General features: G+C 67.9%; 204 protein-coding genes and 1 tRNA gene (2 of these 205 cut by a window edge). 83 read left to right on the top strand and 122 right to left on the bottom strand.

What is annotated here, in order from left to right:
• The 3 genes from NUW50_RS01835 to NUW50_RS01825 form a co-directional block, all read right to left on the bottom strand.
• Positions 1-481, bottom strand: partial view of an MATE family efflux transporter gene (locus NUW50_RS01835; protein ID WP_258287349.1) — the beginning only. 911 nt of this gene lie to the left of the window's left edge; only the first 481 of its 1392 coding nucleotides appear in the window; its start codon is at positions 479-481; its stop codon lies beyond the left edge, outside the window.
• A 61-nt stretch (positions 482-542) separates the two neighbouring features.
• Positions 543-1454: a nickel/cobalt transporter gene (locus NUW50_RS01830; RefSeq protein ID WP_258287348.1), complete on the bottom strand. Its 912-nt coding sequence runs from the start codon at positions 1452-1454 to the stop codon at positions 543-545.
• Complete coding sequence (locus NUW50_RS01825; protein WP_258287347.1) at positions 1439-2065, bottom strand: DUF1007 family protein; 627 nt, start codon at positions 2063-2065, stop codon at positions 1439-1441. Before NUW50_RS01825 ends, NUW50_RS01830 begins: the two co-directional genes overlap by 16 nt.
• A gap of 158 nt (positions 2066-2223) precedes the next feature.
• Between NUW50_RS01825 and metG the strand changes: the two genes are divergently transcribed.
• Positions 2224-3954: a methionine--tRNA ligase gene (gene metG, locus NUW50_RS01820; RefSeq protein WP_258287346.1), complete on the top strand. Its 1731-nt coding sequence runs from the start codon at positions 2224-2226 to the stop codon at positions 3952-3954.
• Between the two features lie 43 nt (positions 3955-3997).
• On the opposite strand, the gene NUW50_RS01815 is transcribed toward metG, so the two are convergent.
• From NUW50_RS01815 to NUW50_RS01790, 6 genes are all read right to left on the bottom strand, one after another.
• Positions 3998-4429, bottom strand: coding sequence for a hypothetical protein (locus tag NUW50_RS01815; protein WP_258287345.1), 432 nt, complete (start codon positions 4427-4429; stop codon positions 3998-4000).
• A 17-nt stretch (positions 4430-4446) separates the two neighbouring features.
• Positions 4447-4854 carry a hypothetical protein gene (locus NUW50_RS01810; protein WP_258287344.1) on the bottom strand — a complete coding sequence of 136 codons (408 nt, stop codon included), beginning with the start codon at positions 4852-4854 and terminating at the stop codon, positions 4447-4449.
• Positions 4851-5477, bottom strand: coding sequence for a TetR/AcrR family transcriptional regulator (locus NUW50_RS01805; protein WP_258287343.1), 627 nt, complete (start codon positions 5475-5477; stop codon positions 4851-4853). The genes NUW50_RS01810 and NUW50_RS01805 overlap by 4 nt, the downstream gene beginning before the upstream one ends.
• A 105-nt stretch (positions 5478-5582) precedes the next feature.
• A complete protein-coding gene (locus tag NUW50_RS01800; protein ID WP_258287342.1) occupies positions 5583-6194 on the bottom strand; it encodes a hypothetical protein in 612 nt (203 codons plus the stop codon).
• Positions 6195-6204: 10 nt separating this feature from the next.
• Positions 6205-9639, bottom strand: coding sequence for a bifunctional proline dehydrogenase/L-glutamate gamma-semialdehyde dehydrogenase PutA (gene putA / locus NUW50_RS01795; RefSeq protein WP_258287341.1), 3435 nt, complete (start codon positions 9637-9639; stop codon positions 6205-6207).
• Between the two features lie 68 nt (positions 9640-9707).
• Positions 9708-9793: transfer RNA gene (locus NUW50_RS01790), tRNA-Leu, on the bottom strand.
• Between the two features lie 188 nt (positions 9794-9981).
• Here NUW50_RS01790 and NUW50_RS01785 point away from each other — a divergent pair.
• Positions 9982-10728 carry a rhomboid family intramembrane serine protease gene (locus NUW50_RS01785; protein ID WP_258288284.1) on the top strand — a complete coding sequence of 249 codons (747 nt, stop codon included), beginning with the start codon at positions 9982-9984 and terminating at the stop codon, positions 10726-10728.
• Complete coding sequence (locus NUW50_RS01780) at positions 10725-11108, top strand: GFA family protein (RefSeq protein ID WP_443135067.1); 384 nt, start codon at positions 10725-10727, stop codon at positions 11106-11108. Before NUW50_RS01785 ends, NUW50_RS01780 begins: the two co-directional genes overlap by 4 nt.
• 21 nt (positions 11109-11129) lie before the next feature.
• Here the strand turns inward: NUW50_RS01780 and NUW50_RS01775 are convergent, their stop codons facing one another.
• The 4 genes from NUW50_RS01775 to NUW50_RS01760 all read right to left on the bottom strand — a co-directional run bounded on the left by NUW50_RS01775 (position 11130) and on the right by NUW50_RS01760 (position 15120).
• Positions 11130-11915: an inositol monophosphatase family protein gene (locus NUW50_RS01775; protein WP_258287340.1), complete on the bottom strand. Its 786-nt coding sequence runs from the start codon at positions 11913-11915 to the stop codon at positions 11130-11132.
• Between the two features lie 124 nt (positions 11916-12039).
• On the bottom strand, positions 12040-13566 hold the full coding sequence (locus tag NUW50_RS01770) for an ABC-F family ATP-binding cassette domain-containing protein (protein ID WP_258287339.1): 1527 nt from the start codon (positions 13564-13566) through the stop codon (positions 12040-12042).
• Positions 13567-13842: 276 nt separating this feature from the next.
• A complete protein-coding gene (locus tag NUW50_RS01765; RefSeq protein WP_258287338.1) occupies positions 13843-14175 on the bottom strand; it encodes an SMR family transporter in 333 nt (110 codons plus the stop codon).
• Positions 14176-14178: 3 nt separating this feature from the next.
• Entirely contained in the window at positions 14179-15120 is a 942-nt protein-coding gene (locus NUW50_RS01760) for a LysR family transcriptional regulator (RefSeq protein ID WP_258287337.1), read from the bottom strand.
• A gap of 99 nt (positions 15121-15219) precedes the next feature.
• Between NUW50_RS01760 and metF the strand changes: the two genes are divergently transcribed.
• Positions 15220-16098, top strand: a complete 879-nt coding sequence (gene metF / locus NUW50_RS01755; RefSeq protein ID WP_258287336.1) for a methylenetetrahydrofolate reductase [NAD(P)H] — start codon at positions 15220-15222, stop codon at positions 16096-16098.
• A gap of 221 nt (positions 16099-16319) precedes the next feature.
• Positions 16320-16805 (top strand): PaaI family thioesterase, encoded by a 486-nt coding sequence (locus tag NUW50_RS01750; protein ID WP_258287335.1) that lies wholly within the window; start codon positions 16320-16322, stop codon positions 16803-16805.
• A gap of 122 nt (positions 16806-16927) precedes the next feature.
• On the opposite strand, the gene NUW50_RS01745 is transcribed toward NUW50_RS01750, so the two are convergent.
• The 5 genes from NUW50_RS01745 to NUW50_RS01725 form a co-directional block, all read right to left on the bottom strand.
• Positions 16928-17971: a DUF2235 domain-containing protein gene (locus NUW50_RS01745; RefSeq protein WP_258287334.1), complete on the bottom strand. Its 1044-nt coding sequence runs from the start codon at positions 17969-17971 to the stop codon at positions 16928-16930.
• Positions 17958-20258: a xanthine dehydrogenase family protein molybdopterin-binding subunit gene (locus tag NUW50_RS01740; RefSeq protein ID WP_258287333.1), complete on the bottom strand. Its 2301-nt coding sequence runs from the start codon at positions 20256-20258 to the stop codon at positions 17958-17960. Before NUW50_RS01740 ends, NUW50_RS01745 begins: the two co-directional genes overlap by 14 nt.
• Before the next feature lie 73 nt (positions 20259-20331).
• Positions 20332-21528, bottom strand: coding sequence for a phosphopentomutase (locus tag NUW50_RS01735; RefSeq protein WP_258287332.1), 1197 nt, complete (start codon positions 21526-21528; stop codon positions 20332-20334).
• 106 nt (positions 21529-21634) lie between these two features.
• Complete coding sequence (locus tag NUW50_RS01730; RefSeq protein ID WP_258287331.1) at positions 21635-22939, bottom strand: thymidine phosphorylase; 1305 nt, start codon at positions 22937-22939, stop codon at positions 21635-21637.
• Positions 22939-23331 carry a cytidine deaminase gene (locus NUW50_RS01725; protein WP_258287330.1) on the bottom strand — a complete coding sequence of 131 codons (393 nt, stop codon included), beginning with the start codon at positions 23329-23331 and terminating at the stop codon, positions 22939-22941. The genes NUW50_RS01730 and NUW50_RS01725 overlap by 1 nt, the downstream gene beginning before the upstream one ends.
• Positions 23332-23565: 234 nt before the next feature.
• Here NUW50_RS01725 and NUW50_RS01720 point away from each other — a divergent pair, with 234 nt between their 5' ends.
• From NUW50_RS01720 to NUW50_RS01710, 3 genes are all read left to right on the top strand, one after another.
• Positions 23566-25890, top strand: coding sequence for an NADP-dependent malic enzyme (locus NUW50_RS01720; RefSeq protein ID WP_258287329.1), 2325 nt, complete (start codon positions 23566-23568; stop codon positions 25888-25890).
• A 118-nt stretch (positions 25891-26008) separates the two neighbouring features.
• The gene (locus NUW50_RS01715; protein ID WP_258287328.1) at positions 26009-27901 is read left to right on the top strand and encodes a propionyl-CoA synthetase; all 1893 of its coding nucleotides are present in this window, start codon (positions 26009-26011) and stop codon (positions 27899-27901) included.
• A 273-nt stretch (positions 27902-28174) separates the two neighbouring features.
• The gene (locus NUW50_RS01710) at positions 28175-29125 is read left to right on the top strand and encodes a sigma 54-interacting transcriptional regulator (protein WP_258287327.1); all 951 of its coding nucleotides are present in this window, start codon (positions 28175-28177) and stop codon (positions 29123-29125) included.
• Positions 29126-29159: 34 nt separating this feature from the next.
• Here NUW50_RS01710 and NUW50_RS01705 read toward each other — a convergent pair whose 3' ends face one another.
• On the bottom strand, positions 29160-29927 hold the full coding sequence (locus NUW50_RS01705) for an NAD kinase (RefSeq protein ID WP_258287326.1): 768 nt from the start codon (positions 29925-29927) through the stop codon (positions 29160-29162).
• Between the two features lie 246 nt (positions 29928-30173).
• Here NUW50_RS01705 and glyA point away from each other — a divergent pair, with 246 nt between their 5' ends.
• Positions 30174-31469, top strand: a complete 1296-nt coding sequence (glyA, locus tag NUW50_RS01700) for a serine hydroxymethyltransferase (RefSeq protein WP_258287325.1) — start codon at positions 30174-30176, stop codon at positions 31467-31469.
• Positions 31470-31514: 45 nt separating this feature from the next.
• Here glyA and NUW50_RS01695 read toward each other — a convergent pair whose 3' ends face one another.
• A complete protein-coding gene (locus NUW50_RS01695) occupies positions 31515-31883 on the bottom strand; it encodes a hypothetical protein (protein WP_258287324.1) in 369 nt (122 codons plus the stop codon).
• A 56-nt stretch (positions 31884-31939) separates the two neighbouring features.
• On the opposite strand from NUW50_RS01695, the gene NUW50_RS01690 reads away from it, so the two are divergent.
• The gene (locus NUW50_RS01690; RefSeq protein WP_258287323.1) at positions 31940-32695 is read left to right on the top strand and encodes an alpha/beta fold hydrolase; all 756 of its coding nucleotides are present in this window, start codon (positions 31940-31942) and stop codon (positions 32693-32695) included.
• On the opposite strand, the gene NUW50_RS01685 is transcribed toward NUW50_RS01690, so the two are convergent.
• Both NUW50_RS01685 and lepA read right to left on the bottom strand, forming a co-directional pair.
• Positions 32692-32874: a CTP synthetase gene (locus NUW50_RS01685; RefSeq protein ID WP_258287322.1), complete on the bottom strand. Its 183-nt coding sequence runs from the start codon at positions 32872-32874 to the stop codon at positions 32692-32694. The two genes, NUW50_RS01690 and NUW50_RS01685, sit on opposite strands and share 4 nt — an antisense overlap.
• A gap of 954 nt (positions 32875-33828) precedes the next feature.
• Positions 33829-35628 carry a translation elongation factor 4 gene (lepA, locus tag NUW50_RS01680; protein ID WP_258287321.1) on the bottom strand — a complete coding sequence of 600 codons (1800 nt, stop codon included), beginning with the start codon at positions 35626-35628 and terminating at the stop codon, positions 33829-33831.
• 194 nt (positions 35629-35822) lie between these two features.
• Between lepA and NUW50_RS01675 the strand changes: the two genes are divergently transcribed.
• Positions 35823-36575 carry an MBL fold metallo-hydrolase gene (locus NUW50_RS01675; protein ID WP_258287320.1) on the top strand — a complete coding sequence of 251 codons (753 nt, stop codon included), beginning with the start codon at positions 35823-35825 and terminating at the stop codon, positions 36573-36575.
• Positions 36576-36770: 195 nt separating this feature from the next.
• Complete coding sequence (locus NUW50_RS01670) at positions 36771-37094, top strand: hypothetical protein (RefSeq protein WP_258287319.1); 324 nt, start codon at positions 36771-36773, stop codon at positions 37092-37094.
• Positions 37095-37104: 10 nt separating this feature from the next.
• Here the strand turns inward: NUW50_RS01670 and NUW50_RS01665 are convergent, their stop codons facing one another.
• From NUW50_RS01665 to NUW50_RS21345, 6 genes are all read right to left on the bottom strand, one after another.
• Positions 37105-37341, bottom strand: a complete 237-nt coding sequence (locus NUW50_RS01665; protein ID WP_258287318.1) for a YdeI/OmpD-associated family protein — start codon at positions 37339-37341, stop codon at positions 37105-37107.
• The gene (locus NUW50_RS01660; RefSeq protein WP_258287317.1) at positions 37338-37763 is read right to left on the bottom strand and encodes a hypothetical protein; all 426 of its coding nucleotides are present in this window, start codon (positions 37761-37763) and stop codon (positions 37338-37340) included. Before NUW50_RS01660 ends, NUW50_RS01665 begins: the two co-directional genes overlap by 4 nt.
• Positions 37764-37890: 127 nt before the next feature.
• Positions 37891-38331 (bottom strand): copper chaperone PCu(A)C, encoded by a 441-nt coding sequence (locus NUW50_RS01655; protein ID WP_258287316.1) that lies wholly within the window; start codon positions 38329-38331, stop codon positions 37891-37893.
• 36 nt (positions 38332-38367) lie between these two features.
• Positions 38368-38709 carry a DUF2946 family protein gene (locus tag NUW50_RS01650; protein ID WP_258287315.1) on the bottom strand — a complete coding sequence of 114 codons (342 nt, stop codon included), beginning with the start codon at positions 38707-38709 and terminating at the stop codon, positions 38368-38370.
• Positions 38710-38850: 141 nt separating this feature from the next.
• On the bottom strand, positions 38851-39138 hold the full coding sequence (rpmB, locus tag NUW50_RS01645; RefSeq protein ID WP_258287314.1) for a 50S ribosomal protein L28: 288 nt from the start codon (positions 39136-39138) through the stop codon (positions 38851-38853).
• Between the two features lie 212 nt (positions 39139-39350).
• Complete coding sequence (locus tag NUW50_RS21345) at positions 39351-39938, bottom strand: TetR/AcrR family transcriptional regulator (RefSeq protein WP_275981924.1); 588 nt, start codon at positions 39936-39938, stop codon at positions 39351-39353.
• A 45-nt stretch (positions 39939-39983) separates the two neighbouring features.
• Between NUW50_RS21345 and NUW50_RS01635 the strand changes: the two genes are divergently transcribed.
• Positions 39984-40373 carry a nuclear transport factor 2 family protein gene (locus tag NUW50_RS01635; RefSeq protein WP_258287313.1) on the top strand — a complete coding sequence of 130 codons (390 nt, stop codon included), beginning with the start codon at positions 39984-39986 and terminating at the stop codon, positions 40371-40373.
• Here NUW50_RS01635 and meaB read toward each other — a convergent pair.
• A complete protein-coding gene (gene meaB / locus NUW50_RS01630; protein ID WP_258287312.1) occupies positions 40358-41440 on the bottom strand; it encodes a methylmalonyl Co-A mutase-associated GTPase MeaB in 1083 nt (360 codons plus the stop codon). The two genes, NUW50_RS01635 and meaB, sit on opposite strands and share 16 nt — an antisense overlap.
• On the opposite strand from meaB, the gene hrpB reads away from it, so the two are divergent.
• Positions 41439-43868: an ATP-dependent helicase HrpB gene (gene hrpB / locus NUW50_RS01625; RefSeq protein ID WP_258287311.1), complete on the top strand. Its 2430-nt coding sequence runs from the start codon at positions 41439-41441 to the stop codon at positions 43866-43868. The two genes, meaB and hrpB, sit on opposite strands and share 2 nt — an antisense overlap.
• A gap of 22 nt (positions 43869-43890) precedes the next feature.
• Here hrpB and NUW50_RS01620 read toward each other — a convergent pair whose 3' ends face one another.
• The 6 genes from NUW50_RS01620 to NUW50_RS01595 all read right to left on the bottom strand — a co-directional run bounded on the left by NUW50_RS01620 (position 43891) and on the right by NUW50_RS01595 (position 49058).
• Positions 43891-44298: a c-type cytochrome gene (locus tag NUW50_RS01620; protein ID WP_258287310.1), complete on the bottom strand. Its 408-nt coding sequence runs from the start codon at positions 44296-44298 to the stop codon at positions 43891-43893.
• A 51-nt stretch (positions 44299-44349) separates the two neighbouring features.
• On the bottom strand, positions 44350-44772 hold the full coding sequence (locus NUW50_RS01615; RefSeq protein ID WP_258287309.1) for a cytochrome c: 423 nt from the start codon (positions 44770-44772) through the stop codon (positions 44350-44352).
• A gap of 95 nt (positions 44773-44867) precedes the next feature.
• Positions 44868-45593 (bottom strand): hypothetical protein, encoded by a 726-nt coding sequence (locus NUW50_RS01610; RefSeq protein WP_258287308.1) that lies wholly within the window; start codon positions 45591-45593, stop codon positions 44868-44870.
• A gap of 122 nt (positions 45594-45715) precedes the next feature.
• On the bottom strand, positions 45716-46399 hold the full coding sequence (locus tag NUW50_RS01605) for an ABC transporter ATP-binding protein (RefSeq protein WP_258287307.1): 684 nt from the start codon (positions 46397-46399) through the stop codon (positions 45716-45718).
• Complete coding sequence (locus NUW50_RS01600) at positions 46392-47639, bottom strand: lipoprotein-releasing ABC transporter permease subunit (RefSeq protein ID WP_443135085.1); 1248 nt, start codon at positions 47637-47639, stop codon at positions 46392-46394. Before NUW50_RS01600 ends, NUW50_RS01605 begins: the two co-directional genes overlap by 8 nt.
• 252 nt (positions 47640-47891) lie before the next feature.
• Positions 47892-49058: a cytochrome-c peroxidase gene (locus NUW50_RS01595; RefSeq protein WP_338001338.1), complete on the bottom strand. Its 1167-nt coding sequence runs from the start codon at positions 49056-49058 to the stop codon at positions 47892-47894.
• Between the two features lie 126 nt (positions 49059-49184).
• Between NUW50_RS01595 and NUW50_RS01590 the strand changes: the two genes are divergently transcribed.
• Positions 49185-49862 (top strand): hypothetical protein, encoded by a 678-nt coding sequence (locus tag NUW50_RS01590; protein WP_258287305.1) that lies wholly within the window; start codon positions 49185-49187, stop codon positions 49860-49862.
• Here NUW50_RS01590 and NUW50_RS01585 read toward each other — a convergent pair.
• Together NUW50_RS01585 and proS are read right to left on the bottom strand one after the other, a co-directional pair.
• A complete protein-coding gene (locus tag NUW50_RS01585; RefSeq protein WP_258287304.1) occupies positions 49835-50578 on the bottom strand; it encodes a hypothetical protein in 744 nt (247 codons plus the stop codon). The genes NUW50_RS01590 and NUW50_RS01585 overlap by 28 nt on opposite strands.
• Before the next feature lie 17 nt (positions 50579-50595).
• A complete protein-coding gene (gene proS, locus NUW50_RS01580; protein ID WP_258287303.1) occupies positions 50596-51930 on the bottom strand; it encodes a proline--tRNA ligase in 1335 nt (444 codons plus the stop codon).
• Positions 51931-52124: 194 nt separating this feature from the next.
• Here proS and NUW50_RS01575 point away from each other — a divergent pair, with 194 nt between their 5' ends.
• From NUW50_RS01575 to NUW50_RS01560, 4 genes are all read left to right on the top strand, one after another.
• Entirely contained in the window at positions 52125-53195 is a 1071-nt protein-coding gene (locus NUW50_RS01575; RefSeq protein ID WP_258287302.1) for an AI-2E family transporter, read from the top strand.
• Between the two features lie 29 nt (positions 53196-53224).
• Entirely contained in the window at positions 53225-53890 is a 666-nt protein-coding gene (locus tag NUW50_RS01570; RefSeq protein ID WP_258287301.1) for a DnaA ATPase domain-containing protein, read from the top strand.
• Positions 53891-54010: 120 nt separating this feature from the next.
• Positions 54011-56176, top strand: coding sequence for an RNA degradosome polyphosphate kinase (locus tag NUW50_RS01565; protein ID WP_258288281.1), 2166 nt, complete (start codon positions 54011-54013; stop codon positions 56174-56176).
• A gap of 342 nt (positions 56177-56518) precedes the next feature.
• Positions 56519-58060, top strand: a complete 1542-nt coding sequence (locus NUW50_RS01560) for a Ppx/GppA family phosphatase (protein WP_258287300.1) — start codon at positions 56519-56521, stop codon at positions 58058-58060.
• Between the two features lie 9 nt (positions 58061-58069).
• Here the strand turns inward: NUW50_RS01560 and NUW50_RS01555 are convergent, their stop codons facing one another.
• From NUW50_RS01555 to NUW50_RS01535, 5 genes are all read right to left on the bottom strand, one after another.
• A complete protein-coding gene (locus NUW50_RS01555; RefSeq protein WP_258287299.1) occupies positions 58070-58387 on the bottom strand; it encodes an AAA+ family ATPase in 318 nt (105 codons plus the stop codon).
• Positions 58388-58424: 37 nt separating this feature from the next.
• Positions 58425-59522, bottom strand: a complete 1098-nt coding sequence (locus NUW50_RS01550) for an endonuclease/exonuclease/phosphatase family protein (protein ID WP_258287298.1) — start codon at positions 59520-59522, stop codon at positions 58425-58427.
• 7 nt (positions 59523-59529) lie between these two features.
• Positions 59530-60213, bottom strand: a complete 684-nt coding sequence (locus tag NUW50_RS01545; RefSeq protein WP_258287297.1) for a molecular chaperone DjiA — start codon at positions 60211-60213, stop codon at positions 59530-59532.
• 108 nt (positions 60214-60321) lie between these two features.
• On the bottom strand, positions 60322-60807 hold the full coding sequence (locus NUW50_RS01540; RefSeq protein ID WP_258287296.1) for a GNAT family N-acetyltransferase: 486 nt from the start codon (positions 60805-60807) through the stop codon (positions 60322-60324).
• The gene (locus tag NUW50_RS01535; RefSeq protein ID WP_258287295.1) at positions 60804-61400 is read right to left on the bottom strand and encodes a VOC family protein; all 597 of its coding nucleotides are present in this window, start codon (positions 61398-61400) and stop codon (positions 60804-60806) included. Before NUW50_RS01535 ends, NUW50_RS01540 begins: the two co-directional genes overlap by 4 nt.
• Positions 61401-61488: 88 nt before the next feature.
• Here NUW50_RS01535 and nhaA point away from each other — a divergent pair, with 88 nt between their 5' ends.
• The gene (nhaA, locus tag NUW50_RS01530; RefSeq protein WP_258287294.1) at positions 61489-62673 is read left to right on the top strand and encodes a Na+/H+ antiporter NhaA; all 1185 of its coding nucleotides are present in this window, start codon (positions 61489-61491) and stop codon (positions 62671-62673) included.
• Between the two features lie 129 nt (positions 62674-62802).
• Entirely contained in the window at positions 62803-63819 is a 1017-nt protein-coding gene (locus NUW50_RS01525; protein WP_258287293.1) for a hypothetical protein, read from the top strand.
• Between the two features lie 114 nt (positions 63820-63933).
• Here the strand turns inward: NUW50_RS01525 and NUW50_RS01520 are convergent, their stop codons facing one another.
• The 3 genes from NUW50_RS01520 to NUW50_RS01510 form a co-directional block, all read right to left on the bottom strand.
• Complete coding sequence (locus tag NUW50_RS01520; protein ID WP_258287292.1) at positions 63934-65037, bottom strand: SPOR domain-containing protein; 1104 nt, start codon at positions 65035-65037, stop codon at positions 63934-63936.
• 69 nt (positions 65038-65106) lie between these two features.
• Positions 65107-65745, bottom strand: a complete 639-nt coding sequence (gene upp, locus NUW50_RS01515) for a uracil phosphoribosyltransferase (RefSeq protein ID WP_258287291.1) — start codon at positions 65743-65745, stop codon at positions 65107-65109.
• A 134-nt stretch (positions 65746-65879) separates the two neighbouring features.
• Positions 65880-67025: a type III PLP-dependent enzyme gene (locus NUW50_RS01510; RefSeq protein ID WP_258287290.1), complete on the bottom strand. Its 1146-nt coding sequence runs from the start codon at positions 67023-67025 to the stop codon at positions 65880-65882.
• Positions 67026-67250: 225 nt separating this feature from the next.
• Here NUW50_RS01510 and NUW50_RS01505 point away from each other — a divergent pair, with 225 nt between their 5' ends.
• Positions 67251-67682 (top strand): Lrp/AsnC family transcriptional regulator, encoded by a 432-nt coding sequence (locus tag NUW50_RS01505; protein WP_258287289.1) that lies wholly within the window; start codon positions 67251-67253, stop codon positions 67680-67682.
• 3 nt (positions 67683-67685) lie between these two features.
• Here NUW50_RS01505 and NUW50_RS01500 read toward each other — a convergent pair whose 3' ends face one another.
• Positions 67686-68387 carry a DUF3592 domain-containing protein gene (locus tag NUW50_RS01500; protein WP_258287288.1) on the bottom strand — a complete coding sequence of 234 codons (702 nt, stop codon included), beginning with the start codon at positions 68385-68387 and terminating at the stop codon, positions 67686-67688.
• Between the two features lie 200 nt (positions 68388-68587).
• Here NUW50_RS01500 and NUW50_RS01495 point away from each other — a divergent pair, with 200 nt between their 5' ends.
• Positions 68588-71647 (top strand): valine--tRNA ligase, encoded by a 3060-nt coding sequence (locus tag NUW50_RS01495; protein WP_258287287.1) that lies wholly within the window; start codon positions 68588-68590, stop codon positions 71645-71647.
• Between the two features lie 27 nt (positions 71648-71674).
• Here NUW50_RS01495 and NUW50_RS01490 read toward each other — a convergent pair whose 3' ends face one another.
• Positions 71675-73042 (bottom strand): caspase family protein, encoded by a 1368-nt coding sequence (locus NUW50_RS01490; protein WP_258287286.1) that lies wholly within the window; start codon positions 73040-73042, stop codon positions 71675-71677.
• A 52-nt stretch (positions 73043-73094) separates the two neighbouring features.
• Positions 73095-74516 (bottom strand): caspase family protein, encoded by a 1422-nt coding sequence (locus NUW50_RS01485; protein ID WP_258287285.1) that lies wholly within the window; start codon positions 74514-74516, stop codon positions 73095-73097.
• Positions 74517-74642: 126 nt separating this feature from the next.
• Here NUW50_RS01485 and NUW50_RS01480 point away from each other — a divergent pair, with 126 nt between their 5' ends.
• Positions 74643-75743, top strand: a complete 1101-nt coding sequence (locus tag NUW50_RS01480; RefSeq protein ID WP_258287284.1) for a pyridoxal phosphate-dependent aminotransferase — start codon at positions 74643-74645, stop codon at positions 75741-75743.
• A gap of 73 nt (positions 75744-75816) precedes the next feature.
• Here NUW50_RS01480 and NUW50_RS01475 read toward each other — a convergent pair whose 3' ends face one another.
• On the bottom strand, positions 75817-77013 hold the full coding sequence (locus tag NUW50_RS01475; RefSeq protein ID WP_258287283.1) for a pyridoxal-phosphate-dependent aminotransferase family protein: 1197 nt from the start codon (positions 77011-77013) through the stop codon (positions 75817-75819).
• 158 nt (positions 77014-77171) lie between these two features.
• On the opposite strand from NUW50_RS01475, the gene NUW50_RS01470 reads away from it, so the two are divergent.
• From NUW50_RS01470 to ygfZ, 3 genes are all read left to right on the top strand, one after another.
• Positions 77172-77906: a fused DSP-PTPase phosphatase/NAD kinase-like protein gene (locus NUW50_RS01470; RefSeq protein ID WP_258287282.1), complete on the top strand. Its 735-nt coding sequence runs from the start codon at positions 77172-77174 to the stop codon at positions 77904-77906.
• Positions 77903-79630 (top strand): ABC transporter ATP-binding protein, encoded by a 1728-nt coding sequence (locus NUW50_RS01465; protein ID WP_258287281.1) that lies wholly within the window; start codon positions 77903-77905, stop codon positions 79628-79630. Before NUW50_RS01470 ends, NUW50_RS01465 begins: the two co-directional genes overlap by 4 nt.
• Positions 79631-79711: 81 nt before the next feature.
• Positions 79712-80443: a CAF17-like 4Fe-4S cluster assembly/insertion protein YgfZ gene (gene ygfZ, locus NUW50_RS01460; RefSeq protein WP_258287280.1), complete on the top strand. Its 732-nt coding sequence runs from the start codon at positions 79712-79714 to the stop codon at positions 80441-80443.
• 5 nt (positions 80444-80448) lie between these two features.
• Here ygfZ and NUW50_RS01455 read toward each other — a convergent pair whose 3' ends face one another.
• From NUW50_RS01455 to NUW50_RS01420, 8 genes are all read right to left on the bottom strand, one after another.
• Entirely contained in the window at positions 80449-80817 is a 369-nt protein-coding gene (locus NUW50_RS01455; RefSeq protein WP_258287279.1) for a hypothetical protein, read from the bottom strand.
• Positions 80814-82592: an SLC13 family permease gene (locus NUW50_RS01450; protein ID WP_258287278.1), complete on the bottom strand. Its 1779-nt coding sequence runs from the start codon at positions 82590-82592 to the stop codon at positions 80814-80816. The genes NUW50_RS01455 and NUW50_RS01450 overlap by 4 nt, the downstream gene beginning before the upstream one ends.
• Before the next feature lie 136 nt (positions 82593-82728).
• The gene (locus NUW50_RS01445) at positions 82729-83670 is read right to left on the bottom strand and encodes a DMT family transporter (RefSeq protein WP_258287277.1); all 942 of its coding nucleotides are present in this window, start codon (positions 83668-83670) and stop codon (positions 82729-82731) included.
• On the bottom strand, positions 83667-84476 hold the full coding sequence (locus NUW50_RS01440) for a TIGR00282 family metallophosphoesterase (protein WP_258287276.1): 810 nt from the start codon (positions 84474-84476) through the stop codon (positions 83667-83669). Before NUW50_RS01440 ends, NUW50_RS01445 begins: the two co-directional genes overlap by 4 nt.
• Positions 84477-84522: 46 nt before the next feature.
• A complete protein-coding gene (locus NUW50_RS01435) occupies positions 84523-85275 on the bottom strand; it encodes an SDR family NAD(P)-dependent oxidoreductase (RefSeq protein ID WP_258287275.1) in 753 nt (250 codons plus the stop codon).
• Positions 85276-85424: 149 nt separating this feature from the next.
• Positions 85425-87083 (bottom strand): chaperonin GroEL, encoded by a 1659-nt coding sequence (gene groL, locus NUW50_RS01430; RefSeq protein WP_258287274.1) that lies wholly within the window; start codon positions 87081-87083, stop codon positions 85425-85427.
• 63 nt (positions 87084-87146) lie between these two features.
• Entirely contained in the window at positions 87147-87434 is a 288-nt protein-coding gene (groES, locus tag NUW50_RS01425) for a co-chaperone GroES (RefSeq protein WP_258287273.1), read from the bottom strand.
• A 341-nt stretch (positions 87435-87775) separates the two neighbouring features.
• Positions 87776-89332 (bottom strand): hypothetical protein, encoded by a 1557-nt coding sequence (locus NUW50_RS01420; RefSeq protein WP_258287272.1) that lies wholly within the window; start codon positions 89330-89332, stop codon positions 87776-87778.
• 915 nt (positions 89333-90247) lie between these two features.
• On the opposite strand from NUW50_RS01420, the gene NUW50_RS01415 reads away from it, so the two are divergent.
• A complete protein-coding gene (locus NUW50_RS01415; RefSeq protein ID WP_258287271.1) occupies positions 90248-91003 on the top strand; it encodes an N-acyl homoserine lactonase family protein in 756 nt (251 codons plus the stop codon).
• Between the two features lie 120 nt (positions 91004-91123).
• On the opposite strand, the gene NUW50_RS01410 is transcribed toward NUW50_RS01415, so the two are convergent.
• The gene (locus NUW50_RS01410) at positions 91124-91951 is read right to left on the bottom strand and encodes an SDR family NAD(P)-dependent oxidoreductase (RefSeq protein WP_258287270.1); all 828 of its coding nucleotides are present in this window, start codon (positions 91949-91951) and stop codon (positions 91124-91126) included.
• Between the two features lie 71 nt (positions 91952-92022).
• Positions 92023-92694 carry a DUF2161 domain-containing phosphodiesterase gene (locus NUW50_RS01405; protein WP_258287269.1) on the bottom strand — a complete coding sequence of 224 codons (672 nt, stop codon included), beginning with the start codon at positions 92692-92694 and terminating at the stop codon, positions 92023-92025.
• Positions 92695-92801: 107 nt separating this feature from the next.
• Between NUW50_RS01405 and NUW50_RS01400 the strand changes: the two genes are divergently transcribed.
• The 9 genes from NUW50_RS01400 (at position 92802) to NUW50_RS01360 (ending at position 99237) form a co-directional block, all read left to right on the top strand.
• Positions 92802-93722 (top strand): manganese-dependent inorganic pyrophosphatase, encoded by a 921-nt coding sequence (locus NUW50_RS01400; RefSeq protein ID WP_258287268.1) that lies wholly within the window; start codon positions 92802-92804, stop codon positions 93720-93722.
• A gap of 18 nt (positions 93723-93740) precedes the next feature.
• Entirely contained in the window at positions 93741-94616 is an 876-nt protein-coding gene (locus NUW50_RS01395) for a TIGR01459 family HAD-type hydrolase (protein ID WP_258287267.1), read from the top strand.
• A 126-nt stretch (positions 94617-94742) separates the two neighbouring features.
• Entirely contained in the window at positions 94743-95186 is a 444-nt protein-coding gene (locus NUW50_RS01390; RefSeq protein WP_258287266.1) for a MaoC family dehydratase, read from the top strand.
• Between the two features lie 17 nt (positions 95187-95203).
• Positions 95204-96139, top strand: a complete 936-nt coding sequence (locus NUW50_RS01385; RefSeq protein ID WP_258287265.1) for a bifunctional riboflavin kinase/FAD synthetase — start codon at positions 95204-95206, stop codon at positions 96137-96139.
• Between the two features lie 38 nt (positions 96140-96177).
• Positions 96178-96648, top strand: coding sequence for a YcgN family cysteine cluster protein (locus tag NUW50_RS01380; RefSeq protein ID WP_258287264.1), 471 nt, complete (start codon positions 96178-96180; stop codon positions 96646-96648).
• The gene (locus tag NUW50_RS01375; RefSeq protein ID WP_258287263.1) at positions 96648-97694 is read left to right on the top strand and encodes a threonine aldolase family protein; all 1047 of its coding nucleotides are present in this window, start codon (positions 96648-96650) and stop codon (positions 97692-97694) included. The genes NUW50_RS01380 and NUW50_RS01375 overlap by 1 nt, the downstream gene beginning before the upstream one ends.
• Positions 97695-97748: 54 nt before the next feature.
• On the top strand, positions 97749-98288 hold the full coding sequence (locus tag NUW50_RS01370; protein ID WP_258287262.1) for a Chromate resistance protein ChrB: 540 nt from the start codon (positions 97749-97751) through the stop codon (positions 98286-98288).
• Positions 98285-99037, top strand: coding sequence for a COG4280 domain-containing protein (locus tag NUW50_RS01365; RefSeq protein WP_258287261.1), 753 nt, complete (start codon positions 98285-98287; stop codon positions 99035-99037). The genes NUW50_RS01370 and NUW50_RS01365 overlap by 4 nt, the downstream gene beginning before the upstream one ends.
• Complete coding sequence (locus tag NUW50_RS01360; RefSeq protein ID WP_258287260.1) at positions 99034-99237, top strand: hypothetical protein; 204 nt, start codon at positions 99034-99036, stop codon at positions 99235-99237. Before NUW50_RS01365 ends, NUW50_RS01360 begins: the two co-directional genes overlap by 4 nt.
• A gap of 81 nt (positions 99238-99318) precedes the next feature.
• Here NUW50_RS01360 and NUW50_RS01355 read toward each other — a convergent pair whose 3' ends face one another.
• Complete coding sequence (locus tag NUW50_RS01355) at positions 99319-99918, bottom strand: 2-hydroxychromene-2-carboxylate isomerase (RefSeq protein ID WP_258287259.1); 600 nt, start codon at positions 99916-99918, stop codon at positions 99319-99321.
• Between the two features lie 103 nt (positions 99919-100021).
• Here NUW50_RS01355 and NUW50_RS01350 point away from each other — a divergent pair, with 103 nt between their 5' ends.
• Positions 100022-101041, top strand: coding sequence for a ribose-phosphate pyrophosphokinase (locus NUW50_RS01350; protein WP_258287258.1), 1020 nt, complete (start codon positions 100022-100024; stop codon positions 101039-101041).
• A gap of 21 nt (positions 101042-101062) precedes the next feature.
• The gene (locus NUW50_RS01345) at positions 101063-101554 is read left to right on the top strand and encodes a DUF6653 family protein (RefSeq protein WP_258287257.1); all 492 of its coding nucleotides are present in this window, start codon (positions 101063-101065) and stop codon (positions 101552-101554) included.
• A gap of 5 nt (positions 101555-101559) precedes the next feature.
• On the opposite strand, the gene NUW50_RS01340 is transcribed toward NUW50_RS01345, so the two are convergent.
• The 7 genes from NUW50_RS01340 to NUW50_RS01310 all read right to left on the bottom strand — a co-directional run bounded on the left by NUW50_RS01340 (position 101560) and on the right by NUW50_RS01310 (position 107973).
• Positions 101560-101910 carry an H-type lectin domain-containing protein gene (locus tag NUW50_RS01340; protein ID WP_258287256.1) on the bottom strand — a complete coding sequence of 117 codons (351 nt, stop codon included), beginning with the start codon at positions 101908-101910 and terminating at the stop codon, positions 101560-101562.
• A 131-nt stretch (positions 101911-102041) separates the two neighbouring features.
• Positions 102042-102476, bottom strand: coding sequence for a F0F1 ATP synthase subunit epsilon (locus NUW50_RS01335; RefSeq protein ID WP_258287255.1), 435 nt, complete (start codon positions 102474-102476; stop codon positions 102042-102044).
• A 27-nt stretch (positions 102477-102503) separates the two neighbouring features.
• Positions 102504-103928 carry a F0F1 ATP synthase subunit beta gene (gene atpD, locus NUW50_RS01330; protein ID WP_258287254.1) on the bottom strand — a complete coding sequence of 475 codons (1425 nt, stop codon included), beginning with the start codon at positions 103926-103928 and terminating at the stop codon, positions 102504-102506.
• An 18-nt stretch (positions 103929-103946) separates the two neighbouring features.
• Positions 103947-104828 (bottom strand): F0F1 ATP synthase subunit gamma, encoded by an 882-nt coding sequence (locus NUW50_RS01325; RefSeq protein ID WP_258287253.1) that lies wholly within the window; start codon positions 104826-104828, stop codon positions 103947-103949.
• A gap of 16 nt (positions 104829-104844) precedes the next feature.
• Entirely contained in the window at positions 104845-106383 is a 1539-nt protein-coding gene (atpA, locus tag NUW50_RS01320; RefSeq protein ID WP_258287252.1) for a F0F1 ATP synthase subunit alpha, read from the bottom strand.
• 1 nt (position 106384) lies between these two features.
• Positions 106385-106945 carry a F0F1 ATP synthase subunit delta gene (locus NUW50_RS01315; protein ID WP_258287251.1) on the bottom strand — a complete coding sequence of 187 codons (561 nt, stop codon included), beginning with the start codon at positions 106943-106945 and terminating at the stop codon, positions 106385-106387.
• A gap of 281 nt (positions 106946-107226) precedes the next feature.
• Positions 107227-107973 carry a class I SAM-dependent methyltransferase gene (locus NUW50_RS01310; protein WP_258287250.1) on the bottom strand — a complete coding sequence of 249 codons (747 nt, stop codon included), beginning with the start codon at positions 107971-107973 and terminating at the stop codon, positions 107227-107229.
• 63 nt (positions 107974-108036) lie between these two features.
• Between NUW50_RS01310 and gloB the strand changes: the two genes are divergently transcribed.
• Positions 108037-108804 (top strand): hydroxyacylglutathione hydrolase, encoded by a 768-nt coding sequence (gloB, locus tag NUW50_RS01305; RefSeq protein ID WP_258287249.1) that lies wholly within the window; start codon positions 108037-108039, stop codon positions 108802-108804.
• A 197-nt stretch (positions 108805-109001) separates the two neighbouring features.
• Complete coding sequence (gene clpA, locus NUW50_RS01300; protein ID WP_258287248.1) at positions 109002-111329, top strand: ATP-dependent Clp protease ATP-binding subunit ClpA; 2328 nt, start codon at positions 109002-109004, stop codon at positions 111327-111329.
• Between the two features lie 82 nt (positions 111330-111411).
• On the opposite strand, the gene NUW50_RS01295 is transcribed toward clpA, so the two are convergent.
• Positions 111412-112131: a hypothetical protein gene (locus NUW50_RS01295; protein WP_258287247.1), complete on the bottom strand. Its 720-nt coding sequence runs from the start codon at positions 112129-112131 to the stop codon at positions 111412-111414.
• Between the two features lie 169 nt (positions 112132-112300).
• Between NUW50_RS01295 and NUW50_RS01290 the strand changes: the two genes are divergently transcribed.
• The gene (locus NUW50_RS01290; RefSeq protein WP_258287246.1) at positions 112301-113269 is read left to right on the top strand and encodes a M23 family metallopeptidase; all 969 of its coding nucleotides are present in this window, start codon (positions 112301-112303) and stop codon (positions 113267-113269) included.
• A gap of 6 nt (positions 113270-113275) precedes the next feature.
• Here NUW50_RS01290 and NUW50_RS01285 read toward each other — a convergent pair whose 3' ends face one another.
• From NUW50_RS01285 to NUW50_RS01275, 3 genes are all read right to left on the bottom strand, one after another.
• Positions 113276-116026, bottom strand: a complete 2751-nt coding sequence (locus NUW50_RS01285; protein WP_258287245.1) for a peptidoglycan -binding protein — start codon at positions 116024-116026, stop codon at positions 113276-113278.
• Between the two features lie 3 nt (positions 116027-116029).
• Positions 116030-117340 (bottom strand): biopolymer transporter ExbB, encoded by a 1311-nt coding sequence (locus tag NUW50_RS01280; RefSeq protein WP_258287244.1) that lies wholly within the window; start codon positions 117338-117340, stop codon positions 116030-116032.
• A 142-nt stretch (positions 117341-117482) separates the two neighbouring features.
• Positions 117483-118019, bottom strand: a complete 537-nt coding sequence (locus NUW50_RS01275) for a gamma-glutamylcyclotransferase (RefSeq protein ID WP_258287243.1) — start codon at positions 118017-118019, stop codon at positions 117483-117485.
• Positions 118020-118077: 58 nt separating this feature from the next.
• Here NUW50_RS01275 and NUW50_RS01270 point away from each other — a divergent pair, with 58 nt between their 5' ends.
• Together NUW50_RS01270 and NUW50_RS01265 are read left to right on the top strand one after the other, a co-directional pair.
• Positions 118078-119079, top strand: a complete 1002-nt coding sequence (locus tag NUW50_RS01270) for a DUF2125 domain-containing protein (protein WP_258287242.1) — start codon at positions 118078-118080, stop codon at positions 119077-119079.
• Complete coding sequence (locus NUW50_RS01265) at positions 119076-120284, top strand: winged helix-turn-helix domain-containing protein (protein WP_258287241.1); 1209 nt, start codon at positions 119076-119078, stop codon at positions 120282-120284. The genes NUW50_RS01270 and NUW50_RS01265 overlap by 4 nt, the downstream gene beginning before the upstream one ends.
• Positions 120285-120342: 58 nt before the next feature.
• Here the strand turns inward: NUW50_RS01265 and NUW50_RS01260 are convergent, their stop codons facing one another.
• From NUW50_RS01260 to NUW50_RS01225, 8 genes are all read right to left on the bottom strand, one after another.
• Positions 120343-121215, bottom strand: a complete 873-nt coding sequence (locus NUW50_RS01260) for an extensin-like domain-containing protein (RefSeq protein WP_258287240.1) — start codon at positions 121213-121215, stop codon at positions 120343-120345.
• Positions 121212-122123 (bottom strand): prephenate/arogenate dehydrogenase family protein, encoded by a 912-nt coding sequence (locus NUW50_RS01255; RefSeq protein ID WP_258287239.1) that lies wholly within the window; start codon positions 122121-122123, stop codon positions 121212-121214. The genes NUW50_RS01260 and NUW50_RS01255 overlap by 4 nt, the downstream gene beginning before the upstream one ends.
• On the bottom strand, positions 122120-123244 hold the full coding sequence (gene hisC, locus NUW50_RS01250) for a histidinol-phosphate transaminase (RefSeq protein ID WP_258287238.1): 1125 nt from the start codon (positions 123242-123244) through the stop codon (positions 122120-122122). The genes NUW50_RS01255 and hisC overlap by 4 nt, the downstream gene beginning before the upstream one ends.
• A 206-nt stretch (positions 123245-123450) precedes the next feature.
• A complete protein-coding gene (locus tag NUW50_RS01245; RefSeq protein ID WP_258287237.1) occupies positions 123451-124044 on the bottom strand; it encodes a VOC family protein in 594 nt (197 codons plus the stop codon).
• A 110-nt stretch (positions 124045-124154) separates the two neighbouring features.
• Complete coding sequence (gene rpsD, locus NUW50_RS01240; RefSeq protein ID WP_258287236.1) at positions 124155-124775, bottom strand: 30S ribosomal protein S4; 621 nt, start codon at positions 124773-124775, stop codon at positions 124155-124157.
• A gap of 174 nt (positions 124776-124949) precedes the next feature.
• On the bottom strand, positions 124950-126062 hold the full coding sequence (locus NUW50_RS01235) for a Hint domain-containing protein (RefSeq protein ID WP_258287235.1): 1113 nt from the start codon (positions 126060-126062) through the stop codon (positions 124950-124952).
• A 109-nt stretch (positions 126063-126171) separates the two neighbouring features.
• A complete protein-coding gene (locus NUW50_RS01230) occupies positions 126172-127089 on the bottom strand; it encodes a lipid A deacylase LpxR family protein (protein ID WP_258287234.1) in 918 nt (305 codons plus the stop codon).
• A 110-nt stretch (positions 127090-127199) separates the two neighbouring features.
• Complete coding sequence (locus tag NUW50_RS01225; protein WP_258287233.1) at positions 127200-129470, bottom strand: adenosylcobalamin-dependent ribonucleoside-diphosphate reductase; 2271 nt, start codon at positions 129468-129470, stop codon at positions 127200-127202.
• Between the two features lie 198 nt (positions 129471-129668).
• On the opposite strand from NUW50_RS01225, the gene NUW50_RS01220 reads away from it, so the two are divergent.
• Positions 129669-130094 (top strand): DUF1489 family protein, encoded by a 426-nt coding sequence (locus NUW50_RS01220; protein ID WP_258287232.1) that lies wholly within the window; start codon positions 129669-129671, stop codon positions 130092-130094.
• A gap of 54 nt (positions 130095-130148) precedes the next feature.
• Here NUW50_RS01220 and hisG read toward each other — a convergent pair whose 3' ends face one another.
• The 3 genes from hisG to hisS are packed head-to-tail and all read right to left on the bottom strand — an operon-like array spanning position 130149 to position 133542.
• On the bottom strand, positions 130149-130847 hold the full coding sequence (hisG, locus tag NUW50_RS01215; protein WP_258287231.1) for an ATP phosphoribosyltransferase: 699 nt from the start codon (positions 130845-130847) through the stop codon (positions 130149-130151).
• On the bottom strand, positions 130844-131920 hold the full coding sequence (locus NUW50_RS01210; RefSeq protein ID WP_258287230.1) for an ATP phosphoribosyltransferase regulatory subunit: 1077 nt from the start codon (positions 131918-131920) through the stop codon (positions 130844-130846). Before NUW50_RS01210 ends, hisG begins: the two co-directional genes overlap by 4 nt.
• On the bottom strand, positions 131917-133542 hold the full coding sequence (gene hisS, locus NUW50_RS01205; protein ID WP_258287229.1) for a histidine--tRNA ligase: 1626 nt from the start codon (positions 133540-133542) through the stop codon (positions 131917-131919). The genes NUW50_RS01210 and hisS overlap by 4 nt, the downstream gene beginning before the upstream one ends.
• Before the next feature lie 78 nt (positions 133543-133620).
• Between hisS and NUW50_RS01200 the strand changes: the two genes are divergently transcribed.
• The 4 genes from NUW50_RS01200 (at position 133621) to NUW50_RS01185 (ending at position 138596) form a co-directional block, all read left to right on the top strand.
• Positions 133621-133812 carry a SlyX family protein gene (locus NUW50_RS01200; RefSeq protein WP_258287228.1) on the top strand — a complete coding sequence of 64 codons (192 nt, stop codon included), beginning with the start codon at positions 133621-133623 and terminating at the stop codon, positions 133810-133812.
• Positions 133813-133905: 93 nt separating this feature from the next.
• Entirely contained in the window at positions 133906-134442 is a 537-nt protein-coding gene (locus NUW50_RS01195; protein WP_258287227.1) for a hypothetical protein, read from the top strand.
• Positions 134443-134451: 9 nt separating this feature from the next.
• The gene (dnaE, locus tag NUW50_RS01190; protein WP_258287226.1) at positions 134452-137907 is read left to right on the top strand and encodes a DNA polymerase III subunit alpha; all 3456 of its coding nucleotides are present in this window, start codon (positions 134452-134454) and stop codon (positions 137905-137907) included.
• Complete coding sequence (locus NUW50_RS01185; protein ID WP_258287224.1) at positions 137904-138596, top strand: hypothetical protein; 693 nt, start codon at positions 137904-137906, stop codon at positions 138594-138596. Before dnaE ends, NUW50_RS01185 begins: the two co-directional genes overlap by 4 nt.
• Before the next feature lie 18 nt (positions 138597-138614).
• On the opposite strand, the gene NUW50_RS01180 is transcribed toward NUW50_RS01185, so the two are convergent.
• Positions 138615-139007: a VOC family protein gene (locus NUW50_RS01180; RefSeq protein WP_258287223.1), complete on the bottom strand. Its 393-nt coding sequence runs from the start codon at positions 139005-139007 to the stop codon at positions 138615-138617.
• Positions 139008-139201: 194 nt separating this feature from the next.
• Between NUW50_RS01180 and xdhA the strand changes: the two genes are divergently transcribed.
• The 11 genes from xdhA (at position 139202) to NUW50_RS01125 (ending at position 152826) form a co-directional block, all read left to right on the top strand.
• The gene (gene xdhA, locus NUW50_RS01175; protein WP_258287222.1) at positions 139202-140578 is read left to right on the top strand and encodes a xanthine dehydrogenase small subunit; all 1377 of its coding nucleotides are present in this window, start codon (positions 139202-139204) and stop codon (positions 140576-140578) included.
• Positions 140575-142914 (top strand): xanthine dehydrogenase molybdopterin binding subunit, encoded by a 2340-nt coding sequence (gene xdhB, locus NUW50_RS01170; protein WP_258287221.1) that lies wholly within the window; start codon positions 140575-140577, stop codon positions 142912-142914. The genes xdhA and xdhB overlap by 4 nt, the downstream gene beginning before the upstream one ends.
• Positions 142915-142954: 40 nt before the next feature.
• On the top strand, positions 142955-143923 hold the full coding sequence (gene xdhC, locus NUW50_RS01165; RefSeq protein WP_258287220.1) for a xanthine dehydrogenase accessory protein XdhC: 969 nt from the start codon (positions 142955-142957) through the stop codon (positions 143921-143923).
• Entirely contained in the window at positions 143920-145437 is a 1518-nt protein-coding gene (locus NUW50_RS01160) for an ABC transporter ATP-binding protein (RefSeq protein ID WP_258287219.1), read from the top strand. Before xdhC ends, NUW50_RS01160 begins: the two co-directional genes overlap by 4 nt.
• A 108-nt stretch (positions 145438-145545) precedes the next feature.
• Positions 145546-146637 (top strand): ABC transporter permease, encoded by a 1092-nt coding sequence (locus NUW50_RS01155; protein WP_258287218.1) that lies wholly within the window; start codon positions 145546-145548, stop codon positions 146635-146637.
• Position 146638: 1 nt separating this feature from the next.
• Positions 146639-147565, top strand: a complete 927-nt coding sequence (locus NUW50_RS01150) for an ABC transporter permease (RefSeq protein WP_258287217.1) — start codon at positions 146639-146641, stop codon at positions 147563-147565.
• A gap of 56 nt (positions 147566-147621) precedes the next feature.
• Positions 147622-148704, top strand: coding sequence for a BMP family ABC transporter substrate-binding protein (locus NUW50_RS01145; protein WP_258287216.1), 1083 nt, complete (start codon positions 147622-147624; stop codon positions 148702-148704).
• Between the two features lie 146 nt (positions 148705-148850).
• Positions 148851-150134 (top strand): NAD(P)/FAD-dependent oxidoreductase, encoded by a 1284-nt coding sequence (locus NUW50_RS01140; protein WP_258287215.1) that lies wholly within the window; start codon positions 148851-148853, stop codon positions 150132-150134.
• Positions 150135-150173: 39 nt separating this feature from the next.
• Positions 150174-151106, top strand: coding sequence for an aldo/keto reductase (locus NUW50_RS01135; protein WP_258287214.1), 933 nt, complete (start codon positions 150174-150176; stop codon positions 151104-151106).
• Complete coding sequence (locus NUW50_RS01130) at positions 151103-152173, top strand: NAD(P)/FAD-dependent oxidoreductase (protein ID WP_258287213.1); 1071 nt, start codon at positions 151103-151105, stop codon at positions 152171-152173. Before NUW50_RS01135 ends, NUW50_RS01130 begins: the two co-directional genes overlap by 4 nt.
• A complete protein-coding gene (locus NUW50_RS01125) occupies positions 152170-152826 on the top strand; it encodes a class I SAM-dependent methyltransferase (RefSeq protein ID WP_258287212.1) in 657 nt (218 codons plus the stop codon). The genes NUW50_RS01130 and NUW50_RS01125 overlap by 4 nt, the downstream gene beginning before the upstream one ends.
• Before the next feature lie 6 nt (positions 152827-152832).
• Here the strand turns inward: NUW50_RS01125 and NUW50_RS01120 are convergent, their stop codons facing one another.
• Both NUW50_RS01120 and NUW50_RS01115 read right to left on the bottom strand, forming a co-directional pair.
• On the bottom strand, positions 152833-155325 hold the full coding sequence (locus NUW50_RS01120; RefSeq protein ID WP_258287211.1) for a GcvT family protein: 2493 nt from the start codon (positions 155323-155325) through the stop codon (positions 152833-152835).
• A 209-nt stretch (positions 155326-155534) separates the two neighbouring features.
• The gene (locus tag NUW50_RS01115; protein WP_258287210.1) at positions 155535-156461 is read right to left on the bottom strand and encodes a hypothetical protein; all 927 of its coding nucleotides are present in this window, start codon (positions 156459-156461) and stop codon (positions 155535-155537) included.
• 160 nt (positions 156462-156621) lie between these two features.
• On the opposite strand from NUW50_RS01115, the gene NUW50_RS01110 reads away from it, so the two are divergent.
• The gene (locus NUW50_RS01110; RefSeq protein WP_258287209.1) at positions 156622-158439 is read left to right on the top strand and encodes a caspase family protein; all 1818 of its coding nucleotides are present in this window, start codon (positions 156622-156624) and stop codon (positions 158437-158439) included.
• Between the two features lie 19 nt (positions 158440-158458).
• Here the strand turns inward: NUW50_RS01110 and NUW50_RS01105 are convergent, their stop codons facing one another.
• A complete protein-coding gene (locus NUW50_RS01105; protein ID WP_258287208.1) occupies positions 158459-159445 on the bottom strand; it encodes a 2-hydroxyacid dehydrogenase in 987 nt (328 codons plus the stop codon).
• 170 nt (positions 159446-159615) lie between these two features.
• On the opposite strand from NUW50_RS01105, the gene NUW50_RS01100 reads away from it, so the two are divergent.
• The 6 genes from NUW50_RS01100 (at position 159616) to NUW50_RS01075 (ending at position 165352) form a co-directional block, all read left to right on the top strand.
• A complete protein-coding gene (locus NUW50_RS01100) occupies positions 159616-160131 on the top strand; it encodes an SH3 domain-containing protein (protein WP_258287207.1) in 516 nt (171 codons plus the stop codon).
• A complete protein-coding gene (locus NUW50_RS01095; protein ID WP_258287206.1) occupies positions 160131-161093 on the top strand; it encodes a capsular polysaccharide export protein, LipB/KpsS family in 963 nt (320 codons plus the stop codon). The genes NUW50_RS01100 and NUW50_RS01095 overlap by 1 nt, the downstream gene beginning before the upstream one ends.
• 99 nt (positions 161094-161192) lie before the next feature.
• Entirely contained in the window at positions 161193-162029 is an 837-nt protein-coding gene (locus tag NUW50_RS01090; protein WP_258287205.1) for a TerC family protein, read from the top strand.
• A gap of 151 nt (positions 162030-162180) precedes the next feature.
• Positions 162181-163077, top strand: coding sequence for a 5-bromo-4-chloroindolyl phosphate hydrolysis family protein (locus NUW50_RS01085; RefSeq protein ID WP_258287204.1), 897 nt, complete (start codon positions 162181-162183; stop codon positions 163075-163077).
• A gap of 157 nt (positions 163078-163234) precedes the next feature.
• Positions 163235-164425, top strand: a complete 1191-nt coding sequence (locus NUW50_RS01080) for a toxic anion resistance protein (RefSeq protein ID WP_258287203.1) — start codon at positions 163235-163237, stop codon at positions 164423-164425.
• 3 nt (positions 164426-164428) lie between these two features.
• On the top strand, positions 164429-165352 hold the full coding sequence (locus NUW50_RS01075; protein WP_258287202.1) for a DUF2927 domain-containing protein: 924 nt from the start codon (positions 164429-164431) through the stop codon (positions 165350-165352).
• Here NUW50_RS01075 and NUW50_RS01070 read toward each other — a convergent pair.
• On the bottom strand, positions 165259-166488 hold the full coding sequence (locus NUW50_RS01070; protein ID WP_258287201.1) for an acyltransferase family protein: 1230 nt from the start codon (positions 166486-166488) through the stop codon (positions 165259-165261). The two genes, NUW50_RS01075 and NUW50_RS01070, sit on opposite strands and share 94 nt — an antisense overlap.
• 101 nt (positions 166489-166589) lie before the next feature.
• Between NUW50_RS01070 and NUW50_RS01065 the strand changes: the two genes are divergently transcribed.
• Both NUW50_RS01065 and NUW50_RS01060 read left to right on the top strand, forming a co-directional pair.
• Positions 166590-167732 (top strand): SPFH domain-containing protein, encoded by a 1143-nt coding sequence (locus tag NUW50_RS01065; protein ID WP_258287200.1) that lies wholly within the window; start codon positions 166590-166592, stop codon positions 167730-167732.
• A gap of 179 nt (positions 167733-167911) precedes the next feature.
• Positions 167912-169030 (top strand): primosomal protein N' (replication factor Y) - superfamily II helicase, encoded by a 1119-nt coding sequence (locus NUW50_RS01060; protein WP_258287199.1) that lies wholly within the window; start codon positions 167912-167914, stop codon positions 169028-169030.
• A gap of 72 nt (positions 169031-169102) precedes the next feature.
• Here the strand turns inward: NUW50_RS01060 and NUW50_RS01055 are convergent, their stop codons facing one another.
• Complete coding sequence (locus NUW50_RS01055; RefSeq protein WP_258287198.1) at positions 169103-169519, bottom strand: Hsp20/alpha crystallin family protein; 417 nt, start codon at positions 169517-169519, stop codon at positions 169103-169105.
• Positions 169520-169833: 314 nt separating this feature from the next.
• Here NUW50_RS01055 and NUW50_RS01050 point away from each other — a divergent pair, with 314 nt between their 5' ends.
• Together NUW50_RS01050 and dtd are read left to right on the top strand one after the other, a co-directional pair.
• Positions 169834-170754 carry a carbohydrate kinase family protein gene (locus tag NUW50_RS01050; protein WP_258287197.1) on the top strand — a complete coding sequence of 307 codons (921 nt, stop codon included), beginning with the start codon at positions 169834-169836 and terminating at the stop codon, positions 170752-170754.
• Positions 170755-170756: 2 nt separating this feature from the next.
• Positions 170757-171200 carry a D-aminoacyl-tRNA deacylase gene (gene dtd / locus NUW50_RS01045; RefSeq protein WP_258287196.1) on the top strand — a complete coding sequence of 148 codons (444 nt, stop codon included), beginning with the start codon at positions 170757-170759 and terminating at the stop codon, positions 171198-171200.
• 15 nt (positions 171201-171215) lie between these two features.
• Here dtd and NUW50_RS01040 read toward each other — a convergent pair whose 3' ends face one another.
• Together NUW50_RS01040 and NUW50_RS01035 are read right to left on the bottom strand one after the other, a co-directional pair.
• A complete protein-coding gene (locus NUW50_RS01040) occupies positions 171216-171698 on the bottom strand; it encodes a CAP domain-containing protein (protein WP_258287195.1) in 483 nt (160 codons plus the stop codon).
• Positions 171699-171905: 207 nt separating this feature from the next.
• Entirely contained in the window at positions 171906-172685 is a 780-nt protein-coding gene (locus NUW50_RS01035; RefSeq protein WP_258287194.1) for a GntR family transcriptional regulator, read from the bottom strand.
• A gap of 127 nt (positions 172686-172812) precedes the next feature.
• Between NUW50_RS01035 and NUW50_RS01030 the strand changes: the two genes are divergently transcribed.
• Both NUW50_RS01030 and NUW50_RS01025 read left to right on the top strand, forming a co-directional pair.
• Positions 172813-173907, top strand: coding sequence for a Gfo/Idh/MocA family protein (locus NUW50_RS01030; protein ID WP_258287193.1), 1095 nt, complete (start codon positions 172813-172815; stop codon positions 173905-173907).
• A gap of 4 nt (positions 173908-173911) precedes the next feature.
• Positions 173912-174556: a ThuA domain-containing protein gene (locus NUW50_RS01025; protein WP_258287192.1), complete on the top strand. Its 645-nt coding sequence runs from the start codon at positions 173912-173914 to the stop codon at positions 174554-174556.
• Between the two features lie 146 nt (positions 174557-174702).
• On the opposite strand, the gene NUW50_RS01020 is transcribed toward NUW50_RS01025, so the two are convergent.
• The 8 genes from NUW50_RS01020 to NUW50_RS00985 form a co-directional block, all read right to left on the bottom strand.
• Positions 174703-175752, bottom strand: a complete 1050-nt coding sequence (locus NUW50_RS01020) for a dipeptidase (RefSeq protein ID WP_258287191.1) — start codon at positions 175750-175752, stop codon at positions 174703-174705.
• Positions 175753-175792: 40 nt separating this feature from the next.
• Positions 175793-176569, bottom strand: coding sequence for an ABC transporter ATP-binding protein (locus NUW50_RS01015; RefSeq protein ID WP_258287190.1), 777 nt, complete (start codon positions 176567-176569; stop codon positions 175793-175795).
• Positions 176557-177378, bottom strand: coding sequence for an ABC transporter ATP-binding protein (locus tag NUW50_RS01010; protein WP_258287189.1), 822 nt, complete (start codon positions 177376-177378; stop codon positions 176557-176559). Before NUW50_RS01010 ends, NUW50_RS01015 begins: the two co-directional genes overlap by 13 nt.
• A 202-nt stretch (positions 177379-177580) precedes the next feature.
• A complete protein-coding gene (gene nikC, locus NUW50_RS01005) occupies positions 177581-178510 on the bottom strand; it encodes a nickel transporter permease (protein WP_258287188.1) in 930 nt (309 codons plus the stop codon).
• Between the two features lie 70 nt (positions 178511-178580).
• Complete coding sequence (locus tag NUW50_RS01000; protein WP_258287187.1) at positions 178581-179642, bottom strand: ABC transporter permease; 1062 nt, start codon at positions 179640-179642, stop codon at positions 178581-178583.
• A 6-nt stretch (positions 179643-179648) separates the two neighbouring features.
• Positions 179649-181247 (bottom strand): ABC transporter substrate-binding protein, encoded by a 1599-nt coding sequence (locus tag NUW50_RS00995; RefSeq protein WP_443135066.1) that lies wholly within the window; start codon positions 181245-181247, stop codon positions 179649-179651.
• A gap of 210 nt (positions 181248-181457) precedes the next feature.
• Positions 181458-182633, bottom strand: a complete 1176-nt coding sequence (locus tag NUW50_RS00990) for an MGH1-like glycoside hydrolase domain-containing protein (RefSeq protein ID WP_258287186.1) — start codon at positions 182631-182633, stop codon at positions 181458-181460.
• Positions 182634-182760: 127 nt separating this feature from the next.
• Positions 182761-183666 carry a nucleoside hydrolase gene (locus NUW50_RS00985; RefSeq protein ID WP_258287185.1) on the bottom strand — a complete coding sequence of 302 codons (906 nt, stop codon included), beginning with the start codon at positions 183664-183666 and terminating at the stop codon, positions 182761-182763.
• A 178-nt stretch (positions 183667-183844) separates the two neighbouring features.
• Between NUW50_RS00985 and modA the strand changes: the two genes are divergently transcribed.
• The 3 genes from modA to modC are packed head-to-tail and all read left to right on the top strand — an operon-like array spanning position 183845 to position 186511.
• The gene (modA, locus tag NUW50_RS00980) at positions 183845-184693 is read left to right on the top strand and encodes a molybdate ABC transporter substrate-binding protein (protein ID WP_258287184.1); all 849 of its coding nucleotides are present in this window, start codon (positions 183845-183847) and stop codon (positions 184691-184693) included.
• Between the two features lie 4 nt (positions 184694-184697).
• A complete protein-coding gene (modB, locus tag NUW50_RS00975; protein ID WP_258287183.1) occupies positions 184698-185393 on the top strand; it encodes a molybdate ABC transporter permease subunit in 696 nt (231 codons plus the stop codon).
• Positions 185390-186511, top strand: coding sequence for a molybdenum ABC transporter ATP-binding protein (gene modC, locus NUW50_RS00970; RefSeq protein ID WP_258287182.1), 1122 nt, complete (start codon positions 185390-185392; stop codon positions 186509-186511). The genes modB and modC overlap by 4 nt, the downstream gene beginning before the upstream one ends.
• A gap of 330 nt (positions 186512-186841) precedes the next feature.
• On the opposite strand, the gene NUW50_RS00965 is transcribed toward modC, so the two are convergent.
• The 13 genes from NUW50_RS00965 to NUW50_RS00905 form a co-directional block, all read right to left on the bottom strand.
• On the bottom strand, positions 186842-190225 hold the full coding sequence (locus NUW50_RS00965; RefSeq protein WP_258287181.1) for an efflux RND transporter permease subunit: 3384 nt from the start codon (positions 190223-190225) through the stop codon (positions 186842-186844).
• A gap of 10 nt (positions 190226-190235) precedes the next feature.
• Positions 190236-191435: an efflux RND transporter periplasmic adaptor subunit gene (locus NUW50_RS00960; RefSeq protein ID WP_258287180.1), complete on the bottom strand. Its 1200-nt coding sequence runs from the start codon at positions 191433-191435 to the stop codon at positions 190236-190238.
• Between the two features lies 1 nt (position 191436).
• Positions 191437-192087: a TetR/AcrR family transcriptional regulator gene (locus tag NUW50_RS00955; RefSeq protein WP_258287179.1), complete on the bottom strand. Its 651-nt coding sequence runs from the start codon at positions 192085-192087 to the stop codon at positions 191437-191439.
• Positions 192088-192436: 349 nt separating this feature from the next.
• Entirely contained in the window at positions 192437-193489 is a 1053-nt protein-coding gene (locus tag NUW50_RS00950; protein WP_258287178.1) for a sn-glycerol-3-phosphate import ATP-binding protein UgpC, read from the bottom strand.
• Positions 193490-194338: a sn-glycerol-3-phosphate ABC transporter permease UgpE gene (gene ugpE / locus NUW50_RS00945; RefSeq protein WP_258287177.1), complete on the bottom strand. Its 849-nt coding sequence runs from the start codon at positions 194336-194338 to the stop codon at positions 193490-193492.
• Complete coding sequence (gene ugpA / locus NUW50_RS00940) at positions 194338-195216, bottom strand: sn-glycerol-3-phosphate ABC transporter permease UgpA (protein WP_258287176.1); 879 nt, start codon at positions 195214-195216, stop codon at positions 194338-194340. The genes ugpE and ugpA overlap by 1 nt, the downstream gene beginning before the upstream one ends.
• 63 nt (positions 195217-195279) lie before the next feature.
• Positions 195280-196599 carry a sn-glycerol-3-phosphate ABC transporter substrate-binding protein UgpB gene (ugpB, locus tag NUW50_RS00935; protein ID WP_258287175.1) on the bottom strand — a complete coding sequence of 440 codons (1320 nt, stop codon included), beginning with the start codon at positions 196597-196599 and terminating at the stop codon, positions 195280-195282.
• Between the two features lie 141 nt (positions 196600-196740).
• A complete protein-coding gene (locus NUW50_RS00930) occupies positions 196741-198363 on the bottom strand; it encodes an ABC transporter ATP-binding protein (protein WP_258287174.1) in 1623 nt (540 codons plus the stop codon).
• A gap of 3 nt (positions 198364-198366) precedes the next feature.
• Positions 198367-199290, bottom strand: coding sequence for an ABC transporter permease (locus tag NUW50_RS00925; protein WP_258287173.1), 924 nt, complete (start codon positions 199288-199290; stop codon positions 198367-198369).
• Complete coding sequence (locus tag NUW50_RS00920) at positions 199287-200240, bottom strand: ABC transporter permease (RefSeq protein WP_258287172.1); 954 nt, start codon at positions 200238-200240, stop codon at positions 199287-199289. Before NUW50_RS00920 ends, NUW50_RS00925 begins: the two co-directional genes overlap by 4 nt.
• Positions 200241-200325: 85 nt before the next feature.
• Positions 200326-201888: an ABC transporter substrate-binding protein gene (locus tag NUW50_RS00915; protein ID WP_258287171.1), complete on the bottom strand. Its 1563-nt coding sequence runs from the start codon at positions 201886-201888 to the stop codon at positions 200326-200328.
• Between the two features lie 458 nt (positions 201889-202346).
• The gene (locus NUW50_RS00910; protein WP_258287170.1) at positions 202347-207023 is read right to left on the bottom strand and encodes a translocation/assembly module TamB domain-containing protein; all 4677 of its coding nucleotides are present in this window, start codon (positions 207021-207023) and stop codon (positions 202347-202349) included.
• Entirely contained in the window at positions 207023-208843 is a 1821-nt protein-coding gene (locus tag NUW50_RS00905; protein WP_258287169.1) for an autotransporter assembly complex protein TamA, read from the bottom strand. The genes NUW50_RS00910 and NUW50_RS00905 overlap by 1 nt, the downstream gene beginning before the upstream one ends.
• A gap of 201 nt (positions 208844-209044) precedes the next feature.
• Between NUW50_RS00905 and maiA the strand changes: the two genes are divergently transcribed.
• The gene (maiA, locus tag NUW50_RS00900; RefSeq protein ID WP_258287168.1) at positions 209045-209692 is read left to right on the top strand and encodes a maleylacetoacetate isomerase; all 648 of its coding nucleotides are present in this window, start codon (positions 209045-209047) and stop codon (positions 209690-209692) included.
• Positions 209693-209831: 139 nt separating this feature from the next.
• Here maiA and hutU read toward each other — a convergent pair whose 3' ends face one another.
• The 4 genes from hutU to hutI form a co-directional block, all read right to left on the bottom strand.
• The gene (gene hutU / locus NUW50_RS00895; RefSeq protein WP_258287167.1) at positions 209832-211520 is read right to left on the bottom strand and encodes a urocanate hydratase; all 1689 of its coding nucleotides are present in this window, start codon (positions 211518-211520) and stop codon (positions 209832-209834) included.
• A 76-nt stretch (positions 211521-211596) separates the two neighbouring features.
• A complete protein-coding gene (gene hutG / locus NUW50_RS00890; RefSeq protein ID WP_258287166.1) occupies positions 211597-212391 on the bottom strand; it encodes an N-formylglutamate deformylase in 795 nt (264 codons plus the stop codon).
• Positions 212388-213914, bottom strand: a complete 1527-nt coding sequence (gene hutH, locus NUW50_RS00885) for a histidine ammonia-lyase (RefSeq protein WP_258287165.1) — start codon at positions 213912-213914, stop codon at positions 212388-212390. Before hutH ends, hutG begins: the two co-directional genes overlap by 4 nt.
• Positions 213908-215101 (bottom strand): imidazolonepropionase, encoded by a 1194-nt coding sequence (gene hutI, locus NUW50_RS00880; RefSeq protein WP_258287164.1) that lies wholly within the window; start codon positions 215099-215101, stop codon positions 213908-213910. Before hutI ends, hutH begins: the two co-directional genes overlap by 7 nt.
• A gap of 72 nt (positions 215102-215173) precedes the next feature.
• Here hutI and NUW50_RS00875 point away from each other — a divergent pair, with 72 nt between their 5' ends.
• Complete coding sequence (locus NUW50_RS00875; protein WP_258287163.1) at positions 215174-216538, top strand: formimidoylglutamate deiminase; 1365 nt, start codon at positions 215174-215176, stop codon at positions 216536-216538.
• Positions 216535-217245, top strand: a complete 711-nt coding sequence (locus NUW50_RS00870) for a GntR family transcriptional regulator (protein WP_258287162.1) — start codon at positions 216535-216537, stop codon at positions 217243-217245. Before NUW50_RS00875 ends, NUW50_RS00870 begins: the two co-directional genes overlap by 4 nt.
• A gap of 177 nt (positions 217246-217422) precedes the next feature.
• Here NUW50_RS00870 and NUW50_RS00865 read toward each other — a convergent pair whose 3' ends face one another.
• From NUW50_RS00865 to trpB, 4 genes are all read right to left on the bottom strand, one after another.
• Positions 217423-217932: a helix-turn-helix transcriptional regulator gene (locus NUW50_RS00865; RefSeq protein WP_258287161.1), complete on the bottom strand. Its 510-nt coding sequence runs from the start codon at positions 217930-217932 to the stop codon at positions 217423-217425.
• A gap of 47 nt (positions 217933-217979) precedes the next feature.
• Positions 217980-218483, bottom strand: coding sequence for a PepSY domain-containing protein (locus tag NUW50_RS00860; protein WP_258287160.1), 504 nt, complete (start codon positions 218481-218483; stop codon positions 217980-217982).
• A gap of 75 nt (positions 218484-218558) precedes the next feature.
• A complete protein-coding gene (locus tag NUW50_RS00855) occupies positions 218559-219017 on the bottom strand; it encodes a PepSY domain-containing protein (protein WP_258287159.1) in 459 nt (152 codons plus the stop codon).
• A 180-nt stretch (positions 219018-219197) separates the two neighbouring features.
• On the bottom strand, positions 219198-220430 hold the full coding sequence (gene trpB, locus NUW50_RS00850; RefSeq protein WP_258287158.1) for a tryptophan synthase subunit beta: 1233 nt from the start codon (positions 220428-220430) through the stop codon (positions 219198-219200).
• A gap of 197 nt (positions 220431-220627) precedes the next feature.
• Between trpB and NUW50_RS00845 the strand changes: the two genes are divergently transcribed.
• Entirely contained in the window at positions 220628-222265 is a 1638-nt protein-coding gene (locus NUW50_RS00845) for an alkaline phosphatase family protein (protein WP_258288279.1), read from the top strand.
• Here NUW50_RS00845 and NUW50_RS00840 read toward each other — a convergent pair.
• From NUW50_RS00840 to pth, 3 genes are read right to left on the bottom strand one after another with little or no spacing between them, the layout of a single operon-like run.
• Positions 222235-222642 carry a DUF2237 family protein gene (locus tag NUW50_RS00840; RefSeq protein WP_258287157.1) on the bottom strand — a complete coding sequence of 136 codons (408 nt, stop codon included), beginning with the start codon at positions 222640-222642 and terminating at the stop codon, positions 222235-222237. The two genes, NUW50_RS00845 and NUW50_RS00840, sit on opposite strands and share 31 nt — an antisense overlap.
• 7 nt (positions 222643-222649) lie before the next feature.
• A complete protein-coding gene (locus tag NUW50_RS00835) occupies positions 222650-223693 on the bottom strand; it encodes a DUF2332 domain-containing protein (RefSeq protein ID WP_258287156.1) in 1044 nt (347 codons plus the stop codon).
• A complete protein-coding gene (gene pth / locus NUW50_RS00830) occupies positions 223690-224415 on the bottom strand; it encodes an aminoacyl-tRNA hydrolase (protein WP_258287155.1) in 726 nt (241 codons plus the stop codon). Before pth ends, NUW50_RS00835 begins: the two co-directional genes overlap by 4 nt.
• Positions 224416-224576: 161 nt before the next feature.
• On the opposite strand from pth, the gene aroA reads away from it, so the two are divergent.
• The 3 genes from aroA to NUW50_RS00815 all read left to right on the top strand — a co-directional run.
• Positions 224577-225920: a 3-phosphoshikimate 1-carboxyvinyltransferase gene (aroA, locus tag NUW50_RS00825; protein WP_258287154.1), complete on the top strand. Its 1344-nt coding sequence runs from the start codon at positions 224577-224579 to the stop codon at positions 225918-225920.
• A 177-nt stretch (positions 225921-226097) separates the two neighbouring features.
• Positions 226098-226721 (top strand): (d)CMP kinase, encoded by a 624-nt coding sequence (locus tag NUW50_RS00820; RefSeq protein WP_258287153.1) that lies wholly within the window; start codon positions 226098-226100, stop codon positions 226719-226721.
• A gap of 21 nt (positions 226722-226742) precedes the next feature.
• Positions 226743-227219: the 5' portion of an SDR family NAD(P)-dependent oxidoreductase gene (locus NUW50_RS00815; protein WP_258287152.1), read on the top strand. Its footprint extends 306 nt past the window's final position; only the first 477 of its 783 coding nucleotides appear in the window; the start codon lies at positions 226743-226745; the stop codon falls past the right edge of the window.

Raw genomic sequence — 227219 nt, 5'->3', positions numbered from 1 at the left:
AGGGCTGGCCCAGTGCCGAGAGATAGCTGCGCAGCACGTTGTTGAGCAGGAAGGGCACCACGCTCCAGCCCGCGATATGCAGGTAGTCGGCGGCCAGGGCGGCGACCTCGGGCTTCTGCCCGATGGCCAGCAGCAACGGCTCGGCAAAGAGGAACAGCGGCGAGATCAGCACGCCGTAGCCGAGGGTCAGCCAGATCGCCATCCGGGTGGCGCGGCGGACCTGGGCCTCGTCTCCCTGGGCGCGCGCATTGGCCACCACGGCGGGCAGCGCGGTGCCGAAGCCCGAGCCGAGGATGAAGGTCAGGAACCACAGCGTCCCGGCCAGCACGATGGCGGCCAGGTCGTTGACCCCGTACCAGCCGAGCATCACCGTGTCGGTAACATGGATGAAGAAGCCGGCCAGATAGCTGCCGACGATCGGCACACCGAGGCCGAGGAGGGCGGCAGCATGCGCGCGCCAGGAGAGCGAAGCCTTGGTCATGCCTGCCGATTAGGCCCGATTGACGGGCGGGGCAAGGGCGGGAATCGCGCCCCGGTCCGGCCTAGGTCAGCCGGGCCAGAAGCAGCGCCGCGGTGCCCGCGACGACCAGCCCGACCGCGAGCTCCAGCACCGGCACGGCGAGGGCCAGTGCCCGGCTCTCTCCCAGCCCCGCCAGCGCCCCTTCGCGGATGCCGACCGACATCAGCGCGATCAGCGCGATCACGCTGGCCGTGCCGAGCCCCATGACGAAGGTCGCCGCGATCCCGGCCCCGGCGATTCCCATCTGCCAGGTCAGGACCAGGATCAGCACTGCCCCGGAACAGGGCCGGATTGCCACGGCCAGCACCAGCAGGACGATCTCGCGCCAGCTACGGGCCTCGGAAATGGCCCGGGCGTCGGGCAGATGTGCGTGGCCGCAATGGGCGTGGTCGTGCGCATGGGCGTGGACGTGGCCCGCGGCGGCCTTGTCCGGGCCGGCGGCCAGCCGCGCCAGATGCCGCAGCCCGCGCCAGATCAGCCAGAGCCCGAGCGCCAGCACCGCGGCCTGGCCCAGCTGCGCCAGTTCGACATCGACGAAATCCGCCAGCTGCGTCCGGCCCCAGCCCAGAATCCATATCCCGGCATGCACCAGGGGCACCGCCACCGCCGCCTGTGCCAGCGAGGCCGCCAGAGCGATCGCCACCAGACGCCCGGCACCGACCTGCCGACCGACGCCGTAGCCCGCGATCAGCATCTTGCCGTGGCCCGGCCCGACCGCATGGACGAAACCATAGGTGAAGGCCACCGCCATCAGCGCCGTCAGCGCCCCCGGCTGACCGGCCCGCAGCGCCCGCAATCCGCGGGCCAGCGTGCCCTGCGCCGCCCGCTGCTCGGCCAGGGTCCAGAGCGCCAGCCGGTCGAAGCCGCCGCTCAGCCACAGCGCCAGCAGGCCAAGCACGAGGACCAGGGCCAGTGCGATCAGTCCCCGGCGCATGTCAGCACCACGCTGTCGGCAAAGTCCTCTCCGACCTGGGGATATTGCTGCTCGACCAGGGCCCCGTCGTCCGGGCCGAATTGCATCAGCGCCGCCAGCTTGTCCTCGGCCGCCGCCACATCCGGTTCGATCACCTCGGTGGTGCAGTCGCGGCCCTGGGTCTCTACCGGCAGCGTCACGTCGAAGGCAGCGTAGAAGAACGGATCGTAGGTCTTGAAGATCACCGCATGGGCCACCGGATCGATGGGCTTTGCCAGCGGCCGCAGATGGGTCGAGATGATCCGGCCATCGACATAGTCGAGCCCGAAGCTTCGCGGCGGCCCGAGCGCGATCGGCCGGCCATCGGCGGTGCCGTAGAGATCGCCTTCGTAATCCGGCGGCCAGTCGGCGTCCTGCCGGGCCAGAACCGCGATCTCTTCAGGGGTCAGCTCTCCATCGCCATCCGGATCGAGATCCAGATCCTCGATCAGCATCAGGGTATAGAGCTCGTCATAGATCCAGTTGACCCGCACCGCCGTCAGCATTCCTTGGTCGTCGAACTGGAACTTCAGGCCGGCGTCGATGAAGATATGCGGATGCGCCGCCGCCGGCTGGACGCACAGGAAGGTCAACAGGGAAAGCAGGACTGCCGGGCGCCGAAACATGGGCGCAGGCTAGGGCGTGCCGGGACAGGCCGCAAGGAGCGCCCGGCGGCATCTGCAGGTTCTTGCCCACTGGCGTTGCGGGCGCATGGGCGATACATGGGGCCAACGCTTTACGGAACAGGCCGATGTCGCGCATTCTGATCACCTCTGCGATCCCCTACATCAACGGGATCAAACATCTGGGCAACCTGGTCGGCAGTCAGCTGCCCGCCGACCTCTATGCCCGCTACATGCGGGGCCGCGGGCACGAGGTCCTGTTCCTCTGCGCCACCGACGAACATGGCACCCCGGCCGAGCTGGCCGCCGCCAAGGCCGGCAAGCCGGTGGCGGAATACTGCGCCGAGATGCACGAGGTGCAGGCCAGGATCGCGGCGGGCTTCCGGCTGTCCTTCGACAAGTTCGGCCGTTCCTCCAGCCCGCAGAACCGGCACCTGACCCAGCATTTCGCCGGCAAGCTGGCCGATGCCGGGCTGATCCGCGAGCAGTCCGAGAAACAGGTCTATTCGGTGGCCGACGGCCGGTTCCTGCCGGATCGCTACATCGAAGGCACCTGCCCGAACTGCGGCTATGACAAGGCGCGTGGCGACCAGTGCGAGAACTGCACCAAGCAGCTCGACCCGACCGACCTGATCGACCCGCGTTCGGCGATTTCCGGTTCCACCGATCTGGAAGTGCGCGAGACCAAGCATCTCTACCTGCGCCAGTCGGCGCTGAAGGACGAGTTGCTGGCCTGGATCGATTCGAAGACCGACTGGCCGGTGCTGACCACCTCGATCGCGCGGAAATGGCTGACCGACGGCGACGGGCTGCAGGATCGCGGCATCACCCGCGACCTCGACTGGGGCGTGCCGGTGCAGCGCGGCGAGGAGCCCTGGCCCGGCATGGAGGGCAAGGTCTTCTATGTCTGGTTCGACGCGCCGATCGAATACATCGCCTGCGCCAAGGAATGGGCCGATGCCAATGGTGAGCCGGATAGTGCATGGGAACGCTGGTGGCGGACCGAACATGGCGCCCATGATGTTCGCTATGTGCAATTCATGGGTAAGGACAACGTGCCTTTCCACACCCTCAGCTTCCCGGCGACGATCCTGGGCGCCAACAGCCAGCCGGGCGAGGACTGGAAGCTGGTCGATTACATCAAGTCGTTCAATTACCTGACCTATGACGGCGGCCAGTTCTCGACCTCGCAGGGGCGCGGCGTGTTCATGGATCAGGCGCTTTCGATCCTGCCGGCGGATTACTGGCGCTGGTGGCTGCTGAGCCATGCCCCCGAGACCTCGGACGCCGAGTTCACCTGGGAGAATTTCCAGGCTTCGGTGAACAAGGACCTGGCCGATGTGCTGGGCAATTTCGTCAGCCGCGTCACCAAGTTCTGCCGCTCGAAATTCGGCGAGACGGTGCCCGAAGGCGGCAGCCTCGGCCCGCGCGAAGAGGCGCTGATTGCCGACCTGGGCGAACGGATCGCGGCCTATCAGGCGGCAATGGAAGCCATCGAGGTGCGCAAGTCGGCGCAGGAGTTGCGGGCGATCTGGGTGACGGGCAACGAGTATCTGCAGAATGCCGCGCCCTGGACGGTTTACAAGAGCGATCCCGAGGCCGCCGCCGCCATGGTGCGGCTGTCGCTGAACCTGATCAGCCTCTACGCGGTGCTGTCGGCGCCGTTCATCCCCGATGCCGCGGCCAAGATGCTCGACGCGATGGACGATGCCGGTGCGCCCTGGCCCGACGATGTCGGTGCGGCGCTGGAGCGGCTGAAGCCCGGCCATGCCTTCACCACGCCCGAGGTGCTGTTCGCCAAGATCTCGGACGAGGAACGCGAAGAGTGGCAGAAGCGCTTTGCGGGAATCAGAAGCTGAGCGCCGGGGCCGGAGGATGTCCCCGGCCCCGGTCCGGCGTTGGTCATGCGGCGGTCAGCCTGGCCTGCCAGACCGCCAGCCCCAGCCAGACCATCGAGGCCACCATCGCGATGCCGCCTGCCAGCACGAAATAGGGCGGCGCGCCGAGATGGACTTCGGCCAGGATGCCCAGCGGCATCAGCATCCCGGCGAGACCGAGCCAGGACACCCATTTCCCCGCCGCCGGGGCAATCGGCAACCGCAGGGCGAGGTAGCCGATCATGATGTTGAGCAGGGCGAAGAGATTGCCGTGGACATGCGCCAGCCGGGTCTCGAAATGCTTGCCGACCGTGTAGCCGGCGATCCAGTCTTCCTTGCCCGGCGCGAAGTCGCGCAGCCAGATCAGCCAGAAGCCGTAGAGCATGAACAGCGCCAGGAACAGCAGCCCGGCGACGATGTTGAGCTTTCCGTGGGCCTGCGCCCGGTCCCGAGCCATGGTCTGTCCTCTCCGGATCAATGCGCCGGCTGGTGCAGCCGGCAGCGTCCGAGCGCCACCGCCATGCCCAGCCAGAAGCCGCTGCGCAGCACCATCGCGCCGACAGTCCGCATTTCATAGGCGCCGCCGGAATAGACCCGCCAGAGGAAGGCCGCGAACAGCGCCAGAAGCGAGACGGCCAGCAGCCGGGCCAGAACGGTGCCCCAAATGGCGCCGGTCCAGATGCCGATCCCGGCGGCGATGTAGACGGCGCCGGAGAGGAAGTTGAACCAGAGCACCCAGGGCACCGCATTGCCGACGGCGGCCTGAACCTCGGCCCCGCCGAACAGCGCCATGCCGCCGGAAAACAGCGTCAGCGCGCCGAAGGCGATTGCCACGCCCGCACCGATCTTGAGGCCGGTGCCCACCTGTTTGGTCGCAGTCATTGCGGACCTCCTTTGCTTGTCTCCGCCCCGGTGGCGGCCCCCATCAAGTCGAGTTCCAGCTCGATCAGCCGCCCGCCCTCTTCGACGAGGGAGAAGCCGCGCCGGCCCAGCGACCAGCGCAGGGCCAGACCCTGCACCAGCGAGATCAGCAGTGTCGCGCCATCGGCCGGGGCGAGATCGGCACGAAACAGGCCAAGGTCCCGGCCGCGTTGCAGTTCGGCGACCAGCAGGGCCTGGAACCGCCCCATCACGGCGACGAAGGCGGCGCGCAGCTCGGCATTCTCGGCGTGGAGTTCGCGCGAATGCAGGATCGCCGGGATCGCGGGATTGGCCTCGATCTGGCGAAGCTGGACGTGCAGAAGCGCGGCAAGCCGGTCGCGCGGCGTCGCCTCCTGCGCCAGAAGCCGCTGCCATTCGGCCGAGAGCATCCCGGAGATCCGTTCGGCAAGGCCCAGCCACAGGGCTGTCTTGCTGGGGAAATGCCGGAAGATCGCCGGCTGGCTGATGCCGATGGCGTCGGCGATGGCCTGGGTGGTCAGCCGGTCGGGGCCGAGTTCATCGGCCAGCCGCAGGGTGACGGTCAGAATCTCTGCCTTTCGGTCATCGGCGGATTTGCGGGGCATCGGTCGATCCAGTTAGTTATTACAAACTAACTTATGGCTGCAGACAGGCGCTGTCAATCCCGCCGCCGAGCGGGGCGCAGGAGGGCCCGTGCCGGAACGGGGCGGCTAGAGGCTCATCATCAGGAAGCCGCCGAAGGCCAGGGTCGAGGGCGACAGCGACTTGTCGGTGGCGGCGATCATCTGGTGGAAGGCGGCGCGGTAGCCTTCGTAGAAAGCCCAGTCAGGGCGCGGCCGGTAGGTCAGCGGCAGGTCCATCGCCGCCACCACGGCCTTTGCGGTCGTCGGCTTGACGAACACCTCGTCCTGCGGGCGCAGATAGGCCGGCAGCACCGAGATCACCGGCCATTTCGCCAGCTTGTGATCGGACAGGATCCGCACCATGCCTTCGAACCCGCGCCGGGCGTCGCCATGCAACCGATCCTTCAGCGCCTCGGCAAAGCCGAAGACTTCGGGCGGTGTGAAGCTGGCGATGGCTTCGCGCAGCCGCGGCTTCTCGAAGACCGAGAGGACCGAGGACTTGCCGAGCAGCCTGGCGAAACGTTCGCAGACCGCCGCCTCGTTGCCGAAAGCCTCGGGGCCGAAGCCGGCCTGCGCCCCGGCTTCCATCCTGTCCTTGCGGTGCCGGGCCGCGATGGCCTGCATCTCGGGGTTGTCGAAGCCGCCGGGATAACGCTCCAGAAATTCGGCTTCGAGCTGATGCAGGCGGCCGAGGTTCATCGCGGGGGGCTCATGAGCTGCTGGCCAGCAGTTCGGCATTGCCGCCCGCCGCCGTGGTGTCGATCGAGACATGCCGCTCGACCCGGCAGCGCGGCCCCATGTCGGGCCCGGTGAGCAGCGGAATCAGAGCACCGTCGCGGGCGGCCAGCGCCTGCCGGGCGGCCCGCTGATCGTCGGCGTCGGACCAGAGCGCCACGGCATCGAATCCGGTGAGGCTGCCCAGTGCGGCACGGTCCAGCCGGCCGGCGACCCCGTCCACCGCTCCGGGGCAGACCACCAGCGCCGCGGCGCCGTTCTCGGTGGCGATCCGCGCCTGTTCCGCTGCCGCTTCGGCGGTCGGGCCGAGGCAGAGCACCACGCCGCGGCCCCATTCCGAAAGCCGGTTCGATTCGCCGGTCGGGCCGGGCATCTCGCGGCTGTCCACATGCCGCCCGCCCTGCCCGGCCAGCGCGTCGAGCGCCTTCTGCACCTGCGCCGGGTCGGCGGCACCGTCCGATTGCGGCGCCGGAACCGGAGCGAGCTTCGGCGCGGTGAAGCGCGGCAGATAGGAGGGGCCGCCCGCCTTGGGGCCGGTGCCCGAAAGCCCCTCGCCGCCGAAGGGCTGGCTGCCGACCACGGCGCCGATCTGGTTGCGGTTGACGTAGATATTGCCCGCCCGCACCCCGGCGACGGCGGCCTCGACCCGGTCGTCGATCCGGCTGTGGATGCCGAAGGTCAGGCCGTAGCCGCGCGCGTTGATGCTGTCGATCACTTTCTCCAGCGCCTCGGCCCGGTAGGTCGCCACATGCAGGACCGGGCCGAATATCTCGCGCTCCAGCGCCTCGATCCCGGGCAGGCTGATGACTGCCGGGCCTATGAAATGGCCCTTTTCCGGCACCGGCAGCTGCTTGAGCAACCGCCCGGCCTCGCGCGCTGCCTCGACATGCGCCGCAATCCCGGCCAGCGCCTCGGCCGAGATCACCGGACCGACATCGGTTTCAAGCGCCCAGGGGTTGCCCAGCCGCAGTTCGTCCATGGCGCCGTAGAGCATGTCGAGCATCCGGGGCGCGACATCCTCTTGCAGATAGAGCATCCGCAGCGCCGAGCAGCGCTGCCCGGCCGAACGGAAGGCCGAGGCGACGATGTCGCGCACCGCCTGTTCCGGCAGCGCAGTGGAATCGACGATCATCGCGTTCAGCCCGCCGGTCTCGGCGATCAGCGCCGCCTGCGGGGCCATATGCGCTGCCATCGAGCGGTTGATCCGCTGCGCCGTGGCGGTGGAGCCGGTGAAGCAGACGCCCGAGACCCGCGGGTCCCCGGTCAGCGCGGCGCCGACCTGCGGGCCGGGGCCGGGCAGCAGATGCAGTGCCGTTTCGGGCACCCCGGCCCGGTGCAGCAGGCTGACCGCCAGCCGGGCGATCAGCGGCGTGGTTTCGGCCGGCTTGGCCAGCACCGCATTGCCCGCCGCCAGCCCGGCCGCGATCTGGCCGGTGAAGATCGCCAGCGGGAAGTTCCACGGGCTGATGCAGGTGAAGACCCCGGCGGGCTCGCCCTCCAGCGTGGCGATGCCGGCGGCGTAGTAGCGCAGGAAATCCACCGCCTCGCGCAGTTCGGCCACCGCGTCGGGCAGGCATTTCCCGGCCTCGCGGGCGAGCAGGGCAAAAATCTGCCCGGCCTCGGATTCATAGAGATCGGCGGCCCGGTTCAGCACCTCGGCCCGTTCCTCGGCCGGGGCGGTCCAGCCGCGGGCCGAGGCCAGCGCGGCCTCGACGGCTTCGGGGGAACTGTCGGGTACATGACCGACGATATCGTCCGGATCGGCGGGGTTGAGGATCGGCACGCCTTCGCCATCGCCCCATTGCGCCCTGGCCCAGGGTGCGCGGGCCTTTTCGATCGCGTCGAGCACATCGCGGTTGCGCAGGTCGAAGCCGGTCGAATTCCGTCGCCCCGGAAACAGCGCCGCAGGCATCAGCACCCCGGCGCCGCTGGCGCCCTTCAGGGCCAGGAAGGGATCGGCGGCGACCTTTTCGGCCGGGATCGTGCTGTCGACGATCTGGTTGACGAAGGATGAATTCGCCCCGTTTTCCAGCAGCCTGCGCACCAGATAGGCCAGCAGGTCGCGGTGCGGGCCGACCGGCGCGTAAATCCGGCAACGGCTGGATTCGGCGGCGCGAACGATTTCGTGCAGGCTTTCGCCCATGCCGTGCAGGCGCTGGAACTCCCAGCCCCCGGTCCCGCCGGCCAGTTCCAGCACCGCGGCGACGGTATGAGCGTTATGGGTGGCGAATTGCGGGTAGATCCGGTCGCGCATCGCCAGCAGCTTGGCGGCGCAGCAGATGTAGGAGACATCGGTGGCGGCCTTGCGGGTGTAGACCGGGAAATCCTCGAGCCCCTCGACCTGGGCCTTCTTGATCTCGCTGTCCCAATAGGCGCCCTTGACCAGCCGGACCATGAATCGGCGGTCGAGCCGCTCGGCCAGCGCATGCAGCCAGTCGATCACCATCGGCGCGCGCTTGCCATAGGCCTGCACCACCACGCCGAAGCCGTCCCAGCCCGCCAGGCCCGGATCGGCGGCCACCGCGGCGATCACGTCGAGCGAGAGGTCGAGCCGGTCGGCCTCTTCGGCGTCGATGTTGAGCCCCATCCCGGCCCGCGCCGCCGCCAGCGCCAGGTCGCGGACCACCGGCACCAGCTCGGCCATGACCCGATCCGCCTGCGCCTCTTCATAGCGCGGATGCAGGGCCGAGAGCTTGATCGAGATGCCGGGATTGGCGGCGACCTCCCGGCCCCGGCATTCGGCGGCGAGGCTGGCGATGGCGCCGGAATAGGCCTCGCGGAAATGCTCGGCGTCCCGCGCGGTCATCGCGGCCTCACCCAGCATGTCATAGCTGTAGACATAGCCCTTGGCAGCGGCCTTGCGGCCCCGTTCCAGCGCCTCGGGAATGGTGCGGCCCAGCACGAACTGGGCGCCGAGTTCCTTCATCGCCCGGCCCACCGCGACCCGGATCACCGGCTCTCCCAGACGCCGGATCGCGCCGCGCAGCACCGAGGCCAGCCCCTCGCCCTCGCTCAGCACCTTGCCGGTGAGGAGCAGCGCCCAGGTCGAGGCATTCACCAGCGACGAGGCCGAACGGCCCAGGTGCCGGCCCCAGGCGGAAGGGGCGATCTTGTCCTCGATCAGCGCGTCGATGGTTTCGGTGTCGGGCACCCGCAGAAGCGCCTCGGCCAGACACATCAGCGCCACGCCTTCCTGAGTGGAGAGACCGTATTCGGCCAGAAAGACCTCCATCAGCCCCGGCTTGGCCGAACTGCGGACCGCCTCGACCAGCGCGGCGCCACGCTCAGAGGCTTTCGCACGCAGGGCGGCGTTCGGGCCGTGCCGGGCCACGAGCCGATCCAGCGTCTCACCTTCCGGCGCAAGATGGGCCTTCCGGATCACGGTTCGCAGGGTTTCGAGCTGGATCATTTGCGGCCTCGGAGCTGGCGATTCGATCCCGAGACTATCTGGCGTGGGGCGCCAATGCAGCCCCGGCCTGGTACCCGCGGCCGGGCTCGAACCGGCACGACCTTTCGGTCTGGAGATTTTAAGTCTCCTGTGTCTACCATTCCACCACGCGGGCCGAGGCCTGGGCGCGGCGACCTTAGACGCAGCGGGGCGGGCTGGAAAGGCTCAAAGCTCTTCGCCTGCCCGGCCTCGATCCGGCCGAGAAGAAGCAGGCCGGGTCACCTGCGCCGATGGTGGAGCGGCCGGCCTTGCCGGCAAGGCCGGCGCTTGACCCCGGCGCGGGGCTCGGTCAAGCCTGCGACCATGTTCCCGATCCGCGATCACAACCCTTCGGCCCGCACGCCCGTTGTCACCTATGCGCTGATCGCCGCCAATGTGCTGGTCTACCTGGCGATGCTGCCGGCGGCGCAGGACGGGCGGGCGCTCTACGACATCTACAACACCTATGCGCTGGTCCCGGCCGAGTTCAGCGCCGGCTACGACCGCTGGACCCTGCTGACCTCGGCCTTCATGCATGGCGGTATCCTGCATCTGGCGGGCAACATGCTGTTTCTCTGGATCTTCGGCGACAATCTCGAGGATCAGATGGGGCATCTGCCCTATCTCGGCTTCTACCTGGCGGCGGGCATGGCGGCGGGGCTGGCGCAGGTCGGGATCGACCCGACATCGCGGGTACCGATGGTCGGCGCTTCGGGGGCGATCGGCGGGGTGCTGGGCGGCTACATGCTGCTGTTTCCCCGGGCCCGCGTCGACATGCTGCTGATCGTGGGCTTCTTCGTCCGGATGTTCACCCTGCCGGCCTGGATGCTTCTGGGCTTCTGGCTCGGGCTGCAACTGGTGCTGGGGCTGGCCAATACCGGGGCCGAGGGCGGGGTTGCCTATTGGGCCCATGTCGGCGGCTTCATCGCCGGGCTGATCCTGACCCTGCCGCTGTGGCTGCGCCGCGGCGGAGGTGGCTACTGGAGCCGGACCGAGGGCCGCCCGCCACATCCGCCCGGCCCCGTGCCGCAGACGCGAATCCCGCGCGTTCCCAGAAGGAAATCCCGATGAGCCTCCCCGATCCCACCGGCATCCTGCGCGCCGCCTGCCACTGCGGCGCGGTGCGATTCGAGGTCACGCTGAGCGAGGGCTTCGCCAGTGCCCGACGCTGCGATTGTTCGTTTTGCAGAAGACGGGGAGCGATCGCGGTGTCGGCACCGCTGGACGGGGTTCGAATTGTGCAAGGCGCCGAAAACCTGGCGACCTACAGTTTCGGCACCCATGTGGCGCAGCATCATTTCTGCAAGACCTGCGGCATCTACACCCATCACCGGCGCCGCTCGAACCCGGATGAGTTCGGCGTCAACGTCGCCTGCATCGAGGGGGTCAATCCGCGCGATCTGGGCGAGGTGGTCTGGAACGACGGCGTAAACCATCCTTCCGACCGCTGAGCGGCCGGGCCGCGGACCCGTCTAGGCCCTCATGACCTTGGCGAAACTGTCGAAGATATTCCCGTTGGCGCAGAGCAGCTCGCCGCTGGACAGGATGTCGGCCTCGGGCACCAGCGGTTCGACGATGCCGCCCGCCTCGCGCACCAGAACCAGCCCGGCGGCGATGTCCCAGGGGTGCAGGCGCCGCTCCCAGAAACCGTCGAAACGACCCGCCGCGACATAGGCCAGGTCCAGCGCCGCGGCGCCCCAGCGGCGCACCCCGGCACAGGTCGGCAGCAGCCGGGCGAGGTCCTGCAGCGTCTCGGGCAGGTCGGCGCGGCCGCCGAAGGGCAGGCCGGTGGCGAAGATCGCCTCGATCATCGACTTGCGGCCCGAGACCCGAAGCCGGGACTCGTTCAGCCAGGCGCCCTGGCCCTTTTCGGCGAAGAACATCTCGTCCTTGGCCGGGTCGAAGACCACCCCGGCGACGATCTCGCCCTTGTGTTCCAGCGCGATCGAGACCGCCCAGTGCGGCAGGCCGTGCAGGAAATTGGTGGTGCCGTCCAGAGGATCGACGATCCAGCGCCGGGTCGGGTCTTCGCCCTTCTCGGCGGCGCTTTCCTCGGCCACCCAGCCATAGGTCGGACGGGCGCCGCGCAGTTCCTGCTTGAGGATCGCCTCGGCGGCCAGATCCGCCTTGGAGACGAAATCCCCCGGCCCCTTCGACGAGACCTGGAGATTCTCGACCTCGCGGAAGTCCTTGACGAGCGAACGTCCCGCCAGGCGCGCGGCCTTGATCATCACGTTGAGGTTGGCGCTGCCCTGCATCTTCACATCCCGTCTGGTCCAGAGCGGGCGTATAGGCGCTTGGCGGGCCAATGCCAAGAGTTGCGGAAGCGCAAGATCGTCACGGTCCCGGCGGCGGGGATGGCGTGGAGCGGGGAGGACCGCCCTACCCCATCCCCCGCGCCAGTTCGGCGGCAAAGAAATCCTCGGGGTCGTCCAGTTCGACCAGCCTCTTGCCCTCGATCACCCAGAACCGGTTCGCCACCGCCCGCACGAAGGCCCGGTCGTGCGAGACCAGCAGGCAGGAGACCTCGTCGCGGGTCAGTTCCGCTTCCAGCGCCTCCTGGCCCTCGATGTCGAGATGGTTGGTCGGCTCGTCCATCAGGTAGAAGTTCGGCCGCTCCAGCCGCAGGGCCAGCATCGCCAGCCGCGCCCGCTGCCCGCCCGAGAGCAGCGCCGCCGGGCGGCCCTGGGCATCGAAGGAAATCCCGGCGCCGGCCAGCAGCCCGCGCGCCGTCTGGTCGCCGATGTCCGAGCGGGCACAGATCGCCGCCAGCGGTGTCTCGTCACCGTCGATCCCGGTGAGCGCCTGATCGGAATAGCCCAGCCGCAGCGATGCGGCGACTGAGAGCCCCTCGGTCTCGCGGCCCTGGCAGGCGGCGTGCAGCGCCTCGATCAGCCGGGTCTTTCCGGCGCCGTTCGGCCCCAGCAGCAGCACCCGGTCCCCCGGCCCGATCCATTTCCGGCCGGTCGTGAACAGCACCCGGCCATCCGGCGCCGGCACCGGCATCCCGTCCAGCCGCAGCAGGGCCCGCGCACGGGCCACCGCCGGGTCGAGCCGGATCGCGCCCGAGGATGACTCGCGCCAGGCCGGGCGGGCGGCCTGCTCGATCCGCTCGGCCCGGTTCTTGAGTTGCCGGGTCTTGGTGATCAGCAGGTCGGAGCCGGAGTTGATGCCGATGTTCTTCAGCTTCGCCGCCTGGCGGCGCAGCTGGTCGGCCTTCTTCATGTCGTTCCGGTGCTGCCGGTCGTCGGCCGCGTCCGCCTGAACCAGCGCCGCACGGGCGCGGCTGTAGGGCAGCGCGAAATCACGGCTGACGGTCTCGCGCAGGAACAGGCTGCGGTTGGTCACCGCATCCAGAAAAGCCCGGTCATGGCTGGCGATCAGCAGCGGGAAGTCGCGCGGCAGGCTGGCGATCCAGCCCTGCAGCCAGCCGATCCGGGCCAGGTCGAGATGGTTGGTCGGCTCGTCCATCAGCAGAAGGTCCGGCCCGCCGATCCAGACCCGGGCCAGCATCGCCATCCGCTGCCAGCCGCCGGAGAGTGCGCCGAGGGGGCGGCTTCGCAGCTCTTCCGGGATCGCCAGCTCGTCGAGCACCAGCCCGACCCGCCAGCTCTCGGTCTCGGCCAGATCCGCGGTGAGGCCGCCGGCGACGACCTCCTCGACCGTCGCAGCGGACAGCGCGGCGGGAATGTCCTGCGCCAGATGGCCGGTGATCAGGCCGCGGGCGCGGGTGATCTCGCCATGCGTCGGTTCCAGCGCGCCGGACAGGCAGGCCAGCAGCGCCGACTTGCCGCGGCCGTTGGCGGCGATCAGGCCGATCCGGTCGCCGGGATGGATGGTAAGGGAAAGCCCGGAAAACAGGGGGGCCGCGAAGGTCAGGCCAAGGTCACGGGTGGTGAGTAGGGTCATGATGGATATCCGCTGGTCGAAAGGCCCCGCTGTCGGTTCGGGGCTGGCTGGCGGGTCGCTGCATGGCGGCAGGGGCCCCGCCGGTTCCGGGCGGATCGGTCGCGGACCCTATCGGGTCAGGCTGCGGCTCCACCCTGCATCGGGACATGCAGGGCACAGACAGGGCCGTAGAGACTGGGCCATTTGCGGATTGTCATTCCCGGCCCTCCCTGTTGCGCATTGGACCTGGGCGGAGCCTATCCGAATGCACCGGGCCTGACAATCGCGGCAGTCGGCTCAATGCGGCGCGACATCCGACAAGAGGTTGATGACCAGCACCCCGGCCAGGATCAGGCCCAGCCCGAGGATCGCCGCCGGGTCCAGCCTCTGGCCATAGCCAAGCCAGGCCACGGCGGTGATCAGCACGATCCCCAGCCCGGACCAGACCGCATAGACCACCCCGGTCGGCATCACCCGCAACGGATAGGACAACAGCCAGAACGCGACGCCATAGCCGACAACCGCCAGCACACTGGGCCAGAGCCGGGTAAAGCTGGCCGACCGCGCAAGCGCGGTGGTGGCGACGACCTCGGCCAGGATCGCGGCCGCGAGGATCAGATAGAACCGCACCGGTCAGCCTTCGGCCGCCGGAACGGCGCCACGGGCGGCGTTGCCCTGCCGCAGCACCACCGGCTCGGTCCTGGCCAGCTTCACCCAATGCGCCATGTAGGGTTTGGCACCGTCATCGCTGCGGGTCGCGGCATACATCCGCCGGGTGATCCCCTCGCGGGTGATCGGCCGGGTCACATAGTCGGACGACACCTTGACCTGGCGCAGCACCCAGTCGGGCAGCACCGCCACCCCCCGCTGCGAGGCGACCAGCAGCAGGATCATCGCCGTCAGCTCGACCCTGCGGATCGAGCGCGGCTCGACCCCGGCGGGCATCAGCAGCATCTTGAACACGTCGAGTTTCGAGCGCTCGACCGGATAGGCGATCAGCACCTCGTCCCTGAAATCCGCCGCCTCGACAAAGGGTTTCGCGGCCAGCGGATGCGCCGCCGAAGCCACGAACACCGGCTGATAATCGAACAAGGGCGCGAACTGGATGCCGGGAATCTCTTCCGGGTCCGAGGAGATCACCAGATCGACCTCTTCCCTTGCCAGCGCGTTCAGCGCGTCGAAGGCCAGCCCGGCGCGGATGTCCACATCGACCTCGGGCCAGGCCTTGCGGAACTGTTCCAGCACCGGGAACAGCCATTCGTAGCAGGCGTGGCACTCGATCGCGAGATGCAGCCGCCCGGCCTTGCCGCTGCGCAGCCCGGCGAAATCCTGTTCCAGCGCCTCCAGCTCGGGCAGGACCCGCTCGGCCAGACGCAGCAGCCGGTGCCCCGCCGCCGAGAGTTTCATCGGCTTGGTGCGGCGGACGAAGAGCTCGACCCCGGCCTGATCCTCCAGCCCCTTGACCTGATGGCTGAGCGCCGACTGGGTGATGTTCAGCAGTTCCGCCGCCCGGGCCAGACCGCCGGTGTCGTGGATCGCCTTCACCGTGCGGAGGTGCCGGAATTCGATATTCATTTCGGTCCTCATGATGTTGATGAGAATTATGAGTTTGTCTCACAAAGCAGGATGCCCTACAACGGCCCGCATCAACCCAACCCATGCCCCCGGTGCCCCATGACCGCTGCCCGACCCGACCTCAGGATTTCCTTCGAGTTCTTCCCGCCGCAGTCGATGGAAGCCTCGTTCCGGCTCTGGGACACGGTCAACACCCTGGCGCCGCTGGCACCGAGCTTCGTCTCGGTGACCTATGGCGCTGGCGGCACCACCCGCGACCTGACCCATGACGCGGTCGGGATCATCCACAAGAACTACGGGCTGAACGTGGCGGCGCACCTGACCTGCGTGAATGCCTCGAAGGCCGAGACGCTGGAGATCGCCCGGCGCTATGCCGAGGTCGGCGTGACCGAGATCGTGGCCCTGCGCGGCGATGCGCCGAAGGGCCAGGGCAGGTTCGTGCCGCATCCCGAGGGGTTCGCGGATTCGGCCGAGCTGGTGGCGGCGCTGGCCGAGACCGGGCTGTTCAAGCTGCGGGTCGGCGCCTATCCCGACCGGCATCCGGAAGCCACCGACGACGAGGCCGACATCCGCTGGCTGAAGCGCAAGATCGAGGCCGGCGCCAGTTCGGCGATCACCCAGTTCTTCTTCGAGGCCGAGACCTTCTTCCGGTTCCGCGACCGGGCCGAGAAGGCCGGGATCACCGCGCCGATCATCCCCGGCATCCTGCCGATCGAGAACTGGGAGGGCACCAAACGCTTCGCCGCCCGCTGCGGCACGGAGGTTCCGGCCTGGCTGGACGAGGCCTTCACCGCCGCCAAGCGCGACGGGCGCGAAGAGCTGCTTTCGACCGCGATCTGCACCGAGCTTTGCACCGAGCTGATCGAGGGCGGCGTCGAGGATCTGCATTTCTACACCCTGAACAAGCCGCAGCTGACCCGGGACGTTGCCCATGCCCTGGGCATCGCACCCGAGGTGAACCTCGAAAAGGTCGCCTGAGACCGGATCGACTGCGCCACGACGGGCGGCTCTGCGGGGAGGCAGGGCCGCCCTTTTTCCTGCCGGCGCGCCGGTTGCCGGCGGCGGAGCCTCCGGCGGGGATATTTTCCAGGTGAAGCGGGCCCCGGGACGGCAGACCGGCGCCGACGGAACGTCACCGCGGTTTGGGTCTTTTCAGGCTGGACCAATCGGTCTAGCCTCGCCGCGAAACCGGAGGGACCATGACTGACGCCTATGCCGCCGCCTCGCCCGAGGACCTGCTGTCGCCGCAGGAATTGCTGTCGATGTCGGGACTCGAATTCCTGACCGCCATGAAGGAGGGCCGGCTGGCCGGGCCGCCGATCGCCGGGCTGATGAACTATCGGCCGAGCGTGGTCGAGGCTGGCCGGGTGGTGTTCTCGGGCGCCCCGGCCTTTGAGGTGATGAACCCGATCGGCACGGTGCATGGCGGCTGGTACGGCACCCTGCTGGACAGCTGCATGGCCTGCGCGGTGCAGACGCTGCTGCCCAGGGGAACGGTCTACACGACGCTGGAATACAAGATAAACATCATCCGCCCGGTGCCGCTGGGAATGCAGGTCGACGCGATCGGAACCGCCTCGCATGTCGGCCGCACCACCGGGGTGGCCAGCGGCGAGATCCGGGGCCAGGAGGATGGCAAGCTCTATGCCACCGGCTCGACCACCTGCCTGATCATGACCCCCTGAGGCGCTCAACGGCCGGGGTCGCAGCACTGCCGGGGATCAGGGCTGCGTCGGCTCGTCGCCCGGAAGCCGCATCCGGATGCCCTGCCCGGGCGCGGGCGCGCGGTCCCGTCGGCCCGGGCCGGTCAGCCGAAGAGCAGCACCGGGTGGCCGCGGGCCGAGGGGTGGATCTGTTCGGACGGATCGGCGCCGACCTCGCGCCGGTGGCGGCGCAGGAAGGCCTTGCCCCAGCCCCTCATGGTGCCGACCGAGGGCGCCGTGGCATCGCAGGGAAAGCGCGCGCGCCAGCCCTGCGGCAGCGGCAGCCCGGCCGCCTCGGCGCGTTCCAGCATCCAGACCAGGGGAATGTTGGCCAGCGGCCGCGCCGCGTCGAAGCCGCCGAGCTGACCGCCGATGTCGCCATGGGCGCCGCGAAACCACATCTGGATCATCTCGCCCGTCCAGTCGGGATCGCAGACCCACATCACCGGCGCGAAGGCGTCGCGGGTCTCGTCTAGCGCCAGGGCGTGATAGCCGCGCCGGACCGAGGGGCCGAGGCCGAGGGTGTGGAACTGATGTTCGACGGTGGACCAGCGCCAGAACAGCGGCGCCCGGATGCCGAGCGCCTTCACCGTGTCCCAGACCCCGATCATCTCGATATCCGCTACCGCGTGGCAATTGGCCCGGGCGAAGAGCCGCGCCGAGTAGCCGCCGGGATCGGCGCGGTAATGGCGATAGGCCAGGGTGATGTTGCGCTCGGTCGCGGCATCGGCCCGCAGCAGCCCGACGGTGTCGATCAGCCCGGCCAGCGCCCGCGCCGCGTAGGCGCCACGCGAATAACCGAACAGCCATATCCGGTCGCCGTCATGGTAGCGCGAGGCGAGATGGCCATAGACCCGGCGGATTTGCCGGTTGATGCCGCGCCCCTCGACCACGTCCAGCGTCGCCTTCCAGTCGCGCCACTGGATGCCGGCCTCGTAGCGCACGATCATGGCGCCATGCGCCGTCTGATCGCGCAGCAGCTTGTAGGTCAGCCCGGCATTGGTCTCTTCGCCCTCCTCCAGCGAGGACAGCGTGCCGTCGAGGATCACCACATGATCGACATGGCCCCGCTGGCGACGGGCGGGCTGGGCTGTCTCGGCCCTCGGGCCGCGGCGCAGAAGCCGCCTGATCCAGTCAGGCGGCGTCACGCTTGGCGTCGTTCAGCATCGCCCAGACGCGATGCGGGGTGAAGGGCATGTCGGCCTGCCGCACCCCGGCCTGCCAGAGCGCATCCATCACCGCATTGGCCACCGCGGCCATCGAGCCGACCGTCCCGGCCTCGCCGCAGCCCTTCATCCCCATGATGTTGGCGGTCGAGGGCACCGGTTCCGAGGTGAAGTCGATCAGCGGCAGATCTGCGGCCCGGGGCATCCCGTAATCCATGAAGGTCGCGGTCAGCAACTGGCCGTTCTCGTCATAGACTACCTGCTCGCTCAGCGCCTGGCCAAGCCCCTGCGCGACCCCGCCATGAACCTGGCCCTCGGCCAGCATCGGGTTGATAAGATTACCGAAATCGTCCACCACCGTATAGCGCTCGACGGTGACCTGGCCGGTCGCGGGATCGACCTCGACCTCGCAGACATGGCCGCCGTTGGGATAGGAGCGGCCCGGCAGGGTGGCCGTCTCGGTGATCTTCAGCAGATCGTCGCGGCCCTTGGCGCGGGCCATCTCGGCGGCTTCCAGCATGGTCGGGGTCAGGTTCGACCCGGCAACGCGGAACCTCTCGTCGTCAAAGCTGACCTCGGCCGGATCGACCCCGGCCTCTTCGGCGATCATCGCGCCGAAGCCGCTCACCAGCCGCGTCACCGCCGCCAGCGTGGCGTTGTTCTGGGTGGTGACGGACCGCGAGCCGCCGGTGCCGCCGCCCCTGGCGATCCGGTCGCTGTCGCCCTGGATCACCCGGATCGAGTCCAGCGGGATGCCGGTCTGGTCGCTGAGGAACTTGGCGAAGACCGTCTCGTGCCCCTGGCCGCCGGACTGGGTGCCGACATAGAGCAGCACGGTGCCGTCCTCCTGGAACTCGACGGTGGCGTCTTCCTCGGGCGAGCCGAGGATCGACTCGATGTAGTAGCACAGCCCCTGGCCGCGCAGCTTGCCACGGCTGGCCGAAGCCGCGCGCCGCGCCGGGAACCCGGCCCTGTCGCATTCGATCTCGACCCGAGACAGGACCTTGTTGAAATCGCCGACATCATATTTCTCGCCGGTGGCCGAGGTATAGGGGAAGGCCGAGACCGGGATGAAGTTCTTGCGCCGCAGGGTCCAGGGATCGGTGCCGAGCTGCCTGGCGGCATAGTCCATCATTCGTTCCAGCGCATAGATCGCCTCGGGCCGGCCGGCGCCGCGATAGGCATCGACCTGCACCGTGTTGGTGTAGATGCCCTTCACGTTCAGCAGGGTCGTCTGCACGTCATAGGTGCCCATCAGGACCCGCGCCCAGAGGAAGCTCTGGATCATCTGGCCGAATTCCGAGTTGTAGGCGCCGAGATTCGAGAGGCCCTCGACCTTGTAGGCGGTGATCTTGTGGTCCTTGTCGAAGGCCAGGGTGCAGACGGCATCCACGGCCCGGCCGCCGTTGTCGGTCAGCATCGCCTCGGTCCGTTCCGACATCCAGCGCACCGGATGGTCCAGCTTGCGGGCCGCGGCGGCGCAGACGTAATACTCGGGATAGGTGAAGCCCTTCATGCCGAAACCGCCGCCGACATCCGGATTGGTGACCCGGAAGGTTCCGGCATCCTCGCCGAACACCCGGGCCAGCGCGTTCTTCAGCCCCCAGACGCCCTGGCCGTTGACGCAGACATGCAGGCGGCCGCCCTCCATCGGTTCGGCATAGCAGCCGCGCGGTTCCATCGAATTGACGATGATCCGGTTGTCGCCGATCGGCATGGTGACGACATGGGCGGCGGCGGCGATCGCGGCCTCGACCTTGTCGGCATCGCCCTCGCTGAAGTCATAGGCCACGTTGTCGGGCGCCTCGTCATGGATCGTCGGGCCGCCCGGCGCCAGATCGATCTTGGCAGGCAGGTCCTCGTAATCGACCTCGACCAGTTCGGCGGCATCCTTGGCCTGAACCAGCGTCTCGGCCACCACCGCCGCGACCGCCTCGCCGACATAGTTCACCTTGCCCTTGGCCAGCAGCGGACGCAGCGGCGCCGCGCCTTTCGAGCCGTCGCGGTTGGTCTGCACGGTGGCCGTCATGCCGATCGAGAGGCCCATGGCCTCCAGATCCTCGACCGTCAGCACCGCCTTGACGCCCGGCGCCGCCAGCGCGGCCGAGGTATCCACGCCGAGGATCCTGGCATGTCCGAACGGAGACCGGACGAAGGTCACGAACCAGGCATTTTCAGGGGCAATATCATCGACATAACGGCCATGGCCGGTCAACAGCCGAAGATCCTCGACCCGGCTCTGTGCCGCACTCTTTCCGAACTTGTCCATGTCGCGCTCCGTGACTTCAGGCTTCGCGGGCGAGCCTAGCCACCAAGCCGGGATTGTCCAGAGAGCCCGGTCCCTAAGCCGCGCTTTCCGCCCCGGGCAGGCCCAGATGCCGCGCCACCAGTTCCGCCACGCCGGTGAAGGGGATCAGCCCCAGTTCCCCCGCGCCCTGGCCCCGGATCAGCACCGGCACCCTCTCGCGGGTGTGATCGGTTCCGGTCCAGGTCGGGTCGTTGCCATGGTCGGCGGTGAAGAGAATCATGTCCCCGTCGCCCAGATGCGCGAAGACCCGCGGCAGTTGCGCGTCGAACCATTCCAGCGCCCTGGCGTAACCCGAGACATCGCGGCGATGGCCGTAGAGCGTGTCGAACTCGACGAAATTGGCGAAGGTCAGGCTGCCCGGCGCGGCGTCGCGGGCAAGGTCCACCAGATGGTCCATCAGCTGCGCATCGGGGCCCTTGCGAAGGTCGCCGATGCCGCGCATCGAGAAGATGTCCCCGATCTTGCCCACCGCATGGGTGTCGCGCCCATCCTCCGCGGCCCGGTCCAGCAGGGTCGGCGCCGGCGGCAACATTGCATAGTCATGCCGGTTGCCGGTGCGTTTGAAGCTGCCCGGCGCGCCGACGAAGGGCCGGGCGATGACCCGTCCGACCCGCATCGCGTGCAGGGTCGGCGCGATGTCGGCGCAGAGCTTTTGCAGCCGGTCGAGCCCGAAATGCTCTTCATGCGCGGCGATCTGGAACACCGAATCCGCCGAGGTATAGCAGATCGGCTTGCCGGTGCGGATATGCTCGGCGCCCAGTTCCTCGATGATCGGCACGCCCGAGGCATGGCAGTCGCCCAGGATCCCGTCGGTCCCGGCCAGCTGTGCGACCCTGGCGCTGAGTTCGGGCGGAAAGGCGGGCCGGGTGTCGGGGAAATAGGTCCAGTTCCAGGGCACCGGCACCCCGGCCAGTTCCCAGTGGCCCGAGGGCGTGTCCTTTCCGGGCGAGACCTCGGTGGCGGCCCCCCAGCGGCCCGACACCGCGCCGCCCAGCCCGATCTCCAGCCCCGAGGCCAGGGCCACCGCCCGGCCGAGCCCGAGCGCGGCCAGGTTCGGCAGCTGCAGCGCCCCGCTCCGGCCCTCTTCGGCGCGGCCCTCGGCGCAGGCCTGCGCGATATGGCCCAGCGTGTTGGCCCCGGTGTCGGGGCGGTCGCCGTTGAAGAACTCGGCCGCGTCGGGCGCGCCGCCGCAGCCCACCGAATCCATCACCACCAGAAATGCCCGGGTCATCGTCCATCCTCCCGGCAGGCACGCAGCGCCCTGCCCGCTTCATCTTCCAAATATCCCCGCCGGAGGCTCCTGCCGCCTCCAGAGGCGCGGCGCGTGGGGCGGGGCCTCATGCGATCCGCTCGTGAATCAGCGGCGGCGGGTCCACCTCGCCCCCCACCCTGTAGGCCGCCTGCAGGGCCTGCACCCCGGCCTGCGCCGCGGCGTCATCGGCAGCGTGGACCCGGCCGATGGGCTGCCCCGGCCCGACCTTGTCGCCGATATGGGTCAGCGCCGAATAGCCGACCGACGGGTCGATCCTGTCGCCGTCGCGCTGCCGCCCGCCGCCCAGAGCCACCACCGCCAGCCCGACGGCGCCGGTATCGACCGCCACCACCCGGCCTTCGGCCGGCGCCGGCACGTCGCGGACCACCCCGGCTTCGGGCAGATGCGCCCGCCAGTTCTCGACGAAATCCGCCGGGCCGCCCAGAGCCGCCACCATGGCGCCGAACCGCTCGGCGGCGTGGCCCCGGTGCAGCGCCTCGGCAATCGCCGCGCCGCCGCGGGCGGCGTCCGGCTGGACGCCGCAGAGCGCCAGCAACTCGCCGCCCAGTGCCACCGTCAGATCCCAGAGGTTCTGGGTGATCGCGCCACCCGTCAGGCAATCCATCACCTCGGCCACCTCCAGCGCATTGCCGGCGGTCAGGGCCAGCGGCTGGTCCATGTCGGTGATCAGCGCGCGGGTCGGGCAGCCGGCGCCCTTGGCGGTCTCGACCAGTGCCCTGGCCAGTGCCCGCGCGTCCTGCGGCGCCTGCATGAAGGCGCCCGAGCCGACCTTCACGTCCAGCACCAGTCCCTGCAGCCCCGCCGCCAGTTTCTTGGACAGGATCGAGGCGGTGATCAGGTCGATGCTCTCGACCGTGCCGGTCACGTCGCGCACCGCGTAGAGACGCTTGTCGGCGGGGGCGATCCGCCCCGTCGCGCCGATGATCGCGCAGCCGATGTCGCGGACGATCCCGCCCAGCCGGTCGGCGCTGACCTCGACTCCATAGCCGGGGATCGATTCCAGCTTGTCGAGCGTGCCGCCGGTGTGGCCCAGCCCGCGCCCCGAGACCATCGGCACATAGACGCCGCAGGCGGCCAGGGCGGGCGCAAGCAGAAGCGAGATCGAATCGCCGATGCCGCCGGTCGAATGCTTGTCCACCACCGGGCCGGGCAGCGCCCAGTCGAGCACATCGCCCGAATCCCGCATCGCCAGGGTCAGCGCGACCCGGCCTTCGTCGCCCAGCCCACGCTGGCAGACCGCCATGGCGAAGGCCCCCGCCTGGCTGTCGGTGACGGCGCCCGAGGCGAGGCCCCGGGCGAACCACGCAATCTCCTCGGGCCCCGGGCGGACCCCGTCGCGCAGCTTCACCAGGATGGCGCGGGCGTCCATCAGGCGCGGTCCATCTGGGCGGCATCGAAGGCACCGGGCAGCAGATCGCCCAGGGTCAGGCTGGTCTCGACCCCGTCGAGATTGCCCATGGTCACGGTGACATCCCTGCCGGCGAATTCGGCAATCTTCTGCCGGCAGCCGCCGCAGGGTGTCACCGGCACCGGACTGTCGGCCACGACATAGACCTTGGCGATCTTCGTTTCGCCCGCCGCCACCATCGCGGCAATCGCTCCGGCCTCTGCACAGGTGCCTTCGGGATAGGCAACATTCTCGACATTGCAGCCCTGGTAGACGGCGCCGGAGGCGGTGCGGATCGCGGCACCGACCTTGAACCCGGAATAGGGCGCATAGGCCCGGACCTGCACCTCGATCGCGGCGGTTCTGAGATCCATGGCGACGTCTCCCCTTTTGGTGGCCAGACTGCGGCGCGGGTCGGGACGTTGCAAGCCCCCTCCGCGGCCCGGGCCGGAAGGGCGGCAGCGGCCGGGCCCTGCCCCGCTGCCCGATTATCCGCCCCGGCCCCCGCGGCCCGCGCTCTTGCCGCTTGCGGCACACCCTCATCCGTGGATACAATCGGACCGACACCAGGATAGTTTAACGTTAAACTATTCGAAGGGAGGACCAGCATGACAGATGCCAGAGACCCGGCCGCAGGGCCGGACAATGCGCGCGCCGAGCCTTCGCACCACGACAATCTGCGCCAGGCGGCGCTGAATTATCACGAGTTTCCCAAGCCCGGAAAGCTCGAGATCCGCGCCACCAAGCCGATGGCCAACGGCCGCGATCTGTCACGCGCCTATTCGCCGGGCGTGGCCGAGGCCTGCCTGGAGATCAAGGCCGAGCCGAGCAGCGCCTCGCGCTTTACCGCGCGCGGCAATCTCGTCGCTGTGGTCACCAACGGCTCCGCCGTTCTGGGCCTCGGCAATATCGGCGCGCTGGCCAGCAAGCCGGTGATGGAGGGCAAGGCGGTCCTGTTCAAGAAATTCGCCAATATCGACTGTTTCGACATCGAGCTGAACCAGACCGACCCGGAGAAGCTGGCCGATATCGTCTGCGCGCTGGAACCGACCTTCGGCGCGATCAATCTGGAAGACATCAAGGCGCCGGACTGCTTCATTGTCGAGAAGCTCTGCCGCGAGCGGATGAACATCCCGGTCTTTCACGACGACCAGCACGGCACCGCCATCGTCGTCGGCGCCGCCGCGACCAATGCGGTGCGGGTGGCCGGCAAGCGGTTCGAGGACATCAAGGTGGTGTCCACCGGCGGCGGCGCGGCGGGGATCGCCTGTCTCAACATGCTGCTGAAACTGGGCGTGAAGCGCGAGAACGTCTGGCTCTGCGATCTGGTCGGGCTGGTCCACGAGGGCCGGACCGAGGAGATGACCCCGCAGAAGGCCGAATTCGCCCAGCCGGGCGGACCGCGCGGGTTGGGCGATGTCATCGACGGCGCCGACCTGTTCCTGGGCCTGTCCGGACCCGGGGTGCTGAAGCCCGAGATGGTCGCCCGGATGTCCGACGCGCCGATCATCTTCGCGCTGGCCAACCCGACGCCCGAGATCATGCCCGAGGATGCCCGCGCCGTGAAGCCGGATGCGATCATTGCCACGGGACGCTCGGATTACCCCAATCAAGTCAACAACGTGCTGTGTTTCCCCTTCATCTTCCGGGGGGCGCTGGACGTCGCGGCCACGACGATCAACGACGAGATGGAACTGGCCTGCATCGAAGGCATCGCCGCCCTGGCCCGCGCCACCACCAGCGCCGAGGCCGCCGCCGCCTATCAGGGCGAGCAGATGACATTCGGCGCCGACTACCTGATCCCGAAACCCTTCGATCCGCGGCTGATGGGGGTCGTCGCCTCGGCCGTCGCGGGGGCGGCGATGAAGACCGGCGTGGCGATGAAGCCGCTGGACGATCTCAAGGCCTACAAGGCCAAGCTGGACGGCTCGGTCTTCCGCTCGGCGCTGATCATGCGCCCGGTGTTCGAGGCCGCCGCGACCACCAGCCGCCGCATCGTCTTTGCCGAGGGCGAGGACGAGCGGGTGCTCCGGGCCGCCAATGCGATGATCGACGACACCACCGACAAGCCGATCCTGATCGGCCGCCCCGAGGTGATCGAGACCCGCGCCGAACGGGCCGGGCTGAGCATAAGGCTGGGCGAGAATGTCGAGGTGGTGAACCCCGAGAACGACCCGCGCTACCGCGACTACTGGCAGAGCTATCACCGGATCATGGAGCGGCGCGGCGTCACCCCCGACCTGGCCCGTGCGGTGATGCGGACCAATACCACGGCGATCGGCGCGGTGATGGTGCATCGCGACGAGGCCGACAGCCTGATCTGCGGCACCTTCGGGCAGTTCCTCTGGCATCTGAAATATGTCCATCAGGTGCTGGGTTCGGACAAGCTGCATCCGGTGGCGGCGCTGAGCCTGATGATCCTGGAAGACGGGCCGCTCTGGGTCGCCGATACGCAGGTGCATCATGAGCCCTCGCCCGAACAGATCGCCGAGACCTGCATCGCCTCGGCCCGCCATGTCCGCCGCTTCGGGGTCCGGGCCCAGGTGGCGCTGTGTTCGCATTCGCAATTCGGCAATCTCGACTGCGACAGCGGCCGGCGGATGCGCGGGGCGCTGGAAATCCTCGATTCGGCGCCGCGCGATTTCGACTATGAGGGCGAGATGCATGTCGATGCGGCGCTGGACGTGGCCCTGCGCCAGCGCCACTTCCCCAACACGCGGCTTCAGGGGCCGGCCAATGTGCTGGTCTTCGCCAATTCCGATGCCGCCTCGGGGGTGCGCAACATCCTGAAGATGAAGGCCAATGCCCTGGAGGTCGGACCGATCCTGATGGGGATGGGCAACAAGGCGCATATCGTGACGCCCTCGATCACCGCGCGGGGTCTGCTGAACATGTCGGCCATCGCCGGGACGCCGGTGGCGCATTACGGGTGAATCCCGGCCCTGACGCCCCCCGTTAGCGCCAAACGTGACAATTGCCCGCGCCCTGCCCTGCTGGACGCATGCCCCCGCGTCGCGCTAGACCCATTCATGGGATCAGGGAGGATCACTGATGAGCTACGCCGACGTCTATGCCGACTGGAAGGCCGACCCCGAAGGCTTCTGGATGCGCGAAGCGCAGGCCATCGACTGGGACAAGCCGCCCTCGAAGGCGCTGTTCGACGAGAAGGCGCCGCTCTACGAATGGTATTCGGACGGGCTGACCAACACCTGCTGGAACGCGGTCGATCGCCATGTCGCGGCAGGGCGCGGCAGCCAGGCGGCGATCATCCATGACAGCCCGATCACCGGCTTGACCCACAAGATCACCTATGTCGAGCTGCTGCAAAGGGTCTCGTCGCTGGCCGGGGCGCTGAAGGCGCAGGGCGTCGGCAAGGGCGACCGGGTGATCATCTACATGCCGATGATCCCCGAGGCGCTGGAAGCGATGCTGGCCTGCGCCCGCCTGGGCGCGATCCACTCGGTGGTCTTCGGCGGTTTCGCCGCGCATGAGCTGGCGGTGCGGATCGACGACTGCACGCCCAAGGCGATCATCGCCGCCTCCTGCGGGCTCGAACCGGACCGGGTGGTGCATTACAAGCCGCTGGTCGACGAAGCCATCGAGCAATCCACCCACAAGCCGGACTTCTGCGTGATCTTCCAGCGCGAGCAGGAGGTCGCCAAGCTGATCCCCGGGCGCGACCTGGACTGGCACGGGTTCCAGGCCGGGGTCGAGCCGGCCTCATGCGAGCCGGTCGAGGGCAATCATCCGGCCTATATCCTCTATACCTCGGGCACCACCGGCCAGCCCAAGGGCGTGATCCGGCAGACCGCCGGCCACATGGTGGCGCTGAACTGGACCATGAAGGCTGTCTACAATGTCGAGGCCGGCGACGTGTTCTGGGCCGCCTCGGACGTCGGCTGGGTCGTTGGCCACAGCTATATCTGCTATGGCCCGCTGGTCGCCGGCTGCACCACGATCGTCTTCGAGGGCAAGCCGGTCGGAACCCCCGATGCCGGCACCTTCTGGCGGGTGATCGAGGATCACCGGGTAAAGAGTTTCTTTACCGCCCCAACCGCAATCCGAGCCGTCAAACGCGAGGATCCGGAAGGCAAGCTGATGGGCAATTACGACCTGTCATCGCTGAATGTGCTTTATCTGGCAGGCGAACGCGCCGATCCCGATACGATCGAATGGGCGGGACGGCATCTGAATGTCCCGGTCATCGACCATTGGTGGCAGACCGAAACCGGCTGGGCGATTGCCGCGAATCCGATGGGAATCGAGCCGCTTCCGGTCAAGATCGGCAGCCCTTCGGTGGCAATGCCCGGCTATGACGTGCAGATATTGGACGAGGCCGGCCATCCCGTGAAGGATGGCGAACTGGGCGCCATCGCGGTGAAATTGCCATTGCCGCCGGGCACCCTGCCGGGGCTCTGGAATGCCGAGGCCCGCTATCGCAAGAGCTATCTGGACCATTTTCCAGGCTATTACGAAACCGGCGATGCCGGGTTCAAGGATGAGGATGGCTATCTCTATATCATGGCCCGCACGGATGATGTCATCAATGTCGCGGGACACCGCCTTTCGACAGGCGCGATGGAGGAAATCCTTGCCGGCCATGCAGATGTGGCCGAATGCGCGGTCATCGGGGTCAGCGATCCGCTCAAGGGTCAGGTGCCCATGGGCTTTCTCTGCCTGAACAGTGGCTGCAACCGGACCCATGAAACGGTCGTCAAGGAATGCGTGGCCCGGGTGCGCGACCAGATCGGACCGGTCGCGGCATTCAAGCAGGCCGTGGTGATCCAGAGACTTCCGAAGACCCGGTCGGGAAAGATTCTCCGGGGCACGATGGCCAAGATTGCCGACGGCGTTTCTTTCAAAATGCCAGCAACAATAGACGATCCTGCAATTCTTGATGAAATTCGCGACAGTCTATCGAAGATCGGCTACCCGAAAAGTTGATCTTATAGTCAATATCTCCCATTGGCGGGTTGCGCCCCAAGGCGTCCTTGGACAGGTTGTCTATCGCGAGGGTTGCAGGGAAATCCGCCGTCGGGATCGGACCGATGGTATTGCCCTTATTCAATAGTGTGGGGTTAAATCGGTCTTGTCCTTGTTTGCCGTTTTCTTTGAAGGTCTGGCATCATTCGCCCCTGCCGGCCCTGACGAAAGCGCCATGTCTGGAAGAGAAATCCAGTCATGGTAATCAATTCCACAATTCCGGACGCCGGTCCGATGCTCGGCTCGAGTCCGGCGCTGAGAACCATGCTGGACCGTGCGCGGGCCGCAGCCCGGTCGGACCAGCCGGTGTTTCTGTGGGGCGAAAGCGGGACCGGCAAGGACCTGCTGGCGCAGGCGATCCATGCCGGCTCGTCGCGGGCCTCGGGGAACCTTGTGATCCTGAATGCCGGTGCGGTGCCGGACGACATCCTCGACCGCGAAATCTATGGCGACCCCGGCGCCGGCCAGCCGCCGCGCTACCCTTCGGTGCCGCCCTATCTGGCACAGGCACAGGGCGGCACGCTCTATATCGACGATGTCTGCCGGATGTCCCTGCATCTTCAAGCCCGGCTTCTGGCGCTGCTGCGCCGCGGCTGGATCGCGCGGAGCGACGGACGCTCGGAACGGTTCACCGCCCGGCTGATTTCCGCGACCAATACCTCGCCCACGACGGCGTTGAAGGAAGGAAAGCTGCGCCGCGATCTCTACGACATGCTGGCGGTAGAGCCGTTGAACCTGCCGCCGCTTCGGGCCCGCGACTCGGATGCGTCGGAAATCGCCGCGCAGGTCTATCCGACGCTGCTGGAAGGCTTCGGCTTTCCGCCGCAGAAACTGCCGCCGCGTATCCTGGCGCGGATCGACTCGCTGCCCTGGCCGGGCAATGTCCGCCAGCTGCTGAACGTGTTGCGGCGCATGGCGTTGAGCGCCGAGGCAGCGGCAGGGCGATCCGCCGATCTGCCCATCGAGCTGCTGTCCGAGTCGGTGCCCGAGATGGCTCCAGCCTCGACGCAGGCCCCGGCCCGCAGCTTTGCCGAGATCGAGCGGCGGGCGATCCTGGAAGCGATCGAGCGCAACGACGGCTCGGTCCAGCGTGCCGCCGACGAACTGGCGCTGGCCGCATCGACCATCTACCGCAAGCTGAAGGGCTGGCAGCAACAGAACGGGGTGGACAAGTCGCATTCGTAAGGGCTGCCCGGCGCGCGACCGGGGCCCGGCTGCCCTAGACGAACTGCTCAGAGATCAGACGCTCTTCCAGGCCGTGGCCGGGATCGAACAGGATCCGGTGGCTGATCTCGGGGGCCGACTGGATCTCGACCACCAGCACATCGCGGACCGAGCGGCTGTCGGCATCGGCCATCACCGGGCGTTTGTCGGCCTCGAGCACATCGAAGCGGACATGCGCCTTGGAGGGCAGCAGGGCGCCGCGCCAGCGCCTGGGGCGGAAGGCGGCGACGGCCGTCAGGGCCAGCACATCCGAGCCGATCGGCAGGATCGGCCCATGCGCCGAGTAGTTGTAGGCCGTCGATCCGGCCGGCGTCGCCAGCATCGCGCCGTCGCAGACCAGCTGCTCCATCCGCACGCGCCCGTCCACGGTGATCCGCAGCTTTGCCGCCTGCGGACCGGCACGCAGCAGCGAGACCTCGTTGATCGCCAGCGCCCTGTGCACCGTTCCGTCGGCGCAGGTGGCCACCATCGACAGCGGGTGCAGCACCGCCTGTTCCGCCTCGGCCAGACGCTCGGGCAGGCCGTCCTCGGCAAACTCGTTCATCAGGAAGCCGATGGTGCCGCAATTCATCCCGTAGACCGGCAAATCCAGGTGCCGGGTCTCGCCCAGCGTGTGCAGCATGAAGCCGTCGCCGCCAAGTGCCACGATCTGCCGGGCCGAGTCCGGAGCGGACTGGCCATAGCGCTCGACCAGCCGCGCCAGTGCCGATTGCGCCGCCGGGCTGTCGCTTGCGACGAATCTGACGCGGTGATCTCCGACCATGCCTGCTGCCTCCCTGGACCCGGGGCGCAGCATCCGGTGCCGCCCGGAGGAACTCAACCCCAAACCGGCGCACCGCGGCCGGCTGTCGCCGCAGGCTGCGCTGTTTCCCATCGTCGCCGGCTGTTCCCGATCCGCACCTCTTTGCCGGGCGGAAGCGCGAATGCGGCGCTTTCTGCCCTTCCCGCCCAGCCCGGGCAGCGTTAGAACCGCCGCAACCCTGGACCCATAGCCCGAACGGAGCAGCTTATGACCGCGTCCACCCGCGACCCCGGCTTTTTCACCGAGACCCTTGCCAACCGCGACCCGGAGATTTTCGGCGCGATCCGCAAGGAGCTGGGTCGCCAGCGCGACGAGATCGAGTTGATCGCGTCGGAAAACATCGTCTCGGCCGCGGTTCTCGAGGCGCAGGGCTCGGTCCTGACCAACAAATACGCCGAAGGCTATCCGGGCAAGCGCTATTATGGCGGCTGCCAGTTCGTCGACATTGCCGAGACTCTGGCCATCGACCGTGCGAAACAGCTGTTCAATTGTGAATTCGCCAATGTGCAGCCCAATTCCGGCAGCCAGATGAACCAGGCGGTGTTCCTGGCGCTGCTGAAACCCGGCGACACCTTCATGGGGCTGGACCTGAACTCGGGCGGTCACCTGACCCACGGCTCGCCGGTCAACATGTCGGGCAAGTGGTTCAACCCGGTGGCCTACGGGGTTCGGGCGCAGGACCAGCTTCTGGACATGGAGGCGGTGCGGGCGACGGCGCTGGAGTGCAAGCCCAAGCTGATCCTCGCCGGCGGCACCGCCTATAGCCGGATCTGGGACTGGGCCGCCTTCCGCGCCATCGCGGACGAGGTGGGCGCGATCCTGATGGTCGACATGGCCCATATCGCCGGTCTGGTGGCGGGCGGACAGCATCCCTCGCCCCTGCCGCATGCCCATGTCGTGACCACCACGACCCACAAGTCGCTGCGCGGGCCGCGCGGCGGGATGATCCTGACCAATGACGCCGACATCGCCAAGAAGGTGAACTCGGCCGTGTTCCCCGGCCTGCAGGGCGGCCCGCTGATGCATGTCATCGCCGCCAAGGCGGTGGCCTTTGCCGAGGCGCTGCGCCCCGAGTTCCAGGCCTATGCCGCCGCCGTCGTGGGCAATGCCCGGGCGATGGCCGATCAGCTGATGAAGGGCGGGATCGACATCGTGTCGGGCGGCACCGACAACCATCTGATGCTGGCCGATCTGCGGCCCAAGAAGGTCACCGGCAAGGCCGTCGAGGCGGCACTCGGCCGGGCCCATATCACCTGCAACAAGAACGGCATCCCCTTCGACCCGGAAAAGCCCTTCGTGACTTCGGGCATCCGCCTCGGCACCCCGGCGGGCACCACGCGGGGCTTCGGCGAGGCCGAGTTCCGCCAGATCGCCGACTGGATCGTCGAGGTGGTGGACGGGCTGTCGGCCAACGGGGACGAGGGCAACGGCGAGGTGGAAGCCGCGGTGAAGGCCAAGGTGCAGGCGCTCTGCGCCCGCTTCCCGATGTATCTGAAACTGTGAGACGGAGCGGGCGGGCTGCGGCCCGCCTGCGCTGACCCCGCGGGCCTAGAGATAGCCCCTGAGCCGCAGCACGGTCAGCACCAGCACCGCCACCACAAGCAGGTTGAACGCCTGCCCGGCGAGGATGTCCAGCGCCTTGTGCAGGCGCCGCTGGAACGGATCGATCCGCTTCAGATGGTTCTCGATCAGCACCGCGGCGCGCTCCACCCCGGCGTAGTCGATCCGCCGGGCGAGCTTCGGGTTCTTCTCGAGTTGCGCGGCCTGGGCGATCTGCTCTCCGGCACGGCGCAGGCGCTTCGGCAGCGACCGCCCGGCACGGCGAAGCTTGCCCTCGAACCCCTCACCCTTCACGCCCATCCGGGCTTCCATCATCTCGGCCAGCGCCTCGGCGCGGGCATTCACACTTTGGTCCATGGCCGTCTCCCGGCGGACAAGCTATCCATGGCTCCGAAGGAAATCCAGAGATTCGCATGCTGGCACGCACCATCCACGGCACCCCGACCGACCGACCGACATTGCTGATCGCGCATGGCCTGTTCGGGTCGGGCCGGAACTGGGGCGTGATCGCCCGGCGCCTGGCCGACAGCCGGCAGGTGGTGACGGTGGACATGCGCAACCACGCCGCCAGCCCCCGGGACGAGCGGCACGACTATCCGGCGCTGGCCGAAGACCTGGCCGAGACGATCGCCGATCTCGGCGCGCCCTGCGACATGCTGGGGCATTCGATGGGCGGCAAGGCGGCCATGGTCTGCGCGGTGACCCGCTCCGAACTGCTGCGCCGCCTGATCGTCGCCGATATCGCCCCGGTCGGCTATGCCCATACCCAGATGCATCTGATCGAGGCGATGCGCGCCGTCGGCAGCGATTTCGCCAGCCGGGCCGAGGCCGATGCGGCGCTGGCCCCGCTGGTCGAGGAGCCCTCGGTGCGCAGCTTCCTGCTGCAGAGCCTCGACATGAAGGAGAAGCGCTGGACGCTGAACCTGGACGCGCTGGCCGGAAACATGGACAACATCCTCGGCTTCCCGCCGCTGACCGGCAGCTTTCCCGGCCCGGCCCTGTTCCTGACCGGCGCCGAGAGCTCCTATGTCCTGCCGGAGCATCGCGGCGAGATCCGGCGACTGTTCCCGGCCGCGCGCTTCGCGAAAATCCCGGGCGCCGGACATTGGCTGCATGCCGAGAAACCGCGCGAGACCGAAGCCGCGATCCGGGTCTTTCTGGACGCCTAGCGCCCGGTCATGGCGCGGGTCACCAGATAGGTCGCCGGCAGCGCCAGAACCGCACCGGAGGCGGCGGCGATCAGGATCGGGTTGAGCGAGTCATATCCCAGGGTCAGGGCGATGATGACCCCGGTCCCCATCAGGGTGGTCGAGATCAGCGAGAACAGGATCGTCGCAAGGCGGAACATTCTGGCCTCCTGCCATGGTGTGCGCTTGCCCCTTGCTAGCAGGATGATCGGCCGGAACCATGATCGGGATCAAGTCGCCCGGGGCATGCGCCATGCCGATATAGGCGTCCGCGCGGCGTGCGCCGCTATATCTGGTTGATTCGTCAAGTGGCCTGATGTATCTCTGATCGCACAGGTGCGCAGACGCGGAACTGCATGACTGACGTTGATGGGGCGGGAATCGGGACCAATGGTCTTCGATTCCCGCTTCTGTCACTGGGGTCTGTGTGGAAACGGGAGAGCCCGAAAAAGGGATGAGGCGCCAGGTGCACAGACGCGGTCTTTGCATGTGCCATTGCTGACACCCTGACGCCTCGCTGAACCTTTCCGCCCTTGCGGGGGTCCGGCCCAGTTTGCCACAGGGCTTTCGCCCCGTCGCTGTCCTTCCGCGCCTTGCGGCCCTTCAGGACCCGCTTGACCCTTCCCGGTCCCTGCCTTCGTGCCTTGGGCTCAATGAACCTTCCGCCTCCCGGCCTGAACCTTCGGAAACTGTCGCGGTCTGGTCCCGACCCTAAGGCCTGTTCCATGCCGCCGCAGCCCCCCGGGCCTTCGCGTCCCGCCCGGTGTCTTGCGATCCGTGGCGATGAGACGAGTTTTGCAAGGGCCGGTGAGTCCGGCAAGAAAATAGCACTGCAGCATGGGGATTTCTTGTGGATGAACCGGTTGACATCCTTGGGGAAGGAAATGTGGACAAGCTGATTTCCGACGGTCCGGGGCAGGTTTGGACCGGAAGAAGTCACCGTCCCGCAGCCACCCTGCGACCGGCGGGATTTTCTGCACCTGCGAAGCGGGCAGCGGGCCGAAAGCCCCCGCCCTGCCCGTCAGCGCGGGCTCTTGCGGGTCGAGGCGATTCCCGCAGCGGTCATGAGCACGGCGGCGGGGGTGTTTCGGGGAACGTCCCGAAACCCGACAGCCTCACCCGTCCATCTTCAGGGCGTTGATGAAGGCTTCCTGCGGGATGTCCACTTTCCCGAACTGGCGCATCTTCTTCTTCCCGGCCTTCTGCTTGTCCAGCAGCTTGCGCTTGCGGCTGGCATCGCCGCCATAGCATTTCGCCGTCACGTCCTTGCGCATCGCGCTCAGGGTTTCGCGGGCGATGACCCGGCCGCCGATCGCCGCCTGGATCGGGATCTTGAACATGTGCCGGGGGATCAGCTCCTTCAGCTTCTCCACCATCATCCGGCCCCGGCCCTCGGCCCGGTCGCGGTGAACCATCATCGACAGCGCGTCCACCGGTTCGTCATTCACCAGGATCGACATCTTCACCAGATTGTCCTCGCGATAGCCGATCATCTGGTAATCGAAGCTGGCATAGCCCTTGGTCACCGATTTCAGCCGGTCGTAGAAGTCGAACACCACCTCGTTCAGCGGCAGGTCATAGACCACCATGGCGCGGCTGCCGGCATAGGTCAGATCGAGCTGGATGCCGCGGCGGTCCTGGCAGAGCTTCAGCACGTCGCCCAGATAGTCATCCGGCACCATGATCGTCGCCTTGATCCGGGGCTCCTCGATATGGTCCACATAGGTCAGGTCGGGCATGTCGGCGGGGTTGTGCAAGTCCTGCACCGTGCCGTCGTTCATATGCAGATGGTAGACCACCGAGGGTGCCGTGGTGATCAGGTCGAGGTCATATTCGCGCTCCAGCCGGTCGCGGATCACCTCCAGATGCAGCAGGCCGAGGAAGCCGCAGCGGAAGCCGAAGCCGAGCGCCGCCGAGGTCTCCATCTCGTAGGAGAAGGAGGCATCGTTCAGCGCCAGTTTCTCGATTGCTTCGCGCAGCGGCTCGAAATCGTTGGCGTCAACCGGGAACAGGCCGCAGAACACCACCGGTATCGAGGGCTTGAAACCCGGAAGGGCCTTGTCGCAGCCACCCTTCTCCGAAGTGATCGTATCGCCGACGCGGGTGTCGCGCACCTGCTTGATCGATCCGGTCCAGATTCCGATCTCGCCCGGGCCGAGTTCCTTGATGTCGACCATCTGCGGTTTCAGCACCGCCAGCTTGTCGACGCCATAGACCGCGCCGGTCTGCATCATCCTGATCCGGTCACCCTTGCGGATCACCCCGTCCATGACCCGGATCATCACCACCACGCCGAGATAGCTGTCATACCAGCTATCGACCAGCATTGCCTTCAACGGCGCGTCGCGGTCGCCCTTGGGCGGCGGCAGGCGGTTGACGATGGCTTCCAGCACATCCGGGATACCGACGCCGGTCTTGGCCGAAATCGAGATCGCTTCCGAGGCGTCGATGCCGATCACGTCCTCGATCTCGGCCTTCACCGCCTCGGGGTCCGCGGCCGGCAGGTCGATCTTGTTCAGCACCGGGACGATCTCGTGGTCCGCGTCGATCGCCTGATAGACATTGGCCAGGGTCTGCGCCTCGACCCCCTGGGTGGCATCGACCACCAGCAGCGAGCCTTCGACGGCCTGCATCGAACGCGAGACCTCGTAACCGAAATCGACATGGCCGGGGGTGTCGATCAGGTTGAGGATATAGGTCTGGCCATCCTTGGCGGGATATTCGATCCGCACCGTCTGGGCCTTGATGGTGATGCCGCGTTCCCGCTCGATGTCCATCGAATCGAGCATCTGCGCCTTCATGTCGCGCTCGGCAACGGTGCCGGTCAGCTGGATCAGCCGGTCGGCGAGGGTGGACTTCCCATGGTCGATATGGGCGACGATGGAGAAATTTCGGATATGGGACAGCTCGGTCATGAGGGCGGGAGATAGCAGAGCCTTGGCTCCCTTGGAAGGTGGCTTGAGAGGGGGCCGGCGCGATATGGGACCGGCGGCATTCCGGTGCCGAAGAACCGCCCGGGGCGGCCCTTCCCGGATGATCCTACGTCATCGTGAGGCGACTTTCGGGGCTGCAATGCTATCTTGCCCGGACACAGATATGGGAGAGCAAGATGCTGACGAGACGCCGCCTGCTGACGACCGCCAGCGCCGGAACCGCCCTGCTGGGCGGATCGGTGCTTCTGCCTTTCGCTGCCCGCGCCGAAGGCGACATGTTCGACACGCCACACGGACCGGTGGTCATCCACCCGGTCAGCCACGCTTCCTTCGCGATGGAAACCCCGGCCGGGGTGCTCTACTCCGACCCGGTCGGAGATCCGGCGCTCTATGCCGATCTGCCGAAGCCGGACGTGATTCTCGTCACCCATGAGCATGGCGACCATTACAACGCCGATACGCTGGCCGCGCTGCTGGGGGACGAGACCCTGCTGATCACCAATCCGGCGGTCGGCGGCATGCTGCCCGAGGCGCTGAAAGCCCGCGCCACGGTGCTCGCCAATGGCGAGAGCACCACCGCGATCGGGATCGGAATCGACGCGATCCCGGCCTACAACACCACCGAGGACCGGCTGAAATACCACCCGCAGGGCCGCGACAACGGCTATGTGCTGCACCTGGGCGGCGACAAGGTCTATATCGCCGGCGATACCGAGGACATTCCCGAGATGCGGGCCCTCACCGGGATCATGATCGCATTCGTGCCGATGAACCTGCCCTATACGATGGACACCGATCAGGCGGCCTCGGCGGTGAACGACTTCAAACCGCAATATGTCTATCCCTATCACTACAAGGGTCTGGACCCCGAGGACTTCGCGGCAAAGGTGACGGATTCGGAGGTCAGGTTCGGCCCCTGGTACGGCTGACGACGCCTGCAGGCACCACGGGGGCAGCCTCCGGGCTGCCCGCACGGCCCGGGGGGCGCAACGTCGCACCCGGGCGCGGGCCGGAATCGTGAATTGAAAATTCACCGGGAAATCTGCATATTCGGGGGCGAGTAGGCCTCGACCACAGCCTGGGGCACATCGGGCGGGCGGGGCGTTGGACAGAATGAGGCAAGCATGATGCGGATCTGGGTTGTCGCGGCGGGAATCGCCGTATTGGGAAGCCTTTCGATGGCCGGTGTCGCCAAGGCCGGGGTGGTCGAACGGGCCTGTCTCAGTTCCGACCGGAAGGGCGCCAGCCGGGCGCTCTGCGGCTGCATCCAGCAGGTCGCCGACCTGACGCTGAGCCGCTCGGACCAGCGCCTGGCGGCCAAGTTCTTCAAGGATCCGCAGAAGGCGCAGGACATCCGCCAGTCCAAGAGCAGCAGCCACAACGACTTCTGGGGAAAATACAAGAACTTCGGCGACACCGCCGCGGCCTTTTGTTCGGTCTCCGGCTGACGATGCTGCGTCAGGGTTTTCCCGGCGCCCAGACCATCTTCATGTAGATCCCGCCGGTTTCCAGCTCGTCCAGCATCTGGGCGAGCCGCCTGGCACGGGTCTCGGGGCGTTTCGCCCTGGCGATCCAGCCAAGATAATCGTTGCGCTGATAGGGAGGCCTGCCCTCATAGGCCTCGACAAGACCGCGCTTGCGCAATGCCTGCGAAACGTCCTCGGGCATCGGCTGGCGCGGGCGCACCAGGCTCATCGAAGAACGCCGCGCAGCTTCATTGCCCGGGCATACCAGAGCAGCGCCAGCCCGACCACATAGATCGCCACGGTCATGATGAGCGCCGCCGAACCGGCGATATCGACAAAGCGCACCGGTGCCAGGGCGAATTGCCAGATGCTGAAGCCGATCACGCCCAGCAGCGAGAACGCAAAGGCCCAGATCGCCTGCCTTACGCGGAACAGCAACAGCACCGAGCCGAGCACCGCCCCCCAGACCCCCACAGCCCAGCAGCTGACCGCCCAGGCCGGGAAGCTATAGAAATAGGCCAGCTGTTCCGGCGTGAACGCCTTCATGTAGCTCGCGTTGCGGGTCTCGGTCAGCAGGTAGTCGAGCGCGCCCATCGCGTTCCATGCCAGCGACAGCACGCCGACAAGCCAGAGATGCCAAGGAGTTCTCATTCGCGCGCCCCGCAGATCGGTTTCGCGGGCAGCATGGCAAACCGCGGGCTTGCCGGTCAAGCGCAGGCCGTGCCTGCGGAATCGCGGCGCCACCCGATCAGGCAGCGCCGCGCGTGGGCCCAGGGGCCTATTTCATCCGGTTGTTGTCCACCGGCGCGTCGAACTCGACCTCGCCCGCGTGTTCGAAGGTCAGGGTGACGTGGACGTTGTCGCCTTCGCCCAAGGTCTTGTTGAGCCCGAAGAGCATCACATGATCGCCGCCGCGCGCCAGTTTATGGGTGCCGCCGGCGGGGATTTCAAAGCCTTCCTTGACCTCGAGCATCTGCATCATGCCCTTGTCGTCCATCTTGTGGGTATGCAGCTCGGCCTTGTCCGAGACGTCGGTCGAAGCGCCGATCAGCCGGTCGGGTTGATCCGAGTGGTTCTCGATGGTGAAGAAGACGGCGCCCGACTTGGCCGAGGCGCCCATCGCGCGAACATAGGGGTCCTGGATCGAGATGCCATCATGGGCCAGCGCGGGAACGGCAAGAAGGGCGAGCCCAAAGGCCGCGGAAAGAATCGTTTTCATTGGGTTTTCCTCTGTCTGAATAGTGTAACACCGGGTTCAGATCAGGGATGGAGGACCCCGCGCAAAGGGCCGCAGGGCGCCGGGTTGCGGCGGGACCGCATCGGCCTCGGGCGTGAAGGGCACGACGCTGAAACTCAGCGGCGAGAAGACCGGCACCGGCGCGGCAACCATGCCGGCAAACAGCGTCAGCGCGCAATCGGGACAGATGTGATGGCCTTTGATCGGTTTGCCGTCGGCATCGACGGCCACCGCCAGCGGTCCGGTCCCGGTGCAGAGCACCACGACCCCGTCCACGCGTGCCTGCCCCCGCGCCACCGCCATGGTCATGCTGGTGGCGGCGAGGCAAAGCGACAGGAGAAGGCCGTAAACGACGCGCATGGGCTGACTTATACCCGACCGACCGGCACCGCCAAGGCGGCAATGCGCCTCAGCAGGAAAGACACACCCCACCGACAAGAAAGGGCCCCGCACAGCGGAGCCCTTCTTCCGTACCCGGCCCCTCGGGCCGCAGTGCAGGGATCAGGCCGAGGCCTGAGCCTTGGCGATGTCCTTCTTGATCTTCAGCGCGCCGGGCGACAGCGTGTCGTCCTTGGCTTTCGCCAGGAAGGCGTCAAGCCCGCCCCGGTGATCGACCGAGCGCAGCGCGGCCGCCGAGATTTTCAGCTGGAACGAACGGCCCAGCGTCTCGGACATCAGCGTCACCTCGTTGAGGTTCGGCAGGAAGCGACGGCGGCTCTTGTTGTTCGCATGGCTCACGTTGTTGCCCGACATCGGGCCTTTTCCGGTCAGTTCGCAACGACGCGACATGGTTTTGTCCTTCGGTTCGGATCGGAACCCCCTGGCCCCGAAAACTGCAAAGGCGCCGTCCTGCGGCACCTTGGAATTGATCGGGCGGGAGATACGCAACCTGCCGGGCGGCGTCAAGGGGATATGGCAATACGCCTCGACCAGCGGAGGATGCGCTGATCCGCACGGGTGCGCCGTCCCTTCGCAGATCGCCCGGCCGTGGACCAGCCCCACTATGCCCGCGCCACCGCGTGCCAGGCCGCATCCTCGAGTGCCCGGGCCTGATCCGCCGGCCCGCCACCGTCCGCCAGCCAGTCATAGGCCGGACCCAGCATCAGCGCCCGCGCGACGGGCCAGGGCAGGTCCTGCACCGCCCCCGCGGCCACCCAGCGGCCATAGAGCCCGGCCGAAGCCCGCGCGCCTTGCGCCAGTTCCTCCTTGATCCGGGCGAAGTCGGGGTCGCAGCGGGCCCGGGCCCGGACCTCTTCCAGAAACCGGAACAGCGCCGGGTCGGCACTGCCCCAGGCCAGAAGCCCGCCGACCGAGGCCCGGATCGCCCGCTCGGCCGGTGCCTCGGAAGAGATCGGCCCCGAGGCCCGCGCCCAACCGCCCAGGGCCTGCCGCCACAGCCGATAGGCAATGCCCGGCTTGCCCTTGAAGAAGTGGTAGATCGAGCCGGTCGAGGCCCCCGATTCGGCCCGGATCTGGGCCAGGGTCGTCGCCGCGTAACCCTGCGCCGAGAACAGGCGCAGGGCGGCCTCCAGGATCGCCGCCGCCCGGCCGGGGTCTCGGGCGGTTTGGGTTGCCTCGTTCTGAAACATTGTTCTAGTAGAAACTAGAACATAATTTCAGACAAGGACCGAACCATGCCCGCACTGGACATCGCCCGACGCTTGATCCGGGCCATCGAGGTCGGCGACGTCGAAACGCTGCGTGTCTGCTATCACCCCGACCTGGTGCAGATCGAATGGCCGAACCGGCTGTATCCGCAGGGCCAGCGCCGCGGCCTAGCCGATATCGAAACGGATTTCGCCCGCGGTTCCGCGATCCTGCGGCGGCAAAGCTACGAGATCACCAACGAGCTCGATTGCGGCGACAAGGCGATGCTGGAAATCCACTGGACCGCGACCCTGAACGCGCCCCTGGGCGAAAAGCAGCCGGGGGACGAGATCGACTGCCGGATCGCCGCAGTCTTCGATACCCGGGACGGCAGGATCATCGGCCAGCGAAATTACGACTGCTACCCGCCGTTCTGAAGCACCTCGGCCGCCGCCGCCGAGGCATCCGCCCGGCCCTCGGCCACCGCCTGGCCCAGCGACTCGATTCGTCCGGCCAGCGCCGGATCGGCCAGCAGCCGGGACAGCAGGCCGTCGCGCACCTCGGCTTCAAAGGCGGCGCGGGCCTGGGTGGCGCGGTTGCGATCCCACCAGCCTTCGGCCTTGCGCCACTCGGCCAGCGCCTGCATCTCGGCCCAGGCCCGGTCCAGGCCCTGCTCTTCCAGCGCCGAGACCAGCAGCGCCTTGGGGAAGCCCTCGGGGTCCTGCGGCCGCCGCCGCAGCAACCGCAGCGCCCCGGCATAATCGGCACGGGTCCGCCGCGCGGCCGGCAGCAGATCGCCATCGGCCTTGTTGACCAGGATCAGGTCGGCGATTTCCATGATGCCGCGCTTGACCCCCTGCAACTCGTCGCCGCCGCCAGGCGCCATCAGCAGCACGAAGAGGTCGGCCATGCCGGCCACCATGGTTTCCGACTGGCCGACGCCGACCGTCTCGATCAGCACCACGTCGAACCCCGCCGCCTCGCAGAGCCTCACCGCCTCGCGCGTGCGCCTGGCCACACCGCCCAGTGCCGTCTGCGAGGGCGAGGGCCGGATGAAGGCCAGGGGATCGCGGGACAACCGCTCCATGCGGGTCTTGTCACCCAGGATCGAGCCGCCGGAACGGGCCGAGCTCGGGTCCACCGCCAGCACCGCAACCCGCAGCCCCTGTGCCGTCAAGGAACAGCCGAAGGCTTCGATGAAGCTCGACTTGCCGACCCCCGGGGTGCCCGAGAGGCCGATCCGCAACGCCTGCCGGTCGCGCGGCAGCGCCGCCATCAGCCGCGCCGCCTCGGCCCGGTGATCGGCGCGGGCGCTTTCGACCAGGGTGATGGCACGCGCCAGGCCACGGCGGTCGCCGGCGATCACCTGGGCGGCGAGGTCTTTGATCTTGGTCAGGGTCGGGCCTCCGGTTGCGGTGCCCGGGTTGTGCCCGCCCGGCCCAGTGCTTGTCCAGCCCCGCGCGGCTCTGGCATCGCCGGCGCCGATGCCGGATAAGCGGCGCATGAGCCCTGCTGTCCCCCTGCCGATCGACGAGGCCCTGCCCGAGCTGCTGCATGCCCTGCAAGGCGGTGCTGCGGTGTTGCAGGCCCCGCCCGGCGCCGGCAAGACGACGCGGGTGCCGCTGGCGATGCTGGAGGCCGGGCTGGTCTCTGGCAGGATCGTGATGCTGGAGCCGCGCCGCCTGGCGGCCCGCGCCGCCGCCGAGCGGATGGCCGAGACCCTGGGCGAGCCGGTCGGGCAGAGCGTCGGTTACCGGATTCGCGGCGAGGCCAAGGTCTCGAAGGCGACCCGGGTGGAGGTCGTCACCGAGGGCATCCTGACCCGGATGGTGCAAGGCGACCCCGAGCTGCCCGGCGTCGGCGCGGTGATCTTCGATGAATTCCACGAACGCGGGCTGAACGCCGACCTTGGCCTGGCACTGGTGCTGGAACTGCGCGCCGCGCTGCGCCCCGATCTGCTGTTGCTGGTGATGTCGGCGACGCTGGATGCCGAGCCGGTGGCCGGGATGATCGGCGCCCCGGTCGTCACCTCGGCGGGCCGGGCCTATCCGGTCGAGACCCGCTGGCTCGACAAATCGCTGCCGCGCGGCACGGGGCTCGAAGGCGCGATGGCCGATCTGGTGCTGACGGCGCTGGCCGAGACCCGGGGCGGGGTGCTGGCCTTCCTTCCCGGAGAGGGCGAGATTCGGCGGCTGGAGGGGGCCCTGAAGGGCCGGCTGCCCGGGAACGTGCGGATGTTCCCGCTCTATGGCGCACTGCCCCCGGCGGCGCAGCGGGCGGCTCTGGCGCCGCTGGAAGGGGCCCGCAAGCTGGTGCTGGCCACCTCCATCGCCGAGACCTCGCTGACCATCGACGGGATTCGGGTGGTGGTCGATGCCGGGCTGGCGCGTCGGGCCCGGTTCGATCCCGGCTCGGGCATGTCGCGGCTGGTCACCGAACGGGTCAGCCGGGCCGAGGCCACGCAGCGGCAGGGCCGCGCCGGGCGGGTCGCCGAGGGCCGCTGCTACCGGCTCTGGACCAAGGGAGAGGAGGGCGCGCTGGCGGCCTTCCCGCCGGCCGAGATCGAGGTGGCCGACCTGGCGCCGCTGGCGCTGGAGCTGGCGCTCTGGGGCAGCGCCGATCTGAGCTTTCTGACCCCGCCGCCGGCTCCGGCGCTGGCCGAGGCGCAGGCCCTTCTGGAAGGGCTGGGGGCGCTTGACAGGGGCCGGATCACCGACCACGGCAGGCGGCTGGCCACCCTGCCCCTGCATCCGCGGCTGGGCCATATGCTGCGCCTCGCCGGTCCGGGCGCCGCGCCCCTGGCGGCGCTGCTGTCGGACCGCGACCCGCTGCGCGGCGCCGGAGCCGACCTGGCGCCCCGGATGGCGCTGCTGGCCGATCCGGCGCGATTCTCGCGCGAGCACGCGCTGCCCTTCGACCGCGGCCAGGTCCAGCGCCTGCGCGACGAAGCCCGGCGGCTGGCCCGCCTGGCGCCCGAGCGCCCGGGACCGGCCCCAAGCCTGGCCGAGATGGCGGCGCTGGCCTATCCCGACCGCATCGGCCTGCGTCGCAAGGGCGAGGCGCCGCGCTTCCTGCTGTCGGGCGGCAAGGGCGCGGTGATGGATGGCGCCGACCCCCTTGCCGGGCAACGGCTGATCGTGGTCACCGATACCGATGGCGACCCGCGCGAGGCGCGTGTGCGGCAGGCGGTGGCAATCCCGGAAAGCGCCCTGCGCGAGCTGTTTGCCGACAGGATCGGCTGGGTCGAGAAGGTCGCATGGTCACGCCGCGACTCGCGCGTCACGGCCCGGCGGCAGGAGCGGCTGGGCGTCCTGGTCCTGGACGACCGGCCCTGGTCCGACGCCCCGCCCGAGGTGCTGGCCCGCGCCGCGCTGGAGGGGCTGCGCCTTCAGGGGCTGACCTGGACCCCAGCCGCCGCCCGGCTGCGGGCCCGGATCGCGCTGCTTGCGGGCGAAGGGATGCCGGATGTCTCGGACGCGGCCCTGCTGGCGGGCGACGCCCTGCTGCCGGCGCTGGCCGGCTGCACCACGGCGGCGCAGCTGCGCGCGCTGGACCTGACCGAAACCCTGCGCGGAATGCTGACATGGGAGCAGGCGCGGCTGCTCGACCGGCTGGCCCCGGCCAGTTACGAGACCCCGATGGGCCGCAAGGTGCCGATCGACTATGACAGCGATCCGCCGGCGATCGAGGTCCGCCTGCAGGAAATGTTCGGCACCACGCGGCATCCCACGGTCGGCGGCACGCCGCTGAAGGTGACGCTGCTCTCGCCCGCCGGCCGGCCGCTTCAGGTCACCACCGATCTGCCGGGCTTCTGGGCCTCGTCCTACAGCGATGTGCGCAAGGACATGCGGGGCCGCTACCCGCGCCATCCCTGGCCGGAAGACCCGACCGAGGCCGCCCCGACGCTGCGCGCCAAGCCGCGCGGCAGATGACCGGAATCGGCTGCCGGCGGGGCTATTCCTGGATCGACTGCAACCAGGCCACCACGTCGGCGACCTGTTCGGTCACCATCACCGGCTGGCCGGACTCGGTCTTCAGCCCGATATGGCGGTCGCCGTCGAAATAGGGGCCGAAGACCGGCATCGGCGAGCCATGCGAGACCAGCGTGTCGCGCCCGTCGATCCTGGCCACGACCCGGGTCATCGGAAACACGCCGTCGTTCTTCGCCGCAAGCCGGGTCAGATCGGTCGGCTGGATGATCAGCACCGGCGCCAGCGGCCCGTTGCCGCGCGCCTCGGCGCCGTGGCACGAGGCGCAGTTGCGTTCGAAGAGGGCCGCGCCCTCGGAGGCATCCTGGGCCTGCGCCGGGGCCGCAACCACGGCCATCAGCCCGATCACCGATAAAGTCGCTTTCAGGGTCATCTGTCGTTCTCCTCGGATATCGCCCCGCCCACCGGACACGGCCATGGGTCCCTAGTCCTGCATGCGCTCGAGATACTGGGCCAGTTGCAGCAACCGCTCGGGCACCGGGACCGGCGGTCCGCCCAGCCCGTCGTCGTAGAGCACGCTGCGGCCTTCCAGCAGGGTGCCGAATTCCGGCATCATCTCGGTCCTGACCGCATTGGCATGCTGGCCCCGGGTGTAGCCGTCGATCACCGACATGACCTGAGTCGTCGGGAAGGTCCCGCCGTTGCGCGCCGCGATCTGGGTCAGGTCGGCGGGTGGCGGCGACAGCGAGGCGGCCAGGATGCCGTCTCCCCTGCCGTCCTCGCCATGGCAGTTGACACAGAAGGTCTTGTAGTCCTGCCGGGCGGTCACCTGCGGCTCGACCGGCACACAGGCCAGCAAGGAGGCGGCGGCGAGAGCGGCGGGAAGAAGAATGATGACAGGGCGCATGGGTACTCCGATCCTGTTCGCACCCTATCATCTGCGCCGGCGATGGCCACGGCCTTGACCTGGATCAAGCGGCCTCTTGCTGGCGACGCCGGGGATCAGGCGCCGACCGGCTGCCAGACCAGCAGGCCGGCCACCGGCCCCGACACGCCGGCCAGCCGCAGCGTGTCGCCATTGTCGAACTGCACCACCCAGTCATCCCCCTGCGCGGCTTCCGCGACCACCACGGGCGCGGTCGGGCCGGTATGGTCCAGCGACAGGAGGTCGGTGCCGGGATCGAACCCGTGGATCGTCGCGACATTGCCGCTGGCCCCGGGCGGCAGGAAGAAGCCGACCGGTTCGCCTGCGCCGGTCTCCGCCGGGTCCGGGGGCAGCAGCGTTGCGCCCTTCGCGTCCGGGAGGGGAGCCGCCTGCGCCACGGGATCGACCTCCCCACCATCCGACTCCGCTGCATCGAGCACCCCAGCCGGATCGTCCGTCGGCATGGCCGGCGTGACTGGTTCCGACCGTGCGGCGGCAAGACTTCCGACACCCGGACCATCGTCCGGGGTTTTGCTCTCGGCCTCCGGGCCCTCGGCATCGGCTTCGGTCCCGGCACCCGATGGCGCATCCTCAGGATCGCCCTGCGGATCGCCCTCTGCCGCAATACCGTCCCGGTCGGGCGCATCGTCGCCATCCGCATCGTCGGCAAAGGCCAGCAGCCCGGTCCCGGTATCGGCCATTTCCGGCTGCGGCTCATCCTCGTCGTCATTGCCGGCCGCATTCAGGACCAGCCCGGCCAGCGAACCGATCATCAGCGTCCCCATCAGCAGCAAGAGTTCCATGCCGGCCAGCCTCGTGAAATCCGGCAGAAACTGGAACAGACGCCCTGATGGCGGTCAACAGGACTCCGGCGCGGATTGTCGCCGCTGCGGCAACACAGTGGTGCCGCCCCGCACCGGACGGCTCAGCCGGCGACGACCTTCCCGGCCTCCAGCCGCACCACGCGGTCCATCTTCGCGGCCAGTTCCAGGTTATGCGTCGCGATCAGCGCTGCCAGCCCGGTGCCGCGCACCAGAAGGGTCAATGCCTCGAAGACCAGCCCCGAGGTGCCCGGATCGAGATTGCCGGTCGGCTCGTCGGCCAGGAGCAGGCGCGGCTTGTTGGCCAGCGCCCGGCAGAAGGCGACCCGCTGCTGCTCGCCGCCCGACAGTTCCGCCGGCCGGTGATCGGCGCGCGGCGCCACTCCGACCTTGTCGAGCAGCTCGCGCCCCCGCGCCATGGCCTCGGCCCGGGGCACGCCATTGGCCAGTTGCGGCAGCACCACGTTTTCCAGTGCCGAGAACTCGGGCAGCAGATGGTGGAACTGGTAGACAAAGCCCACCTCGCGCCGCCGCGCCTCGGTGCGCTTGCGATCCGACAGGCCGCCCATCTCGCGCCCGGCCAGCACGACCTTGCCCGAGTCGGGCGTGTCGAGCAGGCCCGAGATATGCAGCAGCGTCGATTTCCCGGCCCCCGACGGTGCCACCAATGCCACCATCTCGCCCGCCGCCACGCTGATCGCGGCGCCGTCCAGGACCTTGACCTCATTCGGCTTTCCGGGATTGTAGCTCTTCCGGATCGCGTCCAGTCTCAGGATCGCCTCACTCATAACGCAACGCCTCGACCGGGTTCATCCGTGCCGCGCGGCGGGCCGGAAAGATGGTGATGCCGAAGGACAGGACCAGGCTCAGGCTCACCGCGCTCAGCACGTCATGCAGTTGCAGCTGCGCCGGCAGCCGGTAGATGCCGCGGATCGACGCATCCCAGACCCCGCCGCCCGAGGCACCGTTCACGAAGGCCAGGATCGGGTCGAAATAGATCGCGAAGAGACAGCCGAGAATGACCCCGAAGCAGGTACCCAGCAGGCCGACCAGCGAGCCGCAGAGGAAGAACACCCGCAGGATCGCGCCCTCGGTCAGACCGACGGTGCGCAGGATGCCGATGTCGCGGCCCTTGTTCTTGACCAGCATCACCAGCCCGGAAATGATGTTGAGCGAGGCGATCAGCACCAGGATCGCCATCAGCACGAACATCACCGTGTCCTCGATCGCCAGCGCCCGCAGATAGGCGCCCGAGGCATCGCGCCAGGACCACAGCAGCATTCCCTTGCCCGCCGCATCGATCAGCGCCGGGCCCATTTCGTCCACCCGGTCGGGGTCTTCCACCATGACCTCGATCTCGTCGGCCGCGCCCTCGCGGTTGAAGAAGCTCTGCGCCTCGGCGAAGGGCATGTAGACCCGCGTCCGGTCGATGTCGTAGCGGCCGGCGGTGAAGATGTAGACCACCTCGTAGACACCGACCCGCGGGCTGGTGCCCAGGGCGGTGCGGACCCCGTTGGGCGAGATGATCTTGATCCGGTCGCCGATCCCTACCCCCAGTTCCCGCGCCACGCCCGATCCGATGGCGATACCCTCGCCGAACCGGTCGAGACTGCCCAGGCTGTCCTCGGGATGGGCGATCCGGGGGATGGTCAGCAGGTCGGACTTCTCGATCCCGAAGACCTCGACCCCGGCATTGTTGCCGCGCAGGTTGGCCATCACCTGACCCTTGACCAGCGGCGCCGCCCGGGTCACGCCCGGAACCGCCGCCAGCCGCCGGGCCATCTCCTCATAGCCATAGATCGCCCGCGTGGTCTGGCCGCTGTCGGTCACGTAGACCGGGGAATAGACCGTGACATGGGCATTGGCGCCGAGGATCGTATCGACGAATTCGGTCCGGAACCCGGCCCGCACCGCCATGGTGATGATCAGTGCCGCCACCGCCAGGGTGATGCCGATCAGACTGATCCAGGTCATCACCGAGACCCCGCCCTCGGCGCGGCGGGCGCGCAGATAGCGCCAGGCGATCATCCACTCGTATCGGGCAAAGGGCAATGTGGCCAAGCGCGGCTCCTGTCGCTGTCGGCGCGGAAGGTGGACGCCGGACCGCCCGAGGTCAATGCTTCGCGGACGCATCGCGCCCGCACCGTCGATCACCTTCGCGCCAGAACCGCCGCGCGCCCCGGTCCGGGCCGCCGCGTCCGGCTTCACCTTGAAAATATCCCCGCCGGAGGCTCCTGCCCCCTCGGCAAGCGCGACACCTGCCCCGGCTGCGCATGGTCGCTACTTGTCCAGCAGATACTCGTAACGCGAGTCGGTGAGCGTCTTGAGAAAGGCCACGATCGCCGCGATCCGCTGGTCGTCCAGCGCCGGGCCGGTCTCGAGTTCGGTCATCGCCACGGTTCCGGGCACTTCCGGCGGCCCCCAGGGCAGCCCGGTCTCGGGGTTGATCTGGGCCTCGGGGCGACGCGAGTTGTAGTGGTTGTAGAACCGCACCACGGTCTCGAGATCGGCAAAGACCCCGTTGTGCATGTAGGGACCGGTGACCGCCACGTTGCGCAAGGTGGGAACCTTGAAACGGCCGTCGGCCTCGGGATCGTCCACCGCCGGATTCTGCAGCAGGCCATGGTCCACGACCCCGGCCTGGCCATTCGCCTCGCGCAGCGCGGTATTCTCGGGAACACCGATGTTGAAATAGCGATAGTTCGAAAAGGTCTCGTTCTCTGCCACCTGAGAGGTCCCGACCTGGTGGCAGATGTTGCAATTGGTGAACTGCTTCGAGAAGAACAGCAGCCGCCCCAGTTCCTCTTCATCCGTCAGCTTGACCTCGCCGCGCAGGTAGCGGTCGTATTTGGAATCGAAGGGCTGGAACTGCTCGGTGCGTTCGAAGGCGGCGATGGCGGCGGTGATCTCGGCATAGGCGGCCTTCGGGTCGTCGGCCTTGTCGCCCAGCCGCGCCCGAAGCGTCGCGGCATGCTGCGGGTCTTCCTGCAACCGGGCCAGCACCGACTCGATATCCGGCATCCCCATCTCGATCGGATTCAAGATCGGCCCCTCGGCCTGGGCTTCCAGGGTCGCGGCGCGGCCGTCGAGGAACTGGCCGCCGACCCATTCGCCCTCGGCATCGCGGCCGAACTCGGGGGTCAGCGCCGCATAGGCCGCCGTGGGCGCATTCCGGTCGCCCAGGCTGACCCCGTCATCGCCCAGCGAGGCCGCCGCCCCCGGAGCCGCCTCGCGCGGATCGACGAAGCCCGCGGCAGGGTCGTGACAGCTGGCGCAGCTCTGGCTGCGATTGGCCGAGAGATTGGGGTCGAAGAACAACGCCTCGCCCCAGGCCTCGAGACTGTCATAGGGTTGGGCATCGCCCGGCCCGCTGCCCGCCAGAACCGGCAGAAAGCCGAACGTTGAGGCCAGCGCGACGAAAACGGATGTTCGGATGAGGGACGGCAAAGGAGACTCCCGGCAGATGCCGCTACATATCCGAGTAATTAGGTCAGGATCAAGCGCCCGTAGCGCGGCATCCGGCCGCGGACACATGCGCTTTACCTCGGCCACGGCAGCGCCTAGCCATCAGGAATGTCGCGTCTGCTGTTCACCATTGCCCTGATCGCGACGGCCTGGAGCCTGGCCTCGGTCGGCTATTTCCGGCTGGCGCCCTGGCTGGGTGCCGAAATCGGCTATAACGACGCGCCGATCATCTATGCCTTCTACTATGCCGCCTGGGCGCTGGTGGTCTACCTGGTGTTCCGCCGCGCCTTCATCGGCTGGGCCGGGCCCGCAATTCCGCAGGGCGCGGTCGTCGCCACCGCCACCGTGGCCGTGATCTTCACCGGCTATGCGCTGATCGTGCTGCCCAGGCTGCCGGCCACCGAATGGACCTGGGACCAGACCCCGGTCGAGTTCTACTATGCCAGCAGCTGGTATTTCCTGCCGAAATCGGTGGAAATCCTGTTCCAGCAGATCCTGATCGCGGCGCTTGTCCTGGCGCTGAACAGCCTGCAACTGCCGCTGCGCCGGATCATGGGGCTGACGGCGCTGCTGTTCGGCGGGTTCCACCTGACCCTGGCACTGAACGGCGACAATCCGCTTTATGTCGCCCGCTACGCGCTGGCTGCCACGATCTTTGGCGCGGTGGTGCCCTGGCTGCTGCTCAGGAAGCGGCTCGGCTTCCTGATCTCCTACGCGATCCACTGGAGCTACTACGCGCTGGACATCGTGGTGATCCACTATGTCTTCGCGGCGCCGCCCGGCTGAAAACGGTCCGGCACCACGCTGTCGCCAAGCGCCGGGCTCCATTTGTCGACGATGTCCCGCAGCCGCCGACGGTATCGTTCGAGCAGCCGGAAGAACACGGCATAGGGCTCCTCGTCTCCGGCGACTGCGGCGATCTGCGCTGCCCAGTCACCCTGTCGCCTGCTGCCGGTCGCCCAAGCCAGCCAGGGATCGAAGCTGGTGAAGAACTCCCGGGCAAAGGGGTCATGCGCGAAGGGAACCGCTTTGCAATGTGCGGCCCAGCCCTGGCAGAAACTTTGCAAACTGGCGATGTCGCCGGTGCCGGGGCGGTTCTCCGGGGTCCGGAAGCCCTGCAGGGTTTCCAGCAGCGACGGCCGGGTCAGTGCCGGCTCGGGCCGGGGCGGCGGCCGGGGTGTGGCCTTGCCCCGATGGGCGGGATCGGCGGCGAAACGCGCGAACAGTTCATAGAAGCGGGCCACCGGTGCCGGATCGTCGGCCAGGTATTCGTGCCAGGGCCGCATCTCGGCGCTGCCCATGGCCGTGCGGACATGGTCGAAGAAATGGCGGCTGAAGGCTTGGGCCAGTCCGTCGTCATCCCCGGCGACGAAATGCCGGTGATCCAGCCAGCCTTCAAGCAACGCCTTCAGTTCGGCCAGACCCTCGCGTGGCGGCATTTGCAGAAGCCGGGCCCGCGACAGTTCGAGCCAGCCTTCCAGGTCGTCGGGCGGAATCGCCATGCCGCCCCCCTCCCCGGTCAGCGCCCGTAGATCTGCGCCAAGCGGTCCACTGCCGCTTCGAGCCCCATCTCCTCGCTCTCGCCGGTGCGGCGCGAAGTCAGCTCGACCTTGCCCTGCGCCAGCCCGCGCGGCCCGACGGTGAGCCGCCAGGGCAGGCCGATCAGGTCCATGGTGGCGAACTTCGCTCCGGCCCGCTCGTCGCGGTCGTCGTAGAGCGGGTCGAGCCCGCGCGCCTTCAGCCCGGCATAGAGCTGGTCGCAGGCCGCATCGGTGCCCGCATCGCCCTGCTTGAGGTTGCAGATGCCGACATCGAAGGGGGTGACGCCTTCCGGCCAGATGATGCCCTTGTCGTCATGGCTGGCCTCGATGATCGCGCCCAGAAGCCGGCTGACCCCGATGCCATGGCTGCCCATATGCACCGGCACCCTTTCGCCGGTGTCGGTCACCACGGTGGCGCCCATCGGTTCGGAATACTTGGTACCGAAATAGAAGATCTGCCCGACCTCGATGCCGCGGGCCACCTTGCGGCGCTCTTCCGGGATCGTCTCGAACAGGGCGGCGTCGTGGGTCTCGTCGGTGCGGGCATAGACGCTGGTGAACTCGGCACAGACCGAAGCGACCTGTTCGCGGTCGTCATAGTCGATCTCGCGGTCGCCCAGACGCAGCTCGGTCACCGCACTGTCGAAGAACACCTCGGATTCGCCGGTTGAGGCGAGCACCAGGAATTCATGCGTGTCGTCACCGCCGATCGGGCCGGAATCGGCGCGCATCGGGATCGCGGTCAGCCCCATCCGCTCGTAGGTGCGCAGATAGCTGACCATATGGCGGTTGTAGGCGTGCAGCGCGGCTTCACGGTCGAGGTCGAAATTGTAGCCGTCCTTCATCAGGAACTCGCGCCCCCGCATCACGCCGAAGCGCGGCCGCACCTCGTCGCGGAACTTCCACTGGATGTGGTAGAGCGTCAGCGGCAGCTCCTTGTAGCTCGTGACATGGCTGCGGAAGATGTCGGTGATCATCTCCTCGTTGGTCGGACCGTAAAGCATGTCGCGGTCATGCCGGTCGCGAATCCGCAGCATTTCCTCGCCGTAATCGTCGTAACGCCCGCTTTCGCGCCAGAGATCGGCCGGTTGCAGCGTCGGCATCAGCAGCGGGATATGCCCGGCGCGCTGCTGCTCTTCATGGACGATCTGTTCGATCCGCCGCAGGACCTTGTAGCCCAGCGGCAGCCAGGAATAGATCCCCGCCGCCTGCTGGCGGATCATTCCGGCGCGCAGCATCAGCCGGTGCGAGACAATCTGTGCCTCGGCAGGAGTTTCCTTGAGCACGGGCAGAAAGTAACGGGTCAGGCGCATGGACGGTCCTTCACGACAGGTTTCCGGCGGGTCTAAGCCAAGCCTGAAAGGCAGGCAAGCACCGGAACACCGCGGGATGGAGCGCGCCCGGCCTTCCACGGCAGGCGGAGCGCCCGGAATCCGGCACCCGCTCCCCTGCGGCCTTGATTGAATCGACGCGCCGGGCGATACGCAGAGGGAACAAGCGAGGCGCAATGGCTCTGCCGGTCCGACAACAGGTGCAATACTGGGGAGCCGCGGCCGCGGTGGTCTTCCTGGTGCTCTACACGCTGGGCAACGTGATCCTGCCCTTCGTGCTGGGCGGGGCGATTGCCTATGTGCTCGATCCGATTGCCGACCGGCTGCAGAAGCTGGGCCTGAGCCGCGCCGCGGCGACGGTGACGATCACCCTTGTCGGACTGCTGTTCTTCGCCCTGGCGGTGCTGCTGGTGGTGCCGACGCTGGTGACCCAGACCGCCGGGCTGGTCGAGACCGTGCCGAAGCTGGTCGCCAGCCTGCAGGCCTTCGTGACCGAGCGCTTCCCCTCGATCCTCGACGAGGGATCGACGCTGCGGCAATCGCTGAACTCGCTGGCCGAGCTGATCCGGTCGCGCGGCGGGGAACTGGTGCAGGGGCTGGTCTCCTCGGCGCTGTCGCTGGTCAACGGGATCGTGCTGCTGGTGCTGGTGCCGGTGATCACCTTCTACCTGCTGCTGGACTGGGACCGGATGCTGCAACGGCTCGACGCACTGCTGCCCCGCGAACATGCGCCGGTGATCCGCGAGGTCGCACGCGACATCGACCGCACCCTGGCCTCGTTCATCCGCGGTCAGGGCACGGTCTGCCTGATTCTGGGGACCTTCTACGCGCTGGCGCTGATGCTGGTCGGGCTGCAGTTCGGCGCCCTGATCGGCGCCCTGGCCGGGCTGCTGACCTTCATTCCCTATGTCGGCGCCCTGGTCGGTGGGGTCATGGCCATCGGGCTGGCCTTCTTCCAGTACTGGGGCGAATGGTGGTGGATCGTCACGGTGGCGGGGATATTCTTCTTCGGCCAGTTCGCCGAGGGCAACATCCTGACCCCCAAGCTGGTCGGCCAGTCGGTCGGGCTGCACCCGGTCTGGCTGATCTTTGCGCTGTCGGCCTTCGGCACGCTGTTCGGCTTTGTCGGGATGCTGGTCGCGGTGCCGGTCGCCGCCTCGCTGGGCGTCATCACCCGCTTCGGGCTGGAACAGTACCGCGAAAGCTCGCTCTATCGCGGCAGCACCGATCACGAGGCCGAACCATGAATCCGGCCCGCATCCTCCCTCGGCATTGAATGGCCCGGCAGCTGACCTTCGACCTGCCCGCCCGTCCGGCGTTGGGCCGCAACGACTTCTACGTCGCCCCGGCCAATGCCGAGGCCGCGCGGCTGGTCTCGGGCTGGCGCGACTGGCCCGAGGGCAAGCTGGCGCTGATCGGACCGGCGGGCTGCGGCAAGACCCATCTGGCGCGGGTCTGGGCGGCCGAGACCGGGGCGGTGCTGGTCGCGCCCGGCACGCGGCCCGCGCTGCCGCCCGGCGCCCATGCGGTGGTCGAGGACGTGGACCGGTTGGCCGGAGATGCCGCTGCCGAAGAGGCCCTGTTCCATCTCCACAACGAGGTGCTGGCCCAGGGCGGGCGGCTGCTGGTCTCGGGCCGGGTGCCGCCGAGCGGCTGGCCCGTCGCCCTGCCCGATCTGGCCAGCCGGATGCAGGCCACGGCGCTGGCGCGTATCGCCCCGCCCGACGATGCCCTGTTGGCCGCCGTCCTGCTCAAGCACTTCTCGGACCGGCAGTTGCTGGCGCCGCGCGATCTGGTGCCCTGGCTGCTGCCCCGGATGCCGCGCAGTTTCGCCGCCGCCGCCGAGCTGGTGGCGCGGCTGGATGCCGAGGCCCTGGCCGAGGCGCGGGCCGTCACCCGATCGCTGGCGCAGCGGGTGCTTGACGAGATGGGCGCGGAGTAGGCCCCCCGGCACCGCTGGACGCAAGCCCAAGGACAGGCCATAACCGGCAGCATGAACGCCGCTGACCGCCCCTCAGAGACAAAGCCCGCCGCCAAGCCCGACAGGGTGCCGGCCTCGGGCATGGCCGATTTCCTGCACGCGCCCTATCCCCCCCCGGTCGCGCCCGATTTCGATCTGTCCGCCCCGGCCCGGTTCTTCAATCGCGAGCTCAGCTGGCTGGACTTCAACTGGCGGGTGCTGGAAGAGGCCGAGAACCCGCGCGTGCCGCTGCTGGAGCGGCTGCGCTTCCTGTCGATCTCGGCCACCAACCTGGACGAGTTCTATACCGTCCGCGTCGCCGGGCTGCGCGAACTGGCCCATGCCGGCAACACAACCCCGGCCGCCGACGGGCTGACCCCGGCCGAGCAGCTGGTCCGCATCCACGCCGACGCCCGCAATCTGCTGCACCGGCAACAGAAGGTCTGGAGCACCCTGCGCCGCGCGCTGGAGGGGCAGGGCATCGTCCTGATGACCCGGGCCAAGCTGACCAAATCGGACCGGGCCTATCTGGCCGAGCAGTTCCTGACCCAGGTCTTCCCGGTGCTCTCGCCGCTGGCGATCGACCCGGCGCATCCCTTCCCCTTCATCCCGAATGCCGGCTTTTCTCTGGCACTGCAGCTCGATCGGTCCAAGGACGGCCGGCGACTGCATGCGCTGCTGCCGATCCCGGCACAGATCGACCGTTTCCTGCGCCTGCCGACGCGCGGCACCAAGACCCGGTTTCTGCCGCTCGAGGAACTGCTGCTGCTGCATCTCGACAGCCTGTTTCCGGGCTATCGGGCGACCGGCTCCTGCACCTTCCGGGTGCTGCGCGACAGCGATCTGGAGGTCGAGGAGGAAGCCGAGGATCTGGTCCGCGAATTCGAGACCGCGCTGAAACGGCGGCGGCGCGGCGAGGTGGTGCGGCTGAAGATTTCCAGCGACGCGCCGGAGAAGCTGCGCCGGATGATCATGGAAGAGCTGGATGTCACGCCCGACGAGGTGGTCGATGTCCACGGGCTGATCGGGCTGTCGTCACTGAAGGAACTGGTGCTGGACGAACGTGCCGACCTGCTCTGGCCGCCGTTCAAGCCGCGGGTGCCGGAACGGGTCAGCGATCACGGCGGCGACATGTTCGCGGCGATCAGCCAGAAGGACATGCTGCTGCATCACCCCTACGAGACCTTCGACATGGTGATCCGCTTCCTGAAGCAGGCGGCGGCGGACCCGAACGTGCTGGCGATAAAGCAGACACTCTATCGCACCTCGCGCGACAGCCCGATCGTCGAGGCGCTTTGCGAGGCCGCCGAGGCGGGCAAGTCCGTGACCGCGCTGGTCGAGTTGAAGGCCCGGTTCGACGAGGCCGCCAACATCCGCCAGTCGCGGCGGCTGGAGCGGGCCGGGGCGCATGTCGTCTACGGGTTCATCAACTACAAGACTCACGCCAAGATCAGCACCGTGGTCCGGCGCGAGGGCAAGAAGCTGGTGACCTATACCCATTACGGCACCGGCAACTATCACCCGATCACGGCGCGGATCTATACCGATCTGTCCTTCTTCACCTGCGACCCGGCCCTGGGCCGCGATGCCACCAAGGTGTTCAATTACCTCTCCGGCTATGCCCAGCCCGAGGCGCTGGAAAACCTGGCCATCGCGCCGCTGACCCTGAAGCCGCGGCTGCTGGAGAAGATCGCCGCCGAGGCCGATCACGCCCGCGCCGGACGCCCGGCGGAAATCTGGGCCAAGATGAACAGCCTGGTCGATCCGGAGGTCATCGACGCGCTCTATGCCGCCAGCCAGGCCGGGGTGAAGATCAGCCTGGTGATCCGGGGCATCTGCGGGCTGCGGCCGGGCATCGCCGGGCTCAGCGAGAACATCCGGGTCAAGTCCATCGTCGGCCGGTTCCTGGAACACTCGCGGATCGTCTGTTTCGGCGACGGCCACGGCCTGCCCTCACGCAAGGCCCTGGTCTACATCTCTTCGGCCGACTGGATGGGCCGCAACCTCGACGGCCGGATCGAGACCCTGGTGCAGATCACCAACGCGACCGTCAAGGCGCAGATCGTCAGCCAGATCATGGCCGCCAACATGGCCGACGAGGCGCAGAGCTGGATTCTGGCGCCGGACGGGCGCTATCACCGGCACAAGGCCAAGCCCGGCGAGTTCCAGTTCTCCTGCCACCGGTTCTTCATGGAGAACCCGTCGCTGTCGGGCCGCGGATCGGCCGGCGCCAGCGACGTGCCGGAACTGACCCACGCCAAGGACTGAGCCCGGCCCTCAGCCCGCGTCGATATAGCGCTGAATCCCGGGCCCCAGGGCGGCGACCGCTGTGGCTGGGGCAGTATTTCCCCGGCTTCTGGACCGCGCTCGCCTATTGGGTGATCGGCCCCTTCGCGCTGGCGCGGCTGATCGGCTCCTGGCGCGTAACCATATGGTCCATAGGGATTTTCGCCGCGGCCCTGGTCCCGGCGATCACCCTGGCCATGGTCGGCTAGGCGGGTCGGCGGCAGCACCGCAACTGACGCTCCGGAAGCCGTATCGGGACCGGAGGTCGCATTGACCCCGGGCGCGGCACTTGGCAGGGTGCAGCGGGACCCGGGAGAGTCGCCAATGGACGGACAAAGCGACCAGACAGCCGAAGACTGGGGCCCCTTCGGACGCCCGCTCTTTGCCGATCCGCAGGCCCGGGCGCTGTCCCGGATCGGTGTGGTGGATGTCGGGTCGAACTCGGTCCGGCTGGTGGTCTTCGACGGCGCCGCCCGCTCGCCCGCCTATTTCTACAACGAGAAGATTCTCTGCGGCCTGGGCGCCGGGCTGGCCGAGACCGGGCGGCTCAACCCCGAGGGCAAGGCCCGCACCATAGATGCCCTGCGCCGGTTCCAGATCCTCGCCGAGGGCATGGGCATTGCGCCGCTGACCGCGGTGGCCACCGCCGCAGTGCGCGACGCCGCCGACGGGCCCGAATTCCGCGAGACGGTGCTGCGCGAGACGGGCCTGGCGCTCTATGTCATCGACGGCGAGGAAGAGGCGCGGCTGTCGGCCCAGGGCGTGCTTCTGGGCTGGCCCGAGGCCGACGGGCTGGTCTGCGACATCGGCGGTTCGTCCATGGAACTGGCCGAGGTGCATGACGGCGCGGTCGGGCGTCGGCTGTCCTCGCCCCTGGGGCCGCTGAAACTGCAGGGGTTCAAGGGCTCAAAGAAGGCCCTGCGCGGCTACATCGCCGATGTCATGCAGGATCTTGCCGCCAGGATGGGCCGCGACAACAAGCGGATATTCCTGGTCGGCGGCTCCTGGCGCGCCATTGCCCGGATCGACATGCTGCGCCGGTCCTATCCGCTTACGGTGCTGCATGAATACCGGATGAGCCCGGCAGATGCGAAGGCCACCGTCGCCTATATCGCCAAGGCCGACATGGCCAAGCTGGGCAATGCCACCTCGACCTCGATGGCCCGGCTATCGCTGGTGCCGCTGGCCTCGGAGGTGCTTCTGCAACTGCTCCGCACCTTCAAGCCGCGCGAGATCGCGGTCTCCTCCTACGGGATTCGCGAAGGCATGCTCTACCAGCAGATGCCTGCCCGGCTGCGCCGCCGCGACCCGCTGATCGAGGCCTGCCGATTTGCCGAGGTCAAGGACGCCCGGATGCCGGGCTTCGGCCGGGCGCTCTATGAATTCCTGCTGCCGGTCTTTCCCGGCTTCGACAAGCGACACATCCGGCTGATGAAGGCGGCCTGCCTGCTGCACGACGTCTCGTGGCGGGCGCATCCGGATTTCCGGCACGAGGTCTGTTTCGAGAATGCCACCCGCGCCAACCTCGGCGGCCTGACCCATCAGGAACGGATATTTCTGGGGCTGGCATTGATGCATCGCTACAAGAACTCGCGCGCCGGTTCGCGGCATTCGGCGCTGTTCGGACTGCTCGACGAGGCAGAGATCAAATCGGCCGAGAGACTGGGCAAGGCGATCCGCTTCGGCGCGATGTTCGCCATCGACGACCCGCTGTCGGCCGGCAAGCTCAAGCTGTTTCCGCGCAAGAAGGTTCTGCAACTGGCGCTGAACACCAAGGGGCGCGGCCTGTTCGGTGAAGTCGCCTCGTCGCGGCTGGCGTCGCTGGCCTCGTCGCTGGGCGCGACGGTCAGCGTGGTCGATGTCTGAGCCGGGCGGCTAGAGGTCGATCTCGCCCTCGCCCGGCGGACCCTGCAGCCCCGGCGGCACGCCCGGCGGCTTGCGCCGGATCAGGATATCGCCATTGGGCAGCACCTCGGGCATCTCGTATTGCTCCCAATCGCCCAGAATCCGCGCAAGGCTCTCCATCTGCGAGATTTGCGGCCCCATGTCGCGCATCATGTGCCGGAAGATCATCTTGGCACCTTCCTGCATCAGGTCCAGCCCCTCATCCGCGTCGCCATCGGCATGGGCCACGGGCGCGGCCAGCGCGGCGGCAAGGGCAATCGGCAGTGTCAGGCGGAACGGACTCGACATGGTCCCTGTCTAGCACGATCCGCGTCCCGGCGATAGCTCAGGGCGAAAAATCCAGCGTGACCGGGAAGTGATCCGAGGCGGTCAGCAAGGCGTCGCGCAGCGCCAGGTCGTGATAGCAGTCGGCATCGTCGAACGGGTGCCAAATCCGCCATTTCGGATGGCACTCGCGCAGGGCGGGGGAAATCATGATGTAGTCGAGCAGCGCCGACAGCCAGCGCCGCCCGCTGCCCTCGGGGCCATCCTCGGTCATGCTGTCGCCCAGGCCTTCGGCATCGTCGGGGATCAGGAACCGCGCCGTCGCCGGGATGATCCCCACCTTCTGCGCCAGGGCCAGCCGGGCGTGCGGGTCATAGAGATGCAGCGGCCCCTGCTCGCCCAGGACCACCTCGACCCCGGAGCGACCGAAGAGATGCTCGTATTCGTCCAGCCCCGGACCGTCGTTGAAATCGCCCAGCACGATCACGTCGTCGCCGGCCTTCATGTCCTCGACCACCCGGGCCCGCAGCCAGAGGCATTGCGCCAGCTGCTTCTTGCGGTTCTCGACCGCCATCCGCAGTATCTCGCTCTTGCCGCGGGCGCCGTTCGGGGCCTTCGACTTGATGTGCACGCCGATCATCCGGACCATCCGGGTTCCGCCCCCGTCCGGCCCGCTGCCGCGCAGTTCCAGCGCCAGTTCCAGCGGCGGTTTCGAGAAGCTGACCGGCCGGGCCACCCCGTCGCCGTCCAGATCGATGCGCAGGGTCCGGTCGAACTTCGGCACTTCCCCTTCGCCAAGCACGCCGCTGCCGCCGCCGCGCGGGTCATGCACGGCCGCGATCACCCGAGGGTCGTAGAGCAGTGCCAGTTCCTGCTGGGTGTCGTTCGGAAAGCCGGTGATCGCCTTGCTGGCGCGCAGGCCGAAATGCGCGGCAAAGGCCTCCAGCGCCCGGGTGGTGCTGCGTTTCTGGGTGGTGTCCGGTGCCTCGACGACGAAGACCGCATCGGCATTCAGACTGCCGAAGACCAGCCCCAGGGCGGCAAGCTGATCCTCGCGGCGGATGTCGCGGCGGCCCGACCAGCGCCGGTCCCAGCCCAGCAGATCCTCGTCATCGAAGAGCGCATTGAACCACTCGACATTGTAGGTCGCGATCCGCATTCGCCGTCTATGCCGCCCGCTCGGCCTGGATCTTTTCCCAGGCGTTGTTGACCGCGATCAGACGCTTCTCGGCCAGTTTCAGCGCCTCCTCGGGCACCCCCTGCCCGACCAGCCGATCGGGATGACTGTCGCGCACCTGGCGGCGCCATTCGTCGCGGATGCGGTCCAGACTGGAATCGGGCGTCACCCCCAGCACGTCATAGGGGTCGGCCTCGGCCTCGGGCACGAAACGGGCGCGAATCCGGTGGAAGGGCCGCCCCTGAAGCCCGAAGATCGTCGCCACCCGGGCCAGGAAATCGTCCTCGGCCGGGTGATAATCGCCGTCCGCCACCGCGATGTGAAACAACCCGTCCAGCAATTCGCCCAGCACCCCGGGTTCGGCCCGGAACATCCGCGCGATCCGCCGGGCATAGACCTCGAACCCGGCCGAATCCTGGCGCGCCATGTTGAACACCCGCGCCGCCGCCGCCTCGTCCTCGGGCGGGATCAGGAACACCTCGCGGAAGGCCGTCACCTCGTTCCGGGTCACCGTCCCGTCGGCCTTGGCCATCTTGGCGCCAAGGGCGATCACCGCGATGGTGAAGGCCACCGACCGCTCGGGCGGCGTCCTGAGACGGTCGAAGACCGCCGAGAGCGGTTCTCCCTGTCTGAGCGCCTGCAGCGCCTCGCCTATGCGGGTCCAGATCGACATGGCGCAACCTTAGGCGAGCGGGCCGGCACTGTCAGCACCGCGCGGCACCGGATTTCCGCATTGCGGCATAAGCCGGGCCCGGCGGTTCCGGCCGGGGCGGTCGCCGTGTCAGAGCAGTTTCTGCATCAGCACCAGGTCCAGCCAGCGGCCAAACTTCCGGCCGACCTCGGGCAACCGTCCGACCTCGCGATAGCCGAGCCGGCCGTGAAAGGCGACACCCGCCGCATTCTCGGCCGAGACCCCGGCCATCATCGCATGATGTCCCGCCGCGCGGGCATGGTCCTCGACCGCCGCCACCAGCGCCCGGCCCAGCCCCCGGCCGCGCGCGGCGTCGGCCAGGATCACGGTATGCTCCATCGCATGGGCATAGCCATTGCCGCCGCGAAACTGGTCGTAGGTCGCCAGCCCCTGGGCCACGCCGTCCACCTCGGCCACGAAGAACGCGCGCCCCGCCGCGTGTCGCGCCGCGATCATGGCCGACAGGCTGTCCGCAGTCTTCTCCTCCGAAGAGAACGTCACGATCGTGTCGCGGATCACCGGGTTCCAGAGCGCCAGCAGCGCCGGGACATCCTCGGCCCGGGCCGGGCGGATCATCCCAGCACCCGCAGCCCCGAGGGCGTCCGGATTTCCACCTGCATTGCCGGAGCGCCGGCACCGACCACCAGCCGCGGATCGGCCATCGGCGACAGCATCTCGGCCAGGTCCCCGGCCCGCGGATGCCGCAGGTCGAGCCGTGTCAGCCGGCAGCCGCGATCCTCCAGTGCCGGGGCCGGATGCGGCCCCTTCCAGGAAATCTGCGCCGGCTGGAGCCCGTCAAAGCCCAGCCGCCCGTCCCCGGGCACTGCCATCTGCCAACGATAGGCGCCGCGCTCCATGTCCAACACCTCGCCCGCGCCGGGCAGCGCCTCGGCCACGAGGTCGTCACTGGCGACAATCCAGGCCACCAGACGCGGCGGGCCCGAGAAATCGTCAAGCCCGAACCAACGCGCCCGCCCGGGCGGCGGCGCTTCGGGATCGATCGCGACCACCTCCAGATACTCGTCCGGCCCCAGTGAAAGGAGTCGGTTCCAGGTTCCCATCCTTGCATGCTGCCCACCCGGCCCGACCGGCACACCCAGCACCGATTCCACCCAATCGACCCCTGCCTGAAGCGTTTCGGCCGCCACTGCCACATGATCCAGTTTCATCACAGCCACCTTGTTTTTTCCGTCGCGCCTTGACCTGCGCCGCAGCGAACACATTTGGGTTTGAACCACGCAAGAACCGGGAGTGTCCATGCCATTGCGACTCATCGACAGACTGATCCGCCACGAAGCCGCCGGCGGTGTCCTTCTGATCCTGGCGGCGCTGGCAGCGTTGCTGGTCGCGAACTCCCAGTTCGAGGGTCTCTATGCCACATTCCTGGACTCGGTCCTGGCGATCACCGTCAACGATCACGGGCTTGAAAAACCCCTGATCCTCTGGATCAACGACGGGCTGATGGCGATCTTCTTCTTCCTGATCGGCCTGGAACTGAAACGCGAGATGCTGGAGGGCAAGCTGCGCCGTCCGCGCGACGTGGTGTTGCCGGGTCTCGCAGCGGTGGGCGGCATGGCGCTGCCGGCGCTGGTCTATACGCTGGTGAACTGGGGCAATGCCGAAACCATCGACGGCTGGGCGATCCCCGCCGCCACCGACATCGCCTTTGCCCTGGGCATCCTTGCCCTTGTGGGCAGCCGCGCGCCGGCCTCTCTGAAGGTGTTCCTGCTGACCCTGGCGATCCTCGATGACCTCGGCGCCATCATCATCATCGCGCTGTTCTACACCGCCGACCTCAACACCACCTATCTGATGCTGGCGCTGCTGCCGCTGGCCGTCATGCTGGTGATGAACCTCTACGGCGTTCACCGTGTGGCGCCGCTGCTGCTGCTGGGCACGGTAATGTGGGTTCTGGTCCTCAAGAGCGGTGTCCACGCCACGCTGGCAGGGGTGGCCACCGCCTTCCTAGTGCCGATGACCGACCGTTTCGGAAAATCCCCCGTGCACCGGCTGGAACACGGGCTGACTCCCTATGTCGGCTTCCTGATCGTGCCGCTCTTCGCCTTTGCCAATGCCGGGGTCGTGCTGACCGGGCTGACGCTGGACCAGGTCCTAGCCCCGCTGCCGCTGGGGATCTCGGCCGGCCTGCTGCTGGGCAAGTTCGCCGGGATCATGGGGACGGTCTGGCTGCTGACCCGGCTTGGAATGGCCCAACTGCCGCATGGCGCGACCTGGAGCCACATGGCCGGAGTCGCCTGCCTGGCCGGGATCGGCTTTACCATGTCGCTGTTCATCGGCGGCCTGTCCTTTTCGGACCTGCACCTGATGAACCAGGTGCGGCTCGGGGTTCTGGCCGGATCGGGCATTGCGGCGGTCCTGGGCTTCACCATCCTGATGCTGGCCCCACGGCAGGAGCAGGCCGGAGCCCCCGCCACCGCCTGATCTTCCGCAACCTCCGCCCTGCCCCGCCCGGTCGCCGCGGCAATCGCCGCGCTGCCGCGCCTTGCTGCTGCGAACTGCCGCGTGCTATCGTTTCGGCAACGAGAACAAGAGCAGGGATGGCCGGCCCGGATGACGGCCCTCAAGAAATACCAGCGACTCGAGACATTTGGCATCTGGCATGCCTCGCCCCAGGATCAGCGCCGTGACGTGATCGTGTCGCTGGGCGAGGCGACGCTGACCATTTCCGACAGCAAGATGACAGCGCTCAGCCACTGGTCCCTGCCGGCAATCGAGCGGCTGAACCCGGGCGAGGAGCCAGCCTGTTTCGGCCCCGGGCCGGACATGACCGAGGTGCTGGAACTGGACGACGAGATGATGATCTCGGCGATCGAGAAGGTGCGTACGGCGCTGATCAGGCGCCGGGCCCAACCGCGCCGCCTGCGGCATCTGATCCGCGGGGCCATCGTCCTGGCCCTGCTGGCAGGGGCGGTATTCTGGCTGCCCGGGGCGCTGGTCCGGCAAGCGGTCGCGGTTGTCCCGGCCGCCAAGCGGATCGAACTGGGCAAGGCCCTGCTGACCGATATCCGGCGGATCTCCGGTTCCCCCTGCGAGACCGTGCTGGGGCGCAGGGCGCTGGACCGCCTGCGCACCCGGCTGCTGCCCGACACCTCGGGCCGTCTGGTCGTCCTGCCGGCCGGGGTGGCGCTGTCCGAGCATCTGCCGGGCGGGTTCATCCTGCTCAACCGCGGGCTGGTCGAGGATTACGAGGATGTCTCGGTCGTGGCCGGGCATGTCCTGGTGCAGGATCAGGCCGCCCGCGACGAAGACCCTTTGCGCAGGCTGCTGGAGCAGGCCGGGGTCTTTGCCACACTGCGGCTCCTGGCGACCGGCACGCTGTCCGAGGCAACCCTGGCCGCCCATGCCGAGACATTGGTCAAGAGCGGGCTGGTGCTGCCCCCAACGGCCGAGCTGGTGGCCCGTTTCAAGGCCGCCGGTGTGCCGACGACACCTTTCGCCTATGCGATGGACATCACCGGCGAGACCACGCTGCCGCTGATCGAAGCCGATCCGGTGCCGCCCGGCGAGGGCCGTCCCGTTCTGGCGGATAGCGACTGGGTCAGCCTGCAGGGAATTTGCGGCGAATAGCCGGCGGGCACCCGCAACCGGATGGAGGAAAGGCCCGGACGGATCGCGTCCGGGCCTTTCCAGAATCCCGCCCGGTTTGGAAACGGTGGCGGGGAAAACGTGTGTGCCAGCCGTTTACTTGCGCGCGAAGGCGTCCCGGAAACCGGCGCGGCGGGCGATGGTCAGCCCGGACTGCAATTGCGCGTTCGAGGTGAAGGGCCCGGCCAGAACCACCTGAAGCGTCTTGCCACCCCTCGTGAGCTTGCCCATCGCCACCGGAAGCCCTGCCGCCTTCAGCCGTGCCGCCGTGGCCCTGGCATTGGCCGGCTTGCCGAAGGTGCCGACCTGCACATAGGCCTTGTCCCTGCCCGCCGGGGCGTTCTTGGTCGCCACGACATAGGCCCCGCTGCCGGACATCTTCGGGGCCGCCGCCATGCGCGTGGTCTTCCGAGAGACCATCGGCACCTTGTCGGTCTCGAAGACCTGCGCCATCTGGGCGTCACCCGCCGCGGTTCTCGGCCCGCGCTGCGTGTTCAGACGCCCGTCGGCCCAGGCCGCCTTGTAGCCCTCGGGAAGCTCGGGCGCCGGTGCCGCGACCGGGGCCGGTGCGCCCGCGCTGCCCGAACCGGTTGAGCCGGTTGAGCCGGTCGAGCCGCCTGCCGCCAGCGCATAGGGACGTCCGCCGGGGATTTCCTTCTGCGGGCCGCAGCGCACCGGATAGCCGTTGACCAGCAGCATGTGGTCCTGCGCCACCTTATCGAACTTCGGGCAGGCAGTGCGCTTTGCGTATTCGATCTGCGAGGCCGTCGGCGGGGGCAGCTTCGGTGTCGGCGCTGCCGCGACGACCGGGGCCGGCGCGGGTTTGACCGCAACGGTCTTCTTCGGAGCGGCGGCCGGCTTGGCCACCGGTTTCGGCTTGGGCGCCGGCGCCGCGACGACGATTTCCGGGGCCGGTTTCGCGGCGGGCTTCGGTTCCGGCGCGGCCGCCTTGGCGAAGGTCGGCTTGTAGCCGCAGATCACCTTCTTGTCCCGCGTGACCCGCGGGACCCAGGTGACCTTGCCGTTGTAGCCGGCACGGACGAAGATGCAGCCTTCGCTGTCGACAAACTGCTTGCCCGTGAACGACGCCGGTGGTTGCTCGGCCGGGCCGTCGGTATTCGCGATCGTCTTGCCCCAGGCCTGGCCTGAAGCGAGCAGTGCGACAATGGCAGTTGCCGCGAGCGTCTTCCCAAACAGCATCTTGTGCCCCCACACAATATATTGTGGAAGCATGCCGGAATTAGCCCGTCGAGTAAAGCAGATTGGGGCTTATTTGGTGCCGAACATGCGGTCGCCCGCATCCCCTAGTCCCGGCACGATATATCCGTGATCGTTCAGCCTCTCGTCCACGGCCGCTGTCACGATCGGCACATCGGGATGCGCCTCCTTCATCCGAGCGATGCCCTCGGGAGCGGCCAGAAGGCACATGAAGCGGATGTTGGTCGCGCCGCTGGCCTTCAGCATCTCGATCGCCGCCGCCGAGGAATTGCCGGTCGCCAACATCGGGTCCAGCGCGATCACCAGGCGGTTCCCGAGGTCGGAGGGCACCTTGTAGTAGTATTTCACCGGCTGCAGGGTCTTCTCGTCCCGGTAGAGACCGACAAAGCCGACCCGCGCCGCCGGGATCAGTTCCAGCACCCCGTCCAGCAAACCGTTGCCGGCCCGCAGGATCGAGATCAGCGCCAGCTTCTTGCCATCGATCACTGGCGAGTCCATCGCCTGGATCGGGGTCTCGATCCGGCGCGTGGTCATCTCCATGTTCCGGGTGATCTCGTAGGCCAGCAACTGGCTGATCTCGCGCAGGAGCCGCCGGAACGAGTTCGTCGAAGTCTCCTTGTCGCGCATCAGCGTCAGCTTGTGCTGCACCAGCGGGTGATCGACGACTGTGAGATGTGAGGGTTCGGTCATGGGGCGACTCCGGGCCAAGGCTCTGCCCGTTCATCGCAACTTGCGCGCCGGACGGCAACCACCCTGACCGCGAAGCATCCCCACCGAGGCCGGGCAGCGCCGGCGCTCGAAGCTGCGCCGGCGCCGGAATGGGCCTAATCCTTGAAACTGTAGACCGTCTCGATGCCGATATTTCCGAACCCGTTGAACCGGGTCACGGTGGCGGTGGAATAGGCCCCCATGCCGTGAAACAGCATGTAATCGCCTTCCGCCATGTCGCCCGGCAGGGCAATCTCGCCCGGCAGCCGGTCAACGGAATCGCAGGTCGGCCCAAAGCAGATCCGCGGCCGGACCGCGCCCTGGCGCGGGTTCAGATCGGGCGACAGAACCTCGATCCGGTCGATCACCCCGATCAGCGGCAACTCGGCCAGCCCGCCATAGATGCCGTCGTTCATGAAGACGTGATCGTCATCGCGCAGTGCCTTGATCCGCACCGCAAGCGTGTAGCTTTCGGCCACCATGGCGCGGCCCGGCTCGCAGACCAGCACCGGACGGTCGGCGCCGAACGCCTCGTCCGTCACCCGGTCGATCAGAGCGAAGATCTCGTCGAGTTGCGGCGCCAGTTCCGCCAGCCGATGCGACGGAAAGCCACCGCCGACATTCAGACGGGCGATCGGGACGCCGGCCTCGGCGGCGATCCAGGCGGCCTTGCGGATATAGGCATCCCAGGCCATCGGGTCGGTGCATTGGGTGCCCGGATGGAAGGTGATCGAAGGGATGAACCCGGCCCCGGCGACCCGCTTGAGCAGAACCGCGGCCTTCTCGGCATCGGCCCCGAACTTGGCGCCGAAATTGTAGGCGGCGCCCGAGACCGGCAGCTTGAAGCGCACGGTGATCTCGGTGCCTGCCGCGGGGACCATCTCGATCAGCTTGTCGAGTTCGGAATGCGAGTCGACCGAATAGCTGGCACAGCCCAGGCGAACGGCGGTGGCGATCTCGGACCGCGAGCGCACCGGGTTGTTGTAATGCATCGCGGCACCGGGCGCGACGCGGCTGACCAGCTCCATCTCGAAGGGCGAGGCGACGTCAAAGCCGTTGACCCCGGCGGCGACCAGGTTCGACAGCACCACCTCATCCGGGTTCGACTTCACCGCATAGGTGACAAGGCCCGGAAATCCTTCAAGAAACTTGCGTGCCGTGGCTTGCAGGACGGCGGGGGCGAAATACAGCACCGGCTCGTCGGGATGATAGGCCAGCAGATGCTCGGCCGGTTTCGTCCAGATCGTTTTCGACAGTCCCATCGGCGGTTCCTTCCCTCGGCCAACTGGACGCAGCTATCCTCTCCTGAAAACCAGGTTCGGAGATTGCTCGCGCATTCTTCCAACCCAGGCCAGGTGCGTATGAGCCGCCCTTTTCCTGTAAACGATGATCCCCATATGAGGCACCATTCTACCGATGAAAAGGGTTGAATTGTGCGGCGATATGGTCAGAATGACGAAATTGCCGGTCAAATCAACAGGCGCGACATGGACGACCTCGATCAGAAGCTTCTTGCGGCCCTGGCGGCCGACAGTTCGACCTCGACCTCGCGTCTGGCGCGGCGCTTCAAGGTGGCCCGCTCGACCGTGCAGGCGCGGATCGAGCGGATGGAGAGCAACGGCACCATCGCCGGCTATACGATCAAGCTGGGCAATGTTGCGCTGGCCCGGCGGATCAAGGCGACGGTACTGCTGGACATCGAAGCGCGGGAATCGGCAGGCGTGATCCAGAAGCTGCGCGCCATCCCCGAGGTCGAACTGGTCCACACCACCACCGGCCGCTACGACCTGATCCTTCAGGTCGCCTCGGATACGACGATGGGGCTGGACGAGGTGCTGGACAAGATCGGAATGATCGCCGGGGTCAAGACCACCGAGAGCCTGATCCATATGACCACCAAGTTCGACCGCGCGGTCTGACCGTCAGGCGATGATCCGTTCGGGCTCCCAGCGGCCTGCCGGGTCGATCAGAATCTTGACCTGTATGCCGACCGCCGGGATCAACCCTTCAGAACCCGGCGCCAGCCTGCCTTCCCGCCCGAAATCATCGCGCCAGACCGGAGCGAAGATCGGCTTGCCCGCCTTGGTTTCACCTGCCGGCGCATGTTCGACAATCTTGGCCAGAACCAGAGTGCCGTCGTTGTAACGCATCAGGCTGACCCGGGCCTTGCGATAAGCCATCGCGGCAAGCACCAGCGCCACCAGGCCCGCACCAATGCCGTACATCAGGTTGGTCTGGCCGTTCACCACCGTGACGCCCGGGTCGATCTCGTTCACCTCGGGATCGTCGGGCAGGTAATAGACCCGCCGCGCCTGACCTTCCCGCGCCTGAATATACATCTGGCGCCCGACCCTCTGCCGGCCCTCGATCTCGGTCCCGCTGCCCTCGGGGGTGAACCGGTAATAGACCATCCGCCGCATGCTGCCCGAACTGGTGGAACTGTAATGGCTCTTTCCCGTCACCTCTCCGACGGCATAGATGCCCTCGGAGATCAGGCGCTGTCCGCGCACGATCTCGGCCTGCCCGGCCCAGGCCAGCCAGGCTGCAAAAGCCAGCAACAGAACCGCTCCGACGCCTTCCTTGCCGAAGAAATGGTGCGAAAACGAGGTGTTCAATCCATTCATGGCGAAGGCCCGATGCGATGGCTGCAGAAATTATGAGAAAATATAGTCACGAACATCCGGGTCCGTAAAACAAATTCGTGACGGAGCCTCGCGATCCTGCGACAACGCTGCGCCGACTATCCGCTTCCCCTCGCCGCCGTCACGGGCTAATTCACGGCCCCAACGCACCCTGCACCGAAACGACCAACGGGACTGCCACCATGCCGATGGAAAAGACCTTCGACGCCACCGAGGCCGAGGCCCGCATCGCCGCCATGTGGGAGGCCTCGGGCGCCTTCCGGGCCGGGGCCAATGCCTCGCGCAAGGAAACCTTCTGCATCATGATCCCGCCGCCGAATGTCACCGGGGCGCTGCATGTGGGCCATGCCTTCAACAACACGCTTCAGGACATCCTGACCCGCTGGCACCGGATGCGGGGCTTCGACACGCTGTGGCAGCCGGGGACCGACCACGCCGGGATCGCCACCCAGCTGCAGGTCGAGAAGCGCCTGATGGCCGAATCCGACCAGCGCCGCACCGACCTGAGCCGCGAGGAGTTCATCGCCAAGGTCTGGGAGTACAAGCAGGAATTCGGTTCGACCATCATCAACCAGCTTAAGCGGCTGGGCGCCTCCTGCGACTGGGACCGCATCGCCTTCACCATGTCGGGCGCTCCCGGCGCCCCCGAGGGGGAAGAGGGGAATTTCCACGACGCGGTGCTGAAGGTCTTTGTCGATCTCTACCAGAAGGGGCTGATCACCCGCGGCAAGCGGCTGGTCAACTGGGACCCGCATTTCGAGACCGCGATCTCGGACCTGGAAGTCGAGAACATCGAGATCGACGGCCACATGTGGCACTTCAAGTATCCGCTGCAAGGCGGGGAAACCTATGAATACATCGAGAAGGACGAAGACGGGAACGTCATCCTGCGCGAGACCCGCGACTACATCTCGATTGCCACCACCCGGCCCGAGACCATGCTGGGCGACGGCGCGGTGGCGGTGCATCCTTCCGATGAACGCTACGCGCCGATCGTCGGGAAACTGTGCGAAATCCCGGTCGGGCCCAAGGAGCACCGGCGGCTGATCCCGATCATCACCGATACCTATCCCGACAAGGATTTCGGGTCCGGTGCGGTCAAGATCACCGGCGCGCATGATTTCAACGACTACGCCGTCGCCACCCGCAACGGCATCCCGCTGTATCGGCTCATGGATACCAAGGGCGCGATGCGCGACGACGGCGACGATTACGCCACCGTCGCGGCCCGGGCGCAGGAGATTGCCGAGGGCGCCAGTTTCGACGCCGCCGAGATCGATACGCTGAACCTCGTGCCCGAGGCCTATCGCGGGCTGGACCGGTTCGAAGCCCGCAAGCGCGTCATCGCCGACATCGACGCCGAGGGGCTGATGCTCAAGGTCGAGTCGAAGAAGATCATGCAGCCCTTCGGCGACCGGTCGAAAGTCGTCATCGAGCCGATGCTGACCGATCAGTGGTTCGTCGATGCCAAGACCCTGGCCGGCCCGGCGCTGGAAGCGGTGAACGACGGTCGCATCCAGATCCTGCCCGAGCGCGACAAGAAGGTCTACGATCACTGGCTGGAAAATATCGAACCCTGGTGCATCTCGCGCCAACTCTGGTGGGGGCACCGGGTGCCGGTCTGGTACGGGCTCGACCTCGGGGTCGATACCGGCGACCTGAACGCCTCGGGCGATCTAGATGACGTGCAGGTTCTGGGTCTGCTGGTCCGCGACGGCATGTTGCAGGGTGGCGACGTGATGCATTGCGCCACCGATTTCGAGAGCGTCAAGGATGCCTTCCGGGCCGAGATCATCGACGTCCCGAACCCGTTGTCGAATGCCGCCATCGTCGAGGTCGCCGACAAGCAGGAAGCGATGGACCTGCTGGCCGAACGGCTGGCCGAATACGCGATCAATCAGGACCCGACCCATCTGGTCTATCCGGTCTGGCGTGACCCCGACGTTCTCGACACCTGGTTCTCTTCGGGTCTGTGGCCGATCGGCACTCTCGGCTGGCCCGAGGACACCCCGGAGTTTCGCAAGTATTTCCCGACCAGCGTGCTCGTCACCGGCTTCGACATCCTGTTCTTCTGGGTTGCCCGGATGATCATGATGCAGATGGAAGTGGTGAAGGAGGTGCCGTTCCACACCGTCTACCTGCACGCTCTTGTCCGCGACGAGAAGGGCGTGAAGATGTCCAAGACGCTGGGCAATGTCATCGACCCGCTGGAACTGATCGACGAGGTCGGCGCCGATGCGGTGCGCTTCACCATGGCCTCGATGGCGGCCCTCGGCGGCACGCTGAAACTCTCGAAAGAGCGCGTGACCGGCTACCGGAACTTCACGACAAAGCTCTGGAACGCGGCCCGGTTTGCCGAGATGAACGGCGTCTTCCAGGCACCCCGCAACGGCATCCCTTCCCCGAAGGAAACGCTGAACAAGTGGATCATCGGCGAGACGGCGCGAATCCGCGAGACCGTCGATCAGGCGCTGGAAGGCTACCGGTTCAACGAGGCGGCCCTTGGGCTCTACGCCTTTGTCTGGGGCAAGGTCTGCGACTGGTATGTCGAATTCTCCAAGCCGCTGCTGCTGGACGGCACCGAGGCGCAAAAGGCCGAGACCCAGGAGACGATGGCCTGGGTGCTCGACCAATGCGCGATCCTGCTGCACCCGTTCATGCCCTTCATCACCGAGGAACTCTGGGGCCTGATGGCGCCGAGCCGCGCAAAACCCTGCGTACATGCCGACTGGCCGGAATACGGCGCCGAGCTGATTGACGCCGAGGCCGACCGGGAAATGAACTGGGTGATCTCGCTGATCGAGAACATCCGTTCGGCCAGGGCCGAGATGCATGTCCCTGCCGGGCTGCACCTGGCGATGCTGAAACTGTCGCTGGATGCGGCGGGCGAGGCCGCATGGGCGCGCAACGAGGTGCTGATCAAGCGGCTGGCGCGGATCGACTCGCTGGAGGCCGCCGAAGCCGCGCCCAAGGGCTCGATCACCGTGGCGGTGGACGGCGGCACCTTCGCGCTTCCGCTGGCCGGCATCATCGACGTGGCGGCCGAGAACGACCGGCTGTCGAAGGCGCTGGCGAAGCTGGAAAAGGACCTCGCCGGGCTGAACGGCCGGCTGAAGAACCCCAAGTTCGTCGAGAGCGCCCCGGAAGATGTGGTCGAAGAGACCCGCGAATTGCAGACCCAGAAGTCCGAGGAGGCCGGCCGGCTGAAAGCGGCCCTGGCGCGGCTGGCCGAACTGGGTTGAGCCGGGGCCGGAAGGCCCCCGCCGGGATCAGTAGCGCGCCAGTTCCGCCAGCCGGTCGCGATAGGCTGCCTGCAGGCAGGTCACGTCGGCGCCACACGCGTTGCGCCGTTTCAGCCAGTTCCGCTGATCGGATTTCAGCCTGCTGCCGGCGTCCTGGGCAAGACTCTTCAGCAGTGTCGCGTATTGCCGGGCCATCCGGATGTCCTGTCCGGCCAGCGACGCATCTGCGCAGATCGCCAGCTCGGTCGGAGTGGCGGCGGCGCGGCACCAGTCCGGGCGGTCGCCTTCGGTCACCTCCCGGGCACCGGGTGTCGGCGTGGCGGCCACCTCCGGCGGTTCGGGCTGCGGCGCCGCGTCGGGCACGTCCTCGGGGTCGGGCGCGGCCGCGGCCCTCAGTTCCGCAATCCGCCCGCGGGCCAGTTCGGCATAGGGCGTTCCGGCATGACGCTCGGCAAAGGCAATCAGCGCCGGGATCGAGGTCGTGCTCTTGAAGTCCTGCCACTCGCGTGCCGCGATGGCCACCGGGTCCGTCACGGGCGTCGCTGCGGGGGGCGCATCCTCCGTAGCCGCTTCGCGGGGCGGGGCGCCGCAGACGCCGGACAGGCAGGCGGCGCCGATCACCTCGTCGTAATAGGCCGGGCGTTGTTGGTGACCGATCGCGGCGGCCAGTTCGCTGACCCGCGCCTGCGTGGTCTTGAACGCGCTCTGCAGGTCCTGGCCCTTGGCCAGCTCGTCGAGGAACACCCGGGTGAACACCGAATAGCGGGCCGGGTCCTCGTCGGAAAGCCGATCCAGGGCCGTCTGCCCTGCGCCCGCCGAAAATGCGATGAAGGTGCCCGAGGGCGCCTGCACCGGCACCAGCCCCCGCGTCAGCCCGACCGAGCGGGTGCCCGAATCATCGGTGAAGGGGTTGTTGCGGCAGGCGTCGAGGATCGCCACCAGAAGCCCCGGCGCGCGCCGGTTGATCTGATCGACGATCCCGTTGACTCCATTGCGGACCGGAAAGCTCTCGACCGAGAGCAGCGTCGCAGAGCCGCTGGCCTGGATATCGACCGGCACCAGATAGTTCTGCTGTCCGTCGCTCCAGCCATGGCCCGAATAGACGAAGACCACCGTGTCGCCGGGGGCGATGGAATCGTAGAACCGGGCCAGGGTCACCCGCATCGCGCTGCCGGTCAGGTCATGCGCCTCGGTCACCGCGAAACCCATGCTCTGGAACAGCTGCGCATAGCCGCCGGCGTCGGCACGGGCGGTGCGCAGCGGCGCGATCTCGGTATAGGCATCATTGCCGATCAGCAGCGCCAGCGACTTCGCCGCCGCCGTCTGGGCGGGGAGCGACAGGGCAAGGCCAAGCACGAGGCGCGCCAGGCTCCGGGCGAGGGTTTGAACGAACATCGGACCTCCGTCTGGTCGGTCCGAAAGCCTAACACGCATCGCGCAGTCGCGGCTACCGGATCAGCTCGGCGATCCGCTTGTCATAGGCGGAAGCGATGCAGACCGGATCGGCACCGCAGCGGTTGCGCCGGGCCAGCCAGGCCTCCTGCTCGGACTTCAGCGCCACGCGGCCCGACTTGCCCCGCGCCTCGAAGACCTTGTTGTAGAAATTGACCAGGGCGATGTCTCGCCAGGACAGGCCGGCATCGGCGCAGATGGCGATCTCGGTCGGCGTGGCTGCATAGGGGCACCACTCGGGCTGTTCATAGCCGACGGCGGGCGCCGGGGCCGGCTCGGGCTCGGGTGCGGGTTCCGGCACCACCACGGGTTCGGGCGCAATGGCGATCGGCGGCACCACGACCACCGGCTCGGCCCCGGGATCGACCTTCGGCAGCGCCGGACGCAGCGGGTTGTCCGACCGCGGCGCCGGGGCGTCGGGCGTCTCGGCCTGCGCCTCCAGCATCGCGATCCGCTCCCGCGCCAGGTCGGCGTAGGGCGTGCCCTTGTGCCGCTCGGCAAAGCTCTTCAACGCCGCGATCGAGGTCGAATTGCGAAAATCCTTCCACTCTTCCGCGGCCCGGGCCACCGGGTCGGCGGGGCCGGGCAGGTAGGTCGGCGGCGCGGGATTGTCGGTCGCGCAATGGCCCGAGAGACAGGCCGAGCCGATCACCTCGTCGTAATAGGCCGGGCGCTGCGGATGGCCGACCGACTTGGCGGTCTCGTTGACCCTTGCCTGTGTCGCCTTGAAGGCGGTCTGCAGGTCCTGCGGCTTGGCCAGCTCGTCCAGGAAAAAGCGGGTGAAGACCGAATAGGGCACCGGATCGTTGTCGGACAACCGATCCAGCGCCGTCTGCCCCTCACCCGCCGAGAAGGCGATGAAGGTCCCGGTCGGCGCCTGCACCGGAACCAGGCCGCGGCTCAGCCCGAAGCTGCGGGTGCCCTGCGGATTGGTGAACGGGTTGTTGCGGCAGGCGTCGATGATCGCCACGGTCAGCTGCGGCCCGCGCCGGGCAATCTCGTCGACGATGCCGTTGACCCCGTTGCGCACCGGGAAACTCTCACCGGCCAGCAGGGTTTCCGAACCCTGGGCGCGGATGTCCACCGGCACCAGATAGTTCTGCTGCCCGTCGCTCCAGCCATGGCCGGAATAGACGAAGATGACGATATCGCCGGGCGTGATGGAATCGTAGAAGCCGGCCAGTGTCTCGACCATCTGCCGGGCGGTCAGGTCCTGCACCCGGGTGACCTCGAAGCCCATTCCGGCAAACAGGTCGGCATAGCCGCCCGAATCCGCCACCGCCTTCTGCAGGGGCTCGATCTCGGTATAGGCATCATTGCCGATAACCAACGCCAGCGACTTGGCCCGCGCCGCGCCGGACAGCGCCGCTACGGCGGAGAATACCACCAGAATCAGGGTCAGAAATCGTGCCAACATGTCTCGGCCATCAAATATCGTGCCCAAGCTACCCCCGCCCCCCTTCTGCGGCAAGGTAGGGAAAGCCCCTTGCCCGTCCGCCCGCTTCGCCGCAACTGTTGCACATCTGTCCGCAAAGGAGCCGCGATGCCACGCTATACCGACCTGGTCCAGAGCCTGCCCGCCACGGTGCCCTTCGTCGGGCCCGAAACCCAGGAGCGGACACGCGGAAAGCCTTTCCGCGCAAGGCTCGGCGCGAACGAGAGCCTGTTCGGCCCAGCGCCCGAGGCGCTGGCGGCGATGCGTGCGGCGGCCTCGGAAGTCTGGATGTATGCCGACCCCGAAAGCCACGACCTGCGCCATGCGCTGGCCGAAAGCCTGGGCGTTGCGCCGGAAAACGTGATCGTCGGTGAGGGAATCGACGGGCTGCTGGGCTATCTCTGCCGGCTGATGCTGGCGCCCGGCGATCCGGTGGTGACCTCGGACGGCGCCTATCCGACCTTCAACTACCATGTCGCGGGCTTCGGCGGGGTGCTGCACAAGGTCCCCTATCGCGACGATGCCGAAGACCCGCAGGCCCTGGTCGCCGAGGCGGCGCGGACCGGGGCCAAGCTGGTCTATCTGGCCAATCCCGACAATCCGATGGGCTCCTGGCATCCGGCGGCGCGGATCGAGGCGATGATCGAGGCGCTGCCGGCCGGCTGCCTGCTGCTGCTGGACGAGGCCTATGTCGAATTCGCGCCCGAGGGCACCGCGCCGAGGATCGCGGAGTCGGACCCGCGGGTGATCCGGCTGAGGACCTTCTCAAAGGCGCATGGCATGGCCGGGGCTCGGATCGGCTACGGGATCGGCGCGCCGGGGCTGATCTCGGCCTTCGACAAGGTGCGCAACCATTTCGGCATCGGGCGGATCGGCCAGATCGGGGCGCTGGCGGCGCTTCGGGCGGAGGGTTGGCTGGCGCATGTCCGGGCCGAAGTCGCCGTGGCGCGGCAGCGCATCGCCGCGATCGGCGCCGAGAACGGGTTGACCGCCCTGCCCTCGGCGACCAATTTCGTGACCCTCGATTGCCACCGTGACGGCGCGTTCGCCCGCCGCCTGCTGGGGGAACTGGCGGCGCGGGATGTCTTCGTGCGGATGCCCTTCGTGGCGCCGGGCGACCGCTGCATCCGGGTCTCGGCCGGTCCGGCCGAGGTGCTCGACATCCTGGCCGGGGCGCTGCCCGAGGCCCTGGCGGCGGCGCGCGGCTGAGGGGGTGAGGGGGGCGCTGCCCCCCGGCCTGCGGCCGCCCCCGGAGTATTTCCGACCCGAAGATGGGGCGTGGTCAGGCGCCGGAGATCACCGCCGCGGCGGCATCGAGGCCGCCCTTGCCATGCGGCAGCTTCAGAGCGGTCAGCCCGGCCTCGATGGCGCCGATCGTGCCCAGCACCATATGCGCGTTCAGATGCCCCATATGACCGACCCGGAAGAACCCGTGCCAGGCCGGATCGCCCATCGGCGCCATGCCGAGACCGATCCCCAGCGTGACGCCGCAGTTTTCCCGCACCCAGTCGCGCAGTGCGGTGCCATGCGGCGATCCGATACGCACCGCGGTCACGGCATGACTGCGCAGCGCCGGGTCGGCGATGTTCAACTCCACCGGACCCTCCGCGCCCCAGGCCTCGAAAGCCGCCCAATAGGCCCGGGCCAGGGTGGCATGACGGTCCCAGACATGGGACAGGCCCTCTTCCAGGATCATGTCCAGCGCCGCGCGCAGCCCGTAGACATGATGGGTCGGCGCGGTGCCGCACCAGTATTGCCAGTATTCCTCGGGTGCCGCGCGGGGCGCCCAGTCCCAGTAGTCGGTGACGCAGGCGGCGGACTTCTGGGCCTCGGCCGCCTTGTCGGAGAACCAGACGAACCCCAGCCCCGGCGGCGTCATCAGCCCCTTCTGGCTGGCCGAGACCACGACATCGACCCCCCAGGCATCCATCTCGAACCGGTCGCAGCCCATCGAGCAGATGCAATCCACCAGCAGCAGCGCCGGGTGCCCCTCGGCATCCAGGGCCGCCCGCACCGCCTGAACATCGTTGCGGACCGAGGTCGAGGTGTCGGTCTGCACCATTGCCACGGCCTTGATCGCATGGGCCTTGTCGGCCTGCAGGGCCTCGGCCAGGCGCGCGATGTCGATCGTGGCGCGATTGCCGAAATCGAGGATCTCGGTCTCGACCCCGCGTGCCCGGGCGCTCTTCGCCCAGCCGAGCGCGAACCGGCCGGTCGAGAGCACCAGCGCCCTGTCCCCCGGCGAGAAGACATTCGACACCGCCGCTTCCCAGCTGCCATGGCCATTGGTGATATACATCGCCACATGCGCGCGCGTCCCGGCCAGCGTCCGCAGGTCGGGCATCAGCGAGGCCGTCACCCGGTGCAGTTCGCCCTCGTAGATGTTCGGCGCCGCGCGGTGCATCGCCGAAAGCACCCTGTCGGGCATCACCGAGGGTCCGGGAATCGCCAGATAGCTCCGGCCTTGCGACAATGACATTGGCTGCGACTCCTGCTTGCAAAGGTCGAATTCTGCTATGCCCGTGTCCGGCAAGGGTCAATCGGGGAACCGCCCGGACCCCGGAAATGCCGCGGAATTTGACTTATCGGCCGGCTCCGACCATATCCGTCGGACCCAGAACCCGGACCCCGCCCGTCATGATCCGCCGCTTCTTCAACCGAATCCACGAGGCCGAAAAGCGCTGGTCCAAATCCTATGGCACCGACATTTCGACGCCGCGCGGACGCCGGCAGGCGGTCTGGCATTACCATCTGGCCGATCACGGCTTTCTCAGGGTGTTCTGGACCAATCTCTTCGAGATCGCACCCGGAGTCTGGCGCTCCAACCAGCCCTCGGCCCGGCGGCTGCGGCGCTATCGCGAGATGGGGATCCGGACGATCCTGAACCTGCGCGGGGTCGACCGCTATTCCTTCTACCTGTTCGAGCGCGAGGCCGCCGACCGCCTCGGCATCGAGATGATCGACATCAAGATCTACGCCCGGCACCTGGTCCCGCGCGAACAGTTCATGAAGCTGTTCTCGCTGTTCGACCGGATCGAGCGGCCCTTCGTGCTGCACTGCAAGTCCGGGGCCGACCGGGCCGGGCTGGTCTCGGCGCTCTGGCTGCTGGACCAGGAGAACCGGCCGGTGGAAGAGGCGCAGCGGCAGCTGCACTGGCGCTATGCGCATCTGAAGGGCACGCGGACCGGGATCCTGGACCATCTGTTGCAGGCCTATGCCGATGACAATGCCGAAAGCCCGATCGGGATCCGGGACTGGTTCGCCACCCGCTACGACCCCGAGGCGCTGACCCGGTCCTTCGAGACCGCGCCGCGCACCGGGCCGAACGGCCCCGCCGCGGCACGACGCCGCGCCGTGACCGGCCCGAAATGACCGGCATTCGCGCCTGGCTCTGGTCCTATGTGCGGCCGTGGTGGCGGCTGCTCCTCCTGGCGATGCTGCTGATGTCCGTCGAGGGCAGCATGCTGGGGCTGCTCAGCTGGTCGATCGGGCCGATGTTCGACCGCATCTTCATCGGCGGCCAGCGCGGCGCGATTCCCTGGGTGGCAGGCGGAATCTGCGGCCTCTTCGTCATCCGCGCCGCGGCCGGGTTCGGCCAGAGAGTGCTGATGGCCGTGGTCGGGCAGCGGGTCTCGGCCGCGATGCAGGCCGACATGGTCCGCCATCTGGTCGGGCTGGATTCGAGTTTCTTTGCCGAGACCCCGCCCGGCACCCTGATCGAGCGGGTCCGCGGCGACACGCTGGCGGCGGCCAACCTGCCCTCGCAGGTGCTGGCGGCGCTTGGCCGCGACGGGGTGGCGCTGGTCTCGCTGTTCGCCGTGGCCCTGTCGATCGACTGGGTCTGGACCCTGATCGCGGTGGCCGCGGCGCCGGTGCTGATCCTGCCCGCCGCCGGCCTGCAACGCCGTGTCGGCGCCGCCAGCCGGGCCGCCCGGGCCACCGCGGCGCGGCTCTCGACCCGGCTGGACGAGGTGTTTCACGGCGCCAATGCGATCAAGCTTTCGGGCACCGAAGCCCGCGAGGCGCAGCGCTATGGCGACGAGCTGACCGGATTCGTCCAGTCACAGGTCCGCTCCGAGGCCGGGCAGGCCGGGATCCCGGCGCTGATGGACCTGATCGCCGGGGTGGGTTTCTTCGGCGTGCTCAGCTATGGCGGGATGCAGATCATCGACGGCACCAAGACGGTGGGCCAGTTCATGGCCTTCTTCACCGCCATGGCGCTGGTCTTCGAGCCGCTGCGCCGGCTGGGCAATGTCTCGGGACAATGGGTGGCGGCGCGGGCCAGCCTCGACCGGATCCGTCAGATTTTCGCCCTGCAGCCGACGATCCTGTCGCCGGAACAGCCGCGCGCCCTGACGGTGCCGCCGGACCGGGCCGACATCACGCTGGAGGACGTCACCTTCAGCTATGGCGAGACCCAGGTGCTGCGCGGGCTCAGCTTCACCGCCCGGGCGGGCGAGACCACGGCGCTGGTCGGGCCCTCCGGGGCCGGGAAAAGCACCGTCTTCTCGCTGCTGGCGCGGCTGGCCGACCCGGACTCGGGCCGGATCGAACTGGGCGGGGTGCCGGTGGACGAGATGGCGCTGCCCGAGCTGCGATCACTGTTCTCGGTGGTGGCGCAGGATGCGGCCCTGTTCGACGAGACCCTGCGCGACAATATCCTGATGGGGGCCGAGGTGACGCCGGAAGACCTGGAGGCCGCGACCCGCGCCGCCCATGTCGCCGATTTCGTCAAGGACCTGCCGATGGGTCTGGACAGCGCTGCCGGGCCGCGCGGGTCGGCGCTCTCCGGCGGCCAGCGGCAGCGGGTGGCCATCGCCCGGGCCTTGCTGCGCGACCGGCCGATCCTGCTGCTGGACGAGGCGACCAGCGCCCTGGACGCGGCCTCTGAGGCGGCGGTGCAGGACGCCTTGGACCGGCTGTCGCAGGGCCGGACCACGCTGGTCATCGCGCACCGGCTCTCGACCATCCGCGCCGCCGACCGGATCGTGGTGATGGACCATGGCCGGGTGGTGGATCAGGGCCGCCATGACGAATTGCTGGCCCGCGACGGGCTCTATGCGGCGCTCTACAAGATGCAGTTCGCCGACAGCTAGGCAGCAAAGCCGCCGGACCCGGGCACAAGGCCCCTTCCGACGCCCCGGCTTCGCGCCTATGTAGGCCATCGGAGGCGCGACATGGCAGGCGGCAAGGTTTACGAGATCGGCGGCAGCGATGCCGAGAGCTTTCTTCAGGGGCTGGTCAGCAATGACCTGGCAAGGCTGAAGGACGGGCTGGTCTATGCCGCCCTGCTCAGCCCGCAAGGCAAGTATCTGGCCGATTTCTTCCTGGCCCGGCGAGGGGATGCGATCCTTCTCGACGTGGCGCCGGTGCTGGCAGCGGCCACGGTGCAGCGACTGGGCATGTATCGGTTGCGCGCCGATGTGACGATTGCCGAAAGCGAGCTGTCGGTGATACGGACCGGCGATCCCGAGGGCGCCCTGGCCGACCCGCGGCATCCGTCGCTGGGTCATCGCCGCTATGGCCCGCCCGGCCCCGACGAACTGCCCGATCCGCTGCCGCTGCGGGTCGCCCATTGCATTCCGGAATCCGGCGTCGAGCTGATCCCGAACGAGAGCTACATCCTGGAATGCGGCTTCGAGCGGCTGCACGGGGTGGATTTCCGCAAGGGCTGCTATGTCGGGCAGGAGGTCACCGCCCGGATGAAGCACAAGACCGAGCTGCGCAAGGGGCTGGTCACGGTCGAAATCGAGGGCGCGGCCCCGGTCGGCACCGAGATTCTGGCCGGCGGGAAGCCGGCGGGGGTGCTGTTCAGCCAGCATGGCGGCCAGGCCATCGCCTATCTGCGCCATGACCGGGCGGGGGAAGGGATGCGGGCCGGAGACGCCGTGGTCAACTGGCGCGGCTGAGCAATTCAGCCGCCGCTGAACGGGCGCGCGCGACCGTCCGGCCCGGTCAGCACCACCTGCGCCGCGCCATCGGTGCCGGGATGCAGTACCAGCCGCGTCACCCGGCCCGGCGGCAGGCTGGCCTGGAACGGCCAGAGATGCGGACAACCCTGCAACCTGCCCTGCCAGCTTCGGCCCTGAGAGCCGCGCGGCCCGGTGCAGAAGCTCCGGTCGGACATCTCAACGGTTACGGTCTGTTCGTAGAGCACGGTTCGGGTCGGCTCCACCTGCCGCGGCGCACCGCCGCCGGGCGCCGGGCCTCCCGGCCCGGCACCACAGCCCGCCAGCGCGGCACAAAACCCCAGCAACGCGACAAGTCCCGGTTCCCGTCTCATAGCGGCCACAGTAGCGTGATCAGTGCCGAGCCGACCAGCCCCAGAAGGATGTTCAGCGGAATCCCGACCTTCAGGTAATCGGTGAACCGATAGCCGCCCGGACCGTAGACCAGCATGTTGGTCTGGTAGCCGATCGGCGTCGAGAAGGCGGCCGAAGCGGCGAACATCACCGCCACGACCAGCCCGCGTGGATCATAGCCAAGGGCCAGCCCCAACTCGATCACGATCGGCGTGAAGATCACCCCGACCGCGTTGTTCGAAACCAGCTCTGTCAGGGTCGAGGCCAGCAGGTAGAGGATCAGCACCACGAAGAACGATGACAGGTGAACCATGAACGGCTGCACCCAGCCGACGATCAGCGCCACGGCGCCGGATTGCTCCAGGGCCACGCCCACCGCCAGCATCGCGAAGATCAGCGCCAGCAGCCGCCCCTCGACGAAGGAGAACGCCTCTTCGGCGTCGATGCAGCGGGTCAGCAGGATCACCGCCACCGCGATCACTGCCAGCGGCAGGATCTGCGCCACGCCCAGGGCCGCCAGCACGACCACCCCCAGCAGGGCGGCGATGGCGATCGGGGCATGGCGGCGGCGATAGGCCCGCACCGCGGGCTGGGCGATATTCACCAGTTCCATGTCCGCCGCCAGCCGCTCGATATCCTCGGGCGCGCCTTCGAGCAGCAGCGTATCCCCGACCCGCACCACCAGATCGTCCAGCTGCCGGCCGATATTCTGGTTCGAGCGGTGCACCGCCAGCGGATAGACCCCGTAGCGCCGCCGCAGCCGCATCGCGCCCAGGCTGCGCCCGACCATCCGGCAGCCGGGCGTGATCAGCACCTCGACGGTGGTTGTCGGCACCGAGGACAGCTTGTCGATCATCCGCAGTTCCCGGTTCTGCTGAAGCCCCAAGAGCTCGGTCATTTCGGTGCGCAGCACCACCCGGTCGCCCGGTTCCAGCACCACGCTGCCCATGTCGCGGCGCAGCGAGGCATCACCGCGCAAGACGTCGATCAGCCGCACGCCCTCGCGCTTGAACTCCTCGACCTCGTTGACGTTGCGGCCGATCAGGGCGCTGTCCTCGGGCAGCGCCACCTCGGTGAAATACTTCATCTTGCGCCGGTCGCCCAGCAGCACGCCCATCGACTGGCGGTCGGGCAGCAGGCGGCGGCCGATCAGGGTGATGTAGAGACCGCCCGCCAGCACCTGCACGATGCCCAGCCCGGTGATCTCGAAGATCGAGAAGGGCGCCATGCCGCGCGACTGCGCCACGCCGTCTACCAGCAGGTTGGTCGAGGTTCCGATCAGCGTCGTCGTGCCGCCGAGGATCGAGGCATAGCTGAGCGGAATCAATAGCTTGGATGGTGAAACCTTGAGCCGCCGGGCAACCTGGATGAACACCGGGATCATGATGACCACCACCGGCGTGTTGTTCATGAAGGCCGAGAGAAGCGCCACGAAGGCCAGCAGCAGCACCACGGTCTGCCGCGGGCGCTTGCGGGCCCGGGCCTCGGCCTGCCGGGTCAGCCATTCCAGCGCCCCGGTCCGCACCAGCGACCCCATGATCAGGAACATCGCCGCGATCGTCCAGGGCGCCTGATTGGAGAAGACCTCCAGTGCCGCCTCGTAGGGCAGCAGCCCGAGGATCAGCAGAAGCGCCACGCCGCCGATCGCCACCACTTCGGTCGGATAGGTCTCGCGCACGAAGAGCACGAACATCCCGGCCACGATGCCCAACGTCACCAGGGCGCCGGTAAGCTCGGTGATCGGCAGCGACAGCATCGCGTCTCCAGTCTGGGGCGGGCCATCGGGAACGGGCCGCTGATTTGGGCGCATTCTCGCCGGGCGCAGGCGCGGCGGCAAGCCCCGGCATGGTCGCAGTTGCCAGCCGCAGGCCGCCGCCCCGCGGCAAGGACCTCTATTGGTCGCCGGGCCCCAGGTTGGCGGCGGCGCCGGGCGCCAGCTTCGGGCGCGGCTGCACCAGCGCCAGGCCGCAGAGGACCAGAGCCATCGCGCCCCAGGCCCAGCCGGAATAACGCTCGCCCAGCAGCAGCATCGCCCAGAGCACGCCGAACCCGGTGACCAGATAGGCGCATTGCGCGGCAAAGGTGCTGCCGGCGCGTCCGACCAGCCAGACATAGCCGGAATAGGCGAATACATGCAGGACCGAGGCCGCGATCAGCGCCCCGTCGGCCCGCGGGTCGCCGCCGGGAATGAACATCTGCCCGGTCGCCAGCGCCACCGGCAACGACATGCCCGCCCCGACCCAGGAAGCACCGTGCAGCACCTGCATCGCGCCCATGCCCCGGACGCCGCAATGGCCGACGTAATTCGCCTCGATCGCATAGAAGGTCGGCGCCACCATCCCCAGCAACACCCAGCCCAGGGCGTTCGGCATCGCAAGCCCGCCCTGCGGCAGGATCAGCAGCGCCACCCCCGCCAGCCCCAGCGACAGCCCGCCCAGCCGTACCCAGCTGAACCGGTCGGCGCCCAGGGCAAGCGCGATCGGAAAGGCCAGCATCGGCACCATCGAGATCAGGATCGACATGATCCCGGCCGGCAGATGCCGGTAGGCGATGAAAGAGGCGGCCATCGGCAGCAGCGTGCCCAGGAGCGCAATCACCGCGTAGACCTGCACATCGCCCCGGGCCAGCGGCACCGGGCGGCGCCGTACCAGCTGGATCAGCGCCAGAACCAGCGCCCCGGTCAGGAACTGCCAGAAGATCAACCCCCAGGGGCCATGTCCGGTCGACACGGCAATCTTGGTCAGCGGCTGCCCCATGCCCCATGCGGCGCCGAGCAGGCCGAGCACGCCGATCAGCCCCCACGCCGGGCTCCGCGCCTCAACCGCCTGGCTCATGGTCCGGAAGCGCTCAGCCGGCCACCGTCGCGCACCATCTCGACCCGGGTGGCGCGGCCCGTCGCATCGTCGGTCTCGACATAGAGTCCCGACAGCGTCGCTTCGCCCGGGGCCGGAGAGAACCGACCCTTCGGCATTCCGGTGATGAAGCGCCGCATCGGCTCTTCCTTGTCCATGCCGATGACCGAGTCGTAATCGCCGCACATGCCGGCATCCGTCTGATAGGCGGTGCCACCGGGCAGGATCATCGCATCGGCAGTCGGCACATGGGTGTGGGTGCCCACGACGACACTGGCGCGGCCGTCGCAGAAATGGCCCATGGCCATCTTCTCGGAGGTCGCCTCGCAATGCATGTCGATCAGGCTGGCGGCGACCATGCCGCCGCGCGGATGGGTCTTCAGCACGGTTTCGATGGCCGAGAACGGGTCGGCAAAGGGCCGTTTCATGAAGACCTGGCCCAGCACCTGCGCGACCAGCACCTTCTTCCCCCGCACCTCGAAGACCTGCGCACCGCGCCCCGGTGCGCCCTTGGCGAAGTTGAGCGGGCGGACGATGCGCGGCTCGGAGTCGATGAAACCCAGCATGTCCTTCTGATCGAAGGCATGATCCCCCAGCGTGACGCAATCGGCGCCGGCGGCCAGCAGGCCCTTGGCATGATCGGCGCTGAGCCCGGCGCCCGAGGTCGCATTCTCGCCGTTCACGACGCAGAAATCGGCCTTCCACGCGGCCTTGAGGCCCGTCAGCCGACCCGTCATCGCCTGCCGCCCGGCGCGGCCCATCACATCGCCCAGAAAGAGTATTTTCATTCTTCCCCCCTACGGCTGCCGCGCCGCGAAGACAAGACGGACCCCGCTAGAGGCCCTGGCCGCCCGACAGTTCGATCCGTTCGCCGGTCATCCAGTGGAACCGTCCGGTGAGCAGATCGGCGACCGCGCCGCCGATGTCCCCGGCCTCGGCGACCCGGCCCAAGGCGGTTGTTGCGGCGGTCCGGGCGTTGGCGGTGGAGTCATCGCGCAGCCGACCGCCGTTGAAATCGGTCGCCACCGCCCCCGGCGCGACGGCATTGACGGTGATCCGGCGCGGGCCGAGTTCGGCCGCGAGATAGGGCACCAGTGCCTCGACCGCCGCCTTCAAGGGGCCATAGACGCTCATCCCCGGCTTGGTCTTGCGAGCAGTGCGCGAGGTGATCATCAGAATGCGCCCGCCGTCCGCGAGTCGGGGCGCAAGTTGCTGGGTCAGCCGATAGGGGCCCTTCCACAGCACCTCGGTCATCCGGTCGAGATCGGCGGCGCTGGTCTCGGCAAAGGGTCTGATCAACCCGACCCCTGCATTGTTGACGAGGTAGTCGATCCGCCCGGAACCCCAGTTGCCCAGCACCGCATCGACCCTGGCGACGAATGCCGGCAAGTCTCCCGCGGCGCCGGTGTCGAGTTGCAGCGCCGCGGCGCGCCGGCCCGCGGCCTCGATCTCGGACACGACTTCCTCTGCCGCCGCGGCGTTGCCCAGATAGGTCAGGATCACATCGACCCCGGCGCGGCCCAGGTTCACCGCGATCGAGCGCCCGATGCCCCGGCTAGCGCCGATGACGAGTGCAATGGCAGGCATGAACCCCTCCCAGGATGACCGATCCCACCCGGCCTACCCCGCGACCGCGCCTTAGGGAAGCTGCCCGTGCGGCGACGCCCGCGCCCGGATGCGAGAAGGGGCGCCCTTCCGGACGCCCCTCCCCTGTCTTCAGACCTGAGCGGTCGGCATTACATCATGCCGCCCATGCCGCCCATGCCACCCATGTCGCCCATGCCGCCACCGGCGCCGGCACCGGCCGAATCCTTGGCCGGACGATCGGCAACCATGGCTTCGGTGGTGATCAGCAGGCCGGCGACCGAGGCCGCGTCTTCCAGAGCGGTCCGCACGACCTTGGCCGGGTCGATCACGCCGAACTTGAACATGTCGCCATATTCCTCGGTCTGCGCGTTGAAGCCGAACTTGAGGTCGTCCGATTCGCGGATCTTGCCCGCGACGACCGAACCATCCACGCCCGCGTTCTGGGCGATCTGACGCAGCGGAGCTTCCAGAGCCCGGCGGACGATCGAAATCCCCGCGTTCTGGTCCGCATTGTCGCCCTTGAGGCCTTCCAGCTTCTTGCCGCCCTGGATCAGGGCCACACCACCGCCGACGACGATGCCTTCCTGGACCGCGGCCCGGGTCGCGTTCAGAGCGTCGTCAACACGGTCCTTGCGCTCTTTCACTTCGACTTCGGTCATGCCGCCGACCTTGATGACCGCAACACCGCCCGCCAGTTTGGCGACACGTTCTTGCAGTTTCTCACGGTCGTAGTCCGAGGTGGTTTCCTCGATCTGCTGGCGGATCTGCGACACGCGGGCTTCGATCTCGGCCTTGGCACCATGACCATCGACGATCGTGGTGTTGTCCTTGTTGATCGTGACGCGCTTGGCGGTGCCGAGCATGTCAATGCTGACATTCTCGAGCTTCATGCCCAGATCTTCCGAGATCACCTGACCACCGGTCAGGATCGCGATGTCCTGCAGCATGGCCTTGCGGCGGTCGCCGAAGCCCGGCGCCTTGACGGCAGCGATCTTCAGGCCGCCACGCAGCTTGTTGACGACCAGCGTGGCCAGGGCCTCGCCTTCGACGTCTTCCGCGATGATCAGCAGCGGCTTGCCCGACTGGATCACCGATTCCAGCAGCGGAACCATCGGCTGCAGCGACGAGAGTTTCTTCTCGTGCAGCAGGATCAGCACATCTTCCAGCTCGGTCAGCATCTTGTCCGGGTTGGTGACGAAGTAGGGGCTGAGGTAGCCGCGGTCGAACTGCATGCCTTCGACGACTTCGGTCTCGGTCTCGAGGCCCTTGTTCTCTTCGACGGTGATGACACCCTCGTTGCCGACTTTCTGCATCGCGTCAGCGATCTGACGGCCGATTTCCTTCTCGCCGTTGGCCGAGATGGTGCCGACCTGCGCAACTTCGTCGCTGTCGGAAACCGGACGCGAGGCGGCCTTGATCGCTTCGACGACAGTCGAGGTCGCCAGGTCGATGCCGCGCTTGAGGTCCATCGGGTTCATGCCGGCGGCAACCGACTTCATGCCTTCCTTGACGATGGCCTGGGCCAGAACCGTCGCGGTGGTGGTGCCGTCACCGGCTTCGTCATTGGTGCGAGAGGCAACCTCTTTCACCATCTGGGCGCCCATGTTCTCGAACTTGTCTTCCAGTTCGATTTCCTTGGCCACCGTCACACCGTCCTTGGTGATGCGCGGGGCACCGAAGGACTTGTCGATCACGACGTTGCGGCCTTTCGGGCCCAGCGTGACCTTCACCGCGTCGGCGAGGATGTTGACACCTTTCAGCATCCGGTTCCGGGCGTCGGTTTCGAAACGTACGTCTTTCGCAGCCATCTGGCTAACTCCTGTCTTTGAATTTCATGGGCAGGCGCGGCCTTGCGCGCCGGGCGACAAGTCTCAGGCGATAATGCCGAGAATGTCGCTTTCCTTCATGATCAGCAGCTCTTCACCGTCGAGCGTCACCTCGGTGCCCGACCATTTGCCGAACAGGACACGGTCGCCTTTCTTGACCGACGGTGCAATCAGCTCGCCCGAGTCCTTGCGGGCACCTTCGCCAACCGCAACGACTTCGCCCTCGGCGGGCTTTTCTTTGGCGCTGTCGGGGATGATCAGGCCGCCTTTGGTCTTCTCTTCACCTTCCACGCGCTTTACCAGCACACGGTCATGCAGCGGTGTGAATGCCATCTTGGAACACTCCTTCGGAATCTGTCCGGTTATCTCCCATGCCCCCTGAGGGACTGTTAGCACTCACCCGGGGGGAGTGCTAACGGTGGGGAGATAGAGAGTGCCCGAGGGGCTGTCAACCACCGCTGAAGGAAATTCGGCAGGGCAGGTCTGACGAGTCGGGACGCCCGCGCAACGGCTCCATACAGCCTGCAGCACCCGGGCGCGAGTCCCCCGGCCAGGATCATCCGGCCGGGACCGCCGCCTGCCCCTGGCGGGAACGGGCGGAAACGTGCCACCAGGACCGGCCCGCGCGAAAGGAGCGCGGCGTCCGACAGGCCGACCGCCCGCCAGTCGCCGCCCTACTTTACCTCGACCTTCTGCTTTTTCAGGGCCCGGGTCATCTCGACTTCGATCAGCTTGCGGATCTTCGCATCCTTCTCGATTTCCTTGGATGCCAGCTTGGACAAGGCGTCGGCGCTTTCGTCGCCCTTCATCTTGTCGATCACCTTCGAGGTGCCGGTCGTCATCAGTTCGCCCGAGACCTTCGACATGACGTCGGCCCAGACCTTGGCCTTGATGACCGGGGGCAGCTCGTTCGACTTGGCGATCTTCTTCAGCACATCCGGGAAGATCTTGCCTTCCAGCAGCTTGCGATTGTCCATCGCCCATTTCTTCTGGAACCCGCCAAGCCGCTTGCCGATCCCTGCCGTCAGCAGGGTGACGAGGATCTTCTGCACCGCGTCTTCCAGGTCCTTTTCGGTCGGTGCCTTGCCGCTCTTGAGCGTCTTGCCGAGCAGCGCCAAAGCCTCGCTACAGGCGGACTTGATGACCTCCTCGCCGGTGGTGGTCATGTATTTGACCAGGATTTTCTCGACCTCGGCGACACCGACGCCGGTCAACTGCTTGGCAACGGAAGGGGCGACCCGCTTGGCCATCTTGCCGACAAAACCCAGCGGGAGCTTCGACGCGATCCCGGCGGTTGCCACCCCGATCGTACCGTCGATGACAACGGCCTTGACGCTGTCGAACAGCGTGACCTTCTGGCCGCTGGCGTGCTTGCCCAGTTCCTTGCTGGCCGATTGCAGCACCGCCACGCCGCCGCCCGAGATCAGGGTCGCCGACAGTGCCGACACGCCCAGCCCGGTGACCAGCGCCGGCGTCGCCAATGCGCCCACGATGCCGAAGCAGACCGCCGAGGTGACGCTGAGCACATCCCCCGTCGTCTGCGCCGAGCCGGTGAATTCCTTGAGGAACCGCGCGACATCCGCCGAGAACGCGTTGATCTTCTTTTCCGCTTCCGGCAGGGCCTTGTCGAGCTTTTCAAGGTCCTTGGACGCCATCGCCCGTTCCAGCGCGCCGGCCGCCTTGATCGCGTCGAGGGCCTTCTTGTTGTCCGGCATCTTCACGCCGCCGGCCTTGATGATGATGACCTGGGTGACGGCGTTCAGGTAACCGTCCTTGAGCATCGCGGTATCAAGGTAATCCTGATATATCCGCATGTTGGTCTTGTGGCTGGACAGCAGCGACTTCAAGTAACCCTGGAGATTGCCAAAGACCTCGGCCCGCAGCTTGTCGAGCTGGCTCTTGGTCAGCATGCATTCCTTGTCGCGATAGACGACCTTGTAGAGCGTCACCTTCGCGGCGGCCTTCTCGGCGGCCTCGTATTTCGGTGCCAGCCATTTCCAGGTCTTGCCGTCGGGATCGACGACACTGTCGGGATTCTTGAACCCCGCCTTGGTCTGCGCGGCGTTGATCGCCTTGATCAGACCGGCATCGACCTTTTGCCCCTCCGGCACCATCAGCTTGTTGGCGCGAAGCGCCAGCCGCAGGGTTTCCACGTCTTTCGGGGCGTTCTTGACAGGAGCACCTTCGCCTTTGCGGGGCGACATGCCGACCGGGGCGGAGAGCTTGACCATGTGATCCCTCAGGGCTTGTTCCAATGGGGCCAGTATCCTCAAGCATCCGTGACCTGGAAACCCCGAATTACGGCCATCGCGGACTGGAATTCCTTACCTGAAAGGCCTCATCACCCTGGAAACCGCCCAAAACCGGGTCGCGCGGTCCTCGTCGGGGCCTTGTCACTCCGGCGCGGCTCCTGTTCCGGTTCCCGACCATTTCCTTCTCGATCCACCTCTGTAGAGCCGGCGGCGCCCCGGATGCCGGCGCCGGAACCGGCGCAGCTTGCGCGGCGGCTGGGTAGGAGGTAGGCTCCCGCCACGTTTCAGGAGGATACCGACATGGACTGGATGGCCGCGCGCATTCGCTAAGGATGCCAGCCCGCTTGCGGTGTCAGCCCCTGCTCCGACTTCGGTCGCGGCAGCCCGGCACGGACGCAGCTCCAGCCCTCGGTAACTCTTCTGCTTCCCGGCCATGACCGAACATCCCGCCCGCAAGGGGCGTTGATCTGTCCAGCCACATGGGGCAGTGCCGCGCGTTGCAGCGCACCCGGTTCCGCAAGCGGATTTGACCGATTTCAAATCCCTTCAGAACAGGAGCATCACATGCCCGACTTCAAACCGAACCCGCCCGCCGGCTCCGGAAACCGCGCCAAGGCGGCCAGACCGGGACCGGCAAAGATCATTCTGCCGAAACCGGCGAAACCTCGGCCCGGGGGGCACGGTCCCCGCTTCGGCAGCAGCAAGGCCGACCTGCGCGGCGGCCCCGGCCGCGCCCAGATGCCGAAGCCGAAACCGGGCCGGGTTCCGGGCCGAAACGGCTGAGACCGACCGGCACCGGCGGGCCGAACCCCGCCGGTGCCACGGATCGGACTCGGGGGGCTGACACGCTCCGACGCGGCGCTATGCTTCCCCCGACCAAGCAAGAGGACCGGCATGACCCCGTTTCCCACATTCGGCAAGATCACCCGGCTTTACGTTCTCGATTTCGGCCTGTTGCGGGTCCATTCCGGCCCGCGCGACATCGGTGTTCCGGGCTTCCTGCTGCAGACAGAGGACGGCAAGAACATCCTTTTCGACACCGGCTTCCCGCCCGGCTATGCCGTCGATACCGAAGGCTGCGCCGAGCGCGACGGGCTCAGCGCCACCTGCGAGGTGCTGCGGCTGGAGCCGCGGAACCTGCTGGCCGGGCAACTGGCGCTGATCGGCCTGACCCCTGCCGATATCGACCTGACGATCCTCAGCCATTCGCATATCGACCATGTCGGCGGGCTGGCCGAGGTCACCCATGCACCGATCGTGATGACCCGCACCGAGCGCAGCAATCCACGCCCGCTCTATCACGGCGATGCCCGGCCGATGGAGTGGCCCGAGGCGGATTACCGGCTGATCGACGAGGACGTCGAGATCTGCGAGGGGCTGATCCTGATCGAGACCCCGGGCCACACGCTGGGCCACCTGTCCGCCTTGCTGATCCTGCCCGAGACCGGCCCTGTCATCCTGACCGGCGACGCGATTTCGCGGTTCGACGAGGTGATGAACGGCTTCGAGAACGCGGCGGACGACGCCCTGGCCAATGCCAGCGCCGACCGTCTGCTTGACCTGGCCAAGGAATCCCTCGGGATGGTGATCTACGGCCATTCGCCGGGCCAGTGGCAGCAGATCACCCTGGCGCCGAAGTTCTACGGCTGACCGCCGGACAGGCGTTGCCCCATTTGCCGGGAAGGCGGCGTCGATGGCACTGGCGTCAATACCCGAGTTCGGGCCGCCGGCAAGCCGGCGCCCCGGTTCGCGTCATCCGGAGGCCCGGCCTCAGCTCTTGAGGAACGCCGCGAAGGCCTCGGCGTAATCCTTGTGCCAGCGGCTGAGCGGTGGCCGGTTCTCGATGATGTCCCCGGCCGCCCAGGCGATCCGCTTTTCGTCCAGCGCCCGGTCCACGTCATTGTCGGGGCAGAGAATATAGAAATCGCCACGTTCGAGGCTGTCCATCATGAACGCCGCCGTCTGCTCCGGGGTCCAGGCACCCGAGGGTTTCTCGGTCCGGCCCTTGCGGGTCAGGTCGGTGTAGACGAACCCGGGGATCAGCAGATGCGCGGTGATCCTGTTGCCCTCGCGGTTGCGCAGGTCGTGCTCCAGCGCCTCGGTGAAGGTCTTCACCCCGGATTTCGAGACATTGTAGGCCGGGTCGCCCGGCGGGGTGGTGATGCCCTGTTTCGAACCGGTGACGATCACCGCCCCGTCGCGGCCCGCCGCGATCATGCCCGGCACGAAAGCCCGCACCGTGCGGATCACCCCGCCGAGATTGACGTCGAGCACCCGCTCCCATTCCTCGGCCGGACCGAAGAGCGAACTGCCCGGCTGGATGCCCGCATTGGCCATCAGCACCGAAACCGGGCCGAGCCCGTCCGCCGCCTGTTCCAGGGCCGCGCTGTCGGTCACGTCGACCTCGTGCACCGTGACCTCGGGGGCGCCAGCCGCCCGCACCGCGCTTGCGCCCGCCTCCAGGCGTTCGGCTCCGAGATCGAGCAGCGCCACCCGCATTCCCAGGGCACCGAACCGGCAGGCCGCCGCCAGCCCGATCCCCGCCGCGCCGCCTGTCACCACGGCCAGATTTCCCGCCTGACATGCTGGATTCTGCATTGCTCGTCTCCTTCTTGATCGCGTTGCTGATCGCGGCCGGACCCTAGCCCCGGACCGGGCCGGCCGAAACCCTATCCGGGCAATGCGCCGTCCCAATCGGCCAACCCGCGCCGCCCGGCCTCGGTCAGCTCATAGGTTCCGGGCCGGACCCTCTGGAACCAGCCATAGTGGTTGTCGGCCATGATCCGTGTCGCCACCGGCACCCCGGTATCGCGCTTGACTGCCGCCCCGCGCGAGGGCCCGTATTCCGCCAGATAGGCGGCGCAGCGCAGGGCATCCTGCCGATAGCCGGTCACCAGCCCGTGCCGGGTCGCGCCGCCTTCGTTCGGATCACCGACCCGCCGGGCGAATTCCGCCTCCAGCTTCCTGCGCCGGGCCTTCGAGGCGCGGGGCAGCGGCGCCCCCGGCTCCAGATGGCATTCCACCAGCCGGTCGCGCGCCCGCACCGTCAGCAGACCCAGGCCCAGCCGGCGGCACATCGCGCCGTTCTCGGACAGCATCCGCCGCGCCCGCGCCCCCTCGGGCCGGACCACGGCGATATAGACCAGCGGCGTCATCCGCAGCCGGTCCAGCGCCTGATGATAGAGCGCCAGCGAGAAGCGCAGCTTCATCTCGACCACCACCGGGTCGTCCCCCAGGCCGACCGCAACCAGATCCGCGGCCCCGATCTCGGCCTTGACCTCGGCGCCTCGCGCCTCGAACCAGGCTTTCAGGGGAGGATAGAGATCGGTCTCGCGCTTCATCGCCCCAATCTAGGCCAGCCCGTGCGCCGCGGAAAGCCGCCCCCTTTCCCCGTCCCGCGGCCTTGCCTATAAGGCCCGCGACACAGCATTCCCGAAAGGCACGGAACATGACGATCAAGGTCTTCGGCCACAAATCCCCCGACACCGATTCCACCGGCTCGCCGATCATCTGGGCCTGGTATCTGAGCGAACACCGCAAACAGCCGGCCGAGGCGTTCCTGCTGGGCGAGCCGAACACCGAAGCCGCCTTCGTGCTGAAGAAATGGGACCTGCCGAAACCGCAGATCATCGACACGGTGGCGCCCGGCGACAAGGTGGTGATCGTCGATACCAACAACCCCGCCGAACTGCCTGAAGCCATCAACGAGGCCGACATCCTGCAGATCATCGACCACCACAAGCTGGTCGGCGGGCTTGAAACCAAGGGTCCGATCGACGTGACGATCAAGCCCCTGGCCTGCACCGCAACGGTGATGCACAACCTGATGGGCCCGCATGCCGCCAAGATGTCGCGCGGGATCAAGGGCGCGATGCTGTCCTGCATCCTGTCGGACACGCTGGAGTTCCGCTCGCCCACCACCACCGATCAGGACCGCAAGCTGGCCGAGGAACTGGCCGCCGACCTCGGGATCGAGATTCCGGCCTATGCCGCCGAGATGTTCGCCGCCAAGTCCGATGTCGGCGCCTTCTCGGATGCCGAACTGCTGCGGATGGATTCGAAGGAATTCTCGATCGGCGACAAGACCCTGCGGGTCTCGGTGCTGGAAACCACCGCGCCGCAGATGGTGCTGGACCGCAAGGACGCGCTGATGGCCGCGATGCCGGGCGTCGCCCAGGAAGACGGCGCCGATCAGGTGCTGCTGTTCGTCGTCGACATCCTGAACGAGGAAGCCACGCTGCTGGTCCCCAATGATCTGGTCAAGACCATTGCCGAGAAGAGCTTTGGCGCGACGGTCAGCGGCGATACCGTGGTTCTGCCCGGCATCATGAGCCGGAAGAAACAGATCATCCCGAACCTCAAGCTCTGAATCCGTGAAAGGCGCCCCATGACCCAGATCATCGCCTCGCTCGCCGAGATTTCCGGGCGCTACGACGCGCTTTTCTGCGACCTCTGGGGCTGCCTGCACAACGGCGTGGCCCCCTTTCCGCAGGCGGTCGCCGCCCTGCAGCAATACAGGGCGACCGGCAAGCAGGTGGTGCTGGTGACCAATGCGCCGCGCCCCTCGTCGGCGGTCATCGAGCAGCTGGCACGGATCGGGGTGCCCGAGGATGCCTGGGACCTTGTCGTCTCGTCCGGCGATGCCTCGCGGGCCGCGATGATCCGCGGCGCGGTCGGCCAGAAGGTCTATCACCTCGGCCCCGACAAGGACGCCAGCTTCTTCACCGACACCAGCGACGGGCTGGATGCCTCGGGGATCGAACGGGTGGAGCTGGACGACGCCGAAGGCGTGGTCTGCACCGGCCTGTTCGACGACCGCTGCGAAACGCCCGAGGATTACCGGCCGACCCTGCTGTTTGCCAAGACGCGCGGGCTGAAACTGCTCTGCACCAACCCTGATATCGTCGTCGACATGGGCGACACCCGGGTCTATTGCGCCGGCGCCATCGCGCAGCTCTACGAAGAGATGGGCGGCGAGGCGATCTATTGCGGCAAGCCGCATCCGCCGATCTACGACCTGGCCCGCGCCCGGCTGGTGACGTCGGGATATGCGCCCAGCAACGACATCCTCTGCCTCGGCGACGGGCTCCTGACCGACGTGAAGGGCGGCATCGGCGAGGGGCTGGACACGCTGTTCATCACCGGAGGCATCGCCGCGAGCGAGTTCGGCCCCGACCCGGAACAACCGGACCCGGCGATGCTCGACGCCTGGCTGGCCCGACACGAGCTGTCGCCGACCTACGCCATCCCGGCGCTGCGCTGACGCCGCCGGCGGGGATTTTCTGCGCAGGATAGTTTCCATCCTTCCCCGCATATTGACATTAAATTACTCTAAGGATTGCTGTAGCGCAGCATTTCCGCTATGCCTTGCGGGAATCGGAGGCCAGAGATGCTCGACAACCTGCCGCGCGGCACGATCTGCATTGAAGACATCGAAATCGGCATGAGCCGCGATCTGGTGAAGCTGGTCACCGACGAGGATATCGCGCTGTTCGCCCAGGTCTCCACCGACCGCAATCCCGTTCATCTGGACGAGGACTACGCGCAGGAGACCGTCTTCGGCGGCCGGATCGCGCATGGCATCCTGACCGCCAGCCTGATCTCGGCGGTGATCGGCGAACAGCTGCCGGGCCATGGCACGGTCTACCTCGGCCAGAACCTGCGGTTTCTGGCGCCGGTCCGACCCGGCGACCGGGTGCGGGCCGAGGTCCGGGTCACCGGGATCGAACATGCAAAGCGCCGGGTGACGCTTGACTGCAAGGCCTCGGTGGGGGACACGGTCGTTCTGAAGGGTGAAGCGCTGGTGCTGGCGCCAAGCCGCAAGTTCGACTGAAAGACGCCCGCAAGCCCATGCGCACATTGACGTTCTGGACCGGCCTCAAGGCCGAGGACCGTGGCGCTTCGGCGGCCATCGGCAACTTCGACGGGGTGCATCGCGGCCATCAGACCGTGATCGGACTGGCCCGCGAACATACCGGTCCCGAAACCCCTCTGGGCATCGTCACCTTCGAGCCGCATCCACGGCAGGTTTTCGCCCCCGAGGCACCGCCCTTCCGGCTGATGAACGCCGAGGCCAAGGCCAACCGGCTGGCCAAGCTGGGGGTCGAGCGGCTGTATCAGCTGCCCTTCGACGGCAAGCTGGCGGCGCTGTCGCCGGAAGCCTTCGCCACCGAGGTCCTGCACGAGGGTCTGGGCCTGCGCCATGTGGTTGTTGGCGCCGACTTCCATTTCGGCAAGGGCCGGGCCGGCACCGTCGCGGACCTGCAGAACTTCGGCCGGGATCTGGGCTTCGGCGTCACCGTGGCGCCGCTGATCGGCCATGACGGCACCGAGATATCCTCGACCGCGATCCGCCAGGCACTGAGCGACGGCCGCCCCCGCGACGCCGCCGCGATGCTGGGCCACTGGCACCGGATCGAGGGCAAGGTTCTGGGCGGCGACCGGCGCGGGCGCGAGTTGGGATATCCGACCGCCAACATGTCGATCGCCGGGCTGCACCCGCCGCACTTCGGCATCTATGCCGTCAAGGTCGATGTGCTGACCGGCCCGCATCAGGGCAGCTACATGGGCGCGGCCAGCATCGGTGTCCGGCCGATGTTCGGCGTCAACTCGGCCAATCTGGAAAGCTTCATCTTCGACTTCGCGGGCGATCTCTATGACGAGCATCTCTCGGTCGCGCTGATCGAATATCTGCGCCCCGAGGCGAGGTTCGACAGTCTCGACGCGTTGGTCGCGCAGATGGATGCCGATTGTGCCCGGGCGCGGAGCATTTTGGAGGCGCTCTGACCTTTTCCTCTGGCGGACATGCGCCTAGTCTCGCGCGGATGAAAGACCCGATCCCCCGTGACAATCTGCGTCCCCGCTACTGGGAAAGCGTGAAACTGCGCGACATGACCCCCCGCGAATGGGAGGCGCTCTGCGACGGCTGCGGCAAGTGCTGCCTGAACAAGCTGGAAGACCCGGATACCGGCGAGGTCTCGCTGACCCGGCTGGCCTGCCGATTGTTCGACGACGAGACCTGCCGCTGCGGGAACTACGAAATCCGCAAGAGCATCGTCCCCGAATGCGTGATACTGACCGCCCGGACCATCGGCGAGCATGCCTATTGGATGCCCAGCACCTGCGCCTATCGGCTGCTGCACGAGGGCAAGCCCCTGCCCGCCTGGCACCCGCTGCTGACCGGGCGCGCCGACAGCGTGTTCGAGGCCAATGTCTCGGCCCAGGGCATCACCATCCCGGAATACGAGGTCCCCGAAGAGGACTGGGAAGACTACATCATCGAGGAGCCGGTCTGATGTTCTTTGCCTCCGACAATACTTCCGGGGTGCATCCCCGCATCCTTGACGCGCTGGTCAGGGCCAATGACGGCTATCCGCCCTCCTATGGCGATGACGCGATCATGGCGCGGGTCCGCGACCGCCTGCGCGAGACCTTCGAGGCACCCGAGGCGGCGGTCTATCTGGTCGCCACCGGCACCGCGGCCAACAGCCTGATCCTGGGCACCTTGGCGCAGCCCTACGAGACGATCTTCTGCACCCCGATGAGCCATATCAACGAGGATGAGGCCAACGCACCCGAGTTCTATACCGGCGGCGCCAAGCTGACACTCACCGGCACCGAGGATGCCAAGATGAGCGCGGCGACCCTGCGCAAGGCGATCGAGGCCGAGGGCACGCGCGGTGTTCATGGGCCCAAGCGCGGTCCGGTTTCGCTGACCAACGTGACCGAACGGGGCACGGTCTATGACCTGGACGAGCTGGGCAGGATCGGTACCGTGGCCAAGGAGTTCGGCCTGCCGCTGCATCTCGACGGCGCCCGCTTCGGCAACGCGGTCGAAGCCCTGGGCTGCACGGCGGCCGAGATGAGCTGGAAGGCCGGCGTCGATGCGGTCAGTTTCGGCGGCACCAAGTCGGGCTGCATGGGAGTCGAGGCGGTGGTCTTCTTCGACCCGGCCAGGGCGGAGGAGTTCGAATTCCGACGCAAGCGCGGCGGACATCTGTTCTCGAAGCACCGCTATCTGTCGGCGCAGATGGCCGCCTATCTGGAGGACGACCTCTGGCGCAGCCTGGCCGCGCAGGCCAATGCCGCCTGCCAGCGGCTGGCGCAGGCGCTCAAACAGATGCCGGATGTCCGCTTCAGCCACGACACCCCCGCCAACATCATTTTCGCCAGCTGGCCGCGCGGCCTGCACGAGAAGCTGAAGGCCGCCGGTGCGCATTATCACCTCTATTCCGGGTCCGAGACCGGACCCGAGGACGAGATGCAGGAAGCGCGGCTGGTCACCTCCTGGTCCACCAGCGAAGAGGACGTGGACCGGTTCCTGGAGGTGATGCGGCACTAGACGTAACAGCCGTAACAGTTGACTCGTAGCAACCGCTACATTATTCCCTCAGGCATGCCCGAGATTGCCTGGCTTCTGCTGACCTATCGCATTCCGCCCGAACCGGCGGCCAAGCGGATGGCGGTCTGGCGCAAGCTCAAGGCGATGGGCGCGGTCTATCTGCAGGGCGGGGTCTGCCTGCTGCCGCGCACCGATGAACATCTGCGGCGGCTCAAATCCATCGACCATGACATTGCGGCGGCGGGAGGCGAATCGGTGCTGCTGGCCGCCGAGGCGCTCGACCCCATGCAGGGCGACCGGGTGGTGGCCCGGTTCAAGGCCGACCGCGATGCCGCCTACGAGGAATTCCTCGACAAATGTGACGATTTCGAGCGCGAAGTGGCCAAGGAGGTCACCGCCAACCATTTCACCTTTGCCGAACTGGAAGAAAACGAAGCCGACCTGAAGAAGCTGACCACCTGGCTGCGCAAGATCAACACGCTGGACTTCTATGGCGCGGCGCGCGCCGACGAGGCGGCGCAACGGTTGGCGCGCTGCGGCGAGGTGCTGGAAGACTATGCCCGGCGGGTCTTTGAAGTGGAGGACGGCAAATGAATGCACTGTTTGCGACCGATGCCGGGGCCATCGGCGCCGTCGGGGCGGCCTTTCTGGCTTCGACGGTGGAAGTGGTCGAGGCCTTCACCATCGTTCTGGTCGTGGCCACGCTGCGCGGCTGGCGCCCGGCGCTGTTCGGCACCGGCGCGGCGCTGATCCTGCTGGCCCTGGTGGTCGCGGCCCTCGGGCCGCTTCTGTCGCTGGTCCCGATCGGGGCGCTGCAACTGGTTGTGGGCGTGCTGCTCTTGCTCTTCGGGCTGGGCTGGCTGCGCAAGGCGGTGCTGCGCGCGGCCGGGGTGCTGGCGCTGCATGACGAGGATGCGATCTTCGCCCGCGAACGCGCCGCGCTGAGTGCCGAAGAGGCGCGGCGGGCCACCTCGCAGGACTGGATCGCCGGGATCGCCGCCTTCAAGGCGGTGCTGCTGGAAGGGCTGGAGGTCGCCTTCATCGTGGTCGCCGTCGGCGCCGGGCGGGGCCAGCTGGGGCCGGCGGCCCTGGGGGCCGGTCTCGCCTGCCTGCTGGTGCTGGCCATCGGCGCGGCGCTGCACAGGCCGCTGGCCAAAGTGCCGGAGAACACGTTGAAATTCGGCGTCGGGGTGATGCTGTCGGCCTTCGGGGTGTTCTGGACCGGCGAAGGGCTGGGGGTTCACTGGCCCGGCGCCGACTTGGCGCTGGTGGCGCTGGCGGCGGTGTTCCTGGCTGCGGGTCTGACCCTGGCGGGCCTCACCCGGCGGGAGGAAAGGGCATGAGCATCCTGCGCGACGTTCTGGCGGAACTGTTCGGCATGTTCGTGGCCGACCTGCGCCTGACCCTTGCGGTGCTGGCGGTCGTGGCCCTGGCGGCGGTGCTGGCGCTGCGCCTCGGCCAGCCGGAACTGGCCGGCGGAGAGTTGCTGCTGGGCTGCCTGGCGGTGCTGGCGGCCTCGGTGCTGCGGGCGGCGCGCAGCTGATCCAGCGGCAGCGGCGGCGGGACGGTCAGGAGCCTCCGGCGGGAGTATTTCCGACCCAAAGATGCGACGGCGGCGCCGCTGTCAGAGCGTGGCCAGATGCTTGTCGAGATCGGCCAAGCGGTCCTGGCCCCAGAAACGCTGATCGGTTTCGGCCACGACATAGAAGGGTGCGCCGAAGACTCCGCGGGCGACGGCCTCTTCCAGATTGGCGCCATAGACATCGGCGGCGGTGAACAGGCCGCGATCGGCGGTGCCGGGGTCGAAACCGGCGGCGCTCAGGCAGTCCTTGATGACTTCGTCTTCGGCAATGTCGCGATCCTCGGCCCAGACCGCGCGGGTGAAGCCATGCGCCAGCGCTCCCAGATCGCCGCCGCCTTCCCGGGCCGCCGAGATCACCGCATAGGCGGCGGGGGCGCCGTTGGTCGGCCAATGCGCCGGCTTCAGGTTGAACGGCATCCCGAGGCTGGCCGCCTGACGGACCAGATCCTGGGCCCGGTATTCCTGTCGCGAGGCATGGCGCTGGCCGGGCGGCGTGCCCCCGGTGCGGCCGAACAGCGCGATGATGTCGAGCGGCTTGTAGGCGATCGTCGCGCCATGGCGGGCCGCGATCTCTTCCAGACGGGTCCCGGCAAGATAGGTCCAGGGCGAAAGCGTCGAAAAGAAGTAATCGATGTGAGCCAAATCGTCTCTCCCCCGGGGCATCATGTTTGCAAGACCGTAGCGGGGTGTTAAGCGGTGTCAACGTCACGAAACCGTCATTCACGCCTCTGCCAAGGACCTCCGGATGTCTTCAGTCACCGAGCCGAAACTCATTTCTGGCAACGCCAACAAGCCGCTTGCCGCCGCCGTCTGCAAACGTCTGGCCCTGCACCGCGGCGTGCCGGTCAGCCTGGTCGACGCGCGCGTCGAACGGTTCAACGACGGCGAGGTCTTTGTCGAGGTCTACGAGAACGTCCGCGGCGAGGACATGTTCATCCTGCAGCCGACCTCGAGGCCCGCGAATGACAACCTGATGGAGCTTCTGATCATCACCGATGCGCTGCGCCGCTCCTCGGCCTCGCGCATCACGGCGGTGATTCCCTATTTCGGCTATGCCCGCCAGGACCGCCGCACCAAGGCGCGGACCCCGATCTCGGCCAAGCTTGTCGCCAACCTGATCGCCCGCGCCGGTGTCGAGCGGGTGCTGACCATGGACCTGCACGCGGCGCAGATCCAGGGGTTCTTCGACATCCCGGTCGACAACCTCTATGCCTCGCCGATCTTCGCGCTGGATATCCAGCACCATTTCAACGGCACCCTGAAAGACACGCTGGTGGTCTCGCCCGATGTCGGCGGCGTCACCCGGGCCCGCGAACTGGCGCAGCGGCTGAATTGCGGCTTTGCCGTGGTCGACAAGCGCCGCCCGAAACCCGGCGAAGTCGGCGAGATGACCGTCATCGGTGACGTGAAGGACAAGACCTGCATCATCATCGACGATATCGTCGATACCGCGGGAACCCTGTGCAAGGCCGCCGAGGTGCTGGTCGAGAACGGCGCCAAGGAAGTCCACGCCTATATCTCGCATGGCGTCCTCTCCGGCCCGGCGATCGAGCGGGTCAGCGCCTCGCTGCTGAAGAGCCTCGTCATCACCGACACGATCGAGCCGACACCGGCGGTGCTGGACTGCCCGAACATCCGCATCGTCCCGACGGCGCCGATGTTCGCCCAGGCGATCATCAACATCTGGAACGGCACCAGCGTCTCGTCTCTGTTCGAGACCGACACCATCGCGCCGATCTACGAAGGGCTCTACTCGCGGAAATAGGAGGCCGGCGGCGCACCCGGGATGGATATCTTTCGCCTCGCCGAGCGTAGCATGGCCATGGACGATGCCAGCTGGGCGCGCCACGCCAACCCCTGGAGCGTGTTCAGCCGCTTTGCCATCCTGCCCCTGCTGGCGCTGGCGGTGTGGAGCCGGGTCTGGCTGGGCTGGGGAGCGCTGCTGCCGGTCGCGGCCGTGATCGTCTTCACATTCGTCAATCCACGGCTCTTCGCCCCGGTCGAGGGGCCGCCGCGTGGCTGGGCCGGCAGGGGAACCGCAGGCGAACGGCTGTGGCTGAAGCGCCGCAGCCTCGCCCTGCCACGGCGCCACCTGATCATCGGCAACATCCTGGCCCTTCTGTCCGGGCTGGGCCTTCTGCTCTACGGCTGGGCGCTCTGGGCGCTGGACCTGAAACTGTTGCTGCTGGGAATGGTCTGGGCCATGGCCGCCAAGACCTGGTTCGTGGACCGGATGGCCCGGCTTTACGACGAGATCGGCCCCGACGTCGCGCGCTGACCCTTTCAGTCGATCTCCCAGTCCTCGTCCGAGGCCTGTTCGCCGATCGCCATCCAGTCGGCGCGGACCCGCGCCACCCTCGTGTCGCCCCAGGTGCGGAACACGATCACGAAGCCTTCCGGGTTGATCATCTCGGCCGAGATATCGGCACGCATGTTGTGGCCGTGGTCGACATCCCACATCGACAACGAAACATGCACGACCGGGGAGCTTTGATAGGCGCTCTCGAATTCCACCACGCGGCGCAGCTCGCGCGGCCCCTGCCCGGTCCACATCGCACCGCCGTCCTCGAAATCCGAGAACATCATGATCGAGCCGCGATCGACCCCGATGATATGGCCCCTGAACCGGCGCATACACGTTCCTCCAGCTGCGAGACTAGTCAGTTGCTCGGCAAGCAGAAAGGCAAAACCCGGCCGGATCGAGGCAAGGAAAAGGCCCCCGAAGGGGCCTTCCGACTTCTCTGAAACTGGTCCGGCGCCGCCCCTCAGTCGGGGAAGTTCGCCTGATTCGGGTCCAGCCCGATATGGGTGCCCAGGGCAACCATGTCGGCCATCAGCTTGACCATCTCGTCGACCGGGCCTTCCTCGCCCGCGGCTTTCGCGGCCTCGTGCTTGGCCCGGGCCTCGGCAACGATCTCGTTGAAGATGCTCTGGTCCATTTCGTCGATCTGATGCGAGCGTTCGGCCAGCACCGTGCAGGCCTCGGCGTTGATCTCGGCAAAACCGCCGGTCACCACGTAGTCCTGCGTCCCTTCCGGCCCCGTCACCTTGAGGATGCCGGGACGCAGGGTGGTGATGAGCGGCGCATGGCCCGGCATCGCCGCCATGTCGCCTTCGGCACCCGGGATCTGGATCTCGGATGCCTGCAGCGAGGCCAGTCGCCGCTCGGGCGAAACCAGATCGAATTGCATCGTCGCCATGGGTTTGGCTCCTTACGCGGCTTCGGCTTAAGCGGCTTCTGCGGCCAGACGTTCGGCCTTGGCCTTCACGTCCTCGATATCGCCGACCATGTAGAAGGCGGCTTCCGGCAGGTGGTCGTACTCGCCCGCCACGACTGCCTTGAACGAGGCGATGGTCTTTTCAAGCGGCACCTGCACGCCCGGCGAACCGGTGAAGATCTGCGCCACGTCGAAGGGCTGCGACAGGAAGCGCTGGATTTTCCGGGCCCGGGCCACGGTCAGCTTGTCCTCTTCCGACAGTTCGTCCATCCCGAGGATGGCGATGATGTCCTGAAGCGACTTGTAGCGTTGCAGGATACCCTGCACGTCACGGGCGACCTGGTAGTGCTCTTCGCCCAGGACCTGCGGGTCCATCAGACGCGACGAACTGTCCAGCGGGTCCACGGCCGGGTAGATGCCTAGCTCGGAAATCGCGCGGCTCAGCGTCGTGGTGGCGTCGAGGTGGGCGAAGGAGGTCGCCGGCGCCGGGTCGGTCAAGTCATCGGCCGGAACGTAGATCGCCTGCACCGAGGTGATCGAGCCCGCCTTGGTCGAGGTGATCCGCTCCTGCAGCTGGCCCATGTCGGTGGCCAGAGTCGGCTGATAGCCCACCGCCGAAGGGATACGGCCCAGCAGCGCCGACACTTCGGAACCGGCCTGGGTAAAGCGGAAGATGTTGTCGACGAAGAACAGAACGTCGGTGCCGGACTGGTCGCGGAACTGCTCGGCCAGGGTCAGGCCGGTCAGCGCGACGCGGGCACGTGCCCCCGGAGGCTCGTTCATCTGGCCATAGACCAGCGCCACTTTCGAGTTCTCGAGGTTCTCGATGTCGATGACCTTCGAGTCGATGAATTCGTGATAGAGGTCGTTGCCCTCGCGGGTCCGTTCGCCGACGCCGGCGAAGACCGAGAAGCCCGAGTGCACCTTGGCGATGTTGTTGATCAGTTCCTGGATCAGAACCGTCTTGCCCACGCCGGCGCCGCCGAACAGGCCGATCTTGCCGCCCTTGGAATAGGGGGCCAGCAGGTCGATGACCTTGATGCCGGTTTCCAGGATCAGCGATTCGGTCGCCTGATCCTCGAAGGCCGGGGCGTCCTGGTGGATCGCACGCGTTTCCTTGGTGTCGATCGGACCCTTCTCGTCGATCGGGTCGCCGATCACGTTGATGATCCGGCCCAGGGTCGCATTGCCGACCGGAACCGAGATCGGGCCGCCGGTGTTGGTCACTTCGGCACCGCGCACCAGACCTTCCGTGGCATCCATGGCGATGCAGCGCACTTCGCTCTCGCCCAGATGCTGTGCCACTTCCAGCACCAGCCGCTTGCCGTTGTTGTCGGTCTCCAACGCGTTCAAGATCGCCGGAAGCTCGCCGTCGAACTTCACGTCAACGACCGCGCCGATCACCTGCGTCACTTTTCCCGAAGAAGCTGCCATGTTGTTATCCCCGATCGGTCAGAGCGCTTCCGCGCCCGAAATGATTTCAATGAGTTCCTTGGTGATCGCCGCCTGACGCGAGCGGTTGTAGACAATCGTCAACCGGTCGATCATGTCGCCCGCGTTGCGGGTCGCGTTGTCCATCGCGCTCATCTGCGCGCCAAAGAAGGAAGCGCCGTTTTCCAACAGCGCGGTGAAGATTTGGGTGGCCACCGCACGCGGCAGCAGGTCGGCAAGGATTGCTTCCTCGCCCGGCTCGTAATCATAGACCGTCGCTGTGCCGGCCTCGGCCTCTTCCGGCGCGTCGAAACTGGCCGGAATGATCTGCTGCGCGGTCGGAACCTGCGAGATCACCGACTGGAAGCGCGAATAGAAGATCGTCGCGACATCGAATTCCCCGGCGTCGAAACGGCTGAGGATCTGATCCGCGATTCCGCGCGCATCGGCGTAGCCGACCCGCTTGACTTCGGACAGATCGACATGGCCGATCAGCAGGTCGGAATTCTCGCGGCGCAGCTGTTCGCGCCCCTTCCTGCCGACGGTCAGGACCTTGACCGTCTTGCCCTGGCCTTGCAATTCGTTGATCCGCTGCCGTGCCAGCTTGACGATCGACGAGTTGAAGCCCCCGCAGAGGCCCCTCTCGGCGGTCATCACCACCAGCAGGTGCACCTTGTCGTCACCTGTGCCGCGCAGCAGCTTGGGGGCCGATTCCGACCCGGCCGCCGCTGCGGTCAGGCCCGACATCACGGCATTGAACCGCTCGGCATAGGGCCGTCCGGCCTCCGCCGATTCCTGCGCCCGGCGCAGTTTCGCGGCGGCGACCATCTGCATCGCCTTGGTGATCTTCCGGGTCGATTTGACCGAGTTGATCCGGTTCTTCAGATCCTTGAGGCTGGGCATCTCGCTCTCCTCAAACTCACGCGAAGTCTTTGGCGAAATCGTCCAGCGCAGCGCGAATGGATTTCTCGAGATCGCCGGCGACCTTGCGGTCATTGGCGGTCATGTCGTCCATCAGGGCCTGGCAGTTGGTCCGAAGGTGCTTCAGCAGCCCGGCCTCGTAGCGGCCGATGTCACGCACCTCGACCTTGTCGAGATAGCCGGCGGTGCCCGCGAAGACGACGATGACGATCTCGGCATTGGTCAGGGGCGCATACTGGGGCTGCTTCATCAGCTCGGTCAGACGCGCACCACGGGCCAGAAGACGCTGGGTCGCGGCATCGAGATCGGACCCGAACTGCGCGAAGGCCGCCATCTCGCGATACTGCGCCAGTTCCAGCTTCACCTTGCCGGCAACCGATTTCATCGCGGCGGTCTGCGCGGCCGAACCAACGCGGCTGACCGACAGGCCGGTGTTCACGGCCGGACGCACGCCCTGGAAGAACAGTTCGCTTTCCAGGAAGATCTGGCCGTCGGTGATCGAGATCACGTTGGTCGGGATATAGGCCGAGATGTCGCCCGCCTGGGTTTCGATGATCGGCAGCGCGGTCAGCGAGCCGGCGCCGAACTCGTCGCTCATCTTCGCCGAACGTTCCAGCAGCCGCGAATGCAGGTAGAAGACGTCGCCCGGATAGGCTTCGCGGCCCGGCGGCCGGCGCAGCAGCAGCGACATCTGACGATAGGCAACCGCCTGTTTCGACAGGTCATCGTAGATCATCAGCGCGTGACGGCCGTTGTCGCGGAAGTACTCACCCATCGAGGTGGCCGAGAAGGGCGCCAGGAACTGCATCGGCGCCGGGTCGGAAGCGGTGGCCGCGACCACGATGGAATAGGCCATCGCGCCGGTTTCTTCGAGCTTCTTGACCAGCTGCGCAACGGTCGAGCGTTTCTGCCCGATGGCGACGTAGATGCAGTAGAGCTTCTTGCTCTCGTCATCGCCGGCGGCGTCGTTGTAGCTTTTCTGGTTCAGGATCGTGTCGAGCGCCACCGCGGTCTTGCCGGTCTGACGGTCGCCGATGATCAGCTCGCGCTGGCCACGGCCGATCGGGATCATCGCGTCGATCGCCTTCAGGCCGGTCGCCATCGGCTCGTTCACGCCCTGGCGCGGGATGATGCCCGGCGCCTTCACGTCGGCGATGCCGCGTTCCTTGGCCTTGATCGGGCCCTTGCCGTCGATCGGGTTGCCCAGGCCGTCCACGACACGGCCCAGCAGGGCCTCGCCCACCGGAACGTCCACGATCGAATTGGTCCGCTTGACCAGATCGCCTTCCTTGATGTCGCGGTCGGAGCCGAAGATCACGATCCCGACGTTGTCGCTCTCAAGGTTCAGCGCCATGCCCCGGATACCGCCGGGGAATTCGACCATCTCGCCGGCCTGCACATTGTCCAGACCGTAGACGCGGGCGATCCCGTCACCGACGGACAGCACGCGGCCAACCTCGGCCACTTCGGCATCCTTGCCGAAGTTTTTGATCTGTTCCTTGAGGATGGCAGAAATTTCGGCGGCCTCGATACCCATGTCAGCGGACCTCTTTCATAGCGTTCTGGAGATTGGCGAGCTTCGAGCGGACCGAGCTGTCGATCATCCTCGAACCCACTTTGACGACAAGACCGCCGATGAGGCTTTCATCGACGGCCAGATTGATCTTAACGTCCTTGCCCACGGCATTTTTCAGCGTGCTGGCAAGCTTTTCCGACTGCGCCTTGGTCAGGGTCTTGGCGGCGGTCACTTCGGCAGTCACCTCACCCTTGTCGGCGGCGATCATCTCGCGCAGCACCACAACCAGCTGCGGCAGCACGAACAGGCGGCGCTTGTCGGCCATCAGCGACAGGGTGTTCTGCATCACCTCGCTGAGCCCCATCTTGGCGGTGATCGCGTCGATCGACCGGCGCTGATCGCCCCGGCTGACCACGGGCGAAGAGATCAGGCCGCGAAACTCGGCGTTCTCGGTGATGACGGCGTCCAGCGCATCGACGTCGGATTCGAGCTGCGCCAGGGCTTTGCCCTCACGGGCGAGTTCGAAGACCGCAGTCGCATAGCGCGAGGCGATGCCGGAGGAGATCGAAACAGACTCGGACACGTCCACCCCTTCGTTGTGTCTTGGCACCCCACGCCGCAGGCAGTTACACGGGCAAGGCAAATCACGGCGCCGTTATCAACGGCACCAAGTTGCGGCAGCGTGTAGCAGAGGCATTCCAGCACGGCAACCAATTCCCGCGCGAAATACGGGCCTTGTCTGCTTGGATTTGAGGCAGGGAAGGATGCCCCTGCGGCAATCTGTTTCAGGCCCCCGCCCCGGTCCATGCCGCAGTGCAGGATTCGGGGCCGCCCGGCGATCGCACCGCCATCGGCCGAAACCCGCTAGACAGGCTCGGCTTCCGGCTTGCCGATGCCTTCGAGCACGCCCAGCGGCTTGCGCACCGCGGCGCGCAGGCTGGGCCGGATCGGCGCCTGCACCTGTTTCGAGGCTTCGACCATCACCACCCCGGCGGCCATCAGCATCGGCATGGCATGGCCGAACCGCTCCCAGAACGGGCCCGACTTCAGCCAGAACCGGCGCTGCGAGGGCGGCTGGTATAGCACATGCGCCGTCCGCTCGGGGAAGAAGTTCTGTTTCCGCAGCGCGGTTTCCAGCTGGCCGGCGCTGTAGGGCCGGCCGAAACCGAACGGCGTCTTGTCGCGACGCGACCACAGCCCGGCCCGGTTCGGCACGATGAACAGCGCCCGCCCGCCCGGGCCGAGAACCCGCCAGGCCTCTTCCAGCAGGGCCGTGTGCCGTTCGCTGGTATCGAGCCCGTGCATCATCACCAGCTTGTCGACCTGCCCGGTCTCGATCGGCCAGAGCACCTCTTCGCAGAGCACCGCCACATTCGGCGCCCCGGCCGGCCAGGGCATCACCCCCTGCGGCCCCGGCATCAGCGCGATCACCCGGCGCGAGTCCTTCAGATAGGGACGCAGCAGCGGCGCGGCGAATCCGAATCCGACCACGGTCTGCCCCTTGGCCTCGGGCCACCAGGCCTGCATCTGGCCCCGGATCACGCGCTGCGCGGCCCGGCCCAGGTTGGTCCGGTAATAGAAATTGCGCAGATCCTGCACGTCGAGATGCATTGAAACCCTGTGATATCCGGCCCAAGTTACAGACAGAGCTTAGAACAGATGCCCGGAAACACCATGCCCCTCACGCTTGTCACCCTGCCTGTCCGCGATGACAACTATGTCTATCTGATCCATGACGACACCTCGGGCGCAACGGCACTCGTCGATTGCGGTGCGGTCGAACCGATCCTGGGCGCGCTCAAGGACCGGGACTGGACCCTGACCGAGATCTGGCTGACCCATCATCATCACGACCATATCGAAGGCATAGACGAGATCGTGGCCGCCACCGGCGCCCGCATCACCGGTGCGGCGGCGGATGCCGAACGGTTGCCGAAACTCGACCGAGAGGTGGCCGAAGGGCGGGGATTCGACTTTGCCGGCCATCAGGTTCAGGTCTTCGACGTGCCGGGCCACACCGTCGGCCACATCGCCTATTACATCCCCGACCTGAAGGCGGCCTTTACCGCCGACAGCCTGATGGCCCTGGGCTGCGGACGGCTGTTCGAGGGCACAGCTGCACAGATGTGGGACAGCCTGACGAAACTGGCCGCCCTGCCCGACGACACCACGATCTGTTCGGGGCATGAATATACCCAGGCCAACGCCCGTTTCGCGCTGACCATCGACCCCGACAATGCGGCGCTTCAGGCCCGCGCCAGGGCGGTGGATGAAGCCCGCGCCAAGGGCGAGCCGACGGTGCCGACGAGTCTTGCCGAGGAAAAGGCCACCAATCCGTTCCTGCGGGCCGCCGACCCCTTGATCCGGCGCCGGCTCGACCTTAGCTCGGCCTCCGACGCCGAGGTCTTTGCCGAAATCCGGGCCCGCAAGGACCGTTTCTAGGGATGCCCCCACGCGGCCAGGCCTGCCATCAAAAGCGGCAAGAAAGCCGCGATACGGCAGCAGTTGCACTAAAAGTGATCTCGCATTTCGAGAATCCTCTTGAAGCGGGGCCGAGTTGAACCAAACCTTAATCACATGAGACCACGGTTGGCTCGGGGTCAGAGACCCCTTCCGGCCCGAAGACAAGGAGCAGCCAGGTGCCATCATTCTCGAACACGCTGGAACAAGCGATCCACGCGGCCTTGGCCTTGGCCAATGCCCGCCGGCATGAGCTTGCCACGCTCGAGCATCTGCTGCTCGCGCTGGCCGACGAACCGGACGCGGCGCGGGTCATGCAGGCCTGCTCGGTCGATCTGGAAGAGTTGCGCCGCCAGTTGATCGACTTCATCGACGACGACCTGTCGACACTCGTCACCGACGTCGACGGCTCGGAGGCGGTGCCGACCGCCGCCTTCCAGCGGGTGATCCAGCGCGCCGCGATCCATGTGCAGTCCTCAGGCCGCAGCGAAGTGACCGGCGCCAACGTTCTGGTGGCGATCTTTGCGGAACGGGAATCGAACGCCGCCTTCTTCCTGCAAGAGCAGGACATGACGCGCTATGACGCGGTGAACTTCATCGCCCACGGCGTCGCCAAGGATCCCAGCTATGGCGAAACCCGGCCCGTCACCGGTGCCGATGAGGAAGAGGCGGAAACCTCGTCCGACGCGGACGATCCCAAGAAGGAATCGGCGCTGGCGAAATACTGCGTCGACCTGAACGCCAAGTCCCGCAAGGGCGATGTCGATCCGCTGATCGGCCGCGAGCACGAGGTCGAGCGCGCGATTCAGGTGCTCTGCCGCCGGCGCAAGAACAATCCGCTGCTGGTCGGCGATCCCGGTGTCGGCAAGACCGCCATCGCCGAGGGCCTGGCCCGCAAGATCGTCAATGGCGAGACCCCGGATGTCCTGGCGAATGCCACGATCTATTCGCTCGACATGGGCGCGCTGCTGGCCGGCACCCGCTATCGCGGCGATTTCGAGGAACGCCTGAAGGCGGTGGTCACGGAACTGGAGGATCATCCCGACGCGATCCTCTTCATCGACGAGATTCACACCGTGATCGGCGCCGGGGCGACGAGCGGAGGCGCGATGGATGCGTCGAACCTGCTCAAGCCCGCCCTGCAGGGCGGCAAGCTGCGCTGCATGGGCTCGACCACCTACAAGGAGTTCCGGCAGCATTTCGAAAAGGATCGCGCGCTCAGCCGCCGGTTCCAGAAGATCGACGTGAACGAGCCGACGGTGGACGATTCGGTGAAGATCCTGATGGGGCTGAAACCCTATTTCGAAGAGCACCACGACCTGCGCTACACCCAGGACGCGATCAAGGCGGCGGTGGAGCTTTCGGCCCGCTACATCCATGACCGCAAGCTGCCCGACAAGGCCATCGACGTGATCGACGAGGCCGGAGCGGCGCAGCATCTGGTGGCCGAGAGCCGGCGTCGCAAGACCATCGGCGCCAAGGAGATCGAGGCCGTCGTGGCCAAGATCGCCCGGATCCCGCCGAAGAACGTCTCGAAGGACGATGCCGAGGTGCTCAAGGATCTCGAGCGCACGCTGAAGCGCGTGGTCTTCGGCCAGAACACCGCGATCGAGGCACTCGCCTCGGCGATCAAGCTGGCCCGCGCCGGGCTGCGCGAACCGGAAAAGCCGATCGGCAACTACCTGTTCGCCGGTCCCACCGGCGTCGGCAAGACCGAGGTGGCCAAGCAGCTGGCGGATTCGCTGGGTGTGGAACTGATCCGGTTCGACATGTCGGAATACATGGAGAAACACGCGGTTTCGCGTCTCATCGGCGCGCCTCCGGGCTATGTCGGCTTCGATCAGGGCGGTCTGCTCACCGACGGGGTCGACCAGCATCCCCATTGCGTCCTGCTGCTCGACGAGATCGAAAAGGCGCATCCGGATGTCTTCAACATCCTGCTGCAGGTCATGGACCACGGCAAGCTGACCGACCACAACGGCCGCTCGGTGGACTTCCGCAACGTGATCCTGATCATGACCTCCAATGCCGGGGCGATGGAGCAGGCGCAATCGGCGATCGGCTTTGGCCGGGCCCGGCGCGAGGGCGAGGACATGGCGGCCATCGAAAAGACCTTCACGCCCGAGTTCCGCAACCGTCTGGACGCGGTGATCTCCTTCGCGCCGCTGTCGAAAGAGGTCATCATCCAGGTTGTGGACAAGTTCGTCCTGCAACTGGAAGCCCAGCTCATGGACCGCAACGTCCATATCGAGCTGACCCCTGCGGCGGCCGAGTGGCTTGCCGACAAGGGCTATGACGACAAGATGGGGGCGCGGCCCCTGGGTCGGGTGATCCAGGAGAACATCAAGAAACCGCTGGCCGAGGAACTGCTGTTCGGCAAGCTGACCAAGGGCGGTCTGGTGAAGGTCGGCCTGAACACCAAGGACGACAAGCTGGAGCTGACGGTCTCGGAACCGGACAAGCCTCGGATCACCTCGAAGAAACCGCCGCTGCTGACCGCCGACTGACCGGCCGGCCCGAGCGGCACCACGACCTGAACCGCCCCGCCTTCGCGCGGGGCGGTCTTGGTTCAGGGTGCCCCGACGCAGGCTAGTCGCAGGTCAACGCAAGCTCGTATTCGCCGGACTTCAGCACCATCTTGCCGGGGCGCATGTCGTAGACCTTCCCCTCCATCCGGACCTTCGTCTTGTTCCTGCCATTCCAGACCAGCTGGCCGTCGGTGCTCTTGGCGAAATAGTAAACCTGGTCGTTGTCGGCGATCACCTTGGCGCCGGACGAGCCGGTCAGGTAGGTGCGGATCGCGGGCTTGATCGTCCAGTAATCGCCATTCCCCCGAAACTGGCCGTCAAGATAGTACGCCAGCCAGATGTCGAACGGCCTGGAACACCTGTTGCTGATGACGACCTTTCGATTCACGTCGTCGGGCATCGATTTGGGGATCGTCCCACCCCCGCTGTCGCCCTTGCCGGCGGCATCGTCCTTGCAACCGCCCGTGATGGCACAGATGACGGCAATTCCGATCCCGATGCCTGCGCCGATATTCTCGCTTTCCTGCTTGCGGCTCTCATCCAGCGTCAACAGTTTCGACGGAGAGACCCATTCGACCTCCCCGGCCCGGTCCCCTTCGAGTATCTGGATCAGAACCTGGCCATTGCGTTTGTCCAGAACCTTGGCTCGGGGATTGGTGAACTGGCCGAACACGTCATAGTCATAGATCTGATCCGGCGCGATGATCCCGTAATCCACGGCCAATGCTTCACCCGCCAGGGCCAGCGAAAAGACCAGTGACATCAGATTGCGAATTTTCAACGAACTATCCCCCCTTGCCGGGCAAGGCCCACCCCAGTCTCGCGACCCGATGACGTTAGGAAAAGCGAAGCCATCGGGCAAGAAAGATGTCCCCCGGCCGCCCCGCCCCTCGGGGCTGTTCGCCTCCGCGCCGGCTGATAGACTGGAGCGAGACAACGGAAATCGGCCCATGCGCTTGCCAGTCACCCTCGGGGTCATCGCCCTTGCCGTCCCGGCCCAGGCCCGTGACCCGATCCTGTCGCTGCCGGTCGACTGCGTGCTGGGCGAGACCTGCTACGTCCAGAACTACATGGACCACGACCCCTCGCCCGGCGCCGCCGATCTGACCTGCGGACCGCAGAGCTATGACGGTCACAAGGGCACCGATTTCGCGCTTGTCTCGCTGGCCCAGATGCGGGCCGGCGTCGCGGTTCGGGCCGCGGCTCCCGGCACCGTCCGTGCGGTCCGCGACGGCATGGCCGATGTTGCCGCCGACAGCCCCGGGGCGCCGGACATCAGCGGGAGGGAATGCGGCAACGGCGTCGTCGTCAATCATGGCGGCGGCTGGGAGACGCAATATTGCCACCTGAAACAGGGCAGCATCGCGGTGCGCCGGGGCCAGCGGGTCGGCAAGGCCACGGTGCTGGGCGAGGTCGGCCTGTCGGGCGATACCGAGTTTCCGCATCTGCACCTCGGCCTGCGCCATGACGGCGCCGAGATCGACCCGTTCCTGCCGCTCGGCATCGTGCAATGCGGCGTTCCGCCGCCGCCCGGGCTGTGGGAGGACGGACTGGCCTATCAGCCCGGCGGGCTCATCGCCGCGGGAATTGCTTCCGGGGTGCCCGACTTCGCCGCGGTGCTGGACGATGCGTCCAGCCCCGACAGCCTGCCGGGGGACACGCCGGCCCTGGTGGTCTGGGGCACCGCCCACGGCACCCGGGCCGGGGACCGGATACGCCTGACCCTGCGCTCGCCCGACGGCCTGATCCTGGACCGGACCGAAGAGTTGACGCGATCCCGGGCCCGGGTCTATCGGGCCGCCGGGCGCAAGGCGCCGGGAACGTGGCCCGCGGGCCTCTACCAGGCGGAAGTCCTGCTGCTGCGCGACGGGGAGACGCTGGATCGCAAGCAGGTCGCGTTCCGCATCGACCCGCCCTGAGGCCCCCTAGCGCTCGGTCAGCTTCAACTCGATACGGCGGTTGCGGGCCAGGGCCTCGGGACTGTCGCCCGGGTCGATCGGCTGCCACTCGCCAAAGCCGGTCGCGGCCAGCCGCTGCGGCGGGAAATCCAGTTCGTCGACCATGTAGCGCACCACCGACAGCGCCCGGGCCTGGCTGAGCTCCCAGTTGTCGGCAAAGACCCCGCCGGTGATCGGGACCGAGTCGGTGTGCCCGTCGACCCGGATGATCCAGTCGATCCCGGGCGGGATCTCTCCCGAGACCTCGTCGAGGATCGCCTTGACCCGGGCGATCTGCTCGCGCCCGCCTTCGCTGAGTTCTGCCGAACCGGTCTCGAACAGCACTTCCGAGGCAAAGACGAAACGGTCCCCCACCACCCGCACGCCTTCGCGGTCGCCCAGCACGTCACGCAGCCGTCCGAAGAAGTCCGAGCGGTATTTCTCGAGCTTCCTGTTCTCGGCCTCCAGACGCGCATTCTCGGCTGCCTCGGCTTCGCGCAGCTTGCGTTCCGCCAGCGCCGCGCGGGCGAGGGCCGTGTTCAGCTCGTCGGTCTTGAGCTGCAGGGCCACCTGGTTGTCCTTGTCCTTTTCATTGGCTGCGCCGACCACCGCCTGCAGATCGGAAATCTGTTGCCGGAGCTGCGCCACCTGCTGGTTCAGCGCCTCCATCCGGCGCCGGTCCTCGGCGCTTTGCGCCTCCCGCTCGGCCAGTTGATCGCGAGCCTCGGCCAGCAGCGCCGATTGCCGTTCCGCTTCGGTCAGCCTGGTCGCGGCCGCGTTCTGCGCCGCCAGCTTGTCGGCAATCGCCGCCGCCAACCGGGCCTGCAGTTCCTGCGCCGTGCCACGCACCTCGGCCAGTCCGGCAAGCTGCGCTTCGGCTTCGCTCAACCGGGTCTGCGCCGCGGCGTAATCCTGTTTCAGGGTCTCGTTCAGCCCTTCGGCCACCGCCAGTTTCTGCGCCAGATCGGCCCGGGCGGCCCTGGCGTCCTCCAGATCGGCCAGCGCCTTGTCCCGTTCGGCGGCCATCGCGTCGAGCCGCGCCGCAATGGCGTCCTTCCCCTTCAGCGCCGCCGCCAGATCCGCCGCCCCGCTGTCGCGCGCCGCTTCGACCTCGCGCAGCTTGTCCCGGGTTCCGGCCAGATCGGCTACCGCCGCATCGCGGGCCGCCACGGCCTCGGCCAGCTGCTCGCGCAGCGCGTCGCGCTCGTCCGCCACGGCCTCGGCCGCGGTCAGATCGGCCAGCCGCTGCGCAAGCTGCGCGGTCAGGTCATCGGACGCCGCCCGCGCCGCCGCCAGCAGGGTCAGCGTTTCCTCGGCCTTGCGCCGCTGTTCTTCCAGCGCCAGCGTCATCGCGGTCAGTTCGGCATCCGAGCTTTCCAGCTTGCGCCGCAGTTCTTCCGCCGCCGCCGCTTCGGCCAGCCTGGCCTGCTCGGCCTCGGTCAGGGCGCCCTTGGCATCCGCCAGTTGCCGGCGCAGGGCCTCTGCCGCGGCCGCCTCGGCCAGTTTCGCCTTCTCGGCCGCGTCCAGATCATCCTTCATCACCGAAAGGTCCGAACTCAGCACCGAGACCCTGGTCTGCGCCGCCTCCAACTGATCCTTCAGCGCCTGGGCCGCCGCCGCCCGGGCCTGGGCCTCGGCATCCGATTTCTTCAGGCTCTCCTGCAACTCGGCCTTCGCCGCCGCCAGCGCCAGCCGCGTCGCATCAACCTCGGCCAGCTTGTCCTTCAGCTCGCGCTCGGCCGCCGCCTGCATCAGCCGCGTCCTTTCGGCCTCGGTCAGCGCCTCACGCAGCCGCTTGGTTTCGGCCAGTTGCGCCAGCCGCGCCGCCTCGGTCTCGTCCAGCTTGTCCTTGAGGCTCGCCGCCGCCGCCAGGGCTGCCACCCGTTCGGCATCCAGATCGCCGACCTTCTTCTGCAGGGCCTCGACCGCCGCCAATTGCGCCAGTCGTTCCTTGTCCAGTTCTCCGACGCGGGCCTGGAGTGCTTCCAGCGCTGCCGCTTGCCGCAACTGCTCCTGCCCGGCTTCGTCCAGCGCGGACTTCAGACTGGCGACATCCGCCAGCGCCGCATCGCGGGCACCTTCGGTATCGCTGAGCTTCGCCGCCAGTTCGGCCAGCGAGGCCTCGCTTTCGGCATTGCGGTGCCGCAGATCGGCGACCAGAGCATCGACCGCCTCGGCCCGTGCCGCTGCCAACCGCGCCGCTTCGGCCTGCGCGTCGATCTCGTCGCGTGCCTTGGCCAGCGCCAGATCCAGCGCCTCCTTGTCCGACAGCAGTTCGTCCCGCTCGGCAGCCAATGCGGCCCCCTCGGCCCGCGCCTTGTCGCGGTCGGCGATCAGCGACGCGACCTGCGCCTCGAACGAGGTGATCCTTTCCGACTGCTCGGAGATCTTGCCGGCCTGCTCCTCGGTCAGCGAGGTCAGGCTGGCGATCAGGGCATCCTGTTCGCGGGCACGCTGCCCGGCTTCGTCCAGCGAGGCGTCCAGCGCGCCGACCTCGGCCGTCAGTTCGGCGTTCCTGCGTTGCTCCAGCCCCAGTGAAAGCGCCAGATCGTTGACCTGCGCGGTCAGCTCATCCAGCTCGGTCTCCTGCCCGGAGATCGTCTCGCGCAGCATGAACTGGACGATCATGAAGATCGACAGGACGAACATCAGCACCAGCAGCAGCGCCGTCATCGCATCGACGAAGCCGGGCCAGACGGTGCCGGAAATCCCCTTGGAACGGCGCGAGGCGAGAGCCATGGCTCAACCCCTCCGGGCCTGGATCGGCGGTGGCGCGGCCGTCGGTCCCTCGATCCGGCCCAACTGCCGGATCGCCTTTGTCAACGCCGCCAGATCGGTGCGCAGATCGGTCAGGCTTTCCTGCCGACCGGCCGACATTTCCTCGAGTATCCGCAGAAGCTGCACATCGATCGAGCGCAGGCGCATCCGGCTCTCGGCATCCACATGCGGCCCGCCGGCATCGCGCATCGCCTCCGCCGCGCGGTCGCGATCGGCTTGCCGCTCGGCCTCGGCCCGGGCCTCGCGCGCTTCCTGTGCTTCGGACTGGGCCTCGATCACCGAAATCAGCCGTTCCTGCGCCTCGGCCACCCTGGTCAATGCCGGGCCGGCGGTATCCTCTGCGGGCCTCGTCTCGATCTGTTCGGTCAACCGCGCCGTCAGTTTCTCGACCGAGGCGATCAGTTGCCCCAGCCTTTCGTCCGCCAGCGACCGGTTCACATCCGAATTGGTGAGCAGCGCCTGCAACGCATCCATCTGTTCGGACATGTGCTCGGCAAAGGCGCTGATGACGGCGGTATCGGCGCCCCCCTCGCCCTCGGCCGAGGCGAATCCCAGCCGGGTGATCGACGACAGCCATTCCTCCAGTTCGCGGTAGAACCGGTTCTGGCCGTGGTTGGCGAACAGTTCCAGAAGGCCGATGATCAGCGACCCCGCCAGCCCCAGCAGCGACGAGGCAAAGGCCGTCCCCATGCCGCCAAGCTGCGCCTCCAGCCCGGTCATCAGGCGCCCGAAAATCTCGGTCGCCCCCTCGCCATCCTTCGGCGCCAGCGAGCGGATTGTCTCGACCACCGCCGGAACAGTTGTGGCCAAGCCATAGAATGTCCCCAGAAGACCCAGGAAAATCAGCAGGTTGGAGATATAGCGCGTGATGTCCCGGGCTTCCTCGATCCGGGTGGTGACCGACTCGAGGATCGAACGCGACGACGAGGACGAGATCTGCACCCGCGCACCGCGCTGCCGCATCAGCGCCGCCAGGGGCGCCAGCAGCCGGTTCGGCTTGCGGTCGCCCGGCACCGCGCCTTCGCGGGTGAAGGCCATGATCCAGCGGACCGCGCCCACCAGTTCGACGACCTGCCAGACACAGGCGATCAGCCCGACCGTGAAGACAAACAGGATGAAGCCGTTGAGATAGGGGCTGGACAGAAAGACCGGCGCGACCCGGGGATAGGCGACATAGCCACCAAAGCCGAACAGGGCCAGCGCGACCAGCATCATGGTCACCTGACGGATCGGCTGGGAAAAAAACGGCTCGACCTCGCGGTCCGGCTGGCTCATGCGCTCCGGTCCTGGAACATTCTCATTGCAGTGCAGAATAGGCGGTTCCGCCTGAAGTTCCAATGAACAAAGCAGTTAGAAAGATTTCATGGCCCGGTGCGGTCGCGCCCCGGGCATTGCGGGCGGGACCGGCGAAGATGCCTCAACCACCGGTCAGATGCCGCACCCGTGCGCTCAGCCACTCCAGATCGGCATCGCCGATCCCCAGTTCGGACAGATGTGCGACAGTCTGATGCAGATAGGCATCGTTCGGCCCGCGCCCGCCAGCCGCCCGGGCGATGATCCCGGCCTGTTCCTCCAGCGCCAGCCCGCCGCAATACTGCGCATGGTTGCGGTCCACCACGAAGCAACGCGCCGCGACCGTGGCGCCGCTGCCGATCAGCCGCACCGGGTGATGCTCTTCCAGATAGGCCGAGGAAATCAGTTCGCGTTCACGCAGATAGGCCGTCACCGCGTCCTCTTCGGCCTCGGCCACCCGAAGCGCCACACCCTTGCAGGTCGCCCCCGGGTCGGCATCCAGCGCCAGCACGAGGCCGGGCGCCTCGGGCGTGCCGCGGTGATGGATCGAGCGCATGCAGAAGCTGCGCGCGAAACCGGGCAGTTCCGCCACCTGCCGCTCGACCGGCGTGAAACCGGGATTCCAGACCAGCGACCCATAGCCGAACACCCAAAGCGCCATCACTTCCCCTCCGTTGCCGCCCCCTATATGCAGAAGCCCTGAAACGGGAAAGAGTGCGATGCGGAAACTGTTCTGGGCCATCTTGGTGCTGGCGGCGCTGTATGCCGGCTATTGGCTGGTCGGCTCGCGGGCGCTGAAACACGCGCTGGACAACTGGGTCGAAACCGAGCGCGCCGACGGCGTCACGGTGGATTACGACAGCCTGACGGTGCAGGGCTTTCCCAGCCGGTTCGACGTGTCGGTCTCGAATCTCGACTTCTACGATCCGCATAGCGGCATGGGCTGGAAAACGCCCTTCTTTCAGGCGCTTGCCCTCAGCTACCAGCCGCAACACTATATCGCGGTCTGGGACCACAGCCAGACCCTGCGGCTGCCCATCGGCGATGTCGGCGTCCGCTCCGACGACCTGCGCGCCAGCCTGGTCTTTACGCCCGGGCTCAGCTTCCAGCTGAACCGGATGTCTCTGGTCGGGGCCGGCATGGTGATCGACCCCGGCGACGGGCTGGACTTTGCCGCCAAGACCCTGCGCTTCGCCACCGAGAAGGCGCCGATCTCGGATTACGGCCATCACATCGGCCTTGACGTGGCGGAACTGCGGATGCCGCGCCTGCTGCGCGAGCAATGGGACCTGGGCGGCGACATGCCCGACACGCTGGACCACCTGCATCTGGACGCAACGCTGGACTTCGACGGCCCGCTGGACCGCCACGCGATCGAGGACACGCCGCCGCAAATCACCCATATCTCGGTCGCGCCAAGCGCCGTGACCTGGGGGCCGCTGGACCTGCGGCTCAGCGGTGACATCGCGGTGGACGCCGGGGGCCAGCTTGACGGCAGCCTGACCATCGAGGCCAGCCAGTGGCGCCGGATCCTCGATCTCGCGGTCAAGGCGGGGCTTGTGCCAGAGGCCAACCGGGCGATGGTCGAGGCGGCTCTGACCTTCGCGGCCGCCGCCTCTCCGGACCCCGAGAACTTCTCGGCGCCGCTGACCTTTTCCGGCGGCAAGATGTCGATCGGCGCCCTGCCGCTGGGCGCCGCACCGGTCCTGAAACTGCAATGACCCTGCCGCTGCTGCGCAACCGCGACGCGCGGCGGCTGTTTCTTGACCGCCACGCGCTGTGCGATGGCGGTGGCCCGGCCAGCGGCGCGGCGCTGCTCGACCTGATCCGGCGGCTGGGCTTCGTGCAGGTGGATTCGATCAACACCGTCGCCCGCGCCCATCACATGATCCTGCACGCCCGCCGCACCGCCTATCGGCCCCCGGCGCTGACCCGGCTGACCGAAACCGACCGCGCCCTGTTCGAGCACTGGACCCATGACGCCTCGATCATCCCGATGGAGTTCTATCCGCACTGGAAGCTGCGCTTCGCCCGCGCGGAAACCCGGCTGCAGGCACGCTGGACCAACTGGCACGGCCCCGAGTTCGACCGCGAGACCGGGGCGGTTCTGGAGCATGTCCGCGCCCATGGTGCCTGCGGCACGGCAGATGTCGGCAGCGGCGAAGAGCGCAAATCCGGTGGCTGGTGGGAATGGAATCCCTCGAAGACGGCGCTGGAATACCTCTGGCACACCGGGCAATTGGCGATCGCCCGGCGCGAATCCTTCCGCAAGGTCTATGACCTGACCGAGCGGGTGGTGCCCGAGCCGCATCTCTCGACCACCCATCCCGAAAGCCACACGATCGACTGGGCCGCCGGCGCGGCGCTGGACCGGCTGGGCTTCGCCACCTCGGGCGAGATCGCCGCCTTCTGGGCCAAGATCACCCCCGCCGAGGCCAGGGATTGGTGTGCGGCGGCGCTGGCGCGGGGCGAGATCATCGAGATCGCCGTCGAAGGTGCCGACGGCAGCCGGCGCCGCAGCTTTGCCCGGCCCGATGTGCTGGACCGGGCCGCCGAGGCGTGCGAGCCGCCGGGGCTGGTCCGCGTGCTCTCGCCCTTCGATCCGGCGCTGCGCGACCGGGCCCGGGCCCAGCGGCTGTTCGGCTTCTTCTACCGGATCGAGGTCTTCGTCCCGGCGCCGAAACGCAAATGGGGCTATTACGTCTTTCCGGTGCTCGAGGGCGACCGGCTGATCGGCCGGATCGACATGAAGGCCGAGCGCGACGCCGACCGGCTCCATGTCACGGCCTTCTGGCCCGAAGCCGGGGTGAAGCTGGGCCGCGCCCGGCTGGCCCGGCTCGAGGCCGCGCTCGACCGGACGAGACGTCTGGCCGAAGTGGCCGAGGTCAGCTTTGCCAGGGACTGGCAGCGCGAGACGCTGAGCTAGGCACCGGCGGAAAGCGCAGAAGTGGAAGCGCACCTGCTCCGACGGCCACACCCCTGCGTCAGCGGCAGTAGCTGCCGCTCCGGTAGGTCGCCGTATCGAAGTGGAAATGGTCCTGGTGATAGCGGTTCGCCGCAGGGCCCAGAACCGTGCCGAATGGCCCGCAGGCCGCCTTGTGCAGCGCCTTGAGCAGCGGCCCCTGCCGGGCGTCGCGCCAGCCCTTCAGGACCGACAGGACGCTGCCGTTCTTCAGGACGATGCCGGAGATGTCGATCGCCTTGCCGCGCCCGTGTTCCGAGATCTTTGCGCCCTTGACGTTGTTGCGCGGCCGGCAGGCGTAATGCGCCGCCACCTGCAACTTCGCCACACCGCCGCCACGCTTGCCGATGGTCGGCACGACGGCCTTGCCGACCCAGGACGACAGCGCCTCGGCGGTCGCACAGTCCATGATCGCCGGCACCGACAACGCGACGCCTTCGACCGAGGTCACCCGGACCGGCTCGGCCACGCCACAGCCCTTGACCGAGGCGGAAATGCGCGTCACAGCGGCGCCCTCGACCCCCGGCAGGCCGCAGACAGAGCCTGCCTTGCGGGCCGCCTTCCCGGCCGGCTGCACCCGCAGCCCCGCAGGCTGCGCCGCGAAGGTCTTCTGCAGACCTTTCGGCCGCGCAACGGGCCGAAGCGACCGTGCAACCGCGTGGACACTGGCGCTGGCCGCCTTGCTGGCCGCAGCCACCGCCGCCACCGGGGCAACCCCGTCGGCCGGCCGCGGCGCCGCTGCCGCGACCTCTTCCGTCAGCGCCCGCCAGCGCGGCAGGGGGGATCGTTCCGGCGCCTCGGCCCAAGTCCCTCCGGAACCGCCCAGCCCCGCGACAAGAAATGTCAGGGCGCCGAATGCCGACAGGCCCGGCCGCGACCGGCCGCCCCGGGTCATGTCCCGCCGCTCCGGCCAAAGTCCGGCTTGTCGGTATCCTGTCCGGCGTCGATGATGCCGCGCCGGATCGCCCGGGTGCGGGTGAAATAGTCGTGCAGATGCTGCCCGTCGCCCAGCCGGATCGCCCGCTGCAGGGCAAACAGCTCTTCGGTGAACCGGCCCAGGATTTCCAGGGTCGCATCCTTGTTGGTCAGGAAGACATCGCGCCACATCGTCGGGTCCGAAGCCGCGATCCGGGTGAAGTCGCGGAACCCGGCCGCCGAGAACTTGATCACCTCGCTGTCGGTCACCCGGCTCAGGTCGTCGGCGACCCCGACCATCGTGTAGGCGATCAGGTGCGGCGCATGGCTGACCACGGCGCAGACCAGGTCGTGATGATCGACATCCATCTGCTCGACATTCGAGCCGAGCGCGTTCCAGAACCTGGTCAGCCGCGCCACCGCCTTCGGATCAGCTTCCGGTGCCGACACCATCAGGCACCAGCGGTTGTCGAACAGTTCGGCAAAGCCCGAACGCGGCCCCGAATGCTCGGTCCCCGCCATCGGGTGCGAGCCGACGAAATCCACGCCTTCGGGGATATGCGGCAGCACCGCATCGAGCACCGCGCGCTTGACCGAGCCGACATCGGTCACCGTCGCGCCCGGGGCCAGATGCGGGCCGATCTCGGCGGCGATCGCGCCCATCGCACCGACCGGCGTTGCCAGCACCACCAGATCGGCGCCGGCCACGGCCTCGGTGGCGGTCTCGACCACCCGGTCGCAAAACCCCAACTCGGCCGCAACCGACCGGGTCTCGGCCGAACGTGCGGTGCCGACGATCTCGCCCGCCACCCCGGCGCGGCGCATCGCATGCGCCATCGACGAGGCGATCAGCCCCAGGCCGATCAGCGCCACCCTTTGATAGATCATTCCGTCGTCCCTTCGGGCATCGCCGCCACGGGTTGCCCCTGCGCCGCCTTGAACTGGGCCACCGCATGGGCGACCCGGCGGCAGGAGGCTTCATCCCCCACGGTGATCCGCAGGCAGTTCGGCAGCCCGTAGCCGGCGACCTGCCGCACGATGATCCCCTGGTCCTGCAGATAGCGGTCGCAGGCCTCGGCCTCGGCCCGGTCGGCAAAGCGCGCCAGGATGAAATTGGTGCAGGAGGTGTCCGAGGGCACTCCGACCTCGGCCAGCGCCTTGGCCAGCCAGGCCCGCAGCCGCGTGTTCTCGGCCAGCGACCGGTCGATATGCTCGCGGTCGCCCAGAGCCGCAATGGCGGCCGCCATCTGCGGTTCCGACAGGTTGAACGGCCCCCGGATCCGGTTCAGGACGTCGATCACCTCCTGCGGGCCATGGCCCCAGCCGACCCGCAGCCCGCCCAGCCCGTAGAGCTTCGAGAAGGTCCGGGTCATGAAGACGTTGTCGCGGGACTGCATCACCGACAGCCCGCCGTCATAGCCTTCGACGAATTCGGCATAGGCGCCGTCGAGGACCAGCATCACGTGGTCGGGCAACCCGTCGGCCAGCCTCGCAAGGGCATTGCCGCCGATCATCGTGCCGGTCGGATTGTTCGGGTTGGCCAGGTAGACGAGCCGGGTCTTCGGAGTCACCGCCGCCAGGATCGCCTCGACATCGGTCACCCGTTCGCGCTCCTCGACCACCACCGGCCTGCCGCCGGCGGCCCTGGTCACGATCGGATAGACCATGAACCCGTGCCGGGTCATGATCGCCTCGTCGCCCGGACCGATATAGGCCTGTGCCAGCAGATGCAGGATCTCGTCCGAACCGACGCCGCAGATGATCCGGGCCGGATCGATGCCATGCGCGGCGCCGATCGCCTCGCGCAGGGCGCGGTGGTCGGTGCCGGGATAGCGATGCAGGTTGAAGGCGGCGCGGTGATAGGCCTCGATCGCCTTCGGACTGGGGCCGAACGGGTTTTCGTTGGCCGACAGTTTCACCGGCTCGGTCCCCGGCGAGGCGCTTGCCTTGCCGGCCACATAGAGTTCGATATCCAGTATGCCCGGCTGCGGGCGAAGCGACAGAGGCATGGGGCGGGTCCTGGGCAGCACCTTTACAGGCGCCCTTCTAGCGGTGCCGGCGGGATGTGACCAGCCTTGGCGTTCCGTCACCGTCGCGGCGGCCCCCGGCCCGAGCCCCGCCATCCGCTTCACCGGACAAATATCCCCGCCGGAGGCAGCCCGAGTGCCAGAGCCGAAGGCGGCGGCACGAGAGATCGCCTGACGGCGCAGCCGTCTCAATCCTGCCGGTGATAGGGATCCTTCGGGCCGCGATCCTCGGACAGCGAGTCCTGGCGCCGGGCCACCAGCAGTTCGATCGCGTCGGCCAGGTGCTCTTCCCGGATATTGGCATCGCCGCGCGCCACCCGCAGCCGGTGCGCCTCGATCATCACCTCGGCATGGCGGCAGCCTTCCGGCGGTTCGAACCGGTAGCAGGCCAGTTCGATCAGCAGGCCCAGCGGGTCCTTGAAATAGATCGAATCCATGAAGCCCCGGTCCTTCGGCCCGCTGTGGCCGATGCCGCGCGCCTCCAGTCGCTTCACCGCCTGGGAAAAGGTCGCCTTCGACACCGTGAAGGCAATGTGATGCACCGCTCCGGTCACGGTCGGCGTGCGGCTGCGATCGGCGGCGCGGGACTCGTTGGTGAAGACGGTGATGAGCCGCCCGTCGCCGGGATCGAAATAGAGATGGCCCTCATCCGGGTTGTCCAGATTGGGCTGATCGAAGAGGAACGGCATGCCCAGCACGCCCTCCCAGAAATCGATCGACCCCTGCCGGTCCGCCCCCATCAGGGTGATGTGATGCACGCCTTGCGACTGGAGCTTCTGCATGGCTCGTCCCCCCTCGATCCGGGTTCGAGCATAGCGCCGGGGGCCGGAAAGCGAAACGCCGCGCTTCTTGCGAAGCGCGGCGCCGGAATTCGGGACATGATCCGTCCGGATCAGTTCTTGGCGTAGTATTCCACGACCAGGTTCGGTTCCATCTGCACCGGATAGGGCACATCGCCCAGGCTCGGGGTGCGGACGAAGGTCGCGGTCATCTTCGAATGATCGACCTCGATGTAATCCGGCACGTCCCGCTCGGACAGCTGCACGGCTTCCAGGACGATGGCCAGTTGCTTCGACTTCGGCCGGACCTCGACCACATCGCCCTCGCGCAGCCGGTAGCTGCCGATGTTCACCGGCTTGCCATTGACCAGCACATGGCCATGGTTGACGAACTGGCGCGAGGCAAAGACCGTCGGCACGAACTTGGCGCGGTAGACCACGGCGTCGAGACGACGCTCGAGCAGGCCGACCAGGTTTTCCGAGGTGTCGCCCTTGACCCGGGCAGCTTCGGCGAAGATCCGCGCGAACTGCTTTTCGGTCAGGTCGCCGTAGTAGCCCTTGAGCTTCTGCTTGGCGCGGAGCTGCAGACCGAAGTCCGAGATCTTGTTCTTCCGGCGCTGGCCGTGCTGGCCGGGGCCGTATTCACGCTTGTTGACCGGGGATTTCGGACGGCCCCAGATGTTCTCGCCCATCCGGCGGTCGAGCTTGTGCTTGGCAGAGGTGCGTTTGGTCACCGCTGATCTCCTTCTTGCGGGCAAAGCGGCCCGCGATTGCGAAGGGCGTTGTCCTTTCCGGGTCTCCCCGGCGACAGGTTTCCCCTTGCGGGGTCCACCAACACCAATGAATGCGGCCCAAGGGACGTACCCAAGGGCCGGAACGGGGCGCTTATAGCCGCTGCGCCGGCCGAGTCAATGGGCCCCGGCACCTGCAGGCCGTCCGCTCGACAGGCCCCGCAGTTCCTTCGGCAGATCGTGGCGCAGGATCGCCGCTTCGGCCCGGGTCAGCATCCGCCGGGCCGGGGCGCCATAGCGGGCCGGGTCGCGGGCGACATCGGGGAACATCCGCAGCAGGCGCTCCAGCTGCTGCCCCTCCAGCCGCGACAGCGCCGCCTCGCCGGGATGAAAGCTCTCGGAGGGCACGCCATTGGCCCAGACCACCTGATGCCGGGCCAGCGCCAGGTGGTAATAGGTCAGCGATTTCAGCGAATGCACCGTGGTGATCGAGTGATCGTTGATCAGGTCGGCCGCCGCGACCAGCACCTCGTCGGTATTGAACAGCGCCCGGGCCGCCCGGCCCCGCACCAGCACCCGGTGCTGCGGCGAAACCAGCAGCTCGCCGTCGGGCAGGTCGCTGCCCAGGGCGGCGGCCCGGATCCGGATCGGCCGCAGCTCGGGCGAGACATGCAGACGCGCCCCGGTCAGCACCGATGAGCCGACCCAGTAGACCTCCTGCGCGCCGTCGTCGCGGGTGATGACCCTGTCGCCCGGCGCCAGATCCTCGACCCGGCGATCGCCATCCGGGGTGCGCAGCTTGGTCCCCTGGGTGAAGCAGATCACCGCCTTCGCGTCCTGCTTGATCTCGTGCCTTGGCGCCTCGGTCATCGCCGTAACCCAGAGCTCGGTCGCCGGCGGCGGCATCGCGCCGGGAAAGGCCAGCAGCATCCGCCCGGTGGCGGGATTGCGCAGCACCGCGACCGGGTATTGCCGGCGCCCGTCGGTCACGGTGAATCCGTCGCGCAGCGGCCCGTCCGGGTCCAGCAGCCCGTCGTCGCGGTTCGGCCCCCGCGCCGCCGCCATGCCGACGATCCGTGGTGTCCGCAGCCCGGCGCGGTCACGCAATTCGGCCGCGCCATGCGCCTCGTCCAGCACCAGCACGTCCTGCGGACCGTCAACCCGGACCGCCTGCCCGTTCCAGCTCCAGCTTGCCCCGATCGTCAGCTCCTCGAACGGCGCCCCGGGGAGCCCGTCGATTTCGGTGTCTGACCATGCGATGGCAAACGTGCCGCGAGAGCCCGTCCCCATACCTGTATGCCTGCCGTTTTCTTTTTTATTGCCGGCAGGCTATCGGGCGAAGTTCATCCTGTTAAGGGAATAGTCCCGTCGGGCTCGCGGTGCGAAGGAACCTGTGTTCTCAGAACCTCAGATGCAACCGGAGCGAGCCGACCATCTGGCCTTCCGGCTGGCCTTCGAATTCCTCACCCAGCCAGGTCACGCCATAGAAGACCGCCGCGCGCTCGCCCTGCCAGTTCACCCCGGCGCGCAGACGGACCCGGCTGTCGCTCAGAGTATAGCCCTGGTCCTCGGGCAGATAGGCGCTGTCGTAGACCTTGGCGATATCGCCGCCCAGTGCGAAGGACAGGCCGCTGACGCCATCGTTCGAGGCCCGGTAGCGCTGCCCGGTCACCACGTCGCGCAGCAGGATGTCGCCCTGCCCGACTCCGCCGATCAGCACATCGCCGCCGATCCGGGCCATGGTTTCGACCCCCGCGGTCATCTCGGCGAAGGGCCGCACCGAGAGCCGGTCCGAGATATGGAAGGTCCGCCCCGTCTCGGCGGTCAGGGTCGGATGCACCTGGTTGCCCAGCTGGTCGTCGAGCACCGTCGGCTCGTCCAGACCGAAGACGTTGTGCATCGTCTTCTGGAAACTGCCGATCCCGGTCATCGGCCCGATCGCGACCAGATCGACGCCAACCGAGTTCTCCAGGGCGCCGTAGCTGAAATGTGTATGCATGCCCAGCGACAGCACCCCGGCATAGCGCCGGTCTCCGGCCACCGGATTGACGAGGTTGGCGGGCGCGATCACCTCGGACCGAATCCGGAATTCGATCATCTCGCCAGGCCGGTCGGGATAGACGCCCGACCAGTCACGGCCCCTGACCAGCGACACGACATAGCCGCCGGTGCGCCAGCGGTCCTTCATGTCACCCAAGGCATCGTTGTTGAACAGCCGCCCCCAGCCCAGCGTGACCCGGTCGCCCGCGGCAGCAGGCGTGGCAAGTGAGGCAGCACTGACAAGAAGGGCGGTCAGACAGACGAGGGCGCGGCGCATGGAGCCTCCAAGCATGACAGATCGCCCCCCCAGGCAGACAGCAACGGGCTTACTTCAAACCCGCGCGGCGGCACAGCTTCGGGTTGCGTTTCAGGATCGACTGTGACCGATCATCCACATTTCGAGAACCCGCAGCTGGCACAGGTCATGCAGCCTTCGACCATCCGCATTTCATAGCTGCCGCAGGACGGGCAGGACTTGCCGCGCGGCGCGTCGAAACGGGTGCCTTCGGCCTGCGGATCGGCCTTCAGCCCCAGCCCCTCGCCTTCGATGAAGCCGATCGCCACCAGATGCCGCTCGATGACCCCGCCGATGGCCGCCAGGATCGAGGGGACGTATTTGCCCTGCATCCAGGCGCCGCCGCGCGGGTCAAAGACGGCCTTCAGTTCTTCGACCACGAAACTCACGTCGCCGCCACGCCGGAACACCGCCGAGATCATCCGGGTCAGCGCCACGGTCCAGGCAAAATGCTCCATGTTCTTCGAGTTGATGAAGACCTCGAAAGGCCGGCGCCGCCCGTTCAGGATGATGTCGTTGATGGTGATGTAGATCGCATGTTCGCTGTCGGGCCATTTCAGCTTGTAGGTCTGCCCTTCCAGCTCCTGCGGCCGGTCCAGCGGCTCGGAAATATAGATCACCTCGCCTTCGGACACCGGCACCGGGGTCCGGGATTCCTCGGGCTTGTCCTCGCTGACCGTCAGGACCGAGCCGGTCACCGCATTCGGCCGGTAGGTCGTGCAGCCCTTGCAGCCCTGATCCCAGGCCTGCATGTAGACATCCTTGAAATCCTCGAAAGAGATGTCCTCGGGGCAGTTGATCGTCTTCGATATGCTCGAATCCACCCATTTCTGCGCCGCCGCCTGCATCCGGACATGGTCGGCGGGGGCCAGGGTCTGGGCGTTGACGAAATGCTCGGGCAGCGGCGCGTCGCCCTTCAGGTCGCGCCACATCTGCACGGCATAATCGACCACCTCTTCCTCGGTCCGGCTGCCGTCCTTCTGCAGCACCTTGCGGGAATAGGCATAGGCAAAGACCGGCTCGATCCCCGAGCTGACATTGCCGGCATAGAGCGAAATCGTTCCGGTCGGCGCGATGCTGGTCAGCAGCGCGTTGCGGATACCGTGTTCCGCCACCGCCTCGCGCACATCGGCGTCCATCTGCATCATGTTGCCCGAGGCGAGATAGCCCTTGGCCTCGAACAGCGGAAAGGCACCCTTTTCCTTGGCCAGATCGACGCTGGCCAGATAGGCGGCGCGGGCAATCGCCTTCATCCAGGTCTCGGTCATCGCCACCGCCTCGTCCGAGCCGTAGCGCAGCCCGGTCATCAGCAACGCATCCGCCAGCCCGGTGACACCCAGCCCGATCCGCCGCTTGGCCTGCGCCTCGGCCTGTTGCGCGGGCAGCGGGAAGCGGCTGGCGTCGATGACATTGTCCATCATCCGGATCGCGGTGCGGACCAGCGCGTCGAGTTCCTCGCCGTCGATCCCCGCCGTAGCATCGAACGGGTTGCGGACCAGCCGGGCCAGGTTGATCGAGCCCAGCAGGCAGGCGCCATAGGGCGGCAGGGGCTGTTCGCCGCAGGGGTTGGTCGCGGCGATGGTCTCGACATAGTTCAGGTTGTTGGCGGCGTTGATCCGGTCGATGAAGATCACCCCCGGCTCGGCATAGTCGAAGGTCGCCCGCATGATCTTGTTCCACAGGTCGCGGGCGTTCAGGGTGTGATAGACCTTGCCGTCAAAGACCAGATCCCAGGGGCCATCCGCCTTGACCGCCGCCATGAAGGCATCCGTGACCAGCACCGAGACGTTGAAGTTGCGCAGCCGGGCCGGATCGCTCTTCGCGTCGATGAAACGCTCGATATCCGGGTGATCGCAGCGCATCGTCGCCATCATCGCGCCGCGCCGCGACCCGGCCGACATGATGGTCCGGCACATCGCGTCCCAGACATCCATGAAGCTGAGCGGCCCCGAGGCATCCGCCGCCACGCCCTTGACCCCCGCACCCTTGGGCCGGATCGTCGAGAAATCATAGCCGATGCCGCCGCCCTGCTGCATGGTCAGCGCGGCCTCGCGCAGGCTGCTGAAGATACCGTCGAGACTGTCCGGAATCGTCCCCATGACGAAACAGTTGAACAGGGTCACCGTCCGCGAGGTTCCGGCCCCGGCCAGGATCCGGCCCGCCGGCAGAAACCGGAAATCCTCCAGCGCCGCGTAGAAACGCTCTTCCCAGACCGCCGGCTCCGCCTCGACCTCGGCCAGCGCCCGCGCGATCCGGCGCCAGGTGTCCTCGACCGAGGCATCCACCACGGTGCCGTCGGCCTGTTTCAGCCGGTATTTCATGTCCCAGATCTGTTGCGAAATCGGGGCGGCGAAACGAGTCATGCGTTGGGTTCCTTGGAGGGTCTGTCCGCGGGGAAAAGCAGGATTCAGACGGTATCGCAAGCCCGGACCGTTCGCCACCACAGACTGCGCTTTCTACTGCAACTAGTTGCCACCCGCGGCATGGCTACAACATGTAGCGCCCACACCGGCTTGAACCTCTGCATCTGGGGCCTATTGTTGGCACATCGAGGGAATCGCATGACCATCCACATCCTGAAGCTCTGTGTCGGCGCCACATCGGTCGAGGATCTTCTCGACTGGCAGCGCACGCACCCTTCTCCCTACCCTGGCGGCGAGCGGCGGCATGTGACGCGGATGTGGCCCCGGCGCGAGGCCGAGGTGCTGGATGGCGGCAGTCTCTACTGGGTGATCAAGGGGCTGGTGCTGGGCCGGCAGCGCATTCTGCGCTTCGACGCGGTGGACCGGGGCGACGGCATCCGCAGATGCGGGCTGGTGCTCGACCCCGAGGTGATCCGGACAGAGCCTGCGCCGCGCCGCCCGTTCCAGGGCTGGCGCTACCTGAAACCGGAAGAGGCGCCGGCCGACCTGGGTGCCGAGCGCCCCGGCGACGACACCCTGCCGCCGGGAATGGCCGAGGCGCTGGCGGCCTTCGGGGTGCGCTGAGCCTCGATGCGGGACAATGCGCCGGGACGGTCCCCTGGCAAAGCCTGCCCCGCGCTACTCCGAAACCCCCAGGCGCCGCAGGAACGCCTCCAGCGCCGCCGCTTCGCCGGGGGCCTTCAGCGACCGGAACAGCACCGCCTCGGACGAGTGGATCAGCCCATCCGCCAGGATTTTCAGGTGATTGGCTTCCAGGGTCGCGCCGGTGGTGGTGATGTCGGCAATCGCTTCGGCGGTCAGGTTGCGCACCGTCCCTTCGGTCGCGCCCTGGCTGTCCACCAGCGCATAATCCGCCACCCCCTGCGCCTTCAGGAACTCGCGGACCAGCCGGTGATACTTGGTGGCGATCCGCAGCCGGTGCCCATGCACGGCCCGGAACGCGGCGCAGGCGGCATCGAGATCGTCCAGCGTATCGACATCGACCCAGGCCTTCGGCACCGCGATGACCAGATCGGCGCGGCCGAACCCCAGCCGCGCCACTTCCGCCACCTGGGTCTGCCAGCGCGGCAGCTTCTCGCGCACCAGGTCAGACCCCGTCACGCCCAGATGCAGCCGCCCGGCCGCCAGCTCACGCGGGATTTCCCCGGCCGAGAGCAGCACCAGCGACACGCCCTCGGCGCCTTCCACCTCGGCCGAGTATTCGCGATCGCCGCCGGTGCGTTTCAGCACCACGCCGCGCCCGGCGAACCAGTCGAAGCACTTCTCTTGCAGGCGCCCCTTGGAGGGCAGGCCCAGTTTGATCCCTTCGGTCGTCATCCCCGGGCCTCGCGTGCCTGCACCACAAGATCGGGCCGGATCACACCGCCGACCGCAGGGATCGAGCGGCCCCGGCCCAGCACCCTTGTCAGCGCGTCATAGCGCCCCCCCGTAGCCAGCGGCGGCAGGTCGCCGGGCCCCTGGAACGAGAACACGAAGCCGTCGTAATACTCCATCGCGGAACGGCCATGACTGGCCTCGAAGGCCAGCGAATCCACCTCGACCCCGCGCTTGCCCAAGGCATCGAGCCGCCGGTCCAGCCCTTCGATCGCCGCGGCGATGGCCGGCATCTCCCGGATCAGATCGCGCAGCGCGGCCAGGGCGCCGGTGGCACTGCCCTTCAGCGTCAGGATGGCCCCCAGCACCGCGACTTCACCGGCCCCCAGCGGCGGCTCGGCGGCATCGGCCCGCAGCGCCTCGATCCGCGCCGCGATCTCGTCGGCGCCGCGCAGCCCCAGCAACAGCCCGGCGCCCTGCATCGGATCCTCGGCCTGAAGCAGGGCCTGCCGGGTCGGCGGCACCGGAGTGCGGCCCGAATAGCGGTCGAGCAGCGCCCGGAACCGCGCCGGCCGCCATATATGCCGCATCAGCGCCGCCTTGCGGGCCTCGGAAGTCGACAGCCCCCGCACCGCGGCGATCAGAATCCCGATATCTCCCGTCACCGGGGTCGCCGGCACCCCGTCGAGCACCTGCGAGAACAGCGAGAACACCTCGGCATCCGCCGCCGCAGGGTCCGAGCGGTCGAAGACCTCGTAGCCGACCTGGAGATATTCCGAGGGCCGACCGTCATCGGTTTCCTGACGCCGGAACACCTCGCCCTGATAGCGATAGCGCGCCGGGTCGGCACCCCGTGCCATGTGCATCTCGACCACCGGCAGGGTGAAATCCGGACGCAGCATCAGCTCGCCGCGCAGCGGGTCGGTCGTCACATAGGCGCGGGCGCGGATGTCCTCGCCATAGAGGTCCAGCAGGGTCGCGGCCGGTTGCAGGATATCGGCCTCGAACGGCTCTGCCCCCGCCTCGGCGAACCGGGCCGAAATCCGCGCCGCCTCGGCAAGCGCCGCCGCCTTCATCCGAGCATCCGCTTCACGGTGGCAACCAGATCGCCACGCGGCACTTCCCGTTGCGCAGGCTGGGATTTCCATTCCTCGACCGAGGCCTGCTCGGCGATCTTCGCGCCCAGCACCAGGTCCTTGACCTGCACCACCCCGTTCGCCTTCTCGTCGGCGCCTTCGATGATCGCGATCGGCGCACCGCGGGCGTCGGCATATTTCAACTGGTTGCCGAAGTTCTTCGGATTGCCCAGATAGACCTCGGCCCTTATCCCGGCCTGCCGCAGTTCCGAGGCAATCGCGAAGTAATCCGCCATCCGGTCGCGGTCCATCACCGTGACCACCACCGGGCCTTCGGCCTGCGCGTCGAGCCGCCCCTTGGCGGTCAGCGCCGCCAGCAGCCGGTCGACACCGATCGACATCCCGGTCGCCGGAACCGCCTGCCCGGTGAAGCGCTTGACCAGATCGTCATAGCGCCCGCCGCCAGCGACCGAGCCGAACTGACGGGCACGGCCCTTCTCGTCCCGGATTTCAAAGGTCAGCTCGGCCTCGAACACCGGGCCGGTGTAGTAGCCCAGGCCACGCACGACGGAGGGGTCGATGACAATTTGATCTGGGCCGTAGCCCTGAGTTGACAGGAGAGAGGCCATTTCTTCAAGTTCGTCAACACCTTCAAGGCCAGCTCTTGAGTGTCCAACGATCTCACGCAAATACTTCGTCGTTGCGAGACTTCGATAAACGCCAGCCGCTGGGTCGATGCCCAACGGTCGGCCGGTAGATTCATCGAAAGAAGAGAGTGCTCTCACGAAGCGACTATAAGGCAAGCCCTCGCCTATCACGTCAGTTGCGATCTCTCCGACGGCTTTCTCAATTTCACTGTTGGCTACAACAAAGCGCATAACAATGCTGGCTTGGTCGTCCGATAGCCCGGCGCCCTTGGTGAAATCCCCGGACCCGTCCTTGCGGCCGTCCCCAAGCAGCGCCCGCACGCCTTCCGGTCCCAGCCGGTCGAGCTTGTCGATGGCGCGCAGGACGATCCCGCGCTCTTCGGCGAATTTCTCGGGGTCGGCAGGGTCCAGAACCCCGGCCACTTCCATGACGCCGTTCAATACCTTGCGGTTGTTGACCTTCACCAGATAGTCGCCGCGCTCGATGCCCACAGCTTCCAGGCAGTCCGCCAGCATCGCGCAAATCTCGGCATCCGCCGCCGGGTTGGCCGAACCGACGGTATCGGCATCGCATTGATAGAACTGCCGGAACCGCCCCGGTCCCGGCTTTTCGTTGCGCCAGACCGGCCCCATGGCATAGCGCCGATAGGGCGTCGGCAGATCGTTGCGATGCTGCGCATAGACCCGCGCCAGCGGCGCCGTAAGGTCATAGCGCAGCGCCAGCCAGGTCTTGTCCTCATCCTCCTGCCAGGCAAAGACGCCCTCGTTCGGCCGGTCCACGTCCGGCAGGAATTTTCCCAGCGACTCAACGGTTTCCACCGCCGGGCTCTCCAGGGCATCGAAGCCATAGCGATGATAGACCGCGGCGATCTTCGCCAGCATCTCCTGGCGCTGCGTCACCTCGGCGCCGAAATAGTCACGGAACCCTTTCGGGGTCTCGGCGCGCGGGCGGGCGGGCTTTTTCTGTTTGCTCATCGGGCTTCCCTCGGCGGTCGCCGCGGGGCATAGCGGAACCGGTGTTGCGGGGCAACACCGAGACTCGGGAGACACAGCATGAGCGAAGCACTGGAAGAAAAGGTCGCGCATCTGATCCGGGCGGTCGAGGACCTCTCGGAAGTGGTTGCCCGACAGGACCGCGAGATCGACCGGCTGAACCGCCGCGTCGCGCTGCTGATGGAGCGCGAGGCCGAACGCGAGGCCGACGGAACCGTCACACTCGCCGATCAGAAGCCGCCGCACTGGTAGGCGCCCTTAGGGCACGGCCCGGTCGTCGCATGGCGCCGGGCATTGCCCCCCATCCCGACCGGCAACGGGCCGGCCGAATTCGGAGGTCCGGCCATGGACATCTACCCGCTTCTGAATGTCCTGCATGTCGGGATCGCGGTGGCCTGGGTCGGCGCCGGCCTGGGGGCGATGCTGCTGACGACACGGGCGGCCCGCTCGGGCAATGACACCGCGTTGGTCGCGGCGGTGGCCGACAGCGCCTATCTGGCGTCGCGGGTCTTCATGCCGGGCGGCGCGGCGGTTCTGGCCAGCGGGCTCTGGCTGGCCTGGAGCGGCGACAACTTCGGCGAGGCCTGGGTTCTGCTGGGGCTGGCCGGCACGCTCTGCACCGCCGGGATCGGTGGCGGGTTGCTGGGCCCGCTGTCCAGAAAGGTCGCCGAACTGGGCGCCACCGCCGCCGGGATCGCGGCGGCGCATCGGCTGGCCCGGGTCCATCGCGGCGACGTGATCCTGCTCTTCGTGATCGTCTGGGACATGGTGGCGCGCCCGGCCTGGTCGAACTGGGTCCAGCTCCTGCTGATGCTGGCGCTGATCACCGCCGCGTTGCTGATCCACCTCCGCCCCCTTCTCCCCGGCCGCGCCAGCGCCTAGAACCGGGACATGGCCGAGTCACCCCGCTTCATCCACCTGCGCACCCATACCGAGCATTCGCTGCTGGAAGGCGCGCTGCCGGTCAAGAAACTGGCCCAGATGGCCGCCGATGTCGGGATGCCCGCCGTCGCGATGACCGACACCAACAACATGTTCGCGGCGCTGGAGTTCTCGACCCATGCCGCGGCCAAGGGCATCCAGCCGATCATCGGCTGCCAGGTCTCGCTGGAATATGACCCGGCGGCCCCGGGCGAGCGGCCCCGCGACCCGGCGCCGATCGTGCTGCTGGCGCAGAACGAGGCCGGCTATCTGAACCTGATGAAGCTGAACTCCTGCCTCTACCTGCGGCAGGGCAGCGAGTTGCTCCATGTCACGCTGGACGAACTGGCGGCGCATACCGAGGGGCTGATCTGCCTGAGCGGCGGCCCCGACGGCCCGGTCGGGCGGCTCCTGCGCCACGGCAACAGGGCCAAGGCCGAAGCGCTGGTCGCCAGCCTTGCCGAGGCTTTCCCCGACCGGCTCTATATCGAGCTGCAACGCCATCCCGGCGACCAGGGCCTGCCCGAGGACGAGCGGCTTTCGGAACGCGGCCATGTCGAGATCGCCTATGCCCGCGACCTGCCGCTGGTCGCCACCAATGACGTCTATTTTCCCAAGGCCGAGATGTACGAGGCGCATGACGCGCTGATCTGCATCGCCGAAGGCGCCTATGTCGATCAGCCGACCCCGCGCCGCCGCCTGACGCCGCAGCATTTCTTCAAGAGCCCCAGCGAGATGCAGGCCCTCTTCGCCGATCTGCCCGAGGCCATCGCCAACACGGTCGAGATCGCCCGCCGCTGCGCCTTCAAGGTCGAGAAGCGGAAACCGATCCTGCCGAGATTCGCCGAGGACGAGGTCGAGGAACTGTTCCGTCAGGCCCGCGAAGGCCTGGCCGCCCGGCTGGCGGTGATCCCGCATGCGGCCAGTGTCGAGGAGTATGAGGCGCGGCTGGAATTCGAACTGGGCATCATCAAGCAGATGGGCTTCCCCGGCTATTTCCTGATCGTTGCCGATTTCATCAAATGGGCCAAGGAACAGGGGATTCCGGTCGGGCCGGGGCGCGGCTCGGGTGCCGGCTCTCTGGTTGCCTATGCGTTGACCATCACCGATCTGGACCCGCTGCGCTACTCGCTGCTGTTCGAACGCTTCCTGAACCCGGAGCGGGTCTCGATGCCCGACTTCGACATCGACTTCTGCATGGATCGCCGGGAAGAGGTGATCCAGTATGTGCAGGAGAAATACGGGCGCGAGAAGGTCGCCCAGATCATCACCTTCGGTGCGCTCCTGTCGAAGGCGGCGGTGCGCGACGTCGGGCGGGTGCTGCAGATGCCCTATGGCCAGGTCGACCGGCTGTCGAAGCTGATCCCGGTCGAGGGCGTCAAGCCGGTGTCGATCGAGAAGGCGCTGGAGATGGAGGAACGTCTCCGCACCGAGAAGAAGTCGGAAGAGGTCGTCGACCGTCTGCTGACCTATGCGATGCAGATCGAAGGGCTGTATCGCAACGCCTCGACCCATGCCGCCGGGGTGGTGATCGGCGACCGGCCGCTGGACGAGCTGGTGCCGCTCTACCGCGACCCGCGCTCGGACATGCCGGCAACCCAGTTCAACATGAAGTGGGTCGAGCAGGCCGGGCTGGTCAAGTTCGACTTCCTGGGGCTGAAGACCCTGACGGTGATCCAGAACGCGCTGGACCTGCTGCGGCAACGCGGGGTCGAGATCGACATCGGCGCGATCCCGCTGGACGATCCCAAGACCTACGAGCTCTACGCCAGCGCCAAGACCGTGGCCGTGTTCCAGGTGGAAAGTTCGGGGATGATGGATGCGCTGCGGCGCATGAAGCCGACCTGCATCGAGGACATCGTGGCGCTGGTGGCGCTCTACCGGCCCGGCCCGATGGAGAACATCCCGACCTATTGCGAGGTGAAGAACGGGCTGAAGAAGCGGGAGAGCATCCACCCGCTGATCGACCACATCCTTGAAGAGACGCAGGGCATCATCGTCTATCAGGAACAGGTTATGCAGATCGCCCAGGAGATGGCCGGCTACAGCCTTGGCGGCGCTGATCTCCTGCGCCGGGCGATGGGCAAGAAGATCGCCGAGGAAATGGCCAAGGAGCGGCCCAAGTTCGAGGCCGGCGCCAAGGCCAACGGGGTCGATCCGAAGAAGGCCCGCGAAGTCTTCGACCTGCTCGAGAAATTCGCAAACTACGGCTTCAACAAGTCGCACGCGGCGGCATATGCGGTGGTCAGCTATCAGACCGCATGGCTCAAGGCCAACTACCCGGTCGAGTTCATGGCCGGGGTGATGAACTGCGACCTGCATCTGACCGACAAGCTGTCGACCTATGCCGAAGAGGTCCGCCGCGGACTGGGGATCGAGATCGTCGCCCCGTGCGTGAACCGCTCGGGCGCGATGTTCACCGTGAAGGACGGCAAGATCCACTATGCTCTCGGCGCATTGAAGAACGTCGGCATCGAGGCGATGCGGATGATCGAGGCTGCGCGGCAGGTCGACGGGCAGGAGAAGCCGTTCTCGACGCTCTACGACTTTGCCCGCCGGGTCGATCTGAAGCGGCTGGGCAAGCGGCCGCTCGAGATGCTGGCCCGCGCCGGTGCCTTTGACGAGCTCGACCCGAACCGCGCCCGGGTGCTGGCCGGGCTCGACGCGCTGGTCGCCTGGTCGGGTGCGGTGCACGAACAGCGCGCCTCGGCGCAGGTCTCGCTGTTCGGCGAGGCGGGCGAGGACCTGCCGGAACCGCGTCTGCCGGCGCAGGAGGACTGGCTGCCCGCCGAACGGCTGAGCGAAGAGCACAAGGCGGTGGGCTTCTACCTGTCGGGCCACCCGCTGGATGACTACATGTCGGCGCTGAAGCGCAAGAACATGCTGACCCTCGCCGAATTGCAGGAAAAGGCCGAACGCGAGGGCGGCGCGGTCGGGCGATGCGGGGTGCTGGTCAGCGCCCTGCAGGAGCGCAAATCCGGCAAGGGCACCCGGTTCTTCCGGATGAACATCTCCGACCCGACCGGGCAGGTCAGCGGCATCGCGCTGTTCCCCGAGGATTTCGACAGCTGCCGGGCGGTGTTCGAGCAGACCACAAGCGTCATCATGACGCTCGAGGCGCGGTTCGGCGAAGGCGGATTCGATCCGGTGGGCCGCTCGGTCGCGCCGATCGAAGGCGTGGTGGGCGGCGCCGGAATGGCGCTGAAGGTCTTCATCGACGAGGCCGAGGCGGTCGCCTCGGTGCGCAGCCTGCTGGACCGGATGGCAAAGGGCGCCAGTACCTCGGGCGCGGTGACCTTCTGCATCGCCGATCCGGCCCTTGGCCGCGATGTCGAGGTGACGCCGGACGAAGGCTTTGCCCTGACGCCGCAGATCAAGGGAGCGCTGAAATCGCTGCCCGGCGTGGTGCTGGTGGAAGAGATTTGAGCGCCGCGCGCGCCCTGTCGCTGGCGTGCCTGCTGCTGACGGGCTGCATGGAGACCATGCCCGGGGACGGCAGCGCCGCGCCGGCCGGCGAATCGGCCCCGGAAGACGCTTCCGCGAGTCCGGATGAGAAGACCGCTTCGGCCGGGGCACCGGCCGGTGAGGCGAAGCCGGCGGCAGGCGACCCGGCAGACGGCGAGGTGGCTGCGGCGCGGACCTCCGATCAGCCGCTGCCCTTCGGCGAGGTGGCCACCGCCTGCGGCGTTCGTGGCCGCGCCCTGGGACAGGTCGTGGCGCGCTATCCGGCCAGGGGGGCCGCGCAATGGAAGCTCCACGACACCGACCCCGAGGCCACCGGACCGCGCAACCATTACGTCACCGGCTTCAAGGATGGCTGCCCGCGCCGGGTCACCGGCGCGCTCGGCCTGTTCGGCACCGCCGCGCTGCACGAGACCTGGCGCTACCGCAAGGACAACCGCGCCCCCTGGTCCGAGACCGACACCCGCTATGAAGCCCTGAAGGCGCAGATCTGCGGCACCACGCGTGGCACGCCCTGCCCGGCCTCGCGGCTTGCGGCGATGCAGAGGAAGACCGCCTTCGTCACCTTCTATCCCCGCTATGGCGCCGAGGCCGGCTGGTTCGTGATGCTGATGAGCGAGGGACGCCTGATCGCGGCCTCGATCAGCGGCTGAACCGGACACGGCCCGGGGTCAGAGCTCGGGCGTCAGGAACTCGAGCCGGTTTCCGAAGGGATCGGCGGCGTAGAACCGTCGATAGCCGGGATAATCCGGGTCGCGGATCACCGCGGTTCCGGCCTCCTCCAGCCGCCGCGCCAGCGCCTCGAGCGCCGCGACACTGGCCAGCGCCAGACCCGGATGCGCCTTGGCCGCCGCAACGAAAGGCCGCGCCACGCCAAGGTGCAGCCGCAGGCCGCCGCTCTCGAACCAGACGCCACCACGCCCGGATAGCACCGCGGGCTTGGCGACCTCGGGCAGGCCCAGCAGCCCGCCATAGAATTCGCGCGCCACGGCCTCACCGCCTTCCGGCATCGCCAGCTGGACATGGTGCAGGGCCTGCGGCGTGAACGGGTCGGGCGATTGCATGGGCGCATGCCTAGCCGGACCGCAGCAGTGCAACAAGGCCCGCTGCCCGGTTTCGGGAAGCCGCAGGCGACAGGAGACTTGATCCCGGCGCCAATCCCGGCTTTGCTGTGATCCGGCCCAGTTCCCTGCTTTACGCCGCATCGGGCGGGGGGCGACGGTGGTCGGGATGCAAAGACGGCGGCGGACTGACAGACATGGACATTGCGTTTCTTCTGAACGGAGAAACCCAGCGGATCGCGGATCAGCCCCCGACCCGCACCTTGCTGGACTGGCTGCGCGAGACGCGCGGCCTGACGGGCACCAAGGAGGGTTGCAACGAAGGTGACTGCGGCGCCTGCACGGTGATGGTCACCGACGAAACCGGATGCAGGGCGCTGAACGCCTGCATCCTGATGCTGCCGCAGCTCGACGGCAAGGCGGTGCGCACGGTCGAAGGGCTGACCGGCCCCGAGGGCCAGCCGCATCCGGTGCAGGAGGCGATGGTCGCCCATCACGGCAGCCAGTGCGGTTTCTGCACGCCGGGCTTCGTCATGTCGATGGCGACCGCCCATGCCAATGGCCAGCGCGATCACGACGACCGGCTGACGGGCAACCTCTGCCGCTGCACCGGCTATGCGCCGATCATCCGCGCCGCCCGCGCGATCGAGGAAACCCCGGTACCGGCCTGGCTGGATGATTCGGGCGCCCTGCCGCCGCGCGGCATCACCGACAGCGACGCCGCCTTCCTGCCGCGAAGCGCCGACGAGCTGGCCGACTGGTATCTGGCGCATCCCGGGGCGACGCTGATCGCCGGCGCCACCGATATCGGTCTCTGGGTCACCAAGCAGCTCCGCGACCTGCCCGAACCGGCCTTCATCGCCGGAATCGACGATCTTCGCGGCGTCAGCGTTTCCGACACCGAGATCCGGATCGGCGCCATGACGACCCTGGCCGAGCTGCAACCGGCCATCGCCCCGCATCACCCCGGTTTTGCCGAGATGATCCGCCGCTTCGGATCGGCCCAGGTCCGGGCCGCCGCGACGGTCGGCGGCAACATCGCCAACGGCTCGCCGATCGGCGACAGCCCGCCGGCGCTGATCGCGCTCGGCGCCACCCTGCACCTGCGGCGCGGGTCCGAGCGGCGCAGCCTGCCGCTGGAGGATTTCTTCCTCGACTACGGCAAGCAGGACCGCCGCCCCGGCGAATTCGTCGAAGCGGTAACGATCCCCCGGCAGGAAGACCGGCTGCGGGCCTACAAGATCTCGAAACGTTTCGATCAGGACATCTCGGCGCTCTGCGGCTGCATCTCGATCCGCCTGGACGCGGGCCGGGTCAGCGAGGCGCGGATTGCCTTCGGCGGCATGGCCGGCACCCCGAAACGCGCCGCCGGCGCCGAGGCCGCGCTGCTGGGCAAGGACTGGTCCGAAGCCGCCGTCCGCGCCGCGATGACGGCGCTCGACGGCGATTTCACCCCGCTCAGCGACATGCGCGCCTCGGCCCGCTACCGGGCCCAGGCCGCGCGCAACCTGCTGATGCGCTACTTCCTGGAAGATCAGGGACAGCCGGTCAACGTGCTGGAGGTGGGACAATGAGCGTCGGAGCCCCGCTGCCGCAGGACGCGGCCGAACTGCATGTGCGCGGCAGTGCCCGCTATGTCGACGACATCCCGGTCCCGCCCGACTGCCTGCACCTGGCCTTCGGCCTGGCGCCGGTGGCCGCCGGGCGGATCACCGGGCTCGACCTGGCCGCCGCGCGCGCCCTGCCCGGGGTCCGGGCGATCTGGACCGCCGAAGACTTCCCCGAGATGCCGGACTGCTCGTCCTCGAATGCCGATGAGCCGCTGCTGGCGACCGGCGACATCCATTACCTCGGCCAGCCGGTGTTCCTGGTGGTGGCCGACAGCCATCTGACCGCCCGCCGCGCAGCCCGTCTGGGCAAGGTGCATGTCGAGGAGCGCAAACCGATCCTGACCATCGAAGAGGCGCTGGCCGCCGACAGCCGCTTCGAGGACGGACCGCGGATCTGGGAGTTCAACGACACCGCCGCGGCGCTGGCCGCGGCGCCGCACCGGCTGTCCGGCCGGATCGAGATCGGCGGTCAGGAACATTTCTACCTGGAAGGCCAGGCCGCCCTGGCGCTGCCGCAGGAGGACGGCCAGATGCTGGTCCATTCCTCGACCCAGCATCCGACCGAGATCCAGCACAAGGTGGCCCATGCCCTGCATGTGCCGATGAGCGCGGTGCGGGTCGAGACCCGGCGCATGGGCGGCGGCTTCGGCGGCAAGGAGAGCCAGGGCAACCCGCTGGCCATCGCCTGCGCGCTGACCGCGTCGCGGCTCGGGCGCCCGGCCAAGATGCGCTATGACCGCGACGACGACATGCAGATCACCGGCAAGCGTCACGATTTCCGGATCGCCTACGAGGTCGGCCATGATGCCGAGGGCCGGGTCCTGGCGGTCGATTTCACCCAATGGACCCGCTGCGGCTGGAGCATGGATCTGTCGCTGCCGGTCGCCGACCGCGCCATGCTGCATGCCGACAACGCCTATGCGATCCCGGCAATGCGGATCGAGAGCCACCGGCTGAGGACCAACACCCAGTCCGCCACCGCCTTCCGCGGTTTCGGCGGACCGCAGGGCCTGCTGGGGATCGAGCGGGTGATGGACCATGTCGCGGCCGAACTGGGGCTCGACCCGCTGGAAGTGCGGCAAAGGAACTTCTATGCCGAGGCGCCGGGGGAGGCTGTCGGCCTCCCCCGGACCCCCTCCGAGGATATTTCCGAGGTAAAGCGGGGCGCAGGCACGGAAGTCCAGGTGACACCCTATCATCAGCCGGTGACCGATTTCATCCTGCACGGGCTGGTCGGGCAGCTGGTCGAGACCTCGGACTATCACGCCCGGCGCCGGGCGGTGGCGGAATGGAACGCCGCCAACCCGGTGCTGAAGAAGGGCCTGGCGCTGACCCCGGTGAAATTCGGGATTTCCTTCACCCTGACCCATCTCAACCAGGCCGGGGCGCTGGTGCATGTCTATCAGGACGGCTCGATCCTGATGAACCATGGCGGCACCGAGATGGGACAGGGCCTGTTCCAGAAGGTCGCCCAGGTGGCGGCGGCGCGGTTCGGCGTCAGCATCGACCGGGTGCGGATCACCGCGACCGATACCGGCAAGGTGCCGAACACCTCGGCCACCGCAGCGTCCAGCGGATCGGATCTGAACGGGATGGCGGTGCAGGCGGCCTGCGACCAGATCCGCGACCGGATCGCGGTGCTGTTGGCCGAACGGCATCAGGCCAGGCCCGAGGACGTGGTCTTTGCCGATGACCGGGTGCGGGTCGGCGGCGACGAGATGAGCTTCGAAGATGCCGTTGCCCTGGCCTACGAGAACCGGGTCAGCCTGAGCGCCTCGGGCTTCTACAAGACGCCCGAGATCGAGTGGGACCGGATCGCCGGGCGCGGCCGGCCCTTCTACTACTTCGCCTATGGCGCGGCGGTGACCGAGGTGGTGCTGGACACGCTGACCGGCGAGAACCGGATCCTGCGGGCCGACATCCTGCACGACTGCGGCGCCTCGCTGAACCCGGCGCTGGACATCGGCCAGATCGAGGGCGGCTATGTGCAGGGCGCCGGCTGGCTGACGACCGAGGAACTGGTCTGGGACGGTTCCGGCCGACTGCGGACCCATGCGCCCTCGACCTACAAGATCCCGGCCTGTTCCGACCGGCCTCCGGTCTTCAACGTGGCGCTCTGGAAATGCGCCAACCGGGCCGCGACCGTCTATCGCTCGAAGGCGGTGGGCGAGCCGCCGCTGATGCTGGGGGTCTCGGCCTTCCTGGCGCTGTCGGATGCGGTGGCCTCGGTGCGCGGGGACTACCCTTCCCTCGACGCCCCCGCCACCGCCGAGCGGCTGCTGATGGCGATCAACCGATGACCGGCGCGGGACAATGTCGCGGCGTGGCGGAGCCGGGCGGATGAGCCTGGATCGCGCCGCCCTGTCCGACGCCGTGGCCCGGCATGGGCCGGTGGCCCGCATCGTCGTGGCGGAGGTGCAGGGCTCGGCCCCGCGAGAGGTCGGCGCCGCGATGCTGGTCTGGGTCGGTGCCGAAAACGGCGGCCAGTCCGGCACCATCGGCGGCGGGGCGCTGGAACTGCAGGCCACCGGGCGGGCCCGGCAGGCCCTTGCCCAGGGGCAGGACCGGCTCGACCGGGTGCCGCTGGGCCCCGGGCTTGGCCAGTGCTGCGGCGGGGCGGTGACCCTGCTGACCGAACTCTGGGACCGCGACCGGCTGGCGGGCCTGACCGGAGAGGGACATGCCCGGCCGCTGCCGGGCACGGCCGCCGGAGAGGCAGAGCCGCCGCCGCTGGCGGTGCGCCGCTGGCAGGCCGCCCTGCGCAATGGCACCGGCGTCGCTCCGGGGGTGCTGAACGGCTGGATGGTCGAACCCTTCAGCCCGCCCGGGCAGGACCTCTGGGTCTGGGGCGCCGGCCATGTCGGGCGCGCGGTGGTCGGGCTGATGGCGGCGCTGCCGGGCTGGAGGATCACCTGGGCCGACACCGCGGCCGGGCGGTTCCCGGACAGCCTGCCGGACGGCGTCGATCCGCTGGTCGCCGCCGACCTGGCCGCCGCCCTGCCCTATGCCCCGCCCCGGGCGCAGCATCTGATCCTGACCTACAGCCACGAGATCGACCTGCAGCTCTGCCACGCCGCCCTGCAGCACGGCTTCGGCTGGTGCGGGCTGATCGGTTCGGCCTCGAAATGGGCCCGGTTCCGCAGCCGGTTGCGGCAGCTCGGCCATTCCGACGCCGCGATTTCAGGCATTTGCTGCCCGATTGGGCGGAAATCCTTCGGCAAACATCCACAAGCCATTGCCGTCGGCCTTGCTGCCGATCTACTTTCCCTGAGAGAGACGGCCACTGACGCAAAGGATGCGACCGGGTGACGGAGATGCTGCTCGCCATTGACGGGCTGACCAAGGCCTACCCCGGCGTGGTCGCCAATGACGACGTCTCGTTCCGGGTCGCCCCGGGTGAGGTCCATGCCCTGCTGGGCGAGAACGGCGCCGGGAAATCGACCCTGGTCAAGATGATCTACGGTCTGGTCAAGCCCGACGCCGGGCAGATGAGCCTGCATGGCGCGCCCTTCGCCCCCGCCACGCCGCACGCGGCCCGCGCCGGCGGCGTCGCCATGGTGTTCCAGCATTTCTCGCTGTTCGAGGCGCTGAACGTGGCCGAGAACGTCGCCCTGGGCATGGAGGACCCGCCGAAACTGCGTGATCTGGCGGCGCGGATCCGGCAGGTCTCGGAGGATTACGGCCTGCCGCTGGACCCGTCGCGGCTGGTCGGCGATCTGAGCGCCGGGGAACGCCAGCGGGTCGAGATCGTGCGCTGCCTGCTGCAGGATCCGAAACTGCTGATCATGGACGAGCCGACCTCGGTGCTGACCCCGCAAGAGGTCGACATCCTGTTCGAAACGCTGCGGAAACTGTCTTCGGAAGGGACCGCCATCCTCTATATCTCGCACAAGCTGGAGGAAATCCGCGCGCTCTGCGACGGCGCAACGATCTTGCGGCGTGGCAAGGTGGTGGCCAGTTGCGACCCGCGCGAGAAGACGGCACGGGAACTGGCCGAGATGATGGTCGGCGCGGTGCTGACCCCGCCCGAGCGGGCCGGGCGGGCGCCGGGCGCGGTGGCGCTCGAGGTCGAGGGGCTGTCGGTGGCCTCGCCCAATGCCTTCGGAACCTCTCTGAAACAGGTCTCCTTCACGGTGCAGGCCGGGGAAATCCTCGGCATCGCCGGGGTCGCCGGGAATGGCCAGGACGAGTTGCTGGCGGCGCTCTCGGGCGAGTTGAAGGCGCCAAGGGACGCGGTTCGGATCGGCGGCGCCGCGGCCGGGCATTTGGGGCCGGTGGCGCGGCGCAGGCTGGGGCTGGTGGCGGCGCCGGAAGAACGGCTGGGCCATGCGGCGGTGCCGGACATGAGCCTGGTCGAGAATGCGGTGCTGTCGGGCTGGCTGCGGCGCGGGTTGGCCAAGGGCGGCTTCATCAACTGGACGCTGTCGCGGGCCTTTGCCGAGGAGATCGTCGAGAATTTCGACGTCCGCACCCCCGGCACCCATGTCGCGGCGCGGGCGCTGTCGGGCGGCAATCTGCAGAAATTCGTGATCGGGCGGGAAATCTCGCAGCAGCCCGAGGTGATCGTGGTGAACCAGCCCACCTGGGGTGTCGATGCCTCGGCGGCGGCGGCGATCCGGCAGGCGCTGCTGGACCGCGCGGCGGGCGGCGCGGCGGTGGTGGCGATCAGCCAGGACCTGGACGAGCTGCTGGAAATCTCGGACCGGTTCGCGGCGCTGAACGAGGGGCGGCTGACCGCGCCACGCCCGGCGCAGGGGCTGACGGTGGACGAGATCGGCCTGATGATGGGCGGCGCACATGGCATGGAGGTGGCGCATGTCTGAGCGGCACGGAACCCCGGCCCCTGCGCGGGCTGCCGGCGCCGGAACCTCCGGCGGGGATATTTCGAAGGTGAAGCGGCGCCGCCGCGCCCGCGGTTGCGGAGCGGCCCGATGATCCGGCTGGTCCGCAGGCCGATGCCCTCACGCGGCTGGGCGCTGGCGACGCCGCTGCTGGCGGTTCTGCTGACGATGATCGCCGGTGGGCTGCTGTTCGCGGCCCTGGGCAAGGACCCGCTGGTGGCGATCCGGACCATCTTCTGGGACCCGATCATGGGCAAGAACGCCTTCTACTACCGCAGCCAGCTGCCGGTGAAGGCCGCGCCGCTGGTGCTGATCGCGACCGGGCTGGCCCTGGGCTTCCGGGCCGGGATCTGGAACATCGGCGCCGAGGGGCAATACATCGTCGGCGCGCTCTGCGGCGCTGCGGTGGGTCTTGGCTTCTATCCGGCCGAGGGCTGGTACATCTTTCCGCTGATGGTGATCGCGGGGGCCCTGGGCGGCTTTCTCTGGGCGATGATCCCGGCGCTGCTGCGGGTCACGTTCGGCACCTCGGAAATCCTGGTCTCGCTGATGCTGGTCTATGTGGCCGAGAACCTGCTGGCCTCGATGGCCCTGGGCGCGATGAAGAACCCGGACGGCTTCGGCTTCCCCGGCAGCCGCAACCTGAGCCAGTATCCGGCGGCGGCCAATCTGGAGATCTGGCCCGGCACCGGCATCCACTGGGGCGTCATCGCGGCGCTGATCGCGGTGATCTGCGCCTATGTGGTGCTGGCGCGGCACCTTCTGGGCTTCCAGATCAAGGTCACCGGCCTGGCGCCCCGCGCGGCCCGCTTTGCGGGGGTCGATCCGAAGCGGCTGATCGTCATCTGCCTTGGCGTCTCGGGCGCGCTGGCCGGGCTGGCGGGCATGTTCGAGGTCTCGGGACCCTCGGGCATCGTCTCGATCGACTTCAACGTCGGCTACGGGTTCACCGCGATCATCGTCGCCTTCCTGGGCCGGCTGCATCCGGTCGGCATCCTGCTGGCCGCGCTCTTGATGGCGCTGACCTATATCGGCGGCGGCATTGCAGAGGGCCAGCTTGGCCTGCCCTCGGCGGCGATTCTGGCATTCCAGGGGATGCTGCTGTTCTTCCTGCTGGCGCTGGACGTGCTGACCAATTTCAGCATCCGGCTGGGCAGCGGCCAGACCAGAGGAGGCGTCTGACATGGGTGGCATCGATCCAATCCTGCTGCTGGCGAGCCTGATGGTCGCCTCGACACCGATCTTGCTGGCCGCCCTGGGCGAGATGGTGGTCGAACGGGCCGGAGTGCTGAACCTGGGCGTCGAGGGGATGATGATCTTCGGCGCGATCTGCGGCTTTGCCGTGGGGGTCGGAACAGGTTCGCCCAGCCTGGGCTTCCTGGCCGCGGCCCTCGGCGCCGCAGCCCTGTCGATGCTGTTCGGGGTGCTGACCCAGATCCTGCTGTCGAACCAGGTCGCCAGCGGCCTGGCGCTGACCTTGTTCGGGCTCGGCCTGTCTTCGCTGGTCGGGCAGAGCTATTCCGGCATCAAGGCGCCGCCCTCGCTGGATTTCGACATCCCGCTGCTCTCGGACATCCCGGTGCTGGGTCCGATCCTGTTCCAGCATCACCCGATGGTCTATCTGTCGATCCTGCTGGTGATCGGAGTCTGGGTGCTGCTGCGCCACACCCGCGCCGGGCTGATCCTGCGCGCGGTCGGCGAGAGCCACGACGCCGCCCATGCGCTCGGCTACAAGGTGGTCGCGATCCGGCTGGCCGCCATCGCTTTCGGCGGTGCGCTGGCGGGTCTCGGCGGCGCCTTCATCAGCCTCGTCCGGGTGCCGCAATGGACCGAGGGCATGACCGCCGGCGCCGGCTGGATCGCGCTGGCCATCGTCGTCTTCGCCTCGTGGCGGCCCTGGCGGGTGCTGATCGGGGCCTATCTGTTCGGCGGGGTCTCGGTGCTGCAGCTCAACCTGCAGGCCGCGGGCTTCAAGGTGCCGGTACAGTATCTGGCGATGTCGCCCTATCTGATCACCATCCTTGTGCTGGTCCTGATGTCGGCCCGCCGCCGAAGCGCCACCGCCCAGGCCCCGGCAGATCTCGGCAAGACCTTCCACGCCTCATCCTGACCCCATACAACCCACCAATTGCCGCGTGAAAGCGGCTCTGCCAACGGGAGTTTACCATGCAGAGAAGACAGTTCCTGGCCACCACCGCCGCTACCGCCCTCGCGGCCGCCACTGGCAGCGTCGCGCAGGCCGCCGACAAGGTGAAGGTCGGCTTTATCTATGTCGGCCCGGTCAATGACGGCGGCTGGACCCAGCACCACCATGAAGCCGCGCTCGAGATGGTCGAGACGCTCGGCGACAAGGTCGAGATGGTCTATCAGGAGAACGTCCCCGAAGGTCCGGATGCCGAGCGCGCCATGACCCAGATGGCGCTGGACGGGGCCAACCTGATCTTCACCACCTCCTTCGGCTTCATGGACGCGACGATCAACGTTGCCGCCAAGTTCCCGGACGTGAAATTCGAACATGCCACCGGCTACAAGACCGCGCCGAATGTCGGCGTCTACTCGGCCCGCTTCTACGAGGGCCGCGCGGTGCAGGGCTTCCTGGCCGGCAAGATGACCAAGTCGAACAAGATCGGCTACATCGCCTCGTTCCCGATCCCCGAGGTCATCCGCGGCATCAACAGCGCCTTTATCCATGCCAGGAAGGTGAACCCGGATGTCGAGTTCAGCGTGATCTGGGCCTTCACCTGGTTCGACCCGGCGAAAGAGGCGGATGCCGCCACCGCGCTGATCGAGCAGGGCTGCGACGTGATCCTGCAGCACACCGACTCGACCGCGCCGCAGGCCGCCGCGCAAAAGGCGGGCAATGTCTACACCTTCGGCCAGGCCGCCGACATGGCGGAATACGCGCCGATGCCGCGGATTTCCTCGATCATCGACGTCTGGGCGCCCTATTACATTGCCCGGACCGAAGCCGTCCTGAACGGAACCTGGGAAAGCGACAATACCTGGGACGGGATCGGTGCCGGCATGGTCGGGATCGGTGAAATCTCCAGTGCGGTTCCGGCGGATGTGAAGGCCGAGGCCGAGGCGCTGCGCGACTCGATCGCCGCGGGCGAATATCACCCGTTCACCGGCCCGCTGAAGAAGCAGGATGGCAGCGACTGGCTGGCCGAGGGCGAGACCGCCGACGACGGCACGCTTGCCGGGATGAACTTCTTTGTCGAAGGGCTGACCGGCGACATCCCGTCCTGATCACGGCGAATTGTACGATTCAGGGGCCCGGCGATTCGCCGGGCCCTTTCTCTTTGATCTGAATCATGGCGGGCGCCGCACCGCCGGCTCAGCCTTTCCTGCAAAGGCCCCAGGATCGGGGCGAGTCATGATCAAGGAGATTGCAAGTGGCCCATATTGTTGTGCTCGGCTCCGGGCTGGGCGGTACCATCATGGCATACGAACTGGCGGATCAGATCGGCAAGGGCGACCGGATCACGGTCGTCACCAAGGATCCGAAATACCATTTCGTCCCGTCGAACCCCTGGGTCGCGGTCGGCTGGCGGAAACGCGAGGACATCTCGATCGACCTGGCGCCGGTGATGGCCAAGAAGGGGATCGAGTTCCGCGCCGTCGCGGCCGAGAAGCTGGAGCCCGACGAGAACAAGCTGAAGCTCGTCGATGGCACCGAGATCGACTATGACTACCTGGTCCTCGCCACCGGGCCCGAGCTGGCCTTCGACGAGATCGAGGGGCTGGGGCCGGACGGCTTCACCCAATCGGTTTGCCATATCGACCACGCCGAGAAGGCGGCCGAGGCTTTCGAAGCCTTCTGCGAGAACCCCGGGCCGATCGTGGTGGGCGCGGTGCAGGGCGCCTCCTGCTTTGGCCCGGCCTATGAATACTGCATGATCCTGGAAACCGAGCTGCGCCGCCGCAAGTTGCGGCCCAAGGTGCCGATGACATTCGTGACCTCGGAACCCTATATCGGGCATCTCGGACTGGACGGGGTCGGCAACACCAAGGGGATGCTCGAGGCCGAATTCCGCGACCGCCACATCAAGTGGATGACCTCGACCCGGGTGAAGAAGGTCGAAGACGGCAAGATGACCGTCGAGATCGTTGCCGATGACGGCACCGTCGGCCCCGAGACCGAACTGCCCTTCGGCCTGTCGATGATGCTGCCGGCCTTCCGTGGCATCAAGCCGCTGTCGGGGATCGAGGGCCTGTCGAACCCGCGCGGCTTCACCATCATCGACAAGCACCAGCGCAACCCGAAGTACCCGAACATCTTCGCCATCGGGGTCGGTGTCGCGATCCCGCCGACCGGGCCGACCCCGGTGCCCTGCGGGGTGCCGAAGACCGGCTTCATGATCGAATCGATGGTCACCGCCACGGCGGAAAACATCGGCGCGCTGCTGAAGGGCAAGGAACCCGACAGCGTCGCGACATGGAACGCCGTCTGCCTGGCCGATTTCGGCGACGGAGGCGTCGCCTTCATCGCGCAGCCGCAGATTCCGCCGCGCAACGTCAACTGGGCCTCGGAGGGCAAATGGGTGCATGGCGCCAAGGTGGGCTTCGAGAAATACTTCATCCGCAAGATGCGCAAGGGCACCAGCGAGACCTTCTACGAGGCCGCCGCGATGAAGATGCTGGGGATGGACAAGCTGACCACCGTGACCCGCGGATAGGGGCTTTTCCCTGCTCGGCGCGCATGCCAATCTCGGGGGATGAACAATCTTCACACCCCCGGCGGCGCGCCGATCTCGCGCTTTTGTTTCGGCGCCATGCAGTTCGGCGGCAAGGCCGACGAAGCCACCAGTCAGGCGCTCTATGATGCCTGCCGGGCGGCGGGACTGAATTTCTTCGACACCGCCTATGTCTATGCCGAAGGCCGGTCCGAGACCTATCTGGGCCGCGCCGCGAAGGACGAGCGGGACGATGTCTTCATTGCCTCGAAGGCGAACTTCGCGGCCGGTTCCGGCACGGCGGGCATCCGCGCCTCGGTCGAGGAAAGCCGGCGCCGGCTGGGGATGGATTTCATCGACCTCTATTACCTGCACCGGTTCGACGACAACGTGCCGCTGGAGGAAACCTTCACCGCCCTGGCCGGGGAGGTGGAAGCCGGGCGGATCGGCGCGGTGGGCGTGTCGAACTTTGCCGCCTGGCAGGTGATGAAGGCCGAACGCGCCGCCAATGCCGTCGGCCTGCATATCGCGATGATCCAGCCGATGTACAATCTGGTGAAACGGCAGGTGGAGGTGGAAATCCTGCCCATGGCGCTGTCGGAGGGCTTCGCCGTGGTGCCCTATTCGCCGCTGGGCGGCGGGCTCCTGTCCGGGAAATATGCGGCGGGCCAGAGCGGGCGGCTGAAGGAAGACAAGGCCTATGCCGGCCGCTATGCGCCCGAGTGGATGCATAGGGCCGCGGCCGACCTGTCGGCGCTGGCGGCCGAACTGGGCACCCATCCGGCGACCCTGGCCGTCGCCTGGGTGGCCCGGCATCCCGGGGTCACCGCCCCGATCATCTCGGCCCGCTCGGTCGAACAGCTCGCCCCCTCGCTGGCCGCGCTGGACTACCCGCTGGACGATGCGCTGTACGCCCGGCTCTCGGCACTGACACCGGCCCCTCCCCCTGCCACGGATCGTCTGGAAGAAGCATGAGCGATATTCTTGTCATCGGCGGCGGCGTTGCCGGCCTGTCGGCGGCTGCCTTTCTGTCGGAAACCGCCAAGGTCACGGTGATCGAGGCCGAAACGGGCCTTGGCTACCATACCTCGGGCCGCTCGGCGGCGCTTTACGAGGAAAGCTATGGCGCACCCTCCGTCACGGCGCTGAACCGGGCCGCCAAGGGCTATCTGTTCGACGGCGGCTACCTGTCGACGCGCGGGCTGATGCTGGTCGGCACCAGGGACAACGCCGACCAATTCGACCATGACATGGTCTCGATGGGGCTGGACCCGCTCGACCGGGACGAGATGCTGGCGCAGATCCCGATCCTGAACCCCGAGGTGGTTACCCGGGGCGGCTGGCACGAAGCCGCCTGGGACATCGACACCGACCGGCTGCTGCAGGATTTCGCCCGAACCGTCCGGGCGGCGGGCGGCGCGGTGCGGACCGGGCTGCGGGTTTCGTCGATCCGCCGCGACGGGGCCGAGTGGCGGGTCACGGCGGGAGAAGAGGAATTCTCGGCCCCGCTGCTGGTCAATGCCGCCGGTTCCTGGGCCGACGGGATCGCCCGGATGGCCGGGGTCGCGCCGCTGGGCCTGCAACCCTATCGCCGCTCGATGGCCCGTATCCCGGCGCCGGGCGGCCACGATGTCAGCGGCTGGCCGATGATGTTCGGCCCCGGCGAGGAATGGTATGCCAAGCCGGATGCCGGTGCGCTGCTGGTCTCGCCCGCGGAAGAGCATCCGATGGACCCGCATGACGCCTTTGCCGACGACATGGTGCTGGCCGAGGGGCTGGCCCGCTACGAGGCCGTGGTGACGACGCCGGTAAACCGGCTTCTGACCTCCTGGGCCGGGCTGCGGACCTTTGCGCCGGACCGGACGCTGGTTCTGGGGCCCGACCCCGCGGCGCCGGGCTTCGTCTGGTCCGCGGGTCAGGGCGGCTATGGATTCCAGACCTCGGCCGCCGCCGGACGGCTGGTCGCCGATCTGGTCGGCGGACGGCCCAGCGAGCTTGACCCCGAGATCGTGGCGGCCCTGTCGCCCGCCCGGTTCCGTTGAGCCTGCGGCCGAAACCCGCCTCGGCCAGCCAGGCCCATCCCCAGGGTGACGGCCGCCTGCATTCCCCCTCCTTCGCCCGCAACGGCGAACCGATTGCCGCGGTGGTTGCCGAGTTGGCCCCGGCCCGGGGCCGCGCGCTGGAACTGGCCTCCGGCAGCGGCGAGCATGTGCTCTTGCTGTCCGAACGGCACCCGGATCTGATCTGGCAGCCGAGCGACGCCGCGCCGGAACGGATCGCCTCGGTCGCGGCCTGGCTGCGGCTGCATCCGCGCGAGAATGTCCTGCCGCCCCTGCCGCTCGACGCCACCGCGCCGGGCTGGGCGGCCGGACTGCCGCGGCAGGACCTGGTGATGGTCGTCAACCTGTTGCATCTGATCTCCACCCCTGAAGCGCAGACCTGCCTGGCCGAGATGGCGGCGGCGCTGGCGCCCGGCGGGGTGGCGTTGATCTACGGGCCGTTCCGGCAGGGCGGGCGACTGGTCAGCGAAGGCGACCGGCGCTTTGACGCCAGCCTGCGCGCCGCCGATCCCGAAACCGGCTACAAGGATGCCGAATGGGTGAACGAACGGCTCGCCACCGCGGGTCTCGTCCCCGACGAACCGCGCCGGATGCCCGCCGACAACCTGATCCTTGCCGCCCGCCGCCCCGGCTGAGCCGCCCTAGCCGTCCTGCCGGATCCGGGCGTTCTTCGGATCATAGGGGCTGTCCTCGGTCACTTCCGCATCCCAGAGCGCACCCAGCATATTCACCTGCAGCTTCTGCCCGGTCACGGCCAGATCGGGCCGGACATAGCCCATGCCGATCTGCTTGCCGAAGCCCACCGACCAGCCGCCCGAGGTCAACCGCCCGACCTTTTGGCCCCCGACGAACAGTGCCTCCTTGCCCCAGGGGTCGGCGTCCTCGGGCCCGTCGATCAGCAGCGTGACGCATTTCGACCGGATGCCGGTCTCCAGCATCGCCGCCTTGCCCTGAAACTCCTTGTCCAGCGAGACGAAACGGTCCAGCCCGGCCTCGAGCGGGGTCGCGTCGCGGCCCAGTTCGGTGCCGAAGGCGCGGTAGCTCTTCTCCTGCCGCAACCAGTTCTGCGCCCGCGCCCCGACCAGCTTCATCCCGTGCTTGTCGCCGGCTTCGACCAGCCGGTCCCAGAGGTGGTTCTGCATCTCGATCGGGTGGTGCAGTTCCCAGCCCAGCTCGCCGGTATAGGCGACCCGGATCGCGTTCACCGGCACCATGCCCAGTTCGATCCGGCGCGCCGACAGCCAGGGGAACCGCTTGTTCGACAGTGTCGTGGCCGGATCGGCATCGCGGATCAGCTCCCCCAGGATGGCGCGGGAATTCGGCCCGGCCAGCGCGAAGACGCCCCATTGCGTGGTCACGTCATGGATGTCGATATGGCCGAACTCCGGCGCCTTGTCCTCGGCGGCCTTGCGCAGGAAATCGGCGTCATAGGCCGACCAGGCACCGGCCGAGACCAGATAGTATTCGTCCTCGGAGCGGCGCACGATCGTGTATTCGGTCCGCACCGTGCCGGTGGCGGTCAGCGCATAGGTCAGGTTGATCCGGCCGATCTTCGGCAGCGCGTTGCAGGTGAACCAGTCCAGGAACGCCGTCGCCCCCGGCCCGCGAACCAGATGCTTGGTGAAGGCCGTGGCGTCGATCAGCCCCGCCGTCTCGCGCACCGCCCGCGCCTCGGCCTCGGCATAGGGCCACCAGGCCCCGCGCCGGAAACTGCGGCTGTCATGGTCGAAGCTCTCGGGCGCATCCGGCGGGCCATAGTAGTTCGGCCGCTCCCAGCCGTTGACCTGGCCGAACTGCGCCCCCGCCGCCTTCTGCCGGTCATAGGCGGGCGAGGTGCGCAACGGCCGGCAGGCTTCGCGCTCTTCGTCCGGGTGATGCAGGATGAAGACATGGGAATAGCATTCCTCGTTCTTCCGCATCGCGTATTCGGTGGTCATCCAGTCGCCGTAGCGTTTCGGGTCGAGACTGGCCATGTCGATCTCGGCCTCGCCCTCGACCATCATCTGGGCCAGATAATGCCCGGTGCCGCCGGCGGCGGTGATGCCGAAGGAAAAGCCCTCGGCCAGCCACATGTTGCGCAGGCCGGGCGCCGGGCCGACCAGCGGATTTCCATCCGGGGTGTAGCAGATCGGGCCGTTGAAATCGTCCTTCAGCCCAACCGTTTCCGAGGACGGCAGCCGGTGGATCATCGACAGGTATTCGGCCTCGATCCGCTCCAGGTCGAGCGGGAAGAGATCGGCGCGGAAACTGTCGGGCACCCCGTAGGGGAAGCGCGCCGGAGCGCCCTGTTCGTAGGGGCCCAATATCCAGCCGCCGCGTTCCTCGCGCACATACCACCTGGCATCGGCGTCGCGCAGCACCGGATGCTCGGGGTTGGACTTGCGCCACTCGACCAGCGCCGGATCGGGTTCGGTGACGATGTACTGATGCTCGACCGGGATCGCCGGGCTTCGGATGCCCAGCATCCGGGCGGTGCGTTGAGCGTGGTTGCCGGTCGCGGTCACCACATGCTCGGCCCGGACCTCGAACGGATCGGCGCCCACCAGTATTCCGCCCTTCTCGACCATGACATGGCCCGAGACCCGCCATTCCGAGCCCATCCATTCATAGCTGTCCACCTGCGCCCGGCGGACCAGCTCGGCGCCATGCATCCGGGCGCCCTTGGCCATCGCCTGGGTGACATCGGCAGGGTTGATGTAGCCGTCGGTCGGATGAAACAGCGCGCCTTTCAGGTCCTCGGTGCGGACCAGCGGCCAGCGCTCCCGGATCTCGGCGGCGGTCAGGAACTCATGCGGGATCCCGGCGCTGTCGGCGACGCTGGAATAGAGGTGATACTCGTCCATCCGGGCGTCGGTCTGCGCCATCCGCAGGTTGCCGACGACATGGAAGCCGGGATTGAGCCCGGTCTCGGCCTCGAGCCCCTTGTAGAACTTCACCGAGTAGTCGTGGATATGACTCGTGGCATAGCCCATGTTGAACAGCGGCAGCAGGCCCGCCGCGTGCCAGGTGCTGCCGCTGGTCAGCTCGTCGCGCTCCAGCAGCAGCGTGTCCCAGCCGGCCCGGGCCAGATGATAGGCTATCCCGGCGCCGACCGCGCCCCCGCCGACAACAAGCGCTTTGACATGGGTCTTCATCGTCCGACTCTCCGCAGTCCTGGGCATTCCTGCGCCACAGTCTGGCGGAATCCGGACTGGCGGGAGAGAGACAGCCGACGCCAAAACGTCAGAAAGCGACGTTCTCCCCGGTCCTGGGGCAGCACACCCGGTCGCGGCCGGCCGTAGTGGGCGTCGCCGGAGATCGTGTCCGGCGGAAGGCTGGGAAAAAAGCGGGCCGGACGCGCGGCTCAGCCGCCGACCTTGCAGCGCTTGGCGCCCTGTTCGATGGCGCATTCGATCTTGAGCGGTTCGGCCTTGGCCGGCGAGGCGCCTTTCCGGCCGCCGAAGAGCGAGCTGAAGAAGCCCTTTTTCGGCTCGGCTTCCGCCATTTCGGCCTCGGGCGCCGTGGCATCGGCCGCCGCCGCCACATCTTCGGCCCGGGGAACCGCACCTTCGGGAAGGTCCTGGCTGATCCCCCCCTCGCCCATGCCGGGGATCGGTTCCAGCAGCATCTGGTTCAGCGCCGCGACATCCAGCCCTTCGAGCAGGCGCAGGATGGTCGCGTCATCTTCGAGCGTGATCAGCGTCAGGCTGATCTGCGGACCCAGATGGGCGGTGATCCGCCGCGCCACGCCATAGGCCTTGCCCAGTTCCTCGTTGAACCGCAGCCCGTGCACGGTGGCGAAGAACGGCTGCTCCGCCTCGCTGGCCTGGCCCATCGCCAGCATGGTCTGCACCGCGTCGCCGCCGATCCCGGTCAGGGCCGAGGACTTGATGTAGTTGATCTTGAACAGGATCGTCTGATCATCATGGACGTAGGTCCGGTAGACGCCCTTGTCGACCGTCGCCATCGTTGCGGCCGAGCCGCCGATGACCTGCAGGGCAGAGACCTTCTTCTGCTGCTTCTCGTTCGGCTTGCCGGTGATCCGGCTGAGGTCCTCGGCGACATATTCATGCGTGTCCCAGCCCGGAGGCGGCGGCGGGAACATGTCCTCGATCCGCAGCACCTTGGTCTTCTCGGTCTTGAAATGGACCCGGCTGGCCACTTCCGAGACATAGGAGCCGAACCCGTATTCCGGTCCGCCGACCGACTTGCGGGTCATGAAATCGACCGCCCCGAAGGCGCCGAGCGCGAAGACCCCGAAGGTCATCTGCATCAGAATCTGCGATTTCATCATGGCGCCTGCTCCCGTCCCGGGCTGTTTCCCCGCATTCCTGCGAAGGGAATCAGGCAAGAGAGGGGCAGGCCCGGGGAAATTGGCAGGCAATAAAACTTGCCCGAAACGCCCCTGTTGCCTAGCCTCGGACCAATTTTCTGTCGAAAGGAGATTTCCGATGCGCCGGCTGCCCGGAATTTTCACGCGGCTTCAGATCGCTGTCGGTCTGGTCTGGATCGGCCTCGCCGGCCCGGCCCTGGCCGAGACCCGCGCCGCCTTCATCGTGGGCAATGCAGCCTACAAGAACGCCGGGTCGCTGAAGAACCCGGTCGCCGATGCCAGGCTGATCGCCGCGACCCTGACCGATCTGGGCTTTGACGTCGATGCGCACGAGAACCTGACCCGGGCCGGCATGGCCGACGCGCTGTCGGCCTTCCTGCGCAACAATGCCGATGCCGACGTGACCCTGTTCTACTACGCCGGCCACGGCATGCAGTTCGACGGGCGCAACTACCTGATCGGCACCGATGCGGCGCTGCGCTCGGAATTCGACATCGATTCCGAGGCGATCAACCTCGACAAGGTGGTTGACCTGATCCAGCGCAACAGCCGCGCCGCGCTGGTCTTTGTCGATGCCTGCCGCGACAACCCTCTGGCCGACCGTTTCTACCGCGAGAACTTCTCGGAAACCCGCGCCGCGATGACCCGCGGCCTGGCACCGATGAAAACCGGCTCGGACGGCGCGATGGTGGTGTTCTCGGCCTCGCCCGGACAGGTGGCCTATGACGGCGAAGGCGGCAACTCGACCTTTGCCGAGGCGCTGGCCCGGCATCTTCCGGCCGAGAATGTCGAGGTGCTGTCGCTGATGAAGCGGGTGATCGGCGACGTGAAGCGCGGCACCGGCGAATTGCAGGTGCCGGTGGTGACCAACGATCTGGTGACCGAGATCTACCTGCGGCTGGGCGAAGGCGGCGAAGGCGCGGCACTGGCGATGAAAGCCGAGCAGGCGGTCTTCGACGCCGCCATGGAGATCGGAACCCGGCGGGCCTGGGACATCTACCTGCGCCGCTTTCCCGACGGCCATTTGCGCGACCTGGCGCTGGCCGAACGCGACCGGATGGCGGTGGTCGAACTGGCCAGCGCATCGGGCACCGAGGTCAAGCCGGGCGAGCGCGTAGAGTTGTCGCGGCAGGTTGTCGAGCGGGAGGAAGCGCGGCTCGGCCTCAGCCAGGAAGAAATCCGCGCGGTCCAGGAGGCGCTGTCGTCCCGCGGCTATGAGGCCGGAACGCCGGATGGGCGAATGGGGCCAAGGACCCGCCAGGCAATCGCGGATTTTCAGGCATCGGTGCAGCTTCCGATCACCGGCATCGTGACCGAGGCGACGGCCGCCGCGCTTGGCATCGAACTTGAGACGGCCGAGTCGGGCACCGTGGCAGTCGCCTCATCCCGCAATGCCCGGAGATACGACCCCGACAAGCTGGCCCTGATCGAGACCGACAAGCGCCTGATCGCGGCCGCCCGTGCCCTGAAGGACAAGGAATTCGTCTACGGCTTCTACGATGGACGGATCTACATCGCGCTTCTCCAGTGGTGCTGCGACAACTGGGAACAGGCCAAGGCCACGGCCGCCCGCGCCGGCGGGCATCTCGCGACGCTGACGAGCCCGGAGGAGAACAGCTTCGTCTATGGCCTCGTTGCCGATGACGACCGGTTCTGGTTACGCCATGGCGATGAATGGGTCACGGGGCCGACCATCGGCCTCTACCAGCTCCCCGGAGCGCGGGAACCGGACGGTGGTTGGGTCTGGGTGACCGGCGAGGCATCTGATTGGCTCAACTGGCAACCACCATTTCCGAACAACAACCAGGGGATCGCAAACATCGGGGGCTACGGTCACCACCCCCCAGGAACGAAGGACTTCAAGGGGTCAAAGGAATTCGGCCACTGGGATGACTACACCGAAGTGTCCCGTTCCTACATCATCGAGATCGAATAGCCGCGACCGCCCGGCCCGCCTAGAGCATCCCCGGCACCACCAGGTCCGGCGGCCGGTGGCCGTCGGCGAAGGTCTGGATGTTGACGATCACCTTCTCGCCCATCTCGATCCGCCCCTCGACCGTGGCCGAGCCCATATGCGGCAGCAGCACGACATTGGGTAGGGCGCGCAGGCGCGGGTTGATCTCGGCCCCGCGTTCGAACACGTCCAGCCCCGCCCCGGCGATCTCGCCGGCCCGCAGCATCCTTGTCAGGGCATTCTCGTCGATCACCTCGCCGCGCGAGGTGTTGACGATCACCGCATCCGGTTTCATCAACTTCAGCCGCCGCGCATTCATCAGGTGGAAGGTGGCCGGGGTATGCGGACAATTGACGCTGATGATGTCCATCCGGCTCACCATCTGGTCGAGGCTCTCCCAATAGGTCGCCTGGTACTCGGCCTCGATCTCGGGGCGCAGGCGGCGGCGGTTGTGGTAATGCACCTCGATGCCGAAGGCCCGTGCGCGCCGCGCCAGCGCCTGGCCGATCCGCCCCATGCCGAGGATGCCCAGCTTGCGCCCGGTGATCCGCCCGCCGAGAAATGCGGTCGGCGCCCAGCCTTCCCAGTCCCCGGCCTGCATCACCGCCAGGCCTTCGGGGATTCGCCGGACCACCGCCAGAATCAGCGCGATCGTCATGTCGGCGGTGTCCTCGGTCATCACCCCCGGCGTATTCGACACCAGGATGCCGCGCTGCCGGGCCGTCGCCACGTCGATGTGATCGACCCCGGCGCCGTAGTTGGCAATCAGCTTCAGCCGCGGCCCGGCCTGCGCCAGAAGCGCCGCGTCCAGCGGATCGGTGACGCAGGGCACCAGCACATCCGCCGCCTGCATCGCGCGGGCCAGGGCGGCGCGGTCCATCTTGGCGTCATCGGCATTGAGCGTCACATCGAACAGTTCGGCCATCCGGGCCTCGACCGGGGTCGGCAACCGTCGCGTTACAACAACACTCGGACGCTGCGTTGGCATCGACCTCTCCCCTCGCTTTTCCCGGCATCGGCTTTGAGGCAAAGTGGCAAGGAACCGGGCGGGGCACAAGGCGCAAGCCGACGCGACCGCAGACAAGAACCGGGACCGAGGAGCAGTGAAGCATCGCGGCACGGCGCGTGCCGGAAGGTGCAGATACAGGCGGAGGTTGCATGAAGCGCGGGTTGCAGGCGGCGATCGGAGTGATCGCGGCGCTTTTCTTGGCGGTTTCGGCCACGGCATCGACCAAGCCACCCACCGAGCGCGGACCGGTCACCAACCTTCCGATCCCCCGATTCGTGTCGCTCAAGACCTCGGTCGGCAATGCCCGGCGCGGCCCCTCGACCGCGCATCGGATCGACTGGGTCTTCACCCGCAAGGACATGCCGCTGGAAGTCATCGGCGAATACGGTCACTGGCGCCAGGTCCGCGACCGCGACGGCGCCACCGGCTGGGTGCATTACTCGCTTCTCTCGGGCAGCCGCACCGTGATCATCGAGCGTGATCTCGCGGCGTTGCGGATGAAGCCCGAAGACGACGCCCCCGCCACCGCCCGCGTCGAGGCCGGCGTGGTGGCGCGGCTTGGCAAATGCACGCTGGACTGGTGCCGGGTGACAGCGGATGGCTACAAGGGCTGGCTGCGCAAGACCGCGCTCTGGGGGGTCATGCCCGACGAGACGAGGGACTGATGGCCGCCCCACGCCATGGCGCTCCGCGCATGGTGGTGATCCATGCCGACGAGGGTTGGCTCAGGCAGATACGCGACGGCAAGATCGACTTCTTCACCAAGCTGGACACCAAGTTCCGCGAACAGGGCCTGCCGGTGCATCTGGCCGATGTCGAAAGCCGCGCCGCGCGGCTGCTGATGGCCGAGGACAGCCTGAACATCTTCGTCGGCGCCCGCCCCTCCTACGGCCCGCGCGTGCTGCATGCGGCACCGGCCTATATCTGGGGGTTCTGGTATCTGGACGAGATCGGCGCGCATTGGAATTCCTCGATCCGCTTCTCGCGCTTTCACGCCGAGGACGTGGATGCCGAGAAGGCGGCGTATTTCTTCAACGGCGTGACCGGCTACATGCTGCGCGAAAATGTCTCGCGGAGCCCGCAAGAGGTGCGGATGCATCAGCCGCTGCAACCGGCGCGGGCGGTGATCTTCTGCCAGGACATCGAGCTGCAGCGGGATCGCTGCCACTACCTGACCACCGAACAGATGATCCGCACCGTCGCCGGGCAGAACCGCGACCAGCTGATCTATCTCAAGCTGCACCCGAACCAGTCCAAGGCCATGCGGCGCAACATTCTGGCGGTCTGCAACGATTACCCGGCGGTGCGAATCTCGGAAGCCTCGGTTCATGATCTGATCGAGGCATCGGATATCGTGGTCACGCAGAACTCGGCGGCGGGGTTCGAGGCGCTGATGCAGAAGAAGACGGTGGTGACCTGCGCCAAATCCGACTTCTGGCACGCCACCCTGACCGCCAAATCCGTGACCGACCTGCGTGACGCGATCAACTACGGCCCCGAAGTGATGGCCGATTTTCCTTTCGAGAAGTATTTCTACTGGTTCCTGGACCGCAACTGCCTGGAACCGCAGAAAGACGCATTTGTCGCCCGGGCCTGGGCGCGGATCCGCGAAAAATGCCTGTTCTGAGGGAAATTTCCCGCTAAACCCGCCTTTCAGACGGACCTGTTGCCGAAACGGCCCGTGAACGCATTGTCAAACGGACCATCAGACGAAGGACTCCCGCCCATGGCCGACCTGCTGACCATCGAGAATCTCTGGCATCTGGTGATGCTCTGCTTCCTGCAAGCCGTTCTGGGCTTCGACAACCTTCTCTACATCTCGATCGAATCGCAACGCGCGCCGGTGGCGCAACAGGCCTCGGTGCGACGCTGGGGCATCCTGATCGCGGTGGCGATGCGGGTGGTGCTGCTGTTCATCATGCTCAGCCTGCTCGACTGGCTGACCGAGCCGTTCTTCGTCTTGGCCTGGGAGGGTGTTCTGGAAGGCGGGGTGAACTTTGCCACGCTGGTCTTCACCTTCGGCGGGATGTTCATCATCTACACCGCGGTTCGCGAAATCTCGCACATGCTGACGATCGAGCACATCAGCACCGACATGAGCAACGGCAGCGGCAAGTCGGCAGCCCGGGTGGTGGCGACCATCGTCCTGATGAACATGATCTTTTCCTTCGACTCGATCCTTTCGGCCATCGCCTTCACCAAGGTCTTCGCGGTTCTGGCGGCGGCAATCGTGATTTCCGGCCTCGGCATGCTGATCCTGGCCGACGGGGTGACCAAGTTCCTGGAAAAGAACCGGATGTACGAAGTCCTGGGCCTGTTCATCCTGCTCATTGTCGGTGTGGTCCTGCTGGGCGAGGCCGGCCCCGCCGCCGCCCATGCCGCGCATGACGAGACGCTGCAGATCGCGATTCTCGGCCATGACCTGCTGCCGATGTCGAAATCGACCTTCTACTTCTCGATCATCGTCCTGGTCCTGGTCGAGGCGATTCAGTCCGGCTATTCGCGCAAACTCAATGCGGAACGCCGGGCAAATGCGCGCGCCTCGGGCCAACTGCCCCATTGAGTGATGCCGGGGTTTGTAAGGTGTACGGCGTCGCCCTATAAGGGAAGCGTGGTTCAGGGGTGCTCAGGATGACAGGAAGCGGATTGCAGAAGCTGGCCTTCGGGCTGCTGATGGCCCTGATCCTCTATGTCGCGATCACGGGGGGCGCCTGATGGCCGAACGCTTTGGCGGCAAGTTCAGCCCCGAGACCAAGCCCGGCGAATCCCGGATCGAGGCGACACCGCCCGCCAATCCCTTCGACGGGATACAGCCGGCGCGGGCCGGGATGCGGGTCAACCTGCTGTTCCTGGCGCCGCTGCCGCTGATCGTGCGGGCCTTCATGATGGAGGCGACCGGGCTGGTGCAGACCCTGGCCGGGTTCGGCCTGCTGATCGCCGCGGCCTGGCTGACCCGCGAGGGCGAGACCGCGCATCAGGAATGGGCCGCGCGCAAGGTTGCCCGGCGGCCGGCCTTTCCGCGCAAGATCGCCGGCTCGATCCTGACCGGCGCCGGCATCTTCCTGGCCTGCCTGCCCGATTCCTCCGGTCTGGTCGGCCCGGTCCTGCTGGGCGCCCTGGGCGCCGCGCTGCACCTGGCGGCCTTCGGACCCGATCCGATGCACGACAAGGGGATGGAAGGCATCGACAGCCACAGCCAGGACCGCGCGGCCCGTGCGGTCGAGGCGGCGGAAGCCAAGCTGGCGCAGATGAAGGACGCGGTGCTGCGTGCCGGGGACCGGCGGCTCGAGGCGAGGGTCGAGGCGTTCCAGGCCGAGGCCCGCAAGATGTTCCGCACCGTCGAGGAGGACCCGCGCGACCTCTCGGCCGCCCGCAAGTATCTCACCGTCTATCTGACCGGCGCCCGCGACGCGACGATCAAGTTCGCCGATCTCTATGCCCGCGGCCGCGACCCGCAGGCCCGCGCCGATTACGAAGCCTTGCTGAACGACCTGCAACAGGGATTCGCGCAGCAGACCGAAAGCCTGCTGAGCGACAACCGCGACGATCTGGACGTGGAGATATCCGTTCTCCGCGAACGTCTGGAACGCGAAGGCATCAGGACAGGTTGACCCTGAGCATGGCCCCGATCGCCCTAATCCCCCAAGGCCAATGCCTGAACGGCGCCGCAGCGTCCCGCTTGCCGGATTCGCCGGGACGTGCCTATGACCCCGCAATCGCCCCCGCCACCGGGCCAGTCCCGGTCCGACCTCTAGAAAGGATGTCCCGATGACCGACCCGACCCAGGCCGCCGCGGCCGAGTCCCTTGTCCAGGAAGTGACCGCCGTGGTCCTGCCCGAACCCAAGTCCGAAATCGTCCCCTATTCCGAAGCCCCGGCCCCGGTCGCCTCGGCGATCCGCAAGGCGATGGGCGAGATCGACATGTCCAACACCCAGTCGATCATCGAGTTCGGCTCGGGCGCGCAGGCCGAATTGCAGAGCATCAGCCAGGCGATGCTGGCCGATGTCCGCAACAAGGACGTCGGCCCCGCCGGCGACAGCCTGCAGACCATCGTCACCACGATCCGGGGCTTCTCGGTCTCGGAACTGGACGTGCGCCGCAAGCTGTCCTGGTGGGAGAAGCTGCTGGGCCGCACCGCGCCCTTCGCCAAGTTCCTGTCGCGCTTCGAAAAGGTGCAGGACCAGCTGGACCAGGTCACCAACAACCTGCTGGAGCACGAGCACAAGCTGCTCAAGGACATCAAGTCGCTCGACATGCTCTATGACAAGACCCTGACCTTCTACGACGATCTGGCGATCTACATCGCCGCCGGCGAGGAGAAGCTGAAGGAACTGGACGAAGGCGAAATCCCGGCCAAGGCCGCTGCGGTCGAAAAGGCGCCCGAGGACCAGCAGGTGATGGCGGCGCAGGAGCTGCGCGACCTGCGCGCCGCCCGCGACGATCTGGAACGCCGGGTGCATGACCTGAAGCTGACCCGCCAGGTGACGATGCAGTCGCTGCCCTCGATCCGGCTGGTGCAGGAAAACGACAAGTCGCTGGTCACAAAGATCAACTCGACCCTGGTCAACACCGTGCCGCTCTGGGAAACCCAGCTGGCCCAGGCGGTGACGATCCAGCGCAGCGCCGAAGCCGCCGAGGCGGTGCGCAGCGCCAATGACCTGACCAACGAACTGCTGACCTCGAACGCCAAGAACCTGCGCCAGGCCAACAAGGTGGTGCGCGAAGAGATGGAGCGCGGCGTCTTCGACATCGAGGCGGTCAAGGCCGCCAATGCCGATCTGATCGCGACCATCGAGGAAAGCCTGCAGATCGCCGACGCGGGCAAGAAGAAGCGCGCCGAAGCCGAAGTGGAGCTGAAGAAGATGGAGCACGAGCTCCGCGACACCCTGGCCGCGGCCAAGGCACGCGGCACCGCATCGGGCGCCAATACCGGCGACTCGGTGCCTCCGGCAGGCTGAGCGATGCGGGGCGGCTGGGCTCTCCTGGCGGCGGCCTGCCTGGCGGCCTGCGATGCACCGATGCCGGTCGAGCCGGTACCGGCGCCGCCGGCACGCCCGGCCCGCCCTGCGACGCCCGAACCTTCGGCCCTGTCGGCCGAGACCGCCGCCTATTACGCCCGCATCCAAGCCGCCTTTCTGGCCCAGGGGCTGATGCGCACCGATCCGGGCGACGACCTGCCCTTCACGACCCGTGATCTGGTCGAGACCTTCCTGCGCATCGCCATGTATGACGAATACACCAACCAGGGCGGACGGCTGATCGAAAGACCCTCGGCCAGCACCCTGCGCCGCTGGGAACGTCCGGTGCAGATGCGTGTGGTCTTCGGCCCCGCCGTCGACCCGGCTAGCGCCGACCGCGACCGGGCCCGGATCAGCGCCTTCGCGGCGCGGCTGGCCCGGCTGACCCGGCACCCGATCTCGATGGTCTCCTCGGGCGGCAACTTCATCGTGCTGATCCTGACCGAGGGCGAACGCCGCGCCTACGGGCCGGAACTGGCCCGGCTGATCCCCGGGCTCGACCGCGCCACGACCGATGCGATCATCAACATGGACCCGCAGACCTATTGTCTTGTGGTCAACGGCGAGGTGCCCGGCTCGATGGCCTATGGCAAGGCCGTGGCGGTGATCCGGGCCGAGAACCCCGACCTGCTGCGGCTCTCCTGCGTGCACGAGGAACTGGCGCAGGGGCTTGGCCTGGCCAATGACAGCCCCAAGGCGCGACCCTCGATCTTCAACGACGACGAGGAGTTCGCCCTGCTGACCCGGCTGGACGAACTGCTCCTGCGGATCCTCTACGACCCGCGCCTGAAGGTCGGCATGACCGAGGCCGAGGCCCGCCCGATCGTCGAGGTCATCGCCGAAGAGCTGATGGGCGGGCCGGCCTGAACGACGACGCCCGGCGACAGCGCCGCGGCCAGGCGTTTCCCGGCCCGGATGCCCGGCAACTCGATCCAGCGATGGCTCAGCCCGGCAAGCAGCACGACCGTCATCAGGGCCGGCGGGAACAGCCACCAGGACGGCGCGGCCAATGTCGGAGCGGCCATGGCGAACAGCGCGAACAGCACCAGGCTGTGCAGCAGGTAGATGCTGTAGGACCATTCCCCCAGCGTCAGGAAACCCGGACGGCCGAGCCAGGCAAAGACCGGATTGCCGCTCCGCACCGCCAGGAACAGCACCAGCAGAAGCCAACCGCTGAACACGGTTTGGATCGTACCGACAAAGGCAACCTGCCCCACGATCAGCAGCAGCGCCAGCCAGCCGAACGCCGGCAATTGAAGAACTCGGGTTGCACGCGGCTGGCGGCCCAGTTCGACCGCAAGGTAGCCAAGCAGGAAACAGGCAAGATGCGGGAAGAGCAGCACCATCGCCAGCCCGGCCGCCAGCGTCAGCCCCGCAATCCGCAATCCGGGCCGCGGGATCGCCGCGGCCCCCAGGGCCACCAAGGGCAGCGCCAGGTAGAATATCCACTCGACCCTCAGCGTCCAGAACGCCGAGAACAGCAGCAGACTCTGGTTCCCGCCAAAGACCGGCGGCGTGCCCTGAAAGGTGATGATCCGCCACAGGTTGCCCGCGTCGCCCGGCACCGGGCGCCCGCCCAGACACCAGAGCATCCCGAGTCCGATCGCCACCACCGCAAACACCAGCGGCATGATCCGGAACAGCCGCGACAGGTAGAGCCGCACCCAGGCCGCCAGCCCCATGCCGCGCGTCACCCGGTCATAGAACAGCGCTGCCGAGATCATGAAGAACAGTGCCACCGCCACCTGCCCGGCCGCCACGACCGCCGGAACGTCCGGCAGGTCCAGAATCGTCCCGCCCCTTGTGCGGAACCGGACCCAGACCGCGAAGTGCTGCACCATCACCGCCGGGGCCAGCAGCCCGCGCAGACCATCGACATGGCCGGTCCGGCGGCTCTGGTCGGGCAGGGCCAGCTTTCCCGCTGCCGCCACCCGCCGCGCCAGGACCAGTGCCAGCACCAGCCCCGTCATGACGGCCAGCGGCGCAATCAGCGGATCGAACATGGTTTCTGCTTCCTTCCCTGCGCCTTGGACTGGCACAAATCGCTCATGAGAGTATGGTCTCGGACTGACAGGGCCATGTGGCGTAAAGAAAGGGGCAGTTTATGGGCATTCTCGATTTCCTCAGTGGACAGTTCATCGATGTCATCCACTGGACCGACGACACCCGCGACACGATGGTCTGGCGGTTCGAGCGGCAGGGCCACGAAATCAAGTACGGCGCCAAGCTGACGGTGCGCGAAGGTCAGGCGGCGGTCTTCGTGCATGAAGGGCAGCTGGCAGACGTGTTCACGCCCGGGCTCTACATGCTCGAAACCAACAACATGCCGATCATGACCTCGTTGCAGCACTGGGATCACGGCTTCCAGTCGCCGTTCAAGTCCGAGATCTATTTCGTCAACACCACCCGCTTCAACGACCAGAAATGGGGCACCAAGAACCCGATCATCTGCCGCGATCCGGAATTCGGCATGGTCCGGCTGCGCTCCTTCGGCACCTATTCGATGCGGGTCTCGGACCCGGGCAGGTTCCTGCAGGAAATCGTCGGCACCGATGGCGAGTTCACGTCGGACGAGGTCAGCTACCAGATTCGCAACATCATCGTGCAGGAGTTCAGCCGCGTTGCAGCGTCGTCGGGGATTCCGGTGCTGGACATGGCCGCCAACACCGCCGATTTCGCCAAGATCGTCACCGAGGCGATCAAGCCCGCGATTGCCGCCTACGGCCTCTCGATACCGGAATTCTATGTCGAGAACATCTCGCTTCCCGAGGAAGTCGAGAAGGTGATGGACAAGCGCACCTCGATGGGGATCGTCGGCGACATGGGCAAATACATGCAGTTCAACGCCGCCGAGGCCGTCGGCCAGCCGGGCGGTGCCGCCGGCGGCGCGATGGCGACCGGGATGGGTGCCGGCATGGGCATGGCCATGGGCGGCGCGATGGCCGGCATGGGCCAGCCCGGCCCGTGGGGCGCCGTGCCCGCCGGTCCGGCGCATGCTGCCGCCGCGGCCCCGCCGCCGCCTCCCCCGCCGCCGGTCGAGAAGGTCTGGCACCTCGCGGTCAACGGCCAGACCAGCGGCCCCTATGGGCGCGGCCACCTTGGCCGGATGGTTACCGAAGGCAGCTTCACCCGCGAGACCCTGGTCTGGGCGCCCGGGCAGGACGGCTGGACCAAGGCCGGCGAGATCGACGAGCTGGCGCAGCTCTTCACCGTGATGCCGCCGCCCCCGCCGCCGCCCGCCGGCTAGGCGCGGACCTTCACCAAGAGCACATCCTGGCGCCAGAGCATTGATTTCGGAATGAGCTTCATATCGCGTGCGCAATCGATCGGCCCCAAGGGGCCGCGCCCCGGTAGACGGGCCGGGCCCCGCCCGGCCTGCCGCCCGCGGCCCGCGACCTGCACCCGGTCCAGCCGGCGAGCGCAGCCATGGCGCTGACCGATATCCCGGCCGCCGGCGGGGCGGGCGACGAACACCGCTTTCCCTGCCACACCTGCGGCGCCGATCTGCGCTACAAGCCCGGATCGGACGATCTGATCTGCGACCATTGCGGCGCGATAGAACCGATCCCCGGCAACGGCAGCGGGGACCGCGCGGCGCGGGAACTGGACTACAATGCAGCGCTGGACAACCGGCTGGCCCCCTCGACGATGGAGGAGACCCGCGTCACGCGCTGCCCGAACTGCGGTGCGCTGGTCGAGTTTCACGGCGCCAGCCATGCCACCGAATGTGCCTATTGCGCGACGCCGGTGGTGATCGGCACCGGGGCGCATCGGCAGATCAAGCCGCGCGGGCTGCTGGCCTTCCGGCTCTCGGAACCCGAGGCCCGCGAGGCGATGACCAAATGGCTGGGCAAGCTGTGGTTCGCGCCGAACGGGCTTCGGGAATATGCCCGCAAGGGCCGGACCATGGACGGCATCTACGTGCCCTACTGGACCTTCGATGCGCAGACCGAAAGCGACTATTCCGGCCAGCGCGGAGATGCCTATTACACCACCCGCACCGTCGTCCGGAACGGCAAGACCAAGACCGTGCGCGAGCGCCACATCCGCTGGTCGCCCCGGCGCGGCCATGTCGCGCGGTTCTTCAACGACGTGCTGGTGCTGGCCTCACGGGCCCTGCCGAAACGCTATACCGAGGCGCTCGATCCCTGGGATCTCGACGAATTGCGCGACTACCGGCCGGAATATCTCGCCGGGTTCAGCGCCGAGGGCTACACGGTCGAACTGACCGAGGGCATGGCCGAGGCCCGCGCCTACATGGATGGTGTGATCCGTCAGGACGTGCGGCGCGACATCGGCGGCGACGAACAGCGCATCCATTCGGTGAACACGGTGCTCAGCGACGTGACCTTCAAGCACATCCTGCTGCCGGTCTGGATGGCAGCCTACAAGTACAACGGCAAGAGCTTCCGTTTCGTGGTCAACGCCCGCACCGGCAAGGTCAGGGGCGAACGGCCCTGGTCGGCCTGGAAGATCGCCTTCGCGGTGGTGCTGGGCCTGATCGTGGCCGGGATCGCGGCCTATGTCTACACGCAGAACCAGTGATCCCGACGGACCAGCCGAAACCGGGGCCACCCTGCGGTGACCCCGGCCCGACATCCGCAGCAGGGACGCCTCCTAGCCGCGGGTGATCTTTATCGATTTGGCGTTGCTCTTCTGCGCATCGCGCTTGCAGACCGACACGGTCAGGACGCCGTCCTTCATCTCTGCCGAGACCTTGTCGGGATCGGCATCGGGCGGCATCCGGAAGCTGCGCTGAAAGGCGCCGTACTGGCGTTCCGTGAAGAACCAGGTATCGCCCTTCTCTTCGCGCTCCGAGGTTTTCTCGCCCTTCATGGTCAGCACATCGTTGTCCAGGGTGATCTCGACATCGTCCTCGGACACCCCCGGCAGTTCCACCGAGACCCTGTAGACATCGCCGTTGGCGGTCGCTTCGGCGGCGGGGGCCACCCATTCCGCGAGGCGCTGCCCGAAGGCCCGCAGCGGATCGGTCAGACTGGGCCAGAGGCCCGTTGTATGAGCTTTCTCGACCATCACACACTCCATTGTCGAATCGTGTGAGGCGAGTATGCGCCACGCGCCACGCGCTTCCTTGACCTTGATCAACCGCGCCGAAATGCGACGTTACGACAACGGTCGCCGGGCGCGGCCAGGCCGGATCCCGCTTGGCTCCTGGAAATGCGCAGGTCGTCATGGAGTAGAACATCGTCGCCCCCCCGGTTGATCCGCCAGCCCGGACGCAGCTTACATTGCGTAAAGACGAAGGGATGGCGGCGTGCCGGCCTCTCGACCCGGCGAACACGTCGAATTAGGGTGGCGCGACGGGTTCGGCCGGGAAGGATGTGACGATGATCTTGAGTTGCGGCGAAGCGCTGATCGACATGTTGCCACGCGAAAGCCGGGACGGCGAAGCCTGCTTTGCCCCCTATCCCGGCGGCGCGGTCTTCAACACCGCCGTCGCGCTTGGCCGTCTCGGCGCCCCGTCCGGCTTTCTCTCGGGCCTGTCGCGCGACATGTTCGGCGACCAGCTTCTCGACGCGCTCGGCGCCAGCAAGGTCGATGCCTCGCTCTGCGTCCGCTCGGACCGGCCCTGCACGCTCGCCTTCGTCAGGCTGGTGAACGGCCAGGCCAGCTATGCCTTCTACGACGAGGCGACCGCCGGGCGGATGCTGTCCGTTGACGACCTGCCGGCGATCCCCGACAGCACCACCGCGATGTTCTTCGGCGGCATCTACCTGGCCAAGGAACCGGCCGGCGCCAGCTATGAGGCACTGATGACCCGCGAGGCCGGCCGACGGGTGACGATGCTCGACCCCAACATCCGCCCCGGTTTCATCACCGACCCGGACGCCTACCGCGCCCGCGTGGCCCGGATGCTGGCGCTCTCGGACATCGTCAAGCTTTCCGACGAGGATCTGCACTGGCTCGAAGGCGCCGGAGACCTGACCGCCCTGGCGCAGGGCCTTCTGGCCAAGGGACCGAAACTGGTGCTGATCACCGAAGGCGCCAGGGGCGCCACCGCCCATATGGCGCGCGGTTCGGTGCATGTCGCCTCGCAGCGTGTCAGCGTGGTCGATACCGTCGGCGCCGGGGACACGTTCAATGCCGGCGTTCTGGCGGCACTGCACCGGTCCGGCAAGCTGAGCAAAGCCGCCATTGCCGCGCTGAGCGACGACGACCTGCGCGAGGCGCTGACACTGGGCGTGCGCGCCGCCGCCGTCACCGTCAGCCGCGCCGGGGCCAACCCGCCCTGGGCTTCGGAACTCTGACGATGCGGGCCCTTGTCCAGAGAGTGTCCGAGGCACGGGTCAGCGTCGCCGGCGAGGTGCTGGGCGAGATCGGGCCGGGCCTTCTGGTGCTGGTCTGCGCCATGCAGGGCGACGGCCCCGCCCAGGCCGAGACGCTGGCCGGCAAGATCGCCAGGCTGCGGATTTTCCGCGACGCCGAGGGCCGGATGAACCGCTCTCTGCTCGATACCGGCGGCGCCGCGCTGGTGGTCAGCCAGTTCACCCTGGCCGCCGATACCTCGCGCGGCAACCGCCCCGGCTTCTCCAGCGCCGCCCCGCCCGAAGAGGGCCGGCAGCTCTACGAAGCCTTTGCTGACGCCCTGTCTGCACTCGGCCCGAAGGTCGAACGCGGACGCTTCGGTGCCGACATGTCCGTCGCGCTGGTCAATCAGGGGCCGGTGACGATCTGGCTGGATACCGAAGCCTGACCCGGAAGCAAGACCCTAGCAGCCGCCGGCATACATCATCACCCAATAGGGTCCGTGCGGCCCGCCCTCGGCATAGGCCACACCGGCCAGCCGGACCTTGCGGTTCAGGATATTGGCGCGGTGATGCGGCGACCCCATCCACATCTGATAGATCTTGACCGGGTCCTTGTAGCCATAGGCGATGTTCTCGGCCAGGGCGCTCTTCCAGCGGCACCCGGCCCGCTTGGCGCGCGTCGCATGGGATATGCCGCCGGCCCCGTTGTGCGAGAAGTTGCCGGAACGGGCCATGTAGCAGGCATGACCCTGCGATGCCTTGACCAGGGACGAGGTCATCTTCAGCGGCCTCAGCCCGGCCTTTGCCCGTGCCGCATTGACATTCTTCAGTATCACGGCGCCCGCGGCGGCCACGTCGCCGGGCACCTTGCAACTCGCCGCCTGCGCCAGGCCCGGAAGCCAGAGCGCCGCCAGCAAGGCGACCAGAGCGGTCATTCTACGCATCGAAAGTCCTTTCTTACTGCTCGCCGGCAGCCTAGCAGAAACACCCACGCCGCGAAATGCCCGCAGCCCATACACGTCATGGGACGGCGGCTGGCTGCTTTCCACGGCCCCGCGCCGACGCGCCAAAAGGTCGCCTCCGCAAGCCTGCGGCCTGTGACCCGCGGGGCAGATACCGGCCCTGTTGCTGCCGGCCGCGCCCCGGGGGGTTCAGCCCGGCTCCCGCTTGCTCCGGATATTGGTCATGGTCTGTTCCATCGACCCCAGGACATGCCGGGTCATCAGCTCGGCGGCGCGCGCCCCGTCATGGTCCGAAATCGCCGCGATCAACGCGCGGTGCTCGTGCAGCACCGCCTTGCGGCGCGACAGCGACACTTCATGCCCGCGGTTCAGCGCCCCCAGGATATCCCGCTGCCGCCGCCACAGGGTCAGGGCCTGACTGTTGTAATGCCGCGCATAGATGATCTGATGAAACTCCAGATCAAGCTGCGAATGCCGCTCCAGGTCGGCGAAATCCAGCTCCTCGATCGCCTCGGCGGTCGCGGTCAAGCGCTCGATCTCGGGCCTGGTGACGACACCGCAGAACCATTTGACCAGATAGGGCTCGATCAGCATCTGCATCTCGAGAATGCCGCGGGCATAGTCCTCGTTCACCTGCCGCACCCGGGCGCCGCGGTTCGGCTCGATCACCACGAACCCCTCCCCCCGAAGCTGCTGCAGGGCCTCGCGCACCGGGTTGGTCGAGGTGTTGTAGCGTCTGGCCAGCTCGCTGACCTTCAGCCGGGCGTTGGCCGCCAGCCCGCCGGACAGGATCTCGTTGCGGATCGTCTCGTAAAGCGTCGCCCGGCTGCCGGCGTCACCGCAGCCAAGCCCTCGGGCGCCCGCCGGCCCGGCCTGCAACTTGTTCGAACTGAGCTGGACCGCCCCCAAGGGCGGCACGGTTCGGTATACCATCGTCACGTGATAGGCGATCACGGCATGGATCGCCAAGCCCCTGCCCCTGTCCGCGGGGCACAAAAGGGCGATTTGCCCAAAAAATCAGCGCCCTGACACCGGCCCTTGAATCCCGGCCCCGGCAGGGGGACAACTCCCCCGATCAGTCAGGGAGCGACGCGGAATGAAACCGGTGGGAATTGGCATCGTCGGCCTCGGCAATATCTCCGGCACCTATCTGGCGGCAGCGGCGGGTTTTCCATTGCTCGACATCCGCGCCGTCGCCGATCTGAACCCCGAAACCGCCGATCGGGTCGCCGCCGAACACGGGCTTCGCGCCCTGCCGCTGGACGCGATCTTCACCGATCCCGAGGTCGAGGTGATCCTCAACCTCACCATCCCCCGTGCCCATGTCGAGGTCGGGTTGCGGGCGATTGCCGCGGGCAGGCATGTCTATTCCGAGAAACCCCTGGGCATCAGTTTCGCCGAAGGCCGCAAGCTGCTGGAGGCCGCAGAGGCCGCCGGGCTGCGGGTCGGCGCGGCGCCCGATACCTTTCTCGGCGGCGGCCATCAGACCGCCCGCGCCCTGCTCGATTCCGGCGCCATCGGCAAGGTGATCGGCGGCACTGCCGTCATGGCCGGCCCGGGCCACGAACGCTGGCACCCCGATCCGGACTTCTACTACGACATCGGTGGCGGCCCGATGCTGGACATGGGCCCCTATTACCTGACCGACCTGGTCAATCTGCTCGGTCCCGTCGCCAGCGTCGCGGGCGTCTGCACCACCCCGCGCAGCAGCCGCACCATCGCCTCCGGCCCGCGCCAGGGCGAGGTGATCCCGGTCCGGGTGCCCACCCATATCGCGGGCCTGCTGCATTTCGTCTCCGGCACCACGATCCAGATCACCATGAGCTTCGACGTCCAGGCCCACCGCCAGAGCCATATCGAGCTCTGGGGCAGCGCCGGCTCGCTGATCGTCCCCGACCCGAACCGCTTCGGCGGCCGGCCCGAGCTGTGGCGCAGCGGCAGCGACTGGACGCCGCAGCCGGTCACCCTGCCCTTCGCCGAAGGCAACCTCCGCTCGCTCGGCCTTGCCGAGATGGCCGAGGCGATCCGCATGGACCGTCCGCACAGGGCCTCGGGCGCGCTGGCCCTGCATGTGCTGGAGGTGATGGAGGCCATCGGGCGGGCCGGCGAGGAAGGCCGCATGATCGAGATCACAACCGACATCGACCGGCCGGCGCCGCTCGGCCCCGGCCCGGCCACAAGCAAGGACTGACAGGATGAAACAGGCACTGATCTTCTGGGGCGGATGGGACGGCCATGACCCGCAACCGGGGGCCGGTATCGTCGCCGCCATGCTGCGCGACGAGGGTTTCGTCGTCCGGGTCGAGGAAGGCACCCAGGTGCTGGCCGAGACCGATCCGGCGGCCTTCGACCTGATCGTGCCGATCGTCACCATGTCGAAGATCGAGACGGCCGAGCTGGCGGCCCTGGTCGCGGCGGTCGAATCCGGCACCGGCCTGGCCGGCTATCACGGCGGCATGGGAGACAGTTTCCGCGACGCCCCCGAATACCAGTTCATGACCGGCGGCCAGTGGGTCGCGCATCCGGGCAACGTGATCGACTACACCGTCGAGGTGATCCGCGGCGACGATCCGATCATGGCCGGTCTCCCGGCCAGCTTCCCCTATCACTCCGAGCAATATTACCTGCACACCGACCCCTCCAACGAGGTGCTGGCCGTGACCCGGTTCAACGGCGAACATGCCGACTGGATCGACGGGGTGGTGATGCCGGTGGTCTGGAAACGCCGGCACGGCAAGGGGCGGGTCTTCTATTCCGCCCTCGGCCACCGGGCCACCGAATTCGAGGTGCCCGAGATGGCCACGATCCTGCGCCGCGGGATGCTCTGGGCCGCCCGCTGACGCCCCTCTTCCGGCTGCTTCACCTGGGAAATATCCCGGGGGGGAGCGCGCCCGCGCGCGCGGGGGGCAGCGCCCCCCGGAGGCCCTCGGGGCCGACGCGGGCGGGCGAGGGCTCCGGCGGGGCCCCGAGCCCGGCCGCCGGTCGCCTACTTCCAGGTCCGTTCCAGCAGCGCCAGCCAGTTCTTGTGGGCGATCTTCTCGATCAGCGCGTCGGAATAGCCATGCTCGGACAGCGCCGCCAGCAGCTTCGGCAGACCGGTCACGTCCTTCATGTCGCTCGACAACGTGGCGCCGTCGAAATCCGATCCCAGCCCGACCCGGTCCTCGCCCAGCCGCTCCAGCAGGTGATCGAGATGGCGCAGATAGGGCTCCCAGCCGGCAAAGGGCTTCTGCCTGCCGTCCTCGCTGAGGAAGCCGGTGGCATAGTTCAGCCCCACCAGCCCGTTCGAGGCGGCGATCACGTCCAGCTGCCGATCGGTCAGGTTGCGGGCCGAAGGCGTCACCGCATGGGCGTTGGAATGGGTCGCCACCAGCGGCGCGTCGGACAGTTCGGCGATGTCGTCAAAGCCCTTCTCGTTCAGATGGCTGAGGTCCAGCATGATGCCGAGCTTGTTGCATTCCCTGACCAGCGCCTTGCCCGCCGCGGTCAGCCCCGGCCCGGTGTCGCCGGTCGAGGGATAGCGGAACGGCACCCCGTGGCCGAAGATCGTCGGCCGCGACCAGACCGGCCCCAGCGAGCGCAGCCCCGCCGCGTGCCAGACATGCAGCGCGTCGAGGTCCTCGCCGATCGCCTCGGCGCCCTCCATATGCATGATCGCGGCGACGATGCCCCTGGCCATGCAGTCCCGGATTTCGGCGACCGAGGTGCAGATCTTGAGCGTCCCGGTCCGCTCCAGCCAGCGCAGATGCCCGGCCATCGCCAGCGCCACCGGCGCCGCCTGCTCGACCCCGATCAGCTCGGGCAGCGGAACGTCATAGGGCGGATTGTCCATCATCGCCTCGAACTCGGGCGCGTCATGCGCCGTGGGCGAGGAGATGTAGATCGCGAAGAAGCCGCCCGCGAAACCACCGGCCTTGATCCTCGGCAGGTCCAGATGCCCTTCCCCGTTGCCCTTCAGCCAGATCTCCTCGCGATGCGCAGGGTCCTGCAGAAGCCGCAGCAGAAAGTCGTTATGGCCGTCGAATACTTGGATCATGGGGTCTCTCGGGGTCGATGGGTTTGGCGGAAATGCCGGATCAGGCGGGCGTGTAGCCCTCGGAGGCCGCCAGCAGCTGGCGGGTATAGTCGGTTTCGGCGCGATGTGCCTGCAGGGCGGCGCGGGTCAGTTCCTCGACCTGGCGCCCGTGCTGCATCACCACCAGCCGGTCGCACATATGCGCCACCACGGCGAGGTCGTGGCTGACCATGACATAGGTCAGACCACGCGCGCTGCGCAACCCGTCGAGCAGGTTCAGCACCTCGGCCTGGATCGAGGCATCGAGCGCCGAGGTCGGTTCGTCCAGCAGCAGCACCGAAGGTTCCAGGATCAGCGCCCGGGCAATCGCGACCCGCTGACGCTGACCGCCGGACAGCTGGTGCGGAAAGCGGAACCGGAAATCCGACCCGAGCCCGACATCGGTCAGCGCCTTCTCGATCCGCTCCTCGCGGTTGTCGAACCCGTGGATCGCCAGCGGCTCCGACAGAACCCCGTCGATCGTGTGCCGCGGATGCAGCGAGGCATAGGGGTCCTGGAACACCATCTGCACCTGCCGGTAGAAGGCCGCGTCGCGGGGATTCGGCAGGTCGCGGCCGTCCAGCTTGATGGTTCCGCCCGATACCGGGGCGAGGCCGCAGATCGCGCGCAGCACCGTCGACTTGCCCGAGCCGCTTTCGCCGACGATGCCGAAGCTTTCGCCCTCGGCCACCGCGAAGCTGGTGCCGCGCACCGCCCGCACCACGTCGCGTCCGCTGCGGAAGGTCACGTCGAGATCGCGCGCCTCGAGCTTGGCCACCTTGTCGTTCACTCCAGCCATGCCGCATCCCTTTCCAGCACCGGCAGCGGCCGCTGGTCGTCGTCGATCTTCGGCAGGCAGTTCATCAGCCCGCGGGTATAGGGATGCTGCGCCTTCGACAGGTCGCGGGCATCCAGTTCCTCGACCACCCGGCCGGCATACATCACCAGCACCCGGTCGCAGAAGCTGGAGACCAGGCGCAGGTCATGGCTGATGAAGATCAGCCCCATGCCGCGGTCGCGCACCAGCCCGTCGAGAATCCGCAGCACCTCGACCTGCACCGTCACGTCCAGCGCCGAGGTCGGTTCGTCGGCGATCAGCAGATCCGGCTTGGTGACCAGCATCATCGCGATCATCGCGCGCTGGCCCATGCCGCCGGACAGTTCGTGCGGATAGGCGCGGAAGACCCGTTCGGGATCGCGGATCTGCACCGCTTCGAGCATCGCCATCGCCTCGGCCTTCGCGGCGCCGCCGCCCGAGTAGCGCAGCGCCTCGATCAGCTGCCGGCCGATCGTCATCACCGGGTTCAGCGAGTATTTCGGGTCCTGCATCACCATCGACATCCGGCTGCCGCGCAGGCTGCGCCAGGTCCGGGCCGAGGCGTTGCGCAGGTCGATGCCGTCGAATTCGAGCCGGTCGGCGGTGGCCTTGCCGGGCGGCGGAGTCAGGCCGAGGATGGCGCGGCCGGTCTGCGACTTGCCCGAACCGCTCTCGCCGACGATGCCGAGCCGCTCGCGGCCCAGCTCGAAGGTGACGCCGCGGACCACTTCCGAGGGGCCCTGCCGGGTCGGGAAAGTGACCCGCAGATTCTCGACCGAGAGCAGGCTCATCGGGCGTCCCCATGGGGACGGGGGGTCAAATTGTTGATATTCATCAGTTTTCCGTGGGGACACCGAGTATGGTTAACGATTTCCTGTTCCGGAAGCCCGGCGCCCGGGATGCGGGACCGGGTCCGGGGGGCTGCCGGCCCCCCGGACCCCCCGGGAGTATTTCCGACCCAAAGATGTGGTCGCGAGGAGGGGCTTGCCGGGTTCATTTCCGCGCCTTCGGGTCGAGCACGTCGCGCAGCCCGTCGCCGAGCAGGTTGAAGGCCAGCGAGACGGTGAAGATCGCCAGGCCCGGCATGGTGGCCACCCACCACTGGTCGATGATGAAGCGGCGCCCGTCGGCGATCATCGCGCCCCATTCCGGCTGCGGCGGCTGGGCGCCGAGGCCGAGAAAGCCGAGCCCGGCGGCGGTGAGGATGATCCCGGCCATGTCCAGCGTCACCCGGATGATGACCGAGGACATGCAGAGCGGCACCACATGTTTCCAGATGATCCGGGCCGAGCCGGCGCCCTGGAGCCGGGTCGCGGCGATATAGTCCTGGTCGCGGATCGTCAGCGTCTCGGCCCGCGCCAGCCGCGCATAGGGCGGCCAGGAGGTGATCGCGATGGCGATGATCGCGTTCTCGATCCCGGGGCCGAGCGCGGCGACGAAGGCCAGCGCCAGGATCAGCCGCGGGAAGGCCAGGAAGATGTCGGTGATCCGCATCAGGATCGTGTCCACCCAGCCGCCGAAATAGCCCGCCACGGTGCCGACCAGCAGCCCGATCGGGGTGGCGATGAGGGCGACGAGGGTGACGACCAGCAGGGTCAGCCGGGCACCGTAGATGATCCGGCTGAGGATGTCGCGGGCCTGGCCGTCGGTGCCCATCCAGTGCTCCCAGGAGGGCGGCAGCAGCCGCTCGGTCCTGAGGTCGCCGCCGATGGTCGGATGATAGGGCGCGATGACATCGGCGAAGATCGCCAGGAAGATCAGCGCCAGCACGATGCCGAGGCCCAGCATCGCCAGCCAGTTGCCGCGGAAGGCCAGCCATGTGCGGTAGGCCTGGCCGAGCCGGGCCTGGCGCCGCGACTGCGGCCGGTCGGTCAGCAGCCATTCGCGCCGGCTGCCGCCTGTCGGGGTGGGAAGCGCTGTCATCGCACCCTCCTGCTGCGCGGGGTTTCGGTCTGCACGCCCAGGCGGGCGGCCGGGTCGTCGGAAAGGCGGCTCATGTGCGGCGCCTCACGCGCGGATCGAGCAGGGTGTAGAGCAGGTCCGACAGCAGGTTCAGCCCGATGTAGATCGTGCCGATCACCAGGGTGCAGCCCAGCACCGCGTTCATGTCGGCCTTCTGCAGGCTGTTGGTGAGATACTGCCCCAGCCCCGGCCATGAGAAGACCGTCTCGGTCAGCACCGCGCCTTCCAGCAGCCCGGCATAGGAGAGCGCGATCACCGTCACCAGCGGCACCGCGGCATTGCGCAGCGCATGGACCCAGATGATCCGCCGTTCCGGCACGCCCTTGACCCGGGCGGTGGTGATGTATTCCTGGCCCAGTTCGTTGAGCATGAAGGACCGGCTCATCCGGCTGATATAGGCCATCGAGAGGTAGCCGAGCAGCGCGCCGGGCAGCGCGATATGGCCGACGACATTGCGGAAGGCCGCCCATTCGCCCTGCATCGCGGTGTCGAGCAGCATCAGCCCGGTGCGGTTGGTGAAGGAATATTCGAAGGAGATATCGACCCGCCCCGGCCCGCCGATCCAGTGCAGCCTGGCATAGAACAGCAGAAGCCCCAGCAGGCCGAGCCAGAAGATCGGCGCCGAATAGCCGATCAGCCCGACCACGCGGACCACCTGGTCGGCCAGCTTGCCCTGGCGGACCGCCGCGAAGACGCCCAGCGGCACGCCGAACAGGGTGCCGATCAGGATGCCGACCGTGGCCAGTTCCAGCGTCGCCGGGAACACCCGGGCGATATCCGAGATGATCGGCCGCTTGGTCAGGAAGCTGTCGCCGAGATCGCCCTGGAAGACCTGGCCGAGATAGATCAGGAACTGCTGCCAGATCGGCTTGTCGAGCCCGAGTTCGATGAAGGTGCGGTCATAGACCGATTTCGGCGCCCGGTCGCCGATGACCAGGATCACCGGGTCCACCGGCACCACGCGGCCGATGAAGAAGGTGATCAGCATCAGCCCGAGCATGGTGACCGCGACGGTCCCCAGAATCCGCGCCAGCGCGGGAACCCATTCGGGAAGGGCGCGCCGGCGCCCTTCCCCCAGATCAGCATCGGCCATCGGGCCTCAGTCCTTGGTGACGGTGTAGAAGAAGTTGGTGTCGAAGGACGGGCCGATCTGCAGCCCCTCGACGTTCTTCCGGAGCGCCTGCACCTCGATCTGCTGGAACATCACCACGAAGGGCGAGGTCTTGACCCATTCGCGTTGCAGATCCTCGTACATCTTGGCCCGCACCGCCGCATCGCCTTCGAGCACCGCGTCGCGGGTGATCTTGGTCATGCCCTCGTCCTGCCAGGCGTTGCGCCAGGCCAGCGGCTTGGCCGCCGCGTCGTCCGAGTTGTCGTCATTGGCGGCGAAGGTATCGGCGTTGGTGTTCGGGTCCTGATAGTCGGGGCCCCACTGGCCGATGTAGATGTCATGCGCCCGGCCGCGATACTTGGTCAGCACCTGGCCGCCGTCGCCGGGGATCAGTTCAATGTTCACGCCGGCCTGCGCCATGTTGGCCTGGATCGCCTCGGCAATCGCCGGGGTATCGCCCGAGGAGCGCACGTCCATGGTCACCGAGAAGCCGTCGGGCAGGCCCGCCTCGGCCAGCAGTTCCTTGGCCTTGGCCGGGTCGAAGCTGTAGGGCTCGTCCGGGATCGCGCCGAGGAAGCCTTCCGGCAGGAAGTTCTGATGGACGGTGACCTTGCCCTTCATGATCGTGTCGGCGATCGTGTGGTAGTCGACGAGGTATTTCATCGCCTCGCGGACTTGGGGCCTGGAGAGGTATTCGTTCTTCTGGTTCATGCCCAGATACCAGATCGCCCCCTTGGCGCCCTGCTGCAGCTTGATGTCGGGGTTCGACTTCAGCGCTTCCAGCTCTTCCGGGGTCAGGTTCCGCGCCACGTCGACATCGCCGGCTTCCAGGGCCAGGCGCTGCGCCGCGCTTTCGGCGATATGGCGATAGATGACCCGGCTCATCGCCGGGGTGTCGCCGCCGGTCCAGTTGTCGTTGCGTTCGAGAATCACCGCTTCCGAGGGCCGCCACTCGCGGATCACGAAGGGGCCGGAGCCGGCATAGTTGGTCTTGAGCCAGTCATAGCCCCAGTCGCCATCGACCTCGTGCTCCTTGACCAGTTTCGAATCGACGACCGAACTGACCGTGGCGGTCAGGCAGTAGAGCACGAAGGACGGCGCATAGGCCTTGTCCATCGTCATCGAGAAGGTCATCGGGTCGATCAGCTTGATCTTCTCTTCGACATTGTCCGGGGTCAGGCCGAACTGGCCGAGGATGAAGGCCGGCGACTTGTCGAGCTTGATCGCGCGGACCAGGCTGTAGACGGCGTCCTCGGCGGTCATCGGGTTGCCGCTGGCGAAGGTCTTGCCTTCCTTCATCTTGAAGGTCAGCGTCAACCCGTCGTCCGAGACGGTCCAGCTTTCGGCGGCACCGCCGTAGACGTTGGACACGTCGTCGTTGGAATAGGTCACCAGCCGTTCATAGCTGTTGCCGGCGATTTCGGCGGCCGAGAATTCGAAGATTTCGGCCGGGTCGAGCGAGATGATGTCGTCGATGTTCCAGGCCATCACCAGAGTGTCGGCGGGGGTTTCCGCCTGGACCTGGGGGCTGGCGAACAGCGACAGCGCCATCGCGGTGGCCGCCAGCAGGTTGCGACTGTAATGCATGAGATTTCTCCGACTGTTGGATTCCCTGAGCCGCGGCCCTTCTTCGGGGTCGCGGCGAACGTGCCGCGATTAACCGCTTGGTAAAATCCGGTGTCAAGGGCTGCGGCGCCGGTTCCGGTTCGCGACCCTGCGGCATCCGGTCCCGGATCACCGGAAAGCCGCCGCCGGCGAATGCCGGGCGGCGGGAGAATCGCCGGGGCGGATCGCGCGTCAGCCCTGCCCGAGCGCGAGGAGTTCCAGCACCATGGCCGCCGCTGCGGCGCTTGGCCAGCGGGGCGGGGCGGCGTCGGCCGGGCCGGGGACGCCCGGCCGGATGGCCGCGAGCGCGGCCCGGGCGAGGTCTGCGGCCAGGGCGGTCTCGCCGGCGCGGGCCAGCGACCCGGCCAGCAGCCAGGTCTCGGCCAGGCCGGCGGTTTCGCCACCGCCCCGCGCCCCCTGCCCGGCCAGCGTCGCGGCGATCCGGCGAATCCTGGGGGCCGGGATCGCGCAGAGCACGGGCAGCAGGCCGCCGATCGAAACCGGGTCCTGCCTTGCGCCCCTGACCCGGTCCCAGACCAGATAGCCGCCCTGATCCTCGGACCAGAGCCGTTCCAGCGCATTCAGCCCACGCAGGGCAAGCGCCCGGTTCTCGGCGGCGATCCCCGGTTCGCCCAGCCGCTCGGCCAGGTCGGCAAGGTCCATCGCCGAGCGGATCAGCACCGCGTTGGTGCCGGGATCGACCAGCCGGAACGGTGCCGCGTCATGCAACAGGTCGGTGTCCCAATGCAGATCCCGGTACTGCGCGATCAGGGCAAGCCGGCGCGGGTCGGGCGGCGGTCGTGCCGGGGAAACAAGATGCAGAGGCGGTGGCGGCGCCTGCGGCAGCCGGTCCAGCGCCACGGCCCAGTCCTGCGACCAGGGACGCGCCGATTCACAGGGATGCAGGATCGCCACCAGACCCTCCCCCCTGGGGTCGCGGGCGCGCTGGAACCAGCGATGCCAGGCCGAGACCCGGGGCAGCAGCGCCCGCAACCGGGCCTCGGCCGCAGCGCGGTCGGTCGCGGTCTCGAACAGGTGGCGCAGGACGAGACCCGCCAGCGGCGACTGGCTGAGACCGCTGGTCGGAACCGCCCGGCCGCTGTCCCAGAGCCCGGCCTCGGCGCCCATCCGCTCCGGGCCGCCGTGAAAGACCAGATGCGGCACCATCCCGTCGGGCCATTGATGGGCGAAGAGGGTCTCGATCTCGGTCCAGGCACGGGATTCGTCGGTCCGGGCCAGGCCGAGCGCGCAGAGGCAGGAGGACCAGAGCCCCTGAACCGACGCCCGGTCGGGCCCGATTTCGCAATAGGTGCCGCGATCACCGGCGTGCAGCTGGTCCGCGGCGGCGGCCGCCAGATCGGTGGTCATCCTCGGGCCCCGTTGCGTTGCTTCATGGCCAGGCCGTCCCGCGTCACCGTTCCCCCGGTCCCGCGCCCCCGGAGCAGCAGACAGGCATCCGGGCAGGATATCAAGCCGGACCCGGCCCGGGGCCGGTTCAGCACATTTCCTCGACCACCAGATCCAGCACCGCCCCGGCGCGGTTCCCGACGGCGGTCTTGACCTTGTGGATGCCCGGTACCAGCGCCCCGGCATCCGGCCCCTGCGAACAATCGACGCCGAACTGCGCCGGGACCACATCGAAGAAATCCGGCACCAGCGCCAGGACCGGCACGCAGAGATCGTGCAGCGGGCGGCTGGTCGGGGGTGCGGCACCTGCGGCGGAAGGGACGAAATAGGCGCCGATCAGGTCGCGCACCGCCAGCGCCTGCGGCGTCCCGGCCCGGGTCAGCCGGTCCATGAAGGCCGCATCGGCGCGCAGCTTGCGGGTCACGTCCAGCGGGATCAGCGTCAGGTCCAGCCCGGCGGTCAGCACGATCTCGACCGCTTCGGGGTCGTTGGCGAAGTTGAACTCGGAATGCGGCCCGACATTTCCGGCCTCCTCGAGCGCGCCGCCCATGGCGATCACCTGCCCAAGCCTCCGCGCCGCGCCGGGCACCTCGCGGATCAACCCGGCCAGATTGGTCAGCGGCCCGAGGGCGAGCAGATCATGGGTATCCGGCCCGTGCTGCATCAGCAGATCAGCCAGATAGCCGACCGCGTCGCCATGCTGCGGGACTGCCAGAGGTTCGGGCAGGGCCACGCCGCCAAGCCCGTCGGCACCATGCACCGCCAGTTCCCGAATCCCGGGCCGGTGCAGCGGCGCGGCGGCGCCGGGGATCACCGGCACCTCCTGCCCGCCGACCGCCAGCACCCGCAGCGCGTTGCGGGTCGTCGTCTCCAGCCCGATGTTCCCCGCCACCGTGGTGATCGCCGAGACGTCCAGCCCGGCGGCGTTCAGGGCAAAGAGCAGCGCAATCGCGTCGTCGATGCCCGGATCGGTGTCGATCAACAGCTTTCGCATGTTTCCTCCCGGCGTCCGGCGCCCCCCGTCGCCGGCACTCTGCATGGCGCGGCGTGGGCAGGACAAGGGTCTGGCTCAGATGCGGCGCGAGGCCCGGGGGGACCGGCCCGGTCGGCGACATCCTGTCACGGCACACGGCGGCTTGCATCGCCGGGCCGGGGCAGGCAATCCTGACGCCATGCGATTTGACCTCTCCCGCCTTTTCGGGTTCTCCGCGCCACGCCCGACGCCGCGCCGCGCCGGCCCTGGTCGGCTGTTGCGGCGGCTGGCGCTCTGCCTGCCGCTGGGCCTGGCGCCGCCGGCTGCCGGAGCCGCCGACCAGATCACCGTCTTTGCCGCTGCCAGCCTGAAGAACGCGCTGGATGCCATTGCCGGAGACTGGCAGGCACAGGGCGGGGCCGGGCTGCGGCTGACCTATGCCGGCTCGTCACAGCTGGCCAAGCAGATCGAGGCCGGAGCGCCGGCCGACATGTTCCTCTCGGCCTCGATCGACTGGATGGACTACCTCGACGAGGCGGGCCTGATCGACCGCGCCAGCCGCCACGACCTGGCCGGCAACGCGCTGGTGCTGATTGTCCCGGCACAGGCCCCGGCGCCCGAGGCCGGGCGGCCGCCGCCCGAGGTCGGGCCCGGTTACGATCTGGCCGGCCGGCTGGGCGACGGCAAGCTGGCGATGGCGCTGGTCGATGCGGTGCCGGCCGGGGTCTATGGCAAGCAGGCGCTGAGCTCCCTGGGTCTCTGGGAGATCGCCGCGCCGCATGTCGCCCAGGCCGACAACGTGCGCGCCGCGCTGGCCCTGGTGGCCAGCGGCGAGGCGGCAATGGGCGTGGTCTATGCGACCGACGCCGCCGCCGAGCCGCGGGTGCGGGTGCTGGCAACCTTCCCCGAGTCGAGCCACGACCCGATCCGCTATCCGGTGGCGCTGGTCGATGGCGGCGATCCCGCCGCCGCGGATTTCCTCGACTATCTGCTGTCCGGCCCGGCCCGCGAAGAGCTGAGGGCGCAGGGCTTTGCCGTGCCGGACTAGGGGCATGGCAGGCTGGCTCTCGCCCGAGGAATGGCAGGCCCTGGGGCTGTCGCTGAAAGTGGCGTTCTGGGCGACGCTGGTCTCGCTGCCGCTGGGTCTTGTGGCGGCGATGGCGCTGGCGCGGGGCCGGTTCTGGGGCCGTTCGATCCTGAACGGGCTGGTGCATCTGCCGCTGATCCTGCCGCCGGTGGTCACCGGCTATCTGCTGCTGGCCACCTTCGGGCGCCGGGCGCCGCTGGGCGCGGCGCTGGACGAGATCGGCATCGTGCTGGCCTTTCGCTGGACCGGCGCGGCGCTGGCGGCGGCGGTGATGGCCTTTCCGCTGATGGTCCGGGCCATGCGGCTGGCGATCGAGGCGGTGGACCCGGGGCTGGAGCAGGCTGCCGCGACGCTCGGCGCCTCGCGTCCCTGGGTCTTTGCCACCGTCACCCTGCCGCTGATCCTGCCCGGGGTGCTGGCCGGGGCGGTGCTGGCCTTTGCCAAGGCGATGGGCGAGTTCGGCGCCACGATCACCTTCGTCTCGGCGATCCCGGGCGAGACGATGACCCTGCCGACCGCGATCAACGCCGCCCTGCAGGTGCCGGGCAACGAGGCCAGCGTCTGGCGCATGGTGCTGATCTCGGTGGTCCTGGCGATGGCCGCGCTGGCGCTGACCGAGCTGGTCTCGCGCCGGGTGGCACGCCGGATCTCGGGAACATGACTGCCCCCGGCCCGGCCGACGCGGCGGCCCCTGCCCTGTCGCTGCGGCTGCGGCACGGCTTTCCCGGCCTGACCCTGGACGTCGCATTCGAGGCCCCCGCCGGGGTGACGGCGCTGTTCGGCCCCTCGGGCGCCGGCAAGACCTCGGTGGTCAACGCGGTGGCCGGGCTGCTGCGGCCCGAGCAGGGGCGGATCGCGGTCGGCGGCGCGGTTCTGCTGGACAGCGCGGCGCGGCTCTGCCTGCCGCCGCACCGGCGCCGGATCGGTTATGTCTTTCAGGATGCGCGGCTGTTCCCGCATCTCAGCGTCGCCGCCAATCTGCGCTATGGCGCCCGCTTCGCCCCCGGCCCGGCGCCGCAGGACGATTTCGACCGGGTGACCGAGATGCTGGGCATCGGCGCCCTGCTCGACCGCCGCCCGGCGGCGCTGTCGGGAGGCGAGCGCAGTAGGGTGGCCCTGGGCCGGGCGCTGCTGTCGCGGCCGCGGCTGCTGCTGATGGACGAACCGCTGGCGGCGCTGGACGCGGCCCGCAAGGCCGAGATCCTGCCCTGGATCGAGCGGCTGCGCGACGCGGCCGAGGTGCCGATCCTCTATGTCACCCATTCCGCCGCCGAGCTGGCGCGGCTGGCCACCACGGTGGTGCTTCTGGACCGGGGCCGGGTCACGCGGGCCGGACCGGTGGCCGAGGTCCTGTCGGACCCGGACGCGGCGCAGGGGCTGGGGCGGCGCGATGCCGGCGCGATCCTGCACGCCACCGTGGATCGGCACGACGACGACGGGCTGACCCGGCTGAGCACCGCGGCCGGGACGCTCTGGCTGCCCCGGGTGGCGGCGGACCCCGGGCAGCGGCTGCGGGTGAGGATCGAGGCGCAGGACGTGATCCTGAGCCGGGCCCGCCCCGAGGGCCTGTCGGCCCTGAACGTGCTGCCCGCCACGGTCAGCCAGGTTCGGCTCGGCGAGGGTCCGGGGGCGCTGGTGCAACTGCGGCTCGGCGAGGAGGCGATCCTGGCCCGGCTCACCCGCCGCTCGGTCGCGGCGCTCGGGCTGGAGCCGGGGGTCGCCTGCCATGCGGTGATCAAGTCGGTGGCGGTGGCGAAAGGCGATGTCGGCAGCGGGTGAGCCCGTTGCCACGGCGCCGACCCAGGGCGGCGCCCGGCCGCGGGCGGGTGCTCCGGACGCCGCCGCGGCGCGCTTTATCGGGCCGCCTCTCCTGCGATCGGGCGGGCTGCCAACGGTGACACAGCGCCCGCCCCTGCGGGCGGTCGGGCGCTGCCCGGCGGCGCTACGCGCCTTGTTCCGGGCTGGCGGAGTGGTGGCGGGAGACGCTTCATGTCCTGACGAGACGGCCGGACCGACAACGGCATGGGCGCAGGAGGTGCGGACCACCCGGCCCCTGCCCTCCCGGCACCGACACGGGGCGACTCCCCCGCCGCCGCCGGGGCCCTGACGCTACTCGGCGACGTGGCGCGGGGTCTGTGCCGCCCAGCGGCCGAGTTCGAGATCGTGCAGCCGGTCCTTGAGCGCCTCGATCTCGGTCCGGTTGGCCTCCATCCCGAGCCCCAGAGCCACATTGTCCTGCGCCACCGGCTCGACCTCCTTCTTGCCGACCAGCCCGCCGAAGACCCGGCCCAGCAGATTGGACAGGTCGTCCATGATCAGGAAGAAGGCCGGCACCACAACCAGGCTCAGCACCGTCGAGACGATGATCCCGCCGATCACCGCAATCGCCATCGGCGAGCGGAAACTGCCGCCCTCCCCGACGCCCAGAGCCGAGGGCAGCATCCCCGCCGACATCGCGATCGAAGTCATCACGATCGGCCGCGCCCGTTTCCGGCCCGCCTCGACCATCGCCTCATAGCGGTTCAGGCCGCGGTTGCGCATCTCGATGCCGAAATCGACCAGCAGGATCGCGTTCTTGGTGACGATCCCCATCAGCATCAGCAGCCCGATCATCACCGGCATCGACATCGGGTTGGCGGTCAGGATCAGCGCCCCGGCCACGCCGCCGATCGCCAGCGGCAGCGAAAGCAGGATGGTGAAGGGCTGGATGACCGAGCGGAACAGCAGGATCAGCACGGTCAGCACCAGCATCAGGCCCATGACCATCGCATTGACGAAGCTCTGCTGCATCTCGGCCAGCACTTCGGCGTCGCCGGCCTCGGCCACCCGCACCGAGGGCGGAAGATCGACCGAACTGACCAGTTCCTGGAACCGCGCCGTCGCCGTCCCCAGCGGCACGCCCGGCGGCAGGTTCGCACCGATCGTGGCCCTGCGCTCGCGGTTTAGGCGATCCACCATCGAGGGGCCCTGGCCGACGGTCAGCTCGGCCACCGCGTCCAGCGGCACCGATTTGCCGGTCGCGGTCGCGATCTTCAGCGCCCCCAGCTTGCCGAGGTCGGAGCTCACGTCATCCGAAAGCTGCACCCGCACCGGAACCTGGCGCCCGTCCAGCGAGATCTTCGCCAGCGCGGCATCGACGTCGCCAATGGTGGCGACCCGTACCGTGTCCGCGATCGCGCGGGTCGAAACCCCCATCCGGGCCGCCTCGCCTTCGCGCGGGATGATCTGGATCTCCGGCCGCGGCAGGGCACCGCTGGCCGCCACATTGGCCAGCAGCGGGTCGCCGCGCAGCGCGGCCTCCAGCTTGGCGACCGCCTCGGACAGTTCGGCCTCGTTCGACGACAGGATCGAGAAGGAGATGTCCCGCTCGCCCCGGTCGTTGAGCTTGTAGGCCCGGATGTCCGGAATGTCCGAGATCGCCGCGAAGATGTCGGCCTCGATCTCGTTCTGCGGCCGGGTCCGGCCGGTGGTCACCGGCGGCGGCAGGTATTTCCCGATCAGGGGCAGGCTGGCGCCGATCTGCTTCAGCTTGAAGGTCATCGTGTGGTCGAGCCCGTCCAGAAGCACGGTGAACGAGGCCCGTCTCACGTCCAGTTGCCCGGTCGGCGACGAGCCGCCCAGAACGAAGACATCCTTGATCCCGTCGATTCCGACGATCCGTTGCCGCATCTCTTCGGTGACCGCGTCGGTTTCCTCCAGCGTCGCACCCGGCGGCAGTTCGACCGAGATCGGAATCCGGCTGACATCCTCGGGCGGCAGGAAGCTGCCCGGCACCTGGGCCATGAAATAGAGCGAGACCACCAGCGTGCCGACCGCCCCGCCCAGCGTCGCGTAGCGGCCCGGGATCCGGAACAGCGGCCGCGCCACCAGGCGGCGGAGCCCCCGGACCCGGCCGAAGACCGGTTTCAGAAGCCACAGCGGGTTCGGCAGCGGCGGCAGCCGGCCGGCGGTGGTCTTGCGCACCACCCAGCTGTAGCCGCGCATCACAAGGCCGTCCTTGCCCTCGCCGCCATGCGCGTCCTTGGTGCGCATGAGATAGGCCGCCATCAAGGGCGTGATCAGCCGCGCCACCAGCAGCGAGAACAGCACCGCGATGGCCACGGTCAGGCCGAACTGGCGGAAATACTGGCCCGGGATTCCGGGCATGAAGGAGACCGGCACGAAGACCGCGACGATGGTCGAGGTGGTGGCGATGACCGCCAGCCCGATCTCGTCCGCCGCGTCGATCGCCGCCCGATAGGGTGTCTTGCCCATCTTGATGTGCCGCGAGATGTTCTCGATCTCGACGATGGCATCATCGACCAGGATCCCGGTCGCCAGGGTGATCGCCAGGAAGGACACCAGGTTCAGCGAGAAGCCGAGCATGTCCATCGCCCAGAAGGTCGGGATCGCCGACAGCGGCAGCGCCACCGCCGAAATCAGCGTCGCGCGCCAGTTCCGCAGGAACAGGAGCACCACCAGCACCGCCAGGATCGCGCCTTCCAGCAGCGTGTCGATGGCGGCCTCGTAGTTGCCCTCGGTATAGCCCACCGTGTCGTCCACCGGCTTGATCGCCACCTCGGGATGTTCCACCGCCAGTTCGTCCAGCACCTCATGCGTGACCTCGGCCACCGAGACCTCGGAGGCGCCCTTGGCGCGGAACACCGCGAAGGTCACGACCTGTTCGCCGTTGAAGCGCGAGAAGCTGCGCAGCTCCTCGTAGGTGTCGATCACCCGGCCCAGGTTCTCCAGCTTCACGAACCGGCCCGAGGGGAGCGCGATGGTGGTATTGGCCAGCTTTTCCACCGTGGCGGCGTCACCCAGGGTGCGAATCGCCTGTTCCTGGTCGCCGACCTCGGAGCGGCCGGAACCGACATTGGCATTGGTCAGGCGCAATTGCTGGCTGACCGCCGCGGCGGTGATGCCGTAGCTGTCGAGCTTGGTCGGATCGAGTTCGACCCGGATTTCGCGGTCGGCGCCGCCGAAGCGGTCGATCCGGCCGATGCCGGGCTTGCCCTGCAACCGGCGCTTGATGACGTCATCGACGAACCAGGACAGTTCCTCGATCGACATGTTCGGCGCCGAGACCGCGAAGGTCATGATCGCCTGTCCCTCGACATCGATGCGGCTCACGATCGGCGCCTCGATCTCTCCGGGCAGGTTGCCGCGGATACCGTCGATGGCGTCCTTCACGTCCTGCACCGCCTTGTCGGTGGGGACTTCCATGCGGAATTCGATCGCGGTGGTCGAGACCCCGTCGGTGATCGTGGACTGCACGTTCTTGACGCCGGTGATCCCGGCCACGGCATCCTCGATCTCCTTGGTCACCTGGGCTTCGATCTCTGCCGGGGCGGCGCCGGGCTGCGCCACGCTGACCGCCACGAAGGGCACATCGATATTCGGGAACCGGGTGATCGGCAGCGCATTGAAGCTCTGCCAGCCGATGACCAGCAGCATGAAGAATGCCAGGAGGGGCGCGACCGGATTACGGATCGCCCATGCGGAAAAGTTCATCGCGCAGCCCTCAGTTGGCCAGAGCGGGCTGGCCCGCTTCGGGAATCGGATTGATCTTGTCGCCGTCGCGGACGAAGGCGCCGGCCTTGGTCACCACCAGGTCGCCGGGTTCCAGGCCCGAGACGACCTCGATCAGCCCGCCATCGCGGATGCCGGTGACGATCCTGACCAGTTCGACGGTGCCGTCCTTGACCCTGAGCGCGGTGGCGCCATCGGCATCGCCGCCCGCGGCCGAAACCGGGATCACCACCGCCTCGCGGCGCTCGGCCACGATCTCGGCATCGGCGAACATGCCCGACCGCACCGCCTCGGGGTCGGCGATCTCGATCCGCACCCGGCCCAGCCGGGTCACGCTGTCGACCTGTGGTTCGACCAGCCGCACCTTGCCCTCGACCGGATGGGTCAGGCCGACGAAGCGCAGCGTCGCGGGCTGGCCCTCATGCAGCTTGAGAATGTCCTGTTCGGCCACGTCGGCCATCAGTTCGAGCTTTCCGTCCTTGATGATCGAGAACAGCGCCGGACCTCCGGAAGAGGCGATCGCCCCGACCATGGCGTTCTTCTCGACGACTTCTCCCGCCACCGGGGCGGTGACCGAGGTGCGTTTCAGCTTCAGGTCCAGATCGGCGATCTGGGCATCGACCAGCACGAGTTGCGCCTTGGCGGCGGCCAGGGCCTGGGTCGAGACCGACAGCCGCGCCCGGGCCGCGGTCGCCGCGGCATCGGCCTGATCGAACGAGGCCTGGCTGACGTTGCCCTGCTCGCGCAGCGCCTTGGTCCGGGCCAGCACCCGCTCGGCCTCGTCGGCATCGGCCTTGCTGGCGATCATCTGCGCCTCGGCCTGGGCAATCGCCGCCTCGGCCCCGGCCCGCGAGGCCAGAAGCTGCGAGCGTTGCAGGGTCAGTTCGGTGTCCGAAAGCTTCGCCAGGACCTGGCCCTTCTCCACCTTGTCGCCAACCTCGGCCTCGACGGTCTCGATCGCCTGGCCCTGAATCTGCGGCTGCACCAGAACGGTTTCCACCGGGCCGACCAGCCCCGAGGCGTAGATCCGGTCCTCCACCTCGGCGGTGCGGACCGTGGAAACGGTGATCGCCGGCAGGTTCGACGCCGCGGTTCCGGCGGGGGTGGCGGCGTCCTCGGCCGCGGCAGGCAACGGCAGGGCGGCGACGCCCAGCACCAGAGCGGACAGGGCAATACTCTTCAAACGGAACATCTCAGGCGCTTTCTGACTGTCCGGCCTCGGCCGGGATAGGATTTGCTTCGGTAATCTCGGCCAGCACGTTGTCGATGCTGCGCAGGGCCAGGGCCCGCAGGGGCGAGCCGTGGAAATTGTCATTCGGGCGGCGGCGCATCTTGATGCCCTGGATGATCATGAAGATCAGCGTGGCATGGGCGCTGTAGCGGGCCTTTGCGGTTTCGAGATCGACGCCCGCGATGCGGCCGAAGACAGCCACCATGTAGCCGACGATCATGGTTTCCATCCGCTCGAACAGCGAGGCAACCTCGGTGCGCCGCTTGGCGGCGGCCAGGATTTCGGTCCAGATCGCCCCGCCGTCGCAATCGTCGATGTCGAGATGCTCGATGAGCCCGGCCCGCAGCAGGCCCCTGGGATCGTCGGACTCCATGATCGTCTCGAAATCGCGCTCGACATAGGCCAGATCGCGTTCGACCATCGCCTCGATGATCGCATCCTTGGACGGGAAGTAACGATAGAAATTGCCGGCGCTCATGTTGGCCGCCTGGGCAAGATCCTGCATCGACGCCTTCTCGAACCCCTTGGCGGCAAAGACCCCGCGCACCGAGTCGAGCAACTCGCACATCCGGCTTCCGGCGGCGGTCTCGGCTGTCTCGAGCTTCATGGTCATTGCGGTTCTGTTCCTTGGTCCTTGATCCCCGCGGTCCGGGCCCTGGGTGCCTTGCCGGCGGTGATCAGCGTCATATCGTCGAATCTGAATGAGAATGAATGTTCATTCACTCGGCGCCACATGCTGGATCTTCGTGGTCAAATCAAGTCGGAATTTCAAAAAACCCATGCGCCTTGCGGCAGCGCAGCACGCCTGCAGCTTTCCTGCTACATGGAAATCCGGAATGTATCAAGCATTAACATTGGGAATTTGGTAGCGGAAACGCCGCGTTGCGGCGGAACGCGCGCAGCCGGACACGCGGCACCGCCACGCGCCGCGGTCCTTGCATCAAGATCGGGATCGGGTCGGTCTAATTCAACCGGGCGCCGCTCTGCGCGTCGAAGACATGCAGAAGCGCCGGATCGGCCGTCAGGTGCAGGCTTTCGCCCACCGGGCGTTCGGCAGGCACGGCGCAGACCACGTCCTCGCCCTCGATGCTGCCATGCACCAGCCGCTGCGAACCGAGTTCCTCGATATAGGCGACCGGCATCTCGAAGGCGCCATCTTCATCCGCCGCAGCCGGGCGCAGATCCTCGGGCCGGATGCCCAGGGTGATCCTGCCGTCCGGCAAGCCGTCCCCGACCGCCACCCTGCCGCCGCCGAACTGCACCGTGCCGCCCGACAGCACCGCCGGCAGCAGGTTCATCGCCGGCGAGCCGATGAAGGCCGCGACAAAGGCGCTGGCCGGGCGCTTGTAGACGTCCATCGGGGCGCCGATCTGCTCGACCCGGCCACCGTTCAGCACCACCAGCCGGTCGGCCAGGGTCATCGCCTCGACCTGGTCATGGGTGACATAGAGCGAGGTCGTCCCCAACCGTTTCTGCAACAGCCGGATTTCGCCGCGCATCGTCACCCGCAGCTTGGCGTCGAGGTTCGACAGCGGCTCGTCGAACAGGAAGGCCGCCGGATCACGCACGATCGCGCGGCCCATCGCCACCCGCTGCCGCTGCCCGCCCGACAGCGCCCGGGGCTTGCGGTCCAGGTACTCGCCGATCTCGAGAATCTTCGCCGCCTCATCGACCCGCCGGGCGATCTCGGCCCGGTCCATCTTCCGGTTCTTCAGCCCGTAGGCCAGGTTCTGGCGCACCGACATATGCGGATAGAGGGCATAGTTCTGGAACACCATGGCGATGTCCCGGTCGGCCGGCTCGACCTTGTTGACGACCCGGTCGCCGATGCTGACGGTCCCTTCCGAGATCGTCTCAAGCCCGGCCACCATCCGCAGCAGGGTCGATTTTCCGCAACCGGAGGGGCCGACCAGCACCACGAATTCGCCGTCGGCGACCGTCAGGTTGATCCCCTGCACCGCCAGCGTCTTGCCGTCATAGGACTTTCCGACCCCTTCCAGAACGATTCCGGCCATCTATTTCTCCGCATCCACGAGGCCCTTGACGAAGAGCTTTTGCATTCCCACCACCACGATCACCGGCGGCAACATCGCCAGCACCACGGCAGCCATGACGTAATTCCATTGCGGCACCGAATCCGCGACATCGGCCATCCGCTTGATCCCCGTCACGATGGTGTAATACTTCGAGTCGGTGGTGATCAGCAGCGGCCAGAGATACTGGTTCCAGCCGTAGATGAAGAGGATCACGAAGAGCGCGGCCATGTTGGTCCGGCTCAGCGGCACCAGGATGTCCCTGAAGAATTTCATCGGCCCGGCACCGTCGATCCGCGCCGCCTCGACCAGTTCGTCCGGTATGGTCAGGAAGACCTGCCGGAACAGGAAGGTCGCGGTCGCCGAGGCGATCAGCGGCACGATCAGGCCGGGATAGCTGTTCAGCATCCCCAGATCGGCGACGACCTTGTAGGTCGGGAAGATCCGCACCTCGACCGGCAGCATCAGGGTGATGAAGATCATCCAGAAGGCCAAGGTGCGCAGCGGGAAGCGGAAATAGACGATGGCGAAGGCCGAGAGGATCGAGATGGCGATCTTGCCGAAGGCGACGCCCAGGGCCATGATCAGGCTGTTCAGCATCATCCCGCCCAATGGCGGTGCGCCCGAGGTCGACAGCCCGGTGGTGAGCATGGCCCGATAGGCGTCGAGCCCGCGGTCCCCGGGCAGAAGCGGGATCATCCCCGACAGGAAGTCGTCCGGCCCGTGGGTCGAGGCGATGACGGCGATATAGACCGGAAAGGCGACGATCAGGACGCCGATGACCAGCACCAGATGCGCCAGAAAATTCAGGAACGGGCGATCTTCGACCATCAGTATTGCACCCTTCGCTCGATGAACCGGAACTGCACGATGGTCAGCGTCACCACGATCGCCATCAGGATCACGGATTGCGCCCCGGACGAGCCGAGGTTGGCGCCCAGCTGACCGTCGCGGTAGACCTTGTAGACCAGGATCATGGTCGACTGGCTGGGCCCGCCGGCCGTGGTGGCATCGATCACGCCGAACGTGTCGAACATCGTGTAGACGACATTGATCACCATCAGGAAGAAGGTCGTCGGCGACAGCAGCGGGAAGGTGATGGTGAAGAACCGCTTGACCGGCCCGGCGCCGTCGATCGCGGCGGCCTCGCGCAGCGACATCGGGATCGCCTGCAGACCGGCGACGAAGAACAGGAAGTTGTAGCTGATCTGCTTCCAGCTCGACGCGATGACCACCAGCGCCATCGCATCCTGGCTGTGCAGGCCATGGTTCCAGTCATAGCCGATCTGGTCCAGCAGATAGGGCAGGATGCCGATGGTCGGGTTGAAGATGAACCACCACATGATCCCCGCCACCACCGGCGCAACGGCATAGGGCCAGACCAGCAGCGTGGTATAGAATTTCGAACTCTTGAGCGTCCGGTCCAGCGCCAGCGCCAGCAGCAGCGCCACCACCATCGACACCAGCGCGACCGAGACCGAGAAGATCGCGGTGACCTTCATCGAGTTGAGATAGTAGCTGTCCGCGAACAGCGCCTGATAGTTCTTCAGCCCGATGAAGGTGGTCTTGATGCCGAAGGCATCCTGACGCAGGAAGCTCTGCCACAACGCCTGTCCGGCGGGCCAGATGAAGAACACCAGCGTGATCGCCAGTTGCGGCGCAAGCAGCAGCCAGGGCAGGCCCTTGTGGCCGAAGATCGCTCGTTTCATGAACAGCCTATGCGCAAGGGTCGGCCCGCGCGGAAGGCGCGGGCCGGTTGGGTCGTCAGACGGCTACTCGTTGGCCGACTGGAATTCGCGCAGGATCTGGTTGCCGCGCTCGTCCACCGATTTCAGGGCTTCGGCGGCGGTCTTGGACCCCGAGAGAAGCGCCTGGAACTCTTCGTCCATGATGTCGCGGATCTGGACGAAATTGCCGAAACGCAGACCTTTCGAATTCTCGGTCGGCGGGTTCAGCGTGATCTGCTTGATCGAGACATCGGCGCCCGGGGTCTTTTCGTAGAAGCCCTGGCTCTTGCCGAGATCATAGGCCGCCTGGGTGATCGGCAGATAGCCCGAGAACTGGTGCCAGTCGGCCTGCACTTCCGGCGAGGACAGGTAGCTGAAGAAGTCCGCGACGGCCTTGTATTCCTCGGCCGGACGGCCCTGCAGCACCCAGAGCGTCGCACCACCGATGATGGTGTTCTGCGGCGCGCCCTCGACATCGTCGTAATAGGGCAGCATGCCGTAGCCGACTTCGAAGTCCTTGGCGTTGGCCACGACCCCGGCCCGCGAGGCCGACGAGTTCATGTACATCGCGCATTCCTGCGAATAGAACTTCGGCGGCGCGTCATTGCCGCCCACCGGGCCGCCATACTGGAAGAGGCCCGAGTCCTGCCACTTCTTCAGGTTTTCCCAGTGCCGCACCAGCGGCTCGTCCTTCTCGAACACCAGCTCGGTGCCCAGTCCGCCGAAGCCGTTCTCCAGCGTGCCGATCGGCTGGTTGTGCCAGGCCGAGAAGTTCTCGGTCTGCACCCAGGAGATCCAGCCCGAGGTAAAGCCGCAGGGAGCCGCGCCCGATTCCATGATCTTGTTCGAGAATTCCTCCAGCTCGCCCCAGGTCTTGGGCGGGGTCTCGCGGTCGAGCCCGGCCTTCTCGAACACGTCCTTGTTGTAATACAGGATCGGGGTCGAGGAGTTGAACGGCATCGACAGCATGTTGCCGTCGGTATCGGTGTAATAGCCGACAACCGCCGACAGGAAGGCATCGGGATCGAAGGGTTCGCCCATGTCGGCCATCAGCTGATAGACTGGATAGATCGCGCCCTTTGCCGCCATCATGGTGCCGGTGCCGACTTCGAAGACCTGCACGACCGCGGGTTGCTCACCGGCGCGGAAGGCCGCAATGGCAGCGGTCATCGTCTCGGGATAGCTGCCCTTGTAGGTCGGAATGACCGTGTATTCGTCCTGGCTGGCGTTGTAGCCGGCGACGATCTCTTCCAGCTTCTGGCCAAGCTCGCCGCCCATGGCGTGCCACCACTGGATTTCGGTCTTGGCGTCGGCGGCGCCGGCCATGGCGGCCAGTGCAATCGCGGCGGTTGTTGTCTTCAGCATCATGTAAGAACTCCCTGAATGTTTGGGATGCCGGATCGTATTCCAGCCCCCAGGTAACGGCAATATGACCGCAACCCTTCGGTTTTGTTACAAAACCATACTCGGACCCTCCCCGGTCCTTGCGGCCACTCTATCGTGATTTCATCCGTCTGCAATATCTGCCCGTTCTTTAAGCAGACGGGTCAGCCAGTCGGGATCCATTTCCGGCACCGAGGACAGCAGCAATTCGGTATAGGGATCATGCGGCGGGCTCAGCACATCGGCCTTTTCGCCTTGTTCCACGACCTTTCCGGACTGCATCACCACCACGTCGTCGGCGATCGCGCGCACCGTGGCGATGTCATGGGTGATGAACATGTAGGCCAGGTCGAACTCGGCCTGGAGCCGGTCGAGCAGGTTGAGAATCCCCTCGGCCACGATCTGGTCCAGCGCCGAGGTCACTTCGTCGCAGATGATGAATTTCGGTTCCGCCGCCAGCGCCCGGGCGATTCCGACCCGCTGCTTCTGCCCGCCCGACAGTTCCGAGGGCAGCCGGTCGATGTACTCGTCGGGCTCCAGCTCGATCAGGTTCAGCAGATGCCGCACCCGCTCGTCCAGCGCCGCGCCCTGCAGGCCCAGATACATCTGCGCCGGGCGACCGATCAGCGCCCGCAGCCGCAGCTTCGGGTTCAGCGAGGTATCGGCCGACTGATAGATCATCTGCGCCTGACGCAACTGCTCGCGGCTGCGCTTGCGGAAATCGGGCGGCAGCGGCTCACCCTCGAACAGCACCTCGCCGGCCGACGGCACCAGCAGCCCGGTCAGCACCCTGGCGGCGGTGGATTTGCCGCTGCCGCTCTCGCCCACCACCGCGACGGTGCGGCGTTTGTGTATTTCGAAGCTCACGTCCTTCAGCACCGGCACCCTGCCGTAGCCGGCGGTGATCCCGCGCAGTTCGACCAGCGGCACGCCCCTGGCCGCGGGCTGCACCGCCCGCTGGTGCGAGCGCACCGCCCAGAGCGTCTTGGTGTAATCCTCCTTCGGCGCCGCCAGCATCTCGCGCGTCGGCGCTTCCTCGACCTCGTCGCCGCGCAGCAGAACCTTGATCCGGTCGGCCATCTGCGCCACCACCGCCAGGTCGTGGGTGATGTAGATCGCCGCCGTGTCGAACTGCGCCACGATGTCGCGAATCGCCGACAGCACCTCGATCTGGGTTGTGACGTCCAGCGCCGTCGTCGGCTCGTCGAAGATGATCAGATCGGGGCGGCAGGCCATCGCCATCGCCGTCATCGCCCGCTGCAACTGCCCGCCCGAGACCTGGTGCGGATAGCGAAAGCCGATCTCTTCCGGGTTCGGCAGCTGCATCCGGCGATAGAGTTCCACCGCGTCGGCCTCGGCCTCGGCGCGCGGCATCACCCCATGCACCACCGGGGTCTCGGTATATTGGTCGATCAGCCGGTGCGCCGGGTTGAAGCTGGCCGCCGCCGACTGCGCCACATAGGCGATCCGGCTGCCGCGCAGGTCGCGCCGGGTGCCGACGCTGGAGGCCAGAAGGTCGATCCCGTCGAACATAACCTTGCCGCCGGAAATCCGGCAGCCGTCGCGGGTGAACCCCATCGCCGCCAGGCCCAGGGTCGATTTTCCCGCCCCGCTCTCGCCGATCAGCCCCAGCACCTCGCCCCGTTGCAGGGTCAGGTCCACGCCCTTGATGATCGGCACCCAGTCGTCGCCGGTCCGGCCCTCGATATGGATGTCGGTCATTTCCAGCAGCGGCGCGTCAGTCATCGCTCAATCCTTCAGCCCCGAGGCCCGGTGCAGCTGCCAGTCGACCACGAAATTCACCGCCACGGTCAGCAGCGCGATGGCCCCGGCCGGCAGCAGCGGGGTGATGTCGCCATAGGAGATCAGCGTCGCGTTCTCGCGCACCATGCTGCCCCAGTCGGCCGTCGGCGGCTTGATCCCGAGACCGAGGAACGACAGCGACGAGATCATCAGGAACACGAAGCAGAACCGCAGTCCGAACTCCGCCACCAGCGGCGCCATGGCATTGGGCAGGATCTCGCGGGTGATCAGCCGCCACATGGTCTCGCCACGCAGCCTGGCGGCCTCGATATAGTCCATCACCACGATCCCCTGCGCGACCGAGCGCGACAGGCGGAACACCCGGGTCGAATCGATCGCGGCGATGACCAGGATCATGTTGATGATCGAGGTGCCGAAGATCGTCAGCAGCAGCAGCGAGAAGATCAGCGCCGGAATCGCCATCAGCGCATCGACGATCCGGCTGAGCACGGTATCGACCCAGCCGCCGACCGCTGCCGCCCAGAGCCCCAGCAGAGCACCGATGCTGAAGGCCAGGGCGGTCGTCGCCAGGGCGATTCCGACGGTGTTGCGGGCGCCGTAGATCAGCCGGGTCAGCATGTCCCGGCCCAGGTTGTCGGTGCCCAGCAGATGCCCCTCGCCCCAGGGCAGATACTGCGCCCCGATCACCTCGCGCTCGGCATAGGGGGCCAGAACCGGCGCCAGCAGGGCCACCGCGGCGTAGATCAGGATCACCAGCATTCCGAAGCTGGCCATCAGCGGGGCGCCGCGCATCGCCCGCCGCAGCTCTCCCCGGGTCAGCGCGACCAGCGGAAAGCGGAACAGCCAGCCCAGCACCACCGCCGAGAGCCCGAGACAGGCCAGTCCGACAAGAATCCAGAGAAACGTCATCGGCGGTGCCTCAGCCGCGGATTGCTCAGCGTCGAGAGCACATCCGCCAGGAGATTCAGCAGGACATAGGCCGAGGCGAAGATCAGCGAGATCGCCTGCACCACCGGCATGTCGCGATCGGCCACCGAATTGACCATCAGCTGGCCGAGGCCGGGATAGGTGAACACCACCTCGACCGCGACCACCCCGGTGATCAGATAGGCCAGGTTCAGCGCCACCACCGTGATGATCGGCGCCAGCGCGTTCGGCAGCGCATGGCGCAGCACCACGCGCAGCGGCGACAGGCCCTTGAGCCGCGCCATCTCGATATAGGGCGAGGCCATCAGGTTGATGATCGCGGCACGGGTCATCCGCATCATGTGCGCGGTGACGACCAGCGTCAGGGTCAGCGCCGGCAGGAAGGTCATGTCGAGGCGCTGCACGAAGGTCGTGTTCTCGCGGATTCGCGCCAGCGAGGTGAAATGCCCGCCCTGCGCCAGCCAGACGATCAGGATATAGGCGACGAAGAATTCCGGAAACGAGATCGAGGTCAGCGCCGAGGCATTCGCCACCCGGTCGAAGATCGAGTTCCGCCACAGCGCCGCCAGCAGCCCCAGCACCAGCGACAGCGGCACCGCCAGCGTCGCGGCATAGAGCGCAAGGAACATGGTGTTGTAGAGCCGGCCCGAGATCAGGTCGGCGATCGGTCTCTGGTTCGATGTCGAGATGCCGAAATCGCCGCTCATCGCGCCGGCCAGCCAGTTCCAGTAGCGCACCGGCGCCGGATCGTTCAGCCCCAGCTGCTCGCGCAGCGCCGCCAGCGTCTCGGGCGTGGCAGACTGGCCGAGCAGCGCCTGGGCCTGGTCGCCCGGCAGCATCTCGCTGGCGCCGAAGATGATGACCGAGACGATGAAAAGGGTCAGCAGGCCATAGAGCAGCCGCTTGCCGATCATCATCCACAACTCGGACATATGGTCCCTTCTCCTGTGGCCCGCCGGTCTTGACGCCGGCCGGGCAGTGCCCCGGCCCGGAAGCACCGGGCCGGGAAGGCCTTGATCAGGCGGTCAGCCACCAGCGTTCCGGGGCGCGGAACCCGTCCAGCGTCCAGTTGGCGGCGATCTGGTCGGGCGTGCCGACCCGGTCGTTGGTCGCCATCACGTAGCTGGCGAACATCGGGATCACGGTCGCGCCCTCGTCCGAGACGATCTTCTGCATCTCGAAATACATCTCGCGCCGCTTGGCCTCGTCCAGCTCGGACCGCGCCGCCAGCAGCAGCTCGTCGAAACGCGCATTGGACCAGAAGGTCTCGTTCCACGGCACGCCGGTGGTATAGGCCGTGGTGAACATCCAGTCCTCGGTCGGACGCCCGCCCCAGTAGCTGGCGCAGAAGGGCTTCTTCATCCAGACATTGTCCCAGTAGCCATCGTTCGGCGCCCGGTCGACATTGATGTTGATCCCCGCCGCGGCGGCCTTTTCGGCATAGAGCACCGCCGCGTCCACCGCGCCGGTAAAGGCCGCATCGGCCGCCGAAAGGGTCACGTCCAGCGTCTCCAGCCCGGCCTTCTTGAGGTAGAACTTCGCCTGGTCGGCATCGTATTCGCGCTGCGGCAGGTCCGAATTGTGGAACCGGTTCGAGGTCGAGATCGGGTGGTCGTTCCCCAGGGCGCCGTAGCCGTTGAGGATCTTGTCCACCAGCTCCTGCCGGTCGAGCCCGAACTTCAGCGCCATCCGCACGTTGTTGTCGCTGAAGGGCGCGGCGCGGCTGTCCATCGGGAAGACATAGTGCTGGGTGCCGGCGACCGAGATGATCCGCACGTTGCCGGCCCGCTGCATCAGCCCGACCGTCGCCTTGTCCACCGGGTCGATCACGTCCACCTCGCCGGTCAGCAGCGCGTTCTGCCGCGCCGCCGGGTCGATGATGGTGATCAACTCGATCCCGTCCAGATGCGCCCGGTCGGTCTTCCAGTAGTTCGGGTTCCTCGACAGGGTCGCGCTGACGCCGGGTTCGTAGCTGTCCACCACATAGGGGCCGCAGCCATCGGGCGAGGTCACGTCGATCTTGCCATCCACCGCGGGCATGATCGCCAGGTGATAATCCGAGACGATGAACGGGAAGTCGGCATTGGCCGCGCTCAGCGTCACCACCAGCCAGTCGCCATCCTTCGTCAGGTCGGTGATCGACTCGACGATCGGCTTGGCCGCCGAGGTCGAATCCTCGCCCCGGTGATGGTTCAGCGAGGCGATCACGTCCTCCACCGTCACCGGCTTGCCGGAATGGAAGGTGACGCCCGAACGCAGCTTGAACCGCCAGGTCACCGCGTCGTCCGAGGCCCATTCCTCGGCCAGTTCGCCGACCAGCTGGCCGTCGCTGGCGATCTCGGTCAGGTAGTTGTGCCGCGCGGTCGCGAAGACCTGCACGAACTGCTGATCCCAGAGCCCGGGATCATAGCCGTCCGATGTCGATCCGGCGGCGATGGCAAAACGCATCACCCCGCCCTTCATCGGCTCGGCGCTGGCGCGGCGGACGCCCGCCGGAAGGATCAAGGCGGCACCGCCAAGCGCGCTCGCGCCCTGCAGCAGCCGGCGGCGGCTAAGGCCGTTCTGGTTCGATCTGGTCATCTGGTCCTCTCCCTGATGCTCCGGGCGGTCCGGAATCCGGCCCTGCCCCTGTCAACTCTGCCCTGGTGTCCCCCACCCGGCGGCCAGCATGGCGCGGTTCGGCGCCCTGGCACGGTCGGCGCGAGTGTCCGGGTCCGACGCCGGAAATTCAAGGAGTTTCCCTGCTTGCCCTGCGGGGCGTGACGTGCTGGGGCCTCGCTCCGGCGCGGGGCAAATGCCCGGACCTCAGGCGAATGTCCAAGAATGCTGGCCTTTCCGCGACCGCCCGGCGCCACCCCGATTCCGTGGTAGTCTGGCCACAGCCCGCCACGCCTCGGCGCCATTCAGCGGCAAGTCCGGCGCCGATCCCCGCCTTTCGCCCGATTCGCCCGGCCTTGTCGTCGCCGTCGATGATCGCCGCCCCGGCGCGCTGCGGATCGGGCGCCAGGCACCGGCCCGGGTCAACGTGGCCGGGGCCGTCAGTAGTCCTTCTCGAAGAAGAGCCCCAACGAGCTGTCGCCGTCGCTGCCCACCTTGCCGCGCCCGGTGAGGTTCGGGGTGATGTCGAGATTCAGCTGGATTTCCGCCTCGCCCTGCGAGTTCACCTGCACGTCGGTATAGACGTTCTCCGAGATGTATTTCCCCGCCTTCAGCGCCAGATTGCCATCGGAGTCGGTGGTCACGTCCAGATCGTCCAGCCCGAACCGTTCCCTGATCCGGCCCTGCACGCCCTCGCCGCCGGTGCCGATCAGGGTCCGCACCGCATTGGCCAGCTGCACCGCCTGAAGCGGCGAGATCTTGTCCAGCCCCTTGCCGAACAGCAGCAGCGCCAGGATCTCGTCCTCGGGCAGGTCGGGCGAGGATTGCAGCGTGACCGTCGGCGCGGTGGCGGTGCCTTCGGTGATGATCTGCACCTGCACGTCCTCTACTGTGGTGGTCGCCACCAGCCGCACCGTCGGATCGAACGTGCCCTGCAACGAGGCCGAAGCCTCGGTCAGCTCCAGGCGCTTGCCCAGGATGTCGAGCCGCCCGCGCACCAGTTCGAAACTGCCGATCGGGATCACGTTTCCGGCCCGCCCGGTGAGATTCAGCTCGCCGCCGAGTTCGGCATCGAGCCCGCGGCCCCGGATGAAGACCCGGTTCGGCGCCGAGACGGTCAGGTCCAGCGCGAGTTGGCCGCCGCCCGGCTGCTCGGCCCCCTGCCCCAGCAGCCCGGCCCGCCGCCGGGTCTCGCGCACTGCCGCCGGTTCCCCCTGATGGTCGATGTCGATCAGCGTGCCCGAGGCGCCGTCGAAGGACAGGTTCACCTCGGTCGGCCCCAGGTCGATCCGGCCCTGCAACAGCCCGCCCCCGACCAGCGAGCCGCCAAGCGTCAGCTGGCCGCCCAGGGTGGTGCGGAAGGTCGGTTCCTTCACCGCGCCGACATCGGTCAGCGCCACCGCCAGGTCGATGCCGAAGGGCGATGCCAACCCGACCGACCCCTCGACCGTCGCCCGCCCGCCGGTGGAAAACCCGGTCGCGGCCTGCACCTGCGCCTGCCCCGCCGCAAGCCCGATCCGCGCCTCCAGCCCTTCCAGCGCCAACCCGACCGCCGGGACCGAGGCGCGCCCGCCCGAGACCACCACCGTGCCGCCCAGGCCGCCCAGCCCCAGGCTGTCGCGCAGGGTAAGATCGGCACTCATCTGGCCCTGCACGTCCACCGCGCTCGGCAGGAAGGCATTGGCAATGCCCAGCGGCACGCTGCCCGAGATCGTCAGGTCGGGCACCAGCCCGGCCGAGATGCTGCCCCCGACCCTGGCCGAGATCGCCGCCGGTCCGCCCAGCGTCAGATCAACCGCATAGCCATCACCCAGCCCGATCGTCCCGGCCACCGTCACCGCCCCCGGCAGCTGCTGCACGAACCGGCCCAGCGAATCGAGCCGCGCGTCCAGCGTGATCGCGCCCGGCGCATAATCGGCGTTCAGCTCCAGCGCCGGGTTCCGGAACCGCCCGCCCTCGACCCGCAGGGCGCCCTGGTCCAGCCGCAGCCTGCCGCCGAACGAGGCATCGCCCGCCAGCAGGTCATAGGCCGGACCGCTGCCGGCGCTCAGATTGCTGGCCGTGCCGGAGATATCGGCCGACAGCGCCCCGCTTGCCGCGGCATAGCTGGCCGAGACCTCGGCACGCGCGGTGCCGCTCAGCGGCAGCCTGGCAATCGTGGCGAAACGCGACAGCGCATCCAGCGTCAGCACCAGATCGCCACGCGCCGTCAGATCACCGCCCAGCCCGGCCAGATCGGCGGTGCCGGTGATCCGCGCATCGCCGTTGCGCAGATCGACATCGCGCAGGCTCAACCTGTCGCCCGACAGCCGCAGCCTGGCGGCCAGTGCGGTATTGCCCGACACCAGGTCGAAGACCGGCCCGGCGCCCAGGATCAGCCCCTCGGTCGTGCCGCTGACCTCGGCCGAAACATCGCCCGAGTCGCCGGCCCAGCTCAGCCCCACCTCGGCCTCGGCCGAACCGGCCAGCGGCAGCTTCGTCAGCGGTTCCAGCCGCGCCAGGGCGTCGAGCCCGATCCGCAGATCGGCGCTGGCGGCCGGATCGCCGCCCAGCCCGGTGAGGTCGGCCTTGCCGGCAATCCGCGCGTCACCGTTGATCAGCGCCATGTCGCGCAGGGTCAGGGTTCCGCCTGGCATCAGGGCCAGGGCGCCACGCATCTGCAGCGGACCGTCGATCAGCGGCGCCCAGACCTGCCCCGGCGCCGCGATGCCGCGGGCTTCGGCGGTCACGGTGGCGGCGAAGAGTGCCTCGGGCCGGGCCGGATGCAGCGGGTCCAGCGCGATTTCCAGATCGGTATCCGGCAGGGTGATCCCGGCCCCCGGCAGCGCCACCCTGGCACCGCTGGCCGAGATCGTCCCAGACAGCGCGTCGAGCCCCGGCGTTCCGGCCAGCACGAGGTCCAGCACCGCGCGGCCGCCCAGATCGACCTTCCCCGGCGCGAACCGGTTGCCGAGCGCCAGGTCGGCGCCGCCGTTCAGCGTCAGGTTGGCCGTGCCCGCGTCCAGCGCATAGCCGCCCGCGACCTGCAACGCGACATCGCCCGGCCCCTCGGTCGCAAGGTCCAGCGTCAGCGCCTGCCCGTCCAGCGCCACCCGCCCCCTGGCCGTCACCGGTCCGGACAGCTGCGGCACCAGAACCGATATGTCGTCGATCCCGCCGTCGATCTGCACATCCAGCGTCGAGACATCCACCGCCGCCCGGCCCTTGGCTGCAAGTGTCACCCCGCCCGGTCCCTTCCCGGACAGGTCCAGCAGATAGTCGGTCCCGGCCCGGCCCAGCGTGCCCTTGGCGGTCAGCGGCCCGTCCAGCCCCGGCACCACGATCGCGGCATCGGCCAGGGTCGCGTCCAGCTCCAGGTCGGCGCTGTCGGCGCCCAGAAGGCCGGTCAGCGCCGCCGTCAGCTGCGGCGTCGCCACATGCAGGTCATCGAAGCGCGTGCCCTCGGGGCCTCGCGCCACCCGCCCCTTGAAACTGCCGTTGCCGCCGATCAGCTCCCCCGCCAGCCCCGGCCCGATGCCCAGCCCGGTGGTCACGGCATCCAGGCTCAGATCGAAGGCCCCGCCCAGGGGTTCGTACCAGCCATCGACCGAGGCCCGCGCCGCGCCGCTCAGCGGTTGCGCCGCCAGGCCGGAATAGGGCGCCAGATCCTCGGCCGAGATGGTCGAGGTCGTGGTGATCCTCAGATTGCCGTCCAGCCCCGAGAACCGCGCCAGCCCGCGGAACCTTGCCTGCCCGGCCGAGAGATCGGCGTCGCGCAACTCGAAGGTCGCGCCGCGGGTCCAGACCAGCGTCATGCTGCCCGACACTTCCGGCCCGATGGCGCTGGCCAGCTCGGGTTCGGGCAACGCCAGCCCCGCGACCCGCGTGGCGATCCGCGCCTCGATCCCGGGTGACGCGCCGCGGGAGATCGTCCCCTCGGCACTCAGCTCTCCCGAAGCCGCCCGGACGCCATCCCGCTCGAATCCCTGGAACCGGGTGCTGATCCGAAAGCCGTCGCCCTTCTCGGAGTCATAGGCGGCCTCGATATCGCCGCCGGAAATCCGCGTCTCGACCCCCGGCAGGGGCAACAGCACCGCCTGCCCGTCGCTGGGTTTCAGACGGCCGTTCAGGTCGAACCGCTCGGGCAGCCCGTCGGCGCCGATCGCCAGCGACCCGGCCAGCGCCAGTTCCGCCGATTGCACATCCAGCCGCTCGACGGTCACCCGCCCGTCCGCCAGCAGCTCGCCGCCCAGTTTCAGATCGGCGCCGGTGCCGAAGAAGCTGCGGTATTGCTCGGCGAACAGGGGGGCCACGTCGCCGCCGAGATCCAGCCCATAGCCCAGCCCGGCCCCGTCGGGCAGATCGTTCAGCGTCAGGGCACCGGTCAGCCGTGGCCGGCCCCCCGTTTCCAGCCGGATATCGGCCCGGAAATCCGACACCGGCGCGTCGCCGGCGATCCGGAACTCCAGCGCCGGCCGGTCCGGCAGGCCCATCAGCCCGGCCAGGATGCCGCCCTCGGCCTCGGTCAGGTCCAGCGCGATCTTCAGCTGCCGGGTCTGGTTCGAGAAGGCCGCGTCCAGCACCAGCCGCCCGGTCTCGCCGTCGATGCGAACCAGAGAGAACGCCGTCTCTCCGGCGCCGTCGGCCAGGTCGAGACGGCCCGAAAGGCGCGCCACCACCTCTTCGCCCAGCACCAGCGGCCCCAGCCGCAACCGCTGGGTGGCGATCTTGCCGATGTGGACCGAGACCGGCAGGCTGGGCAGCTGCACCACCGCCGAGGTCGGCGAGGGCAGACCGCCGCCACCGCCCTGCGAGGGCGGCAGACGTTCCAGGTCGATCAGATCGGCCGAGAGGGTCTCCACCTCCAGCCGCCCGCGCAACAGGGCGCTGCGGCTCCAGTCCAGCTCGGCCCCTTCCACCGTCAGCCAGACGCCCTTGTCGTCGGCGATGGTCAGCCGCGAGAACCGCGCCGAACTGCTCAGCGCGCCCTCGAACCCGTCCAGCGTGACGGTCTGGCCGTCGCTCGACAGGTTGCTCTCGATCAGCCGGGTCAGATAGCCCTTGTCATCGTCCTGCGCCTGCGCGGCAGGCGGCAGGGCCAGGGTCAGAACCGTCAGGATCAGCGCCAGGACCCGCATCAGAACGACTGCCCGATGCCGACATAGACCTGCACGCCCTCGCCAGTGTCGCCCGAGACCGGCGCCGCCACGTCGAGCCGGATCGGCCCCAGCGGCGTGGCATAGCGCAGGCCCAGCCCGGCGCCGGAATGGCTGTCGCCGGTGCCCGGCGTCGAGCCGGACCCGACCATGCCGAAATCATAGAAACCGACGATGCCGATCTTGCCCGTGACCCGGACCCGCGCCTCAGCCGAGGCGACCAGCAGCGACCGACCGCCGGTCATCACCCCGCCGCCCAGATCGACGTCCAGCGACTTGTAGGGCTGGCCGCGCACCGTGCCGCCACCGCCCGAGTGGAACAGCATGTCGGGCGGCGTCCCGGTGATCCCCGAGCCGACGATCGAGCCCAGTTGCAGCCGCCCGGCCAGGGTCACCCGCTGATCGGCGCCGAAGCTGCGGTAATAGCGCCCGTCGCCATAGATCCGCCCGCCCGAGGCGCTGCCCGACAGCCCCAGGAACGGGCTGATCTCGAGCCTCAGGTAATAGCCGTCCCCGGCGTCCAGCGGCTTGTCGCGGGCGTCCAGTTGTCCGGTCAGCGGAAACATCAGGTGGCTGAAATTCCGGCTGCCCAGCCCGTCCTCGACCTCGGAATAGCGATACTGGATCGCGGCCGTCACTTCGGTCCGCGAGTTCAGTTCGCGCAGCAGGCCCAGCTCGACCAGCCCCTGGCGCGAGAAATAGTCGGGCTCGTCCAGCTGTGCGATCTCTGCCTTGGCGATCAGCGTGTTGGCGGCGGCGAAGGTGCCGGGCCGGGCGAATTGCGCGGTCAGCGTGTAATCCACCCCGCTGCCGCCAGGCTTGATCGAGCCGGTGGCACCGCCGATGCCGCTGATCTCGCCATCGAAGCGCAGCCGCTCGGCCCCGTGCAGGATGTTGCGATGCATCCAGAAGGCCGACAGTGTGACACCCTCCTGCGACGAGACCTCGGCGCCGAAGCCATAGCGGCGCGGCAGTTGCTCGACCACCGCGGCGGTGACGTCGAGGCTGCCGTCGGGATTGGGCGTCTCGGCCTCTTCCAGCGCAACCGAGGTGAAGGCCCCGGTCTTGCGCAGCCGCCGCGCCGCGGTGTCGAGCCCCTCGGGCGAGAACCGCTTGCCGCCCGGCAATCCGGCGATCTCGCCGATCCGGTCGGCGCGGACGTCCTTGTTGCCGGTGACATGCAGCTGGCCGAAGGTCAGTTCCGGACCGGGGTCGATGGTCACCTCGGCATCCAGCGTGGCGTCGGGATGGCGTGCGACGATGCGGCGGCCGGCGGCGGCGGCCTTGGCATGGCCGATCTCGCGCCAGCCGTCCACCGCGGCCCCGACACTCTCGCGGATCAGCGCGGCGCGGGCCGGCGCGCCGCTGTGGAACGCCTCCGGCAGGGTGGTTCCCGGCGCCAGCGGCGCGACGCTGGCCTTGCCGAAGCTGAACCGCGGCCCGGGATCGACCCGCAGGACCACGCTGTCGATCGTCTCCGGCTCGGCGAAGGGCGAGAGCGACGCCGCCTCCCGGCCGTCGATCAGGATGCTGATCGTGCCGCTGTAGTAGCCTTCGCCGTAGAGGATACCGAGCAGGTTGGCATAGTCGGCCCGCGCCGCGGCCACCGTGTCCTGCGCCGCAGCCGTCTCGGTCGCCGCCGCGGTCAGCACCAGCGAGCCGGATTCGAGCAGCGCCTTCAGCGAGTCGTCCGCCCCGGTCTCGAGCCGCGCCTCCATCGCCATGCCGCCCAGGGGCAGGCAGGCCAGCGCCAGGGCACCGAACCAGGGAGCGGCGGAACGGAGAGGCTTGGGCAGGATCATCTGGGGTTGACTCGCGTTCTGGAACCCTGGGCCTTGCGATGCCGAAGCACCCGACCCCTTGCCCCGAGTCTATAGCGCTCAGCCGCCACGGCCAGCAGATTCGGCGGTTTTTCGCGGCTTCGGCGGAAACGTGAACCGGCACGGCGCTTGACCCGGCGCGGAGGGCGCGCAAGCTTGGCCTGTCGCATGGGGAGACCGGGGATGGAACTGCAACTCTACAGCTACTTTCGATCCTCGGCGGCCTATCGGGTCCGGATCGCGCTCAACCTGAAAGGGCTCGACTGGCAATCGCGCGGCGTCCACCTGACCCGCGGCGGCGGCGAGCAGAAGGCGGCGGCCTATCGCGAGATCAACCCGCAGGGACTGGTGCCGGCGCTGGCGCTGGACGCGCGGATCGTCACCCAGTCGCAGGCGATCTGCGAATTGCTGGAAGAACTGCACCCGACCCCGCCGCTGCTGCCCGCCGAGCCCTTCGCCCGCGCCTATGTGCGCGAGGTCATGGCGCTGGTCGCCTGCGACATCCATCCGCTGAACAATCTGCGGGCCAAGGAATACCTGAACCAGATGGGGATCGGCTCCGAGGCCTGGATGGGCTGGTACCGGCACTGGATCGCGGTCGGGCTGACCGGGCTCGAAGCCCTGGTGACCGGCTCGGGCCGCGCCGGGCGGTTCTGCCTCGGCGACAGCCCGACCCTGGCCGACGCCTTTCTGGTGCCGCAGATCTACAATGCCCTGCGCTTCGACTGCCCGACCGCCGGCTTCCCGGCCCTGATGCGGATTCACGAGACCTGCACCGCCCTGCCCGCCTTCGCCGAAGCCGCCCCCGAGGTCCAGCCCGACGCCGAGTGACGCATTCGCAGGACCGCGGCGCGCCCGGATGCTTCTCCGGCGGCATGTCCCGACCCGGACGAAGCGGGGCGCAGGCCGTCATCTTCGGGTCGCAAATACTCCCGCCGGAGGCTCCTGCGGCCGCCACCGGCGCAGCGGTTCAGAGGATGCCCGGCAGGTTCAGCCCGTTCTCGCGGGCGCAGTCCAGCGCCTCCGGATAGCCGGCATCGGCATGGCGCATCACCCCCGTCGCCGGGTCGTTCCACAGCACCCGGGCGATCCGGGCGTCGGCCTCGGGGGTGCCGTCGCAGACCACGACCATGCCGGAATGCTGCGAGAACCCCATCCCGACCCCGCCGCCGTGGTGCAGCGAGACCCAGGTGGCGCCGCTGGCGCAGTTGAGCAGCGCGTTCAGCAGCGGCCAGTCGCTGACCGCATCCGAACCGTCACGCATCGCCTCGGTCTCGCGGTTCGGCGAAGCGACCGAGCCGGAGTCCAGATGATCCCGGCCGATGACGATCGGCGCCGACAACTCGCCGTTGCGGACCATCTCGTTGAAGGCCAGCCCCAGCTTGTCGCGCAGCCCGAGCCCGACCCAGCAGATCCGCGCCGGCAGGCCCTGAAAGGCGATCTGCGCCCGCGCCATGTCGAGCCAGTTGTGCAGATGCGGGTCGTCGATCAGTTCCTTCACCCTGGCGTCGGTCCTGTAGATGTCCTCGGGATCGCCCGAGAGAGCGCACCAGCGGAACGGACCGATGCCGCGGCAGAACAGCGGCCGGATATAGGCCGGGACGAAACCGGGGAAGGCGAAGGCGTCGTCCAGCCCTTCGTCCTGCGCCACCTGGCGGATGTTGTTGCCGTAATCCAGCGTCGGCACCCCGGCGTTCCAGAACGCCAGCATCGCCGCGACCTGGGTCTTCATGCTGGCCCGCGCCGCCGCCTCGACCGCCCCGGGATCGGTCTCGCGTTTCGCCCGGGCCTCGGCCACCGTCCAGCCGGCCGGCAGATAGCCGTTCAGCGGATCATGCGCCGAGGTCTGGTCGGTGACGATATCGGGCCGCGGCCCACCGGCCCGCATCCGCGCCACCAGTTCGGGGAAGACCTCGGCCGCGTTGCCCAGCAGCCCGACCGATTTCGCCTCGCCCTTCACGGTCCAGCCGGCGATCATCGCCAGCGCCTCGTCCAGGCTGCGCGCCTTGGCATCGAGGTAGCGGGTGCGCAGGCGGAAATCGATCCGGCTCTCGTCGCATTCCACCGCCAGGCAGCAGGCCCCGGCCATCACCGCGGCCAGCGGCTGCGCCCCGCCCATGCCGCCCAGCCCGCCGGTGAGGATCCATTTCCCGGTCAGGTCGCCGCCATAGTGCTGGCGCCCGGCCTCGGCGAAGGTCTCGTAGGTGCCCTGCACGATGCCCTGGGTGCCGATGTAGATCCAGGACCCGGCGGTCATCTGGCCATACATGGCCAGGCCCTTGCGATCGAGCTCGTTGAAATGCTCCCAGGTCGCCCAATGCGGCACCAGGTTCGAGTTCGCGATCAGCACCCGCGGCGCGTCGGGATGGGTGCGGAACACGCCGACCGGCTTGCCGGACTGGACCAGCAGGGTTTCATCGGCCTCGAGCCCGCGCAGCGCCGCGCAGATCCGGTCGAAATCCTGCCAGGTCCGGGCCGCCCGGCCGATGCCGCCATAGACGACCAGCTCATGCGGGTTCTCGGCCACATCGGGATGCAGGTTGTTCATCAGCATCCGCAGGGGCGCCTCGGTCAGCCAGCTCTTCGCGCTGATCTCGGGGCCGGTGGGCGGAAAGATGTCGCGCAGGTTGTGGCGCGGGTTGGAGGCGTCGGTGCTCATGTTCGGGCCTTTCGCTTGCGGCGAGGCCGGGGGCGCTGCTCCCGGACCCCCGGAGTGTATTGGAGGCAAAGAAGGGTCATCCGGCCAGGACCGGCGCCAGGGCGGCCAGCCGCGCCAGGATCGCTGCCAGGGTATCGCGGAGTCGCCCGGCGCCGGCCTCGTCATAGCGCCAGGGCGGCGCCTCCCCGGCCAGGTAGCTGCGCTGCGCCAGTTCCATCTGGATCGCGTGCAGACCCTCGGCCGGACGGCCATAGTGCCGGGTGGTCCAGCCACCGGTGAAACGGCCGTTGACGACATGGGTCCGGCCCGGGGCGGCGGCGCAGATCTCCCGGACCGCTTCGGAAAGCCGCGGATCGCAGGTCGCGCCGTGATTGGTGCCGATGTTGAACTCGGGCAGCAGCCCGTCGAAGAGGAAGGGAATCCGCGACCGGATCGAATGGCAGTCATAGAGGATCGCCACCCCGTGCCGCGCCCGGACCCGCTCCAGCTCGGCCGCCAGCGCCGCGTGATAGGGGGCGTGAAACTCGGCCAGGCGCCGCGCGGTCTCGGCGGCGTCGGGCGGCTCGCGCCACAGCGCCCGGCCGTCAAAATCGGTCAGCGGCACCAGACCGGTGGTGTTCTGCCCGGGATAGAGCGAGGCGCCGGACGGGTCGCGGTTGGCGTCGATCACATAGCGGTGGAAGGTCGCCCGCACCGTCGTGGCGCCGGGCAGGAGCCCGTCGTAGAGCCGGTGGACATGCCAGTCGGTGTCGGCGAGGCGCTGGCCGATCGGGGTCAGCCGCGCCATGATCCCGGGCGGGACATGGGTGCCGGTATGCGGCAGACCCAGGACGACCGGACCCTCGCCGCGATGCAGTTCGACCGGGCTCATCGGCCCAGCTCCGGCAGCGGCAGGCCCTCGGTCAGGGTGCCATCGGCCACCAGCGCCGCCGCCAGTTCCAGATCGGGCGCCAGGTAGCGGTCGGCCTCCAGCGCCGGCACCCGCGCCCGCAAACGCGCGATCACCTCCTGCAGGGCCGGGCTGGTGCGCAGCGGCGCCCGGAACCCGATGCCCTGTGCCGCGCAGAGCGCCTCGACCCCCAGGATCACCCGCAGGTTGGCCGCCATCCGGCCCAGCCGCCGGGCCCCATGCGCCGCCATCGAGACATGGTCCTCCTGGTTGGCGCTGGTCGGCGTCGAATCGGTCGAGCAGGGATTGGCCAGATGCTTGTTCTCGCTCATCAGCGCCGCAGTCGTCACCTCGGCGATCATGAAGCCCGAGTTCAGCCCCGGATCGGGGGTCAGGAAGGGCGGCAGGTCGAAGCTCAGCGTCGGATCGACCATCAGCGCCACCCGTCGCTGGGCAATCGCGCCGATCTCGGCCATGGCCAGCGCGATCTGGTCGGCGGCGAAGCCCACCGGCTCGGCATGGAAATTCCCGCCCGAGACGATCAGCCCCTCCTCGACCAGCACCAGCGGGTTGTCGGTGACGGCATTGGCCTCGACCTCCAGGGTCCGCGCGGCAAAGCGCAGCAGGTCCAGGCAGGCGCCGGTCACCTGCGGCTGGCAACGGATGCAATAGGGGTCCTGCACCCGGCTGTCGCCGTCGCGGTGGCTGTCGCGGATTTCCGATCCCTGCATCAGCGCCGATTGCGCCGCCGCCACCTCGATCTGCCCGGCATGGCCGCGCAGCTGGTGGATCGCGGCGACGAGGGGCGCGGTCGAGCCCATGATCGCATCGGTCGAAAGCGCGCCGGTGACCACCGCGGCGCGGCAGGCATCCATCGCCTGAAACAGCCCGGCCAGCGCGCAGGCGGTCGAGAACTGGGTGCCGTTGATCAGCGCCAGCCCCTCTTTCGGGCCCAGCACGATCGGCTCCAGCCCGGCCTTCGCCAGCGCCTCGGCCCCCGGCATCCGGATGCCATCGACCTCGGCCAGGCCCTCGCCGATCATCACCGCCGCCATATGCGCCAGCGGCGCCAGGTCGCCCGAAGCGCCGACCGAGCCCTGCACCGGGATCACCGGCAGCACGCCGCGCGCCAGCATCGCCTCGATCAGCGCCACCGTGGTCGTCGCGACGCCCGAGGCGCCCCGGCCCAGCGACAGGAGTTTCAGCGCCATCATCAACCGGGTGGTTCCGGGCTCCAGCGCCTCACCCACCCCGGCGCAATGCGACAGGATCAGGTTGCGTTGCAGGGTGGCCGTATCGCCGGCCGCGATCTTGACGCTGGCCAACTTGCCGAACCCGGTGTTGACACCATAGACCGCCGCGCTGCCCGCCGCCGCCTCGGCCACCAGCGCCGCCGCCGCCGCGATCCCCGGCGCCGCGGAGGCATCCAGCCGGACCGCCGGCGCATCGGACCAGATCCGCCGCAACTGGTCGAGGGGCGCCGCCCCCGGTGTCAGGGTCAGCATGGGTTGCCCTCGATATAGCACCGATGCAGCGGGTTGAAGCCGATCCGGTAGCTGAGCTCGGCCGGTTTGCCGACATCCCAGACCGCCAGGTCGGCACGCAGGCCCGGCGCGATCCGGCCGCAGTCGTCCAGGCCCAGGGCCCGGGCGGCATGGGCAGTGACGCCGGCCAGGCATTCCGCGGGCGTCATCCGGAACAGCGTCGCCGCCATGTTCATCGCCAGCAGCAGCGAGGACATCGGCGACGAGCCGGGATTGCAATCGGTCGCCACCGCCATCGCCACCCCGGCATCGCGGAAGGCCTGCACCGGCGGCGCCTGGGTTTCCCGCAGGGTGTAATAGGCGCCCGGCAGCAGCACCGCGACAGTGCCCGCCCGCGCCAGTGCGACGGCGTCCTCGGGCGTCGCATATTCGAGGTGATCCGCCGACGACGCCCCGTACCGTGCCGCCAGAGCCGCGCCGCCCAGATGCGACAGCTGCTCGGCATGCAGCTTGACCGGCAGCTTCAGCTTACGGGCATGGTCGAAGACCCGGGCGATCTGCGCCGGCGAAAAGGCGATGCCTTCGCAGAACCCGTCCACCGCGTCGGCCAGCCCCTCGGCGGCGGCGGCCTCCATCGCCGGAAGACAGACCTCGTCCAGATAGGCATCGGCATTGCCTGCATGGTCCGCCGGCAGCGCATGGGCGCCCAGGAAGCTGGTCCGCACCCGGACCGTCCGCGCCTCCGCGATCGCCCGCGCCACCCGCAGCATCTTCAGCTCGGTCTCGACATCCAGGCCGTAGCCGGACTTCACCTCGATCACCGCCACGCCCTCGGCGATCAGCGCATCGACGCGGCGCAGCGCCTGCTCCAGCAGCGCGTCTTCGGACGCCGCCCGGGTCGCCGTCACGGTCGAGACGATCCCGCCCCCGGCCCGCGCCACCTCGGCATAGCTGGCGCCGTTCAGCCGCATCTCGAATTCGTCGGCACGGTCGCCGCCATGCACCAGATGGCTGTGACAGTCGATCAGGGCCGGCGTGACCAGGCGCCCGCCAAGCTCCACCACCTCGCCATGCCGGATATCCTCGGGCAGCGCCGCCATCGCCCCGGCCCAGGCGATCCTGCCGCCCTGCAGGACGATCCCGCCGTCTTCGATCAGCGGCGGCAGTTCGGGGCTGACCGCGGCGAGCCGAAGATTGGTCAACAGCATGAAACGACTCCTTGCCAGAGCGGCGATACTCGGATTATGTCTAGACATATTATTCTGTCAAGAGGTGGTGGAATGCAGGTGATCTGGGCCGAAACGGCGCTGACCCCGACGGGCTGGCAGGCCGCGGTGCGGGTCGAGATCGACCCGGAGGGGCGGATCGCGCGGGTCACGCCCGACAGCCCGGCCGAGGGGATTCGGGTGCCGCTGCTCTTGCCCGCCCCGGCCAATGCCCACAGCCACGCCTTCCAGCGCGCCATGGCCGGGCTGACCGAAGCGCGCGGCCCCGATCCGCGCGACAGTTTCTGGACCTGGCGGCGGCTGATGTTCCGCTTTCTCGACGCGCTCGACCCCGATCAGGTTCAGGCCATCGCCGCCTTCGTGCAGATGGAGATGCTGGAAGCGGGCTATGCCGCCAATGTCGAGTTCCACTATCTGCACCACCGGCCCGGCGGTGCGCCCTATGCCCGGCTGGGCGAGATGTCCGAGCGGATCGCCGCCGCCGCCGAAACCTCGGGCATCGGGCTGACCCTGCTGCCGGTGCTCTACCAACACGGTGGCTGCGACCGGCGGCCGCTGGCGCCGGGACAGCTGCGTTTCGGCAATGACATCGACCGTTTCGCGGCCCTGGTCGAACAGGCTGACGCGGCGCTGGCCGCCCTGCCCGCCGATGCCGTGCTGGGCGTCGCGCCGCACAGCCTGCGCGCCGTCGCGCCCGAATCCTTCGCTGGCCTCGGCGGGTTGGCCCCGGCCGGTCCGATCCACATGCATCTGGCCGAACAGCGCGCCGAGGTCGCCGAGGTCGAAGCCGCCTGGGGCGCCCGCCCGGTGGACTGGACGCTGGAGCATGTCGGACCCGATCCGCGCTGGTGCCTGATCCACTGCACCCAGATGACTCCGGACGAGACCCTGCGCCTGGCCGCCATCGGCGCGGTCGCCGGGCTCTGCCCGATCACCGAGGCCAATCTGGGCGACGGGATATTCGACGGCGTGCGCTGGATGGGCGCCGGCGGGCGGATCGCGATCGGCTCGGACAGCAACCTGAGGATCGGCCTGACCGAGGAACTGCGCAGTCTCGACCATTCGCAGCGACTGCGCGACGGCTCCCGGGCGGCGCTGGCGACGGCACGGGTCTCGACCGGGCGGCGGCTCTTCGAAGCCGCCTGTACCGGCGGCGCCCAGGCGGCGGGGCGGGCCTCGGGACGGATCGCGGCGGGTCTCTGGGCCGATCTGGTCGCGCTCGACACCGACAATGCCGATCTCGAGGGCCTCCAGGGCGATACCCTGCTCGACGCCTGGATTTTCGCCGGGTCCGACCGGATGGTTCGTGACACCTGGTCCGCCGGACGGCATCTTGTGCAGGCCAGAAGACACCACGATCACGACGCCATTACAGGGGCTTACCGGCAGGCCCTGCGCCGATTGAGGGAAGCCGCATGACCCAGACCGCCCCGCGCCCCACGGCCAGCAGCTGGCAGGCGATCCGCGACGAGGTGCGCCGCCGCATCCATTCCCGCGAATGGGCGCCGGGCAGCGTGATCCCCACCGAGGTCGAGCTTGCCGCCAGTTTCGGTTGTGCGCGGATGACGGTGAACCGGGCCCTGCAGGACCTGGCCGCGGCCGGGCTTCTGGACCGGCGCCGCAAGGGCGGCACCCGGGTGGCGCTGCATCCGGTCGAGCAGGCGCGGCTGGAAATCCCGGTGATCCGGGCCGAGATCGAGGCGACCGGCGCGGCCTATGGCTACCGGCTGCTGGAACGGCGTCTGGCGGTGCCGCTTCCCGAGTTCCAGGCCCGGATGCAGGTGCCGGACCGGACCCCGCTGCTGAACGTGCTGGCCCTGCATCTGGCCGGAGATCGCCCCTATGTGGTCGAAGACCGCTGGATCGACCCCGATCTTCCGGGCCTTTCCGAGGCGCCGTTCGACGAGACCAGCCCGAACGAATGGCTGCTCGAGCACATCCCCTATACCGGCGGCGAGATCAGCTTCGGCGCCCATGCCGCCAGCGTCATCGAGGCGCGGGCGCTGCAGACCTCGGTCGGGGCGGCGGTGTTCGGGATCCGCCGCACCACCCGCGACGGAGAACACGCGCTGACCACGGTGGACCTGACCTATGCGCCGGGGCACCGGATGCGGACCACGCTGTAGCCGTGCTACCCTGCATGAAGGACATCGGCCGCCGGATGATCCATCAGCCCCGGCGGCGAACCGTCGGGGATCACCAGGCTCTGCGCCGGATGCTCTCTCCGCCTGTCCGCGGAAAGACCATGACCCCGATCACGGGCATCCTGAAACCGCTGGAACAGATGCCTTTCCACCGCTTGGTCAGCCATTCCCCTGCTGCGGTGCCGCCGGGCGCAGCTCGATCAGGTCGTCGAGAAACAGTGACAGCAACTGCGGCCGACCGCTGACCCCGGCCTTGCGGTAGATCGCGTTGGTCTGCGCCTTCACCGTGCCCTCCGAAGTGGCCCGCAGCGCGGCGATCTCGGCCGTCGACAACCCCTTGATCGCGAACAGCGCCACATCGGACTCGGCCGGCGTCAGCCCCCAGTCGGCGAAACGCTGGTCGAGCAGGTCCATGAAGGCCGAGGAGGCTGCCTGCAGCCGCGCCTCGGCCCGGGCATGCAGCCGCCGGGTCCGGGCCAGCGCCACCGCGCCCAGCACCACGCCCAGGATCAGCCCGATCGCCGCCCCCAGTTCCAGCAGTTCGCGGGTCTGCCAGGCAATCGGATGGGTCCGCACCCCGATCACCGTCATCAGGATGTCCGAGACGAAGAACACCGCGCAGATCGCCTGCACGGCGAGGATCAGAGTGACTGTCCAGCGTCCTCCCATGCCGTGGTCAGCCCCGATCCGGGGCCGCGGCGGGCACGGGACGGGGATCAGTCATCTTCCGTGTCATCTTCGTGGTCATCGCCGTGATCTTCGTCCTCGGACTCGTGTTCGGTCTCACGGTCTTCGGTCTCATTGTCGTCGGACGGATCGTCCTCGCGGTCATCCTCGCCATCGTCCGATCCGTCGTCGCCACCGCCATCGCCACCGCCATCGTCCCCGTCGTCGTGCCCATCGTCGCCGCTGCCGCCGTCCGCGCCGCCGTCATGTTCCGGATTGATCAGCATGTCGCCGTGATCGTCGCTGTCCCCGAGCGACTCCCAGTAATCGCGCAGGATTTCCCCGCTGCGCGGGTTGAAGATGATTTCGCGGCGGTGCCGGGACGAGATCGCGGTGATCCGCACCCGGCCCAGCAAGGTGCGCGCCACCTTGATCTGGCGATAGCCCTGCGCCCGAAGCTGCGCCACGATCTGATCGGTAAAACTGGCGCCCAGGGCCATCCCGGCCGGGACCAGGCCGGCAGCCGCGGACAGAAGGAATGCCCTGCGCTTCATCTCGACATCGGCACGGGCACGGCCCTGCCGGCCGGCGCGGTTCGCGCCAGCCGCCTGCCGTCATCCCGCGACGGTTCAGTCGTCGTCGCCGTCGTCATCGCCGCCATCATCGTCGCTACCGCCGTCGTCATCACTGTCGTCATCGCTGCCGTCGTCATCATCGTCGCCGGCGCTGTCCGATCCATCGTCGTCGTCATCATCGCCGACATCGTCGTCGCTGTCATCATCGCCGCCGTTGCGGTTGTCTCCGGCCCCGACCGCGCCCGGCTCCTCGGTCCCGATCCGGACCGTTTCCACCTTCAGGACGGCGCCCGTCTCGCGGTCGATCAGCCGCTCGATCCTGGTGCCGTCCAGGATCGCCTCGACCCTGAGCCGCGTGGCCGTCCGGCGTATCTCGATATGCCTATAGCCCTGCGCCTGCAGCTCGGCGATCACCGCATCGGTGACATCGGCATGGGCAACGCCCGAAGCCAGGCCGAACGACAGCCCGGAGGCGATGAGCAGCGCGGCGACCGTGGGGATGGTGCGTTTCATGGGTCTGGACCTTTCTCTGATCGTTGGATCACCACCGACGGGACGTGGTGGCGCGATCAGGCGACCATGGGCCGCGCTGCCGGTCCATTGGGCCAGGGTTTAGGCGCCGGTCCATAAACCCCGGGCCAGCGGCCATAAACCCGAGGTCTATATCCTGCCGGAGCCCGAACCGCGCCCCGATCAGAGCTTCATGTCGAAGCCGAGATGCTTGGCCACGGTGAAGATGTCCTTGTCGCCCCGGCCGCACATGTTCATCACGATGATGTGGTCCTTCGGCAGGTCGGGCGCGATCTTCATCACATGCGCCAGCGCGTGGCTCGGCTCCAGGGCCGGGATGATCCCCTCCAGCTTGCAGGAGAGCTGGAACGCCTCCAGCGCCTCGGCATCGGTGATCGCCACATATTCGGCGCGGCCGATGTCGCGCAGCCAGGCGTGCTCGGGCCCGATGCCGGGGTAGTCGAGCCCCGCCGAGATCGAGAAGCCTTCCAGGATCTGCCCGTCTGCATCCTGCAGCAGATAGGTCTTGTTGCCATGCAGCACGCCGGGCCGGCCGCCGGTCAGGCTGGCGCAATGCTCGTAGCGGTCGTTGACGCCCTTGCCGCCGGCCTCGACCCCGATGATCCGCACCGAGGCATCGTCGAGGAAGGGATGGAACAGGCCCATCGCGTTCGAGCCGCCGCCGATCGCCGCGATCACCGTATCGGGCAGGCGGCCCTCGCCCTCCTGCTCGGCCAGCTGCCAGCGCACCTCCTTGCCGATGATCGACTGGAAATCGCGCACCATCGCCGGATAGGGATGCGGCCCGGCCACGGTGCCGATGCAATAGAAGGTGTCGCGGACATTGGTCACCCAGTCGCGCAGCGCGTCGTTCATCGCGTCCTTCAGGGTGCCGCGCCCCGAGGTGACGGCATGGACCTCGGCGCCCAGCAGCCGCATCCGGAACACGTTCGGCGCCTGCCGTTCGACATCATGGGCGCCCATGTAGACGACGCATTTCAGCCCGAACTTGGCGCAGACCGTGGCGGTGGCCACGCCATGCTGCCCGGCCCCGGTCTCGGCGATGATCCTCGTCTTGCCCATCCGGCGGGCCAGGATGATCTGGCCCAGCACGTTGTTGATCTTGTGCGCGCCGGTGTGGTTCAGCTCGTCGCGCTTGAGATAGATCTTGGCGCCGCCCAGGTGCCGGGTCAGCCGCTCGGCATGGTAGAGCGGGCTGGGCCGGCCGACGTAATGCTTCCACAGATCGTCCATCTCGGCCCAGAAGGTCGGGTCGGTCTTGGCCTTCTCGTATTCCGCCTCCAGCGCCAGAATCAGCGGCATCAGCGTTTCCGAGACGAAGCGCCCGCCGAATTGCCCGAACCGGCCCCGCTCGTCGGGACCGTTCATGAAAGAGTTGAATAGTTCGTCGGCCATGCAAAGCGCTCCCCTGACCGGCGCGGTGTAGCGGCTCGGACCGCCTCGGTAAAGACCATGGCGCCCGGTTCCCGGGCCGCTCTGCCGCTTCACCGCGGAAATATCCTCGGGGGTGAATGCGCCGCAGGCGCAGAGGGGGCGGACAGCCCCCTGCCCGCCGCGCTTGCATCGCTTCCGCCGCCGGGCGACAAATGCGCATGAACATCCTCTACATCATGTATGACCAGCTCCGGCACGACTACCTGGGCTGCGCCGGTCACCCCAGCCTCAAGACCCCGAATTTCGACCGGCTTGCGGCACGGGGCCTGCGCTTCACCCGCGCCTATGTCCAGTCGCCGGTCTGCGGCGCCAGCCGGATGAGCAGCTATACCGGCCGCTATACATCGAGCCACGGCGCCAGCTGGAACAACTATCCGCTGAAGGTCGGCGAGCAGACCCTGGGCGACCACCTGCGCCCGCTGGGCATGGGCTGCTGGCTGGTCGGCAAGACCCATATGCAGGCCGACCTGGCCGGCATGGACCGGCTGGGGATTTCCCGCGACGGGGTCATCGGGGCCCGGGTCGCGGAATGCGGCTTCGACATCTGGGCCCGCGACGACGGGCTCTGGGCCGAGGGGCCGGACGGTTTCTACGACAGCCGCCGCTCGCCCTACAACGAATATCTCAAGTCGCGCGGCTACCGGTCCGGCAACCCCTGGCACGACAATGCCAATGCCGCCGCGACCGATGGCGAGGTCGCCTCGGGCTTCCTGATGCAGAACGCCCGCAAACCCGCGCATATCCGCGAGGAGGACAGCGAGACGCCCTGGCTGACCGGACAGGCGATGCAGTTCATCGAGGCGCAGGGCGACAGCCCCTGGCTCTGCCATCTCAGCTACATCAAGCCGCATTGGCCCTATATCGTCCCGGCGCCCTATCACGACCTCTACGGCCCCGAGGACGTGCCGCCCCCGGTCCGGGCCGAGAGCGAGCGCGAGAACCCGCACCCGGTCTACGACGCCTTCATGTCGGGGCAGATCGGACAGGCCTTCTCGCGCGACGAGGTGCGGGAAACGGTGATCCCCGCCTACATGGGCCTGATCGCGCAATGCGACGACCAGCTCGGGCGGCTGCTGGACTGGCTGGAAGAGACCGGCCGCGCCGAGCAGACGATCATCGTCCTGACCTCGGATCACGGCGACTACCTGGGCGATCACTGGATGGGAGAGAAGGACCTGTTCCACGATGCCTCGGCCCGGGTGCCACTGATCATCATGGACCCGCGCCCCGAGGCCGACGCCACCCGCGGCCAGACCTGCGACGCCCTGGTCGAGGCGATCGACCTGGCCCCGACCTTCGTCGACTGGGCCGGGGGCACGCCGCCCTCGCATATCCTGGAAGGCCGCTCTCTGCGGCCCTGGCTGCGCGGCGAGACGCCCGAGGACTGGCGCCAGGCGGCGATCAGCGAATACGATTTCTCGGGCACCCCGGTGGCGGTCAAGCTGGGGCTGGAACCGCGCGACTGCCGCCTGTTCATGGTCGCCACCCGGGACTGGAAGCTGATGCATGCCGAGGGCGGCTTCCGGCCGATGCTGTTCGATCTGGCCAACGACCCCGACGAGCTGCACGATCTCGGCGCCGACCCGGCCCGGGCCGGGACCATCGCGCAGCTCTATGACCTGCTCTTCGCCTGGGCGCGGCGGATGTCGCAGCGCACCGCGATCTCGGATGCCGAGATCGTGGCCCGCCGCGGCGCATCGCGGCGCCGGGGCATCCTGCAGGGGGTCTATGGCGACGAACAGATCCCCGAGGAACTGCTCAGCCGTTACCGGGGCCGCGCCGAGCCGCTGCCCTGAACCGGGGCCGAATTGGCCTCGAGCACCTCGAAGGGCACGATCTCGGTGGCGCGGGCATGGGTGGCTTCCAGACAGACCGCCGGGGCGCAGCCTTCGTCATGGGCCTGCAGGAACCGGCCGGCGCAGAGGCACCAGCGGTCGCCGGGCTTCAGCCCCGGAAAGCCCAGTTCGGGGCGCGGCGTGGTCAGATCGTTGCCGACATATTTGGAATAGGCCAGGAATTCGGCCGTCATCACCGCGCAGACGGTGTGGCTGCCGGCATCCTCGGCACAGGTGTTGCAATGGGCATCGCGAAAATAGCCGGTCAGGGGCTTGCCCGAACAGGGTTCGAGCGGTTCGCCAAGCACGTTCAGGCTGGGGTCCATGTCATGACTCATGGCGCCATCATGCCCCGGTCTGCGGCTGCCAGTCCAGCCAGCGGCCGTGGAAATCGGCCCGACCCAGCGGGATCGTGATCGGCCCCTGCCCGGCCCAGAACCGCAGCGTCAGCCCGGCGCCGGGACCGTCCTGGTCGGCCTCCATTGCCAGATGCGCCAGGGGCGCCTGCGCCGTCGCCCGCGCCCCCGCCGCCTCCAGCGCCGCCGAACAGGCGGCCCGGGTCTCGGCCGGGAAATACTGCCAGGCGATGGTGTGATAGACCAGGTGCAGCCGGCCCGGACCGGTTCCGGCCAGCCGCGCCTCCAGCCAGGCGGCGGCGTCGCCCCGATCCAGCGGCGCCGGCGGCAGTGCCAGCGCCCGGCGCAGCCGGTCCAGCCGTGCCGGCTGATCGGGCCAGACATAGGCCTGCAGCCGCAGCCGCTGCGCCGGGTCACCCAGGTCGATCGGGTTGAGATCCACCCCGCGCCGTTCGATCACCTCGGGCGCGGCTTCGGGCGGCAGGCCGCCGCGGCGCTCGGGCGTCAGTTCCAGCGCCGCATCGCGCGGACCAAGGCGGGCATCGCCCAGCCGCAGCGCGTAGCGGTCCCAGTTCAGGTTCAGCCCGGCGCTGGCCCCGAGTTCCGACAGCGCCATCGGCAGGCCGAACCGCGCCGCCAGGAAATGCCCGGCCGCGATCAGCACCGCCGAGCGGCCGACCTCGTTGGTCTGTGGCGGCGAGTCGATGAAGCGGTCGATGAACCCGGCATGGCGTGCCAGCGCCCCGGCCACCGCCCGGTCCAGCGCCGCATCTCCGGCCTCGCGCGGCGGATAGACCGCCGTCAGCCCGGCATCGCTTCCCTGAAGGACCAGCGCATGCAGCGCCCCGGTCAGCCGCAACGGTACCGAATCGCCACTGCCGCCCAGATCGCCCGCCCAGCCCAGCAGCCGGTCGGTCAGCGCCGTTCCGGGCCGGATCACCCGCGCCAATGACCGGCAGAGCCGCGCCGTGAAGGGGGAGCCGAGCTCGTCGCAGGCCCGGGCCTGACCTTCCAGCGCCGCGGCCAGGCTCATCGGAACCGGTCCGCCAGCTTTTGCAGGGCCGAGCGGGTGTCGGGCTCCGGTTCGGATTTCTGCTCCGGTTCGGGTTTCGGCTCCGGCTTTGCGGCCGGTTTCGCCGCCGCGCCCGGCTTGCCCTTGCCGCCGCCGGTTCCGGTCCCCGAACGCGGCGGCGCGGTCCGCAGGCTGACCGCGTTCAGGAACTTGCCGGTCTCGCCCAGGGCCAGCGCCTTTGCGCCGTCCGAGATGCCGCGCAGCAGGTCGTCCAGCCCCTCGGCCTCGGCCTTGGCGAAATCCGACAGCACATAGCCCGCGACCCGATCCTTGTGGCCGGGATGGCCGATGCCGATCCGGACCCGGTGATAGGCGTCTCCGATATGGGCATGGATCGAGCGCAGCCCGTTGTGCCCGGCATGGCCACCGCCGGTCTTGACCCGCACCTTGCCAGGGGACAGGTCAAGCTCGTCGTGAAAGACCGTCACCTCGTTCGGGGCCAGCTTCCAGAACCGCATCGCCTCGCCGACCGACTGGCCCGAGAGATTCATGAAGGTCTGCGGCTTGAGCAGCACCACCTTGGAATCGCCCAGCATCCCCTCGGCAAGCAGCCCCTGAAAGCGGCTCCGCCAGGGCGCGAACCCGTGATCCTCGGCGATCCGGTCAACCGCCATGAAGCCGACATTGTGCCGGTTGCGGGCATATTGCCCGCCGGGGTTTCCAAGGCCGACAAACAGCCGCATCGCAGTCCTCCTGTTGGAGGCCAAGGTAGGATGCCTGACCGGCGGGCGCAATCCGGCCCCGGGGTCCGGTCGTGGCGGATCAGGGGACGGTACCATTGCCCATGGACCCCGCCCCGGCCCGCCGCTAGAACCCAGACCGCACCCCGAACGGAGATGTCCAGATGTCCGCCCACGGCCAGCCGATCCCGATGACCGCCCGCGCCTCCGGCCCGCTGACCGGAGAGGCGGCGGTGCCCGGCGACAAGTCGATCAGCCACCGCTCGCTGATCTTCGGCGCCCTGACCGTCGGCGAGACGCGGATCACCGGGCTACTGGAAGGCGAGGACGTTCTCGACACTGCCAAGGCCATGCGTGCCTTCGGGGCCGAGGTCACCAGGCTGGGACCGGGCGACTGGAGCGTGCATGGCGTCGGGGTCGGCGGATTCTCGGAACCCGAGGACGTGATCGACTTCGGCAATTCCGGCACCGGGGTGCGGCTGGTGATGGGGGCGATGGCGACGACGCCGATCGCCGCGACCTTCACCGGTGACGCCAGCCTGCGCAAACGCCCGATGGGCCGGATCACCGATCCGCTGGCGCTGTTCGGCGCCCGGGCGCATGGCCGCTCGAAGGGACGGCTGCCGCTGACCCTGATCGGCGCCGCCGATCCGGTGCCGGTGACCTTCCGTATGACGGTGCCTTCGGCGCAGGTGAAATCGGCCGTGCTGCTGGCGGGGCTGAACGCGCCGGGCCAGACCCGGGTGATCGAACCCGACCCGACCCGCGACCATACCGAGCGGATGCTGCGCGGTTTCGGCGCCGAGGTCACGGTGGAGAAGACGGACGAGGGCAACCTGATCACCCTGACCGGACAGCCCGAGTTGCGACCGCAGAAGGTGGCGGTGCCGCGCGATCCCTCTTCGGCGGCGTTCCCGGTCTGCGCCGCGCTGATCGTCGAAGGTTCCGAGATCACCGTGCCGGGGGTCAGCCGCAACGCGACGCGCGACGGGCTTTACGTCACGCTGCTGGAAATGGGCGCCGACATCGCCTTCGAAAACCCGCGCGAGGAGGGCGGCGAGCCGGTGGCGGATCTGCGGGTGCGGTACTCGGAGCTGAAAGGCGTCGAGGTGCCGCCGGAGCGCGCGGCGTCGATGATCGACGAATTCCCGGTGCTGTCGGTGGTGGCGAGCTTTGCCGAGGGCAGCACCGTGATGCGCGGGGTCAGGGAACTGCGGGTCAAGGAGAGCGACCGGATCGACGCGATGGCGGTCGGGTTGCGGGCCTGCGGCGTCTCGGTGGACGAGACCGAGGACACGATGACGGTGCACGGCATGGGCGCCGGGGCGGTGCCGGGCGGGGCGCGCTGCGTCACCCATCTGGACCACCGGATCGCGATGAGCTTCCTGGTGCTGGGGCTGGCCACGCGGGCGCCGGTATCGCTGGATGACGGCAGCCCGATCGCCACCTCCTTCCCGGTGTTCGAGCCGCTGATGACCGGGCTGGGCGCGGCAATTTCGCGGGATTGAGCGGCGATTTCCGGGCGTCCCCATGGGGACGGGGGTCCAACCCATTGAAAAGTCCGCACTTTCGAAAAATGGCCCGAGTATGGTTAACGAAACCTTACCGGAGTGCGCCCGGTGCCGCGGTTTGACAGCATCGGGACGATCGGGGACAAGCCCCCGACAGGGCTGGGACGCGGATCAATGGCATTCACGGTGGCAATCGACGGGCCGGCGGCGGCCGGCAAGGGCACGGTGGCACGGGCGCTGGCGGTGCGCTTCGGGCTGCGGCACCTGGATACCGGGCTACTCTATCGCGCGGTGGCCGCCAAGGGCGGCGATCCGGTGGCGGCGGCGCGGGGGCTGAGCGAGGCCGATCTGGAACGGCCCGGGCTGCGCAGCAATGCGGCCGGCCAGGCGGCCAGCAAGGTGGCGGCGATCCCCGAGGTGCGGGCCGCGCTCACCGAGTTCCAGCGCCGCTTCGCGCGGCAGGACGGCGGCGCGGTGCTGGACGGGCGCGACATCGGCACGGTGATCTGCCCCGAGGCCGAGGTGAAGCTCTTCGTCACCGCCTCGCCGCAGGTCCGGGCCGAACGGCGCTGGCGCGAGCTGGGCGGCGACCTGGCCGAGGTGCTGGCCGATGTCGAGGCCCGCGACCGGCGCGACAGCGAGCGGGCGGTGTCGCCGTTGCGGGCGGCGGAAGGGGCGCTTGTGCTGGACACTTCGGAAATGACGATCGACGAGGCGGTTGCGCGGGCCTCGGAAGCGGTGCTCCGGGCCCTGCCTTCGGCCCCGGGGGCCTTGCCCCCGGACCCCCAGGATATTTGACAGGTAAAGCGGAGGAACAGGATGCTGAGGATTCCGGATCTGGAGGGTCGGGCGGTGCTGATCACCGGCGCATCGACGGGGATCGGCGCGGCACTGGCGCGCGGCTTCGCGGCGCAGGGGGCGAAGGTCGGGCTGCATTACAACAGCTCCGGGGCGGCGGCCGAGGCGGTCGCGGCCGGGATCGAGGCGGCGGGCGGCACGGTGCGGCTGATCCGCGCCGACGCGGCGGACCCCGAGGCGCTGGCGGCGGCGGTCGAGGAGGCGGCGACGGGGCTGGGCCGGCTGGACGGGCTGATCAACAATGCCGGCTCGATGGTGCGGCGGGTGGATTACGCCGAGGCCGGCATCGAGGATTACGCGGCGGTCATGGATCTGAACGCGCGCTCGGTCGTGGTGGCCAGCCGCGCCGCGATCCCGCATCTGAAGGCGGCCGCGGCGGGCGGCAATTCAGGCTTCATCATCAACACCACCTCGATCGCGGGGCGCAACGGCGCCAGC

Source organism: Frigidibacter sp. ROC022 (assembly GCF_024723735.1).
GTDB lineage: Bacteria > Pseudomonadota > Alphaproteobacteria > Rhodobacterales > Rhodobacteraceae > SLM-1.
This window is presented reverse-complemented; position numbering and strand designations above follow the sequence as displayed.

Bases quoted from the DNA above. Each gene is read 5' to 3' on its own strand.
- NUW50_RS01830 (WP_258287348.1), bottom strand. From the start codon at position 1,454: ATGCGCCGGGGACTGATCGCACTGGCCCTGGTCCTCGTGCTTGGCCTG.
- metG (WP_258287346.1), top strand. From the start codon at position 2,224: ATGTCGCGCATTCTGATCACCTCTGCGATCCCCTACATCAACGGGATC.
- NUW50_RS01815 (WP_258287345.1), bottom strand. From the start codon at position 4,429: ATGGCTCGGGACCGGGCGCAGGCCCACGGAAAGCTCAACATCGTCGCC.
- NUW50_RS01810 (WP_258287344.1), bottom strand. From the start codon at position 4,854: ATGACTGCGACCAAACAGGTGGGCACCGGCCTCAAGATCGGTGCGGGC.
- NUW50_RS01805 (WP_258287343.1), bottom strand. From the start codon at position 5,477: ATGCCCCGCAAATCCGCCGATGACCGAAAGGCAGAGATTCTGACCGTC.
- NUW50_RS01800 (WP_258287342.1), bottom strand. From the start codon at position 6,194: ATGAACCTCGGCCGCCTGCATCAGCTCGAAGCCGAATTTCTGGAGCGT.
- putA (WP_258287341.1), bottom strand. From the start codon at position 9,639: ATGATCCAGCTCGAAACCCTGCGAACCGTGATCCGGAAGGCCCATCTT.
- NUW50_RS01785 (WP_258288284.1), top strand. From the start codon at position 9,982: ATGTTCCCGATCCGCGATCACAACCCTTCGGCCCGCACGCCCGTTGTC.
- NUW50_RS01780 (WP_443135067.1), top strand. From the start codon at position 10,725: ATGAGCCTCCCCGATCCCACCGGCATCCTGCGCGCCGCCTGCCACTGC.
- NUW50_RS01775 (WP_258287340.1), bottom strand. From the start codon at position 11,915: ATGCAGGGCAGCGCCAACCTCAACGTGATGATCAAGGCCGCGCGCCTG.
- NUW50_RS01770 (WP_258287339.1), bottom strand. From the start codon at position 13,566: ATGACCCTACTCACCACCCGTGACCTTGGCCTGACCTTCGCGGCCCCC.
- NUW50_RS01760 (WP_258287337.1), bottom strand. From the start codon at position 15,120: ATGAATATCGAATTCCGGCACCTCCGCACGGTGAAGGCGATCCACGAC.
- metF (WP_258287336.1), top strand. From the start codon at position 15,220: ATGACCGCTGCCCGACCCGACCTCAGGATTTCCTTCGAGTTCTTCCCG.
- NUW50_RS01750 (WP_258287335.1), top strand. From the start codon at position 16,320: ATGACTGACGCCTATGCCGCCGCCTCGCCCGAGGACCTGCTGTCGCCG.
- NUW50_RS01740 (WP_258287333.1), bottom strand. From the start codon at position 20,258: ATGGACAAGTTCGGAAAGAGTGCGGCACAGAGCCGGGTCGAGGATCTT.
- NUW50_RS01735 (WP_258287332.1), bottom strand. From the start codon at position 21,528: ATGACCCGGGCATTTCTGGTGGTGATGGATTCGGTGGGCTGCGGCGGC.
- NUW50_RS01730 (WP_258287331.1), bottom strand. From the start codon at position 22,939: ATGGACGCCCGCGCCATCCTGGTGAAGCTGCGCGACGGGGTCCGCCCG.
- NUW50_RS01725 (WP_258287330.1), bottom strand. From the start codon at position 23,331: ATGGATCTCAGAACCGCCGCGATCGAGGTGCAGGTCCGGGCCTATGCG.
- NUW50_RS01720 (WP_258287329.1), top strand. From the start codon at position 23,566: ATGACAGATGCCAGAGACCCGGCCGCAGGGCCGGACAATGCGCGCGCC.
- NUW50_RS01715 (WP_258287328.1), top strand. From the start codon at position 26,009: ATGAGCTACGCCGACGTCTATGCCGACTGGAAGGCCGACCCCGAAGGC.
- NUW50_RS01710 (WP_258287327.1), top strand. From the start codon at position 28,175: ATGCTCGGCTCGAGTCCGGCGCTGAGAACCATGCTGGACCGTGCGCGG.
- NUW50_RS01705 (WP_258287326.1), bottom strand. From the start codon at position 29,927: ATGGTCGGAGATCACCGCGTCAGATTCGTCGCAAGCGACAGCCCGGCG.
- glyA (WP_258287325.1), top strand. From the start codon at position 30,174: ATGACCGCGTCCACCCGCGACCCCGGCTTTTTCACCGAGACCCTTGCC.
- NUW50_RS01695 (WP_258287324.1), bottom strand. From the start codon at position 31,883: ATGGACCAAAGTGTGAATGCCCGCGCCGAGGCGCTGGCCGAGATGATG.
- NUW50_RS01690 (WP_258287323.1), top strand. From the start codon at position 31,940: ATGCTGGCACGCACCATCCACGGCACCCCGACCGACCGACCGACATTG.
- NUW50_RS01685 (WP_258287322.1), bottom strand. From the start codon at position 32,874: ATGTTCCGCCTTGCGACGATCCTGTTCTCGCTGATCTCGACCACCCTG.
- lepA (WP_258287321.1), bottom strand. From the start codon at position 35,628: ATGACCGAGCTGTCCCATATCCGAAATTTCTCCATCGTCGCCCATATC.
- NUW50_RS01675 (WP_258287320.1), top strand. From the start codon at position 35,823: ATGCTGACGAGACGCCGCCTGCTGACGACCGCCAGCGCCGGAACCGCC.
- NUW50_RS01670 (WP_258287319.1), top strand. From the start codon at position 36,771: ATGATGCGGATCTGGGTTGTCGCGGCGGGAATCGCCGTATTGGGAAGC.
- NUW50_RS01665 (WP_258287318.1), bottom strand. From the start codon at position 37,341: ATGAGCCTGGTGCGCCCGCGCCAGCCGATGCCCGAGGACGTTTCGCAG.
- NUW50_RS01660 (WP_258287317.1), bottom strand. From the start codon at position 37,763: ATGAGAACTCCTTGGCATCTCTGGCTTGTCGGCGTGCTGTCGCTGGCA.
- NUW50_RS01655 (WP_258287316.1), bottom strand. From the start codon at position 38,331: ATGAAAACGATTCTTTCCGCGGCCTTTGGGCTCGCCCTTCTTGCCGTT.
- NUW50_RS01650 (WP_258287315.1), bottom strand. From the start codon at position 38,709: ATGCGCGTCGTTTACGGCCTTCTCCTGTCGCTTTGCCTCGCCGCCACC.
- rpmB (WP_258287314.1), bottom strand. From the start codon at position 39,138: ATGTCGCGTCGTTGCGAACTGACCGGAAAAGGCCCGATGTCGGGCAAC.
- NUW50_RS21345 (WP_275981924.1), bottom strand. From the start codon at position 39,938: ATGTTTCAGAACGAGGCAACCCAAACCGCCCGAGACCCCGGCCGGGCG.
- NUW50_RS01635 (WP_258287313.1), top strand. From the start codon at position 39,984: ATGCCCGCACTGGACATCGCCCGACGCTTGATCCGGGCCATCGAGGTC.
- hrpB (WP_258287311.1), top strand. From the start codon at position 41,439: ATGAGCCCTGCTGTCCCCCTGCCGATCGACGAGGCCCTGCCCGAGCTG.
- meaB (WP_258287312.1), bottom strand. From the start codon at position 41,440: ATGCGCCGCTTATCCGGCATCGGCGCCGGCGATGCCAGAGCCGCGCGG.
- NUW50_RS01620 (WP_258287310.1), bottom strand. From the start codon at position 44,298: ATGACCCTGAAAGCGACTTTATCGGTGATCGGGCTGATGGCCGTGGTT.
- NUW50_RS01615 (WP_258287309.1), bottom strand. From the start codon at position 44,772: ATGCGCCCTGTCATCATTCTTCTTCCCGCCGCTCTCGCCGCCGCCTCC.
- NUW50_RS01610 (WP_258287308.1), bottom strand. From the start codon at position 45,593: ATGGAACTCTTGCTGCTGATGGGGACGCTGATGATCGGTTCGCTGGCC.
- NUW50_RS01605 (WP_258287307.1), bottom strand. From the start codon at position 46,399: ATGAGTGAGGCGATCCTGAGACTGGACGCGATCCGGAAGAGCTACAAT.
- NUW50_RS01600 (WP_443135085.1), bottom strand. From the start codon at position 47,639: ATGATCGCCTGGCGCTATCTGCGCGCCCGCCGCGCCGAGGGCGGGGTC.
- NUW50_RS01590 (WP_258287305.1), top strand. From the start codon at position 49,185: ATGTCGCGTCTGCTGTTCACCATTGCCCTGATCGCGACGGCCTGGAGC.
- NUW50_RS01585 (WP_258287304.1), bottom strand. From the start codon at position 50,578: ATGGCGATTCCGCCCGACGACCTGGAAGGCTGGCTCGAACTGTCGCGG.
- proS (WP_258287303.1), bottom strand. From the start codon at position 51,930: ATGCGCCTGACCCGTTACTTTCTGCCCGTGCTCAAGGAAACTCCTGCC.
- NUW50_RS01575 (WP_258287302.1), top strand. From the start codon at position 52,125: ATGGCTCTGCCGGTCCGACAACAGGTGCAATACTGGGGAGCCGCGGCC.
- NUW50_RS01570 (WP_258287301.1), top strand. From the start codon at position 53,225: ATGGCCCGGCAGCTGACCTTCGACCTGCCCGCCCGTCCGGCGTTGGGC.
- NUW50_RS01565 (WP_258288281.1), top strand. From the start codon at position 54,011: ATGGCCGATTTCCTGCACGCGCCCTATCCCCCCCCGGTCGCGCCCGAT.
- NUW50_RS01560 (WP_258287300.1), top strand. From the start codon at position 56,519: ATGGACGGACAAAGCGACCAGACAGCCGAAGACTGGGGCCCCTTCGGA.
- NUW50_RS01555 (WP_258287299.1), bottom strand. From the start codon at position 58,387: ATGTCGAGTCCGTTCCGCCTGACACTGCCGATTGCCCTTGCCGCCGCG.
- NUW50_RS01550 (WP_258287298.1), bottom strand. From the start codon at position 59,522: ATGCGGATCGCGACCTACAATGTCGAGTGGTTCAATGCGCTCTTCGAT.
- NUW50_RS01545 (WP_258287297.1), bottom strand. From the start codon at position 60,213: ATGTCGATCTGGACCCGCATAGGCGAGGCGCTGCAGGCGCTCAGACAG.
- NUW50_RS01540 (WP_258287296.1), bottom strand. From the start codon at position 60,807: ATGATCCGCCCGGCCCGGGCCGAGGATGTCCCGGCGCTGCTGGCGCTC.
- NUW50_RS01535 (WP_258287295.1), bottom strand. From the start codon at position 61,400: ATGAAACTGGATCATGTGGCAGTGGCGGCCGAAACGCTTCAGGCAGGG.
- nhaA (WP_258287294.1), top strand. From the start codon at position 61,489: ATGCCATTGCGACTCATCGACAGACTGATCCGCCACGAAGCCGCCGGC.
- NUW50_RS01525 (WP_258287293.1), top strand. From the start codon at position 62,803: ATGACGGCCCTCAAGAAATACCAGCGACTCGAGACATTTGGCATCTGG.
- NUW50_RS01520 (WP_258287292.1), bottom strand. From the start codon at position 65,037: ATGCTGTTTGGGAAGACGCTCGCGGCAACTGCCATTGTCGCACTGCTC.
- upp (WP_258287291.1), bottom strand. From the start codon at position 65,745: ATGACCGAACCCTCACATCTCACAGTCGTCGATCACCCGCTGGTGCAG.
- NUW50_RS01510 (WP_258287290.1), bottom strand. From the start codon at position 67,025: ATGGGACTGTCGAAAACGATCTGGACGAAACCGGCCGAGCATCTGCTG.
- NUW50_RS01505 (WP_258287289.1), top strand. From the start codon at position 67,251: ATGGACGACCTCGATCAGAAGCTTCTTGCGGCCCTGGCGGCCGACAGT.
- NUW50_RS01500 (WP_258287288.1), bottom strand. From the start codon at position 68,387: ATGAATGGATTGAACACCTCGTTTTCGCACCATTTCTTCGGCAAGGAA.
- NUW50_RS01495 (WP_258287287.1), top strand. From the start codon at position 68,588: ATGCCGATGGAAAAGACCTTCGACGCCACCGAGGCCGAGGCCCGCATC.
- NUW50_RS01490 (WP_258287286.1), bottom strand. From the start codon at position 73,042: ATGTTCGTTCAAACCCTCGCCCGGAGCCTGGCGCGCCTCGTGCTTGGC.
- NUW50_RS01485 (WP_258287285.1), bottom strand. From the start codon at position 74,516: ATGTTGGCACGATTTCTGACCCTGATTCTGGTGGTATTCTCCGCCGTA.
- NUW50_RS01480 (WP_258287284.1), top strand. From the start codon at position 74,643: ATGCCACGCTATACCGACCTGGTCCAGAGCCTGCCCGCCACGGTGCCC.
- NUW50_RS01475 (WP_258287283.1), bottom strand. From the start codon at position 77,013: ATGTCATTGTCGCAAGGCCGGAGCTATCTGGCGATTCCCGGACCCTCG.
- NUW50_RS01470 (WP_258287282.1), top strand. From the start codon at position 77,172: ATGATCCGCCGCTTCTTCAACCGAATCCACGAGGCCGAAAAGCGCTGG.
- NUW50_RS01465 (WP_258287281.1), top strand. From the start codon at position 77,903: ATGACCGGCATTCGCGCCTGGCTCTGGTCCTATGTGCGGCCGTGGTGG.
- ygfZ (WP_258287280.1), top strand. From the start codon at position 79,712: ATGGCAGGCGGCAAGGTTTACGAGATCGGCGGCAGCGATGCCGAGAGC.
- NUW50_RS01455 (WP_258287279.1), bottom strand. From the start codon at position 80,817: ATGAGACGGGAACCGGGACTTGTCGCGTTGCTGGGGTTTTGTGCCGCG.
- NUW50_RS01450 (WP_258287278.1), bottom strand. From the start codon at position 82,592: ATGCTGTCGCTGCCGATCACCGAGCTTACCGGCGCCCTGGTGACGTTG.
- NUW50_RS01445 (WP_258287277.1), bottom strand. From the start codon at position 83,670: ATGAGCCAGGCGGTTGAGGCGCGGAGCCCGGCGTGGGGGCTGATCGGC.
- NUW50_RS01440 (WP_258287276.1), bottom strand. From the start codon at position 84,476: ATGAAAATACTCTTTCTGGGCGATGTGATGGGCCGCGCCGGGCGGCAG.
- NUW50_RS01435 (WP_258287275.1), bottom strand. From the start codon at position 85,275: ATGCCTGCCATTGCACTCGTCATCGGCGCTAGCCGGGGCATCGGGCGC.
- groL (WP_258287274.1), bottom strand. From the start codon at position 87,083: ATGGCTGCGAAAGACGTACGTTTCGAAACCGACGCCCGGAACCGGATG.
- groES (WP_258287273.1), bottom strand. From the start codon at position 87,434: ATGGCATTCACACCGCTGCATGACCGTGTGCTGGTAAAGCGCGTGGAA.
- NUW50_RS01420 (WP_258287272.1), bottom strand. From the start codon at position 89,332: ATGGTCAAGCTCTCCGCCCCGGTCGGCATGTCGCCCCGCAAAGGCGAA.
- NUW50_RS01415 (WP_258287271.1), top strand. From the start codon at position 90,248: ATGACCCCGTTTCCCACATTCGGCAAGATCACCCGGCTTTACGTTCTC.
- NUW50_RS01410 (WP_258287270.1), bottom strand. From the start codon at position 91,951: ATGCAGAATCCAGCATGTCAGGCGGGAAATCTGGCCGTGGTGACAGGC.
- NUW50_RS01405 (WP_258287269.1), bottom strand. From the start codon at position 92,694: ATGAAGCGCGAGACCGATCTCTATCCTCCCCTGAAAGCCTGGTTCGAG.
- NUW50_RS01400 (WP_258287268.1), top strand. From the start codon at position 92,802: ATGACGATCAAGGTCTTCGGCCACAAATCCCCCGACACCGATTCCACC.
- NUW50_RS01395 (WP_258287267.1), top strand. From the start codon at position 93,741: ATGACCCAGATCATCGCCTCGCTCGCCGAGATTTCCGGGCGCTACGAC.
- NUW50_RS01390 (WP_258287266.1), top strand. From the start codon at position 94,743: ATGCTCGACAACCTGCCGCGCGGCACGATCTGCATTGAAGACATCGAA.
- NUW50_RS01385 (WP_258287265.1), top strand. From the start codon at position 95,204: ATGCGCACATTGACGTTCTGGACCGGCCTCAAGGCCGAGGACCGTGGC.
- NUW50_RS01380 (WP_258287264.1), top strand. From the start codon at position 96,178: ATGAAAGACCCGATCCCCCGTGACAATCTGCGTCCCCGCTACTGGGAA.
- NUW50_RS01375 (WP_258287263.1), top strand. From the start codon at position 96,648: ATGTTCTTTGCCTCCGACAATACTTCCGGGGTGCATCCCCGCATCCTT.
- NUW50_RS01370 (WP_258287262.1), top strand. From the start codon at position 97,749: ATGCCCGAGATTGCCTGGCTTCTGCTGACCTATCGCATTCCGCCCGAA.
- NUW50_RS01365 (WP_258287261.1), top strand. From the start codon at position 98,285: ATGAATGCACTGTTTGCGACCGATGCCGGGGCCATCGGCGCCGTCGGG.
- NUW50_RS01360 (WP_258287260.1), top strand. From the start codon at position 99,034: ATGAGCATCCTGCGCGACGTTCTGGCGGAACTGTTCGGCATGTTCGTG.
- NUW50_RS01350 (WP_258287258.1), top strand. From the start codon at position 100,022: ATGTCTTCAGTCACCGAGCCGAAACTCATTTCTGGCAACGCCAACAAG.
- NUW50_RS01345 (WP_258287257.1), top strand. From the start codon at position 101,063: ATGGATATCTTTCGCCTCGCCGAGCGTAGCATGGCCATGGACGATGCC.
- NUW50_RS01340 (WP_258287256.1), bottom strand. From the start codon at position 101,910: ATGCGCCGGTTCAGGGGCCATATCATCGGGGTCGATCGCGGCTCGATC.
- NUW50_RS01335 (WP_258287255.1), bottom strand. From the start codon at position 102,476: ATGGCGACGATGCAATTCGATCTGGTTTCGCCCGAGCGGCGACTGGCC.
- atpD (WP_258287254.1), bottom strand. From the start codon at position 103,928: ATGGCAGCTTCTTCGGGAAAAGTGACGCAGGTGATCGGCGCGGTCGTT.
- NUW50_RS01325 (WP_258287253.1), bottom strand. From the start codon at position 104,828: ATGCCCAGCCTCAAGGATCTGAAGAACCGGATCAACTCGGTCAAATCG.
- atpA (WP_258287252.1), bottom strand. From the start codon at position 106,383: ATGGGTATCGAGGCCGCCGAAATTTCTGCCATCCTCAAGGAACAGATC.
- NUW50_RS01310 (WP_258287250.1), bottom strand. From the start codon at position 107,973: ATGCATCTCGACGTGCAGGATCTGCGCAATTTCTATTACCGGACCAAC.
- gloB (WP_258287249.1), top strand. From the start codon at position 108,037: ATGCCCCTCACGCTTGTCACCCTGCCTGTCCGCGATGACAACTATGTC.
- NUW50_RS01290 (WP_258287246.1), top strand. From the start codon at position 112,301: ATGCGCTTGCCAGTCACCCTCGGGGTCATCGCCCTTGCCGTCCCGGCC.
- NUW50_RS01285 (WP_258287245.1), bottom strand. From the start codon at position 116,026: ATGGCTCTCGCCTCGCGCCGTTCCAAGGGGATTTCCGGCACCGTCTGG.
- NUW50_RS01280 (WP_258287244.1), bottom strand. From the start codon at position 117,340: ATGAGCCAGCCGGACCGCGAGGTCGAGCCGTTTTTTTCCCAGCCGATC.
- NUW50_RS01275 (WP_258287243.1), bottom strand. From the start codon at position 118,019: ATGGCGCTTTGGGTGTTCGGCTATGGGTCGCTGGTCTGGAATCCCGGT.
- NUW50_RS01270 (WP_258287242.1), top strand. From the start codon at position 118,078: ATGCGGAAACTGTTCTGGGCCATCTTGGTGCTGGCGGCGCTGTATGCC.
- NUW50_RS01265 (WP_258287241.1), top strand. From the start codon at position 119,076: ATGACCCTGCCGCTGCTGCGCAACCGCGACGCGCGGCGGCTGTTTCTT.
- NUW50_RS01260 (WP_258287240.1), bottom strand. From the start codon at position 121,215: ATGACCCGGGGCGGCCGGTCGCGGCCGGGCCTGTCGGCATTCGGCGCC.
- NUW50_RS01255 (WP_258287239.1), bottom strand. From the start codon at position 122,123: ATGATCTATCAAAGGGTGGCGCTGATCGGCCTGGGGCTGATCGCCTCG.
- hisC (WP_258287238.1), bottom strand. From the start codon at position 123,244: ATGCCTCTGTCGCTTCGCCCGCAGCCGGGCATACTGGATATCGAACTC.
- NUW50_RS01245 (WP_258287237.1), bottom strand. From the start codon at position 124,044: ATGCAGAAGCTCCAGTCGCAAGGCGTGCATCACATCACCCTGATGGGG.
- NUW50_RS01235 (WP_258287235.1), bottom strand. From the start codon at position 126,062: ATGGGGACGGGCTCTCGCGGCACGTTTGCCATCGCATGGTCAGACACC.
- NUW50_RS01230 (WP_258287234.1), bottom strand. From the start codon at position 127,089: ATGCGCCGCGCCCTCGTCTGTCTGACCGCCCTTCTTGTCAGTGCTGCC.
- NUW50_RS01225 (WP_258287233.1), bottom strand. From the start codon at position 129,470: ATGACTCGTTTCGCCGCCCCGATTTCGCAACAGATCTGGGACATGAAA.
- NUW50_RS01220 (WP_258287232.1), top strand. From the start codon at position 129,669: ATGACCATCCACATCCTGAAGCTCTGTGTCGGCGCCACATCGGTCGAG.
- hisG (WP_258287231.1), bottom strand. From the start codon at position 130,847: ATGACGACCGAAGGGATCAAACTGGGCCTGCCCTCCAAGGGGCGCCTG.
- NUW50_RS01210 (WP_258287230.1), bottom strand. From the start codon at position 131,920: ATGAAGGCGGCGGCGCTTGCCGAGGCGGCGCGGATTTCGGCCCGGTTC.
- hisS (WP_258287229.1), bottom strand. From the start codon at position 133,542: ATGAGCAAACAGAAAAAGCCCGCCCGCCCGCGCGCCGAGACCCCGAAA.
- NUW50_RS01200 (WP_258287228.1), top strand. From the start codon at position 133,621: ATGAGCGAAGCACTGGAAGAAAAGGTCGCGCATCTGATCCGGGCGGTC.
- NUW50_RS01195 (WP_258287227.1), top strand. From the start codon at position 133,906: ATGGACATCTACCCGCTTCTGAATGTCCTGCATGTCGGGATCGCGGTG.
- dnaE (WP_258287226.1), top strand. From the start codon at position 134,452: ATGGCCGAGTCACCCCGCTTCATCCACCTGCGCACCCATACCGAGCAT.
- NUW50_RS01180 (WP_258287223.1), bottom strand. From the start codon at position 139,007: ATGCAATCGCCCGACCCGTTCACGCCGCAGGCCCTGCACCATGTCCAG.
- xdhA (WP_258287222.1), top strand. From the start codon at position 139,202: ATGGACATTGCGTTTCTTCTGAACGGAGAAACCCAGCGGATCGCGGAT.
- xdhB (WP_258287221.1), top strand. From the start codon at position 140,575: ATGAGCGTCGGAGCCCCGCTGCCGCAGGACGCGGCCGAACTGCATGTG.
- xdhC (WP_258287220.1), top strand. From the start codon at position 142,955: ATGAGCCTGGATCGCGCCGCCCTGTCCGACGCCGTGGCCCGGCATGGG.
- NUW50_RS01155 (WP_258287218.1), top strand. From the start codon at position 145,546: ATGATCCGGCTGGTCCGCAGGCCGATGCCCTCACGCGGCTGGGCGCTG.
- NUW50_RS01150 (WP_258287217.1), top strand. From the start codon at position 146,639: ATGGGTGGCATCGATCCAATCCTGCTGCTGGCGAGCCTGATGGTCGCC.
- NUW50_RS01145 (WP_258287216.1), top strand. From the start codon at position 147,622: ATGCAGAGAAGACAGTTCCTGGCCACCACCGCCGCTACCGCCCTCGCG.
- NUW50_RS01135 (WP_258287214.1), top strand. From the start codon at position 150,174: ATGAACAATCTTCACACCCCCGGCGGCGCGCCGATCTCGCGCTTTTGT.
- NUW50_RS01130 (WP_258287213.1), top strand. From the start codon at position 151,103: ATGAGCGATATTCTTGTCATCGGCGGCGGCGTTGCCGGCCTGTCGGCG.
- NUW50_RS01120 (WP_258287211.1), bottom strand. From the start codon at position 155,325: ATGAAGACCCATGTCAAAGCGCTTGTTGTCGGCGGGGGCGCGGTCGGC.
- NUW50_RS01115 (WP_258287210.1), bottom strand. From the start codon at position 156,461: ATGAAATCGCAGATTCTGATGCAGATGACCTTCGGGGTCTTCGCGCTC.
- NUW50_RS01110 (WP_258287209.1), top strand. From the start codon at position 156,622: ATGCGCCGGCTGCCCGGAATTTTCACGCGGCTTCAGATCGCTGTCGGT.
- NUW50_RS01105 (WP_258287208.1), bottom strand. From the start codon at position 159,445: ATGCCAACGCAGCGTCCGAGTGTTGTTGTAACGCGACGGTTGCCGACC.
- NUW50_RS01100 (WP_258287207.1), top strand. From the start codon at position 159,616: ATGAAGCGCGGGTTGCAGGCGGCGATCGGAGTGATCGCGGCGCTTTTC.
- NUW50_RS01095 (WP_258287206.1), top strand. From the start codon at position 160,131: ATGGCCGCCCCACGCCATGGCGCTCCGCGCATGGTGGTGATCCATGCC.
- NUW50_RS01090 (WP_258287205.1), top strand. From the start codon at position 161,193: ATGGCCGACCTGCTGACCATCGAGAATCTCTGGCATCTGGTGATGCTC.
- NUW50_RS01085 (WP_258287204.1), top strand. From the start codon at position 162,181: ATGGCCGAACGCTTTGGCGGCAAGTTCAGCCCCGAGACCAAGCCCGGC.
- NUW50_RS01080 (WP_258287203.1), top strand. From the start codon at position 163,235: ATGACCGACCCGACCCAGGCCGCCGCGGCCGAGTCCCTTGTCCAGGAA.
- NUW50_RS01075 (WP_258287202.1), top strand. From the start codon at position 164,429: ATGCGGGGCGGCTGGGCTCTCCTGGCGGCGGCCTGCCTGGCGGCCTGC.
- NUW50_RS01070 (WP_258287201.1), bottom strand. From the start codon at position 166,488: ATGTTCGATCCGCTGATTGCGCCGCTGGCCGTCATGACGGGGCTGGTG.
- NUW50_RS01065 (WP_258287200.1), top strand. From the start codon at position 166,590: ATGGGCATTCTCGATTTCCTCAGTGGACAGTTCATCGATGTCATCCAC.
- NUW50_RS01060 (WP_258287199.1), top strand. From the start codon at position 167,912: ATGGCGCTGACCGATATCCCGGCCGCCGGCGGGGCGGGCGACGAACAC.
- NUW50_RS01055 (WP_258287198.1), bottom strand. From the start codon at position 169,519: ATGGTCGAGAAAGCTCATACAACGGGCCTCTGGCCCAGTCTGACCGAT.
- NUW50_RS01050 (WP_258287197.1), top strand. From the start codon at position 169,834: ATGATCTTGAGTTGCGGCGAAGCGCTGATCGACATGTTGCCACGCGAA.
- dtd (WP_258287196.1), top strand. From the start codon at position 170,757: ATGCGGGCCCTTGTCCAGAGAGTGTCCGAGGCACGGGTCAGCGTCGCC.
- NUW50_RS01040 (WP_258287195.1), bottom strand. From the start codon at position 171,698: ATGCGTAGAATGACCGCTCTGGTCGCCTTGCTGGCGGCGCTCTGGCTT.
- NUW50_RS01030 (WP_258287193.1), top strand. From the start codon at position 172,813: ATGAAACCGGTGGGAATTGGCATCGTCGGCCTCGGCAATATCTCCGGC.
- NUW50_RS01025 (WP_258287192.1), top strand. From the start codon at position 173,912: ATGAAACAGGCACTGATCTTCTGGGGCGGATGGGACGGCCATGACCCG.
- NUW50_RS01020 (WP_258287191.1), bottom strand. From the start codon at position 175,752: ATGATCCAAGTATTCGACGGCCATAACGACTTTCTGCTGCGGCTTCTG.
- NUW50_RS01015 (WP_258287190.1), bottom strand. From the start codon at position 176,569: ATGGCTGGAGTGAACGACAAGGTGGCCAAGCTCGAGGCGCGCGATCTC.
- NUW50_RS01010 (WP_258287189.1), bottom strand. From the start codon at position 177,378: ATGAGCCTGCTCTCGGTCGAGAATCTGCGGGTCACTTTCCCGACCCGG.
- nikC (WP_258287188.1), bottom strand. From the start codon at position 178,510: ATGACAGCGCTTCCCACCCCGACAGGCGGCAGCCGGCGCGAATGGCTG.
- NUW50_RS01000 (WP_258287187.1), bottom strand. From the start codon at position 179,642: ATGGCCGATGCTGATCTGGGGGAAGGGCGCCGGCGCGCCCTTCCCGAA.
- NUW50_RS00995 (WP_443135066.1), bottom strand. From the start codon at position 181,247: ATGCATTACAGTCGCAACCTGCTGGCGGCCACCGCGATGGCGCTGTCG.
- NUW50_RS00990 (WP_258287186.1), bottom strand. From the start codon at position 182,633: ATGACCACCGATCTGGCGGCCGCCGCCGCGGACCAGCTGCACGCCGGT.
- NUW50_RS00985 (WP_258287185.1), bottom strand. From the start codon at position 183,666: ATGCGAAAGCTGTTGATCGACACCGATCCGGGCATCGACGACGCGATT.
- modA (WP_258287184.1), top strand. From the start codon at position 183,845: ATGCGATTTGACCTCTCCCGCCTTTTCGGGTTCTCCGCGCCACGCCCG.
- modB (WP_258287183.1), top strand. From the start codon at position 184,698: ATGGCAGGCTGGCTCTCGCCCGAGGAATGGCAGGCCCTGGGGCTGTCG.
- modC (WP_258287182.1), top strand. From the start codon at position 185,390: ATGACTGCCCCCGGCCCGGCCGACGCGGCGGCCCCTGCCCTGTCGCTG.
- NUW50_RS00965 (WP_258287181.1), bottom strand. From the start codon at position 190,225: ATGAACTTTTCCGCATGGGCGATCCGTAATCCGGTCGCGCCCCTCCTG.
- NUW50_RS00960 (WP_258287180.1), bottom strand. From the start codon at position 191,435: ATGTTCCGTTTGAAGAGTATTGCCCTGTCCGCTCTGGTGCTGGGCGTC.
- NUW50_RS00955 (WP_258287179.1), bottom strand. From the start codon at position 192,087: ATGACCATGAAGCTCGAGACAGCCGAGACCGCCGCCGGAAGCCGGATG.
- NUW50_RS00950 (WP_258287178.1), bottom strand. From the start codon at position 193,489: ATGGCCGGAATCGTTCTGGAAGGGGTCGGAAAGTCCTATGACGGCAAG.
- ugpE (WP_258287177.1), bottom strand. From the start codon at position 194,338: ATGGTCGAAGATCGCCCGTTCCTGAATTTTCTGGCGCATCTGGTGCTG.
- ugpA (WP_258287176.1), bottom strand. From the start codon at position 195,216: ATGAAACGAGCGATCTTCGGCCACAAGGGCCTGCCCTGGCTGCTGCTT.
- ugpB (WP_258287175.1), bottom strand. From the start codon at position 196,599: ATGCTGAAGACAACAACCGCCGCGATTGCACTGGCCGCCATGGCCGGC.
- NUW50_RS00930 (WP_258287174.1), bottom strand. From the start codon at position 198,363: ATGACTGACGCGCCGCTGCTGGAAATGACCGACATCCATATCGAGGGC.
- NUW50_RS00925 (WP_258287173.1), bottom strand. From the start codon at position 199,290: ATGACGTTTCTCTGGATTCTTGTCGGACTGGCCTGTCTCGGGCTCTCG.
- NUW50_RS00920 (WP_258287172.1), bottom strand. From the start codon at position 200,240: ATGTCCGAGTTGTGGATGATGATCGGCAAGCGGCTGCTCTATGGCCTG.
- NUW50_RS00915 (WP_258287171.1), bottom strand. From the start codon at position 201,888: ATGACCAGATCGAACCAGAACGGCCTTAGCCGCCGCCGGCTGCTGCAG.
- NUW50_RS00910 (WP_258287170.1), bottom strand. From the start codon at position 207,023: ATGCGGGTCCTGGCGCTGATCCTGACGGTTCTGACCCTGGCCCTGCCG.
- NUW50_RS00905 (WP_258287169.1), bottom strand. From the start codon at position 208,843: ATGATCCTGCCCAAGCCTCTCCGTTCCGCCGCTCCCTGGTTCGGTGCC.
- maiA (WP_258287168.1), top strand. From the start codon at position 209,045: ATGGAACTGCAACTCTACAGCTACTTTCGATCCTCGGCGGCCTATCGG.
- hutU (WP_258287167.1), bottom strand. From the start codon at position 211,520: ATGAGCACCGACGCCTCCAACCCGCGCCACAACCTGCGCGACATCTTT.
- hutG (WP_258287166.1), bottom strand. From the start codon at position 212,391: ATGAGCCCGGTCGAACTGCATCGCGGCGAGGGTCCGGTCGTCCTGGGT.
- hutH (WP_258287165.1), bottom strand. From the start codon at position 213,914: ATGCTGACCCTGACACCGGGGGCGGCGCCCCTCGACCAGTTGCGGCGG.
- hutI (WP_258287164.1), bottom strand. From the start codon at position 215,101: ATGCTGTTGACCAATCTTCGGCTCGCCGCGGTCAGCCCCGAACTGCCG.
- NUW50_RS00875 (WP_258287163.1), top strand. From the start codon at position 215,174: ATGCAGGTGATCTGGGCCGAAACGGCGCTGACCCCGACGGGCTGGCAG.
- NUW50_RS00870 (WP_258287162.1), top strand. From the start codon at position 216,535: ATGACCCAGACCGCCCCGCGCCCCACGGCCAGCAGCTGGCAGGCGATC.
- NUW50_RS00865 (WP_258287161.1), bottom strand. From the start codon at position 217,932: ATGGGAGGACGCTGGACAGTCACTCTGATCCTCGCCGTGCAGGCGATC.
- NUW50_RS00860 (WP_258287160.1), bottom strand. From the start codon at position 218,483: ATGAAGCGCAGGGCATTCCTTCTGTCCGCGGCTGCCGGCCTGGTCCCG.
- NUW50_RS00855 (WP_258287159.1), bottom strand. From the start codon at position 219,017: ATGAAACGCACCATCCCCACGGTCGCCGCGCTGCTCATCGCCTCCGGG.
- trpB (WP_258287158.1), bottom strand. From the start codon at position 220,430: ATGGCCGACGAACTATTCAACTCTTTCATGAACGGTCCCGACGAGCGG.
- NUW50_RS00845 (WP_258288279.1), top strand. From the start codon at position 220,628: ATGAACATCCTCTACATCATGTATGACCAGCTCCGGCACGACTACCTG.
- NUW50_RS00840 (WP_258287157.1), bottom strand. From the start codon at position 222,642: ATGAGTCATGACATGGACCCCAGCCTGAACGTGCTTGGCGAACCGCTC.
- NUW50_RS00835 (WP_258287156.1), bottom strand. From the start codon at position 223,693: ATGAGCCTGGCCGCGGCGCTGGAAGGTCAGGCCCGGGCCTGCGACGAG.
- pth (WP_258287155.1), bottom strand. From the start codon at position 224,415: ATGCGGCTGTTTGTCGGCCTTGGAAACCCCGGCGGGCAATATGCCCGC.
- aroA (WP_258287154.1), top strand. From the start codon at position 224,577: ATGTCCGCCCACGGCCAGCCGATCCCGATGACCGCCCGCGCCTCCGGC.
- NUW50_RS00820 (WP_258287153.1), top strand. From the start codon at position 226,098: ATGGCATTCACGGTGGCAATCGACGGGCCGGCGGCGGCCGGCAAGGGC.